The 216,047-nt window shown below is 43.9% G+C and carries 193 protein-coding genes, 3 pseudogenes and 1 riboswitch (1 of these 197 running past the window's edge); of the genes and pseudogenes, 88 read left to right on the plus strand and 108 right to left on the minus strand.

Translation table 11 applies throughout. From position 1 onward, the window contains the following. The 3 genes in view from ACYQ3L_RS03430 to ACYQ3L_RS03440 are tightly spaced (at most 17 nt apart) and all read left to right on the plus strand, a layout consistent with a single transcriptional unit that may run on beyond the window. On the plus strand, positions 1 to 1,812 hold the 3' portion of the coding sequence (locus tag ACYQ3L_RS03430) for a heparinase II/III family protein (RefSeq protein ID WP_379993379.1). The gene continues 99 nt to the left of window position 1, outside the view; the window shows 1,812 of its 1,911 coding nt (coding positions 100–1,911); the start codon falls outside the window, past its left edge; it ends in the stop codon at positions 1,810 to 1,812. Positions 1,813 to 1,815: 3 nt separating this feature from the next. Further along, a complete protein-coding gene (locus ACYQ3L_RS03435) occupies positions 1,816 to 3,087 on the plus strand; it encodes a glycoside hydrolase family 88 protein (RefSeq protein WP_379993378.1) in 1,272 nt (423 codons plus the stop codon). 17 nt (positions 3,088 to 3,104) lie between these two features. Continuing rightward, positions 3,105 to 5,399, plus strand: a complete 2,295-nt coding sequence (locus tag ACYQ3L_RS03440) for a glycosyl hydrolase family 95 catalytic domain-containing protein (RefSeq protein ID WP_379993377.1) — start codon at positions 3,105 to 3,107, stop codon at positions 5,397 to 5,399. Between the two features lie 177 nt (positions 5,400 to 5,576). Here ACYQ3L_RS03440 and ACYQ3L_RS03445 read toward each other — a convergent pair whose 3' ends face one another. From ACYQ3L_RS03445 to ACYQ3L_RS03470, 6 genes are all read right to left on the minus strand, one after another. Then, positions 5,577 to 6,920 carry a RagB/SusD family nutrient uptake outer membrane protein gene (locus tag ACYQ3L_RS03445; protein WP_379993376.1) on the minus strand — a complete coding sequence of 448 codons (1,344 nt, stop codon included), beginning with the start codon at positions 6,918 to 6,920 and terminating at the stop codon, positions 5,577 to 5,579. A 21-nt stretch (positions 6,921 to 6,941) separates the two neighbouring features. Continuing rightward, positions 6,942 to 10,235 carry a SusC/RagA family TonB-linked outer membrane protein gene (locus tag ACYQ3L_RS03450; protein ID WP_379993375.1) on the minus strand — a complete coding sequence of 1,098 codons (3,294 nt, stop codon included), beginning with the start codon at positions 10,233 to 10,235 and terminating at the stop codon, positions 6,942 to 6,944. Between the two features lie 38 nt (positions 10,236 to 10,273). Further along, positions 10,274 to 12,769, minus strand: coding sequence for a zinc-dependent metalloprotease (locus tag ACYQ3L_RS03455; protein WP_379993374.1), 2,496 nt, complete (start codon positions 12,767 to 12,769; stop codon positions 10,274 to 10,276). Positions 12,770 to 12,877: 108 nt separating this feature from the next. Beyond that, a complete protein-coding gene (locus ACYQ3L_RS03460) occupies positions 12,878 to 14,347 on the minus strand; it encodes a sensor histidine kinase (RefSeq protein WP_379993373.1) in 1,470 nt (489 codons plus the stop codon). After that, positions 14,332 to 15,090: a LytR/AlgR family response regulator transcription factor gene (locus ACYQ3L_RS03465; RefSeq protein WP_379993372.1), complete on the minus strand. Its 759-nt coding sequence runs from the start codon at positions 15,088 to 15,090 to the stop codon at positions 14,332 to 14,334. The genes ACYQ3L_RS03460 and ACYQ3L_RS03465 overlap by 16 nt, the downstream gene beginning before the upstream one ends. Before the next feature lie 86 nt (positions 15,091 to 15,176). Then, positions 15,177 to 15,365 (minus strand): hypothetical protein, encoded by a 189-nt coding sequence (locus ACYQ3L_RS03470; protein WP_379993371.1) that lies wholly within the window; start codon positions 15,363 to 15,365, stop codon positions 15,177 to 15,179. A 366-nt stretch (positions 15,366 to 15,731) separates the two neighbouring features. On the opposite strand from ACYQ3L_RS03470, the gene ACYQ3L_RS03475 reads away from it, so the two are divergent. The 8 genes from ACYQ3L_RS03475 (at position 15,732) to ACYQ3L_RS03510 (ending at position 30,804) form a co-directional block, all read left to right on the plus strand. Then, a complete protein-coding gene (locus ACYQ3L_RS03475) occupies positions 15,732 to 18,830 on the plus strand; it encodes a SusC/RagA family TonB-linked outer membrane protein (protein WP_379993370.1) in 3,099 nt (1,032 codons plus the stop codon). A 19-nt stretch (positions 18,831 to 18,849) separates the two neighbouring features. Continuing rightward, the gene (locus ACYQ3L_RS03480) at positions 18,850 to 20,583 is read left to right on the plus strand and encodes a RagB/SusD family nutrient uptake outer membrane protein (protein WP_379993369.1); all 1,734 of its coding nucleotides are present in this window, start codon (positions 18,850 to 18,852) and stop codon (positions 20,581 to 20,583) included. A 27-nt stretch (positions 20,584 to 20,610) separates the two neighbouring features. Continuing rightward, complete coding sequence (locus ACYQ3L_RS03485) at positions 20,611 to 22,014, plus strand: DUF4960 domain-containing protein (protein ID WP_379993368.1); 1,404 nt, start codon at positions 20,611 to 20,613, stop codon at positions 22,012 to 22,014. A 12-nt stretch (positions 22,015 to 22,026) separates the two neighbouring features. After that, positions 22,027 to 23,616, plus strand: coding sequence for a glycoside hydrolase domain-containing protein (locus tag ACYQ3L_RS03490; protein ID WP_379993367.1), 1,590 nt, complete (start codon positions 22,027 to 22,029; stop codon positions 23,614 to 23,616). A gap of 49 nt (positions 23,617 to 23,665) precedes the next feature. Continuing rightward, positions 23,666 to 25,882: a glycoside hydrolase family 32 protein gene (locus ACYQ3L_RS03495; protein WP_379993366.1), complete on the plus strand. Its 2,217-nt coding sequence runs from the start codon at positions 23,666 to 23,668 to the stop codon at positions 25,880 to 25,882. Between the two features lie 12 nt (positions 25,883 to 25,894). Continuing rightward, complete coding sequence (locus ACYQ3L_RS03500; protein ID WP_291112036.1) at positions 25,895 to 27,058, plus strand: MFS transporter; 1,164 nt, start codon at positions 25,895 to 25,897, stop codon at positions 27,056 to 27,058. A gap of 27 nt (positions 27,059 to 27,085) precedes the next feature. Beyond that, positions 27,086 to 27,973, plus strand: coding sequence for a carbohydrate kinase family protein (locus tag ACYQ3L_RS03505; RefSeq protein WP_379993365.1), 888 nt, complete (start codon positions 27,086 to 27,088; stop codon positions 27,971 to 27,973). 86 nt (positions 27,974 to 28,059) lie between these two features. After that, positions 28,060 to 30,804: a hybrid sensor histidine kinase/response regulator transcription factor gene (locus tag ACYQ3L_RS03510; RefSeq protein ID WP_379993364.1), complete on the plus strand. Its 2,745-nt coding sequence runs from the start codon at positions 28,060 to 28,062 to the stop codon at positions 30,802 to 30,804. Positions 30,805 to 30,847: 43 nt separating this feature from the next. Here ACYQ3L_RS03510 and ACYQ3L_RS03515 read toward each other — a convergent pair whose 3' ends face one another. Both ACYQ3L_RS03515 and ACYQ3L_RS03520 read right to left on the minus strand, forming a co-directional pair. Further along, positions 30,848 to 32,482: a hypothetical protein gene (locus ACYQ3L_RS03515; RefSeq protein WP_379993363.1), complete on the minus strand. Its 1,635-nt coding sequence runs from the start codon at positions 32,480 to 32,482 to the stop codon at positions 30,848 to 30,850. 92 nt (positions 32,483 to 32,574) lie between these two features. Then, positions 32,575 to 32,700 (minus strand): hypothetical protein, encoded by a 126-nt coding sequence (locus ACYQ3L_RS03520; protein ID WP_379993362.1) that lies wholly within the window; start codon positions 32,698 to 32,700, stop codon positions 32,575 to 32,577. Positions 32,701 to 32,970: 270 nt separating this feature from the next. Here ACYQ3L_RS03520 and ACYQ3L_RS03525 point away from each other — a divergent pair, with 270 nt between their 5' ends. The 5 genes from ACYQ3L_RS03525 (at position 32,971) to ACYQ3L_RS03545 (ending at position 40,807) form a co-directional block, all read left to right on the plus strand. Continuing rightward, positions 32,971 to 33,180, plus strand: a complete 210-nt coding sequence (locus ACYQ3L_RS03525; protein ID WP_459952325.1) for a hypothetical protein — start codon at positions 32,971 to 32,973, stop codon at positions 33,178 to 33,180. Positions 33,181 to 33,503: 323 nt separating this feature from the next. Beyond that, positions 33,504 to 34,775 (plus strand): IPT/TIG domain-containing protein, encoded by a 1,272-nt coding sequence (locus tag ACYQ3L_RS03530; RefSeq protein ID WP_379993360.1) that lies wholly within the window; start codon positions 33,504 to 33,506, stop codon positions 34,773 to 34,775. Positions 34,776 to 34,793: 18 nt separating this feature from the next. Further along, on the plus strand, positions 34,794 to 37,892 hold the full coding sequence (locus ACYQ3L_RS03535) for a SusC/RagA family TonB-linked outer membrane protein (protein ID WP_379993359.1): 3,099 nt from the start codon (positions 34,794 to 34,796) through the stop codon (positions 37,890 to 37,892). Positions 37,893 to 37,907: 15 nt separating this feature from the next. Continuing rightward, complete coding sequence (locus ACYQ3L_RS03540) at positions 37,908 to 39,890, plus strand: RagB/SusD family nutrient uptake outer membrane protein (protein ID WP_379993358.1); 1,983 nt, start codon at positions 37,908 to 37,910, stop codon at positions 39,888 to 39,890. A gap of 17 nt (positions 39,891 to 39,907) precedes the next feature. After that, positions 39,908 to 40,807 carry a BT_3987 domain-containing protein gene (locus tag ACYQ3L_RS03545; protein ID WP_379993357.1) on the plus strand — a complete coding sequence of 300 codons (900 nt, stop codon included), beginning with the start codon at positions 39,908 to 39,910 and terminating at the stop codon, positions 40,805 to 40,807. 94 nt (positions 40,808 to 40,901) lie between these two features. On the opposite strand, the gene ACYQ3L_RS03550 is transcribed toward ACYQ3L_RS03545, so the two are convergent. From ACYQ3L_RS03550 to ACYQ3L_RS03560, 3 genes are all read right to left on the minus strand, one after another. Further along, the gene (locus tag ACYQ3L_RS03550; RefSeq protein ID WP_379993356.1) at positions 40,902 to 42,860 is read right to left on the minus strand and encodes a heavy metal translocating P-type ATPase; all 1,959 of its coding nucleotides are present in this window, start codon (positions 42,858 to 42,860) and stop codon (positions 40,902 to 40,904) included. A 46-nt stretch (positions 42,861 to 42,906) separates the two neighbouring features. Next, complete coding sequence (locus ACYQ3L_RS03555) at positions 42,907 to 43,329, minus strand: Fur family transcriptional regulator (RefSeq protein ID WP_379993355.1); 423 nt, start codon at positions 43,327 to 43,329, stop codon at positions 42,907 to 42,909. A 578-nt stretch (positions 43,330 to 43,907) separates the two neighbouring features. Beyond that, positions 43,908 to 47,957, minus strand: a complete 4,050-nt coding sequence (locus tag ACYQ3L_RS03560) for a hybrid sensor histidine kinase/response regulator transcription factor (RefSeq protein ID WP_379993354.1) — start codon at positions 47,955 to 47,957, stop codon at positions 43,908 to 43,910. A 377-nt stretch (positions 47,958 to 48,334) separates the two neighbouring features. Here ACYQ3L_RS03560 and ACYQ3L_RS03565 point away from each other — a divergent pair, with 377 nt between their 5' ends. From ACYQ3L_RS03565 to ACYQ3L_RS03610, 10 genes are all read left to right on the plus strand, one after another. Further along, positions 48,335 to 51,457, plus strand: a complete 3,123-nt coding sequence (locus ACYQ3L_RS03565) for a SusC/RagA family TonB-linked outer membrane protein (protein WP_379993353.1) — start codon at positions 48,335 to 48,337, stop codon at positions 51,455 to 51,457. Between the two features lie 103 nt (positions 51,458 to 51,560). Further along, positions 51,561 to 53,306, plus strand: coding sequence for a RagB/SusD family nutrient uptake outer membrane protein (locus ACYQ3L_RS03570; RefSeq protein WP_379993352.1), 1,746 nt, complete (start codon positions 51,561 to 51,563; stop codon positions 53,304 to 53,306). Between the two features lie 111 nt (positions 53,307 to 53,417). Continuing rightward, on the plus strand, positions 53,418 to 56,126 hold the full coding sequence (locus ACYQ3L_RS03575; RefSeq protein WP_379993351.1) for a glycoside hydrolase family 2 protein: 2,709 nt from the start codon (positions 53,418 to 53,420) through the stop codon (positions 56,124 to 56,126). Continuing rightward, positions 56,123 to 58,003 carry an FAD-dependent oxidoreductase gene (locus tag ACYQ3L_RS03580; protein ID WP_379993350.1) on the plus strand — a complete coding sequence of 627 codons (1,881 nt, stop codon included), beginning with the start codon at positions 56,123 to 56,125 and terminating at the stop codon, positions 58,001 to 58,003. Before ACYQ3L_RS03575 ends, ACYQ3L_RS03580 begins: the two co-directional genes overlap by 4 nt. Positions 58,004 to 58,637: 634 nt before the next feature. Next, positions 58,638 to 60,014, plus strand: a complete 1,377-nt coding sequence (locus ACYQ3L_RS03585) for an FAD-dependent oxidoreductase (RefSeq protein WP_379993349.1) — start codon at positions 58,638 to 58,640, stop codon at positions 60,012 to 60,014. Positions 60,015 to 60,092: 78 nt separating this feature from the next. Continuing rightward, a complete protein-coding gene (locus ACYQ3L_RS03590) occupies positions 60,093 to 61,196 on the plus strand; it encodes a glycoside hydrolase family 88/105 protein (RefSeq protein WP_379993348.1) in 1,104 nt (367 codons plus the stop codon). Between the two features lie 813 nt (positions 61,197 to 62,009). Continuing rightward, on the plus strand, positions 62,010 to 63,368 hold the full coding sequence (locus ACYQ3L_RS03595; RefSeq protein WP_379993347.1) for an IPT/TIG domain-containing protein: 1,359 nt from the start codon (positions 62,010 to 62,012) through the stop codon (positions 63,366 to 63,368). 23 nt (positions 63,369 to 63,391) lie between these two features. Then, the gene (locus ACYQ3L_RS03600) at positions 63,392 to 66,547 is read left to right on the plus strand and encodes a SusC/RagA family TonB-linked outer membrane protein (RefSeq protein WP_379993346.1); all 3,156 of its coding nucleotides are present in this window, start codon (positions 63,392 to 63,394) and stop codon (positions 66,545 to 66,547) included. Positions 66,548 to 66,559: 12 nt separating this feature from the next. Continuing rightward, on the plus strand, positions 66,560 to 68,650 hold the full coding sequence (locus tag ACYQ3L_RS03605) for a RagB/SusD family nutrient uptake outer membrane protein (protein WP_379993345.1): 2,091 nt from the start codon (positions 66,560 to 66,562) through the stop codon (positions 68,648 to 68,650). A gap of 19 nt (positions 68,651 to 68,669) precedes the next feature. Beyond that, on the plus strand, positions 68,670 to 69,662 hold the full coding sequence (locus tag ACYQ3L_RS03610; RefSeq protein ID WP_379993344.1) for a DUF4973 domain-containing protein: 993 nt from the start codon (positions 68,670 to 68,672) through the stop codon (positions 69,660 to 69,662). Between the two features lie 15 nt (positions 69,663 to 69,677). Here ACYQ3L_RS03610 and ACYQ3L_RS03615 read toward each other — a convergent pair whose 3' ends face one another. After that, positions 69,678 to 69,824: a hypothetical protein gene (locus ACYQ3L_RS03615; RefSeq protein WP_379993343.1), complete on the minus strand. Its 147-nt coding sequence runs from the start codon at positions 69,822 to 69,824 to the stop codon at positions 69,678 to 69,680. Between the two features lie 56 nt (positions 69,825 to 69,880). Between ACYQ3L_RS03615 and ACYQ3L_RS03620 the strand changes: the two genes are divergently transcribed. The 4 genes from ACYQ3L_RS03620 to ACYQ3L_RS03635 all read left to right on the plus strand — a co-directional run bounded on the left by ACYQ3L_RS03620 (position 69,881) and on the right by ACYQ3L_RS03635 (position 80,168). Next, entirely contained in the window at positions 69,881 to 71,524 is a 1,644-nt protein-coding gene (locus ACYQ3L_RS03620) for a family 43 glycosylhydrolase (RefSeq protein WP_379993342.1), read from the plus strand. Between the two features lie 711 nt (positions 71,525 to 72,235). Next, positions 72,236 to 76,228 (plus strand): hybrid sensor histidine kinase/response regulator transcription factor, encoded by a 3,993-nt coding sequence (locus ACYQ3L_RS03625; RefSeq protein ID WP_379993341.1) that lies wholly within the window; start codon positions 72,236 to 72,238, stop codon positions 76,226 to 76,228. A gap of 424 nt (positions 76,229 to 76,652) precedes the next feature. Further along, positions 76,653 to 78,686: a hypothetical protein gene (locus ACYQ3L_RS03630; RefSeq protein ID WP_379993340.1), complete on the plus strand. Its 2,034-nt coding sequence runs from the start codon at positions 76,653 to 76,655 to the stop codon at positions 78,684 to 78,686. A gap of 138 nt (positions 78,687 to 78,824) precedes the next feature. After that, positions 78,825 to 80,168 (plus strand): DEAD/DEAH box helicase, encoded by a 1,344-nt coding sequence (locus tag ACYQ3L_RS03635; protein WP_379993385.1) that lies wholly within the window; start codon positions 78,825 to 78,827, stop codon positions 80,166 to 80,168. A 76-nt stretch (positions 80,169 to 80,244) separates the two neighbouring features. On the opposite strand, the gene ACYQ3L_RS03640 is transcribed toward ACYQ3L_RS03635, so the two are convergent. The 13 genes from ACYQ3L_RS03640 to ACYQ3L_RS03700 form a co-directional block, all read right to left on the minus strand. Then, positions 80,245 to 81,033, minus strand: coding sequence for a formate/nitrite transporter family protein (locus ACYQ3L_RS03640; RefSeq protein WP_379993339.1), 789 nt, complete (start codon positions 81,031 to 81,033; stop codon positions 80,245 to 80,247). A gap of 28 nt (positions 81,034 to 81,061) precedes the next feature. Continuing rightward, positions 81,062 to 81,778 (minus strand): pyruvate formate-lyase-activating protein, encoded by a 717-nt coding sequence (gene pflA / locus ACYQ3L_RS03645; RefSeq protein ID WP_379993338.1) that lies wholly within the window; start codon positions 81,776 to 81,778, stop codon positions 81,062 to 81,064. Between the two features lie 58 nt (positions 81,779 to 81,836). Then, positions 81,837 to 84,068, minus strand: coding sequence for a formate C-acetyltransferase (pflB, locus tag ACYQ3L_RS03650; protein ID WP_379993337.1), 2,232 nt, complete (start codon positions 84,066 to 84,068; stop codon positions 81,837 to 81,839). A 467-nt stretch (positions 84,069 to 84,535) separates the two neighbouring features. Next, positions 84,536 to 84,728: riboswitch (cobalamin riboswitch) on the minus strand. A gap of 86 nt (positions 84,729 to 84,814) precedes the next feature. Further along, a complete protein-coding gene (locus ACYQ3L_RS03655) occupies positions 84,815 to 85,081 on the minus strand; it encodes an HU family DNA-binding protein (protein WP_380002153.1) in 267 nt (88 codons plus the stop codon). A gap of 75 nt (positions 85,082 to 85,156) precedes the next feature. After that, a complete protein-coding gene (locus tag ACYQ3L_RS03660; protein ID WP_380002151.1) occupies positions 85,157 to 85,360 on the minus strand; it encodes a hypothetical protein in 204 nt (67 codons plus the stop codon). 75 nt (positions 85,361 to 85,435) lie between these two features. Further along, on the minus strand, positions 85,436 to 85,831 hold the full coding sequence (locus ACYQ3L_RS03665; RefSeq protein ID WP_380002149.1) for a ribonuclease H family protein: 396 nt from the start codon (positions 85,829 to 85,831) through the stop codon (positions 85,436 to 85,438). Continuing rightward, entirely contained in the window at positions 85,828 to 86,355 is a 528-nt protein-coding gene (locus ACYQ3L_RS03670) for a hypothetical protein (protein WP_380002147.1), read from the minus strand. The genes ACYQ3L_RS03665 and ACYQ3L_RS03670 overlap by 4 nt, the downstream gene beginning before the upstream one ends. A 173-nt stretch (positions 86,356 to 86,528) precedes the next feature. Next, entirely contained in the window at positions 86,529 to 87,179 is a 651-nt protein-coding gene (locus ACYQ3L_RS03675) for a hypothetical protein (protein WP_379993960.1), read from the minus strand. A gap of 5 nt (positions 87,180 to 87,184) precedes the next feature. Further along, a complete protein-coding gene (locus tag ACYQ3L_RS03680; RefSeq protein WP_379993959.1) occupies positions 87,185 to 87,538 on the minus strand; it encodes a hypothetical protein in 354 nt (117 codons plus the stop codon). Between the two features lie 105 nt (positions 87,539 to 87,643). Beyond that, positions 87,644 to 88,312 carry a phosphoadenosine phosphosulfate reductase domain-containing protein gene (locus tag ACYQ3L_RS03685; protein WP_379993958.1) on the minus strand — a complete coding sequence of 223 codons (669 nt, stop codon included), beginning with the start codon at positions 88,310 to 88,312 and terminating at the stop codon, positions 87,644 to 87,646. Next, the gene (locus tag ACYQ3L_RS03690; RefSeq protein ID WP_379993957.1) at positions 88,272 to 88,625 is read right to left on the minus strand and encodes a tRNA lysidine(34) synthetase; all 354 of its coding nucleotides are present in this window, start codon (positions 88,623 to 88,625) and stop codon (positions 88,272 to 88,274) included. Before ACYQ3L_RS03690 ends, ACYQ3L_RS03685 begins: the two co-directional genes overlap by 41 nt. Further along, positions 88,600 to 88,812, minus strand: coding sequence for a hypothetical protein (locus ACYQ3L_RS03695; RefSeq protein WP_379993956.1), 213 nt, complete (start codon positions 88,810 to 88,812; stop codon positions 88,600 to 88,602). The genes ACYQ3L_RS03690 and ACYQ3L_RS03695 overlap by 26 nt, the downstream gene beginning before the upstream one ends. Positions 88,813 to 88,990: 178 nt before the next feature. Continuing rightward, complete coding sequence (locus ACYQ3L_RS03700) at positions 88,991 to 89,137, minus strand: TrkA C-terminal domain-containing protein (RefSeq protein ID WP_379993955.1); 147 nt, start codon at positions 89,135 to 89,137, stop codon at positions 88,991 to 88,993. On the opposite strand from ACYQ3L_RS03700, the gene ACYQ3L_RS03705 reads away from it, so the two are divergent. Then, a complete protein-coding gene (locus ACYQ3L_RS03705; protein ID WP_379993954.1) occupies positions 89,137 to 89,511 on the plus strand; it encodes a hypothetical protein in 375 nt (124 codons plus the stop codon). The two genes, ACYQ3L_RS03700 and ACYQ3L_RS03705, sit on opposite strands and share 1 nt — an antisense overlap. A 13-nt stretch (positions 89,512 to 89,524) precedes the next feature. Continuing rightward, positions 89,525 to 89,701 (plus strand): hypothetical protein, encoded by a 177-nt coding sequence (locus tag ACYQ3L_RS03710; RefSeq protein WP_379993953.1) that lies wholly within the window; start codon positions 89,525 to 89,527, stop codon positions 89,699 to 89,701. Between the two features lie 161 nt (positions 89,702 to 89,862). Here ACYQ3L_RS03710 and ACYQ3L_RS03715 read toward each other — a convergent pair whose 3' ends face one another. Both ACYQ3L_RS03715 and ACYQ3L_RS03720 read right to left on the minus strand, forming a co-directional pair. Next, on the minus strand, positions 89,863 to 91,209 hold the full coding sequence (locus tag ACYQ3L_RS03715) for a hypothetical protein (RefSeq protein ID WP_379993952.1): 1,347 nt from the start codon (positions 91,207 to 91,209) through the stop codon (positions 89,863 to 89,865). Next, positions 91,209 to 92,918: a hypothetical protein gene (locus ACYQ3L_RS03720; RefSeq protein ID WP_379993951.1), complete on the minus strand. Its 1,710-nt coding sequence runs from the start codon at positions 92,916 to 92,918 to the stop codon at positions 91,209 to 91,211. Before ACYQ3L_RS03720 ends, ACYQ3L_RS03715 begins: the two co-directional genes overlap by 1 nt. 549 nt (positions 92,919 to 93,467) lie before the next feature. Between ACYQ3L_RS03720 and ACYQ3L_RS03725 the strand changes: the two genes are divergently transcribed. The 5 genes from ACYQ3L_RS03725 to ACYQ3L_RS03745 all read left to right on the plus strand — a co-directional run bounded on the left by ACYQ3L_RS03725 (position 93,468) and on the right by ACYQ3L_RS03745 (position 97,966). Further along, complete coding sequence (locus tag ACYQ3L_RS03725) at positions 93,468 to 95,279, plus strand: phage tail tape measure protein (protein WP_379993950.1); 1,812 nt, start codon at positions 93,468 to 93,470, stop codon at positions 95,277 to 95,279. 3 nt (positions 95,280 to 95,282) lie between these two features. After that, positions 95,283 to 95,732: a hypothetical protein gene (locus ACYQ3L_RS03730; protein ID WP_379993949.1), complete on the plus strand. Its 450-nt coding sequence runs from the start codon at positions 95,283 to 95,285 to the stop codon at positions 95,730 to 95,732. Between the two features lie 2 nt (positions 95,733 to 95,734). Next, the gene (locus tag ACYQ3L_RS03735; protein ID WP_379993948.1) at positions 95,735 to 95,956 is read left to right on the plus strand and encodes a hypothetical protein; all 222 of its coding nucleotides are present in this window, start codon (positions 95,735 to 95,737) and stop codon (positions 95,954 to 95,956) included. Beyond that, positions 95,953 to 96,987, plus strand: a complete 1,035-nt coding sequence (locus ACYQ3L_RS03740; protein ID WP_379993947.1) for a head maturation protease, ClpP-related — start codon at positions 95,953 to 95,955, stop codon at positions 96,985 to 96,987. The genes ACYQ3L_RS03735 and ACYQ3L_RS03740 overlap by 4 nt, the downstream gene beginning before the upstream one ends. Positions 96,988 to 97,090: 103 nt before the next feature. Further along, entirely contained in the window at positions 97,091 to 97,966 is an 876-nt protein-coding gene (locus ACYQ3L_RS03745) for a hypothetical protein (RefSeq protein ID WP_379993946.1), read from the plus strand. Between the two features lie 287 nt (positions 97,967 to 98,253). Here ACYQ3L_RS03745 and ACYQ3L_RS03750 read toward each other — a convergent pair whose 3' ends face one another. The 60 genes from ACYQ3L_RS03750 to ACYQ3L_RS04045 form a co-directional block, all read right to left on the minus strand. Continuing rightward, positions 98,254 to 98,997, minus strand: a complete 744-nt coding sequence (locus ACYQ3L_RS03750) for an ATP synthase subunit B family protein (protein ID WP_379993945.1) — start codon at positions 98,995 to 98,997, stop codon at positions 98,254 to 98,256. A 54-nt stretch (positions 98,998 to 99,051) separates the two neighbouring features. Next, complete coding sequence (locus tag ACYQ3L_RS03755) at positions 99,052 to 99,627, minus strand: JAB domain-containing protein (protein WP_379993944.1); 576 nt, start codon at positions 99,625 to 99,627, stop codon at positions 99,052 to 99,054. Positions 99,628 to 99,886: 259 nt separating this feature from the next. Continuing rightward, positions 99,887 to 100,330 carry an AAA family ATPase gene (locus ACYQ3L_RS03760; protein WP_379993943.1) on the minus strand — a complete coding sequence of 148 codons (444 nt, stop codon included), beginning with the start codon at positions 100,328 to 100,330 and terminating at the stop codon, positions 99,887 to 99,889. Positions 100,331 to 100,613: 283 nt separating this feature from the next. Next, positions 100,614 to 101,201: a DJ-1/PfpI family protein gene (locus ACYQ3L_RS03765; RefSeq protein WP_379993942.1), complete on the minus strand. Its 588-nt coding sequence runs from the start codon at positions 101,199 to 101,201 to the stop codon at positions 100,614 to 100,616. A gap of 173 nt (positions 101,202 to 101,374) precedes the next feature. Next, on the minus strand, positions 101,375 to 101,878 hold the full coding sequence (locus ACYQ3L_RS03770; RefSeq protein ID WP_379993941.1) for a GNAT family N-acetyltransferase: 504 nt from the start codon (positions 101,876 to 101,878) through the stop codon (positions 101,375 to 101,377). A 15-nt stretch (positions 101,879 to 101,893) separates the two neighbouring features. Next, on the minus strand, positions 101,894 to 102,490 hold the full coding sequence (locus ACYQ3L_RS03775) for an NAD(P)H-dependent oxidoreductase (protein WP_379993939.1): 597 nt from the start codon (positions 102,488 to 102,490) through the stop codon (positions 101,894 to 101,896). Positions 102,491 to 102,577: 87 nt separating this feature from the next. Then, positions 102,578 to 103,408: a class I SAM-dependent methyltransferase gene (locus ACYQ3L_RS03780; RefSeq protein ID WP_379993938.1), complete on the minus strand. Its 831-nt coding sequence runs from the start codon at positions 103,406 to 103,408 to the stop codon at positions 102,578 to 102,580. Positions 103,409 to 103,864: 456 nt separating this feature from the next. After that, positions 103,865 to 104,614 carry a hypothetical protein gene (locus ACYQ3L_RS03785; protein ID WP_379993937.1) on the minus strand — a complete coding sequence of 250 codons (750 nt, stop codon included), beginning with the start codon at positions 104,612 to 104,614 and terminating at the stop codon, positions 103,865 to 103,867. Positions 104,615 to 104,645: 31 nt separating this feature from the next. After that, on the minus strand, positions 104,646 to 105,221 hold the full coding sequence (locus ACYQ3L_RS03790; protein ID WP_379993936.1) for a hypothetical protein: 576 nt from the start codon (positions 105,219 to 105,221) through the stop codon (positions 104,646 to 104,648). A gap of 11 nt (positions 105,222 to 105,232) precedes the next feature. After that, positions 105,233 to 105,607, minus strand: a complete 375-nt coding sequence (locus ACYQ3L_RS03795; protein WP_379993935.1) for a hypothetical protein — start codon at positions 105,605 to 105,607, stop codon at positions 105,233 to 105,235. A 99-nt stretch (positions 105,608 to 105,706) separates the two neighbouring features. Continuing rightward, a complete protein-coding gene (locus tag ACYQ3L_RS03800) occupies positions 105,707 to 107,476 on the minus strand; it encodes a hypothetical protein (RefSeq protein ID WP_379993934.1) in 1,770 nt (589 codons plus the stop codon). A 23-nt stretch (positions 107,477 to 107,499) separates the two neighbouring features. Continuing rightward, positions 107,500 to 109,917: a DEAD/DEAH box helicase family protein gene (locus ACYQ3L_RS03805; protein ID WP_379993932.1), complete on the minus strand. Its 2,418-nt coding sequence runs from the start codon at positions 109,915 to 109,917 to the stop codon at positions 107,500 to 107,502. Positions 109,918 to 109,982: 65 nt separating this feature from the next. Next, positions 109,983 to 110,633, minus strand: coding sequence for an N-6 DNA methylase (locus tag ACYQ3L_RS03810; RefSeq protein WP_379993931.1), 651 nt, complete (start codon positions 110,631 to 110,633; stop codon positions 109,983 to 109,985). Positions 110,634 to 110,638: 5 nt separating this feature from the next. After that, the gene (locus tag ACYQ3L_RS03815; protein ID WP_379993930.1) at positions 110,639 to 111,256 is read right to left on the minus strand and encodes a hypothetical protein; all 618 of its coding nucleotides are present in this window, start codon (positions 111,254 to 111,256) and stop codon (positions 110,639 to 110,641) included. A gap of 136 nt (positions 111,257 to 111,392) precedes the next feature. Next, the gene (locus tag ACYQ3L_RS03820; RefSeq protein WP_379993929.1) at positions 111,393 to 111,989 is read right to left on the minus strand and encodes a tyrosine-type recombinase/integrase; all 597 of its coding nucleotides are present in this window, start codon (positions 111,987 to 111,989) and stop codon (positions 111,393 to 111,395) included. Positions 111,990 to 112,056: 67 nt separating this feature from the next. Continuing rightward, on the minus strand, positions 112,057 to 112,353 hold the full coding sequence (locus ACYQ3L_RS03825) for a hypothetical protein (protein WP_379993927.1): 297 nt from the start codon (positions 112,351 to 112,353) through the stop codon (positions 112,057 to 112,059). Between the two features lie 45 nt (positions 112,354 to 112,398). Then, positions 112,399 to 113,277, minus strand: a complete 879-nt coding sequence (locus ACYQ3L_RS03830; protein WP_379993926.1) for a hypothetical protein — start codon at positions 113,275 to 113,277, stop codon at positions 112,399 to 112,401. Between the two features lie 11 nt (positions 113,278 to 113,288). After that, entirely contained in the window at positions 113,289 to 113,438 is a 150-nt protein-coding gene (locus ACYQ3L_RS03835) for a hypothetical protein (protein ID WP_379993924.1), read from the minus strand. Positions 113,439 to 113,440: 2 nt separating this feature from the next. Continuing rightward, positions 113,441 to 113,722 carry a hypothetical protein gene (locus ACYQ3L_RS03840; RefSeq protein WP_379993923.1) on the minus strand — a complete coding sequence of 94 codons (282 nt, stop codon included), beginning with the start codon at positions 113,720 to 113,722 and terminating at the stop codon, positions 113,441 to 113,443. Between the two features lie 17 nt (positions 113,723 to 113,739). Next, the gene (locus ACYQ3L_RS03845) at positions 113,740 to 114,129 is read right to left on the minus strand and encodes a hypothetical protein (protein ID WP_379993921.1); all 390 of its coding nucleotides are present in this window, start codon (positions 114,127 to 114,129) and stop codon (positions 113,740 to 113,742) included. 14 nt (positions 114,130 to 114,143) lie between these two features. Next, positions 114,144 to 114,452 carry a hypothetical protein gene (locus tag ACYQ3L_RS03850; protein WP_379993919.1) on the minus strand — a complete coding sequence of 103 codons (309 nt, stop codon included), beginning with the start codon at positions 114,450 to 114,452 and terminating at the stop codon, positions 114,144 to 114,146. Positions 114,453 to 114,470: 18 nt separating this feature from the next. Beyond that, positions 114,471 to 115,268, minus strand: coding sequence for a GP88 family protein (locus tag ACYQ3L_RS03855; RefSeq protein ID WP_379993917.1), 798 nt, complete (start codon positions 115,266 to 115,268; stop codon positions 114,471 to 114,473). 12 nt (positions 115,269 to 115,280) lie between these two features. After that, positions 115,281 to 115,955, minus strand: a complete 675-nt coding sequence (locus tag ACYQ3L_RS03860; protein ID WP_379993916.1) for a hypothetical protein — start codon at positions 115,953 to 115,955, stop codon at positions 115,281 to 115,283. Positions 115,956 to 115,958: 3 nt separating this feature from the next. Then, complete coding sequence (locus ACYQ3L_RS03865; protein ID WP_379993915.1) at positions 115,959 to 116,237, minus strand: hypothetical protein; 279 nt, start codon at positions 116,235 to 116,237, stop codon at positions 115,959 to 115,961. 36 nt (positions 116,238 to 116,273) lie between these two features. Next, positions 116,274 to 116,876 (minus strand): hypothetical protein, encoded by a 603-nt coding sequence (locus tag ACYQ3L_RS03870; protein ID WP_379993914.1) that lies wholly within the window; start codon positions 116,874 to 116,876, stop codon positions 116,274 to 116,276. Continuing rightward, positions 116,863 to 117,537, minus strand: coding sequence for a hypothetical protein (locus tag ACYQ3L_RS03875; RefSeq protein ID WP_379993913.1), 675 nt, complete (start codon positions 117,535 to 117,537; stop codon positions 116,863 to 116,865). Before ACYQ3L_RS03875 ends, ACYQ3L_RS03870 begins: the two co-directional genes overlap by 14 nt. Before the next feature lie 91 nt (positions 117,538 to 117,628). Next, entirely contained in the window at positions 117,629 to 118,369 is a 741-nt protein-coding gene (locus tag ACYQ3L_RS03880; RefSeq protein ID WP_379993911.1) for a hypothetical protein, read from the minus strand. A 66-nt stretch (positions 118,370 to 118,435) separates the two neighbouring features. Further along, on the minus strand, positions 118,436 to 118,741 hold the full coding sequence (locus ACYQ3L_RS03885) for a hypothetical protein (protein WP_379993910.1): 306 nt from the start codon (positions 118,739 to 118,741) through the stop codon (positions 118,436 to 118,438). Between the two features lie 54 nt (positions 118,742 to 118,795). Next, entirely contained in the window at positions 118,796 to 119,173 is a 378-nt protein-coding gene (locus tag ACYQ3L_RS03890) for a hypothetical protein (protein ID WP_379993909.1), read from the minus strand. 11 nt (positions 119,174 to 119,184) lie between these two features. Next, positions 119,185 to 119,349 carry a hypothetical protein gene (locus ACYQ3L_RS03895; protein WP_379993908.1) on the minus strand — a complete coding sequence of 55 codons (165 nt, stop codon included), beginning with the start codon at positions 119,347 to 119,349 and terminating at the stop codon, positions 119,185 to 119,187. Beyond that, on the minus strand, positions 119,306 to 119,878 hold the full coding sequence (locus ACYQ3L_RS03900) for a hypothetical protein (protein ID WP_379993907.1): 573 nt from the start codon (positions 119,876 to 119,878) through the stop codon (positions 119,306 to 119,308). Before ACYQ3L_RS03900 ends, ACYQ3L_RS03895 begins: the two co-directional genes overlap by 44 nt. 79 nt (positions 119,879 to 119,957) lie before the next feature. Then, entirely contained in the window at positions 119,958 to 120,266 is a 309-nt protein-coding gene (locus ACYQ3L_RS03905) for a hypothetical protein (RefSeq protein WP_379993906.1), read from the minus strand. 146 nt (positions 120,267 to 120,412) lie between these two features. Beyond that, positions 120,413 to 120,658, minus strand: a complete 246-nt coding sequence (locus tag ACYQ3L_RS03910; RefSeq protein ID WP_379993905.1) for a hypothetical protein — start codon at positions 120,656 to 120,658, stop codon at positions 120,413 to 120,415. A 74-nt stretch (positions 120,659 to 120,732) separates the two neighbouring features. After that, positions 120,733 to 121,146 carry a hypothetical protein gene (locus ACYQ3L_RS03915; protein ID WP_379993904.1) on the minus strand — a complete coding sequence of 138 codons (414 nt, stop codon included), beginning with the start codon at positions 121,144 to 121,146 and terminating at the stop codon, positions 120,733 to 120,735. 2 nt (positions 121,147 to 121,148) lie between these two features. Continuing rightward, complete coding sequence (locus tag ACYQ3L_RS03920) at positions 121,149 to 121,826, minus strand: hypothetical protein (protein WP_379993903.1); 678 nt, start codon at positions 121,824 to 121,826, stop codon at positions 121,149 to 121,151. Positions 121,827 to 121,843: 17 nt separating this feature from the next. Then, positions 121,844 to 122,044 carry a hypothetical protein gene (locus tag ACYQ3L_RS03925; RefSeq protein ID WP_379993901.1) on the minus strand — a complete coding sequence of 67 codons (201 nt, stop codon included), beginning with the start codon at positions 122,042 to 122,044 and terminating at the stop codon, positions 121,844 to 121,846. Continuing rightward, positions 122,041 to 122,220: a hypothetical protein gene (locus ACYQ3L_RS03930; protein ID WP_379993900.1), complete on the minus strand. Its 180-nt coding sequence runs from the start codon at positions 122,218 to 122,220 to the stop codon at positions 122,041 to 122,043. Before ACYQ3L_RS03930 ends, ACYQ3L_RS03925 begins: the two co-directional genes overlap by 4 nt. 306 nt (positions 122,221 to 122,526) lie before the next feature. Further along, positions 122,527 to 122,736, minus strand: coding sequence for a hypothetical protein (locus ACYQ3L_RS03935; protein ID WP_379993899.1), 210 nt, complete (start codon positions 122,734 to 122,736; stop codon positions 122,527 to 122,529). A gap of 2 nt (positions 122,737 to 122,738) precedes the next feature. After that, positions 122,739 to 122,969: a hypothetical protein gene (locus ACYQ3L_RS03940; RefSeq protein ID WP_379993898.1), complete on the minus strand. Its 231-nt coding sequence runs from the start codon at positions 122,967 to 122,969 to the stop codon at positions 122,739 to 122,741. Continuing rightward, complete coding sequence (locus ACYQ3L_RS03945) at positions 122,956 to 123,582, minus strand: hypothetical protein (protein ID WP_379993897.1); 627 nt, start codon at positions 123,580 to 123,582, stop codon at positions 122,956 to 122,958. Before ACYQ3L_RS03945 ends, ACYQ3L_RS03940 begins: the two co-directional genes overlap by 14 nt. A gap of 7 nt (positions 123,583 to 123,589) precedes the next feature. Then, positions 123,590 to 123,871: a hypothetical protein gene (locus ACYQ3L_RS03950; protein ID WP_379993896.1), complete on the minus strand. Its 282-nt coding sequence runs from the start codon at positions 123,869 to 123,871 to the stop codon at positions 123,590 to 123,592. Positions 123,872 to 123,895: 24 nt separating this feature from the next. Then, a complete protein-coding gene (locus ACYQ3L_RS03955; protein WP_379993895.1) occupies positions 123,896 to 124,096 on the minus strand; it encodes a hypothetical protein in 201 nt (66 codons plus the stop codon). 9 nt (positions 124,097 to 124,105) lie between these two features. Continuing rightward, positions 124,106 to 124,312 (minus strand): hypothetical protein, encoded by a 207-nt coding sequence (locus ACYQ3L_RS03960; RefSeq protein WP_379993894.1) that lies wholly within the window; start codon positions 124,310 to 124,312, stop codon positions 124,106 to 124,108. Between the two features lie 12 nt (positions 124,313 to 124,324). After that, a complete protein-coding gene (locus tag ACYQ3L_RS03965; protein ID WP_379993893.1) occupies positions 124,325 to 124,597 on the minus strand; it encodes a hypothetical protein in 273 nt (90 codons plus the stop codon). A gap of 2 nt (positions 124,598 to 124,599) precedes the next feature. Then, positions 124,600 to 124,821, minus strand: coding sequence for a hypothetical protein (locus ACYQ3L_RS03970; RefSeq protein WP_379993892.1), 222 nt, complete (start codon positions 124,819 to 124,821; stop codon positions 124,600 to 124,602). A 5-nt stretch (positions 124,822 to 124,826) separates the two neighbouring features. Further along, on the minus strand, positions 124,827 to 125,072 hold the full coding sequence (locus ACYQ3L_RS03975; protein ID WP_379993891.1) for a hypothetical protein: 246 nt from the start codon (positions 125,070 to 125,072) through the stop codon (positions 124,827 to 124,829). Then, positions 125,072 to 126,589: an LPD5 domain-containing protein gene (locus tag ACYQ3L_RS03980; protein WP_379993889.1), complete on the minus strand. Its 1,518-nt coding sequence runs from the start codon at positions 126,587 to 126,589 to the stop codon at positions 125,072 to 125,074. The genes ACYQ3L_RS03975 and ACYQ3L_RS03980 overlap by 1 nt, the downstream gene beginning before the upstream one ends. Positions 126,590 to 126,609: 20 nt before the next feature. Next, positions 126,610 to 126,954 (minus strand): hypothetical protein, encoded by a 345-nt coding sequence (locus ACYQ3L_RS03985; RefSeq protein ID WP_379993888.1) that lies wholly within the window; start codon positions 126,952 to 126,954, stop codon positions 126,610 to 126,612. 121 nt (positions 126,955 to 127,075) lie between these two features. Further along, a complete protein-coding gene (locus ACYQ3L_RS03990; protein WP_379993887.1) occupies positions 127,076 to 127,354 on the minus strand; it encodes a hypothetical protein in 279 nt (92 codons plus the stop codon). Beyond that, the gene (locus tag ACYQ3L_RS03995) at positions 127,344 to 127,601 is read right to left on the minus strand and encodes a transcription-repair coupling factor (protein ID WP_379993886.1); all 258 of its coding nucleotides are present in this window, start codon (positions 127,599 to 127,601) and stop codon (positions 127,344 to 127,346) included. The genes ACYQ3L_RS03990 and ACYQ3L_RS03995 overlap by 11 nt, the downstream gene beginning before the upstream one ends. A gap of 4 nt (positions 127,602 to 127,605) precedes the next feature. Then, entirely contained in the window at positions 127,606 to 127,797 is a 192-nt protein-coding gene (locus ACYQ3L_RS04000; protein WP_379993885.1) for a hypothetical protein, read from the minus strand. A 1-nt stretch (position 127,798) separates the two neighbouring features. After that, positions 127,799 to 128,266 carry a hypothetical protein gene (locus ACYQ3L_RS04005; protein WP_379993884.1) on the minus strand — a complete coding sequence of 156 codons (468 nt, stop codon included), beginning with the start codon at positions 128,264 to 128,266 and terminating at the stop codon, positions 127,799 to 127,801. Positions 128,267 to 128,465: 199 nt separating this feature from the next. Continuing rightward, positions 128,466 to 128,702 (minus strand): hypothetical protein, encoded by a 237-nt coding sequence (locus ACYQ3L_RS04010; protein WP_379993883.1) that lies wholly within the window; start codon positions 128,700 to 128,702, stop codon positions 128,466 to 128,468. 14 nt (positions 128,703 to 128,716) lie between these two features. Beyond that, positions 128,717 to 129,331 (minus strand): hypothetical protein, encoded by a 615-nt coding sequence (locus ACYQ3L_RS04015; RefSeq protein ID WP_379993882.1) that lies wholly within the window; start codon positions 129,329 to 129,331, stop codon positions 128,717 to 128,719. Then, a complete protein-coding gene (locus tag ACYQ3L_RS04020; RefSeq protein ID WP_379993881.1) occupies positions 129,312 to 129,950 on the minus strand; it encodes a hypothetical protein in 639 nt (212 codons plus the stop codon). The genes ACYQ3L_RS04015 and ACYQ3L_RS04020 overlap by 20 nt, the downstream gene beginning before the upstream one ends. Next, a complete protein-coding gene (locus ACYQ3L_RS04025) occupies positions 129,947 to 130,225 on the minus strand; it encodes a hypothetical protein (protein ID WP_379993879.1) in 279 nt (92 codons plus the stop codon). The genes ACYQ3L_RS04020 and ACYQ3L_RS04025 overlap by 4 nt, the downstream gene beginning before the upstream one ends. A gap of 52 nt (positions 130,226 to 130,277) precedes the next feature. Next, the gene (locus tag ACYQ3L_RS04030) at positions 130,278 to 130,865 is read right to left on the minus strand and encodes a hypothetical protein (RefSeq protein WP_379993878.1); all 588 of its coding nucleotides are present in this window, start codon (positions 130,863 to 130,865) and stop codon (positions 130,278 to 130,280) included. Positions 130,866 to 131,481: 616 nt separating this feature from the next. Next, positions 131,482 to 131,760, minus strand: coding sequence for a hypothetical protein (locus ACYQ3L_RS04035; RefSeq protein ID WP_379993877.1), 279 nt, complete (start codon positions 131,758 to 131,760; stop codon positions 131,482 to 131,484). A 123-nt stretch (positions 131,761 to 131,883) separates the two neighbouring features. Then, complete coding sequence (locus ACYQ3L_RS04040) at positions 131,884 to 132,435, minus strand: endonuclease domain-containing protein (RefSeq protein WP_379993876.1); 552 nt, start codon at positions 132,433 to 132,435, stop codon at positions 131,884 to 131,886. A 211-nt stretch (positions 132,436 to 132,646) separates the two neighbouring features. Beyond that, positions 132,647 to 133,207 carry a hypothetical protein gene (locus tag ACYQ3L_RS04045; protein WP_379993875.1) on the minus strand — a complete coding sequence of 187 codons (561 nt, stop codon included), beginning with the start codon at positions 133,205 to 133,207 and terminating at the stop codon, positions 132,647 to 132,649. A gap of 1,709 nt (positions 133,208 to 134,916) precedes the next feature. On the opposite strand from ACYQ3L_RS04045, the gene ACYQ3L_RS04050 reads away from it, so the two are divergent. Both ACYQ3L_RS04050 and ACYQ3L_RS04055 read left to right on the plus strand, forming a co-directional pair. Further along, positions 134,917 to 135,822, plus strand: a complete 906-nt coding sequence (locus tag ACYQ3L_RS04050) for a hypothetical protein (protein WP_379993874.1) — start codon at positions 134,917 to 134,919, stop codon at positions 135,820 to 135,822. A 174-nt stretch (positions 135,823 to 135,996) separates the two neighbouring features. Beyond that, positions 135,997 to 136,220: pseudogene (locus ACYQ3L_RS04055) on the plus strand (helix-turn-helix domain-containing protein). Between the two features lie 555 nt (positions 136,221 to 136,775). Here the strand turns inward: ACYQ3L_RS04055 and ACYQ3L_RS04060 are convergent. The 14 genes from ACYQ3L_RS04060 to ACYQ3L_RS04125 form a co-directional block, all read right to left on the minus strand. Beyond that, on the minus strand, positions 136,776 to 139,310 hold the full coding sequence (locus tag ACYQ3L_RS04060) for a zinc-dependent metalloprotease (RefSeq protein ID WP_379993873.1): 2,535 nt from the start codon (positions 139,308 to 139,310) through the stop codon (positions 136,776 to 136,778). A gap of 73 nt (positions 139,311 to 139,383) precedes the next feature. Next, on the minus strand, positions 139,384 to 140,247 hold the full coding sequence (locus tag ACYQ3L_RS04065) for a peroxiredoxin family protein (protein ID WP_379993872.1): 864 nt from the start codon (positions 140,245 to 140,247) through the stop codon (positions 139,384 to 139,386). 99 nt (positions 140,248 to 140,346) lie between these two features. Further along, positions 140,347 to 141,831 carry a PKD-like family lipoprotein gene (locus tag ACYQ3L_RS04070; RefSeq protein ID WP_379993871.1) on the minus strand — a complete coding sequence of 495 codons (1,485 nt, stop codon included), beginning with the start codon at positions 141,829 to 141,831 and terminating at the stop codon, positions 140,347 to 140,349. A gap of 35 nt (positions 141,832 to 141,866) precedes the next feature. Further along, the gene (locus ACYQ3L_RS04075) at positions 141,867 to 142,691 is read right to left on the minus strand and encodes a DUF4843 domain-containing protein (RefSeq protein WP_379993870.1); all 825 of its coding nucleotides are present in this window, start codon (positions 142,689 to 142,691) and stop codon (positions 141,867 to 141,869) included. Between the two features lie 9 nt (positions 142,692 to 142,700). After that, positions 142,701 to 144,215, minus strand: coding sequence for a RagB/SusD family nutrient uptake outer membrane protein (locus ACYQ3L_RS04080; RefSeq protein WP_379993869.1), 1,515 nt, complete (start codon positions 144,213 to 144,215; stop codon positions 142,701 to 142,703). Positions 144,216 to 144,227: 12 nt separating this feature from the next. Next, a complete protein-coding gene (locus ACYQ3L_RS04085; protein WP_379993868.1) occupies positions 144,228 to 147,629 on the minus strand; it encodes a SusC/RagA family TonB-linked outer membrane protein in 3,402 nt (1,133 codons plus the stop codon). A gap of 189 nt (positions 147,630 to 147,818) precedes the next feature. Beyond that, positions 147,819 to 148,850 carry a FecR family protein gene (locus tag ACYQ3L_RS04090; RefSeq protein WP_379993867.1) on the minus strand — a complete coding sequence of 344 codons (1,032 nt, stop codon included), beginning with the start codon at positions 148,848 to 148,850 and terminating at the stop codon, positions 147,819 to 147,821. 430 nt (positions 148,851 to 149,280) lie between these two features. Beyond that, positions 149,281 to 149,886 carry an RNA polymerase sigma factor gene (locus ACYQ3L_RS04095; protein WP_379993866.1) on the minus strand — a complete coding sequence of 202 codons (606 nt, stop codon included), beginning with the start codon at positions 149,884 to 149,886 and terminating at the stop codon, positions 149,281 to 149,283. A 1,055-nt stretch (positions 149,887 to 150,941) separates the two neighbouring features. Further along, positions 150,942 to 151,493 carry a hypothetical protein gene (locus tag ACYQ3L_RS04100; protein WP_379993865.1) on the minus strand — a complete coding sequence of 184 codons (552 nt, stop codon included), beginning with the start codon at positions 151,491 to 151,493 and terminating at the stop codon, positions 150,942 to 150,944. 80 nt (positions 151,494 to 151,573) lie between these two features. Then, a complete protein-coding gene (locus ACYQ3L_RS04105) occupies positions 151,574 to 151,762 on the minus strand; it encodes a hypothetical protein (protein ID WP_379993864.1) in 189 nt (62 codons plus the stop codon). A gap of 87 nt (positions 151,763 to 151,849) precedes the next feature. Continuing rightward, positions 151,850 to 152,308, minus strand: coding sequence for a hypothetical protein (locus ACYQ3L_RS04110; protein WP_379993862.1), 459 nt, complete (start codon positions 152,306 to 152,308; stop codon positions 151,850 to 151,852). A gap of 15 nt (positions 152,309 to 152,323) precedes the next feature. Continuing rightward, on the minus strand, positions 152,324 to 153,562 hold the full coding sequence (locus tag ACYQ3L_RS04115) for a KilA-N domain-containing protein (RefSeq protein WP_379993861.1): 1,239 nt from the start codon (positions 153,560 to 153,562) through the stop codon (positions 152,324 to 152,326). Next, the gene (locus ACYQ3L_RS04120) at positions 153,559 to 153,912 is read right to left on the minus strand and encodes a hypothetical protein (RefSeq protein WP_379993860.1); all 354 of its coding nucleotides are present in this window, start codon (positions 153,910 to 153,912) and stop codon (positions 153,559 to 153,561) included. The genes ACYQ3L_RS04115 and ACYQ3L_RS04120 overlap by 4 nt, the downstream gene beginning before the upstream one ends. Further along, entirely contained in the window at positions 153,893 to 154,354 is a 462-nt protein-coding gene (locus ACYQ3L_RS04125) for a hypothetical protein (RefSeq protein ID WP_379993859.1), read from the minus strand. Before ACYQ3L_RS04125 ends, ACYQ3L_RS04120 begins: the two co-directional genes overlap by 20 nt. Positions 154,355 to 154,637: 283 nt before the next feature. On the opposite strand from ACYQ3L_RS04125, the gene ACYQ3L_RS04130 reads away from it, so the two are divergent. The 12 genes from ACYQ3L_RS04130 to ACYQ3L_RS04185 all read left to right on the plus strand — a co-directional run bounded on the left by ACYQ3L_RS04130 (position 154,638) and on the right by ACYQ3L_RS04185 (position 164,568). Further along, entirely contained in the window at positions 154,638 to 155,957 is a 1,320-nt protein-coding gene (locus ACYQ3L_RS04130) for a phage portal protein family protein (RefSeq protein WP_379993858.1), read from the plus strand. Between the two features lie 32 nt (positions 155,958 to 155,989). After that, entirely contained in the window at positions 155,990 to 156,814 is an 825-nt protein-coding gene (locus tag ACYQ3L_RS04135) for a structural protein (RefSeq protein ID WP_379993857.1), read from the plus strand. Further along, on the plus strand, positions 156,811 to 157,389 hold the full coding sequence (locus ACYQ3L_RS04140) for a hypothetical protein (protein ID WP_379993856.1): 579 nt from the start codon (positions 156,811 to 156,813) through the stop codon (positions 157,387 to 157,389). Before ACYQ3L_RS04135 ends, ACYQ3L_RS04140 begins: the two co-directional genes overlap by 4 nt. Next, positions 157,382 to 158,131: a hypothetical protein gene (locus ACYQ3L_RS04145; RefSeq protein ID WP_379993855.1), complete on the plus strand. Its 750-nt coding sequence runs from the start codon at positions 157,382 to 157,384 to the stop codon at positions 158,129 to 158,131. Before ACYQ3L_RS04140 ends, ACYQ3L_RS04145 begins: the two co-directional genes overlap by 8 nt. A gap of 45 nt (positions 158,132 to 158,176) precedes the next feature. Beyond that, positions 158,177 to 159,445, plus strand: a complete 1,269-nt coding sequence (locus tag ACYQ3L_RS04150) for a Clp protease ClpP (RefSeq protein WP_379993854.1) — start codon at positions 158,177 to 158,179, stop codon at positions 159,443 to 159,445. 22 nt (positions 159,446 to 159,467) lie between these two features. Continuing rightward, on the plus strand, positions 159,468 to 160,517 hold the full coding sequence (locus ACYQ3L_RS04155; RefSeq protein WP_379993853.1) for a hypothetical protein: 1,050 nt from the start codon (positions 159,468 to 159,470) through the stop codon (positions 160,515 to 160,517). Positions 160,518 to 160,598: 81 nt separating this feature from the next. Next, complete coding sequence (locus tag ACYQ3L_RS04160) at positions 160,599 to 160,838, plus strand: hypothetical protein (RefSeq protein WP_379993852.1); 240 nt, start codon at positions 160,599 to 160,601, stop codon at positions 160,836 to 160,838. Between the two features lie 12 nt (positions 160,839 to 160,850). Next, on the plus strand, positions 160,851 to 162,194 hold the full coding sequence (locus ACYQ3L_RS04165) for a DUF2586 family protein (RefSeq protein ID WP_379993851.1): 1,344 nt from the start codon (positions 160,851 to 160,853) through the stop codon (positions 162,192 to 162,194). 8 nt (positions 162,195 to 162,202) lie between these two features. After that, positions 162,203 to 162,655, plus strand: coding sequence for a hypothetical protein (locus ACYQ3L_RS04170; RefSeq protein WP_379993850.1), 453 nt, complete (start codon positions 162,203 to 162,205; stop codon positions 162,653 to 162,655). A gap of 266 nt (positions 162,656 to 162,921) precedes the next feature. Next, positions 162,922 to 163,221: a Rha family transcriptional regulator gene (locus ACYQ3L_RS04175; RefSeq protein WP_379993848.1), complete on the plus strand. Its 300-nt coding sequence runs from the start codon at positions 162,922 to 162,924 to the stop codon at positions 163,219 to 163,221. Positions 163,222 to 163,242: 21 nt separating this feature from the next. Further along, positions 163,243 to 163,995 (plus strand): Rha family transcriptional regulator, encoded by a 753-nt coding sequence (locus tag ACYQ3L_RS04180; RefSeq protein WP_459952326.1) that lies wholly within the window; start codon positions 163,243 to 163,245, stop codon positions 163,993 to 163,995. Positions 163,996 to 164,211: 216 nt separating this feature from the next. Then, the gene (locus tag ACYQ3L_RS04185) at positions 164,212 to 164,568 is read left to right on the plus strand and encodes a hypothetical protein (protein WP_379993845.1); all 357 of its coding nucleotides are present in this window, start codon (positions 164,212 to 164,214) and stop codon (positions 164,566 to 164,568) included. A 451-nt stretch (positions 164,569 to 165,019) separates the two neighbouring features. Here the strand turns inward: ACYQ3L_RS04185 and ACYQ3L_RS04190 are convergent, their stop codons facing one another. Then, a complete protein-coding gene (locus ACYQ3L_RS04190; protein WP_379993844.1) occupies positions 165,020 to 165,304 on the minus strand; it encodes a hypothetical protein in 285 nt (94 codons plus the stop codon). 290 nt (positions 165,305 to 165,594) lie between these two features. On the opposite strand from ACYQ3L_RS04190, the gene ACYQ3L_RS04195 reads away from it, so the two are divergent. The 3 genes from ACYQ3L_RS04195 (at position 165,595) to ACYQ3L_RS04205 (ending at position 171,870) form a co-directional block, all read left to right on the plus strand. Then, a complete protein-coding gene (locus ACYQ3L_RS04195; protein ID WP_379993843.1) occupies positions 165,595 to 169,395 on the plus strand; it encodes a phage tail tape measure protein in 3,801 nt (1,266 codons plus the stop codon). A gap of 151 nt (positions 169,396 to 169,546) precedes the next feature. Then, positions 169,547 to 170,530 carry a DUF6046 domain-containing protein gene (locus ACYQ3L_RS04200; protein ID WP_379993842.1) on the plus strand — a complete coding sequence of 328 codons (984 nt, stop codon included), beginning with the start codon at positions 169,547 to 169,549 and terminating at the stop codon, positions 170,528 to 170,530. Next, entirely contained in the window at positions 170,521 to 171,870 is a 1,350-nt protein-coding gene (locus tag ACYQ3L_RS04205; RefSeq protein WP_379993841.1) for a hypothetical protein, read from the plus strand. The genes ACYQ3L_RS04200 and ACYQ3L_RS04205 overlap by 10 nt, the downstream gene beginning before the upstream one ends. Before the next feature lie 39 nt (positions 171,871 to 171,909). On the opposite strand, the gene ACYQ3L_RS04210 is transcribed toward ACYQ3L_RS04205, so the two are convergent. Both ACYQ3L_RS04210 and ACYQ3L_RS04215 read right to left on the minus strand, forming a co-directional pair. Further along, positions 171,910 to 172,227 (minus strand): hypothetical protein, encoded by a 318-nt coding sequence (locus ACYQ3L_RS04210; protein ID WP_379993840.1) that lies wholly within the window; start codon positions 172,225 to 172,227, stop codon positions 171,910 to 171,912. After that, positions 172,227 to 172,457: a type II toxin-antitoxin system prevent-host-death family antitoxin gene (locus ACYQ3L_RS04215; protein ID WP_379993839.1), complete on the minus strand. Its 231-nt coding sequence runs from the start codon at positions 172,455 to 172,457 to the stop codon at positions 172,227 to 172,229. Before ACYQ3L_RS04215 ends, ACYQ3L_RS04210 begins: the two co-directional genes overlap by 1 nt. A gap of 174 nt (positions 172,458 to 172,631) precedes the next feature. Between ACYQ3L_RS04215 and ACYQ3L_RS04220 the strand changes: the two genes are divergently transcribed. Genes ACYQ3L_RS04220 through ACYQ3L_RS04235 form a run of 4 tightly spaced genes read left to right on the plus strand, consistent with a single transcriptional unit; the run spans position 172,632 to position 178,798 of the window. Beyond that, the gene (locus tag ACYQ3L_RS04220) at positions 172,632 to 173,537 is read left to right on the plus strand and encodes a hypothetical protein (RefSeq protein ID WP_379993838.1); all 906 of its coding nucleotides are present in this window, start codon (positions 172,632 to 172,634) and stop codon (positions 173,535 to 173,537) included. Beyond that, the gene (locus ACYQ3L_RS04225) at positions 173,534 to 175,189 is read left to right on the plus strand and encodes a hypothetical protein (RefSeq protein ID WP_379993837.1); all 1,656 of its coding nucleotides are present in this window, start codon (positions 173,534 to 173,536) and stop codon (positions 175,187 to 175,189) included. The genes ACYQ3L_RS04220 and ACYQ3L_RS04225 overlap by 4 nt, the downstream gene beginning before the upstream one ends. A gap of 6 nt (positions 175,190 to 175,195) precedes the next feature. Then, entirely contained in the window at positions 175,196 to 177,475 is a 2,280-nt protein-coding gene (locus tag ACYQ3L_RS04230) for a hypothetical protein (RefSeq protein ID WP_459952327.1), read from the plus strand. A gap of 12 nt (positions 177,476 to 177,487) precedes the next feature. Next, a complete protein-coding gene (locus tag ACYQ3L_RS04235; RefSeq protein ID WP_459952288.1) occupies positions 177,488 to 178,798 on the plus strand; it encodes a hypothetical protein in 1,311 nt (436 codons plus the stop codon). A gap of 123 nt (positions 178,799 to 178,921) precedes the next feature. Here ACYQ3L_RS04235 and ACYQ3L_RS04240 read toward each other — a convergent pair whose 3' ends face one another. Then, on the minus strand, positions 178,922 to 179,317 hold the full coding sequence (locus tag ACYQ3L_RS04240) for a DUF5856 family protein (protein ID WP_380002040.1): 396 nt from the start codon (positions 179,315 to 179,317) through the stop codon (positions 178,922 to 178,924). A 384-nt stretch (positions 179,318 to 179,701) separates the two neighbouring features. Between ACYQ3L_RS04240 and ACYQ3L_RS04245 the strand changes: the two genes are divergently transcribed. Continuing rightward, on the plus strand, positions 179,702 to 181,036 hold the full coding sequence (locus tag ACYQ3L_RS04245) for a phage integrase SAM-like domain-containing protein (protein ID WP_459952289.1): 1,335 nt from the start codon (positions 179,702 to 179,704) through the stop codon (positions 181,034 to 181,036). A 320-nt stretch (positions 181,037 to 181,356) separates the two neighbouring features. Here ACYQ3L_RS04245 and ACYQ3L_RS04250 read toward each other — a convergent pair whose 3' ends face one another. Continuing rightward, complete coding sequence (locus ACYQ3L_RS04250; protein ID WP_459952290.1) at positions 181,357 to 182,259, minus strand: helix-turn-helix domain-containing protein; 903 nt, start codon at positions 182,257 to 182,259, stop codon at positions 181,357 to 181,359. A gap of 418 nt (positions 182,260 to 182,677) precedes the next feature. On the opposite strand from ACYQ3L_RS04250, the gene ACYQ3L_RS04255 reads away from it, so the two are divergent. From ACYQ3L_RS04255 to ACYQ3L_RS04365, 23 genes are all read left to right on the plus strand, one after another. After that, positions 182,678 to 183,037, plus strand: coding sequence for a hypothetical protein (locus tag ACYQ3L_RS04255; protein WP_459952291.1), 360 nt, complete (start codon positions 182,678 to 182,680; stop codon positions 183,035 to 183,037). A 52-nt stretch (positions 183,038 to 183,089) separates the two neighbouring features. Continuing rightward, positions 183,090 to 183,692 (plus strand): DUF3575 domain-containing protein, encoded by a 603-nt coding sequence (locus ACYQ3L_RS04260; protein ID WP_380000562.1) that lies wholly within the window; start codon positions 183,090 to 183,092, stop codon positions 183,690 to 183,692. A gap of 4 nt (positions 183,693 to 183,696) precedes the next feature. Continuing rightward, positions 183,697 to 185,238: a DUF3868 domain-containing protein gene (locus ACYQ3L_RS04265; protein WP_380000560.1), complete on the plus strand. Its 1,542-nt coding sequence runs from the start codon at positions 183,697 to 183,699 to the stop codon at positions 185,236 to 185,238. 461 nt (positions 185,239 to 185,699) lie between these two features. Further along, positions 185,700 to 186,860: a hypothetical protein gene (locus ACYQ3L_RS04270; protein ID WP_380002078.1), complete on the plus strand. Its 1,161-nt coding sequence runs from the start codon at positions 185,700 to 185,702 to the stop codon at positions 186,858 to 186,860. Positions 186,861 to 187,155: 295 nt separating this feature from the next. Continuing rightward, positions 187,156 to 188,049: a FimB/Mfa2 family fimbrial subunit gene (locus tag ACYQ3L_RS04275; RefSeq protein ID WP_459952292.1), complete on the plus strand. Its 894-nt coding sequence runs from the start codon at positions 187,156 to 187,158 to the stop codon at positions 188,047 to 188,049. A 172-nt stretch (positions 188,050 to 188,221) separates the two neighbouring features. Next, a complete protein-coding gene (locus tag ACYQ3L_RS04280; RefSeq protein WP_459952293.1) occupies positions 188,222 to 189,643 on the plus strand; it encodes a BACON domain-containing protein in 1,422 nt (473 codons plus the stop codon). Between the two features lie 246 nt (positions 189,644 to 189,889). Further along, positions 189,890 to 192,064 (plus strand): hypothetical protein, encoded by a 2,175-nt coding sequence (locus ACYQ3L_RS04285; protein WP_459952328.1) that lies wholly within the window; start codon positions 189,890 to 189,892, stop codon positions 192,062 to 192,064. 356 nt (positions 192,065 to 192,420) lie between these two features. Continuing rightward, on the plus strand, positions 192,421 to 193,566 hold the full coding sequence (locus ACYQ3L_RS04290; protein WP_459952329.1) for a reverse transcriptase domain-containing protein: 1,146 nt from the start codon (positions 192,421 to 192,423) through the stop codon (positions 193,564 to 193,566). Positions 193,567 to 193,869: 303 nt separating this feature from the next. After that, positions 193,870 to 194,346 carry a hypothetical protein gene (locus tag ACYQ3L_RS04295; RefSeq protein WP_459952330.1) on the plus strand — a complete coding sequence of 159 codons (477 nt, stop codon included), beginning with the start codon at positions 193,870 to 193,872 and terminating at the stop codon, positions 194,344 to 194,346. Between the two features lie 368 nt (positions 194,347 to 194,714). Further along, positions 194,715 to 195,197: a hypothetical protein gene (locus ACYQ3L_RS04300; RefSeq protein WP_459952331.1), complete on the plus strand. Its 483-nt coding sequence runs from the start codon at positions 194,715 to 194,717 to the stop codon at positions 195,195 to 195,197. 246 nt (positions 195,198 to 195,443) lie between these two features. Then, positions 195,444 to 196,697 (plus strand): clostripain-related cysteine peptidase, encoded by a 1,254-nt coding sequence (locus ACYQ3L_RS04305; protein WP_459952332.1) that lies wholly within the window; start codon positions 195,444 to 195,446, stop codon positions 196,695 to 196,697. A 27-nt stretch (positions 196,698 to 196,724) separates the two neighbouring features. After that, positions 196,725 to 199,097: an OmpA family protein gene (locus ACYQ3L_RS04310; protein ID WP_459952333.1), complete on the plus strand. Its 2,373-nt coding sequence runs from the start codon at positions 196,725 to 196,727 to the stop codon at positions 199,095 to 199,097. Between the two features lie 1,349 nt (positions 199,098 to 200,446). Next, positions 200,447 to 201,448 (plus strand): DUF5106 domain-containing protein, encoded by a 1,002-nt coding sequence (locus ACYQ3L_RS04315; protein WP_459952334.1) that lies wholly within the window; start codon positions 200,447 to 200,449, stop codon positions 201,446 to 201,448. 57 nt (positions 201,449 to 201,505) lie between these two features. Further along, complete coding sequence (locus ACYQ3L_RS04320) at positions 201,506 to 202,360, plus strand: bactofilin family protein (protein ID WP_459952335.1); 855 nt, start codon at positions 201,506 to 201,508, stop codon at positions 202,358 to 202,360. Between the two features lie 105 nt (positions 202,361 to 202,465). Beyond that, on the plus strand, positions 202,466 to 203,743 hold the full coding sequence (locus ACYQ3L_RS04325) for a DUF3575 domain-containing protein (RefSeq protein ID WP_459952336.1): 1,278 nt from the start codon (positions 202,466 to 202,468) through the stop codon (positions 203,741 to 203,743). Between the two features lie 44 nt (positions 203,744 to 203,787). Then, positions 203,788 to 205,284, plus strand: a complete 1,497-nt coding sequence (locus ACYQ3L_RS04330) for an Mfa1 family fimbria major subunit (protein WP_459952337.1) — start codon at positions 203,788 to 203,790, stop codon at positions 205,282 to 205,284. A 35-nt stretch (positions 205,285 to 205,319) separates the two neighbouring features. After that, complete coding sequence (locus tag ACYQ3L_RS04335) at positions 205,320 to 206,255, plus strand: FimB/Mfa2 family fimbrial subunit (RefSeq protein ID WP_459952338.1); 936 nt, start codon at positions 205,320 to 205,322, stop codon at positions 206,253 to 206,255. After that, a complete protein-coding gene (locus ACYQ3L_RS04340; RefSeq protein ID WP_459952339.1) occupies positions 206,252 to 208,012 on the plus strand; it encodes a hypothetical protein in 1,761 nt (586 codons plus the stop codon). The genes ACYQ3L_RS04335 and ACYQ3L_RS04340 overlap by 4 nt, the downstream gene beginning before the upstream one ends. Before the next feature lie 338 nt (positions 208,013 to 208,350). Further along, positions 208,351 to 208,968: a hypothetical protein gene (locus ACYQ3L_RS04345; RefSeq protein WP_459952340.1), complete on the plus strand. Its 618-nt coding sequence runs from the start codon at positions 208,351 to 208,353 to the stop codon at positions 208,966 to 208,968. Between the two features lie 33 nt (positions 208,969 to 209,001). Next, on the plus strand, positions 209,002 to 209,250 hold the full coding sequence (locus ACYQ3L_RS04350; protein WP_459952341.1) for a hypothetical protein: 249 nt from the start codon (positions 209,002 to 209,004) through the stop codon (positions 209,248 to 209,250). Positions 209,251 to 209,268: 18 nt separating this feature from the next. Then, entirely contained in the window at positions 209,269 to 209,697 is a 429-nt protein-coding gene (locus ACYQ3L_RS04355; protein ID WP_459952342.1) for a hypothetical protein, read from the plus strand. 64 nt (positions 209,698 to 209,761) lie between these two features. Beyond that, the gene (locus ACYQ3L_RS04360; protein WP_459952343.1) at positions 209,762 to 210,190 is read left to right on the plus strand and encodes a bactofilin family protein; all 429 of its coding nucleotides are present in this window, start codon (positions 209,762 to 209,764) and stop codon (positions 210,188 to 210,190) included. Between the two features lie 221 nt (positions 210,191 to 210,411). Beyond that, positions 210,412 to 210,534, plus strand: a complete 123-nt coding sequence (locus ACYQ3L_RS04365; protein ID WP_459952344.1) for a hypothetical protein — start codon at positions 210,412 to 210,414, stop codon at positions 210,532 to 210,534. Between the two features lie 465 nt (positions 210,535 to 210,999). Here ACYQ3L_RS04365 and ACYQ3L_RS04370 read toward each other — a convergent pair. After that, positions 211,000 to 211,578, minus strand: a pseudogene (locus ACYQ3L_RS04370) (IS66 family transposase); the annotation flags it as partial. A 71-nt stretch (positions 211,579 to 211,649) separates the two neighbouring features. On the opposite strand from ACYQ3L_RS04370, the gene tnpA (ACYQ3L_RS04375) reads away from it, so the two are divergent. The 3 genes from tnpA (ACYQ3L_RS04375) to tnpC are packed head-to-tail and all read left to right on the plus strand — an operon-like array spanning position 211,650 to position 213,955. Continuing rightward, the gene (tnpA, locus tag ACYQ3L_RS04375; RefSeq protein WP_459952230.1) at positions 211,650 to 212,015 is read left to right on the plus strand and encodes an IS66 family insertion sequence element accessory protein TnpA; all 366 of its coding nucleotides are present in this window, start codon (positions 211,650 to 211,652) and stop codon (positions 212,013 to 212,015) included. Beyond that, on the plus strand, positions 212,015 to 212,377 hold the full coding sequence (gene tnpB / locus ACYQ3L_RS04380) for an IS66 family insertion sequence element accessory protein TnpB (RefSeq protein ID WP_459952231.1): 363 nt from the start codon (positions 212,015 to 212,017) through the stop codon (positions 212,375 to 212,377). Before tnpA (ACYQ3L_RS04375) ends, tnpB (ACYQ3L_RS04380) begins: the two co-directional genes overlap by 1 nt. A 51-nt stretch (positions 212,378 to 212,428) precedes the next feature. Then, the gene (gene tnpC, locus ACYQ3L_RS04385) at positions 212,429 to 213,955 is read left to right on the plus strand and encodes an IS66 family transposase (RefSeq protein ID WP_459952232.1); all 1,527 of its coding nucleotides are present in this window, start codon (positions 212,429 to 212,431) and stop codon (positions 213,953 to 213,955) included. Positions 213,956 to 214,118: 163 nt separating this feature from the next. On the opposite strand, the pseudogene ACYQ3L_RS04390 reads toward tnpC, so the two are convergent. Continuing rightward, positions 214,119 to 214,409 (minus strand): annotated as a pseudogene (locus ACYQ3L_RS04390) (IS66 family transposase); the annotation flags it as partial. A gap of 56 nt (positions 214,410 to 214,465) precedes the next feature. Between ACYQ3L_RS04390 and tnpA (ACYQ3L_RS04395) the strand changes: the two are divergent. The 3 genes from tnpA (ACYQ3L_RS04395) to ACYQ3L_RS04405 form a co-directional block, all read left to right on the plus strand. After that, positions 214,466 to 214,831 (plus strand): IS66 family insertion sequence element accessory protein TnpA, encoded by a 366-nt coding sequence (gene tnpA, locus ACYQ3L_RS04395; RefSeq protein WP_459952230.1) that lies wholly within the window; start codon positions 214,466 to 214,468, stop codon positions 214,829 to 214,831. Next, positions 214,831 to 215,193 (plus strand): IS66 family insertion sequence element accessory protein TnpB, encoded by a 363-nt coding sequence (gene tnpB, locus ACYQ3L_RS04400; RefSeq protein WP_459952231.1) that lies wholly within the window; start codon positions 214,831 to 214,833, stop codon positions 215,191 to 215,193. The genes tnpA (ACYQ3L_RS04395) and tnpB (ACYQ3L_RS04400) overlap by 1 nt, the downstream gene beginning before the upstream one ends. Positions 215,194 to 215,244: 51 nt before the next feature. Further along, on the plus strand, positions 215,245 to 216,047 hold an 803-nt coding region (locus ACYQ3L_RS04405), incomplete at its 3' end, for a transposase (RefSeq protein WP_459952345.1).

The raw sequence follows: 216,047 nt of genomic DNA on the forward strand, positions 1-216,047 counted from the left end.
CTGGGAAGTATGCTTGTTACAGATCAAAAATGGGTACGTTATCCGAACTATTCGGATCGGGATAACTGGGATCAGTTTTTTGGTGAAAACAAAACTTATCTGATAGAACAAGGGGAAAAATATCTTAACTATGAATGGAAAGTAGTTAAGGCGACCGATTACCTCGAATATACCAGAAGCGGTGACCGGAGCATTATGGAAAGAATATACAATGGTAACCTGAATGCTGTTTCATCCCTTTTTATAGCTGAAATGGCCGAAGGCAAAGGCAGGTTCATGGATCAATTGACAAATGGAATCTTTCAAGCATGTGAAATGACATCATGGTCTATTTCCGCACACCTGGCTCTACAACGTGTACGAGGTTCATTTCCAAATCTTAATGACCATGTCATAGATCTGGTGTCAGGCGATGTAGGGGCAACGTTTTCCTGGATATATTACTTCTTGAATAAGGAATTTGATAAAATAAATCCGCTCATCTCGGAACGTTTGCACTACGAAATCGAAAACCGTATTCTGACCCCGTATCTGAACGAAACCCGTTTCTGGTGGATGGCGACAAATGCTACATCAGAAAGCGCTTTTGTAAACAACTGGAACCCATGGTGTAACGCCAATGTTATACAATGTTTTCTTTTGGTAGAAAAAGACAAGGACCGTTTGCTGAAAGGAGTTTACAAATCAATGGTATCCGTCGACAAATTCATCAACTATAACCACGATGACGGCGCCTGTGAAGAAGGCCCTTCATACTGGGGGCACGCTGCCGGGAAAATGTATGATTATCTGCAAATACTGTATGATGCGACTAATGGAGGAATATCTATATTCTCAGACCCTATGATAAGGAATATGGGCGAATATATTGCACGCTCATATATAGGTAACGGCTGGGTCGTAAATTTTGCCGACGCTTCGGCTAAAAGCAGCTTGGACTACCGCCTGATTTACCGATACGGCAACATGGTGAAAAGTACGGAAATGGAACAATTCGCTTCTTATCTGAAAAAAGAAAAACCTGAAAAAATATCCACATCCCGTGACACATACAGGCTTTTGGCTGATCTGTCATCCGATAAGGAAATAGATAAATTCAGTCCTGTCCATATTGCCACTCCTTTTACATGGTATCCGGATACAGAATTCTGCTATATGAGCGAAGGGAAACTGTTCTTTGCGGCAAAGGGTGGATATAATGATGAAAGCCATAACCACAACGATACCGGGACATTTTCTTTATATGCCGGTAACGAACCTGTTTTCATAGATGTAGGAGTGGGGACATATACAAGGCAAACATTCAGCAGCGAGCGTTATACGATATGGACCATGCAGAGCGACTATCACAATATACCGCGAATCAACGGCTTTTCTCAAAACTTTGGTAAAAAATATAAGGCTAAAGATTTGAAAGCCGATAAAAATAACAAAACTTTCGTTCTGGACGTTTCGCAATCGTATCCTGCCGAAGCCGGAATAAACAAATGGATACGAAGCTATAAATTATCGAAAAACAGCCTTGTAATAGAAGATAATTATGATATAATGAATGCTCGGACAGCAAACCAATTGAATTTCATGACCTCCGGAAAAGTAGATGCTTCGCAGCCGGGCATTGTAAAAATTACAATAAAAAACAAAACATATCAGCTGATATATGATAAAAATATCTTTGATCCGGTATCAGAAAATATAAAACTAGATGATATCAGGCTATCCGGAGTATGGGGAGATGAAATAGTCAGAATATCATTAAATGCAAAAAAAATAAATAACAGGGGGATCTATAAAATTTTTATTAAAGCTTAAAAAATGAATTTGAGAAATTTTAAACTGCTTTTTCTTACGTTTGCCATGATATCGCTGGTTGCAGCATGTCAGAATAAGCAAAGAGAAAAAGAGGACTTTATAAAAGGTAATGTGAAATTTGCCACAGCCCAGACGGATATAATGTTGCAGGTTGTGGGAGAACCTACAGGTAATAATTATCCCCGGACAATGAAAAGGAACGGGGAACTGGCTGTCACAAGTATGTATGACTGGACTCCCGGATTTTTTCCGGGATCATTATGGTATTTGTACGAACTTACAGGTGAAACAAAATGGAGAGACATGGCAGAAAAATGGACCACATCGCTGGAGCCGCTAAAAACATTTACAGGACACCACGATCTGGGCTTTATGATGTATTGCAGCTATGGCAATGCCGAAAGGCTGGACCCAAAACCGGAGTATAAGGAAATCCTGATAGAAAGTGCGAATTCCCTTTCTTCGCGTTTCAGCGAGAAGACACAGACAATCAAGTCATGGAATTACCGCAAAAACTGGAATGATACAACAGAATGGTTTTATCCTGTAATCATAGACAATATGATGAACCTGGAAATGCTTTTTTATGCATCAAAGGTAAGTGGTGATAAAAAATATTATGACATTGCTGTAAAACATTCCGAATCGACATTGAAAAACCATTTCAGGAAGGATTTCAGCACATACCATGTTGTTGATTATGATACAATAACCGGAAATGTACTGGATCAGGCAACCTGTCAGGGATTTAGTGACAACTCCACATGGTCGCGCGGACAAGCTTGGGCTATATACGGCTTCACCATGGTCTATCGTGAAACAAAAGATCCAAAATTCCTCGATGCAGCTATTAAAGCGACTGAAATGTACCTGAAGAATCTGCCCGAAGACATGGTTCCTTTATGGGATTTCAATGCAGGTGAAGCCGGATATGCGGCAGAAGGGAAATCATATGCCGTAGAATTCCCGGGGAAAGAACTGAGAGATGCTTCCGCAGCTGCCATAGTATGTTCTGCATTATTCGAACTGAGCGGGTATGCTAATAAACCAGAGTATCTGGATTACGCTATAAAAATGCTCTATAGTCTGGCATCTCCGGCATATAGGGCTCCATTAGGTGAAAATGCCGGTTTTCTATTGATGCATAGTGTGGGAAGTATACCTCACAAATCTGAAATAGACAAGCCACTGGTTTATGCTGACTATTATTTTCTGGAAGCGTTGATCAGATACAGGAATATGAATAGTCAAAATAATACTCTCTACCAAGACTAATTTATAAGTATTTGATTATGAGGATAAATTTTATATATTCCGGATTGGCTTTCAGTCTAGCGGTGTTTCTGTTTACGGGGCTTCTTCATGCACAACAGATAGTTACTCCACGGGGTATAGACTGGGCTACATTCCTGCAACAGCATGATTTGGTTTGGACCGGAATAGTTCCGGATTATTATTCGGGAGCCATAATGGGAAACGGACTTCTGGGAAATAATATCTATAAAGAAGGAGAAGCCTATAAATTTCATATAGGAAGGGTCGATGTTACCGAAGGTAGGATGCCGGCAGATAAATCACAATACAGGAACCTGTATCACGGAGCAAGGCTTCCTATCGGATATTTCCTGATGAAGCCTGTTGGTGCGCCGCTTTCCGAAAATATGAGACTCAACCTGTGGGATGCAACTACAACGGGAAATATAATAACAGATAAAGGAAAAATCTCTTTTAAGAGTTATGTGCATGCAACCAGAGATATTATCGTATTGGAAACAGACACAGAAGGGGAAGAAAATGGTTTCCAATGGGACTGGAATGCCTTAAAAGCCATAAGTCCGCGCTATACGTTCGGAAATAAAGATTATCCACAGGAATATATAGACAATCCGAATCCTGATGTAAAAATATATACGGATGGAGAGTACAAGCTGTCTGTACAAAATTTACTGGGCGGGAAAAGTTACATTGTGGCATGGCACGAAATAAAAGAGGGAAATTCCCGTCGTATCTTTATAACCATCTCGCAGGAGCAAACAGAAAAACAGGCTATTGACAAAGCTAAAAAAACAATAAGGGATGCTATCAAGGAAAGTCCAGTAGCCTTGGAAAGCAGCCATAAACAATGGTGGCACGCATATTATCCATCTAGTTTTGTTTCTTTCGGGAACTCTAAAATGGAAAGCTTTTATTGGATACAACAATACAAGTTAGGTTGTATAACCCGCCCCGATAAATATATTATAGACCTTCAGGGGCCATGGGCAATGGAGAAAACACCATGGCCTGCAATTTGGATGAACCTTAATGTTCAATTAACTTATTCTCCCTTATTCACTGCCAATCGTGCAGAAATGTCCGAACCTTTGTGGAAATCGTTAAATGACAATTTGCAAAATCTGGCAGAGAACACATCTGTTAACGAGTGGCAAGAAGATGCTATAGTAATGGGGCGTAGTACCAGTTATCATTTGCTCTCTCCCCTGAAGGCGGATATGGAGGATAAAATGCTCTATGAGACAGGTAATCTGACCTGGATATTATACTACTATTATGAATATTGCGTGTATTTACAGGATGAGAACGAATTATTGGAAAAATTTTATCCTTTGTTGAAGAAAAGCATAGCATATTATACGCATATAAAAGAAAAAAGAGAAGATGGAAAATATCATCTACCGGAAACTGCATCTCCCGAGTACAAGTCTGCCAGAGATTGCAACTATGATTTGTCCCTGCTCCGGTGGGGCTTGAATACCTTACTGAAGATAAATACAACATATAAATTGGGCGATGTAAAAGTTCCTGAATGGAAGGATTTTATAGATAATCTGGTCGATTATCCGGTCGATCCGGAGAAAGGATATATGATAGGTGAAAATGTTAATCTGACCGGTTCTCACAGGCATTATTCTCATCTACTGATGGTTTATCCGCTTCATATGGTTAATTGGGAACAACCGGAAAACAGGGAGCTTATTTCTAAAAGTATATCTCACTGGCAAAGTATGCCTGACTATCTGCAAGGATATTCGTTTACGGGTTCATCATCCATGTATTCAATGATGGGCGACGGACAAAAGGCTGTAGCCCAGTTGCAGAAATTAATAGATAAGTATATCCGTCCTAATACTTTATACAGGGAGACTGGTCCGGTTATAGAGACTCCATTGGCAGGAGCCGCTTCCCTGCAAGAGCTGTTCTTGCAATCATGGGGTGGAAAAATAAGGGTTTTCCCGGCGGTTCCGGAGAATTGGGCGCAGGCTTCTTTTATCAATTTCAGGGCTGAAGGTGCATTTTTGGTAAGTGCTTCCCGTTATAAAGGGAAAACCGTATTTATACAGATAGAAAGTGAAAAAGGTGGAGAATGCCGGGTACAGACATACATGAATACGGATAATCTGAGAGTACAGCAGGCTAAAGGGGCAAAAACAGACTTTTCTGTCATCGACAAGGCTAAAGGGCTGATCAGTATAAGTACCCGGAAGGGAGATATTATACAGTTGACGGACGAAACTTTGGATACTATAATCCCAAAACCAGTAAAACATCCAAAGGAGGAATGTAACCCTTACGGTTATAAACGATAATTTTGAGTGATTTTTCTTTATATTGAAAGATTATTTTACTGATACAACAAAACTATGCATAAATAATAAAATAGAACTAAGACGGCTGATTGTCAATAATATTGATAATCAGTCATCTCAATTCTATTTATATAATAAAAAAGTAGTGTGTATCTAATTTAAAATGGTTATATACTTTTAGTTCTCTAAACCGGGATTAGCTTGAATAGCCTCTTTAGGTATCTGAATCGTATAACGGGGATCATCTTGCTGTAAGGTATATGTTTGCCCATTTATTTCTTTGATAATCTGAGGGCGTGTTGTACGGCGAAGGTCATACCAGCGGTGTCCTTCGAAAGCCAATTCACGGGCTCTTTCAGTTAATATTTCTTCAATCAACTCCGATTTAGACATTGCATTTACGGCTGTTTCCTTCACGCTATAGCCTGCCGGATTATACCGCTTTTTCATAAGTTCCAGCAAACGTTTACGGGCTTGCGACAGATCATCTTTGTTGGCTGCCGCTTCGGCAGATGTGAGATAAAACTCCCCTGTCCTGAATGTTTGCCGGTATTGCGTGTATCCTGTCTTTTTACTTGAGTAATAGCCATTATAATTCGGGCCTTCAAAATAGAACCCAAAACGCAGGTCATTGGCATCATACATATCAATGAATGTTTGAGTCAGGAAAGCTGACCTCGTAACCTGCTGACTAGGAGTCAATTCCATTGCTGTAATAACTTCTCCACATGTGTACAAAGTAGGGACAACGGCATCGGCCGCATTTAAGTCTTCCAGATATGCCTGATTTGCAATAACCTCTTCAGCTTTGTTATACGCACTTTCCCAATTACCCATATAGAGAGCTATTCTGGCATCGAAAGCAGAGACCGAAGTTGTATTGAACCGGTATAGATATTTATTCTCATCCCACGTTTTCACATTGATAAGCCAGCGGGCCACAGTCATATCATCCAGTATAGATTTGTAGACTTCTTCAACAGTGTTTCTTGTCAGTACAGCCTCTAGATCATTATTTAATTTTAGGGGAACGGCTTTTGTTGTCAGAGCTCCGGGTTTAGTATATGGCTGACCATAGAAGTTGACAAGTATGAAATGGCAATAAGCACGCATCATATAAGCTTCTCCCGCTAGCTGATTTACCTCTTCCTGTGAACCATTTTTTATTGTTTTGTCATTATATGCATTTATTATTTCATTAGCTATAAATATTGTATAGTAATAATAAAGCCACCCGGTTCTGAATGACGCATCACTCGACGGCCGGTCGATCCATATCTGTATATCACCATAGTTAGCCATATCATACTCGTCAGCCTCATTGACCAGCATCTCATCTGCACGGAATCCGGCAGCTCCCCTGTCGCTGGGAAAACCGTTGTATGCACCGGTAAGTAGAGCGCGGTACTCGTCCAATGTCTCCGGAATGACACTACCGGTAGGTTTTATATCGAGGTAATCACCGCAGGATGATAATGTCAATATGCCGCTAAAGAGTAGTAATTGTATTATATATTTCATAACAGTCATTGATTTGGGTTATTAAAAATTGAAGTTCAAACTAAAAACAAATGATCGCGGAATAGGTGTTGCAAATTTATTCCCCATAGTTTCAGGATCTAAATAATTCTTGTAACTGGAACCCCATACCAGCAGGTTGCGGGTTTCCAAGGCAACTGTCGCGTTATTTATTGTCAGTTTCCGGGTTAATGCCTGTGGTATATTATATGCTAACCTGACATTCTGCAGACGGAAATAGTTTTGTTTCTTAACCCATATATCCAGATTGTAATAGATATCATTCCGTGAGTTATACCAGTCATACTCAAGACTGCGCGTAACACCATCCCAGATAGCCGGGAATTTTCCGTCAGGATTTTCGGGAGTCCATCTATCCAGTATGGAAGTATCGGTATTTTGTCCTATATGGGTAGAACTGTTGCTGTAAGGCGGCCTGATTTGGACATGCGCCCCCAGATAATATGCTATATTGCATGACAACTCCCAGTTCTTATATGAGAATGTGTTCAGTATTCCACCTGTATATGGAGCATCTTTAGTTCCCATATATGAGTAAAATCCGCGTTCCTGAAGCGGTGTTACATCCGAGGAGGCCAGGCCTATTCCCCAAACATCCTGTAACTTATATAGTTCTTCTAAAGAGACCCTATTCCCCTGTTTGTCTACAAACAATGGAAGGCCATCTTCATCCAGCCCGTCTGTTTTCAGGGCGAATATTGCCCCTGCAGGATACCCTTCCCTACTTGGAAGGACATTTTGGTCGCCCACCTTTTCTTTCAGGACTTTGTTTTTATTATATGCGAAGTTAAGGTTTGTATACCATGAGAAATCTTTGGTTGTAATATTCTCAGTCCTTAGAGCAATCTCAATACCTTTATTAGTCATACTTGCCCAGTTAATGCTTGTAGAATAGAATCCTGTTTCGAGCGGCAGCATCTGGAACCCTATAAGGTCTGTACCTTTGCGGTAATAATAATCGACACTAAGATTTACTCTTTGTTTCAATACAGAAAGATCTACACCGAGATTAACTGATGTTGTTTTCTCCCAACGCAACTTGTCATTCGGCGCACTGGCTATACTTATAATTTGCTCCGATCCGTCAGGTAATAGGCTTCTAACCTCATATTTACCCAATAAATATGGCGATGTTTTTTTATCAATATTACCCTGAATACCATAAGAAGCTCTGATAGCCAGGTTATCCAGCCAGTTTTTCTGGTCTTTCATAAATGGTTCTTCCATTATTCTCCACGACCCGCTTACGGAATAAAGAGGTAAATAGCGGTATTTTGGGTCTACCCCAAAAAGATCCGAACCATCGAAACGAATACTACCTCCCAGTATATAACGTTGTAATAAAGAGTAAGATGCAGTGGCAAAGAAAGAGGCATAGGCATTGACCTGCCTGATTCTTTGATACTGTCTGTATCTGGATAATTGTGCACTGGATGCATCCGGAAAAACAATTGGTTGAGTCGTTTCTGCTGAAGGGCTATATCCGAATCCGGCGCTATACAAAGTAGTATACCATGTTTTCCTGATTTCGCTACCGCCCATCACTTCTAATTCGTGTATGCCGTTGTAAGTATCCCTGTATTCGGCCATACCTTTCCATGCAACTTGTGAGTTATCGTTTTCATTATTTCTGATAACACCTCCATCAGGCAGAAAAGATTTACCTCCTTTGAAGCTATCCTGACGAAGTTCCCGCATTGTGAAAGATTCTTCTTCCGCTATCTGTTTTACCGATGTCTTGTCTGACTGTATGCCAAGTTGGGATGTCAGTTTCAACCGGTCACTCAATAGCCGGAATTCCAAATCCCAGATAATGTTTGACGAGGTAATATCTGTCTTATTGCTCGTGTTTTCATATTCTTCGAATATATTAAACTTAAGACCTCTGTCGCTATCCTGTACGTTGTAATCATATGAGTAATTTCCATTAGCATCATAAGGCTGTTGGTAAGGATTTGCTTTACGGGAATACGACAACGGATTTGCATTGCCGTATGTATCAGATAAATATGAACTGTTAGTCCGGCGATTGAGATGGATTGTTAAGCCCGTTTTTACATGATTATTAAATTTATAATTCGTTTTACTCATTAAGCTGAAACGATCGGACGAAACTTTTTCCACATTACCATTCTGGGAAGAATAGCTGAACGAGTTGTAATACTGCATATTGTCACTTCCTCCCGATACACTTATATTATATTCCTGGTCGAATGTATCCCTGAAAAGAATATCGTTCCAGTCAGTATTGATCGTCCTCAGGCTATTGATTTCCTGTTGTACCTGCGAAGGAAGAGCATTCCAGCCATTATTAAGGTAATTGTTTACCAGATTATTATTTTGTAATATTTGGTGGACACCTCCCATTTTTTGCAGATACATATTATCATATCTTAGTAAGTCCAGTTCAAGCCCTACTTTTTGATCGGCATTCATCAGATTCAGGCGGTCGATATTTCTTTTAGGAGAATAGGTTAATTTAGTAGATACATTTACTCTGGGTTTTCCTATCTTCCCTTTTTTTGTGGTAATAACGATTACGCCGTTTGCAGCACGGGTTCCATAAATGGCAGTGGCTGCCACATCTTTAAGTATTGTTATGCTTTCTATATCGGACGGGCTTAGTCCTGCAATAGATGATTGGCGGATATTATCAAGGTCGTTGTCATTCTCCAGTGCCGGTATATCGGTACCTTCGAGAGGCATACCATCGAGAACCCATAAAGGGTCTTGTGTACCGTTTAACGATGCAGTACCACGGATACGTAATTTTACAGGGGCTGTGGGCGAACCCGAAGTCAGCACGGAAGACAATCCGGCCACTTGTCCGGCCAGTGCCTGATCTATACTGTTTACAGTACCGACACTTTCGTCCGAAATAGACACGGTGGTAATAGCAGCCGTCAGCTTTCTGCGTTCTATGGTCTGATAACCGGTAACTACTACAGCATCCAGCGCGTTTCCAGACTCTTTCATTGTAATAGTAACAACCGCTTTACCGCGAATATCCACTTGCTGCGTTTCGAAACCTATAAAAGCGCAGGTTAAATGTGTAATACCTTTGGGGACAGATAAAGTAAATTCACCTTCAGCATCGGCAATAGTTCCCATGTTATAGTTCGTAATCATTCCTTCTACACCGGTTTTCTCTCCGATTGTGCTTTTATCGATATATACCGATGCGCCCGGAAGCGGGGTTCCATCTTCGGCAAATACCTTACCTTTGATAAGGATGGTGTTTTGGGCCGAAAGGGTGATGGTGGAAATAATAAGAAGCAATAGAGTTAATAATCTCATTATTTTACAGTTTTTAGTTTTTACAACAATTAATTTACTTAACGTAAAGACTTGTCGATGCGTAGCAACATGTCTTCATAGTGATAGCGGGTAGCTTCGTCTGTACTGGTTAACCTTGACTTCATCAAACGTTCGATCCGGAGTAATGTCCCTCTTTTTATTGAAACTGATTCTGAAACCCGTTTTAGTCCGGAATAAACCTTGGTAGAGTTGAAGTTTTCATTTTCATTGTTCAGGCTTTTCTTCTCTTTACTGACTTCATTACGGTCAGCAGCTATAATAAGAGCGTCGATAAATCCTTTTTGTGTCGCTTTTTCAATTACATTTAACGGGCGGCCTTGTATTGTCGTTGAAAAAATAGCCTTGTACAGGTCTCCCAGCAGTTCGGTTGCGGTATAAGCCATTTTTCCATTTTGAGCCTCATTATTAATCATCCTGTCGAGCCGTTCATCGTTTAATAAATCCCACAGGACAAATGATTGCGCGCTTGTATAGCTTACAAAGGGATCATATTCTCTGTACCCTTCAGGAGATTCCTTTATGGGGTACACATAGTTATAAAGATCGTCTCCGAACAACCATTCGGGATATGAAATAACGTTGTCAATCAAATATTGAACCGATTTCTTTTGTATATCGCGGGGAACATGTACATAGCTTTTGTTTCCATCGCCATAGACTGTACGGTTGACATACATACCTCCGACATTGGTCAATACATGATATGAGTACAGATGCCATTGCCCGATAATATCATTCATCAGTTTCCCGGCTTTGAGATAATCGTCCCCTTCTTTTGTCGTCCATTTCAGAATTTCAGGAACGATATGTTTTAAATTCTTCAATCCATATTCACTGGCTTTTACAGCATCATCGCCCAAATCTTCGCTCTGGGCCCTTGGATCGACAGCTTCACGCATATCCTGTTGCGGAAGATAGTGATACTGAGAATTCTTATAGGCCTCCGCTACCATTGTTTTTAATCCGGGCAGTTCCTTATGTGCGTCGTTTTCCGGATAAAGACGGTATGCCCACTCAATGGCAAATTTGTCGTACACTCCTATCTTGGGTGTAATGGAGGTCACATTGTCTTCGGGTTGGGCAATATAATTAAAACGGGCATAATCCATAATAGAACTTGCCGTAGCCATTCTGGAGCAGAAAGATTCGCTGCGCAAAGAATCGACCGGATAAGAAAATGATGCGCCCATGTTATGTTTTAAACCTAAAGTATGTCCGATTTCATGAGAGGATATAAAACGAATAGCTTCTCCCATATGTTCATCATCGAACTTGTTAAGTCTCGATTTTTCATCTATGACGCCGGTTTGTACACGCATCCAGGAATGTACGGCTGTCATTACATTATGCCACCAAATAACATCGGACTCTATAATCTCGCCCGAACGCGGATCGAATACCGATGGTCCCATTGCATTGGCCCTGTCCGATGCTGCATATGTTACTGCCGAATAACGGACATCGTCTATGTCAAAATCCGTTTCGCCGGTTACTTCTTTTGCAATGATTGCATTTTTGAATCCTGCGGCTTCAAATGCTTTCTGCCAATCGTAAACGCCCTGTATTATATGTTTTCGCCATTGTGCAGGCGTCGCCGGATCAATATAGAAAACGATTGGCTTGACAGGATCAGATAATTCTCCGCGAAAATAAGCTTCTTTATCTTTAGGCTCGAGACGCCAGCGTGTCACTACTTCTCTTTTTTCAAGTTCATGTTGTTCATCGCTAAAGTACCAGCGGGGGGTAGTAAAATATCCCACACGTGTATCTTCGAAACGCGGAGTCATTGGTGTTTCAGGCAATAATACAAGGTTGGATGTAACCTCTACGGTAAGATTGGCTTCTGTCCGGGCTCCCGGTATTTTAGTTGTCTGCATAGATTTAACAACAATGTTTTGCGGAAAGCTTTTCATCGTAGAGATATAAGAATAATCGCTTATCGGGGTGGTACCGATTCCTGTCATTCCGAACACATTATTAAAGCTGGTTTTTGTTCCGTCATAGACCTTATTGACCTTGATCAATACAGCTGTACTATCCTGATTATATGCTTCTATATTGAATGATTCTAAAATAGACATACCAAAGTTGCTGGCAACGCTTTCACTGATTTTAGTCAGGCCCGATACTTCAATAAATGGCTTATATTGTAAGGTATATACCTTTTTCTGATCTTTGTTTATTTCGAACTGGATGACTATGCTTTCGAAATTCATGCCTTTATTGATTCCGGCATCATTAAAATTGGACGGTACCTGTGATATTTTATTTACAATAAGGAAATCGCGTCTGGTTAGGCTGTCCGGAATAAGAAAATAAAAATCATTTTGCTTTTTATAGATAGGGAAAAGACCTGTGTCGCACGTCGCGCTATCTGTAATTTGTTTGAATTTATCCGTTTTTTCAACTTTTTCGGCAGGTTTTTCTTTCTCCTTCTTTTTCTTAAATACTCCAACGTTAGCTTCTACTGTAAATGGTAAAAATAAAATAATAAAAAATAATAAAATTCTCATAAGACATAACTTTGGCTTAAAAGTAAGGAAGTAATATCTTCTGAGGAAAAAAAATGTAATGAACAACCGAAAATAGGTAGTGAATGGTGATTAATTACGAATATAATGCTAAGAAAGAAGAGGGATTTTAGCAAAATAATATCCATCTTGTATTTTGAATGTGCATTTTGTTTTTGTTAAAATTGAATATCTTTTAATAAGATTATCGATACCTTTCCCGGAATAATCATCATCCTGTTCCCGCGGATTATAATTATTTGCAACGACGATAAATTCTCCTTCCGCATAAATACGAATATAAAGCGGTTCGCTATCCGATATCTTGGTATGCTTAATACAGTTTTCAACCAATAATTGCAATGAAATAGGTAAGATCCTGTAAGCCAGTATTTCTTCAGATAATGTTATTTCCGTTACAATTTTATTCGCAAACCGGATTTTCTGCAAGTTGATATAATTCTCGGTAAACTCCAGTTCTTCTACTAATGTAACAATGTTTTGATTTTCCTGTTTCAACATGTATCTATAGAGATTGGATAATGTAATCGCAAAATATTTGGCAACTTCCGCGTCTTTACTTATGAGTACGCGCAGGCTGCCGAGAGAGTTAAACAGGAAATGAGGATTCAGCCCGCTTTTCAATCTCTCTAATTCCGTAGATATCATAGTTTGCTTATGTTGTTCACTTTTAAGCAGGAGATTCATATTTTCCTGTTCAATTTGCCGACGGCGAACCGCTTCTTTTCGCCACCGATAAATTCCTAACCCAAAAACCATTAGAAATGAGAAGATTGCAAGTAAAGAAACGACCAGAAAATCATTTGCAGTCTTTTGTATCGATTCACTTATACTTAAATCAGGAAGATGAGCGGTAAATAGCCATTGTTCATTATCTGAACTATGTAGTTTGTAATAGCTATATACAGGAAGGTCGAGATAATCCGATTTTGTATTGATTATCGTGTCTTTCGGGTTTGATAAAAGGTGCTTTTCATATTCCATATCCTGCGTCCGTATGGCAGAGCCTATTTTTTTTTCGTTAGGATGGTAAAGATATATACCTTTGTTTATGATGGTAATATATGCAGAGCTTGGAATCGGGGATTCGGACACCCGTTTATGAAAATCTAACAAGTTGACCAGTAAACAAAGCCTTTCGTTTTGGTTGACTGCAAGAGAAAATTTGAAAAACAACTGATTATCCTTATCATATATCTCGCGCCAAACGCCCGAAGAATATTTCTGTCCTTTGCTTAGAGGCTCTAAAGTAATATCACTAATACTGGGATCGAGGGCCCTGATTTTTTCGATAATTTTTTGTAAAGCATCTTTTTCATCGTTGTCTTCTAACAGGACTTTGATAAGAGAGAGATTCTTATCATAATCATCAAGCATATCGACTATTATCTGGATACTACCCAATGCAACGTTTGTCGTCATAACATCAGCCCGGACAGCAGCTTCTTTTTTTACACTGTTATTTACATACCAGGCCGCCATAAAAAAGCATAAAAGAATAAATACACTTACCCAGAAGTATATACTGGAAAAAAGGCCATCCGTTATCTTTCTAACCATTGCTTGAATTCTTTTATCTTTTCGGAACTAACAATAATCTCCTCTCCGGGTTCAGGGAATAATTTTACTTTTATCCGGTTCTTAGAATAAGGTGTAAAAGAAACGATGCTGTTGAAATTTATGATATAACGGCGGTTCAGCCTGAAAAACTCACGATTATCAAGAATTTCTTCCAACTTATATAATGTGTTTTCGTAAAAGTATTTTTTTCCTGACTTTGTCATAGCAAACAGGTAACGTCCTTCAGCCATAAAATAAGCTACATCTTCTACATTTACCGGGATTTGAGTTTTACCCAGATTAAGCATGATGCGGTTCAGATATTTTTTCTGAGGCAAAGATGTCTTATCTAAATAATCTAACAGATTGTCTAATCCGGTCATAAAATTGCCTCTTGTTTCTTTGTATTTATTCAGGGCTTGTCCAAGATCCTTATCGTCGACAGGCTTTAATAAGTATCCGATACTGTTTACCTGAAAAGCCCGGATAGCATACTGATCGTAAGCTGTAGTAAAAATGACCGGACTTTTTACTTCTACCTTGTCGAATATAGCGAAAGAACTGCCGTCACTTAAGTGAATGTCCAGAAAGATCAGGTCACACTCGTTTTGTTGCAGCCACTCTATTGTAGAAGCAACACTCTGCATCTGCCCTACTATCCTGATATTACTGTCCATATCAAGTAGTTTCTCGGCCAGCTCCAGCGCCAGAAGATGCTCATCTTCTACAATTAGTACATTCATTGGTGTTTATGTTGTTACTTACAAATGACAAAAGTAATAAAAAATGAACCGGAGGCATTTTTATTTTACATATTTAAACATCTTGCTTAGAGTATAGTAGGAATATCTTTGGTGTTTGAAACGGGATCAAATGGGGGAACACGTGAGATTTTGTTTTTCTGTAAAAGTTTATCTATCGTATTTTGAAGTGTACTGGCTTTTAGTGTACTGGTTTGCAAAAAGGGAGTTCTTTGCAGTATTGTTGATTTATCTCCATTCTGCTTCAGTTTATTCATTTATTTGATAATGAGATTTTTACTTGTTGTGTTCTTTCTGCCTATACCATTGCTTTATAATCCCAAGCAACATTTTTGATAGCTTTTGACCATTTTTTTATGGCTCCGATGCTTTAATAAAAAGTTCTTTGTATGCAGATTGATTTATAATAGTAATAATTAACCAATTTTCTAAATTCATACCATGATGAAAAAAATAAGGAAAATCTTCAAGTTGTTTCTTTTCTCATATTATGGGGCTATCTACATCTGGAATCAGAGGTAGAAGGGATGTTAAAGCCAAAGACAAACATGATCTCCTTGATAGAGGTTGATCAAACATAACTATTTGAAACATTAATATAACAGAATCTAAGAATGGAAGGCATGAAAAAATCACTTCTATGTGCACTCTTCCTTTTAATGTGCACGATTGTTCAGGCACAAAGCCTGACAGTACAAGGAAAAGTGGTTTCCAAAACTGATGGAGAACCAATTATTGGTGCTACAGTACTGGATACTAATAAAAAAACAAATGGAACTATTACCGATACTGAAGGCAACTTTACACTATCAGTTGAGGATGGGACAGAACTTCTGATTTCTTATGTCGGATTTAAGGCTGTTCAGGTAAAGGCGGAGGCTATATTGAATATTGTTTTGGAAGAAGATCAGGAAATGTTAAAAGAAGTGGTTGTAACGGGATATACCACTCAGCGCAAAGCCGATCTGACAGGTGCTGTCTCTGTAGTCAGCATAGATGAAATTGCAAAGCAGAATGAGAACAATCCGATGAAGGCTTTGCAAGGACGAGTTCCCGGAATGAATATTACAGCTGATGGTAATCCGAGTGGTAATACTACTATCCGTATCCGGGGTATAGGAACATTGAACAACAACGACCCTCTTTATATTATAGATGGTGTACCTACTAAATCAGGAATGCACGAGTTGAATGGTAATGACATCGAGTCCATTCAGGTATTGAAAGATGGGGCTTCCGCTTCTATCTATGGATCTCGTGCTGCAAATGGCGTTATCATCATTACAACTAAAAAAGGCCGAAACGGGCAGTTGAAAATTAATTTTGATGCTTCTGTTGCTGCTTCCATGTATACCAATAAGATGAAAGTGTTGAATGCCGAAGGATATGGACGCGCCATGTGGCAGGCTTATGTAAATGAGGGGCAAGACCCTAATACCAATGCTTTGGGTTATAAATACAATTGGGGATACGATACAAACGGGTATCCGCAGCTAAACAGTATCAGTATGTCTAAGTATCTTGATTCCGGTAACACAGTTCCGGCAGCAGATACAGATTGGTTTGATGAAACAACCCGTACCGGTTTTATACAGCAATATAATGTATCAGTAAGCAACGGCTCGGAAAAAGGGAGTTCTTTCTTCTCTTTGGGTTATTATAAGAATCTGGGTATCATAAAAAATACTGATTTTGAACGCTTTTCAGCTCGTATGAATACCGAATATAACCTGATCGATAAAATGTTAACTGTCGGAGAGCATTTCACATTGAACCGGACTTCGGAAGTACAGGCTCCGGGAGGATTCTTACAGAATGTATTACAGTTTAACCCTTCTCTCCCTGTTTATGATATCAATGGAGGATATGCAGGCCCTGTAGGCGGTTATCCAGACCGTGAAAATCCGGTTGCAAGATTAGACCGTAACTCAGATAACCGTTATACATACTGGCGCATGTTTGGTGATGCTTATGTAAACCTCAATCCGTTTAAGGGATTTAATCTGCGTTCTACATTCGGATTGGATTATTCTCAGAAATCACAACGGCTCTTTACCTATCCGATCACTGAAGGGAATGTTGCCAATAACAAGAACGCCGTGGAAGCCAAGCAAGAACACTGGACCAAATGGATGTGGAATGCTATTGCCACTTATAACGTAGAAGTAGGCAAACATCGGGGTGATGCGATGGTGGGTACGGAACTTAACCGTGAAGATGATAGCTATTTCTCTGGTTATAAAGAAGATTTTTCTATTTTAAATCCCGATTATATGTGGCCAAATGCCGGTTCGGGCACGGCACAGGCTTACGGTTCGGGAGAAGGTTTCTCTTTGGTTTCATTCTTTGGAAAGTTGAATTATACTTATGATGATAAGTATTTGGCTTCATTGACTTTACGTCATGATGGCTCTTCCCGTTTCGGAAAGAATAACCGATATGCAACTTTCCCTTCTTTTTCGTTGGGATGGCGTATAAGCAGTGAAAACTTTATGAAAGACCTCACTTGGATCGATGATTTGAAAATCCGTGGTTCATGGGGGCAGACAGGTAATCAGGAAATATCCAACATTGCCCGCTATACTATTTATGTTCCTAATTATGGTGTAACAGAATCGGGAGGACAAAGCTATGGTACTTCTTATGATATTGCCGGAACCAACGGAGGAAGTATTCTACAGTCAGGGTTCAAGCGTAACCAAATAGGCAATGATGATATAAAATGGGAAACAACGACCCAAACCAATCTCGGGCTTGACTTTTCGGTTCTTAAACAGAGTTTGTATGGATCATTCGATATGTTCTATAAGAAAACAACAGATATTTTGGTGCAAATGGCAGGTATTGCGGCAATGGGGGAAGGCAGTACCCAATGGATTAATGCCGGTGAAATGGAGAATACCGGCTTTGAGTTCAATCTCGGCTATCGCAATAAAACTTCTTTTGGTCTGAAGTACGACTTAAATGCAAATATATCTTCTTATCGGAATGAAATTACAGCATTGCCGGGTACCGTTGCAGCAAATGGAACTTTTGGAGGTAATGGTGTTCGGAGCGTGATTGGGCATGCCAATGGTTCTCAGGTAGGCTATGTAGCCGACGGTATTTTCAAATCTCAGGAAGAAGTCGATAATCATGCAACACAGGAAGGCGCTGGTTTAGGACGTATCCGCTGGCGCGATCTGGATAATAATGGTGTGATTGATGAAAGAGATCAACAATGGATTTATGATCCTACTCCATCTTTCAGCTATGGACTTAATATCTATCTGGAGTATAAAAACTTTGATTTTACTATGTTCTGGCAAGGTGTACAAGGTGTAGATGTAATTAGTGATTTGAAGAAAGAAACTGATCTGTGGAGCGGTCTTAATATCGGTTTCTTGAATAAAGGTGACCGTGTACTTGGCGCCTGGTCTCCAACTAATCCCAATTCGGATATTCCTGCACTGTCGCGCAGTGATTTAAATAATGAGAAACGCGTCTCTACTTACTTTGTAGAGAATGGCTCTTTCTTGAAGCTACGCAATGCACAGCTCGGTTATAATGTCCCTGAAAATTTTGCGAAGAAATTGAAAATGAGTCGCCTCCGTTTCTATTTTAGTGCACAGAACGCATTGACTATTAAAAGTAAGACTTTTACAGGTGTCGACCCTGAAAATGCAAACTATGGTTATCCTATTCCGATGAATTTGACTTTTGGGTTTAATGTCGGTTTTTAATAAAATAAATCAGTCTCTTATGAAAAAAATAATATATACAGCAATTCTAGGACTTTCACTTATATATAGCGGTTGCTCCGGTTTTCTGGAGGATCAGGTGCCTCAGGGAACTATCAGTGATGAACAACTTAAGGACCCCGCGTATATTGATAACCTGGTTATATCAGCTTATGCGGTATGGATTACCGCCGAAGATATCAATTCTTCTTTCTCTATGTGGAACTATGATGTACGTTCCGACGATGCCTATAAAGGAGGTAACGGAACGGAAGATGGCGATGTATTTCATGCATTGGATGTTTCGCAGGGAATCATGACTACTGCCTGGAATATCAGTGATATGTGGCAACGTTTGTACAATTGCATATCACGTGTAAATACAGCCCTACAGTTGCTCGAGCAAGTTGATGGAAACACTTATTCACTGAAACAGCAACGTATTGCCGAAATGCGTTTTTTACGGGGGCATGGTCATTTCTTGCTGAAACGCCTATACAAAAATATTGTGTTTGCTAACGATGCCGGTTTGTCGCCGGAAGAATATAACTTTCTTTCTAATACGGCTTATACAAATGATGAAGGTTGGCAGGTGATTGCTGATGATTTCCAATTTGCTTATGATAACCTTCCTGTCAAACAATCTGATAAGGGACGTCCTACTAAAGCTGCGGCAGCTGCATATCTGGCAAAGACTTATTTATATAAGGCATACCATCAGGACACCGCTAAAAGTCACGAAGTGACAGGCATCAGAACAGAAGATCTGTTGCAGGTAGTAAAATATACAGAAAACAGTATTATGTCGGCAGGTGGTTATGCGCTGGCTTCGGATTTCCACAACAATTTCCGTCCCGAACCCCAATACGAAAATGGCCCGGAATCCCTATGGGCAATGCAATATTCAATGAATGACGGTACTAACAATGGTAATTGTAATTGGTCTTATGGTTTGATTGTTCCCAATATTCCGGGAGTAACTGACGGAGGCTGTGACTTTTACAAACCAAGCCAGAACTTGGTAAACGCATTCAGAACAGATAATAATGGTTACCCTTTATTTGATTCATTCAACAATAAGGATTACGATCCTCAATCAGATTATGCAGATCCCCGTTTGTTCCTGACTGTGGGTATGCCGGGATTCCCTTACGAGTTCAACAAAAATTATATGATGGATGAGTCTACCACATGGAGTCGTAGTAACGGGCTTTATGGCTACTATGTGACATTGAAACATAACGTTGATCCTGATGGCGATTATTTGATTAAGGGCTCATGGTGGGGTTCGCCTATGAATCGTATCGTGTTGCGCTATGCTGATGTATTATTGATGCGTGCCGAAGCTTTGATCCAGCTAAACGATGGCCGTATAAATGAAGCCATCAGCCTGATAAATCAGATCCGCAGCCGTGCCAAACAGAGTACTGCGATGGTTTCAGATTATGAAACGGAATATGGTGTCCATTTCAATATTCAAACTTATACGGGATCTTATTCACAACAGGAAGCTCTTAATTTATTGAAGTTCGAACGCCGTGTAGAGATGGCTCTCGAATCAGAGCGTTTCTTCGATTTAGTTAGATGGGGAGAAGCGGCTGAAGTGTTGAACAAGTTTTTTGCGCAAGAGGCTAATGACTGTACTATCTATTCCAACGCTTCATTTACAAAGAATAAAAATGAATATCTCCCTATCCCATTTGCTCAAATGAGTGCCAGTAATGGAAAATATACTCAGAACATAGGTGGATGGTAATAGTAATCTTTTTATAATCGCGAATATATGAAAACGATAATAGATAAAATAAGTTTGTTTATTCTGGCAAGTGCAATCGTATTTGTTGCTTCAGGATGTAGTGATGATAATAAATCGGATCTTCAGTTGGATGGAGATACATGGATTTCTTCTTTTACTCTGGATGACAATTATTCGGGAGTAATAGACCGTACTGCGAAAACGATAACAGTGGGGGTTCCCGAAGTATATGATACGGATGCCATGACTGTTACTGCTATCGAATTCTCCGATGGTGCAAAAGCATCTGTAAAGATAGGCGATGTCCTGAATTTCTCTTTTCCTCAGGTTATAAAAATCACCAATAGCGATGTTTTTATGGACTATACTGTGAATATTAAGCATGATGAGGCGAAGATTCTTACATTCAAGTTGAATGATGTATATGCCGGAGTTATCGACCATACAAAACGCAGTATTACAGTACGTGTTCCTGGCTCGGTTGATGTAAAGAATTTAGTCCCGGTAATAACTACTTCTGACGGAGCTGTTGTAACACCGGCATCAGGACTGGCTGCTGATTTTACCGATCCTGTTGATTTTACCGTAACATATAATACAGCATCAGCAGTTTATACCGTAACAGTCATCCCTACGGATGCACCAAGTGCTGTATATGTCGGTTTAGCTGCATCAATCGATTTGCTGAATGCTGAAGAAAAAGAGGCAGCTACCTGGATGCTCAATAATATTGCAAATTCGCAATATATCTCTTTTGAAGATGTACAAGCCGGTAGAGTGGACTTGAGCGAATGTAAGATAATGTGGTGGCATCTGCATATTGATGGAGGAATTGATACAATGACCAAATTTGATGCGGCAGCTCCTGCTGCGGTCAACGCTTTGGTTAAGATGAAAGAATTATATAATAATGGGATGAACTTATTACTCACCCGCTATGCAACTTTCTATGGTGCAAAAATAGGAGCGACTCTGGATGGCAATAATCCTAACAACTGCTGGGGACAGTCGGAAGAAACGGGGGAAATTACTGGTGGCCCATGGAGTTTCTCGATGAAAGGACATGAAGACCATCCGCTTTATCAGAATCTGGTAATGGTGAACGGTGAAACAAGTAATGTATATACATGCGATACCGGATACAGAATTACGAATAGTACAGCACAATGGCATATAGGTTCTGACTGGGGAGGCTATGCTAATAACGAGATATGGAGACAAAAAACCGGTGGAGTTGACTTAGGTTATGGTGGCGATGGTGCTGTCGTAGCATGGGAATACTTACCGGCAGATACCAAGGGAGGTATTGTCTGTATCGGTTCGGGATGTTATGACTGGTATGCTTTTGGGGTAGATGTTTCGGCGGATAAATACCATGGAAACGTAGCCCGGATGACTGAGAATGCAATTAACTATTTAATGAGTAAATAAAAGATATAATCTATGAAAACAATGATATATTCACTTACTTTGGCTGCCTTGCTGACTTCTTTTGCAGGCTGTAGTGACAACAATGATCCTGTATTGACCCAGAAAGACTGGAATGGAACAGCTACTTATTTTAAATCTACTGATGCGAAAAGTTTTGATACTTATTATAAGCCTTATGCAGGTTATGTAGGAGACCCGATGCCGTTCTATGATCCGGTTGCAAAGGATTTTAAGATAATGTATTTACAAGAATTCCGTCCTAATCAGGCAGGGACTTACCATCCGATTTGGGCATTAAGTACTAAAGATGCAGGTAATTACATTGCTTTAGGTGAACTAATTTCTTGTGGTGGATTGGCTAAACAGGATGCTGCGATTGGCACAGGCAGCACTATTTATAATGCTGCGGATAAATTGTACTACACTTTCTATACAGGCAATAAATATAGGCCTACTTCTTCGGAAAATGGTCAGGTCGTAATGGTAGCGACCTCCAGTGACTTTACGACCTGGACAAAAGACCGTAATTTCTATTTGAAAGGTGATACCGATGGTTATAGCAAGAACGATTTTCGTGACCCGTTTGTATTTGAAGGGGAAGACGGAAAATACCATATGCTGGTATCCACCACCAAAGATGGAAGAGGCGTATTGGCCGAGTACACATCCACTGATATGAAAGACTGGAAGCATGCAGATATATTTATGCCTATGCACTGGGATCGTTTTTATGAGTGTCCCGATGTATTTAAAATGGGTGACTGGTGGTATCTCATTTATTCGGATATGTCCAAATGGTCCCGTAAAGTTCAGTATTTTAAAGGGCGCACATTGGATGAGTTGAGAAAATCGTCAGATCCTCTTGCCTTCCCTGACAGCAAAGAAGGAGTTTTAGATTCTCGGGCTTTCTATGCCGGAAAAACAGCCTCGGACGGAACAAACCGTTATATCTGGGGATGGTGTCCGACACGTCCGGGCAATGACAATACGGATGTTGGCGCCGATAATGAACCGGAATGGGCAGGAAATTTAGTTGCCCATAAAATTGTTCAACATCAAGATGGTACAATATCTTTTGGGCTGGTAGAAGGTATTAGCCGGAAATATAATGTCGAATCCGTTGTGAAAGTAATGGAAAAGAGTGAAGGTGTATCTGAAAACAGCGGAAGTTATACTCTGACCGGCAATTCGTATGCGCTTTTCAACCGGTTGAATGTGCATAATAAAATTTCATTTACAGTGAAAACGGCAAGTAATGCTGACAAATTCGGTCTTTCTTTTGTTCGTGGTACAGATTCAGAAAAATACTATACAATTGTCGTGAATCCGGAAGATAATAACAATAAGAGAAAAATAAACTTTGAAGAGGAAGGTGTGGCAGGGAAAGGTTTCATTGCCGGGATAGACGGTTACCTGTTTGATACTCCCGCTGATAATGTGTATAATGTGACTATCTGTACAGATAATTCGGTTTGTGTAGTATATATCAATGATAATGTTGCTTATACAAATCGTATTTATGGGATACAAAAGAATCTATGGTCTATAAACAGTTATTCAGGAACTGTCGAAGTGAGCGATCTTAAAGTCAGTTATTATTAATTGAACATGAAACTTTGTTTGAAGTAAAACCTTTCAAAATAGGATATAAATGAATAATAAATTAAAAATTTGTGGTGGTCTTTTAGCCCTCAGTCTTGTTGGTTGTGCCACAAAATCAGATATTATTATAGAAGATTTTGAATCCGGCACTTATAATAAGTGGACAGTCGAAGGCGATGCTTTCGGTGCAACACCTGCCACAGGAAATTATGCCGGGCAACAGAATGTAGAAGGCTTTAAAGGGAAGTTCCTGGCTAATAGTTTTAACGGAGGAGACGATTCCCGCGGAACTCTTATTTCACAAGAATTCACTATTGAGCGTGATTATATCAATTTCCTGCTAGGTGGAGGAATGAATCAGGACACTTATATCGAATTAGTTATAAATAATAAAAGTATTCATAGATCGCGTTCTGTTGTAGAAACCGAAACATTGCAATGGATGACATGGAATGTGAAAGAATATACCGGACAAAAAGCGATTATCCGCATTGTTGATAATCAGCGCGGTGGATGGGGACATATACTGGTAGACCAAATAGAACAAAGCAATACGGAAAAAAGTGTATTTATGGTCGATTATGAATTAACCTTTGATGCCGACAAGAAATATATCCTTGTCCCTATCGACGACGACAGTCCCGAGTCTCTGATAACACTTGGGGTCGAGGGTACAACCATAGGCGTACCAATGTACATAAGAGTTGCCCAGACAGAGAAAATAAGTTATTGGGTTCCCATAGATATTGAGAAATATAAAGGGAAAAAAGTAACATTGACTTTTGCCCATGCGAAAAAGACAGATAAGCATTTGAATGATATTAAGCAATCTGATTCTTTTAATTTTAATTATGATGAAACATATCGTCCATTATATCATCATACTCCACTGTACGGGTGGATGAACGACCCTAATGGCATGGTTTATTTCGATGGCGAATATCATCTGTTTTTCCAGTATAACCCATATGGATCGAAGTGGGCAAATATGCACTGGGGACATAGCGTGAGTAAAGATCTTAAAAAGTGGGAATACCTGCCGGTTGCTTTAGCTCCCGATTCGCTCGGTTCAATCTTTTCAGGCAGCGCTGTTATTGATAAGGATAATACAGCAGGTTTCGGTAAAGACGCAATGGTGGCTATATATACTTCAGCCGGAAAGTCCCAGACACAATCTATAGCATATAGTACGGATAAGGGGCGTACATTCACCAAATATGGTCATAATCCTGTATTGGCCGATCCTGATATTGCAGATTTTCGCGATCCGAAAGTTTTTTGGCATGATGCTTCGGGGCAGTGGGTAATGTCTTTAGCCACATCGCAAACGATAACATTTTATGGTTCGAAAAATCTCAAAGAATGGAATAAACTGAGCGAATTTGGAGAAGGTACAGGTTCGCATGCAGGGGTGTGGGAATGCCCTGATCTGCTCCCTTTGACATATAATGGACAAACGAAATGGGTATTGTTTGTAAGCATCAACCCCGGAGGGCCTAATGGAGGCAGCGCTACCCAGTATTTCATAGGCAGCTTCGATGGTAAAACATTCAGGGCCGATAATCTCAGCTATCCTTTATGGCTCGATTATGGACGGGACAATTACGCAGGAGTAACATGGAATAATGTTCCGGCAAAAGATGGACGTCACTTGTTTATAGGGTGGATGAACAACTGGGATTATGCAAATTCTGTTCCTTCGCTAAACTTTTCGAGCGCTAACACATTAGTACGTGAATTGAAACTGGTACACAACGGTAAGCATTTAGTGGTGGCTAGTCCTCCTATTGCAGAAATGGCAGACCTAAGAAGAAACGGTGAAAAGATTGGAAAGAAACAAGTGAACAAGACATATACCCTTGAGAAATTATTGAAAGACAACCAAGGAGCTTATGAGATTGAATTTTCAGTAAAACCGAAAGGAGTGGATCGTTTTGAGTTTAAATTGGTAAATATAAAAGGAGAAAACATTCGTTTCATATTCGACCTGAAGAAAAATACCCTTTCTGTTGACCGGGCGAAAAGCGGCCTGATTGATTTCTCCAATAATTTTGCTACGGCCCTTATTAATGCACCGTTGGTTGCCAAAGATTATTATAAAATAAGACTGTTTGTTGATAAAGCTTCTACCGAATTATTTGTTAATGACGGAGAGTTGGTGCAAACGAATCTTGTTTTTCCTACCGAGCCGTACAACTCACTGGTATTCGCAACTGATGGGGAAACAATTGAGATAGAAGATATGAATATCTATAATTTAAAATAATAATAATCTGAAATGAAACAAAAAAGTATATACGTAAGCCTATTGCCTGTGATGCTGGCTTTCTTCTGTATGGGCTTTGTAGATCTGGTAGGTGCTGCATCTAATTATGTAAAGGCAGACCTGGTGCTGACCGATACCGAAGCGAATATTTTTCCATCGATGGTTTTTTTCTGGTTTTTGCTTTTTTCGGTACCTACCGGAGTATTAATGGGTAAAATAGGCCGGCGTAGAACTGTAATTCTGAGTCTCATTATAACAGCAACATCATTACTTATACCTGTTATCAGTTATTCATACATCTCTATGCTCATATCTTTCTCCTTATTGGGGATTGGTAATACATTGATGCAGGTTTCATTAAATCCATTGCTGTCGAGCATCGTAAAGGGAGATAAACTGGCAAGTTCCCTTACTTTCGGACAATTCATAAAGGCGATTGCTTCTTTTATAGCACCTATCATAATGGCCCGGGCTGCACTTATGTTCGAGAATTGGCGCTTACTATTCCCTTTATTCATGGTAATAGCTGTTATTGCGATCCTTTGGCTCGGATTCACGTCTATATATGAAGAAAAGGAAGATAGTAAGAATGCATCATTTAAGGAGTGTTTTGCCTTGCTGGGTAATAAATTTATATTACTTTGTTTTCTGGGAATAATGTGCCATGTGGGTATTGATGTAGGTATTAATGTAACAGCTCCTAAGATATTAATGGAACGTCTGGGAATAACTCTTCAGGATGCAACTTACTCGACGAGTGTCTATTTTCTGTTCCGTACAATAGGGTGCTTTAGTGGAGCATTTATATTAGCCCGTTTTTCACCTAAAAAATTCTTTGGGATAAGTGTCATTTGTATGATCTTGTCAATGCTGGTATTTTTTACTTTCGATAATAAGATTGCATTATATATTGCGATAGCTTTGATCGGCTTCGGTAATTCAAACATTTTCCCTATAATCTTCTCTCAAGCCTTACTCCAAAATCCTGATAAGAAAAATGAGGCATCGGGACTTATGATTATGGGACTTTTCGGAGGAACTGTTTTCCCGTTCTTCATGGGGTTGGCTACCGACATGCTGTCATCACAGATAGGGGCGTTGGCTGTAATGAGTATAGGTGTTGTTTACCTGTTGTTTATATCGTTTAAGCTAAAAGGGAGTATAACAGTTGCATAATGTGAAATTGAAAAAATAATAGACAAAATGAAAAATATTGTAGTAGGATTAGGTGAAATCCTTTGGGATGTATTCCCTGAACGTAAAGTTTTGGGAGGAGCACCCGCTAATTTTGCTTATCATGTATCTCAGTTCGGATTTAATGGATATGCGGTCAGTGCTATTGGTGAAGATCTTCTGGGCAAAGAGATTTTATCAAGTTTGGAAGAGAAAAAACTCAACTATCTGGTAGAAAAAACCGACTATCCAACCGGAACGGTACAAGTTACGCTTAATAAATCGGGCGTACCGCAATATGAGATTTGTGAAAACGTAGCTTGGGATAATATTCCATTTACGGCCCGTACCGAGAATCTGGCAAAAAATACGCAGACTGTATGTTTTGGCTCCTTAGCCCAACGAAGTGCTGTTTCACGTGAGACTATCCGCAAGTTTCTGGCTGCTATGCCCGAAGACAGTCTGAAGATATTCGATATCAACTTACGCTTAGATTATTACACCAGAGAGATCATAGAAGAATCATTGCAAATGGCTAACATGATGAAGATTAATGATGAAGAGGTTATTAAAATCGCGGCCCTTTTCGGTTGGAATGAAGAGGAACAGGATATCTGTAAAAGGCTTCTCGATGAGTATAATCTTAATATTCTTATCTTGACAAAAGGAACTGAAGGCAGCTTCGTATTTACTGCCCGCCAGACATCATATCAGCCTACACCAAAAGTCCATGTAGCGGATACTGTTGGTGCCGGAGACTCTTTTACGGCGGCTTTTGTTGCGGCATATTTGCATGGAGAGCGGATCGAGGATGCCCATCAATTAGCAGTAGAAGTCTCGGCCTACGTCTGTTTACAACATGGAGCAATGCCGAAACTGGCCGATGCTTATTTAGACCTGTTCCACAACAGAGGCTGATCTCTTATCATATATTGTTGAAAAAGCACCATTTAAACATAATAGTGCTTTTTGTACTTTTATTACTTTGTTCTAAATTTGATGCCATGAAAATTAAAGTTTTGCTTTGTTTTATCGCTTTGTTGTTCTTTCTGTCCTGTAAGCAAGACAAGGATGTACGTTATACCATAGGTATATCGCAGTGTAGCGATGATCTGTGGCGTGAAACGATGAATAATGAGATGCAACGCGAAATCGGATTTCATAAGGATGCAAATATCATCATCCGGAGCGTAAAAGATGACACACAAAAGCAGATAGAAGATATTGAATGGTTAATAGAACAAAGTGTAAATCTCCTGATTATATCACCGAATGAATCGAAAGCCCTGATGCCGGTAATACAAAAAGCCTATAAAAGCGGTATCCCTGTTATATTAGTCGATCGAAGAATAGATACAGAGGATTATACAGCTTATGTAGGTGCCGATAATTATCAGATTGGCAAAGAAGTCGGGCTTTATGCTGCAGGTATACTCAATGGAAGAGGAAACGTAGTTGAGATGAGAGGATGGAATGGCTCTACTTCCGACGCTGAGCGTCATGCAGGATTTGTTGATGGACTAAAGAATTACCCTGAAATACAGATTATTGCCGAGGCTCGTGGGAATTTTCTGAAAGAGGAAGCTAAACTTCAGATGAGCTATATATTGCGCGAATATGAACATATAGACCTCGTGTTTGCTATGAATGATCCGATGGCTGCAGGTGTATACGAAGCATCCCGGAAATATACCGGTAAGACTCCATTTATTATTGGGGTTGATGCCCTATCCGGTGAAGGCGGAGGAATACAGAATATCCAGAATAATGTTCAGGACGCATCTTTCATTTATCCTACGGGAGGAGATAAGGTTATTGATCTGGCAATGAAGATATTGAAAAATCAACCATTTGACAGGGAAAATACATTGTACACTACTGTTGTTGATAAGAGCAACGTGCGGGTATTGCAGTTGCAGACCGAACAAATAGCCGAACAGCAGTTGAAGATAGATTCTATAAATTCTTCATTAAACGATAGCTTGGTAAGGTATACCAATCAGAAAACGTTATTTTATATTTCTATTATAGCCATTGTTCTTATTTCCTTCTTTTTGCTCGTTTCATTTAAAGCTTACCGGGCGAAAAGTAAAGCGAACCGGCTGCTTGCTCATCAAAATGAAGAAATAAAACGTCAGGCAGAAGAACTCAGGGAGCAGAAAGAGCAGTTGCTGGCTATATCGAAACAGTTGGAAGAAGCGACGCATGCCAAATTAGTTTTTTTTACTAATATTTCACATGAATTCAAGACACCTTTGTCTCTCATACTGGGACCTGTAGAATCTTTGCTTACCGACGGATATCTGACGAAGGAGCAACATGAACTACTTACCCTGGTTAAGAAAAATAGCAACCGTCTATTGTATCTCATTTCTGAAATTATTGAGTTTAGGAGCTATGAAAATGGCAAAATGAATATGCATTTTTCGGAAGGGAACCTGAAAGAATTTATAGAAGATGTAAATCCATTATTCAGTGAATGGATTAAGCGTAAACGAGTGAACTTCTCTTTTTCGACAGATGGTACTTCATTCGATATGGTTTTTGATAAAGAAAAAGTAGAAAAAATATACTTTAATCTTATATCAAATGCATTGAAGTTTGTAAATATATCAGGAGAAGTTAAGGTCAAGTTAAAAAAGAAGAATCTGGAAAGAGGGGATTTTGCCGAATTATCAGTATTTAATAGTGGATCATATATACCGCCCGAAATATTGAAAAATGTCTTCGATCGTTTTTATAAGGTAGATCAGGGTAGCGAGGGTACAGGTATAGGACTTTCATTGACTGCTGCGCTTGTAGAGGCACATAAAGGGAAAATAGATGTATGGAGCGACGAAAATACGGGGACTGCATTTTGTGTCTTGTTGCCTCTTGTTTCGGACAATCCGGTGATGTCCGATTCATATGTTTCGGGATATACAGAATCCAGGCTCGAGTCAGAGACCGATGAGATTGGGACGGAATTACAACTAACAGCTTCTGAAAATGAAGATAAGCCTGTGGTGCTGGTTGTAGAGGATAATTACGATATGTGTAAATTCATTCAGCACATACTCAACAAAGAATATACTATCATAACGGCAGATAACGGAGTCGATGGGCTTAGTAAAGCAAAGAAATTTATTCCTGATATTATTATCAGTGATGTAATGATGCCCGGAAAAGATGGATTTGAGCTATGTAGTTTGTTAAAAGAGAATGTATCGACCAACCACATACCTATTATCTTGTTGACTGCCTGTTCGCTAGATGAACAAAAATTGATAGGCTTCGAAAGTGGCGCGGATGCTTATATACCCAAACCGTTCAATGCACATCTGTTGAAAATACGGGTGCGTAAATTGATAGAGAACCGTCAGAAAATAAAGGAGGCTTTTGGTAACAGCCTGATAAACGACACAAAGAAAGAATCGTTGGGAGAGATGGAACAAAACTTTATCAATGATTTTCAGGCTTATGTTGAAGAATATATTTCCAATCCGGAATTAAATGTAGACGAACTGGCTGATCATCTCAAGCTTTCCCGTTCGCAACTCTATCGGAAGATAAAATCTTTAACAAACTATTCCCCTAACGAGTTAATCAGAATAGTAAGGCTTAAATACGCAAAACGGTTGCTGAACAGTAAAGTTAAATCGATATCCGAAGTGGCATATGAGGCCGGATTCTCTTCACCATCCTATTTTGCCAAATGTTTTAAAGATATTTATGGTGAAAGCCCGACCGAATATCTCGAACAGATGTAATAGATGAGTTCAGGTTTCATCGAGGTGTGGAAATAGAATTATCCTAAAAATCAGTCAATGGATACTCATAACCTTCATTCCTTTCGGCCGAACGATATAAGTATAATCCTCCATACGACCAATTATATCCTCCATTACCCTTCCCCCTGTCGAATGTAAGCCAGAGATATTTAGTGCCGATGCCGTCAGGAAACGGAACTACTGTTCCCCAGCCGCGGTAGCCTCCATCTTCAAAATCCACATTAAACTTACCCAGGAACTCTAATTTCGGAAATGAAAATATCAGATAGCCTTTGTCACTGCCACATAAGACATATCTTTTTCCTCCGATTTTCTGTATATTAATCCCGGTGACATTAAAGGGCTCATTCCCTGTATTTGCTATTTCTTCATATTTGCCACTTACCGATCCGGATTTACACAATGAAATACTGTAATGCCCATTGATAAGTTTGGCATACGCGGCATACCACATATCAGCATCTTTATCATAGAATACACTTATATCTTCGTCTCCTTTTACCTCATTATAGTCTAACATAGATAATCTGACATGCGTCAATCCAAAGAGGGGATTCTTATTAGATTCACCATAATAAATGACGTGTTCGCCGCCATGAGCCGGAGTGAACAGGCTCCATATGCGCTTATCCCGCTGATAAATAATGGTAGATGCGATATAATTACATATCTTCCCATCTAATTCATATAGAACAATACCCTCGCATTTCCATTCCATAGTGTTTATATTCAGGCTTAATATACCTAATATATCGGCACTGCGAAAGGATACGGAAAAAAACAGCTTGCCGTCTTTAATAACCGGACTTCCGTCTTCAAAATTAACCGGATGGGGATCTGCTTGCCCGAAGCCATTGCCATACCAACATTTAGCTTTGTTGATACCGATCTCCTGTCCGGTTTTTGTTTCTGCCCCGACATGCCATTTATAGTTTTCTATCTCTGCTATATGGGTCGTATTTATTGATAGGGGAACACTATATTTATAAGTCGTATGTCCATTATAATAAGTAGATATATATATCTGATAATCATGGCCGAATGCACCCGAGAATTGCAGGCGGATATTGAAACTATCGTCCGTTATATCTGTGATTGCGGTTAGGTGGATTTCTTGTCCTTCTTTTTTGTTGAGCGTTTCTACCTTGCTGATATTCAATGTTTTTCCGCTAATGGAAAAGATAAGTTTCAGTGAATTTTTGTCATCACCGAATTTATAGATAAATTTTCCGGATTTTCCATTAAATTCCAAATCGTAAGTTGCATAAGGATAGAAATTACCAATTTGGATATAGTCTTCCGAAACCTGGGCTGAATTATTTGTAATTTTTACTTCCTGTCCGATATGTTTTAACGAGGCATTTCCTCTGACAGCCTGTTTGGGATATAGATTCGTGTTTCCTTCAAAAATATTGTAATTCAATGAAAGTTCGTTCATTAAAAGCCCCATATTATAAACATTCCGTGTAGCTGCTATCCGTTTAAAATGTAAATCGGATATAGAATATGGCGGGTTCTCATTAATTTTTTCTTCCTTTGAGGCTTCAGGATATTCTCTTATTCCCGAATTTTCTTCTCCATATATTTTCGATGGAATTATAATTAAATAGACGGTAGCTATTATTACAACAGCTTTAGTAAAAAAGTTTTTTTTCATCGACTTAAATTAAGGTAGATTAAAATTACAACCGGTAGCTTTTCTTTTTCCGGTTCGTAATCTAAAATTAGTATTATATTTCGTATTTCCGGTTAATTTTGATTACTATATCCCGGATGCTGTTTAAATTCGTCCGGATTGGTCGCAGTAAGCATCTGGTCTCCGGGAATTAGTGCACGTTTGCGAACTCCATTAATAAATCCCTTATCATCCGTCACAAATGCAGTTTCAGTAGCCGGTAAATAAGCATCGACCCCTTCTGTTTATACTCTTTTAATTCCCTAGGGAAAAACTGTTTGGTATTTCTTTGATTAAATAGAGAAAGTGGCTGTTTCGGTCTAAATTTCATCCTTTTTGAATGAAATCACCCTTATTAGTTTGTTGATCTTTTACGAATTTTGTGATGTATAACCCAGTTCTAATCTATATGTTTCGTAAAAACTTAAAAGAACATAAAAATCTAATATTTAAAATATAACTAATATTTAATGCATAATACACACAAAAATATAACATATTTAAATGGCACTTTTTCGGTTGAAAATTTGGTGCTTAACTCTATTTTATTGAGAGAGAGAGAGAGAGAGAGAGAGAGAGAGAGAGAGAGAGAGAGAGAGAGAGAGAGAGAGAGAGAGAGAGAGAGAGAGAGAGAGAGAGAATTTGCAAAAATAACCAAAATTATAATACTGGCAGGGTAATATTAACTTATTACTCTTATTGTCTATTTAATCCCCTACTCCAGATGTAAAGTCTGGAGTAGGGGATTTTTTAATTCCGAAAAATCTAATCTGAAACTATGAATGAATATCCTTGCTCTTATAATATATAATTAATCATATCAGATACATACGATAAATTATTGCCTTGTTTTAATTTTCAAATAGTCTTGTCTTTTTCCATGATGACAAGATAATGCTCTCGATAAATCTAAAAATACTATAGCTATAGTAGGATGAACAGGCTGTTGATATAAACTTGCTTCATTCTAAATCAATTTCTCAATTAAAACAAATAAGTTATTATGAAAAACCTATTTTTTTGCATCTTATGTCTCACTCTGCTCATAGCTTGTGGTGATGATAATAAGTCTTCGGGGAATGTGGATTATAATCCCAATATTCCTGTAGAAGTTACGACGTTTATGCCCGATTCGGGGCGTATCCGGGAAAAAGTAATAATAAAAGGATCAAATTTTGGGAGTAATAAATCCAATGTCCAGGTCTTTTTTAAAGATGAGCTTACTGAGCGTAAAGCAACGGTTGTGGGTGTGGATAATAATACAATTTATTGTCTGGCTCCCCGCCAAAATGCAGGAGATAATTATATCAAAGTTGTGGTAAATGAGAAAGATATTACTACAAGCAAAACTTTCCATTACACAATAGCCGAAAATGTATCCACTGTTGCCGGGAGTCCTGCTATTAAAGGTAAAATAGACGGTAGTTTAACAGATGCCCGTTTCGATTATCTGCAGGGAGTAGGTGCATTAGATAATGAATCAATGCTTGTCTTTCATCGGGATGACCCTTCTGTGCGGTATGTGTCAGTTCCTGATAATACAGTAATTACTGTACAAAATGGTTTTCAGGCAGGTAAGCCCGCAGTGAATAAAAGTAAGACAAGGGTTTATGCAACCGGGCAGACACAACCTCATACAATTTATATGTATACAAAAGATTCGGGATGGAGTCCCAGCCGAATAGGCCAGTTGGGAACTATTGTTGCCGGAGAAGTGAGGGCATTGGCATTAGATGATACGGAACAGTGGTTATACTTCTGTGACGCAAATGGTAAGTTTGGAAGATTTAATATTGGTAATCAGGAATTACAGATACTCAATGAAAAAGTGAGGGATGGGAGTTCCAGTGTTAGCTACTTAATATATAGTCCGGTTGAAGATTGTTTCTATTGGTCGGCTCAGGCGGCTTATGGGATATATAAGATAAGTAAAGATGGACAAACCGTTACGGCTTTTGCAGGATTTAACGGAAATGCTGTTCTGGATGGTTATCTGGATGAATGCAAATTTGCTCAACCTAATGGGATGACGGTAGATGAAGATGGCAATATTTACGTAGTAGAAGGCCATGGTGGGCATGTGATTAGAAAAATATCAATAATCGATGGATACGTTTCCACAATAGCCGGAATTGTCAATAAAGGAGGAAATCTGGACGGTAATCCTAAAGAATCGATTTTCAATTATCCGTACGATATCGCTAATGACGGACAGGGTAATTTCTGGATTGTAGAAGGTTGGGGGATGTGTGTGCGTAAATATGCAGTTGAATAATAGATCAAAATCATGATTATGAAAAAAATATATTTAATATTAATAGCACTTTGTTTATTTTTTAATCTCTCGGCACAGAATACTATAAATGTAGCCGGTACTATAATAGACGAGGCCGGACTGGAATTAATTGGGGTTGCCATATCAGTAAAAGGTAATGCGACTATAGGAACAGCTACGGATGTAGATGGGAGGTTTCGACTGAATGGCCTTCCGGTAAATACAACTTTAGTTTATTCTTATATAGGTTACGAAACGAAGGAAATTCAATATACGTCATCTAAAGAGAGAGAACAGATCGCTCTTAAACAAAAAATAAATGAATTTGATGAAGTAGTCGTTACCGGTCGCGGTGCTCAACGAAAGATTTCGGTAGTTGGAGCCGTTACTACAGTAGATACTAAGGATTTGCAGGTGCCAGCTGTTTCGGTTAGCAATATGCTGGGCGGACGTGTACCCGGTATAATATCAGTAACAAGAAGCGGAGAACCAGGCAGTAACTTCTCCGAATTCTGGATACGTGGTATCAGTACATTTGGAGCCAGTCAATCGGCTTTAGTGCTGATCGATGGAATAGAGGGAGATATAAATACTCTTGACCCTGCGGATATAGAAAGTTTTTCCGTCTTAAAAGATGCATCTTCTACAGCCGTATACGGTACGCGTGGCGCAAATGGGGTTGTGGTTGTTACCACAAAAAGAGGTAAGGCCGGAAAATTGCAGATTAATTTCAAGACCAATGCTACTTATTCGTATTCACCCCGTATGCCGGAATATGCTGATGCATATACTTACGCGTCTATGGCAAATGAAGCTCGCGCTGTAAGAGGAAATCTTCCTATATATACTCAGACAGAGCTGGAATTATTCAGGACTCAACTCGATCCTGACTTATATCCTAATGTCAATTGGCGCGATGTAATTCTAAAAGATCATGTATGGAATAACCAGCATCATTTGAGTATTTCGGGGGGGGGCGAAAAGTCCCGTTATTATATGAGTTTGGGTATCCTGAATAGCGAGGCCGTATTTAAACAGGATAAGTCTGCCTCAACAAGAAATACGAATGTAGATTATCATAAGTATAATTTCAGAGCAAATATTGATGCGAATTTAACCAGAACAACAGAATTATCACTCAATCTGGAGACAGTATTCATATCCAGAAATGCGCCCGGAGATGGCTCTAATAATCAGGCCTTATGGTCAGCCCAGGCTAATTTACCTCCTACATTATTACCTGTAAAATACTCTAATGGACAATTGCCTGCATATGGCCAAAATCAGGATGAGATGTCTCCTTACGTTAGATTGAATTATACAGGATATGCAGCAAATGAAACATATTCTGCTAAAACGAATATCAGGCTTCAACAAGACCTGGGCATGTTGACGGAAGGTTTGTCTGTCGCTGCTATGTTCTCATTAGCAACAAATGGAGCCCATTCTATTACAAGGACTATGAATCCGGATCTATATTATGCCGATCCTAAAAATGGAAGAAATTCTGACGGTAGTTTAAGGACAGAGAGAAAAGTGACAAAGAATGACTTGAAAACGAGTCAGGGGTCGTCTTCGGATAGAATGTTCTACTTCGAAACGACAGCAAACTACAATAGGCTGTTCGATAAAAAGCATCGTATTACGGGTTTAGTGCATTTTTACAGACAGGAAGAAAAAAATACATATTGGACCCTTGATGCCCAGAACAATGGTTATAATATAGATTTAGCACCTATACCACGCCGCTATCAGGCTCTTTCGGGCCGGGCTACTTATTCATTTGTGGATACATATCTGCTGGAGGGTAACTTAGGTTATACGGGTTCTGAGAACTTTAATAAAGGGAGTCGTTATGGACTGTTCCCATCCATAGCTGTAGGCTGGGTACCTTCTCAATATGATTTGTTCAGGAAAAATGTGCCATTTATTAATTTCATGAAATTCAGGGCTTCATATGGCGAAGTCGGAAATGACAGAATTGCATCGAGACGGTTTCCTTACCTGACTCTTGTTAATAATATCGGGTCCGGAACATGGGGTGGTACCGGTATTGGAGAAACTCAGATTGGTGCTCCGGATTTGGAATGGGAAACTTCAAAGAAACTGAATATAGGTATTGATGCCAAGTTTTATAATGACCGGTTTAATCTGGTTACTGACTTTTTTAGGACGAAAACAACCGGTATATTTCAGCAGAGAGAAAATATTCCAGATGAAGCGGGGATGTCATCTGTATTGCCATTTACGAATATAGGCTCTATGAAATCCTGGGGGGTAGATGGTACCCTGGAATATACTCAGCCTATCAACCCAGATATGAGTTTCACTATGAGAGGTAACTTAACTTTTGCAAAGAATAAAGTCGAATATTGGGAGCAATCCGGCGTAAACTATCCTTATCAGTCATATACAGGTGTTCCGTATGGAGTTCAGAGAGGACTGATCGCTTTAGGCCTTTTCCAAGATGAAGATGATGTAAAGAGTAGTCCTAAGCAAACATTTATGGATAATGTGCTTCCCGGAGACATAAAATATAAAGATGTTAATGGTGATGGAGTTATCAATGACGATGATATAGTTCCTTTGTCATATTCCAATGTACCTCAGATTCAATATGGGTTAGGTTTGGAATTTAACTGGAAAAATCTTCGGGTTAGCGCTTTAATAGAAGGTGTGGGAAAAGTAGAATATTTTTATGGAGGTACAGGCTATTACCCTTTTGCCTGGGAGTCGCGGGGTAACTTACTCACAATTGCTTCGGATCAATCGAACAGATGGACTCCTGCTTCCTATTCAGGAACAAAGGATACGGAAAATCCAAATGCGCGTTTCCCTCGCTTGACGTATGGCGAGAATAAGAATAATAACAGGAATTCTACGTTTTGGTTAGCCGATGGCCGTTATGTAAGATTGAAAAATGTAGAGGTGTCATATACTGTTGCCCCTACATGGCTCAAAAGATTTGGATTGAATACTGCGACATTAAGTCTCATTGGCGATAATCTGCATGTTTGGGACAAGGTCAAGCTATGGGATCCGGGGCAAGCCTCTGCTAATGGAGGGGTATATCCTTTGCAAAGATTATATACGGTTCAGTTGTTCTTAACATTCTAATAAATAACTAAGATTATGAAAAAAATAAAATACAATATATATAAGGCTATACTGGCTTTCGTTGTCTTTATTCTTTCCTGGGGTTTCATTTCCTGTGATGACTATCTGGATGTTGATAGCTATTTTAATAATATGACCCAGTTAGATTCTATATTTCAGAGGCAGGATTTGGTCGACCAGTACATTCGTGGAGCTGCATCGTATCTGCCTAATGAGGGTAACCTATGGACCAGTTCGCCCAATCCTTTTCAAGGAGCATCAGATGAAAACTTTACTTCGTGGAATGATGACCGCCATGCAGGTATAAAATATTTACTGGATGAAATTACGCCGTTTAACTCGTATTTTAATAATTGGCCCCGGTACTATTCCGGAATACGTAAAGCAAATATTGTTTTAGAGCGGATAAATGAGGTGCCGGATATCTCTGATATAGACAGGCGTGATTATATTGGACGGTGTTATTTTCTCAGGGCATATTATTATTACTTATTGTTACTCCAATATGGTCCTGTGCCAATCGTTCCCGATCAGGCGTTCCCTGTGGATTCAGATGTTGAAGCTATGTCATTGGAACGTGCCACTTACGATCAATGTGTCGATTATATCTGCAAAAATATGGAATCGGCATATGAGTATTTACCCGAAAAAAGAGAAGCTTCAGCGGATATAAATATTCCATCTAAAGGCGCTGCCTTGGCTACAATGTCACGAGTATTGCTATACGCTGCCAGCCCGTGGTATAATGGCAATAAATTTTATGCTGATTGGACAAGAACAGATGGAAATCATTTTATAAATCAGACAGAGGATAATTCGAAGTGGGGAAAAGCGGCTGTGGCAGCAAAGCGAATTATGAATATGAATATTTATAAGCTGTATACGACTCCTAAAGAAGCAGATACACCATCTCTTCCCGCAAACGTATCTGCTGCAGATTTCCCAAATGGTGCGGGGAATATAGATCCGTTCAGATCATATTCTTATATATTTAACGGGGAGGTACCCAGATTACTAAATGATGAGTTTATATATTCATGTGTACCCAGCCGTACAGGAGATTCACCAATGTGGATCGCTGCTCCTACTTTTTTAGGAGGGGGTAATGGACTGAACCTGACCCAGGACGTGATAGATGCTTATTACATGAAAGATGGTTCTGATATATCTGAATCGACCGTCGAGTACCCTTATCCTTCTTCGGCGACTGCTTATGAAGCTATTGGGACCGGTTATGCATTTTCCGGGTATCAGCTAATGGGTAATACTGCCAAGATGTATGATAATAGGGAAGTCAGATTTTATGCATCTGTCGGATTCTGTCATACTTTATGGCCAGGAACATCGTACACGGGATCTGATAGCAGTCTGAAAAACTCTGAAGTAACATATTATGCTGACGGGAATGCGCAACCTAGTCAGAATTATCCGGACGACTATAACAGAACAGGATATACGTGTAAGAAATATATTCATTCAGAAGATAATCTTAAAGCTACAGTACGGGAAAAAGCATTTCCTATTTTCAGATATGCAGAGATATTGTTGAATTATGCAGAAGCTTTAAATGAACTTAACCAGCCATATACTGATGATGCTTCTGGTATAACCGTAAGCCGCGATGTTTCGGAGATAAGGAGCGCTTTTAATCAAATAAGGTATAGAGCCGGACTTCCGGGAATATCAATTGCGGATGCTTCCAGCCAGTCTGAAATGCGGGATTTAATTAAACGGGAGCGCCGATTGGAATTTATGTGTGAAGGCCGTCGTTATCATGATTTGAGGCGTTGGGGACAAGATGCCATGGATGCTTATAATCGCCCTATCAGAGGGATGAATGTGAAGGCAAAGAGAAGTGATAGAAAAGCATTCTATACAGTGACTACTTTATCGGATAAGCTTACCCGGCGTTCATTTGCATATAAAAATTATTTTTGTCCGATACCAAAATCTGTTCTAAATAAGAACTCGAAATTAACTCAAAATCCTGAATGGTAATTATAAATTGGAAAGCTATGAAAATAACGATAATTAATATTTTAGTTTTACTGTCTTTTTTCTCATTATTGATGTCTTCATGCGAAGATAATCCTATGGATGAAGAGCAGTATTTTAAACAAGTGTATATAGTTGGGGCTGCGCAGATTGTTTCTCAATTCGATGTATATTATAAATCGGAAGCTACTCAGGCATATGTCTCTGTTGCTACAGGAGGTTCTCTCAATATTGATAAAGATGTAGTCGTTAACTTGGAACATAATGATGAGACAATCGACTGGTACAATAAAAAATATATGATTGATGCTCCCGTTAAATATCAGAAACTGGACGCTGCACATTATAATATACCATCAATGACAACAACTATAAAAAGTGGGGAGGTATATAGCCGGCTACCATTTACAATCAATACCGGCGGATTGCATTGCGACTCATTATATGCTTTGACATTTAAGATAGTATCGGTGAGTGAATTCCAGAAAAACGGAGAAGATACAGTTCTTGTAATGAATCTCAAAATGGTGAATGATTATTCTGGTTCTTATCAAGCCGACCTGGTAAGATATACGGTTGTTACTAATGCCTCAGGCGAAGTGGAGTTGACATTGCCGACAACTATAAGCGCAACAAGAACATTGACAGCTGTAGATCAGAATACAGTTCGTTTCTTTAATGAGGCCAAAGCCGAAATCAGGTCAGGATATAGTACTAATGAAGACTATTTTAATGGTATAAACAAATATTGTGTTACTCTTAAAAAAGGGGAAGGGCAGACTTTTATTGTTGCACCCTGGAATCAACTGGATATAGTAAACCCCGGTGAATGTACATACAAAGATGGTACATTTACATATTGGTATGATTATAAAGATGGTTCCACAACATTTCGTATACAAGGTAGGTTAGTGAAATAGATAGTAATAGGTTTACTTGGTAAGATGAGAAGAGGCAGGGTAATCCTGCCTCTTCTGTTATGTCCCGTTCATATAAAGTGAAGCAAAAACGGTGTTAAAGCGAATCAGAATGGGATATGTCAAACTTCATTTTCAATATCCTCACCGCGTTCAATATAGCTAAGAGTGAGACTCCCACATCGGCAAAAACAGCTTCCCACATATTAGCCAACCCGAAACCGCCTAATACAAGCACGGTCAGCTTGATAGAAAATGCCAGCATTATATTCTGATATACTATTTTTTTTGTCGATCCGGCTATCCTGATGGCTGTTGCAACCTTGGAAGGCTGGTCGGTTTGTATGATAACGTCTGCTACTTCGATAGCGGCATCGCTGCCCATCCCGCCCATCGCAATACCCACATCACTCAGTGCAAGAGAAGGAGTATCGTTTATACCATCGCCCACAAAAGCGATAACATTGCTATTATTCGCTTTCAGTTCTTCCAGATGCCTTACTTTATCTTCAGGTAATAAGTCACCAGATGCTTTATCGATACCCAGATGAGATGCTATATTTTCTGCAATAGAAGATTTATCGCCACTTAGCATTACAACCTTACCGATACCATTTGCATGCATGTCCTTTACAGCCCGGGCCGCATCTTCCTTTACTTCGTCGGCAATAATGATGTAGCCTGCATATACATTATTTATAGCAACAATGACAGTAGTTTCAGGAATGGAATCGACTGACTTATCATAGCTTATATGGTTGTTCTGCATCATCTTCGCATTCCCGGCCATTACTTCATTCCCATTTACTTTTCCCGTCAAACCCTGACCTGATATTTCATGTACATCGGTTGCGGTATAAATATTATTTTTATCTGCATCGGAATCTACTATAGCTTTAGCTATCGGGTGATTAGACATTTTTTCCAATGCTGATACATGGCCAATAAATTCTTCTTTCGTGAATCCTGCGCCGGCTACTACATCCTGAACCTTAAAAACACCTTTTGTCAGTGTACCTGTCTTATCCATAACAACGGTATTGACTTTCGTCATCAGGTCGAGATAATTCGCGCCCTTGAAAAGGATACCTGCTTTGGATGCCGCGCCAATACCTCCGAAATAGCCCAGCGGAATAGAAATGACCAACGCACACGGACAGGATATAACAAGGAAGACCAATGCCCTGTACAGCCAATCCTGAAATATATAGCCATTAACCAAAAAGTATGGTATCACCGTGATCAATACTGCTAACAGGAATATTACCGGAGTATATACTTTGGCAAACCGGCGGATGAGAAGTTCTGTCCTGGCTTTTCTCGAAGTCGCTTCCTGTACCATCTCCAAAATACGTGATAAAGAGCTGTCTTCATATTTTTTAGTTACTTCGATACGGATTACTTTATCCATATTAAGCATCCCCGCAAGGACTGCTTCTCCTTCCCGTATTACCTTCGGTTTACTTTCTCCTGTAAGGGCAGATGTGTTGAAGATGCCTGAGCCGGAGATCATTGTTCCGTCCAACGGCACTTTTTCCCCTGCTTTTACCTGTATTGTTTCTCCTATTGTTACTTCTTCGGGTGAAACAGCTATATAATTACCGTTTCTTTCAACGTTCGCTTTATCGGGCCGCACATCGAGAAGAGCCTTTATACTTCTTTTTGCTTTGTTTACTGCCGAATTCTGAAATAATTCACCGATAGAATAAAATAACATTACTGCCACACCTTCGGGATATTCCCCTATGAAAAATGCACCTGATGTGGCAATAATCATCAGGGTAAATTCGGTGAAAACCTCCTTTTGCCTAATCGTTTCCACTGCTTCCCTAAAAACCGGATAAGCGACAGGTATATATGCCAATATATACCACGCCAGCCGGAAATATGAATTGAAAACTTCTGCCAGAAAATTATCCATCGCTATCCCTGTCAGAAGCATAAACAGGCTTATGCCTGCAGGGATATAGACTTTCCTGCTTTGGGCAGGATTTTTGTATGATTCTTCTATCTGTGAATTACAGCATGTACAAGTATATTCTTTATTTTCATCCATAGCTTTACTTTTTATATAAGGCAAAGATACGGACTAAATAATGCAACTAAGTTGCAAACTTGCTGCACTGACCGCAATAGCCTTTTATAACGAGGTTGACGCTCTCGACCTGCATAATCGGGGACAACTCGAACTTAGGTACCGATATGTTTTTCAGACAAAAAGCCTTCTTACAGTAATTGCAATAAAAATGTGCATGCAAATCCTCCATACTGCAATGGCAATCCCTACTGCAGATCGAATATTTTATTGACCCCGAGCCGTCATCGAAGCTATGGATCAACTGGTGTTCATGGAATAAATGAATAGTGCGGGATATACTCGATTTATCGACAGTATCGAGTTTGATCTCTAAATCCGGCAAATTGAAAGCTCTATTGAATTCAAACATTGCTTTTAACACCAATATCCGTATGGCTGTCGCTTTAATGTCCCGTTCTTCCAGTAATTGTATGTAAGAGTTACTCATCTTTTTGTCTTTTTATTGCAAATCTACGATGTTATTACTAATAATGTGGCGGAAATCAATCAATTAATATATTTTTCATTCATATTTGTGCCTGTAAGTAAGATGGATTTGTTTCTATGGGGTTATTTCCAAAATATTGCAAATGAAGAGAGGCATAAAAGGTAACAAAAGTAACACTTATTTCAGTAAACAGTAAACAGTCATCAGTAAACAGTATCGTGGTTTGTCATGCTGAGAGAAACGAAGCATCTCGTCAGGGAGTAGTTAACAACCTGTCTCTCGTGTCTTTCTCCAAAAAGGTAACAAAAGTAACAGATATATCAGTCAACGGTTAACAACTTGTATCTCGTATCTTGTTTACTTGTAACTCGTAACTGCCCGAAGGGCGAAGTAACTCGTAACTTTCTAAAAAGGTAACAAAGGTAACACCTTCGCTCTCTTTTCTACTTGTCACTTTCCCAGTTAACCAGTATATTAAAATTCATTTCAAAGAACTATAAGCTAAAAGCTTACTATATAGATAAACTTTTAAGGAAAAAGTGCAATTTCCCTCGGTAACCTTACTTCGTGGTAAAACGTCAGGGGTTATTGTTCTCTTTATTATGCTTTTCTCTATATACTTTTGGAGGTATGCCGTAACGTTGAGAGAATAGTTTATAGAAGCTACCCCTATTATTGAATCCCGATTGATAAATAACCTCATCGACGGAAATATTGGTTTTGATCAGCAGGCCCTCCGCAATTTTCAGCTTATAATCTCTTATCAGGCTTCCGGGGCCGTTTTTATATACCACATCTATTTTTCTGTATAGCTGGCGCACACTTACGTTCAGCAAAGATGCGAGTTCTTCGGTCGAAAATGCCGGATTCTTTATATTCTCTTCTATCACTTTCAGGGCACGTTCATAGAACTCTTTATCTTCACGGTGCAAAATTTGCCCCTCTGTGATTTCAAAGGCACTTACTGCTGAATTGTAATATTCTTTAGTCTCCTCCTCCCGTTTCAACAGGCGTCTGACAGCTTTTTTGAGGTATTGTACATCGAATGGCTTCGATATATACATATCCACGCCTGCATCAAGACCCTCCAGCTGGTCTTCGGTATAGGTCTTACCGGATAAGATTATAATAGGGATATGCGAGGTTACCCGGGATTCTTTTAACATGCGTACCAGGCCGAAGCCATTCTGTTCCGGCATCATTACATCCGATATAAGGAGGTTTATCCTCGTTTTGGACAGTATCTCCTCTATTGTAGAGGGATCTTTTACAGGGATAACATTGTATTGATCTTTCAGTATTTCGCATACAAACCATAATATCTCAATTTCATCGTCTACAACTAGAATTGTCGGGCGCGATTTTACGATATTGAATTCCGGCAGGGCAACCTGTTTTTTCTCCGGTATTTGTATCCGGATGCCGGATGCGACCCTGGATGATTCAAGAGCCTTGTCGGTAAGTTCATGCATAGGAAGTTTGACTGTAAAACGCGTTGTTTTCCCGGGTATGCTCTTTACCTGCATATCTCCGTTAAGCAGTTTTACGGTGCTGTGGCAAATAGAAAGTCCCAGCCCGTTGCGGGAAAAGAGGCGGCTGTTGTGCCTGCTTTCAAGATTATCCAACACACGGTAACGGTCGAAAATAAACGGCAGGTCCTCGGGACTGAAACCTTTCCCCGTATTGGATACAGAAGTGACAAGCATTTGCCCTTCGGTGAAAATCTCTACATCGATATTGCCACCATCCGGTGTGTATTTGAATGCGTTTGAAACCAGGTTTGTCAATATTTTTGAATAACATCTGGGATCTGTTTGCCATGTGAGTTTCTTTTCGATATTTACAATGTAATTTGTTTGTTTATTATCAGACAACAACCTGAATGATGATAATATATTACCTGCAAACTCTTCTATCGCGACTTTTTCAATGACTACCTGTGTATGTCCGGTGTCTATCCTGCGGAATTCGATAAGTTCCTGTATCAGCCCGTTCAGCCTTTCCGCGTTGCGGCGGATAAGCGATGCATAATTATATAGCGGGGAGGTCTTTTCGACGGAGGAAAGTATGCGGTCGCACGGACCATAGATAAGGGTCAGCGGAGTACTGAATTCATGTGTTATATTGGTAAAGAAGCGCAATTTCGATTCATAGATCTCTTCCGTTTTCTTTTGTTCCATCTTCTCAAAGACCCTTTGTTCCCTGCGTTTGACTTTATGCCTGTATGATAATAGGAAGAATACGCCTATCGAGCCTATTACCAAGGCGTAGGCAATGTAGGCCGCGGTAGTCATATACCATGGCGGAAGAATTCGTATATATTGGGTGTAGACAGGCTGGTTCTCGAAAATGTTGTTGGCCGAAAAGCGCACTTTCAGTGAATATTCGCCGGGAGCCATATTTGTAAATGTAACACTGTTCGAGCTCCCGTTATCGATCCATTTGTCGCTATGTCCGCTCAGCAAATACTGATAAGTATATTTATGCCCGTTAACATAATCTGGAGCAACGAACGATACAGTAAAGAAGTTCTGGTTGTGTGGCAGTTCTATTATATCTTTTTTGTCACGTGTTTTAATATAATCTGCTATTGTAACCTCCTTACCATATATACTAAGGGAGTTAAAGTAAAAATTAGGGGTAAAAACAGGCGTTTTCGTCTTATTGGTGCGTATGGATACAAATCCGTCGATACCTCCGAAAAACATTATTTGCTTCCGGGGGCAGATATAATAGGCATTGTCACTGAACTCCTGCACAGGCAGGTTGTTAGGATTACTGTAGTTCGTAAATACTTTTGTCTGCGGGTCGAATCTGGCCAGCCCCTTGTTGGTACTCAGCCAGAGATAGCCCTGCGGATCTTCCACTATACCATGTATAGTGTTGTTAGGGAGTCCCGATTCGGTATTAAAATTAATATATTCCAGTTTGTCCTTTCCTACCTTTGTTATCCGGCAAAGGCCGAAGCTTGTACCCAGCCACAAAATGTTACGGCTATCACGGTATATGACCAGTATATCATTGACCAACTGATTTTCTCCATTAGTTAGTTTATAGAAAGTTTTTTCCTCCGTTTTCAGGTTAAATCTGACCAGGCCTTCACCTCTGCTTCCGATCCATAAAATAGAATCATTCTCTATCTCAGTATCATAAATAACATTTTCTGTTTCGAAAAACCTGAAATGGTCCATCTTTTCTATCCGTGGAACACCATTTGTGAATGCCAATTTTATGCGGTGCAGGCCATCTCCGGAAGTTGTTACCCATAAAGTACTCGGATCCTGCTCTGTGGCGGAACAGAGAAAATGCAATGCCTTGCTTCCGGGGGGTTGCGACAGGGTGTGTACACGTTTATCGGAATAGGAATAATAATTGATACCCGGTCCTCCGCTTATGATCCACAGCAGGTTATGCCTGCTTTCGACAATATTGAAAATGGAATTGTTGGCAAGAGCAGAATTTTGTATATGAAAATGATTTACCTTTTTGTAGGGAAGAGGTTCATCGGGATTGTAACCGGGGAAGCAAAAGAGTCCGTCGCCTTTTGTCCCGATCCACAGATTATTTTCAGCGTCCAGTGTTACAGACCTCACCGGAACTTTTGTCTGCGGATAAAATTCGTGCAACATAGAAGAGCGTATCGTGTAATCTTCTTCCGAATATATATATACTCCGTAGCCATCGGTTCCTATCAGGACAATTTGCTGTACGGGATCGTAAGCCATAGAGAAAACACCATAGTTGAGCGTTGTGCGCTCTATATACGGTTTGTCGGCGGAGTGAGGATCACGCCTTATCACTTTAAGCCCATCGTTTATGAAAGCAATAAAAATATCATCACCTGCAATCAGGGCGTCCCTCATGCTCTCTTTCGGCGGAATTTCCGAACCTATATTCATCACAAATTCTTTGGTTCCTGTGTTGATATCAAGGGTATAGAGGTCGAAACGGGTATCTACAAAAACTACATCGGTCCCTTTTTCGAACGCCCATCTGACAGGGGTCTCAAGTTCGTAATCCATCAGCCTGTAAGTGCCGGTTATGATCCCGTTTTCCTTTATTATCTTATAGCGCATTATCTGTCCCGTATAGTTAAATACCCAGATGATATTATCCTTACATATTGAAAAACATTGCGTTCTGTACGACATTACTCCCGGAGTATGTATCTTGTGAAATCGGCCGTCGGATTTATTATATACGGCAATTGAATCATTCTCGGAAAGGACAAAAAAAGTTCCGTCCGGACTTTTTGCCTGCCAGAATATGGTTCTCATATAAGGATGATTTTCGAATGTGCCCGATTGGGAATCGAATAAGCATAATCCTTGATTTGTCTTCAGCCAAAGCATGCCCGGGGAGGTTTCGGTGATATGCCTTATTACGTTTCCCGGCAATGAATTGTTACTGCTGGTAGGCAAATAGCTTTTTACCGATGACCCGTCGTAGCGGTTGAGTCCATCATAAGTGGCAAACCACATAAATCCGTAACTATCCATTGTAACAAACCTTACAGCGCTCGAAGAAAGGCCGTTGCGGGAAGATATATGCTGAATATTGTACGCATATGCCGCCATATTGTACCATATGGCAAGAATTGCGATTATTATGAACGAGAATCTCTTCATGACCGGGTAATAGATATATTAAATAAGGTTTGTACAAATATAGCTTTTTATGACAAGCTTTGACCCGTTCTTCAAATATATTGTATGTGGCTGCATTGCGCATTCTTTGCATAAAGAACGGTGGGTATGGCTTTAATGTATTGATTTTCAGAATGCTTTATCTATATATATGTACCTGTTTGGTATAGTTGGTGCATGTGTATGTATTTGCCATTTTAGTCCGCTTTTCTGCCATGCCTCTTTATGGACAATTATTACAGGAATGCGTACCGAAGGCTACGGCAGCTTATCTAATTTTGTATATATTAACATTTGATCTAATATGCACTCAAACCTTTGAAAAAAGTATTTAGTATTATGAAAAACCATTATTATCTATGAAAAAGAGCAAGCTAAGAAGCAGATTTAGACGGTTTCTGTCATTAAGTATGGCTGTCACTCTATTTCTGACAGCAAGTGTGGTGGCCGCACAAACAACCGGTCAGCAGTCAAAAGTTACTGTTTCCGGAACTGTTACTGCAGGCGGTGAACCGGTAATAGGTGCTGTAGTGGCGGTAAAAGGGACAACAACAGGAACAATAACCAGTGACAAGGGAGAATATACGATCAATGCGGCCGGTAATGATATACTGGTGTTCTCATCGATCGGGTATATTTCGCAGGAAATCCCCGTAGGCGGGAAAACAAAGATCGATGTCGTACTGGAAGATAATGTTATCAATCTTGAGAGTGTAGTGGTTGTGGGCTATGGTACACGTAAGCGTTCCGATCTCACAGGGGCGGTTAATGTTATGGGTGAGCAAACTATCCGTGCTACTCCTGCCGCAAATATCGCGATGGCTCTGCAAGGGGCCGGGGCCGGTGTGAACATACAGCGTAGCGGCGGTTCCACACATCCGGGGCATACTCCCGAAATCCGTATTCGCGGAACCCGTTCCATAGCTGCGGGTAACGATCCTCTTTTGGTTGTGGATGGTATTCCTTACGAATTAAGCATGATGAACAATATCGCGCCCGAGGACATTACCTCGGTTACTGTACTTAAAGATGCATCATCAACTGCTATTTACGGCTCGCGTGGAGCCAATGGGGTTATACTCATCTCTACTAAGCGTGGTGCGGAAGGAACCAAGGCTGTTGTAAACTATAATGGATATATAGGTTTCAGTAAACCGCTGGGCTTCTATGATGTCATGAAATCTGAGGACTATATGAAGTTGCGCAAGTGGTCTATGTATAATCGTTATAAAAATGCGGAAAATTATACGGGTATCGATGACCCGAGGGTATTACAAAAGGTTTTCGAAGGAGGCCTCGATGGAGAGATAGAAGGCTATGAAAGAGGTGTAGATACTGACTGGCAAAGGGAACTGTATGACCAAAATCCTCTGATGACCAATCATCAGATAAGCTTATCCGGCGGATCAAAAAATACACAGTATGCGGCATCGTTGGGATATTATAAATCGACAGGTGTATACGATCTGCAATCGATGGAGCGTACGACCCTCAAATTGTCTGTAGATCATACAATAAACAAATACCTGAAATTTGGACTGAATACATTGAATACCTATTATATCAGCAGGGGGGAAAGCCTGAATCCGATGGGTGACGCCCTTAGCCTCAGCCCGTTATTGTCACCATATATGGACGATGGTACGATCCGGGAAAAGGTGCATCCGAACGACCTTATGAGCAACCCTTTAATGGATCTTCGTAAGGATGCCATCCAGGATGATCGCAAAAGGTTGTCGACATTCACGACAGGTTATCTGGAAGTGGATTTTACTCACGGATTCAAATACAGGCTCAATGCCGGCGTACAACTTTCTTCTACCACGCTGCAACGTTACTATCAGAAAGGGACAAGCAAGCGCCGACAGTCATCTAACTATGGGTATAACGAATCGAATTCTCTGACCGATTATACTATTGAGAACCTGTTAACATATGACAAGAAGTTCGATAAGCACAATCTCAATCTTACGGCCATGTTTAGTGCCGAAGAAAGAGAAGCTCAGGAATTCGATCTGAACTACGAAAACGTACCGACAAATCAGGTGGGCTACTACAATCCGGGTACGGCTGAGAATCATAAGGGAAACGGAGATTATAATAAATGGAGTATGCTCTCTTATATGGGGCGTATCAATTACGACTACGACTCCCGTTATTACCTTACCGCAACGCTGCGTACCGATGGTTCATCACGTTTGGCTAAAGGAAATAAATGGCACTATTTCCCGTCTGCCGCTTTGGCATGGAATATCGGCAATGAAAAGTTTATGAGCGGGACCTCTCACATATTGTCACAGCTGAAACTGAGACTAAGTTATGGAGAAGTAGGCAATACCAATGTGAGTCCTTACGATACTATGGGCGATATGACCAGCAATAAGTATATCTTCGGATCACAGGGTGTGCTTGGATACTATCCCACTGCTGCCTCGAACAGCGAACTGAAGTGGGAGCGTACTGCCAGTTACAATGCCGGTATAGATTTAGGCTTTCTTAATAACAGGTTTTCTGGTTCAATTGAGGTTTACAAACAATTCTCCAACAACCTGATGATGAAATTTACCCCTCCGGCGACAAGCGGCGTAAGCACGCAAATCCCTTACAATGTAGGTAAAACAGAGAATGTAGGGTTTGAACTCGCAGCCCGTGTACACGTTTTCGACGGTGATGGTAAAAATAAATTCCAATGGACTTCCGATTTCAACATTTATTTCAACAGAAATAAGGTTGTTCAACTTACCGAAGGAGTAGACAAGCTGATTTCAGACAACCTTTTCGTCGGTCATCCGCTAGGATCTTTTTACGAATATGTAGGGCTCGGTATCTGGCAGGATACTCCTGAGGACAGGGCGCTTGCAGAAAGTTACGGGTTGAAGACTTCCGGCGACGACTCGGTGATAGGAACTATTAAAGTCGCGGATATCAGTGGCCCTGACGGTGTTCCGGATAATGTAATCAATGATCTTGACCGCAAAATAGTAGGTAGCCATCAGGCAAACTTCGAAGGAGGATGGACAAATAGTCTGGCATATAAGAACTTCGATTTCACTGTGGTTATGAATTTCCGTCAGGGCGGCATGCTCAGGTCTGAACTTTATGGTGGAGGACAAAACTCTCTGATGGGAGGTTATTACAACAACCTGAATGTAGATTACTGGACTCCTGAGAATACAGGCGCCCGCTGGCCGGCTCCGAATAACAAGGTACAGAGTATACCGTACAAAGGCACGCTTACGCTGTTTGATGCCTCTTATCTCAAGATACGGACGCTTACTTTGGGATATTCCTTACCGGATAAACTTCTTAAGACAGTAGGGGTGAGCAAGGCCCGTGTTTATTCCACAGCGACAAATCCATTTACATTCTTTTCCGAATATGTAAACAAATATAAGGGGCTTGATCCTGAAACCAACCGGGTGATGGGTACGGTAATACCTCCATCATGGCAAATGTTATTCGGTATTAATATAACCTTTTAAGGTCGCAGACCTTTTTATTACATGGCTGAGTAAATAAAATAAAATTGCTATAACTCAAAAATGTATTATAAAACATATTCATTTACTTAATTGTGAGACAACAATGAAAAAAATAATATATTTATTAGCCTGCCTTCCGCTATTTATTATGATGGCATGCGGTGATTTTCTGGACGAAGAAAATCACTCGAAGATGACACCCGAGTCATTCAGTACGCCACAAGGTTTCGAACTTGGACTAAACGGCGTATATGGTGGAATGAGAGCCTTTTATGGACCTATCAGTGCCATCCATATGATAACTGTGCCCGGAACCGACGAATTTTATAGCCGTTCTTCGGGCGACATCTATAATTTTGGTAATTATACAACGAATTACAAGCCTAATTCCGACTATATCTATTCTTATTGGAGAAGTTCATATACCCTGATTAATACCTGTAATGGCCTTGTTCACTTCGGCGAAAGTATGACTGATATTCCCGAAGCCAAAAAGATAACCATGCTGGCCGAGGCCAGGTTTTTCCGGGCATTGCTTTATTTCCGTTTGGTGCAGTTTTTCGGCGATGTGACATTGAATCGCACATACAACGACGTTGTTGTGAAAACAGCTAAACGCGACCCTATGGCTGATGTTTACGACTTTGTGGTCGAAGACCTGCTCTATTGTACAACTCCCGGCAATCTGCCTGCCGGTCCTAAAGATACCCAGCCCGGACGTATTACCCAGGCATTAGCCCGCCATCTTCTGGCAAAAGTATATCTCACACGTGGATGGAGCAGCGCGGCTAAAGCCACCGATTTCCAGAATGCATATGATGTCGCAACAAGGTTGATACAGGATGGGGATCAGACCGGAGTTAAACTGATGGGAAAATATGAAGATATTCATAAACCCGGAAATGAAAACAATCAGGAAATACTCTTTAATGTGCAGATGACCGACGACCCTATTTACGGTGTTCCGGAAAAGGATTCGGGGATGAATAACCTTGCTCATATCTTTGTTGCAGGCTACTTCAACTTTAATGGTAGCGGCAATGTCCAGCAGATAGAGGATGGGCGTGTTTACGCGCGTTATCACGGTACTACCTGGCTTTATAATCAGGCTTTCGGCGATATCGATAAAGACTCGCGCTATCATGGTACCTTCCAAAGCAAATGGACTGCTCCGATTGATTTCAGTAATAAAAAGCAGGAATTCTATGTCGGTGAGAACAAGTACTCTGCAATCAGAAGCGGCGCAAAAGGTGAGCTTGCAGGCTATCTCCCGGGTAAGAATATGACCAAAGAGGAGATAGAGTCGGCAAATTACTATATACTTACTCCGGAGAACTATACCGATCCTAACTTCCCTACAATGAAGAAATATTTGGACCCTAACCGGACAAGCCTTTCATTCGACTCCCGCCGTACGATTATCGTGTACCGTCTGGCAGAAACGTATCTTATTGCCGCCGAAGCCGCTTTCAAGCTCGGAAATAATTCTACTACCGACGGAGCCGCATATTATATCAACGAACTTCGTAAAAGGGCTGCCTCAAAGACCGAATATATCAACGACCTGATGATTACCGCAGCGGATGTAACCATCGATTATATTCTGGACGAAAGGACACGTGAGCTTTGCGGCGAACAGTTGCGTTGGCTCGACCTCGTGCGCACAAAGAAACTGGTTGAACGGGTACGGAAGTATGGTTTCTTCACCACAAAATGGACGAATCATACCTTACCTAAAGATAACATACAGGATTTCCATGTATTACGTCCGATCCCCCAGAAACAGATCGAGTCTGTTATTGTGGGCGATCCTTATCCGCAACAACCTAACGGATGGGATAAAATGTAGATCCTTTCTGTGAGTCATACAGGCGTACCCGGTCTGGTGTGCGCCTGTAACTATACTAAAACAGAGGCAATATAAATGCCCTGAAGATTGACATCAATAAATAAAAAAATAATGAGAGTTTGTTATAAGCATTTAGTTTTTACGTTTTTAATTCTGATATTTTGTGAATCGGCGTTTTCTCAGGGGCGCGAGTATCTCCTTTCTTTAAAATCTGATATGGGCCATGGTGGAAAAGCGCTATGGTTGATGAAAAAGGCAGGTGATGTGACCGGTAGGGCAGAAGATGTTTCCAGTATCGGATATGGTACTAAGGGATGGATGGAAGCGATTGTCCCCGGTACTGTACTCAATTCGTTGGTTGCCCAGGGAGTCTATCCCGAACCCTATTTTGGCCTGAATAACAAAATAACAAGTGGATTAATCCCCGATTTGAGTACCGCAGGGCGTGACTTTTATACCTATTGGTTTCGTACCGAGTTTGACGGGCTTGAATGTACGAAGGGCGAGCGTATATGGATGCAGGTGGATGGAATAAATTACCGGGCCGAACTTTGGCTCAATGGTAAAATGGTCGGCAATATAGCCGGAATGTTCCGTAAGGAATTCATCGATGTAACAGACTATATCAATTCGGGCAGCAAGAATGTGCTTGCAGTAAAAGTATATCCTGTAGATGAACCGGGCGGCCCGCGTGAAGGTGTTTCCAAATCGTGGGGGGCAATAGGAGAGTTCCGCAATGGGGGTAACGGTGAAATTGGCAAAAATGTAACAATGCTCATGACCGTAGGTTGGGATTTTACTTACCTCGATGGTATCCGTGACCGTAACACGGGGATATGGAAAGATATAAGTTTCTTTAAAACAGGGGAAGTTACACTTAACCATCCGTTCGTGAAGAGTGATCTGCGAAAACCTGGTTATGACCATTCCCGCCAGACTGTAAGTGTAGAATTGCACAATCCCGGCTTCAGGACGCAAAAAGTAAAGATAAAAGGTGAAATACTGGGTGAAGGTATCACTTTCGAAAAAGAGGTTGAGATTTTACGGGGACTGACCAGAACAATAGAATTCAATGCTACGGATTTTCCTCAGTTAGCTATCGACAAACCCCGTCTCTGGTGGCCTGTCAATAAAGGTCCTCAGGAACTTTATACCCTCTCTGTAAAAGCGGAAGTACAGGGCGGGCTTTCAGATTCTGTAACGACCCGTTTCGGTATCAGGGAAATTACATCGCACACAGATACTCCGGATAAGTCGCGCACATTCAGGGTGAACGGAAAAGATATCTTTATCAAAGGGACTAACTGGTTGCCGGAAAATATGCTGCGTATGTCTGACGAGCGAACTTATGCGGAGCTACGCTATACCGCTCAGTCCGGCGTGAATCTGATTCGCTTCTGGGGTGGCGGTATCACAGAGTCTGACTACTTTTTCGATCTGTGCGACGAACTGGGAATAATGGTATGGGAGGAATTCTGGATGACAGGTGATACTAAGCACCCTATCGACAGGGCACTACATTTACAGAATGCGGAATCGACCGTTAAACGTGTACGGAATCATCCATCGCTGGCTTATTATGTATGTTCGAATGAATCGACCGAAATGTCAGGTCTCGAAGAGTTACTTCAGCGGATAGACGGCACACGCGGTTACCAGATGGAATCGGAATGCTGCGGGATTCACGATGGCAGTCCATATAAAACGGTCAACCCGATGAGGCATTATGAAAACACGGCATCCGAACGTGGCAGCCGGGTAGACGGGTTCAACCCCGAATATGGCGCGCCTTGTCTCCCTACTGTTGAATGCCTGCGTGAAATGATGCCGGAAAAAGACCTCTGGCCAATCAATACGGAGGTATGGGATTATAGCGATGGCAACGGATTTCACCAGATGTCGTCACTCTATGTAGACCTGGTGGATGAGTACGGAAAGTCGCAAAGCATAGACGAATTCGCGATGAAGGGGCAATTTGTAGGAGCAATGAGCTACAAAAGTATATGGGAGGTCTGGAACTATAATAAACTGAATTATGGAGACCGTTATACTTCCGGAGTCCTTTTCTGGTATCATAATTCTCCTGTCCGTCAGGTTTGCGGGCGTATGTGGGACTGGTCGCTCGAACCTACAGCTGCGCTCTATGCGGCGGCAAATGCATGCGAACCGCTACACCCTCAGTTCGACTATCTGAAAAATACCGTATCGGTGGTAAACGACTATTATAAGGCCTTTTCCGGTTATAAGGTTACAGCTGAAGTTTTCGATATCAACTCAAAACAAGTGTGGAAAAATCAGGCTTCGGTAGATCTTCCCGAAGATGGAGTTGTAAATGACGTATTTGCAATTGATTTTCCTGAGAATATTTCACCCGTCCATTTTATCAAACTACGCCTTTTCGATAACACGGGAAAGGAAGTGGGCAGTAACTTCTACTGGCGTTCTACAAGTGTATATGAAGGGATGAAATCTATGACAGGGCCTACCACGGCAGGTTTCCAGAGCATAAAAGACCTTGCTCCGGCTAAAGTGTCGATGAAATACAAAACCCGTGTAAGCGAAGGAAAGCATTATATAGACATCGAGCTGAAAAATACGAACCGTTCAATTGCGTTCTTCACACAATTGCAATGGCTCGACCGGGCAGGCAAACCTGTACGTCCTTCGTATTATACCGATAACTTCTTTAGCATGATGCCGGGAGAAAGCCGCAGTATAACAATAGAGACGGATAAAAAGAACCTTCCGGCAGATAATTATTCATTGATTTTGAAGGGTTTTAATATTTCTCAGGTGAAAAATACTATTTTAGTAAAATGAAAAAGTTAACCGCGTTTTTACTGTCGCTGACAATCAGTCTGTTTTCTTATTCAACCGATTATGACCTGGTTATAGTCGGTGGAACTCCGGCTGGTATAACTGCTGCCATTGCTGCTGCCCGCGAAGGTAAAAATTGCCTGATACTTGAAAGGACCGGATATATAGGAGGTTTGCCTGTTAATGGGCTGGGAGCTACGGATATAGGTACACGCGGTTCTACGACAGGACTCTTCGAAAAGTTTGTAAATCTGAATAAAGAGTACTATATAATCCGGTATGGAGAGAAATCCTCACAGGTGAGGGATTGTAGCGATGGATACCATTTCGAACCGCATGTGGCTGCCATGACATTCGGCCACATGATAGAAACAGCGGGCCCCGGGAAAATATCTATACTGACCATGCGCCAGTTCGACTCCGAACAGCGTTATGTGAAGATGAAGGAAAAGCGGATTCTATCGATACGGGTTTTGAACCGCAAAACCGGGGAAGAAGAATATTACAGCGCAAAAATGTTTATTGACGCTACATATGAGGGTGACCTCGGCGCTGCCGCAGGAGTACCGTACAGGTTGGGTCGTGAAGGAGCTGACGAATATGACGAACCTTGTGCAGGACGGATATACCGTTGGTGGAAACATGGCCCGGATGATGAAGGTACTACCTATCAGGGAGATAATGCCGTTCAGGCATATAATTACCGTCTGTGCCTTACCAACCAGCCGGAGAACAGGATGTTGGTTGCCAAACCTGCGAAGTATGACCGGGAGGAGTTTGCATCCCTTGTCGATGACGTGCTTAGCGGACGCAACACAGATATTGCTTTCCGAAAAGCAACTCCGGCAGAGATGGAGCTGAACCGTGAGAAAGTAGAATCTGGTGAACGTACATCCGCGCCGGGCGATGCGTGGGGAATGGCCAAACTTAGCAGTATGACCCGTTTGCCTAATGCAAAGACGGATGCGAATAACCAGCATCTGGCATTTATATCCACCGACCTTCCGGAAGAAAACTGGCCGTGGCCTACCTCCGGTTGGGATTGGAGAGACCGATATGCAGAACGATTAAAATCTTATACGCTCGGTTTGCTGTGGTTTGCCCAAAATGATGAGGCATTGCCCCGGCATTTCAGGGAAGCCTGCCGCGAATGGGGACTTGCAGCCAACGAATATGTGGATAATGGACATTTTCCACGTCAGGTATATGTGCGCGAGGGCAGACGGCTCGAAGGAACCTATTTCTTTACGGCAAATGATGCCTTGCCGGTTGTGAAAGATTCCCGCCCCCCTGTGCACCCTTCATCAGTTACAGCAAGTCACTATGCGCTGGATTCTCACGCAGTTCGCAAACGGGAAACGGGGCGTGTGCATCTTGATGGCTTTTTCAGTTACCCGTCGGCAGTTTATACTGTTCCTTACGGAGTGATGGTGCCAAAATCAGTTGATAATCTTCTGTTTCCTGTCCCGGTTTCGGGTAGTCATGTGGGTTTCTCCACTCTGCGCATGGAGCCGTGCTGGATGGCTTTGGGTGAGGCTGCCGGAGTAGCTGCTGTTCTGGCCATAGATAATGATGTGACGGTAAGGGATGTTTCTTACAATCTGATACAGCAAAAGCTATTGCGCTATGGAGCAACACTGATCTATTTTAAAGATTTACGCAATACCGATCCGGACTTTGCCCTGGTACAACAACTTGCATTAAAAGGTTTCTTTCCTGAGTGGGACGCAGATTTGGATAAACCTTTAGACAGCGCTACAGCTAAGCTATGGAGCGATTTATCGGGAAGAAAAATAGAGAGTGACGGGAAAACAAAACGAAGGCAGGTTCTTCCTCTTCTAAATCATGCGAATCAAAAAGGGGAAAGTACACTAAAATAATCATATGCTTTTAGAAAATACTTTATCTATATAGTAAGCGATTAGCTTATAGTTCTTTGAAATGAATTTTAATATACTGGTTAACTGGGAAAGTGACAAGTAGAAAAGAGAGCGAAGGTGTTACCTTTGTTACCTTTTTAGAAATTTTTGCAGGGGTTATCTCTTGTGCCTGGCCGCCTCCCGGGTAACGGGCAGGCACAAGAGCACCCCCCTGCAAGAATGGAAAAGTAACATTAGAATAATAATAATAAAAAAAGTGTTACATGTGTTACCTTTTTTTATAATTACAAGTTACGAGTTACAAGTAAACAAGATACGAGATACAAGTTGTTAACTGTTGACTGATATATCTGTTACTTTTGTTACCTTTTTGGAGAAAGACACGAGAGACAGGTTGTTAACTACTCCCTGACGAGATGCTTCGTTTCTCTCAGCATGACAAACCACGATACTGTTTACTGAAATAAGTGTTACTTCTGTTACCTTTTAACTATATATTGTGAATGAAGTTTAATTTAATAAGGGATTTGCTTGATCTATTGTTAAATATCAGTAGATCCGAAAACATGAAGATGTTACTTTCTGCTGGGTGACTAAATATGAAAAACAGAATCGGAATAATTAATAAATATCTATGGAACGAAGAAAATTTTTGCGTAATGCGGGTATGCTGGGGCTGGCATCGATTGCCTCTAACGGTATTTTGGCAGGAGAAACAACGCCTCCACAAACCATATCCCGTAAAGGTATAAAGGTAAACGATCAATGGGATGTTATTGTAGCCGGAGGAGGTCCTGCCGGATGTGCTGCCGCGACAGCCGCCGCACGCGAAGGAGCAAAAGTTCTACTGATCGAAGGAACCGGAGCTCTCGGAGGAATGGGGACTTCCGGCCTGTTAAATGCATGGTGTCCTTTTACGGATAAGGAAAAGATTATTTATAAAGGAATTGCAGAAAAGGTATTTCTGGAATCGAAAAAGGGGGTGCCTCATGTGAAAGGTGATGACTGGGTCCCTATCAATACGGAATACCTGAAAGTGGTGTATGACGATCTGGTAATGTCGGAGGGAGTATCCGTTCTGTTCTTTACTACTATGGCTGCCGTGGAAATGAAACAGGAGGGAGTGGTAGATGCTGTCATTGTAGGAAATAAAGCCGGTCTGACGGCATACAAAGCGAAGCTTTTTATCGACTGTACAGGTGACGGAGACCTTGCGGCATGGGCCGGGGCAAAATTTGAGACCGGCGACGGTAAGGGAGCTGTTCAGGAAGGTACACTTTGTTTTGCCCTGTCTAATGTTGACCCGTATGAATTTTCTCTGATTGGCAGTGTGCATTCCAACAGAAAAGACGGGCCTGTATATAAGATGCTTGAGTCGGGAAAATATGATATGATTAAGGACAATCATATCAATGATAAATATACGGGGCCCGGTTATCTGGCATTTAATGCAGGACATGTCACAGTAGATAGTACCGATCCTGTCTCACTGTCGTCGGCAATGATGACCGGCCGCAAAATAGCCCGGCAGTTCCGGGAAGGGTTAGCAGAGTTCGAACCGAAAGTATTCGCGGCCTCCTATCTTGCGAGCACCGGCGCGCTGATGGGTATCCGCGAAAGCCGCCGCATTAAATGCGATTATACTTTTACGGTCGAAGACTGGCTGGCCCGCAGGGAGTTTGAGGATGGCATCGGGCGTAACTCTTATTATATAGATATACATAAAAGCGATGCAAAAGAATATAAGCGTTATGGAAAGGGTGAATCGCACGGTATACCTTTCCGGAGCCTTCTTCCGGCAGGACTGAAAAATGTGTTTGTGGCCGGACGTTGTATCTCCACCGATCATTATGCACATGGCAGTCTGAGAGTAATGCCTCCTTGTTTGGTTACAGGGGAGGCTGCCGGTGTTGCTGCCGGGCAGATCTGTAAATCAAAAAGCCCTGATGTTCATAATGTTGACATTATTAAACTTAGGAGCCGTCTGAGAGAGGTAGGGCAGCTGTTATAATTGTTAATATTTATGAACGGGAAATAAACAAACCAGAAATTAACTTTAGATATATTTTATAATTAAAAAATTAATATCATGATTCGAAAATTATTTACGTTATTACTTCTTTTGCCATTCCAGTTTTTGTTCTCCCAGCAAAGTCAGCTGGCTAACTTTTCCAAAGGATTTACTCCCCAAGAAGTAGGTAAACGCTTGGCGTATCATATTGTGGACGACAGGCACGACCTTTATGCAGGGAGGTATATTCATTATGCCGAAGTGTGTACCTGGACCGGCGCTCTTGATTATGCCCTGCAGACAAAGGATCAGAAACTTATTAAACTTCTGCAGGACAGATTCGAACCTTTCTTCACAAGGGAGAAAGTCCTGTTGCCTCCTATGAATCATGTCGATTATAATATGTTTGGCGGATTAGCCCTTAAACTTTATCAGATAACAAAGGATAAACGTTATCTGGATATGGGTCTGGCTTATGCCGATAGCCAATGGGAAGTCCCAGCCAATGCAAAACCGGAGGAAAAGGCCTGGGCGGAAAAAGGCTATTCGTGGCAGACACGTTTATGGATTGACGATATGTATATGATCACTTCGGTACAGGCCGAGGCGTATAAAGTGACCGGAGACTCCAGGTATATTGACCGCGCGGCAAAGGAGATGGTCCTCTATCTGGAAGAGATACAGCGTCCTAACGGTCTGTTTTACCATGCACCGGATGTCCCTTACTATTGGGGACGCGGCGATGGCTGGATGGCTGTAGGTATGGCCGATCTGCTTACTTATCTTCCTGCGGATCATAAAGACCGTCCGCGTATTATGAAAGGTTTCCATACGATGATGGAAAGTTTGAAGAAGTATCAGACTCCAGGCGGTATGTGGAACCAGTTGATTGACGAGCCTGACTGCTGGGTCGAGACCTCAGGTTCTGCCATGTTTACCTATGCCTTTATAGTAGGGGTCAAGCAAGGCTGGTTAGATGCTGAAGTATATGCTCCTGCCGCCCGGAAAGCATGGCTGGCAATGATTCCGTATATCGACGAGCGTAATAATGTAACTGAAGTATGTATTGGTACAGGAAAGAAGAATGATAAGCAGTATTATTATGACCGTCCGCGTCTGGCGGGAGATTTTCATGGTCAGGCTCCTTATTTGTGGTGTACAGTTGCCCTTATGAAGAAATAAACAGCTGAGATTTAGCTTATGTTAACAGGAGAGGAGGTGCCGGTAAAGGTACTTCATCCCCTGTTATTTGAAATAGACCACCGTATTTATTCATCCATAGTTTATACAGAATTCATTTCTGATAATTCTGTAACAGAGGCCATATCATCGTTATCCTTAGATTCAAAGCAGCGATGCCCTCCTTTTCTTGTTCTTAACATCTATTTGATATACACTTTATCCTGAGATTCCGCCATCTTCAATTGCGTGTTAGTCCGGCAGACTATAATCTTATACCCTTTTTAGACTACTGAACGGCTTGGAGAAACACGAGTTCTTACTCCATTCCTTCTAGAGAAGGGGTAAACTGTCCTGATCGGAAGAAATGAACAGCTCAATATAACAATATCCAGGCCATAATTGCTGATTTGGGAGAATATTGTCATTTTTTATCCGGTCAATTGTTATTTTCCGGTAGGGATAATCTGTAAATATAAGGCAGATTGTAGAGGATTTTCCTTCATTCAGGTCATGTTGGATATCAAAATGACGATTGGGAAAAATGTGCTATTTAAAGCTACTTTTCTTTCATCTTTCTAACTAAAATTCCTATTCCTTTGCCTCGTTAACAAATCATAAAACTATTATACTATGAAGTGTCTAAAAAATACACCTCATCTATTGAATTTGATAAAGTAAAAAACAGAAATTTTTAACAAATACTTAATTTACGATAAACATGTATACGAGGCAGTTAGCGCTGTGTTTGGATATGATGTGAAATGTTTTAATAAACTAAATTCAGACCCTATTTTTATGAAAATGAAAAACAGAATGAAAATTCAGCATTGGTTGATGCTGCTGGTCGTTCTTTGCATATCGTGCAAAGACGATAAATCCGATATGGATTCGCAGGCCTTCGATCCTTCGAGGCCTGTCGTGGTTTCTAATTTTCTCCCGAAAGAGGGGGGAGCCAGCCAAAGGATGGTTATCTATGGCGATAATTTTGGTAATGATCCGTCCAAAGTCAACGTAACTATTGGCGGGGTAAAGTCGAGTGTAATCGGAGTAAAAGGCCAGACCTTATATTGTATCGTGCCGGCAAAAGCTTACGATGGCGATATTGAAGTGAGCATTGTCGATGAGAACGGAGAAAAAGTTGCTTCGGCAGGAGCTGGAGAAAATTTTATCTATAAGAAGAAAATGATTGTGACTTCTTTCTTAGGTCAAATGTATGAAAATAACACGAAGTTTGATATAAAGAATGGTCCGTTCAATGATTGCGGCGGATTCGACAGAATGGATTGGTTTACTTTCGATCCTCTAAACCATAACCATTTGTATGTGACCGGTTATGATAAAGCGATCAGACTGATTGATTTTGAAAAGCAATATGTAAGCACTTTCGTTTCTGGTATTCCGAGTCCCAATTCGAATGGGATTCCTTGTATAAATTTCACATTGAGTGGAGATATGATCGTGACGCATGACCAATCTAATGATCAGCGGCCGGGGAACTATTTACTTACCCGTGCATCCGGCTTTACTCAGTTAACTCCTTTGGCAAAAGGCCGTGGAACCAGAGCGGCAGCTGTACATCCGGTTAACGGAGAGTATTATTATGGATACTATAATACCGGTGCTATTTGGAGAGCTGAGATCGGGTCACCGAATGGAGTAGAGGGTAAGCAGATAACCAAGGTTCCGAATGCGTCGTCACAGATGTTCATTGTTATTCACCCCACAGGGAACTATGCATATATTACATTGATGAACAAACATTACATTATGCGTATGGATTATGATTGGGAAAATAAGGTCTTTAAGGACCCTTATCTGGTAGTTGGGAAAAGCGACACGCCCAATTATCAAGACGGGGTGGGTAGTAATGTAAGGCTTTGGGACCCTCAACAAGGGACTTTTGTTAAAAATCCGGAGTATGCGGGAACAGAAGATGAATATGATTTCTATTTCTGTGATAAAACAAATTCAATAGTCCGTATACTGACCCCTCAGGGGAAAGTCTCCACTTTTGCAGGCAGGCCTTCGGTTAAAGGATATATGGATGGGGATTTGCGTCTGGATGCCATCTTTAATGCTCCGGCCTCGATAATATATGATGAAGAGAGAAATTGCTTTTTTGTCGGAGACCTCGGCAATCATCGTATTCGCAAAATTGCCTATGAAGATTAAATAAATGAAAGACACATATTGATATGAGAAACTTTTTATTAACATGTATTTTATTACTCGGGTTTTCAGTGAGTGTTTTGGCTCAGGAAACTGTAGAAGTAACCGGTATTGTGACTGATGAGAATAACGAGCCTTTAATAGGGGCTAGTGTATCTGTAAGTAATGTAGCGGGATTGGGTGTGATTACCGATGTGGACGGGAAATATAAGATTAAAATGCCGCTTTACAATACACTGATTTTTACATATATAGGCTTCGACAAAGTAGAGGTATTAGTGAAAGACCAGCGGGTTGTCAATGTCACTATGAAAGAATCTGATAAAAGTGTACTTAACGAAGTAGTTGTCACAGGGACGGGTGTACAGAAGAAAATTGCGATCACCGGTGCTATTACAAATGTTGATGTTGAGGAATTGAAATCAAATCCGTCTTCATCTATGGCCAATGGTTTGGCCGGAGTGGTACCGGGTATTATGGCAATGCAGGCTGATGGCAGACCGGGTACTACTTCTGAATTCTGGATTCGCAGTATTTCTACATTTGGAGGCAGTAATGCGGCATTGGTATTGGTCGACGGCTTCGAACGCGACTTTAATGAAGTCAGCGTGGAGGATGTGGAATCGATATCAGTGCTGAAAGATGCTTCTGCCACTGCTATCTATGGTAGCAAAGGAGCTAATGGCGTTATTTTAGTAACCACTAAACGCGGGGATGAGGGAAAGATCAGGATTGATGCCAAGGTAGAAGGATTCTATAGCACGCTAACTAAGGCCCCGGAATTTGTAGATGGATATACATATGCTTCTATGGCAAACGAGGCTAAAGTTACGCGTAATCAAGATGCACTCTATCAGCCGGAGGAGCTGGAAATACTTCGTTTAGGTCTGGACAGAGATTTATATCCGAACGAAGATTGGATGGATATTCTGTTGCGCGACGGAGCATGGAAATCGCGCGTTTCGTTAAATATGCGAGGGGGAGGGAAGACAGCCCGTTACTTTGTTTCGGGAAGTTACCAAAACGAGCAGGGTATGTACCAAGTAGATAAGGCTTTGAAAGATTATAATACCAATTCTAACTTCCGGCAATATACTTACCGGATGAATATCGATATCGATATTACAAAGACTACATTGCTGAAGGCAAGCGTTTCTGGTTCATTGCGTAAGCAAAATGACCCCGGAGGCGGGAGTAACTCAATCTGGACATCATTGTTTGGGTATAACCCGGTTTCAGCTCCCCGGATGTATTCTAACGGATATGTTCCGGCTATTACCGAAAGAGGCAAGCCGATTACACCCGACGATCCCAATATAGACCGTTTTAATCCGTGGACACTGGCTACAATGACAGGGTATAATGAAAGCTGGACAAACAATATCCAGACCAGTTTGGTTCTGGAACAAAATCTGAATTCTATTACACAAGGCCTTTTCTTTACAGGACGCTTCGGGTACGATACTGAAAATAGTAATTATATTAACCGTATTAAATTCCCGGAGATGTACTATGCTACCAACCGTGACCCGATTACAAACGAAATCACATATACGAAGATTGCGAATAAACGGGAAATGAGGCAGGGTTCAGGTGCCGGTGGGAAGCGGAACGAATTTGTTGAAGCGGAATTACACTACGATCGCAGATTCAGCAACCATAACGTTGGTGGTGTCTTGAAATATACTCAATCGTCTACAATACAAACAGTAAACATTGGGAGTGACCTTAAAAATGGGATAGCGAGACGTAACCAAGGTATAGCCGGACGCGCTAATTATAACTGGGCTAGCCGTTATTTCATTGATTTCAATTTCGGATATACAGGCTCTGAGAACTTTGCCAAAGGAAAACGCTTTGGTTTCTTTCCCGCTATTTCCGGGGCCTGGATTATTTCAGAGGAGCCTTTCATGAAAGGATTCACCTGGATGGACATGTTCAAAGTCCGTTATTCATACGGAAAAGCAGGGAGAGATGCATTGGACGGTACCCGTTTCCCTTATCTGTATACGATTGAAACGAGATGGAAGAGAAATAGCGATGGCTCTATACAAACTAATAACAATAATAATGTTCCGGTAGATCCTTATAATTTCGGGGACTACGGCTATAACAGGACGTATAATGGTATATACTACCGGACAGTAGCATCTTCTGATGTTACCTGGGAGGTAGCGACTAAACAGGATTTAGGTGTCGATTTTTCTTTCTTCAACAACAAAGTATCGGGAACAGTCGATTATTTCCACGAAAAACGTACAGGGATCTATATGGGGCGTCAATATCTTCCATGGTCGGTGGGTATAGGAACAGACAACTTAAATATTTATCCTTCGGCAAATGTTGGCGAAGTGAAAGCTCAGGGGTTTGACGGGAACTTTGCCGTTAAAGAGAAATTGGGAAATGTCGATGTGACTCTACGCGGTAATATGACTTACAGCAAGAACGAGATTCTGGCGAAAGATGAGGAATACTCTATTTATTCATATACACAAGATAAAGGACATCGCGTGGATCAGGCCCGTGGTCTTATCGCCTTGGGCTTATTCAAAGATTATGAAGAAATACGGAACAGTCCTACACAAACTTTCGGAGAGGTGATGCCGGGAGATATCAAGTACAAGGATGTGAATGGTGACGGTATAATCGATAAATATGACAGGGTAGCCATCGGCGCGACAACAAAACCGAATCTTACTTATGGCTTTGGTGTTTCTACCCAATGGAAAGGATTTAATGTGAGCGTACATTTTCAGGGGGTAGGAAAATCCACTTTTCAGATCAAAGGCTCTACCGTTCATATGTTTAGTTTAGGTGAAGGCTGGGGAAATATATTGGATGATATGGCCAAGTTAAACCGCTGGCAATTGGGTGTAAATGAAGATCCGAATGCGGAATATCCCCGCCTTACTTATGGGGCGAATAGCAATAACTATCAGGAATCGACATTCTGGCTCAGGGATGCTTCTTATTTGCGTCTGAAAACACTGGATATAGGCTATACGCTTCCTACATCTTTGGTAAATAAATTGTACCTGAGTAATGTACGTATTTTCTTTATCGGTACCAACCTGCTTACATTCTCTAAATTTAAGCTGTGGGACCCGGAAATGGGATCTTCGGACGGGAAAAAATATCCGCTCAGCAAAACTTTTTCATTAGGAGTATCAGTTTCACTATAAACATAAATGTATATGAAGAAAATAATTATAATTTTATCTATTGTAGTTGGATTGAGCCTTACCCTTGGCGGATGTTCGGACTACCTGGATTCGGACTATCTGTTTGATGAACGCCGGTCTATAGAAGATGTTTTCCAAAACAGGGATTATGCAAATCAATGGCTGGCGGATGCTTATTACTTTATGAGTATTGGGCAGATACAGGATGTGAGCAGTAAAAAAAGTGTTCCTTACAATTTTGCTGACGACATGTATTTTGGTGATGAATCAGAAGGGTATGCCAGATGGAAAAGCGGCCAGTATAATGAAAATGGTAGCCGTGGCGAAACCGAACCTATCTGGAAAAATGCTTACAGGGGAATCCGTCAGGCCTCTATCTTCATGCAGAACATCGATAAAAGTAAGGTTTTTAATGTTTCGGAAATTCGTGACCTGAAAGGACAGGCTTACTTCTTAAGAGCTTATTTCTATTGGTATATGCTACGTTTATTCGGCCCTATACCTATTATAGAAGACGGTACGGTTGATTATATGCAAAGTTATGACGAGATAGCGCAAGCCAGAAATACATATGATGAATGTGTGGACTTTATCGTTGGAGACCTGATAAAAGCGGCAGAACTGCTTCCTGCCGATATTCGTCCGGTGCAGGATATTGCCCGCCCCAATCGGGGAGCAGCATTGGCGCTCCGCGCCAAAGTTCTGCTATTTGCCGCCAGTCCGTTATATAATGGTAAGACTCCTGTTGAAATTGCTTCAGTTTTAGTAAACAAAGATGGTACGCGCCTGCTTCCTGAGGCTTACGATGAGTCTAAATGGGCTAAGGCTGCAGCTGCTGCCCTGGATGTGATGAATATGGGCATTTATAGTTTACATTATGTGAAAGTCAAGAATGAGGGTGATATCGCTTATCCGAAGACTCTTCCTCCATTCGATGATAATGATTTTGTCAACGGAAGCTGGCCGAATGGCTATAATGACATAGATCCTTTCGAATCATACCGTTCATTATTCAATGGCGATACGCCAGCCAACGAACTGATGCAGACTGAACTTATTTTCACCCGTGGTCAGAATGGTTCGGGGGAAGACGTAGCCACTATGGTGCTCCACCAGTTACCGCGTCAACATGGTAAGGGATACAACTCGCACGGTATGACACTAAAGCAATGTGATGCTTATTATATGGCTGACGGAACGGACTGCCCCGGCATGAATTCTATGTATGCGGCTATACCCGGCTATACCGGTCGTTATAATACTAATCCGCGTGAAACAGGTTTTGTTACAGCATCGGAGCTGGCGAATTATCCGGAATTAGGTGAAAAAGGCGTAGGAGTATCTAAACAGTTTGCAAGACGCGAACCCCGTTTTTATGCGTCAGTAGCTTATAATGGAAGCACATGGAATTTCCTGAATTATAACCAGGCGACAGACGAGAAACCCAATCTGCCGATATTTTATTATCGTGGAGGTGATAACGGTTATACGAATGCCACTTACTGGCTGCGTACCGGTATCGGTATTAAAAAATATGTAAGTCCGCAGGATATAAGCAACACATTGGTTACTTCCTATGATAAAAGCAGATTCACAAAAAAAGTAGATCCGGCGATTCGTTATGCAGAAATATTGTTAATCTATGCCGAAGCGGTGAATGAACTGAATGGACAATATACTATACCTACATGGAACGGGAACGGAGAACATACAATCAAACGCACTCCCGATGAATTAAAGAGGGCTATCCGGCCTATCCGTATGCGTGCAGGAGTTCCGGACTATTCGCAAGATGTATATGGCAATTCTGATTTATTCAGAATCAAATTGAAACGTGAACGTCAAATTGAATTGTTCGCAGAAGGACACCGTTATTTCGATCTCCGTCGTTGGTGTGATGCTCCATTTGAAGAAGCAGCTCAGGTTTACGGATACAATGCGTATGCAACTCAAGATCTGGCCGTAGAATTCCATATCCCTACGCTGGTGCCTTCATTGCCATCGATATTTGCCACCAGAATGTGGTTGTTACCTATTAATCATAAAGAATTGAGAAATAACCCTAAACTGGTACAAAATCCAGGGTGGACTACTCCTGAATAATTTTTATAATCCGAAAAATATGAAATATATATATTATCTCTTTTTTGCCATGTTTGCAGCGATATGCTGTACATCATGCAACAATGAATGGGAAGATGAGCAATATGAAAATTTTGTCTCTTTCAAAGCGAATCCTAATACTCTTGGAGTAACACCTATTTATGTACGTTATAAAGCAGAGGGGAAAGTGACATATCAGCTTCCGCTGATTATGAGCGGTTCGAAAATGAACAATATGAGTTGGACTATAAACATAGGCTTAGACCCGGATACACTCGTCTTAGTAAATAAAGAAGCATTTGGACACCGTGAAGAGCTTTATTTTAGGCAATTGGAAACTAAACATTACGAAATGCCGGGATCGGTAGGTATTCCTGCCGGCTCATATACTTCTACTATTCCTATCGATTTTGAGTTAGCCGGGCTGGACCAGACGTATAAATGGCTGTTGCCTTTGAAAATACTGGAAGATCCTTCTTATCAGGTTAATTATCATAAGTACTATCAGAGGGCTATGCTACAGGTCAATCCGTTCAATGATTACTCGGGTACTTATAGCGGTACTTTATATCAGATATATCTGCTGCCTGATAAAACCCGCCCTTTGAACTTGTCAGAGGTTAAGACTTATGTCGTGGATGATGAGACCATTTTCTTCTATGCCGGTCTCAGGACCGAAGACTTTTTGGATCGTAAACTGTATAAAATATATGCCAGGTTTACGGATGAAAGAGTTGATCTCCGGAAAAGGAAATTGGAGCTTTATACCGATAATCCGCTTATCAATCTGAAAGTAGAAGGTGTGCCATATTATACAGTAGACGAGTCGATGGACCCGGTGAAAACCTACTTGAAATTAATAGATATTAATCTTGGCGACTTAAACTATTCATTTGATGATTATACAACCATCCCTGGTACCCCGATCAGATATTCAATGAGTGGGATATTATCGATGCAACGCAGGTTGAATACATTGATACCAGATGAGGATCAGCAGATTCAATGGTAAAGAGATAGCTTACTTTTAGTTATATGGGGTTGTCGGATTATTTGCAGATAGCCCCATATATAGTTTTGTAGATTTGGTTTTGTGGAATGACGCCTGTGAAGGTGTAAACGCATAAACGATTATCAGTCTTATTTCGTCTTCGGATAGACTAAAGACAATCATACAGGTGACAATTTGCTCAACCCGATTTAAATAAACTGCCCTTAATTGAAAAATTTATGAAAAGAATATTTATATATCAGCTGTTTCTGATTATTATCATATCATATCTATGTTCGTGTAAAGATTCGGAAAATAAGATTTCTGAAGGAAAAATTACTTATTTCTCAGTATGGGATCAAAAGTCAGTTAATCATGTGCTTCATGTCGACAATGTGAATAATACAATCAGCAATAAAGAAGAACTCCCGGCATATGTCAATCTAAAAGAATTACTTGTCGAATTTAAAGTAAATAACGGAGATGTGATTCTCAAAGTCAACGGTAAGGTACAACTAAGCGGAAATAATATAAACGACTTTTCGACGGAATGTGTCTATGATCTCTATTTAGGCGATACCAGGCAAAAGTCATATACAGTCAAAATAACTAAACCGGACTTATCGAATACCTTTAAGACATTTACTTTTCCAGAAAAACGGATGGAACAGTATCAACCCGTAATAAATGCTGAAACCGGGGAGATCTCGAATGAAAATGTAATACCGTCAAACATAGATATTACCTCTTTGCAGCCGGAATTTACTACATCTGAAAAAAACTCGATCGTTAAAGTAAACAAAGTAGTGCAAAAGAGCGGAACTGCCAGGCACGATTTCACTAAACCCATCGTATACAGCATAGAAGGAGAGGATGGCACATCAAAAGAATATACAGTTACATTAAAGCAAGGTAACGAGGCCTTTTTGACAAATCCGGTCATAGTAGGCAGTTACGCTGACCCGACGGTTATCCGTGTCGGAAAAGAATTTTATCTATATGTGACATCCGGTATTGTGAGGGGCTATAGATCTACTGATCTCATAAATTGGCCCCGCATTGGAGGTAGTAAGAGCGAGGTATTTAATAAACGGCCCGATTTCACTGATGATAATGTGAATGATACCGGGATGTGGGCCCCGGACATTAATTTTTATGATGGAAAATATGTGATGTATTACGCTATATCCAAATGGGGCGGAGGTGCTACATGCGGTATAGGAGTGGGAGTCTCTGATAAGCCTGAAGGGCCTTTTGTGCCGTCGGCAGGCAATTCTGATGGAAAACTGTTTGTTAGTGCAGAAATAGGGGTTCATAATTCCATCGATCCTTGTTTCATTGAAGAAAATGGCAAGCGTTATTTATTCTGGGGAAGCTTCTATGGTATATATATGACAGAATTGACGTCAGATGGCATGGCTGTGAAAGATTTAACGAAGAAAACATTGATTGCCGGTAAATCCTTCGAGGCACCTTATGTTCATAAAAGAGGTAGATATTACTATTTATTCGTATCTACCGGAGCGTGCTGCGAAGGTATGACCAGTTCATATAAAGTAATGGTTGGAAGATCTGAAAGCCTTACGGGCCCATATCTGAACAGGGCGGGAACAGATATGAAAACATTTGATGCATGGAATCCGTCTAATTACCAACCAATTGTTGTAAAAGGAGATGGTACATTTGCCGGGCCGGGGCATAATTCGAGAATCGTAACCGATGACAATGGAGTAGACTGGATGCTCTATCATGCCTATATAGATAATGGCAGCAGTCAACGCAACCTTATGCTGGATAGGGTAAAGTGGGATAATGACGAATGGCCGATAGTCGGTAACGGTACTCCATCATATTCAATGAACCTTATCCCGTTTTTTGAATAAACGCCTGAATATGAGCCGTTCTTAAAATGGGTATTATATGAATAGAGTTGTCCGCCTGAATGTTAGGACGACTCTATACTCTTTTTCACAAAACCGGGAGGGAATCCTTTTTTTTCAATACTTCAAAGAACGGTATGTCGATAGCTATATATAGATAAAGTATTTTGAAAACATACAATTATTTTTAGTATAATTTTATCCTGCTATCGAGCTTTGCGCGCCAGAGGCATAAACAATAATAATTCACCATTTATGTATAGTATTTTTTGTCTTATATTTATATCCTTATTAAAAATTATTGGGAGACGGTTCAGTTAATAATATCCCGTAAATACGAATTCGTATTATTTATTAGTCCTCAATTTTGAAGAGTTGATGGTTTTGGATTGGCATGGGATGAAAATTTCATTATATGAGATGAAATTTTCATTTTGGGATGATATATAGCAATACATTTGCGTATAGGTCGTTTGCGCCATATTGTTAACCAAATAAATTTCCTTGCCTTATTTTTTATATCGGACAGTGAAGACTAAAAAGACTGGCGATGAATAGAAATGTGGAAAATGTAATAATCAAATAACTCTTTTAGAAAAGTCTGCATTTAAAATGCAAAAATATCCGGACTATCTTACTGGAAAATCTCTTATCAATCTGGATGGATCTGGATAAAATAAACGTAAATAGCTAATATACAATCTATATCAGGTTATGAGATTGGATACTCTGAAGTTTTTACTCTTGTTGTCACTGTGTTCTTTTTTTACATATCTTTCCTCCCAATCGACGCAATATTATTTTAGCCATTACGGGATACAGGAAGGATTGTCGCAGAACACAGTCAATGCTATATTGCAGGACCGTACAGGCTTTCTCTGGGTAGGAACTAAGGATGGACTGAACCGGTTCGATGGCTTTTCTTTCCGCACATTTAAGCGTGATATTCTCGATAAGAACAGTATTGGCAATAATTATATAAAGGTACTACATGAAGATAATAGGGGTAAAATATGGGTGGGGACGGATGCCGGCATATATGTGTATAATCCATATACAGAGCAGTTTAACCAGTTTTTATTACAGGCCGATAACAAAGTGGTTATTAATAAGACTATATCGGCTATAGAAGGGAATGGATCATATATTTGGATCGCTGTCGAATCTCAGGGGATTTTCTGTTATGATGTACAATCTGGTTTACTCAAGAACTATGATCTCAAAAAACATAATATCTCATCCAATATTGAATGCCTTAAAGAAGATAGAAATGGAGTTTTATGGCTGGGAAGCTACAGGGAAGGGCTCTTCTATTCGAAAGATAATCTGAAAACCATTAATGAATTTATTAGCGACGAGGGAGAAAAAGTATTTAGAAATGATGTCATCCTTAAAATCATTCAGGGAGCATATAACTGCTTATATATCGGTTCGGTAAAAGGAGGCCTTAAAGAACTTAGTATTTCTTCGGGAAAAGTACGTGATTTACTGTTAATAGATAATAGCCATGAGAAGATCTTCATTCGCGACATAATGGCAAATTCGGATAATGAACTTTGGCTGGGAACCGAATCGGGTATATATATTTATAATCTCCGGACCAATAATTACTTGCATCTGGAAAGTTCCTTTTACGATCCTTATTCTTTGTCGGACAATGCTATCTACAGTTTATGCAAGGATAGGGAAGAAGGCATCTGGATAGGCTCATATTTCGGCGGATTGAATTATTATCCTAAGCAATATACACGTTTCAACAAATATTATCCTACAGATTCCTCGAATGGCCTGAGGGGGAAAAGAGTCAGGGAGTTTTGTGCCGACTCTTCGGGGCTTATCTGGATCAGTACGGAAGACGGGGGACTTAGTTACTATAATCCACAAACAAATAAGATCTCGTTTTTTGAGGCCAGTAGAGCTTTTTCCAATGTTCAATGTCTTTTGCCCGATGGCGATAACCTGTGGGTAGGCACATTTTCGAAAGGAGTGAAGGTGATAAACCGAAAAACAGGACATATAAAATCCTATAATAAAGGGAGTTCGCCTAATTCGTTAAACGATGATAATATTTTTGCCATGCTGCGTACATCCGACGGAACTATATACCTGGGCACTTTATTTGGGTTGCTTAAGTACAATGGTGCCTCTGACGATTTTTCCGAAATTTGGGAGTTGAATGATAAATTCATATACGATATCAAGGAAGATATACATGGCAACCTTTGGTTGGCGACTTATTCTGATGGGGTTTTCTGCTATGATATAAATAAAAAGAAATGGAAAAACTATCTGCATGACGAAACAGATGAGCAGAGCTTGCCTTACAATAAGGTGACAAGTATATTTGAAGACAGCCGGCACCAAATATGGATTACCACCCAAGGCCGTGGTTTTTGCAGATTTGACCCGGCAACAGAAACCTTTATAAGATATGACGAACGGCATGGTTTGCCTAACGATGTCATATATCAGATTGTGGAAGATAATAAAGGCCTTTTCTGGATCACCTCCAACAGGGGACTTATATGTTTTAATCCAATAGATAGCTTTATAAAAAACTATACGGTGGTAGATGGAATCCTGAGTAACCAATTCAATTACAGGTCTGGCTTTAAATCTGAGGATGGAAGCCTTTTTATGGGGAGTATAGATGGTTTTATAAAATTCGATCCTAAAGATTTTTCTGAAAGTAAATATAAACCGACTCCGGTTATAACCGATTTTTTAATATATAATAAAAGAGTTATTGTAGGGGAGGAGAAATCACCTTTATATAAAAGTATTATATATACAGATAGTCTTATTCTCAATTCGAAACAAAATTCGTTCAGTTTCAGGGTGGCTGCCCTGAGTTACCTGTCACCCCATACAAATATTCTAAAATATAAGTTGGAAGGATTCGATAAGGATTGGCTGTCTATGACCGAAAGCCCGCTGATCAATTACTCAAATCTCAGATACGGAGATTATATATTCCGGCTGAAAATTTCCGATTCCTCAAGTCCTTCATTAGAAAATGAGAAAGTTCTTTTTATCAGGATTTTACCTCCTTTCTATTTATCGCAATGGGCTTATATCTTGTATGTTTTGATATTTGTCACCCTTGTTTATTATACTGTTTATAATCTAAAGAAGCGCACAGCAATGAGGAAGCGGAGAGAGATGGAAAAATTTGAACAGCAGAAAGCCCTGGAGATTTATGATGCTAAAATCGGATTTTTTACAGATGTTGCACATGAAATACGAACTCCTCTGACTTTAATTAAGGGGCCTTTGGAAAACATTCTTCTTGCCGGTTGTATAGATGATGCCATAAGGGAAGATTTAAATATAATGAATCACAATACAGAACGTTTGTTGAATCTGACAAATCAGCTACTCGATTTCCGGAAAGTGGAGAGCAAAGGTCTTCAACTCAATTTTATCGAATGCAATGTCTCTGAAATAATGCGGGGCTGTTACCTGCAATTCAAGCTGTCGGCCCAACAAAAGAATCTGAGTTTTGTTCTCCATCTACCGGATGAAGATTTGTATGCTCATATAGACAAAGAGGCATTTACCAAAATTATCAGTAACCTGTTCAGTAATGCCGTAAAGTACGCGCATACATATATAGAAGTAAAATTAGATCTTAATGACGAAAAAAGAGACCTGCGGGTAGTTATAAAAAATGATGGTAATATTATTTCGCCGGATATGCGGGAAGAAGTCTTCAAACCTTTTGTCAGGCTCAACGACCTCACCTCTTCGAAACCATTGCCTGGTACAGGAATCGGCTTGGCTTTATCCCGTTCGCTGACACAACTTCATCAAGGTCGTTTATATATCGAAGACTGTACCGGATGCAACAGCTTCTGTTTATTATTGCCTGTTAGGGCCGACGATGATGATAAAATATCTTTGTCTCCCGCTATAGTCCAACCGGAAGACCCTTCTTCAAAATCGGCGATTCTGATTGTCGAAGATGACCCGGAATTGTTGACCTTTATTGTAAGGCAACTCTCGGCATATACTGTATTCACCGCCGTAGATGGAAAAGAAGCGTTGGATGTGCTTGACTACAATATTGTAAATCTGATCATAACAGACATTATGATGCCTCATATGGATGGGTTTGAGTTGTGCCGGATACTGAAGTCAAATATAGATTATAGCCATATACCGGTTATTCTTCTTACCGCGAAGACGACTCTCCAGTCCAAGATAGAGGGATTGGAAGCAGGGGCAGATATGTATATTGAAAAACCATTCTCGGTAGAATACCTGAAAGCCTGTGCATCGAATCTGATACATAATCGGACAAAGCTGAAAGAAGCCTTTGCCAATTCTCCTCTTGTAGCGGCCAATTCTATGGCATTTACCAAGGCTGATGAAGAATTCCTTAAGAAGATGAATGAAATTATATTGGACAATATTGATAACCCCGAATTTAATATGGATGATATGGTAGAGACTTTACATATGAGCAGGTCTGTTTTTTACAGAAAGATTAAAGGGATTCTGAATATGAACCCGAATGAATATTTACGTCTCGAACGGCTAAAAAAAGCAGCTGAATTATTACTTGCCGGAAACAGCCGTATTAATGAGGTCTGTTATTTGGTCGGATTCAATTCACCTTCATATTTTGCCAAATGTTTTCATAAGCAATTTGGTATATTACCCAAAGATTTTGCTAATACCAGGAAGCAAATATATGGAGATTGAATCCATGAAACAAAAGTTGTATCAATTGGCATAATTATGTCGTATTGCCTGTCTCATATTTTCCATCTTTACAGGGTAATTTATTCGCTAAACATTTTGAAAAACATCTATTTCGATTCCGACTATTAAAAGAGTACAACTGATTGATAATATTACTTTATACGGGATTCGATCGCTTTTTGTGAAAGCAAGTTTGCAAAAGGCCTGTCAGATAATAAAATCCGGGAATTTAACTTCATAACTGATATATTTATGTCGACAAGATTATTTACTTTCCGCAAGAGCCTATGGGCCGTATATACGGGCTATACCACGCGCGAAACATACCCCCATCACGACCTCCCCGGATTTCTGTTCTTAAAAAAGAGAAAAATTAATAGCTCCTTCGAAAAACATCGGAGGATTCAAACCTTATAATTGATATATGTTAACAAGATTATTTATTTTTTGCATCAGCCTGTTGGCTGTATGTACGAGTTATGCCGTCGGGCATCCCATCAGATTGGACGCAAGCCTATCCGTAAAAGTTCCGGGTAACCCTGCAGTCAGCTATAAGTTAAGAAAAAATGAAACCGGTAACGGAAGATATAGTATGGAACCCGGCAAACCATTGCCTCTGCATATATCCGGACAAGTAAATGAAACGGATAATAAAATCCGGATCAAAGTATCTGTCACAGCCGATGAAGATACATACTTTAAGTATTCACAGAATATATCCACAGGATATATACATTCCAATTGCCAGTTTCTGATGCCCGGGTTCTGGTATCGCCGCAATTTACTGTCTCCGAAGGAAGCTCCTTCGTTTCACACATCGTCCGGCTGGACGGTGAGGGAAGACCGCCTGAGTACTCCGCTCACGGGTATCTATAATGAGAAAAGCGGGATGTATATGACTGTAGCACGTATCGATCTTCCTGAGTATGATGCTCTGACAACCCATAAAGAAGGTGAGGTCATTGTTTCGGGGAGAACCTCTCTGGGCTACACCGGATTTGAGGAAATAAACGGCAATGCAAACCTTTCGTTCGGTTATCCTTTTCAGGAAACACCTAAAAGCTATATCCGGAAACTGACATTAGCTCCGGCTATAGAAGCTTTTCAGGAAATAAAGAAGGGAGAAACGATCAATTTGGAATGGGAAGTGTTTATGGGGCAAGCTGCCGATTATTCAGATTTTATGAAGCAGGTGTGGGAGTATAGCTACGATACTTACCAGCCAAAGCCGCTCGACCCTCAATACTCTTTTACTCCCGAAAAGATGAAACAAACAATAGTTTCGTATTTTGCCGACAGTTTTGTTAGCGATAAAGAATTGAAATTCTCTTCCGGAGCACATCTTATGGTTGCCACTTGTAAAAAGAACGGAATTGCAGAGGTCGGATTTATCGGGCGGGTATTGCTCAATGCATTCAATGCCTATGAATATGGAGAGATGAATGGGCGGTCTGATCTGGTGAATAATAGCAATTCAGTATTTGCAAGCTATTTAGAATATGGTTTTACTAAAAATGGTTTTTTCCGGGAATATGTCGATCAGGATGCAGGAAAAGAAACCGATGTGTTCAGCATACGCAGGCAGTCGGAGGGTATATACGCGATGTTTCATTATCTGCAATACGAGAAGGACAAAGGGCGAAAGCATCCGGAATGGGAAGCCCGCATAAAAACTATTTTGGATAGGGTACTTCGTTTACAAAATGAAGATGGAAGTTTTCCCCGTAAATTTAAGGATGATTTTAGTATTGTCGATAAGAGCGGGGGTAGCACTCCGTCAGCAACTCTGCCTCTGGTGATGGCATATAAATATTTCGGTGACGCCAACTATCTGAAGAGTGCGAAGAAGACAGCCGAGTATCTGAAAACAGAATTGATAGATAAGGCAGATTATTTTTCATCTACTCTCGATGCCAATTGTGAAGATAAAGAAGCTTCTTTGTATGCCGCTTCTGCAACCTATTATTTAGCGCTTATCTCGAAAGGTGAGGAAAGACAATATTACGCCGGTCTGTGCAGGAAGGCCGCATATTTTACCCTGTCGTGGTACTACATGTGGGATGTTCCCTTTGCCAAAGGTCAAATGCTGGGAGATATCGGGTTAAAGACCCGCGGATGGGGTAATGTATCTGTTGAGAACAATCATATCGATGTATTCATTTTTGAGTTCGGTTCAGTATTAGACTGGCTCTCAATAGAATTTAAGGAACCTCGTTTCGAAAACTTTATCAAGGTTATACGTTCGTCTATGGGGCAGTTACTACCGTATGAAGGTCATATGTGTGGTGTTGCTAAAACCGGTTATTATCCTGAAGTAGTGCAGCATACGAATTGGGATTATGGTAAAAATGGTAAAGGCTTTTATAATGACATCTTTGCTCCGGGATGGGTTGTAGCTTCATTGTGGGAGCTGATGAGTCCCGAAAGAGCCGAAGAGTTTCTTCTGAAAGGAAAATAGAGCGGTATATTAATGAAATAGTTTAGCCCATCTTGTATGTTGAATATACAAGATGGGCTGGTTATTTATTTGTACATATACGTAGTATTGAAAAATATGCTATTAATTTTTATTGATTGGTTAATACCTTACCTTTGCATAATGAAAACAAAAGATCAAACAAACAGCATATTATCTAATCTGGGAATTGAAGCTCTGAATCAAATGCAGATTGCTGCCCGGGATACGATCATTAATAAACAAAATACGATCCTGTTGTCTCCTACAGGTTCAGGAAAAACACTTGCTTATTTAATGCCTGTTCTCCGGTTATTAAAGGAAGATGTAAAAAGCGTGCAATGCCTCGTTATTGTCCCTTCCCGTGAATTAGCCCTCCAGATAGAACAGGTCTGGAAGAAAATGGGAACAAGATTTAAAGTGAATGTTTGTTATGGAGGGCATTTCATTGAGACGGAACTTAATAATTTGAGTAATCCTCCGGCTATACTTATAGGAACACCGGGCAGACTGAAAGATCATTTGGAGCGGAAATCCTTTAATCCCGGTTCTGTGAAAACATTAGTATTGGATGAGTTCGATAAATCCCTGCAACTGGGCTTCCAGGATGATATGAATACGATTATCAGCCAATTCCCAAACTTGCAGAAGAGGGTTTTACTTTCCGCAACATCCGATGTGGAGATACCTGATTTTGTAAAGATGGAATCACCTGTGATTCTTGATTATACACAAGAAGAAAAGAACGATACTCTTTCTATTAAACTTGTACTGTCGCCGGAAAAGGACAAGATAGAATCATTGTTTCAGCTTATATGTTCCCTCGATTCCGAGCCGGCGCTTATCTTCTGTAACCACCGGGAAGTAGCGGAACGCATCAGTGATTTATTGAATAAGAAAGGAATACAGGCCGGATATTATCACGGAGGGATGGATCAGGACGACAGGGAAAAAATACTTGTTCAATTCAGGAATGGCAGCCTGAATTATTTGGTTACAACTGACTTAGCCGCCAGAGGACTGGATATTCCGGAGATGAAACATGTAATTCATTACCATCTTCCATCCAAAGAAAGTGAATTTGTTCATCGCAATGGTCGTACAGCTCGTATGCATGCTTCCGGTACAGCATATATTGTATTGTATAAAGAAGATAAAACTCCGAACTACATCCCTGAAAATACGGATATATTAGAACTAAAAGCAGGAAAACCTTTACCGAAGAAGCCCGGATACAAAACAATCTATGTGAGTGGGGGAAAGAAGAATAAGTTGAATAAAAGTGATATTGTCGGCTTCTTTTTGCAGAAGGGAAAGCTGGATAAAGCCGATCTGGGGCTGATAGAAGTGAAAGACTTTATCTCTTTTGTAGCTGTCCGTTTTCCGGCTGTGAAAACACTTTTGTCTAATATTAAGGATGAAAAAATGAAAGGTAAGAGATATAAGATAGAGTTGGCGAGGAATGTTATAAAGAATATTGACTGATTGGCACTAATCATAAGAATAAAAAGCAGGCATTTACTTTATAAAGTAAATGCCTGTTATCTTAATATATTGAAGATCATTTTTCTCTTGAGTACAGGTACCAATAGACACATCCGACTAAAACAGCCCCTCCGATAAGATTGCCCAGTGTGGCAGGAATTAAATTATGGAGAATAAAATCACGCCAAAGAATATCCGCACCCGAATAAATTGCAGCAGGAATAAAGAACATATTGGCTATGGAGTGTTCATAACCCAGAGTGACAAAGAGCATGACAGGAATCCATATACCTATACATTTTCCTATAATATCTTTTGCCGCATATCCCATCCACATTCCCAGACAAACCAGCCAGTTGGCTCCGATTCCTTTGATAAGGACGGTCATAAAGTCTTGGTTTACCTTTACTTCTGCATAGTGATGCAGGTAATGTTGCCAGGGGTCCTTGTCAAATAATCCGACTCCTGACGAGAGCAGATAAGCGACTACCTGGGAGCCAATAAAGTTAAATAGATAAGAGAGGATAAGAAGCTTAATGAGAGTAAAAGTCTTTAGCCTTCTCTCCAATAGGGGAAGTGTAAACGCTGTACAGTCACTGGTAAATAAATCTGCTCCGGTGATGGATACTATAATAAGCCCGACAGGGAAAAGCGCTCCGGCGATAAACTTAATCAGTCCGGGATTTTCTGCACCTGCTCCGGGTATTCCCCCTGCAACCATAACCGAGAGCAATCCGCCGAAGGCAATAAATACTCCTCCGAGTATGGCTATCACACTGAATTTGGATAATGGCAAATCGCTTTTATAAATGCCTGAATTGGCAAACTCCGCGGTGATTTCTTTCGGAGTGTTGTAGTTTTTCATTATTTGTCTCTTAAATTAAGAATAGAGATTATACATTGAGTCCATAGCTTTTGAAAATAACCTCCGCCTTGTTCAATTCCTGATTTGATGGAGGGTTTATATCTTTCAACTTGTATTCTTGTCCGATCTGCTCCCATTTATGTATTCCCATCTGATGAAAAGGCAGGATATCAACGCGTTCCACATTTTTGAACTGACTTACGTACCGGGCCCACTCATGCAAATCTTCCTCATTATCTGTGAAATGAGGGACAAGTACATACCTTAACCAGACCGGTTTATTTATTTCGGCGAGGTACTCTATAAAGTTGAGGGTAGGCTCAAGAGGTCTGGCAGTTAGCTCTTTGTATTTATCGGGATTTATATGCTTGATATCTAATAACACAAGATCGGTATAGGACAAAACTTCCTTTGTCTTGTCATTAAACAGAAAGCCTGAAGTATCTATGGCGGTATGTATCCCTGCGGTTTTACATAGTTTGAATAACTCCAATACAAATTCCGGCTGCAACATCGGCTCCCCACCGGAAACAGTGACACCTCCTTTAACAAATGCTTTTACTTTTATTACTTCATCTAAAGCCTGTTGAGGTGTCAGTTCATATTTGGCCTCATTTGGCCTCCATGTATCAGGGTTGTGGCAGTAGAGACAGCGCAATGGGCAGCCTTGCATAAAGAATACAAAGCGGATACCCGGCCCGTCCTTGGTGCCGAATGTTTCAAACGAGTGAATACGACCTTTCATATTGAAGAAAATCAGGCAGAAAATTTCTAACTGCCTGATTTATTAGCTTTATGTGAGATTAGAACGTAGTTGTAATTGTTCTGTTTATAACATCCAGCTGCTGCTCTTTAGTCAGCTTGATGAAGTTCACAGCATAACCGGATACACGGATTGTGAGTTGAGGGTATTTCTCGGGGTGCTCCATCGCATCAACCAATAGTTGACGGTCGAACACATTCACATTCAGGTGATGACCCGTTTGCAAGAAATATCCATCCATCAGTCCTGCAAGGTTCTGAGCCTCTTCCTCACGGTTCTTACCCAGTGTATTAGGAGTGATGGCGAATGTATAAGATATACCGTCGTTTGCATGTTCGAACGGAAGTTTAGCTACCGATGACAATGATGCTACGGCTCCTCTGGTATCGCGTCCGTGCATCGGATTAGCACCCGGTGCAAAAGGAGTTCCGTCGCGGCGTCCGTCTGGAGTATTTCCCGTTTTCTTGCCATAAACGACATTAGATGTGATAGTCAATACCGACTGGGTCGGGATCGCGTCTTTATACATTTTGCGCTTACGGATTTTTTGCATGAACGTCTCCACTATATCTATGGCAAACTGGTCTGTATTATCGTCATTGTTTCCGAAAGGAACATAATCTTTTTCCTGTATATAGTCTACCGCATCTCCGTCAGCATCCCTTACAATACGTACTCTTCCGTATTTTATGGCGGCAAACGAGTCCGCGATGATAGAAAGGCCGGATACGCCAAAGGCTTGTGTGCGTACGATATCTACATCATGCAGAGCCATTTCGAGGGCCTCATATGAGTATTTATCATGCATATAATGGATAATATTCAGTGCTTTCACATAAGTCTCGGCAACCCAGTCGAGGGTACGGTCAAACTTTTCCCATACTTCGTCAAATTCGAGATAATCGCCCGAAATCTTTTCTACCCAGTGTTTAGGCAATACCTGAGCCTTTGTTTTCTCATCTTTACCTCCATTGATAGTATAAAGCAATGCTTTCGGCAGGTTGGCACGGGCTCCGAAAAATTGCATCTGGTGCCCGATACGCATTGGCGATACACAGCATGCAATACCATAATCATCTCCCAGTTGCGGACGCATAAGATCGTCATTTTCGTATTGGAGAGAAGATGTATCGATAGATACCTTCGCACAGTATTTCTTCCATGCCTCAGGTAATCGGTCGCTCCACAGGATTGTAAGATTCGGTTCCGGTGCCGGGCCTAAATTATAGAGGGTGTGCAGCATACGGTAACTGTTTTTGGTTACCATCGTACGCCCGTTATTGGTCATTCCGCCGATCGACTCGGTAACCCAGACAGGGTCTCCCGAGAATAGTTCATTATATTCGTTTGTACGGAGGAAGCGAACAATACGGAGTTTCATTACAAAATGGTCGATCATCTCCTGAGCTTCTTTCTCTGTGATAATGCCATCTTTTAAGTCCCGTTCGATGTAAATATCGAGGAAGGTGGTCACACGTCCCAGGCTCATTGCTGCGCCATTCTGGTCTTTAATAGCTCCCAGATAACCAAAATACGTCCACTGGATAGCTTCCTGAGCATTGGTCGCGGGATTTGAAATGTCGAATCCATAATCAGCAGCCATGCGTTTCAGGGCTTTCAGTGCCTGTATCTGTGAATTCAGTTCTTCCCGAAGACGGATCAGATCATCTGTCATAACGATAGGGTCACATTCCTTGTAACGCTTTTCACGCTCGGCAATCAACCTGTCTACACCATAAAGAGCAATACGGCGATAGTCTCCGATAATACGACCACGTCCGTATGCATCGGGCAGGCCTGTTAATAAGCCGTTGCTTCTGGCGCGGCGGATACTGTCGGTATATGCCGAAAATACACCTTCGTTATGAGTTTTACGATATTTGGAAAATATTTCTGTTGTAACCGGATCGAGTTTGTAGCCGTATTCTTCAAGGCTTTGCTGTACCATGCGAAGCCCGCCGTTAGGGAAGATAGCTCTCTTGAGAGGTTTGTCTGTCTGTACACCTACTATTTTTTCCAGATCCTTGTCTATATACCCTGCGCCATAAGCATCGATCTGAGAAGGAATTCTGGTTTCAGCGTCATAAACACCTTTTTCTTTTTCAACCTTAAACATCTCGCTTAGCTTATTCCATAGCTTTGTAGTGGCATCTGTTGCGCCTTCCAGGAAAGATTCATCTCCTGTATATTCTGTATAATTTTTTAAGATAAAATCATTTATATCGATTTTTTCTTTCCACTTGGTCCCTTTAAAATCTTTATATGCTTCCATTTGTTATTATTTAAATTCAACTTGGCGTTTCAATAATTAAAAACCGGACATATAGATATATCACAAAAAGCATGCCCAATTTCTTCTAAAAAAGAATAAACATGGCTCTCGGAACTTAAGGAAACAGAAAAAATAATAATGAATCCTCACCTTGTAGTGAGAGAATCTTTTTATGGTTCTCAAGCCTTATTTCCCGAAAGCTTTTTAATTGATCAATTCTGGCAGGTCTTCTGACAATAGAAGTCAAAGATATAACTATCTGAATATAAGCAATTATTTGTATCGTATAGTACTATTTCATACATGAGACCATACTTAGGCATGGTTTAATACTATGAACATACAATAATAAGCGTATACAGCTTTATCTTCATAAAACCTCTTTAGACAATCCTTTTTTGTATTCCGGATACATAGACTTTACCAGAGTAATTTCCACGTATAAAAAAGTAGGACACAAAAAAGACCTGACAAAATTTGCTCTGGCAGGTTTTCTGACTCGTTCCATTTTACACGCCTTCCCGGATTTATCCAGTGGCATAAGAATGTGTAAAACTATTAAGAACTCACAGCAGCGGGTCTGTTCAGGATTTGCACCTGATTCCCTCTTCACCACTATCTACGAATGCAGAAAGTGGCACCAAAACAGTTGACAAAGGTAGGATAAATTTCAAAACTAATCCTAATTAATATGAATTAATTTAGAAGAATAATTCGCATCAGGTACAGGTAGGATAGAAAGCGGGTCATTTTACCTGGTTTCCGTTTGCCAGCTTAAACTTAACAACCTTCCTTTCCGGAAGGACAATCAACTCTCCTGTCTTCGGATTTCTTGACTTGCGTTCCTTCATTGTCTTTACCTGAAATGACCCGAAACCTTGTATGGTGATATTGTTCCCTCCGGACAATACTTCTATAATAGTTTCCAATACCGGGTTTAAGCTGTCGGCTATATATTTTTGGGATACCCCGGCTTTCCTGGCGGCCAGGGTTGTCAGTTGCTTCTTATTCATTCGGTTTTATTTGTTTTTGTATACGGCCCCTTTTTCTTCTCTGTTCCGGGATGCTTACAAAGATAAAGATTAATTTCACCTGTATCTTTTTTGTATGGGCTTATTATGTATTTCCACCCGTCCGTCTTCTATAATGCTTTTGATACCCTTATACAGGGGAAGCTCTTCCACTCCCGCTATTTTCAACGCGTTGAGAGTCATTTGGGCTTCCAGCAGCTCCAGGTATTCTTTCTCCGGTAAGCTTACCAGTTTATCTATTTCCGATTTTTTCTTTGCCATAGTAATCATTAAAATAAGCGTGCTTTCCTGTCAGGAAAGACAGGAAAGCACCGGTCTAACAATATTCACATCTTATCATTTGCATCCGAAATCCGCCGGAGTTTCCCCCCATAAATCATTTTTCCAGTGCAATACATCAATCTTATCTACTTCTGCAGAAAACACTTTCAAAAAGACCCCGGCTTTCTCCAGTTCCGTATTTCTCTTCCCTGATGCCGTTCTTTTGTTGTTAAACCAGGTTATAGCCGTAATGCTGTCTGTGTAAATAACCCTGGGATGGAAATCATTTTCGATGATATATTTTACAGCCGCAACCACACCCAGGAACTCGCCTATATTCACCGTTTGGTTACCTAAATCCTCCAGGAAGATTTGCCTGCCGGTACTAAGGTCGATTCCCCGGTAACGGGTCAGTTTGTTTTTTGTGGAATGGGCCGCGTCTGTAGCTATTCCATTCGATGGACGTTTCATTTCCGTTGGTTTTTATTCGACTTCGGTACTAAAAATCCATCGGCTTCCATCTGTTTAATAAGCGCTATCCCCTCCTCCTTAAATTCAGCAAGCACTGAATCCGGCTCCTCTATGTCAACGCGGGAAGCTAATATATCGAGAACTCCCTCCAGGGTACGGCTTGAATCCGATTTGCCATGCTTCGGGTCAAAGTAGACCGTCTTGTTGCCGAATGTGACTTTCAGCCTGTAGATGGCTTTCGGTACGGTCACTTTTTCTATCCGGGCTTTAAATTGCCTGGGCCGGGCCGATACGACAACGTATCCATTGCCCCGGTGCATCGCTTTAAGTTCCACATCGTATAAGATATTGGGTATGATTGTTCCTTTTAAATCCCCTGATAATACACAGATCTTTTTTCCAAATGTCGAGTTCTCCCGGACTCCCTTCAGTTTCTTTGTTTTGGAATGCCGGGATACAAATCCGATAAGTTCCCCCGTCTTTTCCGATTCCGCAAATTTGATTTGCGAGGTTTCAATTGCCATACTTCTTAATTACCTCATATGAAATCTATTGCAATCAGTTAATAATCTATAATCCAATCATTTTATCAAAAATATCAAAACAAAAATACCTTATTTAAACTATGGGAACAAATATTTCTACTGTTATTTTTTTAGCGGGGATTACCAATATATACAGGGTTGGCATATCTTTTTTACCGGATCCTTTCGTCTTCTGAAAAGTGGCTGAAACGCTCGTCGGTAGCGGACATCGAATGGATTCCCCGGCATTTCCAATACCTGTAAATCCTGCCGGGCTTATCATACAGGAAATAAATATCGTCGCTTTTCAGGTACTGTACCCCCTGGTCCGTATTTTCATCGATCCATACGGCCGGGTTTTCTATCATGGGATTTGGCCCGAGGTATAAGTTCTTCTTCTGTGGGCCTTCTACGAATATATTGTGGATTTTGATGTCTTTATCCGTGTCGTATTTCTTTGCAAAGACAGCAAAGTCATAGATATCCGTTTCAAGCAGGCTTCCGAAATGGACGGGTGCATCATGCTGTAACCTTTCAAACGCCCCGGTAATATGCTCCCTCGATTTTATTTCTTCAAGCCTTTCTCCCGTCACAGGTCCCGCTGTCACATAAACGACCCTGAATCCGTTATAGGTACTGTCCATTACCATAACATGCCCGACAATTCCGGTATTTTTAAGGATACTGTCATCCATCGGGTCTATTCCATTGCCGGCACAATCCTTAATCACTCCGGTAGCGATAACGAATATGAGCGGAATCCACCACCATATCCGCAATAGCACTGCCAGCCTGTAATCCTTTTCCGGCCAGTTATTCTGCATAATCTCTATTTTTTAAGGTTGCAACTATCGCAAAGCCCGTCGTTCTTCAGGTATTTGTACTTCGATACCTCCTTATTACAGGATGGGCATTGCTTCTTTTTATTCATTTCTTTTTTGTAGACAATTATCTCAATACTGCTTTTTGATATGCCGTACTTCTTACCCAAAAGTATTACAGCATCTTTTTTGAGGCAGGAGCCATCTTTAATCAATGTTTGATATTCATTTCTGATAATGATATTTAGTACAGAAGACGTATCGATTAAACCAAGATTATTCAAAGTTAGAAGTATATCTTCCGGAATATTTACCAGGCCTTCCAGTACCTGAATATCGGATGCGGATAGATTTTTTTTCATTTGCAAGAATGTTTTTTGTTTATTATTCCAGAGAGTAAATGGCGTTAACCGGGTTTACTTAATAATAGCCCTTGTAATAAAAATATGTTTGTATGCAGGCCGTAATTACGGAACCCCGCAGTTTTCACTAAATGCGCCAGCTGGAAGGAGCCATGGTTCTGATTCCGGGATTATTACCAGTTGGTCATAATTATAGCTTGTTGCCAGGTCAATTAATTCCTCTGTAATTGATTTATAAGCAGTCCCTGTCTGAATTAATGCAGGTAAATCATATTGCCTGTTTATCGTACACCCGAATTCAATTTCATAATCGATTATTTCCACGGCAATAAGCGGGCTAATCCTTGCCGCGCTGGCGAACTGATTCCGGTTGGCAAAAATGCAGAATTTGCACGAGCAGCGTCCCCAGCCCATATAATAGCAGGGATGTACCCGTACCCTGTATTTCTCAATTATAGCCCATACCTCAGCCTCTTTCCAGTCACGGACCGGGCGCAGGCGGTCAACATGACGCTGAAAAGCCTTTCCATTTCTGAGGTCAGCCCTGTCCGGCTCAAAGACCGGGTATTTAGCCCGTTGCGGAGACTCTTCCCCTCTTTCTCCTGATAGGACAAGGGTACGGATACCTTTAAACCGTTCCTGGTTGCGGATTGCACATGAGCAGACATCAATTTTAAGGTAACCTGAACACCAGCGTACACTCAAATCCGGAGATTGCTGGGGGAATTTCCGCCTAGTCGCTTTCTTTCCCGATTGTACCGTCTTCCATTTCAAAGCAGACCGGAGCGGTAAGGCTGTTCTCCCGGAGTAGTTCCCGCTTAAACCCTCCTTCTTTCCACTGGAAGTATATCTTTACCCCGAATGCTGCTGCGAATTTCCTGCAATAGTCCGGTGTGATTTCCCAATCGAAAAAGGTTTTACCTATACCATCGACGTTTGAATGCCATAGCTCTATTTTCTCTTTAAGAATCTTATTATCAAGTAAATACAAAAATATTGCTATCGAGTCTTTTCCAGAGCTAAAGCAAACAACATACTTATCATATGAGTGCAGGTCGAAGTCAGGAATTGTCATTGAGCTTTTCATGCATGGCTTTGTAGAAGTTACGGATATCCTGTGCATGGTACAATCCCCCGAATTGCTTATATAACTGGTCATCGGGTAATTGGTCTATAACCTGCTTGGTTATATTCAGCCCTTCAATAATAAAAAAGGGAGCCAGAATATTGCTCCCCATTACGTTTTTTATACGCTTGTCTAATGTTTTTGCCATATCTAATAAAAATAAGACAGGATAACCAATTTTGGTTACCCTGTTGTTATCCGGTTATTTTAACTCTGATTTAAGACTTAAAGGACTTCGTCCTTAAATATGATTTGAGGTAATCGGGACTTTCTGCTATTAAAATATGAGATAAGAAGCAAGCCCGTCAAAAATAAATTTTTCTCAACTAAAACAGCTTGTTGATATTGGCTTCAAATGACGCTAACTTATCCGTTTCCCCGGCAATCCATACCACATCGCTTTCATGGAATACGAAGCCCGCGTTGAAACTCGGTATGGATTCGTTTCCCCGGTCTATACTAAGCGATAGCAATGATTATTGCCGTTATGGATGAAGACGGGAATAGTATATGCAATTCGAATATAACGACAGAGAAACACAAGGCTACACGGAATAAGATAAGGATAACCAGGGCCACGTGGTTCGAGGACTGTTTATCCTACAATTTCCGGAACTCGTCCGACCTGTTTTTCTTCATTATTATAGCGCGTAATAACGGGGCCATGTATGTAAGCGTCAACACGGTGGCCAGGACTTTACCCCAAATACCTGGAATATTTTCTATTATGAACGGGTTTATAAACAGTTTGAACAGTTGTATGACAGCTATGCAGCTAAGCATCGCTTATGATGCACGGTTGGATGTGTTGAATCTATCGTCTTGGGGCTATTATATGCGTAATTAAACAAAATAATGCTATGGAGATATTGGATAACAAATCAAACGAAATCACTTCGTTTTTTACGGCTTTGGAAGGACTGTTAGATACCATCGGGCAAGCCCTGAAAAACCGCACCCCACACCTGAACGGTGAAAAGTACCTGACGAATAAAGATGTTTGCGGGATGCTGCATATTTCGTCCCGCACCTTATAGGATTGGCGAGACACGGGGAAGATACCGTTCATTCAGATTAAGGGGAAGATACTTTATAGGGAGGGAGTCGGAGATTATAAAAATGTTGGAAATACCAACTACCTAAAAAGCAAACGGCAGGACATCACGTCTTGCCGTTTATTTTTGCAATCTGGAGTAATCTATACAACAGACGGCTGCAAATCACATATTAATTTTATCTTTTTTATTCCGATTGGAGAAAAGTCCACATATCCATATTGAGGGTCAAAGTATTCTTTTTCTTCTTCCTTTTTAAAATCAATATTCACAATTCTATATTCTTCCTTTTTAAAATTATATCGGATTTCTATCGCATCGTTTATAACTGATATTCTTGTCGATTGACAGGAAAAATCATAGTTAAACAGACTTCCTTTATCATTGACATTAATGTCGAATTTTACCATAGGTCTTTCAAAATCTTGTAAAACATCGGCAAAAGCGATAATGCAGGACAACGGGTCTTTATCAAAAACTAATCGAAGAGAATCATTTTCCGGTTGATTTGTTTTCCCTTTTCCCCAATATATACCTTTCATATCATGCATCATAATTCCCAATGCAGCCCATTCCACACATAGTTGCTGTGTCGATAGATTAGAAGAATATGGATACTTTCTAACCAAGTCATTCAAATATAGAAAGCCCAATGCTCCGGGAAATCCATGTGTTTTGGATAAGGAATCTGATAATAAATTCAATAGTTTCTCCTCCCAGTTGCAAGGGGTATTATATGAAGGCAATTTGTAGCCAAAGAATGGATACATAATCAACCTATTTTTAAAGGTATCTCTAATATATTTTGCATTTGACGGCAAATGCTTCAAATTAAAATCGCTTGTCTTTAGGCTGTTACTTAATCTGTTTATATATTGCCACGGATATCCAATATCATGAAATATAGCCGCAACCATCGCTGTTTCATAGAATAAGCTCTTCCAAATTTCTTTTGATAACTCCGTCTTATCCAATAAATCAGATTGTGCATCCAGGTTTAACAGATAATCTCTTATGTATTGGGTATAGGGAGAACTAAGAACTTGTTCAACGCATAAATCGAGTAGAAATTTTCCATTTATTTGAAGAGATTTATCCGAGATACCACCCCCTAAAAGTCGAAAAACAATATACGATGTCAGAGGCTGATGTAACGCATGGTCTCTGCTAAATTTCTTATGAAAATCTACGATAGCCAACCAATCATCCGTAAGTACATCAGGCATGAGAAAACGATATGTCGGAAAAGATGATTCTGAAAAATTTAATGCTGAACTTTGTGCCGGATATACCTTGTGGAAATATTCTTTTCCCGTACGTAAACGTAACCCTTCAAATGTATCTGATATTTTTAAGCCCCTATCTTTGTGTTCCTGTTCTAACGCCTGATATTTACACTTATCAATCGCATTAAAAGGTAAAAAATTCTTTGGGTAAAAGAATTCATTCCTCGACTGTATTGCCTTGTAGTCGTCTAAACTAAATTCCATTATAGCCCCCATTTAGATATTACATTGTTGACAAGAATTTCCCGAAAGTCCGACATATATTGTGCGCCCTGAAACTCCTTATATATTTTCTCGTTAGCATAGGAAGAAGGGGTAGTTTTCTTAATAATAACGTCATCTAGAATATCTCGAATATTTGGGAAAATGATTGTTCGTTCATTTCGCTCATCAATCGTTACATTCTTAAGAATCGTGATTAAAAATCTAAAATCATCATGCATATCAATAAGTCGGGCTTGAGCATGGCAGAATGAATTGTAAAAACTTGGAAGCATTTCAGATTTTTCAAAAAAGAAAAAAATATCTTCATTGAAATGTCTTTTTTCAAAATACTTAAACGGAAGTTCTTTTGTTAAATGACGATATTTTCTAATTTCCTCAGAAGTGATATTTTCATTAGCCAGAAAAAATTGAAAATTATTACCCTTTTTATTCCGTATTATGTCTTTATTTCTCTTTAATCGTTCATTCTGAATAGACAATATCAAAACTAATATTGAGCGAAAAAAAGAATCTTCTCTTTCAGGGTAATCTCGTTTAATAAAAGGTTCGACTAGAAAAAAGCTTAGTGCTTCTAATGAAAATTGGTTTATTCTTCTCTTATACGATGAAAACCATTCATCCCGAACGAAATGTTCAATATTCATAAAAAGTTCTTCTATTTCATGTCTAAAATACTTTTCGTCAATATCATTTTCATATTTATCATCTTTAATATTATAGTATTTTTCGATAAATGAAGTATCATAACACAAATTTTCAAATATTTGCTGTGTCTTAATTAATGGAGTTCGTGGATGCCATCTTTCTTCAACTAATCGAACAATATTATCATAACCATTCTCCATTAAGCGCCCTAACAACTTAGACAATGTATTTTCGTAGTTATCAATCGTATTCAAAAATTTGGAGTAACTATTTTCAATTTCTCGATGTTGATTCTCTTCTATCTCGTTCTCAATTCTTGTAAAATACCCTTTTAATGAAGAATATTCCCGATTTCTATCATATTTGATTTTTTCTATAAATGGTTCAACAAATTGGAAATGGATGTAATTGTCAAAGTATACAACGTTTTGAGGCTTTCTATCTCTTTGTTCTCCAGAAAATATTTGCAAAATCACTCTTTTGTTATTATCGCCCTTTAATGATTTATTGACATCATAGTACAGTGTGTCTGATTTTATTTCTCTTGGCGCTTTATTGATAATTAAAGATTGATATGTGTAAAATTCTGGTTTTTGAAGGTTTTCGGTTTTGAAATATTGATACCGTCCATTCTTAGCCTCATTAGTAGCTAACTTCAAAAAGAATTTTTTTGATTCTTTTGATGGCTCTTCAATGATATTTTTAAGACCTTTTAATTGATGATAATATCTTGTTCCTTCAAATTTCTTGTCAACAATATTTTCTATTGCTTGAATAGCATTAAGACAAGAGTTTAAATCTTGAACATCTAATGATGAAATGGTTAGGAATTTTCCACAATCAGGCCCTATGTCGGTTAGCCAATCATGAATTGCTTTGCCTAATCCTACATATCCGGGCGAATTATCTAAAATGATTACAGTTTTTTCATCATTTACACAGGCTGAAAAAGAACCACACAATGATTCTAACATGTCAATTAACCAAAAAGAATGCAATTCATCAAAAAGTATTCTTGGTAAAAGGGGTAGTTCAAATACCACAAATTTAAAAAGCAAAACATATTGTTAATTATTTATTAAAGCCCGCATGTATAAATAGATTGGATGTGTAAGTGAATTTTTATGCAAAAAAAACAAATCGCACAAATTTTAATTTAGCGTAGTTTTATTATAGTTTTTTTAAACGGTGTTTAAATAACTAGGTATATTTATCATAGTCCGCATTGAATAACGCTTTCAGTATTCCGAAAAGACTAAAATAATTATAGTTAAAATTTTTAACAAAGTGGCGTTTTAGCGGATTTTCGGATTTTTATTTTTTTCGGGTATTTTTTGAAAAAAACTATATTTAAAATATCTTAATTTCAAAGAGTATATTGTTAATAAATTTAACTATATTGTATTTGGTTCCGCAACTCCGCGGAGCCTTTTTTTTGTTTTATACAACTTTTTTTTGACATATCAAAATATGTGTGCAACCGTTGGACACTTTTGTATTACAGCCTGTTACGGTATTGTATGTTTGCCTATTTTCGCAAAAAAATGATTCGCTGAATTGAAAATAAGCGGTACAAATATACATAAAAATATATGGCATCAGGACAGTCAAAAATAGAACTTGTGCTTGACCTTAAAAATAAGGTCGGCATGGGACTCACGCAGGCTAAAAAGCAAATAAACTCCGAAACGAGCCAGATGCAGGCACGTTTAAATGAGTTTTCGGCGTCAGCGACCAGGGACTTTAAATCAATATCGTCGGAAATCCCGGTACTTAACAACGGGTTGCGCCTGATGGCTAACCCTATCGTTGCCGCCGGGTCGGGAATTACCGCCCTTGCCGCCGGATTTACAAAAGCGACAAGCCGCGCCGCCGATTTTAACCATGAATTCAGAGGGCTGGCAAACTTAAACCTGGACAAACCCCAGGAGGAGTTAACCCGGTTACGGGAAATAACGCTTGACACGGCATATAAAAAGGGGTTCAACCCCGAAAATACGGTTAACGCTTTCAATGAACTACAATCTACAGCCGGGATTTACGGGGATGCAGCCCGCCCGATAGTGGAGAAACAGGGCGAATTTGCTTCACTGCTGAAAACGAGCATGGACGACTATGTAGCGGGAACGGCTAAAGCTATGGTTAACTGGCGCATAGGGGTTGACAAGCTGGACGATTTCAATAAATCGAACTATGCGGCCATGCAGGTGGGGAAAGTTGAGTTTAACGAACTGGCAAAACTGCAATCTGTTTTTGCAGGTTCCGCGGCGTCTATCAACCAGTCATTCGACACAGCGAACAAACTGTTTTCCATGTTTACCATCAAAACGGGAAGCGTAGCCGAAGCGGCCACGCAAACAAAATCGCTGTTTAACGACCTGACGAAAGCCTCCACTATCAAGGCTTTTAAACGCGTGGGTATCGACATGTTCGACGCCAATAAGCAGCTAAAACAGGCTGATGTTATCATGCTGGAACTGAACGACAAGTTTATGAAAATGAAAGATGACAAGGCGATAGTTAACCTTAAAAACCAGTTCACAGGCTCAGAGGGGCTTATCGCCATGATACAGGCGGCAACGGACAAAACGGGCGGGTTGCGTGATATGCTTAAAGAGTTCCAGGATTCAAGGTATAACGCCGATATGGCGTTAAGCCAGGCGCACAATGATTTTTTGGAGCGTCAGAAAGAACTATCCAACCGTATTGACGCGCTTATGGTCAGGCTGGGAAATAAGTTTTTGCCTCACGCGCTTAGTCTGATGGATATAGCTGACAAAGTAGTTTCCCGCGCGGCATGGAACAGCAAATCAGAAGGAGAGAAACAGCAGGCTCTAATAAACTCGCAAAGAGCAGACGTATATGAGAAGTACGGAAACCTGACGTCCGGACTGGATTCATTGAATAACGCGCAATTTCAAAACAGGATGGATTATATACAAAAGCGTCAGAATGAGCATTATAACACATTCGATAGCATAACGGAAAGTTATAGGAAGTCGGCGAACTGGGGGCAAGATCCGGCGAAACGCGTCGAACACCTGGACTTTGAAAACAATTACGACCGCTTTAACTTCCTTGGCCGGGCAAAAGCATTCGAAAAACTCGGAGAGGACTTAAAAAAAGCCTGGAATAATAAGGCTTTACCCGCGCCTACAACCCCGCCGAACACTTCCGAAACTACTAATAACGGCGACATATCCGGCATTAGCAATTCTATAGACCGTGTAACCGGTTCCGCGCAGGCTCCGCGTAATATTACCGTAAATATCGACGCATTCAACAAAGGCGGGATAAACACGCAAAACACCTCCCTGCAAAATATGGACGCCAAACAGATCGAAGACTGGTTTGTAGATATGTGCTACCGGGCTATCCGTAATGTAGAACTAGGTTATAATTAAGCTATGAAGACACGCACAAAGTCAGAGATGAATAAGATTCGCGATATCGCGGAAGATTATTATATACGCCTGGGTAAAAAAGGCCGCGACATCGCGGATATGCTCGGTGTGACCGAACAAACTATTATCGCCTGGAAGAAAGGCCGCGACGGCGAAAGGACGTGGGACGAACGCAAGCGGGATATGGAATTAACCCCGTTGAAAATCCGGGAGCTGATACTCCAGGAAGCGCACAAAACGCTGTCCGGGCAAAAGTCGGAACTGGATGCTGACCGCCTGGCCAAGCTGATGGCGGCATACGACCGCCTCAGCAAGAAGACAAACCCGCGCACGGTGATGGATGTATTTATGATGTTTGACAACTGGATGACGGATGAAGAACCGGATTTGGTCGTCAAGTTTACGGAGTACCATAGACGGTTTTTATTTTATATAATAGAAAGGGAGAGTTAAAGATGGGTTTCAACCGATACCACCACCTGCTAAAGGTAAGGGATGTTTGCGAAATATTCGAGATGTATAAAAAGAAGGGGTTACCCTCTAATTATATACACGCAAATTACATATATCCGAAATATTTTATCGGCATCAAAACGGTATATAACTACCTGGGTATTCCTTACAAAAAGCAGATAGAAGAGTTTGAAAAAGAAATGAATAAAGCAAAAGTAAAATGAAAGAAATCAAGGTTTACGGCCAGATAGGCCGCGAGGTCACCGCCCAATGGTTTACGGACGAACTGAACGCAGCCAGGCAAAGCGGCGCCAAAGGTGTCGTTATCCGGCTGCATTCGCCCGGCGGTGAAGTGTTTGACGGCAATGCTATGTACAACGCTATGAAGCAAAGCGGGTTACATATTAAAATAGTTGTAGACGGCATGGCGGCCAGTATGGCGTCTTTCCTGTTATTGGCGGCTGATGAGGTGGAAGTACCGGACAATGCCCTGATCATGATACACCGCCCGTATTCATACGCGGAGGGCAACGCCGACGCGATAGAGGGCGACATCAAGGTATTGCGGGACATAGAGAACGAAATGATAAAGGGTTACGCGGCTAAGACAGGCCTGACGCCCGAAGAGGTTAAAAACATGTGGTTCGACGGCGTCGACCACTGGTTGAACGCCGATGAGGCTATCAGCTACCACCTGGCAGACCGCAAAATAAGCCAGATAGCCAAAGGCGTTGCCGCCCTGGTTACTAAAAACATGCATGCTGATAGCGTGTATAAGCGGTTTTCCGCGAGTTTAAACATTAAAAGCGAGTACAACATGAAAAAGGAACTGATAGATACATTCGACCTGCAAGGCGTTACGGAAGCAAGCAGCGACGAGGAGGTAGTCCAGGCACTTGTAGATAAGTTCGACGCGCTGGAAAAACAGGTGAACGCAAGCGCAGAAGCGCAGGTTGACGCGCTGATAGATGCGGCTGTGGATGCCAGGAAGATAACAGCCATGCAGCGCAGCAAATACAAGGACATAGGCCTCAAAATGGGTGTATCGACACTAACGGGCGTACTCGGCGATATAAAGCCCTACGTTCCCATCAGGTCGCAGATACAGGGCAAAGGAACCCCGGAGGCCTCCGTATCCGGGATAAAAGCCCGGGGCGAGTGGACGCTCGACGACTACCGCAAGAACGCCCCGAACGAGCTACGCGACAACCCGGAACTATACAAAAAACTCGTAAAAGCGCAATACGGGGAATAAGGGCAAAGCGCACAATCGGAAATAAGGCGTTTAAGAGCCGTTTAAGAGCGGTTTTTTACAGCAAGTAATATAATTATACCAAAACAATAAAAATAATAGGATTATGGCAGGTTTACAACAAGAAATTTGGGTGAAACAAATAATGGAAAAATTCTACCCGGATAGTTCCTTCCTTAAATATGTGAAGGACTTTAGCGCGATGGTGGAAAAACACGCTATCAACATGGCGGAAGCGGGCATAGACCCGCAGGTGCTTATTAATAACACGACGTATCCCATAGTCGTCAACCAGCGGGTGGATACACCCATCAGTATCGAGCTGGACAAGTTCGAGACTGAGAACACGCTCGTGCGCCACCCGGAGGTAATAGAATACAGCTACAACCAACTGGAGAGCGTGCTGATGGGACACCGCAACACGCTCCGCGCAACAACCGGGGCAAAGGCCGCGCACGCCTACGCGCCCAACGGCGACACGGAGGACACACCGGTAATACTGACAACGGGCGAAACGTCAGGCGCGCGCAAGCGGCTAAGGATAGAGGATTTGCTCCTTCTGAAGGAACGATTCGATAACAACGACGTGCCCCTCGACAGCCGCTACCTGGTGCTGCACCCCTCGCACGTTACCGACCTGATCCTGATCGACACCAAGATGTTCAAGGATATTGCCGACGTGGTGAACGGGGAACCGAAACGCCTGGCGGGGTTCAACGTGCTGCAATTCTCCAAAACGGCATATTACAACCTCAGCAACATGACTAAGAAGGCTTTCGGCTCGGCTCCGACCGACGGTGACGGCTTTAGCTCCCTTGCCTTCCAGGGCGAGGAGGTGATGAAGGCCGACGGCGTGGTAACGCTCTACTCTACCGAGAAAGACCCGCGCGAAAGGGCGACTATCGTAGGCTTTGAAAAACGCTTCGTAGCCGTGCCTATCCGCAACAAGGGAATAGCCGCCATTGTGAGTGGCGCGGCATAGTATTTTTGTTTCTTTCCATATATTTGTATTTGACGGGGTTTGTAGCGTGACGGCTGCAAGCCCCGTTTTTTTTTGCCGTAGGTATTGTTTATATCGTTTTTATACCTATCTTTGTGGTGTCGGGGATGCGTCCCGGACGCCCCCGGAGGGCGGATGGCTGTAAAATGCTGTTTGCCCTCCGGCGTATTTATAGGGTATTCACAAAATGTGAACACAAGCAAAGGCGGTTCCGGGGAACCGCCTTTGCAGGAATTTTAAATTTGGAAAGATACGCGTTTAAACAGGGTTTAAACGTTTTTCATCAGCTTGCCCGCGATACGCAGGCGGAGGTCTTTGTCCTCTATCTCCATAATGTCGATAAGTATATCCCTACGGAAAGCCTCCGTCTTTTTGGCTTTCGCCTCCCCGGCTTTCTTCTCCCGGTTCCTTTCCTTTGCCTGTTCCGCTTTGCGGCGGCGTTCGTCGCGCTCTTTGGCGGCTGTTGCCTTCTTTGCCTGTTCCTGTATCTCCGGGCGTTTGTAGAGGCGGTAAAAATTGCCCGCGTTGTTGCGTGCGCCTTCGAATAACGCCCTTACCTCGTCCTCCTGGCGGCTTACCTGCTGCTGCATCAGGATATAGGCGCGGCGGTCCAGTTCCTTGAGACGGGCGTCGGCATATTCCGTCTGGTTTATAATCAGTTCCTCCGCCCAGTCGCGGAACAGCCGGGCGCGTTCGCCCCTGGCTGTAAAGCCCAGGCGGATAACGCCCCGTTTTGTCCAGAATATAGCATCCGGATGGGACAAGGGGGACAAATTGTCCCCCTCCTCTATATTACTCACATTCACGCCTCTAAGGTAGTGTTTGCCCTCTGTAAATTCGTCGGCCCTCCGTTGCAGGTGTTTTCTTATACTGTTTTCGTCTACATCGTAGCCGTTGGCTACCTGCCTGGTAGTCATCAGGTATCCGTGTTCGGGCGCCGGGTGTACAAATACGGTCAGTCCGTCCGTCACCTGGTAGCTGATAGCTTCTATTGCTTTTTGCTTATCTTGCATACTATTAAGGTATTTATTAAGGGCTTAACACGCGGTTAAGCCCTTTTGTTTAGCTTATCGATTAAATAAATGTATGCTGTTCAGCATTATACTATTGTAGCCTATATCGGTAAGTATCATACTATCTATTAGTTCTATATTTAAATAGTTGCAGGCTGTCTTCAGGGATTTTATAGCCTCGATATCTTCGGCGCTTTCTTTCAGGTTGCCCGACGGGTGGTTATGCGCCATTATGATGCGCGAGGAGTTACATTGCAACGCTATTTGAATGATTATACGGATATCTATAACCGTCCCGGAATAACCCCCCTTACTTATCTGCGATACGCCTATAACCTTTAGTCCGTGGTTCAGGTACATAACCCATACTTCCTCGTGATGCCTCATAAACCCGTTGAATACCGGTAAGAATGTTTTTGCGGCGTCTTCCGTATCGATTATTGTTTTCATTTTGTCCGATGGGTCGGCGTTGTACGAAACTTTGATTTCAGGCAGTTTGTAAGCCTTTGTTGAATTCTTATTGTCAGACATTTTTATAAGAATTGCGATAAAATAAGAACGCCCCCGTAGATGTGTCTGACACATATACGCAGGGCGGATAGTCGCCGGTTCTTTCGTTCCGGCCATCATAGGGGCGTTCCCTTATATCTTGTTTAAATAAAATCGGTTGATTTCTTTTGCCCAAGATTAATATGTATCAGACAGGGGCAAAGTAAGGTATTTAGTTTTGGATATGCAATAAATTAAGATATTTTAACTAGTGATTAAGAGCAGAATTTGTACGATTTGTTTTTTTATTTTGGATATTTATACATGTTTTCGATTTGTTAAAAACATGTCCACATACGTTTACAGATAACGTTTTAACAAATTTTAATGCGTGTTTCCGCTATTTTGAAATTTGTGGGATTTGAAATGCCGATTTAATTGGGTCGCAAATCAAACTTGAATCATCATTATAGATTTCGGAGTTGAATATGTTAATCTTATTGGGAGAGATAATAAAATTGTTGTTGTTTTCAGTATTGAATACACCAATTTCATTATTGCTCCCATTTTCAAATGAGAATTCAGGCAAGCCTTCTCCTTTCAGAAAAACATCATGAAATATTTTTAATAGGTTGATATCTTTTTTATTCTGTTTAATGGAGTTAATTTTTCCTTTCCAAAAGGCAGAGTTGTACGAACCTTCAATACTTGTACCCGTTATATCTACATCTAACAACAGAGTTTTGTAGCCTCTTTCGACTAATAGGGCAGATAAATTTAATGCAGCGGTAGTTTTACCTACTCCTCCTTTTCTTGATTCGACACTGATAATTTTATATTTCATGAATTCACATACTTTAAAGCGTATGCAAAGTTACTAAATCCTTTAACATATTTCATATATTCCTCATACATAAACACAAAAGTAGTCTAAGTTTACTTCTTCTAATATGAATAAATTGGATGTAGACTCCATACAAACAGGATGTTAGATGGAATTTAAGAGGATTTGGGTAATGATTTGGCAACCGCTCTTCATTTATGGAAAGAATATTTCAGCCTTGACCTTTTATTCTTGGAATATAGCTTTGCGTTCAGATAAATATATACATTCATTAGCATTCTCCTTAAAATCCCATCACTTTTTTTATTACAGTCATTTCTTCTTCTGAAGTCAGCATTTTTAATAATTCAAATGCGACATTTGGAGCTGTCTCCGGACAATAAGACGTAATAATATTACCATCCACTACTATCGGTTCGTTCACAACAATCACTCCAAATTCTTTCAGTTTTTCTTGCCAATAACCGTTTTTTAGGTGGTAAGTAGTTGCTTTCCGATTCTTGAGAACTTCACTTTTTGCTACAGGGAATGCTCCGGAACATACTGTGGCAATAATTTTACCTTTTGCATTAAATTCCCTTATTAATTTTAAGAATCTTTCATCGTATGCTTCTTCATAAAAACCAAATTCCCCAAATCCACCAGGTATTGCTAAGGCGTCATATTCGTCAACGTTTATTTCTCCAATGGTTTTATCGACTATTACAGGTACATTGAAAGTACTTATAACTTTTTCAGTAAAACCACAAGTGTCAACGAACAGGTTATGTCCATAATCAACTCTGGCCCAACCAAGAATATCTATAAAAGCACAAAACTCCATGGTTTCAAATGCTTTTGCCAGAAACACTAATACTTTCTTATTTTGCATACTTTTCAAAAGTATTTGTTAAAATCTTGATAGTTTTATTCTTCTCACCTTACAGTCAAAGTTATTCAGTGTCCCGCTTTTCGATTCTTTATTTCTTATTTTTTGAAAATTCAATCAACTTGATTGGAGCTTCATCATACAGAATCATTACTGACCTAAGTCCCTCAGAAGGATTACATCTGAATAGCATTGAAATTTGAAATTATAGTGTCCTCATAAAGTTTTTTTGAAAAACAGACACTCTTTTCCATATTTTCATATTGCCCATAATTAGGAATTTGAATGTAATTGTTCTTTTTATATAGTCTTACGGCTTCGGGTAACATATTTCCAGTCTCCAGAATACTTTTCTGAAATCCTAATTGTTTTGCCCATATTTCCAATTCCACTAATATTTTAGAGCCAACTCCTTGCTTTCTTGCGTTGATGGATACAAACATTCTTTTCACTTCAATCGTATCAGTATCATATTTTCTGATTGCTCCACAGCCAACGGCTTTCTTATCAATATATGCAACAACTACGTGTTTTATAGATTCAAGCTTATTGTATTGTTTACATTCGGAATGAGCTCTTTCGTCAGCACATGTCAAATGCTTTTCCAATTCAACTACTAATTCTCGGAAATCTTCATTTTCGGAATTTGTCCGTTTAAATTCAATATTCAACATTTCCATACTAAAAAACGCTTATTAAATACAGGTACTTTTTATTCTTAGAACTAATTCTTCTATTTTATTTTTGTGATCTCCCCGTACTTGTTCTATATCCAATGTTCCGCCAAGAATGAGCATTTCTTTATGCTCGAACCGTTTTCCGAGCCTGTCGTTCAACATAATTGTTTTCATACTTTGTGAAATTCCAATCTCGTGAAGGAATTCGTTTGGATGTCCTGCCGTGCAAATTGCAATTCCATATTTTACGATTTTCATTTTCGGAAAATAGGTTTTATGGCCATATGCATAACCAACGGAATAGACTCTATCGAACCAGCCTTTCAGTATTGCAGGACAGTCGCTCCACCAAACAGGGTAAAGAAATATGATGCAATCAGCCTCTTCTATTTTCTCATGTTCTGCAATTATGTCGTCTGGAATTGGCATCTCTATTTTTGCAAAACTTTCCCGTTGGTATTCTTTTTCCGTCATATTGCTTTGAAAATCCATTGCATACAAGTCGGAAACCTTTACATCCCATTTTTGGATTGCCAACAAAGCTTTCAATTGCTCTAATATTTGAAAAGTGTATGAGTCCTTGCTTGGATGGCTGTAGACTATTAAGATATTCATTTGAAACTTCTATTCATGTTGATTGATTGGCCTTTGCTACAACAATTAAAAATAAAAAGCGTTTATTTTCAATTCAATGGAATTTCTTTATTCTTTTATTGCGTTTATCAATACAAACGGAATACTCAATTTAAGTTTTCCCAATAATTTGGCTTGTTCATTCAGTTTTTCTTCAATAATATCAAAAATCCTATCGACAGAGTCAACAGGTAAAAGTTTTCTCCATGAACCCATAAATGCAATTCGTATAAAATAATGATTCAACATAGTTGTACCATCTGGAAATCGATAATCAAATTGATCGTATTCCAGATCTTTTATTCTAAATCCATTCTTTTGTAGTTTATATATTATAGTCTTAACATCAGGACGTTTTTGAGAAATGTGCTGGTTGACAGACTCTATTTCTTTTTGTAAGCCTAGTTCTGCGAGAGTTCTTTTCAATGTATCATAGAACTCAAACATGCTTGCGTCTAAGTTCATTGTTTGAACAAATTGACCGTTTTTCTTTATGATTCTGGCACATTCACGAAATACCTGATCCAGGTTATTCACATTATTCGTTCCATTATTACTTGTTATAAGCTCTACAGAGTTGTTTTTCAGTGGTATTGACTCTGCTATTCCATCAATAATTGTGACATTATTGATGCCAAAGATTTCCAATTTTTTCTTTGTTCGCTTAATAGCTTCTTTCCATGGATCTATTCCATAGACAATAGAACTATTTCCTAGCCGCATCGCTATTTCTGTAAGTGGAAAACCTGTTCCAAAACCAATATCGATAGCTGAAATATTAAGTTTATAATCAATGTAGTCAAGTAATTTTAAGCCAAATGGAGCTGACCAAATGGGTAGTTCGTCCCCTACATCAACATATTTAGTTAAATTGTAATCGCCTTCTGAATATTTATTCATTGTTGAAACTTATTTTTTGTTTGCTAGCTTCTAATATTCAAAAACTAGTTAGGTACGGCTTTCATCTCAATGACCTTTTAAATCCTTTATGTGAAGTAGAACTAAATCCTACTTCAAGATTAATGGGATTTCATAGGGGCAAAATTAGCAAATATCTACGAATCAACCATATTTATCGCTTAATACCTTTACTTTTACTCATTTCAGACTTGATGTTGGATCTTGTATAATGGTTTGCTGATTTTCTAACTTCCTGATATTTCTGTTTGAACCAATCGAAAATATTCTGCCCGTTGATAGATAATTTCAGTCTGTCGGAATCCTTGCTCTCTTCATCGGGAAGCCTGTCATTCAGGTTTTAGTACTGATTATTTTTTCGTATAAGGGTATTGGTAACGGCCTGAGAAGCGAATATTATGGTTGATTTTATCATATATGTAACAGGATATAATGTGATTAGTATTTTAAATTGAAAAATCCATTCAGATCCGCTTCTATTTCATCATTGATATCGTTGAACTTATCCTGGAATTTTTCCCTGAAGTAGAAGCAATTGTTTACTTCAACCATCATGTTTTCTTCAAGCATGCTGAGGATTGTAAGGTCATCGGCCATTTTCATAATCCGGGAGTGTACATTATCCCTGTCTCCGCCTTCGATGGCTTCAGAAGAATCTTTCATCAGCCGTTCGATTTCGGAAACATACTTTTGAACCAGCGAATAGTTCTCACTATCATATCGGCTAAGGATGGTTCCATCTTCATAGATAAAAGCATCCGGAAGTAAATTATACTTTCCTACCAGTCCATGTAACGCCAGACGGGTTGCATAATCATGTATCCGGTTATAAGTCGAAGTCATCAGGAAATGGATGATATCTGAAAACTGCGGCGGATAAACCATAAAGCCTTTTTGCTCTGTCTCCAGCTCCTGTTCTATCCCATCGACATAAATCTCCGGCAAGCCATGTTCCTGCTCAACTAAATATACTTCGGTTATCGCCACATTATAAGTGCCATGTTTGCCCCACAGGGTTGAGATAACCGGATATCCGTCTTCAAAGCCGGCGTCTTCGTCATCTATATCAGGCGAAATGTATTTGAACCTGCCGTTATTTGCTTTAAGTGTACAAATAATGGCTTCTTTTATTTCTTCCTGCAATTTGGATTTTTTATCGACAAGTTCTTTATATTTCAAGTATTGCATAGTGGTATTTTATTTGTAAGTCAGATTAATTTTATATTCTTGTTAATGTACAATTATCGTCGCTCCCCAGATAAATATATTGCGCCCTGGCGTATGGTTCCCCGTTCTTCTTTATTTTGAAGCCATGCACAGGCCTTATCCTGTTGTCCCTGCCAGTCCGGAATTCCGAGACGACCCATTCCTCGTCCGGACTGCCGGGATTCTCCGGAAAACGGATAACATACCTTTCATTCAGCACATAGCCTTGCTTGCGTATAAATTCCGTTTCCAGTTTATAGTAACGCTCCTTACTTTCCAGTTCTTCGATCTTCAGGAAATCCCGGATAATCTCTTCTGACGAATGTATGAATGTCAGGTATTCGCTACCGGACATAGATTGGCGTTGTTCCCCGAATATTTTGTACATTCCTTCAAAATCCAATATCCTTGAGCCTATGGAACGGAACAAAGTATCGATGCATTTTCCGATGGCTCCGGCGGTACCCGGGTTCAGGTTATTTTCAAAAGGGCGCATCATCCATTTGGTCACGCTTTCTTTCGTCAGGAATTCCCTGAGGTTCTTAATTTCGGCAATCCTTCTTCTTGACTGGTCTGATCCTTCATTCATATTTTATATTATTAGTGAGTGTAATCAAATAGGGTATGTCTTGTGAAATCAACATACCCTTCTTCCTGCAGTAATTCGATGTAATCCCGGAGCATATAATCTCCAAAATACCATAAATTCTCATAATTAACAGGGTATCCGTCATGGCTGTTATCTCCGTCTTCCGGATATATAGCTCCCTGTCCGATTACCGGGGCTTCCGTTAATCCAATATTGTACAGGCAATCCCAATCGTTTCCTATATATCCCGAATCTTCCATCATATCGGCCAGATAATGCCTTTCGTCACAATACCGGCGGGATAGTATATCCTGGAAATCATTATGGTCATCTATGGCAATCCTCAGATTCGTATTATCAAGAACAGTAAATCTTATTGCTGACATTATTATGGCTTATTTGATATTAAGTAATAGGAATAAAAAAGAGAAAGGGTTTACAGCTATAGTGCAAATAAACCCCCGGTCAAGTCATTATGGCATTAATCAACTTGCTATTTCATACTCTGCCGTTTCTTTTTTCAGTTTCCTTTTTATTAAATCAAGGGAAACCGCTTCATACTCATTATTGTCACCGGCAGTATAAAGGACATTGGCATTCATCAGCGAATGTGCGTATATTTTTGTCCCGTCCGCTGTGTCAACGAGCCTTACATCTAAATAAGGGTTAACCTGCTTGCCCTTCAATCCTTTTGCCGGAACCGGTTTAACGAATTGCGGGTCATTATCCGCGATCAGCTTCTCAAACCATGTCTTATGGAATGTACTTACGGTACGGCTAAAGACGATTGACGGCTTGATTGACATAGGGCTACGGCGCGTCATAACCAGGCGGTTGCATTCAAAACGGCCGTCTTTATCGGCAAAGAACCCGATATATGCTTCTCCTATTTCGCAGTAGGTGTAATTCCCGTGTTTCTCCCTGACCTCCTCATAGGAACATTTACCTGCAAAGAATTCCTTTGGCAATCCTGTTTCCATTGTGAAATCCTGGAAGTACCGCGCAGGAATATATTCTTCGAGTTTATGTTTTTTACTCCATGTATCGACATCCTTGTATGCCTCTACAGCCAAATCGTATGTAACCAGGTCCTGACGGGCATACTGTATTTTGGAAATATATTTTCCAAGTATTGTATTTACCATCTCCTGCGTTTGCAGTTCAACAGGAAGCCTTCTGAACCAATAATAGTCCTTACAATTCTCCATACAGAAATTTATAAAATCCTGTGTCCAGATTTGCGGGGCGAACTCCGGACTCTCATAGTTTTGTTTCAGTACAATAGCCCGGCAAATTTCATCGTCGAACTTACTGGCATCGAACTTGTCATAGATGTATTTGGTTTTGTATGAATCTTTTTCGCTGTTTATCGCTAAAATCAGCCGGCTCTTTTTCCAGAATTTCTGAGGCAGGTCGGATAACCTGCCCGGACTGTCTTTGACTATAATATCGGCCATTTCGTCATCCATAACATCAAGTAAAGGCTGCCGGAGCCCTTTCTTTTCATCGAAAAAATCATGGACACGGTTATTGCCTGACAACAATGCCGCTTTTAATACATCATAATTCAGCTTATCCTGAGGTACGGACAAAATATCTTTCTTTCCCACCTCTGCATAATAGTCGTTCTTCTTATACTTATCCGGCGTCAGGAAAGCAATATATTCAACAGCCATGCTCGTATTGAATAAACTGAAATAAAAAGATTTATCTTTGATTACGTCCGGTACATACGCCAATAATATCTGGATAAGTTTCATCTGAACTTTTTTATCAGAGGAACTGCTATTAGAGTAACCGCCTCTTCTGCCATAGCTGTATGATGACGATGAACTCCCGGAAGAATAAATCGATTTGACACCGTCCAATGCAATCTGAGCATCCCAGTTTTTTTCCGGGACAAGCGGAAGGTAATGCAGATGTTTGTGGGCACTGCCTATTATTTGCTCCAGCATATATACCGAACGTTTTTCTTCCGGTACCTTAAAATAGTTTTCCAGTGATTTGCCGACTGACATATCGCATACCTTTTGAGTCCGGGCAATTTCCGGGATGGATGAAAGGCTGAAAGTATCGAAACTATAACCTTTCGCATTGTCAAGTATAAGGTTTATGTTATCGTCCGTCATATACTCTTTTGGAAGGATATTCAGTAATGCAATGTTGGCTTCGTTTATGGCCGCCCGGTATATTTCAGGAGTAACCAATTCTTTTGGAAGCTTTTTTATAGCTTCATATATATCTGTACTGCTCATTGTTTATTTATTATCTTGATTAATTATGCTACTATTTTTTGTTCTCCCCATCGGATGTGGAACTTGCCTTCCTTGTCTTGTTCACGGGTAAACAGGCTGTCGATCACGGATGTAGAAACACCGAACTCATCGAATAAGGCAGATTCCTCCGTCACTTCCCCTGTCTGTATAAAATCATTGAGGCGTTCCTTGGTAAGGATCAGCGCCATGATATTCTGTTCTATCGAATCGGAGTAATTGACGAAATGTACGTTCGTATGCCCTTCGGAGTCGAAGCGGATAAAGCGGAAGTAGAACTGTTCCATGCGCGGGATATTCCATTGCAGGGATTCAAGGATCACCTCGTTGCATTCCGGGATATTTACCGAGCTCTTGAGGCTTTGCTGCATACAGATAAGGATACCGTCCTTCGTGCACTGGAACTCCTGTAGCAGCTTCTTCCGTTTTCCGAATGAGATTTCCCCTTTGATTACGAACAACGGCCTTTCCGGGAATACTTTTGACATGTGCGCCTGGTAATACTCCAGCGCTTCGAGCGAGGTACAGCCGATAGCTACCTTATCCCGGATATTATGTACCATATTTTCGATATGCAATACCTTTTGCGGCAGGGAGCCGCTACAGTACCCCGGCATCAGGTCGGGGACGGAACAGGCCTTGATCAGCAGTTGTATCTGGCGCACAATTGCCAAAGAATTATCCTTCCGCTGGTCTCCCGTTGTGTTGAAATACATATCCACAACGGAGAAAAATTCTTTGATAACCTTTTCATAAACGCCAAGCTCCCCTTCGGCAGGCCTAACTGTTTGGGTATGGATGGAATATTTGTCCCCGGCAAATTCCCTGAACTTACGGGTAATGATCGCTTTACCGATGATTTCCCACAGGCTGCTTTTGTTGTATACATCCTGGTTCTGTTTTTCGATACCGAATACAGAAGCCTTGCCCGGGTTGAAGCAGGACTTGAACAGGGTGGCTCCACCCCTCGGTGGGAATGGTTTCAGATAATAGGAATTCATGCGTTCCTTTATCACCCGCTTATCGTCCTCATAATACGATACCGGGCAATAGCACATAAAGTTCATGGAACTGTTATACAGCAACTGGAACTGGGAGAAAAGCTCGCTGATATAATTGCGCGTGGTTGTACCGGTACCCAGCATCTTATATTTTACCCTGCGGAAACATTTTAACGTACGTTTTGTGCGCAGGCTCTGGTCGCTGGTCAGTTCGTCGGACTCATCGAAAAGCAGGCAGGCCTTCTGTGATTTCTTTTTCAGGTAAAGCCTTAAGGCGTCATCGATCCTGCCGAGCATGGAAACCGAAAGTATCACAAATTTGCCTTCTTCCAGGTTATCGAAGTGCTCAGGTCTGGAGACGATTGTAAACTTCTCGTTGTTGTACCTGAGGAAATGCGCCCATGTCATATGGATGGCAATGGACGGGGCCACAACGAAGACATTCTTTACCCGCCTGTTATCCATCTGGTATTTACCGAAATGGTACAATACCGCGGTTTTCCCCGAGCCTTGCTGCCAGTTCAGCAGGGAGTACCGCTTCTGGTACAGCAGTCCCATATCGTATTTCTGCGGTTCGTTGAAACGGCACAGGCTTTGCTTCATCCCGGTAAATGTAAGGCTGTCGATATAGGCATCCAACACAGGATCACGCTGCATATCCTTCCACTGTGTATTCTCCCGCAGGAATTCACGCTTCCTCTTGGCTATATTTTTACCTGCCATACGGTATTGCCGTTGCAGTTCAGGAGTCATCTTTGCCGGGGCCGGGAGTTCCGCTCCATTGGCGACAAGGTCATACAGGGGAACATACTTGTCCGTATTCCTTTCCGAAAACGGGTTAGCCAGGTTTTTCAGCTTATAGCCGTACTGGGTTCGGCGGAGTACATGCTTCTTTTCCGGCTTTATGTTCTGCCGTTTTATAATGCGCCTCAGCCTGTTGAGTACCTGCGCAGGGCTTATCTTCTCATATTTCTCCCACTTTTCCCGCTGTTCGGATGTACAGTTTGCCGGGGATTGCTGGTTGCGGTATTTTGATACGAAAGCAACGGCTTTGGGATACTGCCTGGCCAGATGTTTATGGGTCTTCAGTTCATAGAGGTATTTATCCAGCGTCTGTTCAAAGGATTTAACTCCTTCATGGCACGACATGCTTTTGAATAACGTATTCAATTGAACGTCCTTCCGGGATACCTTTAGTGATTTTCCCTGCTGTTTCGGGTCTTTGGATTCCTTATATTTTTTCAGCCTGCTTTCGAGGCTTCCTTCGGAAAGCATATTCCGTTCCCTGAGAAGCTTTAGCTTTAATCTTCTCTTCCCTTCATTAATGGAAGTAAGCCGCTTTTGCAGTTCATCCATTGAAACAAAGCCTTCGGGATCATAAGGGTTCATTTCCATATATTCCGACCGGGAAAGGAAAGCCATGATCTTTGTTTCATAGTCCTGTACGCCTACGGCCTTGAATGTGGATGCGTCGAGCTTTACCTGTCCTACAAACTAAAGTCCCTATTCATCATATTGATATACATCCTGTCGGCTGACGCGCTCTGGAGATATGAATACGGCATGACTAACAGCATCAGCCCACCCGGATTCAGCAGCCAGTATGCTTTGTGTGTATAAAAATGCTGTGAACGGACGTCTTCTATGGTCAGGTTAAAAGGCGGGTTACCTAAAATGATATCGAATTTCATCTTCGGGTCATAGAACCGCATGTCGTCTACCGATATATTGGCGTCCGGATACAGGCGTTTAGCCACCTTTACCGCATCTTCATCGATATCGAAGCCGTAGGCATTATATTCATTGGGAAGGTGGTTGTAAAAATTCCCTATTCCACAGCACATATCGAGCACTGTATCGGATGCTGCCGGCGCCGCCAGCTCTACCATTTTGCGGCAAACATCATGGGGCGTGAAGAACTGGCCTTTTTCAATGGCCCTTTTTGCTTCGGCGTATTCATGGTAGTTATCGAAATCGTCCCGGTGAAGGCCATGGAGGCCGCCAATGCCGGTGTAATTATTGTATATCTCCGCATTGGTGTAGTCTTTCCTGCCCTGTAAGACGGACATAAGTATTTTCTCATTCAGCCCGGCCCGCTTGTTTTGGGGAATGGTATTTTCTATAATGGGGTATTTCATATTTCTCAGGAAGCTTTTTTAACGGCAGGATGAATGATCGTCAGTAATTTCTCCCCGCGGAAGATGTAGTAGGTTTTATTATCCCTGCCGGAGCTTGCCCTGACTTCTTCCCATGTGTGGAATTCCTTTTCCGATAGTGTCTGGTAACTGCAATCAGGCTCATAAGTATAGACAGTTAGTCCGTCCATACGTGTACTTTTTTGCAGTACCGATGCATCGATAGTCTTTATATTTTCTTTATGGGAACCAACAAGGATATACCACTGGCCATCATCGAACAGGAAGCAACAGTTCAGGCCTGAACGGCAGTCCCGTTCGAGTTTCTTTACAAAATCTTCTTCCGAATCCGCAAACTGGGTCCCGTGTTTTCCGGGGCTTAGTTTCCTGTCACGGATAATAGCTTCACAGTTAACCAGATCATCCTCCCCTTTCGATTTTTTATAGGGTGATGTGCCCAGCCAGTGGAGGTTGCCCAGCTCGATCAAAGTATTTACCTTTCCGGGTGATTTGTAGAAGTTTCTGAGTGTTGCGACAATTTTATCGAACTTATGTTTGTATTCCGTTGATACGGATATATAGCGGATATTCCCGCTTTCGCTTTTCATTCCTATTAAGAGGCTCATGTTTATTTTTATTTAATTGGTTTTGAATAGTATTAAAGACTAGGGAGTAATCCCGGTTGAAGTTTGTAGTGGCATAAAAAGAGAAACCGTACCAACAAAATTGCTGATACGGTAATAATCATATTTTTTCCGGTTATTAGAACTTTATCGATTCATATACACTGTTTATTTCATCCTGCCGCAGTCCGATATACACTTTTGTGATTTCCAGGCTGGAATGACGGAATATGGCGTTGAGCAGTATAAGCGATTCCGCAGATCGGTTATTTATCTCGTAGACATAGCGTCCGAATGTTTTGCGGAAGCTGTGGCTGGAGAAATTCCTGATGGGGATTCTGTACTTATCCCTGAATTTCCGCATCGATTCATTGATATGGGCAATGGAATAGGCTGCCCTGTTTTTAGGGTTATACAGTAACAGCTGGTTTATATCCGGGCTGTCCATGTTTTGATAGATTCCTGCAATCATGTCCCTTACATCCTGTTTTACGGGGATTCTCCTCGGCTTGCATTTCTTCCTGGTTTTGTGCTCCGTCAGGATTACTTCATTCTTGTTCAATATCTCAGACCAGCGCAGGTTACGGACATCCGTTATCCGAAGGGCAAAGTAGAATGACACAATACAGAATAGCTGCCACCTGTATTCTTTTTCCATCTCTAATGCGTTGATTAACCTGTTGAAATCCTCAAAGCTGAGAGGCTCTGCTGTTGTTATTGATCCTTTACGTGACATAGGCTTTATTAAATAAAAAAAGCAGACCTTTAGTATCTGCTTTGGCTGTTTTAAAATACAATCTGATTTATATCAGGTTATCATTGGGAATTTCTTCGCCGGAATAAGGATTATAGATTTTACAGGAGGCTATGGCTTCGGATTTCACTCCGAATAATCCCTGGTCGACAGAATAGAAAACTTCAAGGACAATAGGTATATGGGCTATGTGTTCTTCCGCTTCCTGTTCTGTCATGCCGGATTTATGGATTAACTCATATTTCTTACGTTCATAGGCTGCCGGAGTTTTTTCTTTTGTAAGCCATATTTCAATCGTATCTCCTTCCTCTTCCTTAATATGCAGTGGTTGTTCTTCGTTATTCATTTTTCTGAATGTATTTTGTTGAATATTTTTATTTCATCGGAGAAGTTACTGTTTTTTTCGACTATTACCATCATATATTTCACAGGCTCGTTTCACAAGCATTATTCTATAACCATCACTCAGGTCTGCGTAGTATTTCTCTGCCGCACCACAAGCTGTGTCTTTTGCAAACTTGCACCATTTCTCCCAGAAATGAGGTGATTCCCAACTAAATATCTTTTCGCATTCTTCTTTGCACCATGCATTCCACATATAAAAAAAGTAACTTGAGACTATGTTTTCTTTGTAAGCCTCTTCATTTTGCGGTTTGATAACATCGAAGGTGAATATTGTGTCTTCCTCTTTTTTATTGAGGTGGTAACCGAGATGCCTGACCATATCGGCAAGTACATCTTTTTCTATTTCGTATAACTGAAGACTTGGACCGCCATAATATCCGAACAGGATAACCTGCTGTTCGAAAACTTCCATATACTTTGCTCCCCAGTAATCTGAGCCGTCCTGATTTTCAGAAAAGTTCAGTTCCTCGCCAATATTCAAATCTAACAGGCGCTTAGCTAACTCCAGAACGGTACATTGCCCGGTTGGTCGTTTTTCGGGGTGTTTGTTATGTAGCTTATTCATTGTTTTATATTTATGTTTGGGATTGGGTTCCATATCAAATTCATCTTTCAGTACTTCGTCAGAGAGATATTCAGTTGTTTCAGGGTCCGGTTTTGTTATAGTCGCATATTCCGGATTGATATCCAATTCATCGACTGTTGTTTCTTTCCGGCTTTCGTTTATCCATTGTAAAGCCCCTTCGAAATAGCAATGCGGACATTTATCCGCCCCTGTTGGTACCAACATATTTACTTCGCATTGGTTACAATGCACAAGGTCGCCACTATAAGCATAGAGGTAAATGATTTTTATATCAGTCATTATCTGAAATTTTATCTGATAATACCGTGTACTTCGACCAGGAGAAGATCTTCTTTCCACTTTTGTTTTATCTTTCCATTTCTAATCTGGTCGTAGATTATTTTAATATCATCTTCTTTACCGGAATAAAGTGTCCCGGCATTATCTATAATTCTCCACATAATTAGTTGTGTTTTTCTATAAGGCGTTTGTAACTTTTGTCATTTAACCAGAGAGTTGCGATTTGATCAACCACATTCATGGCCTGTTCGACGGTTGTAATTTTTGAACAACCGAAAAAACATCCTGTGAAAGAATAATCACTATCCGCACCGCAACTGAAAGTGTAGGTAAAATTTTTCCTGTCTATTACATATATTTTACCCCTGCGGCATTTCCTGCTCCACACGTCTTCCTTGACTACTTCACGGTTGTAGTAGTCGTTTGTTTTTGTCCATTGTGCCATAATGAATGTATTATAATTTAACAGGTGGATGTTTTTCCCTTAAAGTCTGAAGGATCTTCATATTCATGATTCAGCCATTTAACGGCATCCTCTTCGAATTCGAACTCTTCAATATTGCAATTGCCTGAGTTATTGTCAAATGCAATGAATACATTGCCGTCCTTATAATGGCCGTCACAAAGACCGTATTTATTGACTGCATAGTCTCCGTCTGCCAATTCCCAACGCGGTTTTTTAGGATAACCATACTCCAGGTAATATTCGAGGGAATGATATTCCCTTTGCCCTTCTTGGTTGATATGCCAATCCTGGTCCGGCTTATATGGAACCTCTGTTAAAAGATAGCTTAATACTTCCCTTGCTTTATCTCCGGTATACCTCATAGCTTTAAATTCAAGTTCTTCCATGATTACTTTATAATTTATCTTTCCACATCTTCGTGAACCGGATTCCAGTTATCAGTATCACAACAGAAACAATAGCTTGTATCAGGATGGCTTCTTCCGTCTTTACTCCCGCATGTCTTACAGGAGTAGTCTTTATCAATGAACGCTGTCAACCCTTTGTTCCTTTCCTTTACAATATTAATACGCTGCTGCAGAATATTTTTCTTGCGCGGGTCTTTGCTCCTGAAATAGTATTTGCACTTTTTGATTTCTTTTTGCATCAGGTCATCCGACCGGGCAATAAGCTCCGGGTTAACATCCTCTGATTTTCGTCCTTTCTTCATTATCATTATTTGTTAATATTAAGCGCATAAACCTTCTTGTTTGCGGGTAATGAAGGTCGTGTCAGGACGCTGGTATTTACCATCGACATAATCATTAGCCACTTTTTTATATGTAAGCCCGCAGATGATACCGCCATTATCCAGAAACCGTATGTCATCATCATTGGCATTGATAACAGGATACCCTTTGAATGTGGCAGGCAGTCCGCTTTCAAATACCACGGCCATGCGGTACCCTTGTTTGAGAAAGGCTTCACAATCATTCCAATTTTCACCGGAGTAGGAAAAAGTCAGGTCATAGTTGGCGTATTTTTTTACCAATTGCATATGTCCGGGAATCTTGGAATAATCGTAGAATTGCAGGTTGGGAAAGATCTGCAGGATATTTTTACCGTCGAGGGTGAATTCCTCCGGGCTAAGGTCTGAGGCGCAGTTTAAGCGGACAGCTAATTGCATACCTGCTTCTTTTGCCTTTTTGGTTGCCTGGCTGATCTCATGTACCAGCAAGCTCATAAATGCCGGCCTGTCCTCGAAAAAGAGCCTTGTCTTTTTGATGCGGGCGTTTTGGATCGTTCCGGCCTCTTTCCTGGCCAGAAATTCTATTTTACTCCTGCCTGATCCATGCAGGCAATATTTACTGCAATTAAACGATTCGGGGCATACATTATAACCGCTGATATTGTACGGCGCCAGATAGAGGCCATAGGTCATTACATTACGATTCAAACTTTTGATAAGTTTTGGAGAGGTTGAGCAAGAACCCAGATAGCTAATGCCTAATTGCCTTTTTATTTGGTTGGAAATTATTTTCTTCATGTTGTTGTATTATTATTTTGGAAACACTGACATCCAATAGGCTTTTGGTCCGAATCGTTCCAGGCCTTTGGTATCCGTGACCTTTTCGACAGTGTATCCCTGTTCTTTTAGTTGACTGATATCGTCCGTATCTTCAATTTTGAATATTTGATAGATATTCTCTTTATCAGGAGATTTTGCAAAGTGCATCCTGAACAGGTCAACAGGCAAGAAGAGGGATGCGTTGCTGCTTCGTGAGGTATTGGATATAAAACCAATATCACAACCAAACAGGAATGCGGTTTCTTCGCTGTACTTAATCCAGACGTATTTCATACAGGACCATTCACGCCTGCATTCGGACTCTTCGCATATCCAGTTACCATTTTCAAATGCACCACAGCCTGCACATAACGGACATGTTGAAATAGAAACTTTACAGGCGTCACCAATAATGGGTATCTGTACTGAACTGAGTTGTTCCCACGAGTCTTCTCCCATTTTCTTAGCCAGTGTAGCCAGTACATCATCACCGGCCAGGTGTGCGTCGTATCCGTATTCAAGCAGGCTATCCCGGTGGATAGTACCCGTGGGGAAATAATTGAGGTCTTCCCGTATCTGGCCAAGTAAAGCTTTTTCCTTTATGTCCAGTTTTTCTTTAGCGGAGAGGTATAGCCGTAGTTTTTCGAGTGTATCTATAAATCGCATCTTTTATTCATTTTCGTTATTATTCAGGAATCTTTCGGGAATAGGAATCTGCATGGCTGTATCGAAGAGTACCTGTTTCGCGGTTTTGCGGTTCCATCTGGCTTTGCCTGCAAAACGGTTAATTAGAGAGGCGCTTGCCTGAATAACCAGACAGCGGTCGATGCCTTCCATGAACTCCAGCGCTTCTTCGAGGGTATAGCCGTCATTCATTAGCGTTTTAGCAAAGACAGATACCTCAGATGTTGTCATTTGGGAAAATCCGGGGAATGTTTTTCTATCCATGTCATTTGAGTTTATTGTCGCGTCCGGGGTGGTTAATTATTCGTTATCTTCTTTCCATTCGATAGCAAGTGAATGGATCTTGGCCAACACTTTCATACTTAGTTTTTCGTATGGTACATCTTCTTCACCCATTTCCTGGTCTGTCTCTTTTGAATAAGTAATAAGGGTTACTTTATCGGCTCCGAACTGTTCGGCCAGTTGTGTTGTATAACTATCATCTTTGACTATAGGAGAGGAATCCGCCATAATACTTGCGGTCGAGAACTTACCATATTGGTCTATAATCTCCTTTATTTCCTTAATGTATTTAGTACGCAGCTCTTCAAGCTTCTGATTTTGAGGCGGCAATAACTTGCCACAGTGAGTACAATAATTACCTTTCCCGGAATTACAGCGTTCGCACTCAACTCCCAGGCCTTTTGTGTAGGCGTCTATGGCTTCATTAGTGATTTTCAGCGATAGAACGGATAATTCAACGGCGGCTTCTTCCACCGTCAGTCCTGTTACAGTTGATTCGTGCCCATCTATAAAGAGCTTTAAGTCTGCATGCCGTAGTATATCGTCACGCTTATAGTATCCGGGAAGGTACTTTTCAATAAAATCCCAGAATTCATCTGTTATTTTTTTAGTCTTTTTCATATCCTATGAAATTTTCATCATTAATAAGCAAGTAGTAATAGCCATTCAGAGTGTCCTTGTATTCGAGCGATAGATATCCCCGGATATCCCCCGGCAAGTTATAAGTATCCCCTTCATTGGTCAATTCAAGGCTGAGTGTCATCTCATAACCACGGAATGGAATCCGGGATGTCCTGTATTCAGCCTTGTTGGCAAGCGCTTCACGGAACTTTTTCGCTTCCCACGGATGTTGTTTCGCGATAGAGCTTAAAGAAATGATCTTACCGGAATTGATACTGCCGCCGCTTATCCCGTTATCATATGCGGACTTATTTTCATCAGCTCCGAGGCATTTACGGATAAAAGGGTTTGTAAAGGTGGCTTTGGCAGCTTCTTTTTTGCATTTAAGGACATGCCTCCTTTCGATTTCTCCGGGTGGCTTTTCTTTTGGAGGTTTTGGGAAATATACCTTGTTTACTTTATCCCAGTCAGAGAAATAATAACCTTTCGTTTTCTTTCCCTTTGCCATAATGCCGATCCTGCCGCATTTTGACCTGAATAATGTCCTGTTCTCGTTACCGTACCTGATTCGTAGCGATGGCGGGTTGTCTTTATTCAAAAGATATTCCGCTGCCGGATGGACATTATTTAATATTTCTGCTGTTTCTGCTATTTGTTGCATAATGTTTTAGTTATTAACCTTCTGCTTGTTTATCAATAATTATATAATTAGATATTCTTTCCGTCCACTGGACATTAGGAAATATATAATTTTAGCGGTTACACATTCGCATGAACTGGTCGGCCATCTCTTCCTGTTCATATTCGTCATCAATGCCAAAATCATAGAACATACCTGAAGCCCGGAGCAGATCGAGGCTGTCCTCGAATGATACGGAATTGTCGGGAGTGTACTTTTCGATCATATCCCAGTGTTCCTGCTCGTGCTTTCTCTCCTGCGACCATTTATATTCGTGGCGATACCAGTCTACAAACTTTTCTTTAGGGATGCGGTATTCTTCTTGCAACTCACGGTATCTTCCGGGTGGAAAAAGTAGCTTCGTATTGATGTGGTTTTGCACTTCCTTTATCAGTCCTTGTTTATCGAATCGGTTGTGAGAGCGTGGAATAAACCAGATTCTATCTTGTTCGTAGCTGCATTTGTATGGGTGGTTGTACTCGATTTGTACTCCATTCCCTCTGATATGTGCAACTATATAAATGGTCTTTCCTTCAAATTTTTGATAATCAACTTCTTCAAAGGTTTCCTCGTTGATATGAAAATAAAAATCTTGTTGCTGTTTATTGAGAAAACGTTCTAACTGCCTCATGGATTGACTATAGATATATGTTCCGGCTCTGCTTTGTCCCCGACTACTCAGATTATTATAGTAATATCTGTATTGATTGCGGGATTTACACTTGAACTGGTCAGGGATATTGAAGTAAGCATTGTAGGCTGCGTCTAAAAGACAGAAATCATAGATTTGCTGGAATGTCATGGTCTTGCTCATAATTACATTGGTCGGCGGAGTGTGATGGTCAGTTACTACTTTGATTTTCTAACTTATTGCAATTGGTTAATACCCGGAGGAACTATACTCTAACTTTTCAGCCTCGACAAGCTTACTGATATAGGGAATAATATCGTCAACCGATGGAACTTCCATGGAATAGGGTTCATGGTTGAGGAAGGAAAGGAATTGCGCTTCAATACCTTTTATCATTTCCAGCCAACCGGGATGGATGAAGCAATTACCCAGTCCGCCGGCCTGTATAAACATAAGCATCCGGTCATCGACCTGAATGGAACGCATATCATAATCCCAGTGCATTATACAATGGATTTCCCTGCCATTGACATTTTCTTTCTTATATATTTTCATCCGGCTATTTATTTAAGTGTTTTTGCCTTGTTTCTATGGGCATTTTTTCTTTATTCACTTATCCGAAGATTTTAGGAATTGCCGGAGCCTGTTGTCGTTCTTATAGGTATGAACATTGTCCTTGTAGTGTACTTCAACCGTTATTTTCCTGGTGGTAAAGTATAAGGGGCAGAAATGATCCCTTGTTTCAGCATAGCGGGTAAAAACAATTCTGACTTTTCGCCTGAGTATTGTCTGCTCCATTTCTATGGTTTCGAGGAAATCTTCATCCCGTACAAACCGGTAGCCAATCTCTGAATCATCGGGACGACAGTAACGGCGAAGGCTGTTCTTATTATCTGTATCTATCCAGTGACGAATGTTTTCAATAACATTCGCGGCATCAGTTTTTGGCAGAGGTGAAAACTCAGGGTCTTTTATTAATTTACTCATAATTGACCATTTTAATCGAGGTCGAATTCGTCCTCATATACTTCTATTTCTTTGCCGCTCCCGTAGATGCGGACAAGCCATTTGTTCCCGACCTGCCTTATCAATTCGATATTCCGGTAGCCCTGATAGGGGTCATTTAGAGTTGCGGTATCGCCTTTTTGTGGTTCTTTTGCCATGTTTTCTTTTGTTATTTAGTTGATATTTCAATACAATTTTCGCTCTCCAGTCTTTCTTTTTCTTTGGTATTTGTTTGGAGATATGGGGTTCGGCAAAATCTTCCGGGTACTTGTCATATAGGGCTTGAGCCAGAGAACATTGGCTCCAGTAAAAATCCAGCTCAATTCTGCCATGCCCTGTGAGATCGGAGAGATATGTCGTGCCCAATTCGCTCATCTGCGTATCACCATTGAGTATAGCATAGCAATACACGATTTCGTTTTCCCTGTCCCAGTTGAGGATAAACCAGTCGCAGCCGGCATAGAAAAAGTGAGCGTAAACGACCAGGCAATCATAATAAGAGCCTCTCTCCGCGATTTGCTCACCGGTGAATGATTGGGATTCTTTGGGTATCTCTTCGATTTCCTTATCGAGCATGTCGATAGTGCTTTTATGTTCATCGCAACATTCAGGGTCTTTTACGATTGCCTGTTGATGCAAGGGCATGAAAAGGGCTACATTTTGAGGTAATTTATTCAGGTTTATCATAACGGTTTGTCTTTTAGTTTATATTCTGTTTATTGACAATAAGAGGTGTTGCCGGAAAAACTGTTCGTTCTCTTTTATTTTATCCTTTAACTGCCTTCCAATCCAGAGTTTCGATGCCATCTGTGATTTGAGCGAGGGCATCGTCCAGGTTATTAATATATACAGTTGCGTTCTTCTGTTTTCCCCAGCGCTTTTCTTCGTCACTGGCCCTTATGTTTACCCTGGCTTTAATCCCGACAATCCCGGTTTTAAGCGTTCTATCCACATGGCCGACAACTTCATCGAGTGTGGCCTGGCAAAAGCTGACCGAGCGTATTTCTTTTGTTTTCAGGTCTTTGATTTCAACCCGGACTAACGGGGTATAGGTTATAGGAGGATATATTTTCATATGCTGGTTATTAATTACTACCGGTTAAGACTAAGTAAAATGAATTGGGAATGTTTACCGGATGGAATAAAAAAAACAGTTACTTGTTAAGTAGCTGCTGGGTTACAAATAAAAAGCCTGTCTGCCCATGTTAAGATCAAGATTTATTATTTACATAGATCAACATACTTTCCTGCAAGCTTTTGCGCTTCATCTGTCAATCCTTTAGCTTGTATCATTCCGACAGCCTTAGCCGCCTCCTTGGCAAAGGATCCGATTAAAACAGGCTGCATATCTTTCTCCTTTAAATACTTTTCTGCTAAGTCAACCATTCCGATCTTCAAATCTAAATCCCTTGCAACCAGGATTTGTATTGCATGGGCCTCGCCATGCGTTATAATTTTATTATTCATTATTATTTCCGAATTCGTTTAAGCGGGTTAAAAAATATATGCCGGCAATCATCCGGTTACATAAGCCATTCGTTTTATATATCGTACCTGAATTCCACCGGGTTTTGCTCAAAATAAATTTCGCAGATAATCTGGTTACGTTCAGCATCGTCTGTAAATGAATCCCAAGTATAGCCGTAGCTGTCTAAGAGTTCAAGTTTTTCCTCTTTGGTAAAATCATCCGTTTCACTGCCACCATGCAGCCATAACTGCCGGTTGGCCAGCAATGCCTTCAGCTCATTATCCGTTTGGGCATCTTCGAGCAGCTTCTTCGGATCACCCATATATTTCAGTAGCAGCCTGCGTTCCGGGGTAGCGGCATCAGGCATCAGCTTATCGTTGTACCAGTTAGGCTCGCAATACCAGAACTCATTATCAGAAATACGGAGGCAGAACTGTAGCTGGTCGGGATCAGTACATTCCAGTGAGGGATTGAGAATATTTTCCATTGTTATTTATTACTTATCAGTCCATAACCGAACCAGTATATATTCCCGTTAATCTTGCCATCGATGAGTGAAACTACAGAATACATATACCATCGTGCGCTGCACATGCTATGATGCTGGGCATAGCGCACAATGTGGTATTGCTTTCCCATATATTCGAAGTCGAGGAGAAAAGTAGTTTTGAAATCCCCCTTGTCTTCACGGCTAACTTTGCACCCATCGGTCATAAAGTGATCGGGATCAATATTCTTGTAGTGATGGTAGTTCCAATTGAGATTATCGAAGTTGGAAAGGTTATCCGGCTTTACTTCTTCAAGCCATGCTGCAAGTTCCGGTGTACCCACTGTAGGTAGGTGCTGGTCTTTGATAGCATTCCAGTACTTTTGGCAAGCCTGTTCGAATGTAGGGAAGCCATCGGGATACAATTCCCTGTCGTTCCCATCGCGGTAATATTCTATCCAATCGGAATTACAGATAACAATATCGATATTTCTTGGAACAGAGTGCTCAGGTTCACAATCCCCTTCGGGGCCTGAACTGAGGTAACTCCAATCTCCCAACTCAGTATCTCGATGGAGCCAGCGGGTTTTGTCATTCTCAGGTTTTGCCTGCCATATTTCGCCGCAGAATCTAGCATCGCAATAATATCTGACATGTATTTCTTTTTTATATTTGTCCATGTTCGGGGGTGTATTTTTTATTCTTTATAAATGATATATCTGTATACAGTACCGTATGTGGTTTTGTCGTTAAACTGGCTGTTGTAAAGGTTAATCAGATTATCCTCCGTACATTCAACCGAGCCAATATAATTACCATCCAAACCATATCTGTCAAGCTCTTCACCTAATAGATTAGTGAACTCAGCTAAAGTCTCTATAGGAGCAATATTTTTCATACTATGTATATTATATTTTCTCCTTTCAGAGAGATGAATAATTGATTAGCAGTCTTTGTTTTCAGGCAGAAATGGAATATCCCATTTTTACAGGAGAATGTTATTATATCTCCAAAATGGTATTTATCATCCACTTTATAGCAAATGTGATTAAAGTATGTTACCTTGTTGTTCATCTTATTTGGTTTTTGTGCGTCTTAGATATAAGCAACACCCACATCATAGCCTGCATTCTGGTATCTTCTTGCATCGCCGGTACTTCCGGCATCGGATTTCCTGCCATGATAATTTACACGGTAAGAGACTTTTCCATCGCGTTCGATTCGTGCAACAGTGGCAGCCCAATAAATACGATTACTTTTACGCGTATCAATAACTTCATCGTTGTCACCGTAAATCGTATATTCATACTTTGTCTTAAGTTACCGAACTGTCATTTTATACGTCTTCATAATCAATGCTTATATTTTATTTGTTTATTTTTAAACCTGTCTTTCGATAATCTGATCGAGGTTTGCACTTGCAGCGTAGAGTAGTCCTACAACGTCTTCGTCGGGATTGCCATCATGATTTTGAGCTTCGTCGTGGATGTGGGCATGTTCTTTGTCCTTGAGTAAGCCTTTAGCCAGATTGTCGCATCTGTCGCGTAAGGCTTCGACGACTCTTAATTGATTTTTTGTAAGTTGTTTCATAATTACCGGAATTTGGGGTATGGTTTGTGGACACTGTGACAGTGTACTCTTGCTTCGAGTTCCCAAGCGAGGGTGTTTTTGCGGATATCCTTTACTTTATCGAGATGCTTTTTGCGATAGACTTCGAAGGGGTAGAAATCTTCATCGCAGCCGTAGCACTGGAAAGCATAACCTTTGACACACGATTTGACAACGGGACGTCCGCAATGGGGGCAGAATCTACGGGTTTTCATCTGTTTTTTCGTTTTGAGGTGTGAGATGTTCTAAATATTTGGTGCAGTTACAATACTCCAAGAGATGGAAATTATACTTTTTAGTCATAAAGTCGCTAATCTGTTCATCTGTCATTGCCCTTCCTATTTCTTTGCCCATGTAAGTATTAATAGGCCCTAATGCTCCGAACGTAGTTACAACTCCATGTTTACATAGTTTTGTACGTTCTTTATCATGATACTGTATAATTTCAGTAATATGCTTCAGAGGGAAAGTAAGCAGTATCTTAACCACGATATATTCTGTTCCGGGTTTGATCTTATCTTCATCGGGATAGTTGTTGCCAAGAATATTTTCCTCCCAGAATGCACCGTCAGTCCTTGTTACGCCATAGCAACCGGCTTCGATGGCATCAATGAAAATATTGTAGATATGGTACCCTAATCCAACAGCAACATAGAAATTGATAATAAACTGATTTTGTATGCCATAGCGGGAGAAGCCATATTCGATGTTATCCTCATTCCATTTGTGGCTACAAATACCTAACTCTGTGATGTATTTGTCGGCTTTTTCTTTACTTGGGATTTCGATAAAGGCATATGGGCCGAGCTGTATGTAGTCTTTAATCATGATTCTATCAGGATATGGGATTCAACATTATAATTTCTATGGAGTAGTAGGTTCCGTTAGCCATAGTGGCTTTGAGGTTCAGTAATTCTTGGCGGTCTTGTTCGGTCATCCTGCCAAACTGTACTTTGTCATCGAGGTAATAGTTCAGTTCTTCGTCTAATGTGAAGATGCCTTCCAACCGTTTCTCTTTCATTACAGGCAAATGCTGGCGGGAGAACAGGACGATAACGTGGTCTTTCGCCAAAATGATAGGGTTTCGCTGTTCAGTATTCAGATTAGTATTCTTCATCTTTCCCTTTTATTTCCAGTCCAGTTATGTGATTGATAATTCACCTTTGAACAATTGCTCAAATTGCTCCAGTGTAACTTCTGCTGTTATCCATCCATGGGAAGTATCATCTATGGTAAACAGGTCTTCACTTACGCGGATTACATTGCGGATGCAAAGCCCGAACTTCCAGTCTCTTTGTTCGTGGGGCTCCATTCGCTTTACATCTTCTATTGTCTTTATCATGTCCGTTATTTATAAATCTTGTAACTTCAATTGTAAGTCTTTCTTAAGTTCCTGCCTCCTGATCCTCTTCATGGTGATTCTCAGTAACCGCTTTTTACGGGAATTGCGAAGCATGTTTTTGGCAACACCACTCTTTCCTTTCAGGTTCCATTTTGCAGAGGGAACAACATAATACCCACTGATTACACCTTTACTTGTTTTTCCGTATGTTTTCATCGATACATGTTTTTACGCGTTTCTTTCGTTTATATTGCAACAGGTAATCCAGAGTATGCGTACCAGGTTATCGTTGTGGTTGTTTAACTCTTCGTCTGTCCAGGCACCATATTCCTTCAGTTCCAGCTTCAGGTTCTCCGCATCGATTTTTCCAAGCTCATCCCTGACTTCGTCTATCTGCATGAGCCTGGCTAAGTCTTTATAGCAGTCTCCGGGATGGTCTGTCCATTCGGCGAGCTTGTCCGGAATGTCTATACAGCCGATATAATCGTAAGCTATTTGCATGGTTACATGGTTGCTAAAATTTTACATAATGTATCTTCATCGAAATAACCTAACGGAACCAGTGCACATGGAGTATCATCCTTATTAATAGCCAAATCGGGAATAGGAATATCCATATTGTCATCATATACGACAGGTTCTCCATTATCATCCGTCAAGTCCCATTCCCCTCTGTTTTTCAGGATATTTTCTTTTATTCTAAGTAGACTTTCTCTCTTTTCCATAATGATTATACAGATAATGCAGGATTCAACATTTCTTCTTCGATCATATAGTTTTCTTCAAGGCCCTGTGTCTGGCGGTCTCGCAACAAGTCTTCAGTAGTTTCTTCTGAGAGTTGCCCGGAGGATTTCATGTCGCTGATATAATCGATAAAACTGTCATTGTCGGTGAACACTCCAAGCAATTCTTTACTGGAGTGTTCATGCCAAGCATTACAGCTATATAGTAATAGGGCGTGACCTTTTTCTATCATTATGCTGTTTGTTTGATTTCTTCTTTTAATACCCCGAATATCTGTCCGAACAATTGATCGTAGTAAGGGGCAATCTCCCTTATCTCTTCATCCGTTGGGTAAGGATACACATCGGGACGGAGGAATTCAGATACAGTCTTTACGTTAGCCAGATAATCATTGATATGCCCTTTCTCCGCAAGCTTTGTGATAACGTACTTTTCGAATGCCCGGGCGGTAAGTTCCACCATTGTTGCCCAGTAAGGTTTTGACTTGTATTGATCTATCTTTTTGGAGCGGGAATAGAAATCCGTTTGCTTGATTTTTGTCCTTAGCTGGGAAAGGACGCCGGAAAGGGATGCGACTGTCGTTGGATTTTCGGTTGCATAAAGCAGGCTTTGGCCTTCTTTGATGCACAAATAATTATCCAGTGCATGGAACCATTCGTGAGCCAGAGAACCCGCGCCTTTCTTTTTGGTCAGGTTGATAACCCTTTTCAAAGTTTCATAATGGGCTAATGCCTTGCCGCTTCCCCTTGCCCCGAAAGCCAAAGCCAACTGGTTGTCAAGGGTTATCGCTTGCGGGCTTATTTCTAATATTCCGGCTAAATCATAGAGCGCGTCGTATGCCTCGTTAAGGCTGGCGGCTCTCTCCAGTTGTGTCACCCAGTTTCCGAATTCAACACCCCGGAATGGAAAGACAGCCGAGAATTGCTCCGGGGTCTTATCTATCCCGTTACGGTAATTCGTTCCTGTGCGGGGACGGTTCCAGTCACGGCGTTCTTCGGGGATTGTACGCAGCTCCCTGTAGATTCTTTCAAGCTCGTCCATATGCTCCTGGCGGAAAGCAAATGCTTCTTCCCTGGTTGCAAATGTTTTAAGGACAATGCCACTCTTATTTACAGGGGTGATATAATAAGTATCCGCCTGAGGATTGCGCCATACCGAGCATTGGAATACCGTGGCTTTCTTTGATGTTCCGGCATTATCTTTTATCCATGCAATGCATTCTTCAATGGTATTGGCTTTATGCCTGATATAATTGCCTTTGGCCACAACAAAGCATCTGTCCGAACTGAACTGATGTGGATGTACGATGCGGAATGGATACGGGCTGTAATCTTCATGCGGCCAGTTGGCGGCATTCATTTCTTTCCGGAAGTTGGTAAAGCCTTCTTTCAGTACAAATGGCTGGTCGCCGAGTACCTGTTCATTTTCCAGTCCTATTTTAATTATCTGGATAACAGGTATTACCCTTTCAACCCATCTTCTGACGCTGTAACTGTAGCGTGGCTTTGCCGGAATATTGTTATACAGGTATTGCAGTTTTATAGCCGTTTCCCCGGTGATAAGCCCGTCGCGGGACATGCGGGCGAAGTCGGGACGCGGAAATGATTTGGACAAAGGCTGTCTTGCCAGCGCGTCGTTCGTGATGAGGCTTATTTGCTCCATCGCATTACGGGCGAGGTCTTTTTTGGCGCCGCCTATCTTCTGCCCGAAATCCTGTATGTTTTTTGTGATTGTTGCGGTCTGTTGCATACTGTTGATTTGTTAAGTGATTACTGGTTGTTTTTAAGTGTTTCTATCTGCCTCTTTATCTCATCGGAGGCAAAGCCGAGGTTATGGACATCGCGGTTGAGCGCGCCGGCAGTGCCGCCGCGGGAACGGCCCAGGCGCATCCGGTCGAGAGTCCGCCGCTGTGCTTTTTCCAGCTTGGCTGTGAGCTTGTCAATGGCTGCCTTACGCTGAAGGGGTGTAAGCTTGTCGCGGTTTTCCTTTGCGGCCTGTTCCAGAAAGTCTAATCCGTCTATAAGGGCGTTATAGTCTTTTGTCGTGGCGAACAGGCGTTTTTTGATAATCTGACGTGCTTTTTCGATCATAAAAATTGTATTTATTGCAATCACTTAGTAACGAATAGGAGGAAATGATATGAAAGGATTATAAGTGACGCGGAATTTTAGAAAATAAAAAAGGCGTAAGCTATATTGCCTGCGCCATGTATGGATAAAAGAAATTGTTTTCTGTTCAGATGCAGGGGAACTTTGTTTTCAGTTCTTCATTACCGTTCAGTGCGTTGAATGAGTTTATTACTTTCCGGCACTCTTCGATACTCCGCCTGTTCCGGTCATCAATGCGGTAATTTTCAGCATAGTCTTTTATCCATGCCAATACTAATCCGGCGAATAATTGCTGTGAGGTAGGATGCAGGTTCCGCATCTGTTCCAGGAACTTTTCACGGGATGTGTTAAAGCCCGCGTTGGCAAGGTCACCGGCTATCTGGTGGATTTCTTTTTTATTTGACATGGATTTTATTTTTTATGTGGTCGATATCGAAACCAAAGGCATTGATGTGTCCCTTTTCTGAAATCATTTTATAATAAGGGTTGGCAAGTGATTCATTATCGAGCCTGACAGTGGCACAGTAATCATAATCGCCCTTGCCTGTTTCGATGATGGCAGTTACCTCTCCTTTGAATGGGTTTGGGGTATACTTGTCGGGATCATTCTCTATGACGTGGTCGCCGATGTTGATGTCTTGTCGTTTAATCATATTGCTACTTGTTTTTGTCGTCTGTTTCGACATAGATTGTAAACCACTTTTGAGTGAGCTTCTTTATGAATTTTGCGAATGCTTTGGCTCTGGCTACCCTTGCATTGGGTGCGGTAACATATACATCGTCAGACCATTTCATATCGAAAAAGACTTTGTAGCGTTTATTCTTTTGTTTCTTTTCAGTTTCTTGCATATTATTCTGGTTTAGGAATCATAGACTTCTGCTCTTTGGGTATCAGCTCTAAAGGAACATGTGTTTCGCAGCGGTTACAGTAGCAGTTTTTCCTGTCATCGTCGGAAGGACTGGAGGCACTGCCGGGGTTGTTTGGGTCGTCCCACATCTTCATCCTGACTTCGGTGGAATGACAAAGGATACAACGGAGTGTGGGAACCGGAACGATTGGCTGAATGACTTTTCTTTCATTGATAACTACTTGTTCGTGAGAAAAATCGGGCTGATACTTTTGTTGCAGGAACATCATCCCGGTAACATACTTTTCTTTCGTGTCCGTATGGATACCATCGTATTTCATGGCTTCTTCTTCACTGCCCCAGAAGTATATTTCACGTATGGAGCCAAGGGCTTTCATTTCTTCTTCGTTTTCGGGTACAAGGTTGTAGCCGGCTGTCTTATTGTCTATTTTTACAAGTTCTATTTTCATCGGTTTATTGGATTTTAGGCGGTTTGCTATATTCGCACGGATAGGCTGTTATGGTAGGACATAAATATCCATTGCGCATCCAAACTGCATCTTGTCCACATCGACAAGTAACCATTTGTTTATCATTGTTATATACAAATTGCGGATGCTTACCTTCCTTAATCTGGTTTACTAATTCTATTTTTGGCATATAGCAGGATTATGATAAAATTTCTAATTCTGCCATTGCTGGAAAATGCCTGTTGTACTCTGCCTGCAATTCATCGAGTGTCATGTCCCGTAGTTCCGGGGGTAAAGATTCCCGTCCAATCTCATTCGTAAGAAAACGGAAAATGAGATCAATGGTATTGCATTCGCAGTCTTCGGGGTATGAAATAAACAATGGCCAGGGAATATCCCCGAAGATAAAGAGGGGTTTGAGTTTATTGGCTTTCATGATGGTATGAGTTATTATTCAAAATCAATACTTTGGGCATTACACCAATAAAAGTCGCCGGTGTTCTGATTTTCATAGAGAATCTGAAACCTCTCACCGTCTGTTCCTTCATCAATCCAGCGACATCTTACATTCTGCAAATCACAGGATGGTATACGACGCTCTTCCCGGTAGTTACTGCGGGTCATATCGGCGCATTGCAGCCAAACGCGGTCGTTATCGCCTTCACCCTGAATACGGGCGGATATGATACTTACTTCAAATTCCCGTATTTCTATTTCACCGGATTGGATTGCGGCAGTTAAATACCCTTCGGCTTCCTGAAAGAGTTCATAATCCCATTGCGCCCGGACTTTCTTCAACTCTTCAATGCTTAATCCGTCCCATTGCGGGTAGTTTTTATAAAGCCATTCAAGTGTCTTTTCGCCATCGGCAACACATGCAAGGTCATCGGAGGCCATCACATCGTCACGCCTTTCATAGTCCGGCAAGAGCTGGCAGACGAATCCCCAGGAATCTTTTTCAGCCATGTCTTCCCAAAATCCATATCCACGGGTATATGAGCCGTCGTGGTACTTGCGGCGGAACTGGCTGGAGATCAGTGGGGTATTATTTTGAGTATGTTCCATGTCCTTCTTCAATTATGGTTAGTATATCAAGCACATGATTTGTTGTAAGGTCTTCTTCATAAAGGCTGTACCCATCCTCCAGGTTGAGGGATACTTTTTCATCGTGCTCCAGTTTTATACTGCTTATAAGGCTGGATGTTCCATCGCCGTGGTTATCTACATAGAGGGCAATCCAAAAATCATCCTCATTGAGAGTATACAGGCGGCCGTTTTCTTTTAAATATTCACGTATTTTATCTAATCCCTGTTGTGTCAATTGATGGATTTGCGCATTAATACCCGGCGGATTTTCAAAGCACCATTTGCCATCCCTGAAGAGGTATTCTTTCTTATAGCCGCAGGCAATCTCATCGTTCATAACACGGATGTTCAGCCCTGCGGTATCGAGCATGGAGCTGGTAATCCATTGGAACTTTTCTTCGGGAAATCCGCCTGTCGAGAGGTATGACAGCTTTAAGGTGGATGTAGGATCAGCTATCATGTTATGAACGAGGTCGGATACGGCGAACTGCTTATTCCTGAACTGCTCCAGTAACCTAATAAGCAGCATGTTAATCTGGGATGAGTTGCCTGTCGCCCAGAGTTGATTGATGTCGAGTCCTTCGGGTAATTCTTTCATACGGGTACTCCTTTCTTTAAGATCGCTTTATATATTTCCTGCTTGATTATATCGTTGTCCGGCAGGATAGCGTATTTCCGCTGCATAAACATGACGCGGGAAGTTTTTGCATTATTTCCGAGCGTTACCCCGGCATACTGTATTTTTTCCTGCTTGTTGCTTTCCAGAAAGTGCAGGTTTTGCACGGTCTCCAGCATTTTACTGTCGGTATTGTCTTCCGCTACAAGGTTGTAACCGATAGGCTTGCCATCGGCATAGATAAGTTCCAGTTTCATATTTGTTTTGCACGGTTTTGTCGTGTTGCCCTCACGTTTTTATGGTTATATATTAGAGCCATTGGCATATCAGGTTCTTGTCATGGCTGATGCATTTGCCACGGTTGTCAACTACCAGTATATCGAATATCCTGTTGCCCGCGAGCTTCGCTTTTATAGCTTTAGCAAAGGCTTCGAGTGTCGTATATGGCTCGGATACAGGTATTATCCCCGCTACCTGTTCGTAGAGATGCTGCTGCGCTACTACCGCATTTACATTTCCCCCGGCATCTTCCACTATATACCGTTGCGGAAAGTAATGGCCTGCGCAGTCGTTAGTCCGGTAATTGCCGCTATTGGGTTCCTGGGCAAAATAGTAGATTTTTGCAGTAAGGTATTTGCGGCAGATGTGAAACCATATTTCGGGATGAGGCATAGCACCGGTCTTTACCGAGAATCTTATCTCCCTGCTGTTGTTCTTTTGCAGATCATAGAAATATCCGGCTATATCGTAATTTTTTATCTCCGGGTAAAACATCTCCGCCAGATGTTTCAGCGATGTTTTCTTCCTTTGGCTTAATTTCAGCAAGCTATTGTGCAGGTACCTGATATCTGACATGTTGCCAATGATGATATAACTGGTAATACAAGATCTCTCCATAACAAGGTGCGCATTTTTACCGTGTTGCCTTCACGTTTAATGGTTTGGATATTATACTTCCACAACCTGACGAAGAATAGAGCCTGTCAGGTCGCATTAGTTTATTTTATTTACAATTATTTCCTGTATAATACTTTCCCATAAACACAGTGTAACGGCAAAATCCTGCCGGCACAGTGAAGTGCCATTTAAGCAGGCCTCCTGCACAGGATTCCGCCGTTAATGTTTCCGGGGGGAATGATGTACCTCGCGGTACTTGCAGTAATCGGGAAATTAAATTGTGGTGTAGGCAATCAGGGGTATAATCCCTGCGAAGTTTCGATATTATCGCCTGGAAAACAGAAAGTGCAGGAGTGGTTTGCCTGCACTTCGGATTATATCATGGGGACAGCCTGAATATTTAAGGTGCTTACAGGCCATATACAGCACCGTTTCATTGGCATATCTCCCTACGTCCCACGTTTCGGGTATGCGCTTTCATTTGTTACATATTGGTAAAATTGAAGTTCTTGCAGGGGAAATCCCCTCGTAACATTGAGTTAACATCCTGATAGATGCAAAAAGGGCGCAGAATATAGCTTCCGTGCCCTGATTGTATATTGTACGATGAATATAACTATTTCTTTACTTTCAGATTAACCTCGAACATGGTGGCATTGGCAAAGTGCGTAAAGCGGCTATGATGAATATCCAGTTCCTCCAGCTCGTCGAATTGCTTCAGGAAAGCGATTGCATCCGTTGCCGTGGGAAATGACGTTGCCATGGGATTGCTGTATCCCCATATGGAAACATCCCGCTTCATTTCAAAATCCGCCAGCCAGCAATAGTCTTTTAGCAGTTCGAAGACCGTTTTTACCAACTCTTCCGTTTTCAGGGAATCCGCACTCTTATTCATTTTTATACTTTCACGCTTTATATTATTGCGACAAAATTAATGAAATCCGTGCAGAGATACAGGTCTTTTTCCTGCATTTTTAATATAAAATCCGGAAGTGACTGAGGCAGCGGATAGTACAGGTTACATGTATTGGTAAACTTTTAATCCTAAATTGAGCAACTTGTTTATTCTGTCGAGTATCATTATTCTGTCAAAAACATCCTCGTTGTCAAACCTTATTATCCTAAACCCTGCCTTTCTTATGTGTGCGTTTCTGATTCTATCGGCATTAGCCACTTTTTCTGATTTGTGATAAAGCCCGTCCAGTTCTATGACAGCCTTTGCTTCAGGAATATAAACATCGGCAAAGTATAACTTACCGGATGTTTTTATAGGGTATTGCTTTTCATATTTGATATTTAACAAACCGAGCAAATCATATAATTCTTTTTCGGCTTTAGTCGACTTCGATATAAGCCTTTTCCGTAGAATATCAGCATAATCACATCCTTCATAATCAGACAAGTCAAAATTATCTTCTTTGAATTTGAACTCTTTTAAATATTTTGCGGGCTTTTTCTTTTTGTATAACTTCTTCTTGCCATTATTTAAAAATTCCAACACATCTTTTTGGCCTCCAGAATGTTTTATAATCCACATTCTTTCACTACCAGAGAATTTTACCTTTTTCATAAGATCTGCTATAAGAAGATATTTCTAAACAATAGACAGATGACAGGAAAGAAGTTTGTTTTTTCCTTTTTAGATAGAACAGGCGTCTTAAATCCCGCCGGAAATATTTTCAGGCATGCACGTTTCATACATAATCTATAGAAAAAGAAAAATGCAGATAGCCATTAATGACATAAGGCTACCTGCATTTGATTGCAAAAAGAGAGCCTGTTCAGGCAGCAGCTTCGACAGGCGCAGGCTGGAGTTCCGCTTCCACTTCTTTTGCAGCATTGTCAAGGGCTTCTTCTACTGTATTCACAGGTTTTACATTTAGGTCTACACGGAATCCCAGCGCATCGAAACTGGCTTTTGTAGCTGCGTGGATTGCCTTGTTATAATCACGGGAAGAAACAAGTTTGTCAATGTCCTTTTTAGTCGGTACAAGCCCGATTTTTGCCCACACCGATTCGTCCAGCTCATAGCTTTTTACAAGCTCGCCTTTGGCATTGCGGATAATGATACGGGTTGGAGTACTGGCACGGAATTTCGAGCGGATACCGTCGTTATCCTCACGTAATTTCAGCTCTTCACGCTTTGTTTCCCACATGGTTTTCACAACGTTTTTCCATACACGGAACAGTTCGTTCTCAGACTTGTTTTTGGGTACAAAGTCGTCACCGAAAAAGTGCTGGGCGGTATCTTTACCCTCTTTTCCTGCATACACTAATAAGATACCTGCTGTTTTCGTATCCATCGCAGAATATTGCTCTGCATTTAATTTTGTAGTTGCCATAATGATATAAATTATTTGGATTCTATGCAAAATCGCATATTGCGGGCACCGGGGATTCGAACCCCGCATTTCGCTCGGCTAAGAGGGAAAGACGGCTACCGTGATGCCGTAAGCCCTAAACAAAAATTGCACGCTACCTTTTCGCCGGACAACGTGCAATTTTTTCATAGTTTTTGCCTTGTAACTAAAACGTGCTATATTTGCATTACTTTGATGTATTTCATGCAAACCCAGCCTACTTAATTTGACTTTCACTGGGTTGTTAGTATGCGAACTGTTTAGGGACAATTAAGGCATACCTTCAGCACGTCCCCTATCTTTTCCAATAGGGCAGTTAACTTTTGGCGGTGGCATTCAGGCGGTTAGCCGGGGAGAGTATTGAGCATAGCAATGGCATATACGTTTATCTCCGTCCCTCGTGCGATGTGTTTTTATCGCATCGTGTCTTTTATCTCCGTGCGCACTGGGCGCAATTATGGCATTATTCCGACACTACCAATTCAGTGCTTAAACTCCCAAATATTAACGTTTTTCGCACCCGGTTACAAAGTACACGTACTTTCACCGTTCCAATTTGCTACATTGGTTTGTAGTCCTGCGGGGTGTGGTTATTTAACACCGTCTTTAATCGCTCCGAAGCGAACAGGCGAATTTTTGATTTTCCAAAGCTCAAAAGGCTTGCTTTCGCACAAAAAGGCTTTTTTGTTTCTCTCTTAATTGAGGTTTTTGATTTTTGAAGTTCTTAATGTTTTAGTTTTTAATTACTGTTTCTTTTTGTTTGTTTTCCGACCTGTTTTGTGTCGGTTGCTTATGGTGGTATAATAGAAACAAGTTTTTAAACTGCAAAATATTTTCAATAATTTTTTTGAAAAATATTTTTTGAAGGATAGATTTTTTAAAAGGAATAATCACGTGTACACGCGAAGGTATATAGCTGAAAAACAATTGATTATAAATCCATTTTCTAAAAAGTAAAAAAGTTTTATTTTCATAAAAAACAGAAAAAGACCGGTTATGTGTGTATATCAAAATGATAGCTTGTATTTAAAATGTTAAAACATTCTAATTCAGGTAGTTACAAATAGGTGTAATTCATAACAACCTGCTTGAAATGATAAGATGCTTTCAAAATGTCAGTAAGTTTTACAAAAATGAACAAAAAACGGCTTTTTAGTTTAACTTTTAAGGAAAGTTAAAGTCTTATATTATTGATAATCAACATTATAAAATTTTGAAAAAGAAAGGGGTGGGTATCCCTCCGGGTGCGGATTCGATATCTGTGCTCCGGGCCAAATCTTCAAGTCCCGTTTTTGAAAATGATGTTTTAGAGCATTTTTATGAGTAAAAATCAATCACGGAGATATGGGTAATTCCGGAACAAAGCCCCCCCTTTACAGGGCTTGTACATGGGGTATTTATACTTTAAAACAGAACTGCTTTCCCTGTATATGCCTGGGTATACTAAAATTCATCATAAACGGTTTATTTACAGGTAATTTAATCCATCCGGCTATAATCTGGCGGCTATATATACCGGAACCGTATTTTTACCGGGTGATCCGGTTATATAAATCCAGGAGCTAATATTTTACTTACTTTTTTGGTGTTTTTTTATATTGGAGTTATTAACGTAAAACATTCTTTAATTTTTATCCTAAATACTGTATATTTGTCATTATCATTTTAACAGTAAACAATGTCATGTATCAATGAAAACACGAGACCGGATACTATTATACATTAGTAAGTATTCCCCCGTAAGCGAGGCGGACCGGTCTGCCATAACCCAATATTGCGCGGACCACAAGATTAAGGCTAATGTTCCCAGGATTGATAAGGATAAGGAAAAAATCAGCTTTGAAGAATTCAGGGAATGGATGGAGAAAGACTGCCCTGAAATCAATGATATAATTGTTTTCGGGGACGGGACCCTCATTATCGTAAAGGACGTCACCTTTAAAGGGATTACCGCGGGCGTTACCCTGGCCGGAGACAATACGCTGGGGACAGGTGGTTTTACTTTTAATTACCAGGATTTCAAACAAGCCTCCTTCGACGATAAGGTCAGGCTTCAAAAGGCGTTGAACGGGGCAGGCCTGTCCTGGAACAGGAAAAAGAAACAGGCGGCTCCCCGGATGATCCCGGAGAACAATAAGTATATCCGGGTAAGCGTACTCGGGGATAAAATTGCATTCGGCGTTTTCCGTGAATATAACCCTGAAGGGAAAATTGTCATGTATTGCGTAAAGGAAACAGGTAAAGAAGTCCGCTACTCCCTGTATGATATACTGGACAATCTTCCCGGAGCCTATCAGGTTGAAGCGATCAGCAACCAGGAAAAAAAACTTTTGCGGGAAGAACTGAAGGAAGCCGGCAAGCAATGGAGCGGTTATTCGAGCCGTATCGAGCCTTTGGAATACAAGCAGGAGAAAGGCTCGGTCTATTATTTCCTGGATGATTCCCTGAAGGTACAGTCCAGAGTACATAAATATCCTAAAGACAAGCAACGGTCCTATGGACTGAACTATTTTTTGAACAGGGAAGAAGCCCTGGAAATAGCCGACGCTATCATGGAGCTCCGGTTAAAACAACTCTCCAGAAAAAAGAAAAGCTAAAAAACAGATCCGGTATTTACCAAATACTGCCGGCATTCATTTCGTAATTCTTGCAAATATTATTTCCATACAACACCCTTTTGGGTATCATTATGTAATTTTTCTATATTCCAGCACCCTTTCGGGTATTTATTGAATAAGTTCCTTATACCTGTACCCAAAAAGGTATCGGATATGAATAATCTACCATTAAACGAATATGTGAAGACTAAGCACAAAGCGCTTGGATTCTCTCGGGAAGAGTTCGCCCAGAAAGCAGGTGTAGGGCTTCGCTTCCTGCGTGAACTGGAACAGGGAAAGAAACCCTGAAAATGGATAAAGTGAACCAGGTATTGAAATTGTTCGGGAAGCAGCTTGGTGTTGTACCAATGGACAGGGCTAACTTGATAGAGCCATGAAACAAGCAGGGATTTATGTGTACAATCCAGTTACCGAAAATTCCTTGGTAACTGAATTTTAGTCCGATTCATTTTCCTTGAATATCTTCTTAAGATGCGACGATATATTGTCAGTTGAGTAATCTGCCACTAGATCCCGATGTCAGCGTCTGTTTTAGCTTTTTTTTGCTGGTGCTTTCCAGGATATGTAGACCGCAACGGTATTAACATCAATACGGATGGTATGGATGGCAACGTATGCGAAACACACAAACATATGGAGCGATATATGTGGTCTAGCTCTTCTACCGGTCGGGATTAAGCTTGGATGAGAAATTTTATACCTGAAAAGAGAGACTTCCGTTAGATGCAAAAAAGACACTAATGCATAATGCTTAGCAATAGAAAAGCCATGCTACCGGATAGGTCTATAGGGCGCCAGAAGGCAGTTTCCGCAAGCAGGGCATACCGACTTTTATTGTAAATATTTCGAGGATCTGTGATTAAAAGACAGCCCTTACTTATCGCAAGCAAGGGCCGCTAAGTTATATTATTTACAGGTTATTCTATCAGCTATTATTTCTTTTCTTCTACATCTAATCCTTTCTTAATACGGCTTACGATGTCCTGTAAATGATATTTTGTCAATTCATCGTCCGTTCGTATAATTTCTTTATTTATATCGTCGCAAAGAGAAAGCAGGTGAGCACGGATAATGCTGGAAACATCTGAACGGGTAGGGTCGGGATTTATGTATAGTATCAATCCATTTCCGTTATTTGCCCCGACAATTTCATTCACAGACTTAAAAGATTTGAATGTATTGTCGATGTATAGCTTTTGCAGGTCGCGCCGGTAAATATCGATAGGTTTATGTGTATAGATTTCTGTCCATATTGCTTGTTTAAGGTCATTCAGAAACTCAGAGATTCCATACCCTTTATCTCCTTTGGCCTGGTTTTTTGTGAACCCTAACAGAATATCCGATCCCTGTAAACGCATTAATGCGGCATATTGGGCAGAGCCGATGTATACTGCCGGATTTAAAGCCATGTACGAACCGATCGTATCGTTAAGCAACCAACGGGGCGTTTCGAAAAGATTTTCAGCGAGGAACTTCATTGCGGCTTTTTGTTTCTCATATTCTACCGGTTCATAGATAGATCCATCCTGTTCTATACTTTTGTATGTGGCATATTTACCACCGATCAATTTAAGCACATGCGCCATGTAAAGCCTGTATTGCTTAAGCAATTCGATGTACATTGCCTGCCAGTTTTCATAACCTTCGTTTTCTTCGCGTGTCCAATCTTTGAGCCGGGGCAATATACGTTGCAGGTTTTTCAATCCATAGGAACTTGCAAGGATAGGGTCGTCTCCCAGGTCTTCGCTTTGCGAACGCGGATCGGTACTTTCGTATTCACCGCCGAAGAAATATCGCTTGTCACTCCTCAACTGCTTAATAATCCACTGGTTTAGGTAGGGTTCTTCATCTTCTGGTGTTTTAAATTGAGGAAACCACCTGTATCCCCATTCTATCGCCCATTTATCATAGTCGCCAATACGGGGGAATATTCCTTTTTCACCTATCTTGTCTTCAGGTTGCGCTACGTAGTTGAAGCGTGCATAGTCCATAATAGAAGGTGTATGCCCGTGTTTTTCCACCCAGTTTTTATCACGTAACTTTTCAACAGGTACAGTTGAACTTGAACCGTAATTATGCCTCAGGCCCAATGTGTGCCCCACTTCGTGTGAAGATACGAAACGAATCAGCTGGCCCATCAATTCGTCGTCAAACTGCATGGTATTAGCCCGTGAATCGATAGCCCCGGCTTGTATCATATACCAGTTACGTAATAATTGCATGATATTATGGTACCAGTTGATATGAGTTTCCATAATTTCTCCGCTGCGGGGATCATGCACATGCGGCCCGCTTGCGTTAGCTATAGCCGAAGGTTTATAAACAATCACGTTGTGACGGGCATCGGCAATGCTCCATGTCGAGTCATTCCCGGGTGCAGGCAATGCTTTTATGGCATTCTTGAACCCGGCTTGTTCAAATGCTTCCTGCCAGTCGTTCACTCCGGCGATCAAATAAGGCACCCATTTTTTTGGTGTGGCGGGATCGATGTAATAGACGATTGGATTTTTCGGCTCCACCAGTTCGCCACGCAAATATTTGGCGCGGTCTTCGGCCTTAGGTTCCAGACGCCAGCGGGTAATGAATGCTTTCTCTTTTACCCCTTGGGGATTGCTGTCAAAATCATAAAAACCTCTGGAAAAGAATCCTACACGGGCATCGGCATACCGCGGCCTCATGGGTGTTTCGGGCAGCAATAACAGCGAACTGTTCAACTCATAGGTAATAGGCAGTGTTGATACGCCGGCGTTAGGGTCGGTCGATACTTTCAAGTACGACCGTACCGTACGTATTTCCACATTAGCCGGGTAGGGGCAAATATCGTCTATATAAGACATATCATTTTGGACAGCTCCGATCGAAAGGCTTTTTTTAACTGTCGAATTAAAGTAGAAAACTTCATTTTCAGTTTGCAGGAAGTCGGTAACGTCGATAACAGAGGTTTTGATTTTCAGGCTGTCACCACCGAAAGCCTTAATGGCAAAAGATGCGGATATCGGTTGTATATTCGATCGGACCAACGAACGGTACATTCCGTTTGCTGTGCTGTCCGCCGAGTTCTCGGTAAAAATCATTCTACGGATAAATACTTTGTTAGATGGTCCGCGTTCAAAGCGAATGACGTTTTCTCCTATCTGGTCGCCTGCATAAACATGTATTTGCGGACGAATTCCTGCAGCCGCTTTCGCTATGCGATTCACTACCAGTATGTCGCGGCCTAACAATGTGTCCGGTATTTCCATGAAGAACCGGTCATCTATCCGGTGTACATCCAGTAGGCCATGCTTCGTTATCGCTTTGTCCGTAATGACCTCTTTATAGGGTTTCGGTTGGTTGTTAGGCTTTGTTTCTACCGGTTTTTCCACGGTTTCTTTTTTTACCGTATCTGCCGGTAATACCGTTTGCTGTTGTGCAGAAAGGAATAGTCCGTTTATTAATAGTATAAACAGAATTTTCAATTTTATCATTATTTAAAGTGTATAAGTTTAATTATCAATAAAATAGTTAATCTGAAATTATAAATTCGGGATTAATAACCGCTCATTTCAGTAATTCTTCCAGTTTTTTAATTAACGCCGTTCCACGCATGTTAATAGCGATGATTTTACCTTGCGGGTCTAACAGGAAGTTTTGCGGAATAGAGCGAATGCTATACATTTGGGCTACTTTGCTATCCCAGTATTTCAAATCCGAAACGTGTGTCCATGCCAGCCTGTCATCGTGAATAGCCTTCAACCACGCATCGTATTTGCCGGATTGATCGAGCGACACGGAAAGAATTTCGAAATTTTTGTCTTTGAATTGATGATACGCTTTTACTATAACAGGATTTTCCTCCCGGCAAGGGACACACCAGCTTGCCCAAAAATCAAGCAACAGGTATTTCCCTCTGAAATCATTGAGACTGACAGGTTTACCAATGGTATCATTCGCCGTGAATTCAGGAGCTTGCGCGCCAACGGCAACCCGCAGGAAGCGATCTATCACTTCCCGGGTCTTAAACCCCTCCGGGCTTTCCCTCACGGATTTATCCAGTCCGTTGAATAATTGATCACAAACCCGTATGTCATCGGGTAAATGCCCGATAACATCATTGAGGGCTTTGATGCTGACGTAATAATCCGGATGCGATTTGATGAATGCTATCTCTTTCGTTTTCCGTTCATCCTTCAGTCGTTTCATTTCGTACCGCCATTGGGCCAAACCGACAGTATCATATTTTACCTTATTCTTTTGGGCATCGTAATAAGCCTGTTGGCAGTCCGACAACTTTTTGTCGCTTTCCTGCAAAGCGGCAGCCAACTCGGACTGCTGTTTTGCCAAAACTGTCGAATCAGGTTCTGAAGCCGAAATGCGTGTTACCCAGAGGAACACTAATGCAAGAATCAGTATAAGTTTATTCATTTTACCTATTATTTTCATTATTAAATATATTAATGCCGGGAATATGGAGTATATCCCAACAACAAGAACATTTTTAACATGCACTTTGGGCGCTTGTTTTTAATATATCCTGGAACCGTTTCCTTGTTCTAAGTAATTGACACATGTAACACTTCCATTTCCCTCGATATCAGACATAGATGATGACGGAGCCAGTTCGCCAATGGTGCTGATGTCATAAAATCTTACCTTGTATTTTCCATTGGCAGTAGTTGCTATGACAAAATAGTTAATTGTCGATGCAGCAGACGAATCAGGAAACCTTACATGCTGCATACAGGTAATTGTCTCCCCCGCAGGTAGTGTAAACAACAGTTTTTCAGGAGCTGAATTTATATCGGTCTGGTATATATTATTGTTTTTAGCATAATAAATATAGTCATATTCACAGTTGCCTGCTATTTTATCGGCGTTCATAAGGCCATGTGATGGACTGAAATCTTTTGTACTTTCAATAATGGGCGTGCCACTACCATAAGCGTACAAGTATTGGAAAAGCACATTAAACTTGAATACAGTACCCGAACCATCGGCTTTCCTGACAAGCAGCAAGGCTATAGCCTGGCTTCGAACATTAATATACGAGGCTATCCAGACTATATCGGCATTCATATTAGTCAAATCGGATCCTAGGGAACGCATGGCCTGGAAATTAACGCCGTCGACTAAAACTATCGACTTTGAATTTTCGTCAAACAGGAGGGGCATTGCACCCACAGCCGCAACCGGCGATAACTTATACGTAGAGACCGGAGGATGTGCGAAACGTCCCCCTTTATTTAAAATATACATTTTACCGTCATTAATAAGAATGGAATACATCGTAGAAGTCGGTTGCAATATGGTTTCCGGCTTTTTATTGTCAGGCGCCGTAAAAAACATATCATTATATCCCATTTCTTTTAATCCGTTGTCTATCCGGTAAATACCTGCATCTTTATCGGAGATGACAAAAAACGTATTATATGTATTGGAAGATGTAGGCGTGGGTTTCATCTGCGGCGAAAAAATCGCTTTTATGGCATTACCGTCAAGGCTTTCCCCGTTGTATGACTTTATCCACTTGTCAATCCGGCCCCCGCTGTATATAAAATCGAAATCTGTTTTATTATTCTCTGTAGTAAGAAGATACCAGCCCTTCATATTCAGTGTGGAAACAAATAAATCGGATGTAATTTTAGTGGTTACCTTTGTTTCTTTATCCTGGACATTAAATATAAGAATGTATTGCCCCGGTTCAAGAAATACTTCATAATCCAAATTCTTTGTAAAAGACAGGGTATCTGCCTTCGGTAATGCCGGTTCGTTCGGATTGTATTTGGTGGAATAAACCAGCCAGCAAAATTCGTAGCGATTCTCGTTTTGCACTGTCGGGTCGATCCTCAATATGTCCCGATAGGAGTATACTTCGTATTGATTATCCAGACCGGAAACTAAAACCGGTAAAAGATCGTCCGTTCCATCATCGCTCCTGTCTTCAAAACACGAGTGTAACATGATAGGAAACAAGGCAATTATTAGTAATAAGTTATATGTTTTTTTCATATCTGTAATTAATCTGAATTCATCTTTAAACTTCATTAAGGAAACGTAACCAGGGCGCTGCCGGGATTGCTTGTTTCACGCAATGGCGCTGTACCGTTTGCTATATTAACAGGGTCATTGTTATACTTATTCAGAGCTTCTTTGAGTAGATTCCTGTAATGAGCCTGAGCCTGGACAGCGCTGACCTCCTGCCACCAGGCTTCATCGATCACTTCGCCGGTTACATTTATCATAAACTGGTGCTTGACGGTACTGTAATTACCCAATGTACCATAAGCCGCGGCTTGGTAATTGTCTACCCGCCACGAATAGAAACGTTCTAACCGGTCGGAGAATATGATTGTTTTGGCACGGGCTTTCAACTCGCCTAATCCGAATTCGGCCGATTCGTCCAATTGTACCCGCAGCCGGAAACTGGTATCCTTCAGGCTGGCGTCGCGAAGCAGGACGACCGGAATCAACGCCGTTACTTCATTGGCTTTTATTACGTATATTTTTTTTAGGGAAGCATCGGAAAAGTCCACATAGTGTTGACCCGGAACAGCCTTGTTCGGTAATTCGGTTTCGATGGTATCTGTTATATCTCCTGTTACGGGGTCTCTCTCATATGTGATACTGTATTCCGGTACCTGTATCAATTTTACTTCGCGGTCGTGGTTTGCCACATTCCCGATAGTATTCACCCGGATGTATACGGTATCAACGGTTACGGAGGACAGCTCGTACACAAACGTGAAATTCGTTGTCACGGTGTCACCCATCTGCACACGGTCATCCCCGGCATACGACAGGTACTCTGCTTCCGAGCATCCAGTGGCTATCAGCAAAATGATGACCGGTATATATATAAGTTTCTTCATAATAGTAGGTTATTTATTGTGATATTCTATTTCACGCAATGGTTTGGGAACAATATATTTTGCTGCGCTGCCCGAAAAATATGTATAAGTCCAGCCAGACGGCAGGGTAGTTACATTGTAGCGTTTATAAGTAAAGAACGATTGCCCTTCCGCGTAAAACTCGCGGCAATATTCCCTGACCATCTTGTTGCGCCGGTCTGTTTCCCAATCCAAATCGGAAAATGCGGTAAAAGGAATCCCTTTCTGTCCGCAATAGTATTTATAAGATGTTTCGGCAGCAGCTTTGGTTTCGGCGCATTCGGTAAGAATCAGATACATTTCACTTAACCTCAGCAAAGGAACCTGGAGAATCCGCACATATTCGTTTGCGTTTTGAATGTATTTCTTATACATCACTTCGCTTGTTTTACCTGAAAGAGTTTTATAGCTCCACATCCCGTTCCAGCGGATATCGGATACCCGTTCAGCTACCGGAAACAAATTATTCAGATAATAAAAACCATCTTGTACCGAGAAGTCGTAACGGGCAAGCGAACCGGTTTCGCCAAAAAGGTTGTTGGCTTTGTTCGCCAGGTCATAGACACTCAATGCCATAATGTGTTCGGGCGACATTGTATAATCCTGTGCTACGCGGTCAGCATCTGTTCCCAGGCGGAAAGTCGGTGTTCCGTTATGATCCTTGGCGTCGATTACCATTTGCGCATACCTGGCGCCATTGGCTTTCATGGATCCATCCTGTGCGGATAACCACGTATATACGCGGGCTTTGGTCGCCAGTACAGCATAGTAATTCATCCGTATCTGGCGAACGGCGATATAATCATCCTCCGTTGTAAAATCACCTTTATCCAGGTCATTCATTGCCATATCGGCGATAGAAAAAGTAAGGATCGGGTCGACTTTTTTCAGCAATATTTCCGCTTCGTTCAAATCGCTTATGATAGCTTGCGTATAATCCTTATAAGTAAGCGCCGGGTGTACCTCTTTGGTAACGGTTTTTACGTAAGGCAGCAACCCGTCTTCACCTACGTTCATCGGCATTGGTCCAAACAGGCGTAGAACATCGAAATGGCAGAACGCCCTTATTGCAAGAGCTTCGCCTTTTATCATTTCGTAATTGCCATCGGAGAAAACTGCCTGTTGCGCATCAATTTCCTCCAGGATACTATTCACATCGGCTATTACCTTATAGAGATTTTCATAGATGCCGTCCATCCTGCTCCTGACATTACCATTGTTATAATTACAATTTAATAATTCTGCCAGTATGGTATTGTTTGTCGAAGTATTATACCAATTACAAGCCATATATTCGACATCATTCCATATCAGCGCACCTCCATACACACGTTCTTCGTTCAGACGGATATATGCACCGGTAAGCGCGCTCCGGAAACCTTTCTGGGTTGTAAATAATTTATTTTTCGGATTTTGATCTACCGGCGTTACGTCCAGCCAATCGTTGCATCCCGTGTACAACAGGCCGCCAAGCAGCCATATTATTACAACTATATATTTTTTCATACGTTTTATTGTTTAGAACATTAAGGATAGAGACATTATCAATTGACGGGTAAACGGATAATTCGTGCCGCGTTCCCGCTTAACAGAAGATATATAGAATAACTCGCCTGTACTGGCGGACACTTGCATATTTTGTACGCCCAGCATATCCAGCCATTTTTTTGCGCGTATCTCATACATAAGGGTTGCGTTCTGGCAAATCAACGTATTTTCATTCTGAACAAAGCGGGAGGTGGCCTCAGACATGGTATAGTCATAATCGTTTATACCCCTGAAGAAAACCTCGTCGCCCGGCTGTTTCCACCGGTCGGTAAATACCCTTTCGTCCACGTTCATCAGTTTGTTGGTAACCTCCACCTTATCCCGTAATGTCTGGTTGTATAACTGGCCTCCCCACTGGTAGCCAAATGAAACATTCAGTGTAAAGTCTTTATAACGGAACATTGAACTGAAACTTCCCCTGTATTTAGGCCGGCTGTTTCCTACGGCAATCCTGTCGCGCGCATTCCATGTATAAGTCACTTCACCTTCTTTAGTCAGATACAGTTCCCGTCCCGTACTCGGGTCTATACCCAAAGATTGTACCACATAAATGGTACTTGGCGAATCTCCTTCGCGAAGTATCTTGTTCGGGCTGGAACCTCCAAGCAAAGCCAACTTTTCATTAGCGGCCTTCATCGCTTCCGATAATTTCACGATCTTGTCCTTATCATGGGCAACCATGCCTCTCACGGACCACGACATCCCACGTTTCAGATCCTGTATCAGAAAAACAGTAGCGGATAATTCAAAACCGCGGCTCTCCAGATTGCCCACATTTTCGGTGTAAGTACTGAATCCGTTGGAATATGGCAATTCCAGATCGGATAACAGGTTCGATGTTTTTTCTTTATAGATATCAGCTTCCAGCCTCAGACGGCTATTAAATATATCCGTTTCCAGCCCAAGGTTGTATTTTTTTCGTACCTGCCACTGCAAATCCTTATTGCCTAAGGCAACCTGGTAAGCTCCTGTCCATATATTGTAGCGACGGTCGGTATAGTACCTGTATGTGGCCAGCGCCATATAAGCGGCAAAGTCCTGTGAGCCGGTTGTCCCGATAGAACCACGTATTTTCAGGCGGTTCACAAACTTCAAATTGTCACGGATAATGGCTTCGTTGTGGAGGTTCCATCCTGCTCCAACAGACCAGAACGGTGCAAAACGGCGGTTGGTTCCGTATTGGGAAGCTCCATCCATACGGTAGGAAAAATCAAGCATGTAACGATTGTCGTAAATGTAATTCGCATTTCCCAATACACCGATTCTGCGGGTAGTAGATTCTGACCCGCCGGGACTCCCGTCTTTCTGGTACTGGAGAGCCATTCCCAAAAAGTCTATCGATTCATCGGGGAACCCTTCCGCAAGGAAACTATAACTCCGGCCCCGGTTTTGAGTTACATCTACATTTGCCATCGCGTAAAGCGAATGTTTCTCTGCGTAAACCCTGGAAAAGTTGACGGAGAAATTTACCTGATAATTGAAGTTTTTTCCATTGGAATATGAATAGCTTCCTTTTCTAAACAGGTCCTCATCAGTATATCCGGCAAAATCGGAATGGTCGGCCGGTTTAAAAACATCATGATTACTTGTATTGCTTCCGATGGCAATAGATCCCCTGAAGAATAATTCGCTCAACGGTTTCCATTCGATGGCAAAATTATTGGTAATATCAGTATAATCCGACTTATCGTAGGTGTTCAATGTAGCATTGTACATCGGGTTAGGCCATGCGCCGTTATAACGGGGATTGCCTGTTTGCCCCCAGTAGACGTCACTGTATGGAGTAAAAAAGCGAACCAGATGCCCTTGTTTATCATACGGTTTCCAATACGGGTTTAATTCTGCATACTGGGAGAATGACCCATAGGGGGATTCCTCCTGGTTTGTATGTCCGATCATCAGGGAGTTTCGGAAAGTCAGGCGCTGATGCTTATAGGTCAAATCAATACCCCCGTTAAATACTTTTCTTCCTGATTCTCTCATAACACCTTGCCGGTCGTTATATTGTGCTTTAATTGCGTATTGAAAAGAACGATCGCCACCTTCTAATTTCAGGTAGTGGTTCTGGTCAATACTGTTATGCAAGGGTTTGGCCAGCCAATCGGTATTGACCCCTTTGGCTACTTCTGCCAATACTTCGTTGTAATACTGCTGAAGAGCAATGTTTTGAGCCGGTGTTCTCAGTGCATTTTCATAATAACCCGACATCTCCTCAAGTTTCAATTTATCGCGGGAATTCAGTAAATGATAGCTGCTTAAATCGGGTAAATTCAGGGACATTTCGCTCCTTAACGATAATCTCAGCTTTCCTATCTCCGGTTCTTTGGTCGTAATAACGATGATGCCGTTTGCCCCCCGCGAACCGTATAATGCCGTAGCTGCGCCGTCTTTCAATATGGATATGGATGAAATCTCCTGGTCGTTGAGGTCCATCATACGCTGTAAGTTGGTTTCAAAGCCGTTTAATATAATCAGAGGCGTATTAAGCGCAGTGGAGGTTTGTTCCTGTAACTGATTGATTGAGGGAAGGTTTCCTGTTCCTCGGATTTGTATTTCCGGTAAACGGTTTGGGTCAGCGCCCCAAACATTGTTTTCGATCACATTAAAAGATGGGTCGATGTTGCTCAATGTTGTAAAAATATTTCGTCCGCGAAACAATTGCAGCTCTTCATTGGTAATTACACTTACTGCCCCGGTATAACTGTTTTTCTTTTTTGTCGAAATCCCTGTTATAATAACATCCTCCAATACATTTACCGTATCTTCCAATACGATGTTCAGGTTTTTGCCTGTATACCTTACTTCTTGCGGTTTCATTCCGATAAAGGAGAAAATCAATACCGGATTACTTTCTGTGCCTTGGGGTATTGTAATGGAATATTCTCCGTTAGCATTAGAAAGTACAGCCAGACCTGTGTTCTTCACCTGAACGGATACGCTTGGCAACGGATTATTATCCATGTCTGTAATGACACCTGTAATTACAACATTGTTTGTTTCCGGATCTTGCCGGGACTCAGGCTGAACTGTTTTTGTGTCCTCCCTGGTTTCCGGCTTGGCGATAATCAAAATCTTATCGCTGCTTACACTATAGGTCAGGTTCGTGTTTGTCAGTAATGCCTTCAATGTATTATCAACGGTACGTTCTGACTTTGGCAAGGTAATGTTCTTGTATGTGGAAATAAGGGTCAGTGAATAATTCATCCTGAAACCTGACAATTTCCCGACCTGATCCAAACCGTCTTTCAGCGGTTGGTTTTTCAGTTCAAGCACTATTTTCGTTTGCAACGATTGTGCAGACGCATTAAAGCCGCATAACACCAATAGCATGAACGTCACAATGCAAAGAATATAATGTCGTTTTCTTTTCATATCTTTGTGATTGGTTATAATGAAAAATATTAACTAATAGTAATTTGTTGTAATCCTAAAACCCTTCGTATAATCCCCATCATCGGAGGGTTTTTGTTGTTATTCCTATATTACCGGAATTTAAGATGAATTCATATGTATCATAGTATAGCTACTGTTTTTTTATGATTTATCTCGATGTTTTTACTTTTATTGTTCTATTTGATATATAGTTACTTTATTGTCTTCAATGACGTAGTTTGTCGCCGAATTGATGACGCACAGGATATCCAATATGCTTTCCAAAGATTCCGTCCCCCTGAATGAGGCTACGATTAATGTATTGGTCAGCTTACTGCCCCGGATTTCTATGTCTACATTGTATCGTTTACTCAATACGACAGCAATATCCTTTATACTCATCCCATTGAATTCCATCTCTTGTTTTGTCCAATCCACAGCGTCTTTTGTCCCTTGTTCGTCGACTATAAATTTTTTTCCCGCCAATTTTGTTTTATCGTATTCTATTTCTTCGTTTAACGATAGATTAGCTAACACTTGTTTTGTATTTTCCACCCTGACTTTTCCCCGTGTTACAGTTACCCGGATACGGTCATCGTCAGGCCATGCCTTGATGTTGAAAGATGTGCCCAATACGGTTGTTTTCAATTCTCCGCTATATATGATAAAAGGTTTTCCTGCATTGTATTTAATGTCGAAAAAGGCCTCTCCCACCAATCGTATTTCTCTTCTTTCTGCTCCAAAACCGGGAGCCAGTTCAACTGTACTGTTGGCTTGCAAGACGATTTGCGAACCGTCCGGCAACATAATATTCCGGACATATGAAACCGGTTCATCCATTGGCGTATGCATGACTTTCAAAACAATAGTATTCTCTTGTGGAGGTGTATCCCGGTTTAGTATATAATTGCCTAATCCGGCTAAAATAATCAGCAGGACAGCTGCAGAAGCTATACGGAACCACAGTCTTTTTCGTTTAGGTAGGATAATCGTAGAAACTTTCGGTTCGGAAGTAAGGATAGATGACAAAATTTCTTTAGACCGTTTGTCCGACAGTTGTTCTGTCGGCTCGTACTCGTTCCAGACATTCCACAGGATTTTTCTCAGTTGGTTGTCTGTAAAGAAACGGATCATATCGGCCAGTTTAACTTTATCTTCATTGCTATACGTCCCATTGAGGTAACTACGTAATAAATCTTTGAATATATTTTTTTTCATCATTCAATATATTGTTAATTAATGACAATATGCTTCTTCAATAGAAAATAACACTTTTGTGACAGATAGCTTATATACAGCTTTTTATATTGTAATGTGGATATATAGTCCTAATCGCTATATGGGATTCTTTTGATAAAAATTACCACATTTTAATATATAAGACGAATAAATATAAAAAAACACCTAGTCGGTCGTTATTTTTTTTGAAATTTTGATATTGAATGCTTTGTTAACGAATCATAACGACATGGATATAGATAAAATTGCTTATAAATGCTGTCTTAAATAGGATTTTTTGTCGTTTTGTAAAGTAAATGGAAAAAATAAATATTGTTAATAATATCGGTATGAGAAAAATGCATTGATTAAAAACGGAAGTGAAAATGTAAAGGTTTAAGGTTGTTGCGGTCAGGTTATTATGTTGTTATGGCTATAAATCAAAATATAAATAGACACATAATAACAAAATCGGATAATTATCCGATACATACACGCGTATATTGATGAGCGCCTGTCTCATGTGGTTTTGGACAGTAGAAACGGAGATGTTCATTTTGCCCGCAATTTCAGCATGGGAAAAACCATCTATACAATGGAAGTTAAACACTTTCCTTTGCTGGGAGGGTAATTTCCCAATAGCTTCTGCGATGGCATTACCCAGTTCTTTGTTTATTAAAGATTCGAGAGGTGTTTGAGTTGAAGTATCCGTATCCTCTTTCCCTTTATAATCATCTAAAGAAAATAGGGTATCATTGCTCTTTTTCCTGAGTTGGTCAATAGCATAATTTTGAGCGATATGATAGATATAAGCGTTTATATTTCTAACTCGTATAAGTTTTTCGCGTTTTTGCCATATTTTCATGAAAATTTCCTGAACCATATCTTCTGCTTTTACCGGAGACCGGGTCAGCTCTAAAAAAAATCCATATATTTTATCTTTATAATCATAAAAGAGCGAAGTGAAAGTTTCTTCATCAGAATCTTTTTTATTCAAAAATATATCAGGATGGTCTGTATTGCGTTTTTTATCTTTCATTTTTTTCGCTAAACTTTCATTAATAAAAATACTAAATATTTGAAAAACAAGAAAGTTACATATCTAAATTTTCAAAAGAACAACCAAAGTTTTTCACGGAAAGATATTTATTCTTTTTGTTCAAATATCTATTCGGCGTGTAAACGGAGTGAAAACTGGCACAAAGAACGGTTTCTATTTGTAGTAAAAAGAAAGCGGCCGGACAAATATATATCGCACCGATATAAATCCAGGTAACATATATTCCTCCGAACCGCATATCTTCAGTGTTTCTGCAAAAAAAAACTATTCTGTCGGATCAAACCAGATCAAACCGGTCGATATTCATCACTTTGTTCCATGCCGCTAAAAAATCCTTCACAAACTTTTCACCGGCATCCACACTTGCAAATACCTCGACGAGAGCCCTCAATTCGGAACTGGAGCCGAAGATAATGCCAACTCATGTTCCCCTGTATTTCAGCAAGTCATTTTTCTGTTTTTTCTTCTCTACAAGTACAACTTTTATTCAGTTCAACTCCATTGTCAAATTATTAATATACTTTACAAATATATAGATAAAATCCAGATATATTGTATTTACCTATCATTTGGCTTCCAACAGTATATTAAAATGACATATAGGCCACTACTAAACTCACGGAAGTTACCTATATCAGTCCTGTAACTTGTTCCAGAAATCAAATTAAGGATAAAAATACAGAACATATTTGTGTAAAAAACACAGAATATTAAGTATTTTAAATGGATAACATATAAAATAGCCATGTATGGAAGCCGATTTTGCTTAAAATATACCTGCCTGTCGAATCTTTATTATTCAATCCACCCTACCGGAAAACCTGGATTCTTTTTTATTTAAAAACGCCGCAGGCGTACTATAAGTATGTTTCTTTTGATTCTTTTCTTTACATAAAGAAAAGAATAATCTACTTTTTATCTATATTATCTACTATATCTATTATAGATCCTTTATTTCGGGGTAGTGTTTTCCGGTTTTCATACCAACTTCCCAGTTGAAAAATGAAAGCTTCGCCTGATTTCAGGGGTACTGGCTAAAATCCTGTAATTTCTTCCATTTGCCGTGCGATTTTTATGATTTCCGAACATAAAGGCTTCAGTTTTTCAAATGAAGGATCGTGCTCCGGATCAGTTTCTCCACAAAGTTGTTTTCCGGACTTTTTTATTTTCAGACCGGGTTCTCCTGCAAAAGGTTGTATTTCGTCCCGTGTAATACTTTCAGGCAACCGGGGCGACGCCGTATTGAAATATATATCACAGAAACGGATCAGGCCGTCAATATCCCCGATATTGGACAAAAGCATAACCAGTTTTTCATACCGGTCAACGTTGAATGAATAAAACACCCTGTTCCCCAATTGATTATTCTTCTTAGCCAATAATCCCAGCTTCATCAACCGTTTAACGGACTTATCGAAGCTGTATTCCTTAAGCCCCATCCTTTTCATATACTCTTCCCTGCTCCAGTCTGTATGGAACCCCCTGCCCTTCAAAAACTCTATTTCCAGCATATGCAACACAAAGCGGGACTCCGCCGGGGAAAATAGATAAGAAAGGCATGTATGGTATTTTATAAAAGCCGCCATATTGTTTTATTGTTTAGTTGTAATGATAAAAAAAGGGGAGAACAAGCGTCTCCCCATCAGAAAATAATAACCGGGCCTGGTCAGTCCTTTGCAGGGACACGCTCATTTACATAGAAGAAATGTATTTTCCCCTTTACCATCGGCTTATACGGTTTATACCCCAGCTCCCTGGCGTATTTGCCTACCGTTACTTTACCGGGAAGCTTAAACGAATGCTCTTTCATGTGCCTTGACATTTCATCGAATGTCATCCTTTGCTTCAGTTCCATTTTTTTACCTTTTGGATTAATTGATACTGCTTAATAATAGAACCAGGGCGTCCAAAAGGTTTGTGACCAAAGCCGGAGGAAGGATTATTACTCGATAATCCCCTTTTGATAAAGTTCGATCAAGGCAAAAGCCTTTATCACTTTTGGGAAATTATCCTTATCGATCCACTCTTTGGCGACATTCCAGGCAAGCGATAACTCAAATATGAAATTATCCAGCCTCAGTTCATGGTGGGAGAGCTTTCCTTCGGTGGGTTTCAGACCCGAATCATGCAGTTCGCACAGCCCGTTGCTAAGGAATACGCAGCCGGCTCCTGTTTTTACGGCCTGCACCATCGGCACCGGGCAGGGGTATTTTCCCAGGGCCATGCCCACGCACCAGAAAGTAAGCTTCAGTTTACCGGCATGCCCGGCCCGGATCAGTTTCAATATATCATCCGGCGTTCCCAGGCAGGGAACCCTGCATTGGGCCCTGCATTCCGGGCAATCGCATTCGACAGGCCTCCTGCCCGTATTACCCGCTATCTTAAGCAATGAATTATCCATTTGTGTGTCGTGTTTTTATTTATTCCCCGGATCCTTTTCCCGGTATAAGTCAAGTATAAATTCCCGTCCCGCCTTTGTCCACCGCTTGCCTACGGAGCATACATACGCCTTACCCTTCTTGTTTGTCCAGTAATAGGGATGGTCGCACTGGAGCGCGGCATGGGAAGGGTATGCCACATACTGCCTTTTTTCGAACTTGCATATCCTTTCCTCTATCAGGAACCTGTGCAGTTCAATGGTCGATATTTGCAGTTCCTCGGCGATAAAGGATGTCTTGAAAGACTCCCTGTCTCCGACCATCTTTTGGTAGAACTGCACTTTCGGCCTGTCCGTTTCGATCTGCCTGGTCTTGGCCTCGATCACCTCTTCCTGCTCGATCAGCATCCGGCAGGCTTCCCTGAAGTTCGAAGGGAGCTGCCTCTGTGCCCCGTAAGCCGTCTCAAATCTGATATTGCTTTGTCCGAGCGTGACATATCCCTGCTTCAGCAAGTCTTTTATCCGCTCGTTCATCCAGACGGACAGGTCGGGGGAGAGCCATTCGGCGAACTTAAAGGCCAGGCTGTCCTGTATCCATGTGGCCCCCACGCTCCCCCTTTTGGTTGTGATCTGGCTTTCCAGGCTATGGGATATGCCGTTGTCGACCAGCGACTGGCGGAACCGCTGCGTTTCCGCCAGCAACAGCCATTCCCTCGGGTTCTTATCCTGGCTGCGTGCCATCTCCGTCGCGTTGACATAGATAACGCCGTTGGGAGCCTGGAAGGATATGGGCTGGTCGTGATAGCTGAAAATGACAGGGGTATTGTTTTGCTCCGGCGCTTTATTAACGGCAGCATGTATGACAGTTGCCGTTTCCCTTATTCCGGGGGAAGGGACAGGTTCCGGTTCGGGCTTAGGCTCCGGTTCCTGTTTGGGTTTTGGTTCGGAATCAAGGTCCCTGTTTACAGGCAGTTTGCCCGCCCATTCCTCCAGCTCCCGGCAAATCCGCGCTATTTGTTTATTTTCTTTTTCTATACTCCTTGTAAGCGTATATATATCATAGATTTTAATAAACGGGAAGAGCTTCCCGTTTTTATATACCGGGAATTTTGCAGCTGACCTGCATATTCCGGCAGCCTGCCCGTTCCCGATCATCTCCTGCCTGCACAGTATCCTGCACAGGTCATGCAGGCTTATCCACTTCACGGCTTTACTACCGTCATAAATGACATGTATCCTTGTTCCCTTAAAAGGTATCGTTTCGTTTACAGGTTTCATATCTTGCCTCCTTCCTTATTTGTTTTCTTCCGGTTATCTTCCAGCGCGTACCTTTTTTTTGCCATTTCCCGGACAGTATGGTAGCGCCTTTCCTGTCCGCACATTTTATCGTATTCTTCCAGGCCCAGGGAGTCCAGGTCGCTCAGGTCTATCTCTATGTCGGGATGGATATGCCGGTAATAAAAGCCTCCGGTCGATATGTATTTCCCCAGGCAGCAGAAGGATATGGCCTGCAGGTTCCCCCCGGTCAGCAAAGAGGCCGCGTGGAGGGACCTGGTGATGCCTATCAGCACCTTCGCCCCGTTGAAGATCAGTACGTTCTTGGGTTCCTTAAACTTGCTTTTCCTCATCCCCTTCGTAGAATTTGATTAAGTCTCCTTTCTCGAACCGGTCCTTGACCGACATGACCAGGGCCGTATCCGACAGGCTTACGCCATTGATCAGCATTTCCGAAATCCGCTCCAGCATATAGACCGAGAATATGGGCTCCAGGTAAGCGATAAAGAGCAGGTCCAGAGACTCTTCCAGCAACAGGTGCCCGGTGTCCGCGTCTTCGGCGATCATATCTTCCAAAGGAATGGAACAGGTTTCCGACAGGTTTTTTATCCACCAGTCAAAGTGGCATTCAAAACCGGATATAATATCCACATTGGAAACGTTTACAGCTTCTTCTTTCTTTTGGATATAAAGGGTGGCATCGAAATAGATCCTGCCATCCGATTCCCCGAATAATATACCGGGGAATTCCCTGTACCTGACAGTCAGGCCGGGGGGCATCTTTTTTAACTTCATTTTTGATATATGCTTTTGTTAAAATTCGCGGTAAAAGTATATAAAAATACTTGTAATAAAAATAAGAAATAAGGTATTTTTAATGTGGTATTTCTATTTTAAATATTGATACATAGTAATTTAATTCATATTTAAAATTCATTTAACGATATAATAGGTATCTATTTTTTAAACCTAAAAATACCTGTATTTATTAACGTTTGCGACACTTCCCGCTGTATATGTTAAAACGGTGGTTACAACTATAATTGCCCCGTTTTCCTATTCTTAAAAAAAAATAAAGATGCAGGAAAAAAATCAGCCGGGGACATTCAACCGGGAGTTGCTTGAGAGTATTTTCCGGACGAGCAAGAAAACCATCCGGGAATATGTCTGGGAAATCGAGCGCAACAACAGGTATAAGTCCGCGCGGCAGGACGCCACCCTCGGCGTAGTCCTGGACGACCGTTCCCGGCTGATAGACCTGTATGAAGCGTGCCTGCAGCAGGATGCCCATATCCGGGCTGTCATAGAGACCCTGGAGAGCCAGATACTGGGCGACCGCTATATGCTGGCTAAAATCAATGAAAAAGGGAAGTACGTCAAGGATGTCAGGGAGACACAGAAGGTACAGGGTTCCCAGTTCGATAAGATTATAAAAGGGATCGTCGAGGCCAAACTGTACGGCTATACCCTGCTGGAGATAATGCCGCATACCGATCCAAGGACCGGAAAGCTGGCGGAAGTGAATATCGTCGAGCGCAGGAACGTCCTGCCGGACCAGCATACTGTCGTTAAGAGGCAGGGCATCTGGCTGCCGAACTGGAATATATGCAGCGAAGCCTACCGCAAAAACTATGTGCTGGTAAATACCGGGGACACGGGGCTGTTCTCCGCGACGACGCCCCTTATCCTTGCCAAGAAGTTTACGATCGCCAACTATGTGAATTTTTCCCATACCTACGGCCAGCCGATCATACACGGGAAGACGGTCAGCGAGAGTAATAACGACCGCAAGCGCCTGGCGGCGGATATCGCCAACGCCGCCCAGAACAAGGTTATCGTGACCGGGCTGGATGACGGGATAGACATCAAGACCTTTACGATGTCCAATTCGGAGAAGATATACACCAGCCTGATCGGGATTGTAAACAGCGAGGTCTCCAATATGATACTCGGCTCCGAATCGATGGCCGGGGGCATGCAGTCCTATGTCGGCTCGACCAAGGCGCACCAGGATATTTTCCGGGAACGGATCGAAGTTTACCGCAGGTACATAGAGAATATCATGAATGAGGAGATCGTACCCCGCCTGGCAGCGATGGGCTATATATCCTCCGGGCTGGAGTTCAAGTATTCCAACCGGATCGAGATGAATAATGAAGACCGGATACAGTTATACGGGCTGATCACGGATAAGTACGAGGTGGCTGCGGATGAGATAGAAAAAGAGTTCGGGATAATCGTCGGTAAACAGCTGAATGTAATGGATCCAGGTGGAGGCGCTATGGGTGGTGGTACAAGTTCCAATGGCCGACATGTGATGAGTGACGAAGAATACTACAAACGCTATGGGCGAAATAGAGGCAGTGATGTTTCAAATTTTCTGATGGGGACGGAATAGGCAGCCATTTACCGTCCCCCGGCCTGAAAGATGTGGTTGCAAAAAAGGTTGAAGTAAAGGATACCCACCCCGACAGGGAGCAGTCTCGCAGGGAATACCAGCTCTTATTGGCTGCTTTCCGGCGGTTGCTGGATATACATGAAAACGGCGCTGAACGGAAAGGTGCATTCGAAGATATCATTACCCTCAGGGCCTCATTCCTGGTCGGGAGGGTGATTTCCGGCCTGGGAATGGATTTGGACAGGGCCCTGGATATTTTGCGGAACCATCATGGTTCCGCAACAGGGAGGCGGAAGCAGGAGCGCGGGGTGCTGGCCGCGGCGGTTGACAACCTGGTCGATTTTGCCGCCGCCCAGGAACTTCAGGTATTCAAAGAGTTGCCCGGTACCCGGTATGCGGACCATACGGGCAGCCATGAGGCTGTTTTTGAAAAGTATAACTTAACATATGCCGCCGGGGAAAACATGGACGTGCTTTATGCCGCCGGAATCGCCGCCTGGTGGATGACCGTCCCGGAGAATAACTATATAACTTTTATGACGCAGGGCGACGAACGCGTCAGGCCGTGGCACCTTTCCCATGACGGGCTGACCTTCTTAAAGCGGGACTTTCCCCCGGAATTGATTCCCCCAATCGAATATGGCTGCCGCTGCTTCCTGGTCTCAGGCGGGGTTGGTCCTGTCCATGCATCACTTGGCAAGGGCAAGCCCGTCAGGAACGTAAATCCCGTCTTCAGGGAAAGCCTGGCAACCGGAGGCCGGATATTCTCGCCGGCGCACCCCTATTTCATGAACCTGCCCGATGAAACGGCCAGCGCGGTAATCAAACGCATCAAACAAAAAATGTATGTCCGATGAAAATCACTTTAGAAATATTCTGCCGGCAATGGGTAAAAGACAAAAGGGAACGTACCATTGTCAGCCGCTTTGAAAAAAACATTTTCGACTTTACGACGATTGCGGGGAACCGCAGCAGGATGTTTTTCCAGGCTTCCTTTAACACCGGCGGTTTTTTCAGGAGCGGGTCGGGATGGCGCCCGCGGGAATCCCGATGGGGAAAGAAATTTACGCATCCGGTACTGATCGATACGGGCATGCTGGGCAAGTCCGTCAAAGGGGAGGTCCGCAGGTTTGAATCGACCAATTACCAGAGCCGCAGGGGATTCAGCTCGAAGATATTCAGGCGCGGCGCGAAATACGATATCTGGACCGCGGAAGAAAGCTTTCCCATAAAGGGAAAGCGCGGCAGGAAAGGCAAATACAAGAGCTATGCCGCGATCCATAACTCCGATCCCGGAAAGACCGGTTATACGGTAAACCAGTATTCGGGGAAAAAACCGGTGCAAAGGCAGTTCATCGGGTTCAGCGAACCCCTGGATAAGGATGTCAGCAGGTATATAGACATGATTTTTAAAGGATTCCCCCATGCTTAAGGACAAACGGCCCCGACAACCGGAGCAGGGACAAGCAGGCGGTACGGATAATGCGCTAAGGATAGCCGTCGCCGAAGAAGTTTCCTTAAACCCTTTCGCCGGAATATACCTGGCTGTTAAAAGGGCTATCCTGACAATAAAAGAAAATCCGGAAGCCCCTGCCGGCGATCCTTTTTTTAAGACCGTCGCCATCGATACGGGGCAATTCGCCCGTATTGTCCGCAGCGGGAACCTTGAAACGGAGATCATGTTCCCGGCAGTTTTCATTCATTTTGTCAATGTCCGTTACCTGGTGCAGCAGCAACGGATCGGGGAAGGACGCGCTACCATGCGCGTGAGGTTTATCCTGAACACCCTGAATAACCAGGACCCGGACAGGGAATGCGATGCGTTTTATATCTTCCAGCGGATCAATGTGGCAATACAGGATGCCAAAAGCTATGAACCGGCCCTCAATGAGCGCTGCAACCTGCTCTACTTCGATATGCCCGAGACCACCAATATGCTCCAGGCTTACTGGATAGATTATGAGGTATGGTTCAGGGAAGCATCGGCATGGAAGTACCGGGACTGGGTGGAACGCTACCTGGTAATGCCGCCCTTTACCAATCATGGGGACGCCCCGCAGCATGATGATGAAAAACATGGGGACCATATGTGCCCCGCACATAAAGAAACATCCGGCTATGCGCCTTCCGTGGAAGGGAACGCCCCTCCCGCAGAAGAAAGACAGGATAGCTGAAAACAAAAAATACCCGAGGGTACTATTCTTTGGAAACAGTATTCGATGGATATAAACAGTTTAAAACATGTAGTCGGCAAGGCCAATACCGGCGAGACTGCCGCCATCCGTTTCTTCGGGAAGATCACGGAAGAATCCGCGGGCCGGTTCAACAATGAGTTCGATTTTTTAGAGAATGCCATCCGGCCATCGTTAATCCGGGTACTGATCAATTCCGAAGGCGGCTCGGTTCTCCACGGGATGAGTATTTATTCCACGATCCGGAATTCCACGGTCCCCACCGAATGCGTTATCGAAGGGATGGCCGCATCGATGGGCTCCGTGGTCTGGGCTGCCGGGGATAAGTCTTTCATGCGGGACTATTCCATCCTGATGATACACAATCCGTTCCTGCCCGCCGAAGAAGGGGAGGATATGTCTGACATGGTGCAGGCCTTTACCAAGCAAATCACGACGATATACCGCAAGCGCTTCGGATTGAAAAAAGAGCATGTCGAGGCGATCATGAACGGGGAGGCCGGCAGGGACGGCACTTTCTTCGATTCGCCTGCCGCCGTCAAGGCGGGGATTATCCCTGCCGGGAATGTACTCCATACCTCCAAACAGCTTTGCGATAAAGTGAAAAACGAACTGCCGGAACCCGCCAAAGCAGAAGAAATCCAACTGCTGATGAGCCGGATCTGCATGGAAGCCCCGGCCATCGATGATAAAAATAAACACTCTCCGGAAATATCCCCTAGTCTTATACAAATTTATAAAAACGATACAATGACTGAAGAAAATAACAAATCACCGGAATATACGGCGGTTACAGCTTCACTCGGGATGAAAGACAAATTCGAGATAGGGGATGTAGTAGCCAGGATTTCCGAACTGATGTCCGTCGAAGCGCGGCTGACGGAAGCAAAGAAAGAGCTGAGCGACGCGCAGACCGTAATTGCCGGAAAAGAGGCGGCTATCCGGAACCTCCAGAAGACAAACGACGAGCTCGGTACGGCCCTGGACGGCTACAAGGCCAAGGAAGCGGAAGAAGTCAACGCTAAAATCGAAGTGCTGATCGAAACCGCGGTAACCGAAGGGAAAATAGATAAAGCGGCAAAAGCCCAGTGGGTTGAAATGGCCGCTTCGAATTTCCAGCTTGCGGAAAGTACGCTGGCCTCGATTCCCGCCAGGGAGCAGATTACCAAAGAGATCGCCAAAGACCCGGCCAATATACAGGCCGCCACCGACGCAGCTAAAACAGCCGGAGAAAAAATCGCGGAAAAGGTAAGCGCCGTAATAGGCGAAAACTTCCGGTTCAAAACACTCAGATAAACCTTAACACACACTTTTTGAAATGTCAGATACAGTAACTTTTTTACAGAATGGTTATAACGGGGAAGTCCTCGAAGACCTGCTGACCTATACCGCCCAGGGTAATGACACCTTCAGGGAAGGCCTGATCCATATCAAAAGCGGTATCCAGTATAAATATACCCTTCCGGCGATAAAGCTGGGGGATATTATCCAGGATAACAACCCGGTTCCGACCAGTGCCCTGGGGGCAAAAGGGCCGCAAGGGGAAAATGAATACCAGCTTACGGCCCGCCACCTTATCCCGCAGGATTTCATGGTGTACCTGGAATTCAATCCGAGGGATTATGAAAAATACTGGAAGTTCGCCCAGCCGGAGGGAAACCTGGTTTTCCGCGAGCTCGACCCGAAGATACAGGCTGTCATGCTCAGGCTTCTTATCGAAAAGAAAAACGAATATATCGGCAACGCGATCTGGACTTCCTGCAAGGGAGGGGACGCCGTATCGGGTATCGCAGTTCCCGGAGGAGCTACGCCTATCGGGGGAGGAAAGGAAAAATATTTCGATGGCTTTATCAAGCGCGTTACCGACAATGCAAACGCTACAGACGCCGAGACTATAGCAGGAGGGCAGGTCATTATTTCGGGTAATACGGAACTGACTACCGGTCAAGAGACAGAGGACGCGATGTATACCATGTGGAAGAAATGCCCTAAACAGATCCGCAAGAAGACCGAACTGGTATTCCTCTGTTCATGGGATGTCTGGGACATGTATGACCAATACGTATCCAATAAAACGGTGAAGTATGCGGAGAATGGAGACCTGAACCGCTACCGCTTCAAAGGCAAGAAGGTAATTCCACTTGTCGGGGTACCCGAGCACACCATCATTCTGGGACAATTCTCCAACTCTATGGATTCTAACTTCTGGATGGGCATCGACTATGCCAACGATACAGAGGTATTGAAAATCGACCGCCTGCAGTCGAACTCGGAGCTCTTCTTCTTCCAGATGCGGATGAAGATGGACGTAAACATTGTCCGTCCGGCAGAGATAGTCGTCCACACAGCATACAAAAAAGCGCCTTAATCACAAACAACAGACCTTGGAAGGGGAAGCGAAAGTCTCATACTCCGTTTCCCCTTTTTCCCTTAAAACGACAAACCGACAATGGCTAAGAAAATAATTAACCCGGAAGACCAGGAGCAAAAAGAAACGGTAGAAAATACCGAAAATAAAGCGGAGGAAAATACCGAGGAAATACCTGCACATATCGAAGAAGTATTGAAAAAGAATACGAAATACGAATCCCTGTATATCGACTCCTACGGCGGTTGCTTTACCGGGGATACCCCGGCCAATATCAGGGGCAATGCAATCCTCTATAAAAACCCCTTCTACAAACAATAACGCAAACGACCAATGGCTTTAGGTAATGTATTCATAAAAGACGTGGACGGGAATATCCCGGGCCAGGCCTCCGCAGGTAATGAAAAGGTGACGGGAATCCTCTTCGATATCTCCCTGCAACCTGCGCTGTTTACCGCCGGTTATGGGCTGAACAACGCGGGGAAACTCAATGTGAACGATATCCTGTATATAACCAATTTCAAATCGGCTGTTAAGGATTTCGGGATTATTGAAAGGGTGGCTGTTGAAGAGGAAGAAGAGGGCAACCAAAACTTCATGCACGGTATCCCGGCCTACCATATCAGGGAATTCTTCCGTATGTCCGGAGGCGTTGACAGTTACGGAAAACTCTATGTGATGTTTGCCGATTGTTCGGTTAACTGGGATGCGGTTGAAGTCATGCAAAGGGCATCAGGGGGAATAATAAACCAGCTTGGGATATGGACTGAACAGCCTGTCTGGAAATTAAACGGGGCGGCTGAGAAGTATAACCTGAACCTGGTGAAAGGGCTTAATGACAAGGCGGTTTCCCTTGCGGAGCAAAACCAGCCCCTTTCACTGATTTTATGCGCTAATACATCCAATACCGGGGCGAATACGGCCGAAGGCAGGCAAATAAACCTGAATAAAGTACCAGGTTGTATTTGCGACAGTTCCCGTGTCAGCGTGATATTCGGGCAGGCCCGGACTGATAAAGTATCCATGATGCAGAAACGCAACACGAACAATTCCCCTGTCGGATTCTTAGGGGCTGTGATGGGGGCTATTGCAAGGGCTAATGTGCAGGAATCCGTAGCCTGGGTTAAGCAATTCAACTTGTTCGATGATGCATTCCAGGATATCGAACTGGGTTTCGGGGATATAAACCTGACAGGGGAAGATGAATTCGTCAGCTTAAACCAATACGAATCCTTGTCTCCTGTGTTATTGGACGACCTGGACGACAAAGGATATATATTCCCGGTAAAATATGCCGGAAGGGAAAACGGTATTTATATCTCGAAAGACCAGACCTGCTCGGCAGGGGATTTCCGTACAATCGCCAGGAACAGGACCATCAATAAATCGCGGCGTGCAGTCAGGGGAGCCTTATTGCCTTATGTGAATTCTCCCCTGATGGTTAATCCGGCCACAGGGTTCCTTGCCGCATCTAAAATTACCGCCTTCAAAACCCTTATCGGGGACATACTGGCAAAGATGCAGGCCGACCAGGAAATATCGGGCTATGCGGTCAATATTGATCCGAACCAGAATGTTTTGGTTAACGATACGCTAAAAATATCATATGTAATAGTGCCTGTCGGGGTTGCCGTGAAGATATATGTAGAGGAAGGCTTATCACTAACCGCTAAATAACACAAACTATGCCTATAATAAATAATGTAGCATACTCATGGAGTATGATAACGCTTTCATCTACAGCCCTGGGTATAGATGAAGGCAGCACAACGCTGGAAGGGGTGTCCGGTATCAAGTGGAATAAAAAACGTAAGATAGAAAGCAACTATGGAATGGGTGGTAAACCCATATCACGAGGCTTCGGGAATATTACTTATACTGCCTCTGTCACGATGGACTATGCTACCCAGCAGATGCTTCGCTCAACTTACGGCTCATTGATGGATATCGGGGAGTTCGACCTGATCGTATCTTTTGCCAATCCGATGGCTTCTGATGATTGGACGACTACAACCGTTACTTTAAAAGGCTGTATCTTCTCCGAAGATGGTATGGAAAGCAAGCAGGATGATACGGATATTACGCATGAATTCGATCTGAATCCTTTTGATATTTCCATTGGCAATGATTTTATTTAGGTCTTTTGTCTGGTTATCAATTGGTTTGACTGCATCCGCATATATCTGGGTGCGGTTTTTATTTTTATAAATATATTTTAACACAGAGCTTGCAACCACATGCAGGCTGAGACCACTACTCTTTATAAACACCCTGGACAGGCAGTGATTTTCCGTATGGTGGAACTTACGGGAAGAATGAAATAGAAACGGGGTTCCGGTTTTAGGCGTATAGTTCCACCCTGATATGCCTTTAACCGGGACTCCTTTTTTTAATTATTATAACTATGAATAAAAATTTAGTATCGAAAAACGAGGAAGGAAAACTGATTACTACAAGTAAGATCGTGGCTGGAATATTCGGCAAAAGGCATACAAATGTGTTAAGGGATATCCGTAATTTGGAATGTTCGGAAGAATTCCAATCATCCAATTTTGAATTATTGGTGGAAATGAAAGAGTTACCACAAGGTGGCGCATCCAAATCGACCTGTTATGAGATGACTAAGGATGGGTTCAATTTTCTGGTAATGGGATATACCGGAGCGAAAGCCGCTAAGATAAAAGAGAATATCATCATTTTTTAATTATATACAAATTACCGCATTATGGACATGAATAAAAATTTAGTATTAAAAAACGAGGAAGGAAAACTGATTACCACAAGTAAGATCGTGGCCGGAATATTCGGCAAAAGGCATGATAATGTATTGAAGGATATCCGGGAGATGGAGTGCTCGAAGGAATTCAGACTCCTAAACTTTAAGGAGACATTTGAAATGAGGAAGTTACCTCTTGGTGGTGCAGTAAAATCGCCCTATTTTGAAATGACTAAAGACGGATTTGGTTTTTTAGCGATGGGATACAGGGGAGCGAAAGCCGCCAGGTTCAAGGAAGATTTTATCAGGGCATTCAACCGGATGGAAGATATGCTGAACTCGGATGAATATATCCAGTACCGCTTTGTGCAGATTGTCGAAAAAAAGATAAAGCAGCTGGAAGCAGAGCTGCTTGACAATCAGAAACTGATAGGCTGCCAGCAGGAAAGGATAGCCGGCCTTAGCCCTAAAGCCGAATATACAGAAAATGTACTCAACAGCCCGGATACCTATACCTCTACGCAGATGGCGAAAGAGTTGGGGCTCAGGCACGCCAAACAACTTCATCTGGAATTAAAGGCAAGGGGCATCCTTTTCAAACAGTCGGACCAGTGGATGCTATGCTCCGGATATACGGGCAAAGGATATACGGGCACAAGGACATTCATGTACCCCGATAAGAAAACAGAGATACCCAGAACGAGCACATTTACCGTCTGGACGGAGAAGGGAAGGCAATTCTTACATGGGATTTTCCAATAAACAGGCAGCCGGTGAAAATTATTATTCTTTTACCTGTTTTATGTTGCCGAATGGCTGGTAAGGCTGATCCGGTACAGGAACAGCAAATTGCCTTCCGGCAAGAAAGACCGGAGGTTATTTTCTTCTTTCAGGTATATCCGGTTAAAATAACATCCCTGGAAAACTATTCTTCAACAAGCCCACTATTCTTTGATACAATCCAAAAACATCAAAAGCATGGAAGAACAAAGCCTGACATTAAAACAAGAAGCGGAAATCAGGGCCTTCGCCCTTAAACTCAGGGAAGAAAAGAAACTCAGGAAGGTTTACCCGATGATCGTGTTCGGGGACAAGTCCGCGGGAGAAAAAGATTATTACATCGCCTATATGTCCGAACCGACTTTTCCCCAGTTCAGTAAATTTATGGCCGCCTCCAAAAAAGACGAAGTGATGGCCATGAAAACCCTGGCGAAGGATTGCTTCCTTGACGGGGACAAGGAGCTGGTGGACAATGAGTCGCTGTTCCTGTTCGGCCTGATGGCGCAGCTTTCCGAAATAATAGCCACAAGACAAAGCCTTATTGTAAATTTATAGATCGCTGGGCGGTAAGGGCCGACCAGCGCATCAGGCAACGCCTGATTTATGTCCGCCATTACTTTCCCGGCGTTGATTTAGACAAAATAACGGATGAGGAATTCGCCATGCTGTCGGAAGAAGCATTGTGGCTTCATCAGGAAATGATGGCTGCAAAGACATCCATGCCGCTTCTAAACCCTTGAATTTTCTATTCTTGCAGTCCCTGCACCATTAATATGGTGCGGGGTTTGTTATAAATAATGGAAAGCTGCCCGTTCAGTTCAGGACAGCTTTCCGCCGTAAAAGTGTTTAACCGGTATCAGATATTAAGGACGGGTTTTAGCTTTATTGATTTTGTGAATTTTAACAAAAGCTATATCAACCCCTTTTATATTTAACAGCGTTCCACCCCCGCAGGTTTTACCCTGCCTTCGCGCCGTGATTGTCAATCCGTTATTTAACCTGCCGGTTATTTCAACCCGGTTTCGGCACAGTACCCTCTAAAAACACGAAGGGCGCGTATCCGCAGTACTGAAAGGGAACCGCCAAGCCCCCAACCCACATACGAATAGCGCCCCCGCTTTGCAGCGAGACCACTATTCAATATCTGTGGATTATTTAAAATTGGCGGTTTTATCAGTACAGGATATTGAATAGGCACGTATATTTTAAAAATGTTCTCTAACGGGACAAAGATAGGTATAATCTCCGGGATCACATCCGGGCGGTTCGTTTTAAAGTTTAATCTTTTCATGCTGCATATAAATAGAGAAAGCGTGGCGCACCGGTATTGCAGTGACGGCTCTGGAAAAGCCTTAGCCCCAATAGTCAATGCCCACGCTATATAGCAGCGCGGACATTTAGTATTGTTATAGGGCTATATTCAATTTTCCAGATTTACACTGCCTAATAATACCAAATGCTCTTTCGTATGTTTTAGTCTGATGACGATGCAAATATAACAAAAAAGCGGAAGCAAATAAACCGCCGGGCTTTTAATCACTCCGGCCGGTTTCCGGCTATTCTTTCCTATAAGGGAAGAATATGGCGCAGGAACAAAATTACCAGGTCAATTATACGATCAATGTAGAAGCTTCGGAAGGTACGAAGCAGGTTATGGCTTTCGCCGAAAGCGTAAACAAGCTTAACCAGGCCAAAACCTCCTTCGCTACGGCGATGGAGAATATCAATACGTTCATGAAAGACGTAGACAAGGCTTTCCGTCCCAAAGGGCGTAAGCGCGACTATTCTTTCAGGTTTGATATTAAAACTGGCGATACCGATAAGAAACTGGCGAAGGTTAAGGAACAGCTCCTTGAAATAAAAGAACTGGCCAAAGGCATAACACTTGCGGTCAATACAGACAAGCCGCTCAATACCAAAGCCATCAAGTCCCAGGTCAAAGCTCCTGTTCAACAACCTCCGGCCTCCACACCAAATGCAAAGATAGCAGCCCAAAGTATTACTGAAACCCAACAGAAGATAACAAAAGCTGTAGGCAAAGTAAACGCGGCCCTGATCTCCCTGGAAAAAGGCCGGGAGGTCAGGATAAAGACAGACGCGGCAACAACAAAATTGCAGCAACTGTTATCATTGATGGACAAGATAAAGGGCGCATCTGCGATGAATATGGCCTTATCCGTACCGGGTATAAACCATGGACGGAATATTGTCCCATATGCACCTGAAGCTTTCCGGCTATCGGATAAAGCCGATACACGGCTCCGGGAGAAATTGTATGCCCGCCGGCAACTGCATGACCAGCGCATGGCTTTCCAACAGCAGCAGGATGAAGCCAAAACACAGGCTAAAGCCCGGCAGGAGAATGCGCGAAGGGCAGAGAAGGAACAGGCGAGTTTGCTGCGGCAGCAGGAAGAGATGCGGAAAAAAGCCCTTATCCGCCAGCAACAGGCAGAGAAAGAAACTGAAAAACACAGGCGGAGGAATGCGGCCGACGCCCTCCGCCATATGCAGCGCCAGGCTGGGATTGAAAACAGCCTGTATGGAGGCAAACGCAGGGCTGCCATCAACCGCCTGCAATACTCCAAAGCCCCGACATTGCGCAATATGCCCTTCGCCTATATGCTGAACGGCTATATGATGTATGGGATGATGCGCCGGGAACTGGCCGACGCCGTCGAGTATTCCAATATCATGCAGACCGCGCACAGCATCCTCCGGGTTGCGGATACAGACCTGGGAACATTCGAAACCCGCTTCGACAGCATGGCCCGGTATGTGAGGCAGATCGGGATCGAAACGAAATTCACGGCTATTGAAGTCGCCGGGGCGGTTAAATACCTCTCCATGGCAGGGATGGGAATAGATACTATCAACAAATCCATACGCCCTATCGCCAACCTGGCGCTCATCGGGGATAATGATATCTCCCAGATTGCCGACCTGGCCACCAATATCATGGCAGGTTACGATATCCGTAATTCGAGTATGGATTCCGTCGCCGACATCCTCGCCTCTACGGTTTCCCGCTCCAATGTGAATATCGTAGAGATGGCCGAGTCTTATAAGATGGCGGCGGGATACCTGAAAATGGCCGGGGTGGACTTCTCGGAGAGTGCCGCAGCCATCGGGATACTAGGGAATATGGGTGTAAAAGGCACGATGGCCGGGACGTCGTTAAGGGCGATGGCTACCCGCTTTGCCAAACCGACCAAAGAATCCCAAAAGACAATGGACAGGCTCGGGGTTAAGTTTACCGGATATAAGGATATTTACGGCAAACAGGTGGAACAGCTCCGTCCCCTAGCCGATATATTCCAGGAGCTGGAGCAAAAAGGCGCGACCATGGCCGACATGCAGGCCATTTTCGGGAAGATCGGGGGAAATGCGGCCATGATGTTCCTGAAGAACAGTGATCAGCTAAGGGCTTTAACAGCCCAGAATATAACATCGCATGGCATATCGGAAGAACTGGCTAAAGTCAAGCAGGACACCACCAAAGGATTATGGTACCAGGCCACATCCGGTTTTTCCGAAAGCTTTATGCAGGGGTTCGAGATACTCGAACCCCAGATCAGAAGCCTGTTAAGGGATTTTCTAAGTAAATTCAATGCTCCAGAGTTTGCCCGGGGATTGGCTTCTATTGGCCGCTCATTGATGGATATCCTGTCCGTTATCGGCAATATAGCCACATTTATAACCAAAAACTTTACCTGGATCGAGCCGCTCTTGTTTTCCGGCCTTGTCGCTACACGGTTATTCAGGCTGGCCGGATCCCTGACCAATGTCGGGGTCGCCCTGGGCTTTATCGGGAAACAATCGCTTGCCTCTTCTTCTATGCAGGCTATCAGCGGATTGGTAGGATTAGGGGTCGGTCCTATCGGACGGGGTATGTCGATGGCCAATAAACGAGCTTTGGTAACAGCCATGAGTGCAGCAGGCATCTCCGGCAAGGGAGCGATGACCCACGCATTGGCCCAATCCGGCATGCTTGGCGCCTCCGCATTGCTTGCACGCGGAGGGGCGGCAGGGTTATTTGCCAACCAGGTGGCAATGGGGAACGGCCTTGTAGGCGCCGGAGCATCCATCGCCGCCATCGGCACGGGAGCGGTCGCCGCTACCGCCGGGATTGCCGGGCTGGTAGGGATCATGGGTTACCTGGCCTACAAAACATGGAAGGTAAAAGAGGCGAAAGACGCCGTCCAGGAAGAGATCAATGCCAACCGGAAATACCACTACCCTTCCATAGAAACCCTGCATAAAGCCCTGCGGGATACCTATAACCAGGCCATTTCCACCAAGCAGGCCGTAGACGACGTAACGGCGGGAAAGACAATCGAAGAAGTTTCCGGCCAGAAGATCGGCGCTTTTACGGGCAATTGGTGGACAGCCGTACTCAATACCCTGGGACAGGGAGCCAACAGGGGATATAACCCCTATGCTTCCCAGTATGCATACACCCAGGCCGACGCACGCAACGATGATACAAAGGCGGCCCTGGAAACGATTGCCAAAAAGGACGGGCAAAACCGCCTGAACGCCGCCTGGGGGGATATCGGCAAATTAAAGACCCCGGTGGAAGTCGGAGCCTTTATACAAACCATCGAATCGAAATACGGGCATCCGGAAAGCGCCCTGGACAAATCCCTATGGACGGAGCACAACGGGGTTATCACATATAAAAAAGGCATGGGCGAACTGCCTGCTTCCGACGCAGCCAGGACTTACCATTACGCCAGGTACCAGAACGATACGATCATCCCCATCATAAAAACCGCGGCGCAAACATACCTGGATGCTATCCAAAGCCGGAAGGGAGCCCGGGAGTTTATGCGGAAAAGCGGGTACGACTTCGCTAACCTGCTGCTCAAAGGATTCTACCAGGATGCTAACGGTGAATGGGCGGAGAAGGTTCTAAAGAAAAATGCGACGGATAAGCAGCGGGAGGACCAGCTGGCCAATAAAATGGAAATCCATGACAGGCTGACGAAATTCGCGGCAAGTATGCGCACGGTACTGGGGAATAACCCGGAAGCGGCGGAGAATATCCTGAAGGCCGCGGGCTTCCCTCGCTGGATGTATTCGAATGAGCCCGACTATAATGATCCGGCCCCATTCAACGCCAACGGCATTACCAATTCCGGGCATGGCGGGACAGATGCCGATGACGGCATGGCCGGGGGAAACTATTCGGGTACGGGCAAGCTCTCTTCCGCAGCCCCCAAACAGGTCATTGTCAATATAGCCAGCCTGCTGAGCGTCGAAACGATAGACCTGTTGAAAACGCAGGAAGGACAAACCGTGGAAATACAAAACCTGAAGGAGCAGTTAGCGCAGGCCCTGATCGACGTCGTGCATGATTTTGACGCAAGCTGGAACGGGTAAATAATATGCTAATGTGCCAATTAGCATATCCGGAAATCAGGTGATGTCAATTTGCGCAAAGCGGCCATTTGAAACAATGTCCAATAAAAGTGAAGCGTATGCAAAATTAGTAAATGATAAGGATTGAATATAAACATGGAAAGGATAACAGATGATTGACGGTCAGTTAAAAGGATTAGCGAAAGCCACGCTGCTTTCCGGGGGGATTATCAGCCACGGTAGTGTCAACGGATATATCAGTGACTCGGCAAGGCGTGCCCTTGGCATGGGACTCTCGGAGTTCGGGGACGGTTCGGTGCATTATTTCTCGAAAGATACCCGGATACTGAAACGGGCGCTGATACAGCGGACCCACCAGCTGGCATACGGGGCGCTACGCTCATATCCCCGTTTCCTGAAATACTGGGAACAGAAAGAGCGGGACAAGTACCTGCAGACACAATCCCAGACCAGCATAGCCAATAAAACCGGACAATATTACCAGCTGATAAAGGAGCAACAGGCAGTTGCGGAAAAGAAAAACTATACAGATAGCATTGTCGGGCGGATCGTGCAGGACTACCTCGAACTGGCTATCGGAAGCGGGGGCAGTTACTTCGATACGAAGACAAGGAAGGTAGAAAGCAATACGGCCTATGGCCTGGTGACATTCGTAGACCTGCAGCCGGAGGTACAGGTTTCCACCAGGAATAATATTATCCTGACCACTGTCCAGGGAAGGGACTACACCCGGAAGGAATTTGTTTCCGGCGGCGATTATGAAATATCAATTACCGGCAAGATAACAAGTAAATACCCGGATGTTTATCCCGAAGCGGAAGTGGCAAAGTTCCTGAAGCTGATGCAGTATAAGGGTGTATTGAATTGTGAAAATACCATCCTGCGCCAGTTCAGGATTTCCCAGGTAATCATTACAGGTTATAATTTCCAGCAGGCCGATTGCCGGAATATACAACCCTATTCCCTGACATGCGTTGCCGTGGAGCCGTCCGGGGCTATAGAACTCAGGCTGGCTGCCGGGGAACAGGCCGATGTGGCGGTCAGGCATTCCAACAAATGGATTAAGCTGGTCAAATTCGGCACGGAGGTTATAGATCCTTCTTCCCTGTTGAAAATCTCGAAGCTATGGATATAAACGCCCTGGATGTGCTATGCTGCCGGATTGCCATCGGGGACGCCGATAGCAGCAACCCGATGGTAATTACAAATGAGGTTGTCATAACCGAAGTCGAAACCATTGAAATCACCGAATCTTATAAGGAGCTGACCGGTACGGCGAAACTGGCTTTTCCAAAAGGGACCGTATACAGGAGTACCATCGTGGGAACCGTAACGCTGGAAGGAAAAGACGCGACGCGGATTACCACCGAGGTTATGCAGGATGGGGTAATCGTCGAAAAAAGGAAAACACAGAACGTCATTGAAGAATCGACATTTAAAACAGGCCAGCGGATAAATATAAAGCTGGGATACAACGGCTACCTGAAAAATATGTTCGACGGCTATATCACATCCTATAATTCGGACAGCCATGTGGAAATAGGCTGTGAAAATATGGCTTACAAGCTGAAACTGAAGCAAGCCCCCAAGTTTGAGACCCCTGCAACCGGAACAAAGGTCAACGACGTGCTCGGGGAGAAATACGGCCTGCTGAAGGATACGGGCTTCGGAATCCATAGCGATACTAAAAAATTCGATATACAGATTGGGAAAATAAAGATAACAGACAATTTTACCGTAGCCGATATCCTGGGCGAATGGAGCAAATATAAGATCTATTGTTTCCTCAAATATGACGCGGAATCCCCGGATGAAATGCCGCGCATAGCGGTAGGCCGCCCCTACTCGTCTTCGAAAAGCCAGCCCGTTTTTCCGGATGACCAGACAGGCCCTTATCAGGTTTACTACCATAAGCATGTGGCCGAAAGCGACCTGAAGGTACTGAAAGTAGACCCTAAGTTCCTGGCCGTTACAGGCAAGGCGCTGGGTTCCGACGGGAAATTCTTTGAGGTCACGGTCCGGCTTAATCCGGAATACGATCTGCAGAAAAAAGACAGCAGGGAATTCCAGGTGGTAAACGCAACCCAGGTATCGAAGAAAACCCATAAGAAGACGGGCAATAAAACGGCTAAGGGTGCAGATACGAAAACGAAGGTCGACCTGAGCACCTACACGGTAATCCCTTATATGAGCCCAAATATGAAAATCGATTCGGATAAGCTGGTGGAGGAAACAATTGAATATTTTAAAAACTATAACCTGAACGGGATAACCGGGAGCGTTACCATCTTCGGGGATTTCGGGCTGACTACGGCAGTCCAGGTCGAACTGATCGATGACAGGAACCCCTCGAAGAACGGGGTGTACCTGGTCGAAGAGGTGACGACCACTTTCGGGGTAAATGGTTACCGTCAACAGTTAAGCCTTCCGCATAAAATTTCAAAGGAAACAAATACTTACGGCAGTAAAGGCTAAAACCCATAATACCGGTTATTATTCCTTTACCGTATCAATTTACAGGTATTGGGCGCATGTATGATTATTACCTATATGATAAATATAACAGGCAGCGTCACCGGAGAGGAAAAATATATACCAGGATGTGTTTTTATTCTTATTAATCGTTATATATGAAAGATTCTCCTTGTATTTATTAAAATATCCCGGAGCTTTTTTCTTCGGCAAGTTTTCTATGGAAGCCTCTATTTCATCCCTTAATTCAATTACATAATTTAAAGCGGACTCATAGAAGCCAAAATACTCTTCGTTATAAAGTATTTCTACCAGTTCGAACAAGCTGTCTTCTACAGATTGATGATATAAAACCCTCATTATTTATTGAACAGGGATTTGATGCGGGGCTTCAATCTTTCAATCAATTCATCTCCTGATATGAATTCCCTTAATTCGGCATCACTGATGTATACATCTTTATCCTTTACAGGAGTGATTGCATAAGCCCTGTTCTTTCCCCGTTGGATAATAATCTGCTCGCCATTATCTACCCTGTCCATATATTCGGCCTGCTTATCCCGGAATTCCCGGCTACTGATAACTAACATAATTCAATTTTTTTATGTACCATTGTGGTACAAATATAAGAATAGTTCTTTAAAATAATACCTGAAAATGATAAAATTGTCCTGTTGAAATAACCTTAATGATTATTTGTAACTTTTTGAAAGCCCATCTACCTATTCTTCTTTATACAGAGAGTTTCAGAACAAATGAATATTATGGATCAAAATAACAGAAAGACCGGCAACAACAGCCAGTTGATGATAAGGGAGGCGATCCGCAAGATTGCCCTGGGCCGGAGTATCGAACGCATAAATATGTCGCCCGGCGGAACCGGCGGAGTCGGCACAGCCAGGATGATTCATGGCTATGTCGCTAAGGTACACGATGATGAAAGCGATGATGAATTTGAAGAATATGCCGGGACAATCGATGTCGGTGAATTCCCCGATGAAACAGCCAGCAGCGAGCCGGTCATCCATAAAGGAGTATTGCTTTCAGGCCTGAAAGATAATTCCGGCGGTTTCCTTATCATCCCTACATTATTCTCGGATGTTACCATCATATCGGATGCCGCGACCCGTTATTCTTATGTCCTGAATTTCTCCCATGCCGATTTCATACAGCTCAATGCACATACCGAAGTTGTTATCGGGGTAACGGAAACCGAAGAACTGGACCTGGAAGACAACGATTCCCCTGATTATGATGAACTGGAGAAAACAGGAAATGAAGCATATACAACCTATACCAAAACAACAGCCGTTACCCGGGTAAAGGATAAGCAGGGGAAAGAGTCGGAAGTAGAGCAGGTTCCCGGGCAGATCCGCCACAAGGTTGATAAATCCGAAACCTGCCAGACTACAGACAACTATACGGTAAAGGTCGGAAATGTTTCCGTTACAGTTACGGGTGATAAAGTAACCATCGGGGCGGATGATGCTTCAGAACCTTTGGTACTCGGCAACCAACTGGCGCAACTGATGCTTGACTTCCTGACCGAATGCAGCAAAATCATGACACCGACATTAATGGGAACGATGCCGGCAGTCAATGCTGCCAGTTTTTCAGCCCTGACAGCCAAAATACAGCAATTCCTTTCCAAATCAGCTTATACCAAATGAATACCGTAACCATTCATCCCGCCATAGAGAACCTGGATACAGGCAGCTTGTGTTACAGCATTTATATACAACTGTACCATAACTTCTTTAACGCGCAGGACAAGCAATATATAAAAGAAGGCGATGAAACATCCGTCCGCCTCCGCAATACGGCTTATAATTTTGCCGACGCCATTGCAGGCGGTGTTGCCGGCGAAGGTTCCGGAAACAGTGGAGGCGGCATATTACTGGAATACCTGAAGAAAAGCGGCGGCGATATGTCCGGCATGCTGCGGGCCAACTACGGCTTTGAGGCCGGGATTGGAAATACCCCTGTTATCCGGACCTTTGTAAAAGACGGAGATGTATATGGAGCCAGTTTTACCGGGGATGTCGAAATCGGCGGAAACAACCTGATAATCGGGGGCAGCCGGTTTATATCGTATGACAGGGAGTCGCAGGTTGCCTGTATCAACAACCCCTGTATAAATTTCCTGGATTCCAAACTATTATTGGCCGGGGAACTGATCATAGGCGAGGATAAAACGAAGGGTATTTACCTCTCCCCGGCTGCTCTGCAGATAAACGGAAAAGACGTATATCATGCAGGGAATGCTAACCTTGCGACTGTAGACTGGTCTATGGGGAACGGGTATATAGGGAAAAACCTCTCCGTTGCCGGGAAAGCTGTATTATCCGGGATGCTGGAAGCCTGTTATGGCGCAAGTCTTGGCTATGATGGCAATACCCTGGTCTCTGTAGAACAAGAACAGGTAGGCTTTAACAGCTTCCTGTCCTTCGCTTCCGGCTTCGGTATCAAAATGAAGGGGATTCCGGTACTGATGGTCAGTAATGAACAGCATATACAGCTGGGAGCCGTTGGCGGAGATATACTCCTGGGAAGTGATAATACCAATAAGACAAGGCTGCTTTCCGGCATCTCCGATATTGACGGGGATCATATCCTGCTCAGCAGGTATGGGGCGGCTTATTTTCCGGATTCATTGACCGTAAGGCATAACTACGGGGACATCCTCTTTTCCAGCTACAGGGTGGATAAGGACGATGAAGGCATGATTATCCACAAGAACCTGCGGTTTACGGATTCCAGAGGGGCTTTCTTTACCGGGGACCCGGATGGGATCGCTTTCTCCTCTGCGTTGGTACGCTACGTTGGAGAAGACAACCAAAGGCAGGTATTTACCCATAAGACCATATTCTTGCATAACCCTTCTGTAAGCAGGTACGCTCCTATGGACCGCTTGTCCAACTCATTCTTCATACGTACCGACGCGGATTTTTTCTTTGTAAACAAACCGCTCGAAGCCCAGGGGCATATCGGCATCAATAATTCCTTCACCCGGCTGACAGACGGGGGACTATTCTTCAGTAATGAAAAATACCTGTTGTCGGCAACGGATGGCATTAAACATTATGGCAACGCATATTTTATGGATAACCTGAGTTCCGGATTCTTTTCATCCGGCTTTGCCGGTTCAGGATGGGCGGTTATCCGGAATAAGACATCAGGGAATATTGCCGCCACTTTCGATGAACTGACAATCCGGAAGAAGATGCGCATTTATGAACTGGAAGTACAAAAGATAAGCGCAACCAACGGCGCTCTCTGGGTGAGCGACAATTGCTCCGGGGACACGGTAGAAAAATTATAGGATCAGATGGCTATATTCAAATACGAACGGTATAAAATAATTATAAGCCCGGAGTCGAAAAAGACACAAGGCTTAAGGGTTGGGGATATTGTCCGCAGGCAATATTTTGACAATCCCAACCTTATCTATTCCCTGATGATTGTCCTTGAAACAGGCGTTGATATAATCGACGAAAAAGAATCTTCCTATATCATAGGCGCGCTGATCGAAGGGGATGAACCTCAGAGTGGTGAACTATTGGATTTTGTGCGTGTAACCAACCTGCATGACAATGACAGGAGTGGCGCCTTATACTTAACGGCATCTGACAGTGAAGCTCCATATCTGGATGTAATAGACGGCCTGGCATATAACCATTCATTATGTTATCCCTATATACCGGGTGGAAACCCTGATAATGCGGATAAGAATAAATATAGTTGTAGCGGAAGCCCTTTTCTGGATACAGCCTATAAGCAATCGGAACAGGATGCCGGCCGTATATACCGCATTACACGGAATGAAATGGTGGGGCAACCTGACTTCTTAGGGATAAAGCAGACGATAGAGAAACAATTGAGCCATCCCCAGCGTCTTATCGTTTCGTTTAAGGCCAGGGCTTCAAAAGCTATGACCGGGGTAAATGTATCTTTAGGTTTTAAGGAAGACGCAGGGCAAGCGGATGGGGAACAAACCATCGGTATCGATACAGGATGGCAATATAGGCTGTTTATGGTAACCATCGACCTGCCATCGCATTATCAGCGCAGCCTCTATATTGACCTTACCCGGCAACTGGAGGCGACGGGAGACTGGTTTGAAATCGCGGACCTGAATATTGTCCTGCAATCCTATATATCCACCTTCGCCAACGCGGCAAAAGTGCGGATCGGAAAAGTAAAGGGGATCGCAGACCCGGTTTTTGGCGTGCTTGATGGCTACGGGGCTTACTTCCGGAATATGTATGCCACCCAAAACGTCAATATTGCCGGGACACTGACTGCCGGGGATGAGAACGGGTTCAGCTCTACGTTTTATGTAGGAAAGATACATAAGAACGTCATCAGAAACAGTATCGACTGCGAGTTTACAGACTCTCCTGTTACACCCCTCGAAGAACATTCCCCAGTCGGTATTGGTAAATGCTGGATAACCGGAAACACAACAAAACTGAAAGTACAATCAGCCGGATGGCGGGAATCCCATCGGAATAAAAAATATTGTTTTTCCATTTGGATAAAAGCAGGTATTGCCACTAATATAGCAGTATACCAGGATGAATACCATTTGCAGGATATACAGGCGGATTCTACAGATTGGAAGAGGTATTCCGTCCCTTTCACCTTTAAGGACTCAAAAGAGACGGATTGCCTTATCCGGCTGGAAGCTCCTGTCAGCGGAATGCTTATAACAGCGCCGCAATTGGAGGCAGGTTCCACCCCGTCTCAATACCAGCCTACAGACGGGACGCTTTCCTATGTAGAGGATTACGGGGCCTGGTTTTCTAAAGGTGGTATCGGGGGTACGATACAAAACCCCTTGTTACGGTTAAACAATGATGGTTCGATAAGTTCAAGAGATAATTCATTCGTCATCAATCCCGACGGCACGGGACACTTTGCCTCGGGACGCTTTAAATGGACAAAAGATACGATAAGCCTGCAGGACGTAACGATCAAATGGGAGGACTTTGATTCCGAAATGCAGGAGAACCTTTTACCTAAATCCGTAGCACTTAGCGGCGCAAATATTTTCCATTACCCGGATGAACCGGAGGAGGAATGCGAACCACAAGAGATTATTATATACGCTACAGAAAATAATTTTATTGCGACGAACAGAAAATGGCTGTATTTGGATTCTTGTTCAGTATGGAAAGAGCTTTCCGGATATAATCAGGATTTTATACGTATCCTGCCGGACGGGCATTACTGGGAAGGACGCAATGTATTGCCTGTAAGGTATATTGCTTCTTTCAAGGAAGAGGAATACGATAGTATTTTCTCCATTTATAAACAATTTGACGGGCAAAGCGCATATTCTATCTATATAAGCTCTTCCAACGGTTCCGTATTTAGAAACGGAGCTGTCTCAACGCTATTGTCGGCAAGGGTATATAAAGGCAGTGAAGATGTGACCGGAAAAATACCCGCTGCAAATTTCAGGTGGATCAGGAGCAGTAAGGATATTGCCGGCGATGCTCTATGGAACAGCGTGGATCATACGGGGAAAACACTGGAGATAACCGGAGAGGATGTTTACCGCAAAGCGGTATTCGACTGCGAAGTAATATTATCGACAATATAAAAAACAAGGATCATGGCACAAAAAGCAGCGCGTGGACAGGTCACCATTATCGACCAGAACGACGCGGTCAGCCTGCAGGCATTTATCGGCTCCAACCAGCCGCTGACACAGATTTATACGAAAGATACCAACGCCTATGCCCCGGCATGGACGGCGTCCCCTTATCTGGTACTGACGCCTGCCCTGTTCGTCAGCGGTAAGGGAGATGCCGACCAGGTTACTTCAGTAGGGAACGCGGCTACGCTGACACCCGGAATCAAGACCGGCTCGTCCAGGTGGTATAAGGACGGAGTAGCCGTCACCTCGGGACAAGACAGTTGCACTATAGCCGCAGCAGCATCCAAATATGCCCTGACGGTCAATACGAACCATATGAGCATTACATCGCCGCAGGTACGGTATACCTTCGAAGCGGTGTATATTGATGCGAACGGCCTGGAGATCGCTTTCCGCTCGGAGATACAATTCACCCGGCACCAGTCGGCGGGAGCCACGATCTGCGCTATCGCCTATGCCCCGGACGGGGTCATTTTCCGTAACGGCGAGGTCGCTTCGTTAAAGGCGCACTGCGACCTGTGGCGCGGGGCGGCAATCGATACGACCAACGTAACCTATTGCTGGGGTATCAAGGATTCTTCCGTCTTTGCCAATACGACCCTTTCGGCTGCTGCCGCGACCGGGGCCGTTACCGTAACCGTCGCTTCGGTAGCCAATATGGAGGCCGGGGGGAAGATTGTTATCGGTACGGCTACACATACGATCTCGACGGTCAATACTTCGACCAAAGCAGTTACCCTGACTTCCGCGTTGACGGCGGAGGCCGCATCCGGGGCTACGGTCAGGAACCCGTATTACAATGCCATGCTGGGAGCGGGCTGGTCGTGCCTGACTTCTTCCAACCCGCGCGGAGTAACGGCAGGGTGGACAAGCAATGAGATTACCATCACCGCCGATGCCGTCCTGAATTTTGAAACCTTCAAATGCGCGATTAAAGACACGGATACTTCGGCAGGCAATGCTTCCGCCAATAAGATCGTATGTGATATTATCTCCTTCTCGGATATGTCCGACCCTGTTATGGTGGATATCGTGAGCCAGAAGGGATTTATTATTAAGAACGACGCCAACGATGTGGACGCTAAAGCAGTGCTATACCGCGGCGGAGAGGAGCTGGACGCGGCAGGTACGGAATATACTTATACATGGAAACTCTGGAACGCGGCGGGTACGGCGGTCGCTAAAACCTATACGGGAAAAGCCGTTACCATTGCCAAAGCGGATGTGACGGGAAAGGGGGTATTGATGTGCGAGGTTTCAAAATGATCCGCTAAAAAGTACCGGCATGGAATCATGCTTATTAACTCCTTCTTTAAGAATAAATAAACGGCAAACACCGGTATTGCGAATAAAGAAAATACCGGTATTTGGATAAAAGATTACTACCTGTTATTGAAGGCGTTTCAGGCGGTACAATAATTGCCGGATTGCTTCCTGATAGTCATCGATAATAGCCTGGGTGAAGGCTTCCGTAAACAGTTCCCTCTGGGATTCCGTGTATTTGACAAACTCTTCCGCATGCTTTACGATATCCGATGGATTCTTTGTTTCAGGAATTACGATATCCAGGTCTCCTATTGTAGCATACGATGTTTCTACCAGGCGGTCGGTTACATCCAGCAGGTCTTCGATAGCCTGATCCAATGCAATGTGGGCGGAATAGCTGCCTGGGCCTGTAATATGCCAGTGATGCAGTTTCAGGCTGCTGTTAAATGAAAAGACTTTTCCGATAAATGCCGCAACCGCTACATGGGCAGATACAGCTTTTGATGATGTATTGTACATAATTTTGAAAAATTGGTTCATAATTATACCTGTAAATATAATGATTTTAATATTTTTTTACGGGATATTGCCTGATAAAATATTATTGTTGTATATCAAGGAAAATCCTTCCTGCATGCAGCCCCTGTCCATCGCTTCTAAAATAATGGTGCTAAAAGGGCGATAATAACAGTAAAGGTGAATAAATCTTATTCCCCGATAAATATCCGGGCTAAAATGCCCTGAATCCGCTTGTCTGTCTTACCTTTGTGCTTAAGCACGTAAGTGGCGCCGGTAAGCGGGCCACAAATGGGCTCATTGAATTCCCGGACTGTGCGCCGGTCTTCAGGGACAAATTACAGAGAGGTTCACAAATAATATATGATACCAATAACGCATTAAATTATGGCCACATTAAAGTTTATCCTGCGCAAGTCCGTCAGCGGAGCGCGCTGCAAGGGCAGCCTGTGCCTTCGCCTGATCCACAGCCGCAAGGTCAAAGTCATCACCAGCCCTTTCCGGCTTTACCCCCACGAATGGGACGGGGCCGGGCAAAGGGTACATCTTCCTGAAGAGGGCTCCCCGCGCTACCCTTACCTGTGCAAGGTAACCGAAAGCCTTTGCGCTTACGGCGAACAATTCGAAGAAGCGGCCGGGCGGCTGGAGAAATCGGGGCGTTATACCGTTGATGACATCCTTTGCAGTTACCATAGGGAGCATAACCCGGCCAACCTTTCCGGCTTTGCCGGGCTGCAGGAGCGCAACCTGCTGCGTGCCGGCCAGGAGCGTACCGCCCGTGCTTACCGCACCGTCAGCCGCGGGCTTATCACCTTCAATAAGGGGCGTGATATCCCCCTGAGCCAGATCAACGCCTGTATGATGAAAGAGTTCGAGGCCTACCTCAAGGAGCGGGGCAAGGCCATGAATACGATCTCTTACTATATGCGTATGCTGCGTGCCATCTATTGGAAGGCCGTCAAGGAGAAACTGATCGATGCCCGGCGTGAGAATCCTTTTGACCATGTTTTCACGGGCTTCCAGAAAACCCGTAAACGGGCATTGGATATCGAAAGCCTCCGCGCGCTGAACAGCCTTGATTTTTCGGCTTTACTGGAACGGCAAACCCAGCCGCCTGTAAATGCGCATAAGCAGCTTAAAGAAGCCCCGCGGGAGGATAAAACTACAGACAGGGCCCTTTATACTTCGTGGCGCTATTTCTTCTTTTGCTTCCATGCAAGGGGAATGAGCTTTGTGGATATGGCCTACCTGCGCAAGGAGAATATCCGCCAGGGGGTGATCAGCTACTACCGCAAGAAGACGGGCCAGAAGATCGAGGTGACGGTCACGCCCACTTTACAGCGCATCATCGACAGCTTCAGCGGCGAGGTCCGCCACAGCCCCTACCTCTTCCCCGTCATCCGGGACGCGGACAGATCCCCGCGCCTGCAATACGAGAACGGCCTGCGCCTCCAGAATAAGCGCCTGAAAAAATTATCCGCCCTGGCCGGCATTGGGGAGAAATTAACGACCCATGTCTCGCGCCACAGCTGGGCGACCATCGGCAAGAAGCAGAACCTGCCGCTGTGGGTTATCAGCGAGGGCCTGGGGCATTCCTCCGAAAAGATGACCTATACCTACCTGGCCTCCTTCGACCGCTCGACCCTTGACCGGGCCAACGAGCAGATCGCCCTGGCCCTGGTCTCCCCGCCATCCGCTACCGCCGGCTTCGCCTGCCTGTAGGGCTGAAACCGGTTTATATGCCTTTACAAACAAAAACTATAGCTTACATTTCTTGATCAGCTTACCCGCTATTTTATATGGCAGGGCATATTTTCTTTTATTTCCGGCTGAAAATAAAAAAGTATTTTTATATTTGTAAGCATATTTTTACTGAAAGGAGGAAAATAGGAGCATATTCTGAGCCGGACAACACAAAACCGAACGTTTTGCGTTCATTTTATCTATTCATCTTAACATCTGACACTTAGCAAGTGTCGGAATAAGTTTGTTTAACGCATATAAACAATTGCAAAGTTAGGCGTTATTTTTTAATAATGTTGTTAGATTCGGTTATCCATTTTTACACTTTCTTTACCTATTTCACACCCAAGCCGGTTATGCTGCCTTATCCCGCCCGGGGTTTCTCCCAGGTGCTGCTTACAGTAGCGGCTGAATGAGGCTTTTGATGCAAAGCCGAATTCAGCGCGCAGTTCGTTTAGCGATTTCTCCCCCGTGCAGAGGGCATGGTATATCTTTTTTGCCCTGTGCTGGTTCATCCACTTGTACCCGGATATATTAAATACCTTCCTGAAGCGTTTCTCTATGCCCGAGAGGGACATATTCATCGCGGCGGCCAACTCGGAAAGGGAGTGGTAGTTGTGGTAATTGTTCATCACATAAAGGGAGAAACCCGGGTCGCCGCTCAGGGCTTCGTGAAAAAACAACGCGAGTTCCTCTTTCGAGTAAAATTCCCCGAGCAGGTAGAGCAGTTCATTTATCTTCAGTTCATTATAATATCCGCAACAGAGCCCTTTGCGTATACAGTAGGCCAGCATATCCGTATACCCCTTTACGGGTTCCTTCATTTCCAGCAGGTAGGGGGAATCCGTTCCCGTATCCGGGGTCCGGTGTACCAGGTCCTCCAGCCTGTAGCAGTCGCAGAACTGCAGCTTGGAGTAAGGGCGTATGAACAGGAGCAGGGCTCCGGATTCAGCCCTGTAGCTGAAGTTGTAGCCTACAGGCAGGTAAAGCGCCTGCCCGCAGCGCATCCGGCGGTTATTGTACATCCCGAAGGAATAGGTGATCTCCCCCCTGAGCAGGAAGATGATCTTACTCTGCAGGGCCTGTTGTTCATGGCTGCTGCCGGTACTGATCTCTTTGGTTTCAATGGCCGGTCTGGCGTCCCTGTCGCAACTCAGGCAGGTGCGGCAGGCCATGTGTTCGTTAAGGTATGATAAATCCATATTCAGTTGGTTTTGAGTTTGTTTAATCCATGTTTAATGATGCTGTTGCTGTGTCAGGCCGGTTTGTACCCGGAAAGGCTATTGGTTATCAACAGATTAAAAGCCTGTCGCCCTCCGGTTTTCCTGCCGTCGGGGGTCCGCCTGTTTAACGGTTCGTGTCAGAAGTTATCCCCTGTATTTATTTATTGCTTGTTAATGTGTTAATATACAGACGATTGCAATCCAGTCTACATACCATCCGACACTTGCTAAGTGTCAGATGCCGGAATCAGATAAATATATCTCGATGCATGCCTTTCCGTCAGGGGGGCATGCAATCTTACTCCGGTTCATCCGGGAGGGGATAAAACGGTATAAACAGTATACAGGAGGCGGTAAGGCTGGCAGATGAAACGTTTAACAAAAACAATACAAAAAGATGTGCAGAGTTCACTATTTACCGGTAACGATGGAGCGGCAGGGCGGACGGTTTTATATCGGCCTGGACATGCAATTTGTGGGGGATATGGCCACGGCCGACCAGTCACACCAGTTCATACCCGTACTGTCGGCCGGGGACAGGCGCAGGGAGTTACCGATGGTTCTGGTAGCCGGGCGTTCGCGCTACCGGTCGTTGCGGCTTGCCTTATGGGGCCTTGGCGGGGACATACTGCGCTCTTACCATATAAAAAAGTTGTTGCAGGCAACCGGCCGGGCGGCCATCGATTACCCTTACCGTATATCCCTGGACTACGAACAGTGGATGGACAAGGCGGAAATAACCGTCATACAGCAGTGAACCGGCAAACAATGAACAACATGAAGTCAACTAAATAATACCTATATATTTTATGAAACAATCCGTAATCCTATTTCTGCTTCTGGCGATTGCCCTGGTATCCGTACGGGGGCAGGACGTAGTTGGCAACCTGCCGCTGTCCTCGCCGCACCTGGCAGTCAAGACCAATTTATTGTACGATGCTACCACCACTTTCAACCTGGGGGTGGAGGTTAAGCTGGACAGCCGCTATACGCTGGACCTGCCGGTTAATTACAACCCCTTCACCTATAGCGGGAACAGGAAGCTGAAACATATACTGGTGCAGCCGGAGCTCCGTTACTGGGTTTACGAACCGTTTTTCAGTCATTTCATCGGTGTGCATGCGCTCTATGCCAATTACAATGTGGGGGCCATCAAGTTGCCGCTGGACCTGTATCCGGACCTGGAGACCAGCCGTTACCGGGGCAACCTTTTCGGGGCGGGCATTTCCTACGGTTACCACTGGATGCTCTCCCCCCGCTGGAACCTGGAAGCCACTTTCGGCTTCGGGTTTGCCTATTCGGACTATGACAGGTATGAGTGCAAAACCTGCGGCAAGCTGCTGGAGAGCGGCAGCAAGCATTATTTCGGGCCTACCAAGGCCGGTATATCCATCATCTATATAATCAAATAAGACAATGAAACGTATGAAACGATTCCATATTTCCCATATACCGGCTGTATTTTTCCTGCTGGCGGCGCTCAGCCTGCCGGCACAGAACAAGGACCTCTATAAAGGCCGACTGCAGGTCGAAAGCGCCGGGCTGAAACAGGAAGGTGACAGCCTGTTATTAAGCTTTTCGGTACACATACAGGGCCAGGCCGTTACCGGCAGTCAATCGATGCTGCTGATTCCCGAACTGAGGGCTGGAAACAATACGGACAGCAAAACCCTGACCCTTCCCTATATACTGATCGACGGGGATGAACGCCAGAAACTGAACGAACGCTCTTTCGCCCTTGCGGGAGCAGATAAGCGGTCCGCCTATCATCGTCCGCAGATGCATGTAAATACCCGGCAGTCCACCGATACGACACTTCTGTATAAGCTGAAAATCCCCTATGAATCCTGGTTGGGTTCCGCCCGTTTCGTGCTCTACCAGCAGGTAACGGGTTACAGGCAGGAATCACGGCTGTATGCGCTGTCATTGAGCGATAAGGTGGAAATGGAAGCGTATGTGCCCTACCAGGCCAGCCCCGCGGTATCCTTCCTTGTACCGGACAGGGAAACCAAGGCGCGCCAGCTCCGGGGCAAAGCCTTCCTGGACTTCCAGGCAGACAGTTCGCACATCGATCCCGGTTTCAGCCGGAATGCCCCGAAGCTGGCCAGGATCAGCCAGGCCGTCTCGGATGTGAAAAACAACCCCGATGCGGTGATCACCGGCCTGTTTATCGAAGGCTATGCTTCCCCCGACGGGCTGTACGCCACCAACGAGCGTTTATCGAAAGAACGGTCGCTGGCGTTGAGGGATTACCTGAAAACGAAGTTCGGATTCGACGGGGGCCTTTTCAAGGTAAGCCATGTGGCCGAGGACTGGGACGGGCTGGTCGTACAGGTACAGGCCTCCGGTATGGAATACAGGGACAAGGTACTGGAAATTATTGCCACCACGGGAATAACGGCCGGCCGCGAAGTCGCCCTGATGCGCCTGGCGAACGGTGCGCCCTACCGGCAGATGCTCCGGGAGATATTCCCCGAACTCCGCAGGGTGGAATACCGGGTCGACTATACGGTCAGGGATTACACTCTCGAAGAAAGCAAGTCGCTGTTCAGCCGCAAACCGGAAGACCTGTCCCAGCTGGAGCTTTACAACCTGGCCCGGAGTTACGGCAAAGGCACGAAGGAGTATACGGATATATTGCTCGAGGCGATCCCAGGATACTATCCCGGTGATGTAACGGCAAACGTCAACGCGGCGGCGCTGCTGATCGAAAACGGGGAACCGAATAGCGCCGGGCGCCTGCTGGACAGGATAGCCGGCACAGCCCCCGGCGGCAACCATCCGGCCGTACTGAACAACCTGGGCGTGATACGCCTGCTGGCAGGGGAACTGGATGAAGCCGAAGCCCTGTTTAACCGGGCGAAAACAGCCGGCAGTGAGGAAGCAGCCCGCAACCTGGAGGAAGTGGCGGTCAAACGGGCCGATAATCAGAAAATGGAACGGTATAAAAACCGGTAAACCGTCCCCGCAAACCTGCCTGCGTCGACATACGGCGCGCCGGCAGGGGGAAAGCCGGCAGGCAGCGGTTTGCAGGCCGGTACCGCAATAAAAAGCTATTCATAATAATACCAGGGAATGAAAATGAAACAAACAACCCGGACAAAAGTATCAACACGTATTAACAAAACAGGGAAACAGGAGGGCCGTAAAGATCAGGGAAGGAACGATTTAAACATAGCTGGAAGAAACAGTTACAGCTAAGCGAAAGAAGAAATAATTAAGAGAAACTAGAAACAGTTAAGAGAAACAGTTCGAAAAAAACGATTAAGAAAAACAGTCAGAAAACAAAAAAACGATTAAGAAAATTCATAATTCATAATTCATAATTCATAATTCATAATTCATAATTCATAATTCATAATTCATAATTAAAACTTCAGACGAATATTTATTTTATTAACATTTTTAAAACAAAAAGAATGAAAACAAATTTCAAACATGCAATTATTGCAGCAACAGCCCTGCTATTAGGATTCAGCAGCTGTTCGAATGACGACGCGAACGCTCCGGCGGACGATCTTCCTACACAAAGCGTGTCCGTGCGTATCCTCGTGCCGTCGACCTATGCCCCTGAAGCGACAGCAGTGGGAGTGACACCTACTATCACCGGAAATACGAACGTATTCTTCGTCGGTGGCGGCGTTATACTGGAAGTTGGTACGCTGAATGCCGCTGAGGCAGCAGCAGGTAAAACATTTACCGATGTGCCGGGTGCCGTATCCGATGTGATTATTGTCGCCAATGGCGGAACTGTGGCAACATCCCCTGCTCTTTCTACAATAGTGAGAAATGATCCGTTATCGAAACTGAACGAGACACTGTTCTTACAGGCCAGCCAGACCAACGCGCAAACAGCTGTTAACTTATTCGGCCGCGCTCCCCTAACAGATGGTGCCGGTGTAAATGCAGGTAAAAAGGTTGCCGCTGTAACGCTGGTTCCTGCTATTTCCCGGATTGAGATTGGCGAGATAAAGGCAGATGCGGGCGCAGCTGTTAAATTGAAGAGTTTCAAACTGACAGGGATTTATATCAACAATACATACACACAACTCGGTATTGACTATGTAACTAAGCCGACTCTGGCTACAGAGATTCTAAACTATGACAAGGCTAATGCAAAATGGATAGACGGTAATTACCCTGCACGTTTCAAAGATGAATGGGCCAACGCATCGGTTACAGACGCTACCAGCTTTAAACCGGCCGGCACCGACAAATGGTCTTATTTTGTATTGCCTGTAAAAGCATCGGCAAATGGAACTGAAATCAGCTCGGTACAACAAGGTGCGGTTCCCCATATCGTCTTTAAAATAGAGGATATAGATTACGATGATGCCGCATACCAGGATGTTGCCGGTCCTTATTTTATTACTATTAAAAACCTGAAAGTAGGCGGAGCTGATTTAACAGAACTGGCACCGGGAAAAGTATACAGCTTAAATGGCGGTGTAGCCGGTGATCCTATTCTGATAGGAGGCGGAAATCTGTCACCGGATCCGGAAACAAATGCTACTGAGGAAGTTGTTGTGAGTGCTACTGTAACGCCATGGGAAGGCTTTGACGTCGATCCTGTATTCTAATAACAAATATTGAACCCCTCACGGGAGAGGCCCGGGCTTACACACTGTCCGGCCGCTCCGGTGAAACCAATCAAAAACCTTCAGAAGGGACGGGGAAGGGTTCCGGGTATAACGCACCGGAGCCTCCCCTCTCCCGGGAGGGTTTATCATAAAGCGGTTCACGGTAACTTACCGGAAACGGACTCTGTAAAACGGTATAATAAACGATACGACAACATAAAATAAAGCCAATAAACAAGCAAGCGGTAACGCGGTTATTGCCTGCGATTGCCTTACAAAAATAAATTATTCACATATGAAACAGCTGAAGACATTAATCCTGCTAGTTGCGTCCGTATTTTTCACCGGATGTATCGGTGATGAACTGGTTGATTGCCCACCGGATGAGAATCTGACGCTCGCATTTTCCTACCTGGACTTTCCGGACCATATCGACCGGGTGACAGTCGCGATATACGATCCGAGCGGAAAGCTGGTGGAGACGGTGCAAGTTGATAAGAACGATCTGGATGCCTTCCGGGGAGTCGGGTTATACCTGCCGGCAGGTGATTATACAGCTGTCTGCTGGGGAAACGCTTTCGACAATACCCAAATCAACGGGCTGTCCAATGGAGCCGGCCTTACAGCGCACGAAGTGGCCCATCCCGGTTACTTCAATTCTGCGCGTATACCGACCAACGATGCCCTGTATTACGGCAAACATACCTTTACGGTCAAACCCGGCACGGCCAATAACGAAACAGTGCCATTCACACCGGCTTATATCCGGCTCATCATACAAGCCAAAGGCCTGCCGAGCACCGCTGCCGGCGCACCGCCTTCAGGCTATCCTTATATCAGGGTGAACAACCTTGTACCTGCATACGACTATAATATGGTTACCCACGGTGACCCTACGACATACTATCCGCCGGTAACGGTAGACACGGGCAACAAACAGGCCGAGGCCACCTGCGACGTGCTGCGCTTCCGGGCGGATAACCCGATCACGATAGACGTGCTGGACAACAGCACGGACAATACGGTGCTCCATACCGTTAACCTGAAGCAGTTCATAGCCGACAACAATATCGTCATCGCTGACGGTAAGGAGGTCACCATACCGATCGAGATCTCATTCGAGGGTAAAGTGGTTATCGTCACGCTGCTTGAGAACTGGGGCAACATCCCCGTAAACACGCTGTTCTGATAAAAACAGGCAACGGCCCGGGCCTTCAACAAGCATTGGAAGGATGGAAGCCGGACTAAACATATAAAAAAACAAGCATACAAAGAAAACAGGAAGCAGGAGGCAAGAAGAAAAGATGAATAATGATTTACTGATTCGATCCATGCTTCATAAAAACTAAACGAAAGAGGCGATGAAAACAATAACGATAACCTTATTGCTGTTAACCATGGCGCTGCTATCCGGCTGCACATCGGAGGATTCCGGCAATGAAATCCCTGATCCCGCACATACCGGTGACAGGAATGTGACCCTCGAGGTGCGCATACCCGGTGTACGCACGCCCTCGACCTACGGCATGACCGCGGGTCAGGAAAACCAGGTGGAAGAGCTTACCGTGCTGGCCTACAAAGTTGTCAGCGGCACCGAACAGCTTCAACAGAAGGTCGAGGCCCAACCATCGGATATCACGGTCAGCGGCAGCGATAATGTCAATATCAAGGTGACCCTGTCCCTCCCTGCGGGCGATTACAGCCGGCTGGTGGTGGTCGCCAATGCCGACAGCCAGGTCGCCGGATTGGCCGGCAACAGCCCCATTAGCGAACTGAATGCCATCGAATATACCCATGCCACCGGACAATGGAATGCAACCAACCCGAACCCAACCCCGGTCCCGATGACGGGCGAATATGCAAACGGAGCGGGGAACGGTATCACCATACAGCAGGGCCAGTCGAAGACCTTCAGCGGCCTGAAGCTGGTACGCATGCTGGCGCGTGTGGATATCGTCAACACCGCCACGGCCTTCACGCTCACAGAAGTGAGTCTGTACAACTTCAGGAAAAACGGCCTGCTGGTCAACGACGATACGCAATACGGGGCTTCCCCGGCACAGCCTCACCTGCCCGGAGCGGTGATGAATGCCACCTCCCCGATGATCTATACCGGGGCTGTGGTGTCGGCCAATATGGCCGGAGAGATCTATGCCTTCGAGGCGGCCGCCCCGACAGGCGCAACGATAAGTGCCCAGACCGCGCCGCGCATCATTATCAAAGGGACATACAATAGTAATGAATACTTCTATCCGGTTGACTTCACCTACGACGGTACCGTTAGCGGTACCACCAAAGGCGCTTTCATGCCTATCGTCCGCAACCATAAATACATATTCACCGTCTCACAGGTCAGCGGCCCGGGTTTTGCTTCGGCTGCCGCCGCCCTGGCATCGACGGAGGTCATTACCAACATCACAGCGCAGCTCTTCGTCATCGATGAAAACTTAACCGATGTCTATTGGAATGCAACGAATTACCTGGCGGTCAATGCGCCGGACTTTGACTTCGGATATGAAGAAGTGACGGCAGCAGCCACCGATAACAAAATCACCGTTAAATCCACTGCCGCCTGGACGATATCCTGTTTCGAAGCGGACGGCACAACGCCTGCTGCCGGCGGCTGGCTTTCGGTCGATGACACGGAAGGAGACGCCAACACAATGGAAACCGTAACGGTTCTGCTTAGCGAAAATGCCGGAGCGGCGCGCGAAGGTAAAATAAAAATACAGTCCGGGCCTTTTACACATGTAGTGACGGTTACGCAGTCAACCAATCCTTAAATCAGGTAGCCACCGTCGATAGACACCAAACAGCACCAGGCTCAGCTCACTGTCGCTACTACCTACCTATAGGGTAGTGCCGAGGTATCCGATGTAAAAGAAAAAAGGCCGGGAATTGATAAATAGATAAAAATAAATGCATACGAACATATTAAAAGATATAACAGGATGCATCAAACGGGTAAAAATCATGCCGGTACGCAATTATATGACAAAAAAATGCAATATTAAAAAAAGCTCAAAGATATGATACAAAAAAAACTGTATAAGCGCTCCGGATCGGCCCTGTCGGGTCTTGGGGTATACTGCCTGCTGACGCTGGCCATGGCCTTCACCTCGTGCAGGAACGAAGAGTCCGTGGAAATAAACGGCGCGGGCAAACAGGTAACCATCACGATGTCCGTACCGGGCGCCACCGCGGCGGCCGGCCCTGTGACCTATGCCATGCCTGCTGACGAGGCTAAGGTCAATACGGTCGATGTGCTGTGCTTCCAGACAGACCCCGGCTACCCGACGGATGTGGACAGGGGAACCTTCCTCTACCGTGCCACCGTAGGATATACGGCAGGCGCTTCGACCTTTAGCGTTATCCTGGCCGAACAGGCGGAAAACCAGACGCTCGTCGTGCTGGCCAATTGCCGCACTCAGGTCGAATCACTGCTGAGTACGATCTCCAGGGGTGACACCAAAGCGAGTGTTATCAGCAGCCTTGTGCTGTCGCAGAGTACCGCTTTCGACGCCTCCACCATGACAGGCATCCCGATGTGGGGCGAGATCACCAACCAGGACGTTACGGCTAGCTATGCTCCCGTAGGGCTGCAGGTCTTCCTGACGCGTATGCTGGCCCGGATCAATATCACCAATACCGAAGCTGACTTCGTCCTGCAGGAGGCTTACCTGTACAACCCCCGCCAGAAAGGCAGCATGATCCCGGATAACTGGAACAGCGTGCAGAAAATCGTTAATGCACCTACTGTCGTAGCAGGCGCGGAGATGCCCCGCGGCACAACGTTCGGGCCTTTCACCACTTCGGCAACGAACAAAATCGAGAATAAGATCTTTACCTTCGAGGCCGATAACATCGCCAAGGCCGGAGCAGATCCGCTGGACGCCACCTGCCTGGTCGTAGGCGGCTTATACAAAGGAACAACATCGTATTACCGTGTAGAAATGAAGGATTACGGCGGCGACAATTTCATCGATGTTAAACGCAACTATACATATAATGTAACTCTCGATGGGATAGACTTTGAAGGCGCGGGCCAACCGGCCGATGCCTACACCGGGCGCGCAATGATCAAAGCCACCGTGGAAGCGTGGAACGACCGCCATGCCATGGTGACTGCCGGCAATAACCACCTGAAGGTCTCCACCAACGTTTTGTCCTTCCCATCGAGCGTCGGCAATGACATCATTGACGTATTCACAGACCATCCGGACGGGTGGGTAATCGATAAGATCGAGGGCCCCTCAGGAGAAACCATCGATTGGCTCACCGCCACTCCCGACAACGGGGCAGCCAACGTGACCCAGCCTTTGACCATAGACGTTCTTGAGGCCGGGCTTGTAAACCGCTCCGCTTTTATCCATCTCAAGGCGGATAATATGACAGTAGTAATTACTGTTAATCAGCTACGGAAAGAGACGTTGACGCTCTCTAAGAATATCGACGCCGCGGGCTCGTTCAACGACATATCGGGACTTTACAATAGCAACGAGGAGGTCCAACTTCCGGCCACTTCAGATAACGACGGATACGTATGGGACGGGTGGTACAATACATCATCCGGACAAAAGGTCGCGGGGGATCCTAGACAGCCGGTAATCAGTCTCACCAACGGTTACAACCATGAATACCAAGCACGGTGGATTGAAATACCTACCATCAAACAGGGTACAAAATTGGGGACCGGGGACGGACATTTACTGTTTAACGGTGAGGAGGGCCCTTACTACCCATACGATGGCGAGACGATAATCGTTACGGGAACGGGTAAATGCATTAACGATGCGTCTTTCGTATTTACTGGCACCGGATCTGTTAATGTTCGAGCTTACTGTCCTTTGAACCATATAACCGTCGTGTTAGCTGAAAGCACTTATAATGCAGAAGGTTGTCAAAACGCCGGCGGGATGACCAATCCTGGCGCTAACACTAGCAATGACATGTACTTTGTAAACGGAGGCGCAGCCCATGACGCCTGGTTTAGTCCACTCGTCAAGAATGGTGGATCGGGCAATTGGTATGGTTGGAAATTCTTCAATGGCAATGCTGATAACGGAAATTATGACCACTATAATGCCGAAACAGGGCTCCAATACGTGAAATTCGGAGTCACTATAGCCAGATCAGCTCTAAACAATCCGACCCTAGGATACCAAGCTTATCGTAAGTGCATATTGGATCTCATTTATAATTAACGTTCAAGGCCCCAGTAAACCAAATCTTACTGATGCCCTTCAGCATCATGGTCTATTCACTGCCACCCCCACCCTATAGGGTAGCGCTACGCTACCCTATATAAACTAAAAAAAAGGTCGGGGACTCGGGATAAGGGCTAAAAAGGTGAATATGAATACATTAAACGATAAAATACGATGCAACAAAACCATAAAAACCGCGTCAAATTGGCGCAAAAGCGGCTCAGGAGCACCTCTAACGTGCTGGCTAGCAGCACATAGTCCTTCCGCGACCCTGCCGCCGTGAAGACGGCCGACAGGACAAGGGAGAAAAAAACAGTAAGCGAAGAAAAATAAAATAAAAATACAAGATAACAATGCTAAAACAGAACATCCGCCCGGTACCTTATTACTCGCAGACCGCAACGGTCTGGGAGAAGGAGCTGGCCGCCTGCCTCCGCCGCGAGTTCCGCGACAAGATCGCGCGCCGGCTGAAAGGGCATCACATCCGCGGGTTTTCGCATGATTATATCACGGGCTTTATCCGCAGGAACAAGAAGGCCTGGCCTTATTTCTTCCGGACGGATATCGCTAAGTTTTACCCGGCTATCCGGCACCGCGACCTGATCGTCGGCTGCCAGGTGGCCTACCGCGAACTGCTGGGCCTGGACTACGTGCCCAAAGCCTTTAAGAAACGCTATGTGCCCAACCTGAACGAGTGGTGCGGCTCCCTGCCTGTAACGCGTGGTATACCCATCGGCAGCGCCGCCGTATCGGCCATCCTGGCCCCGGTGATGCTGGTGCCGGTATGGCTCGAGGTGCAGCGCCGCTTCAGGGTTCCCTTTATCGTTTTTATGGACGACGTGTTCATCTGTACGGAGTCGCAGGAACAGGCTGCGGATATCTACGCCTTCCTGCAGAATACGCTATCCTTCAGCTACGACCTGGACCTGAACACGGAAAAGACGCAATCGGGCCGTTTTTCTGACAAGGCCGTCGAATTCTGCGGCTGGCGCTTTGCAGGGGGCTATGCCCGTATCTCCGACGCGAAGATCACCTCTTTCCGGGAGCGGCTGACACCGGAAATAAACCGCTGCAGGGGTATCGCCCCGCACGCGTTTTTTAAGCGTGTCAACAGGAAGGTAGACGGCTTTGCCAACTACTATAAGCATGGCGATGTGGGTAAGCAGTTCGAGTCGCTCGACGGCTTTGTAAGGCAGGAAGTACGCCGCTGGCTGGCCGCTGAAGGGCGGGGACGCAGCTATTCGAACAGTGATTTGCACACCTTCGGGCTGCACAGCTTCGAGCTGGCTTACCGCCGATTACGTGAGCGCTCGCCCAAAGACAGGGCACAACTGAAACAGCCCACACCGGACATCGACGTCCAACCGGCCGACAGCCGGCTACAACGCCAACAATTGGAGCTGACCTCTGTGATCGACACCAAGCTGACCGAGATGCTGTCCCTGCAACGACAGCAGGTGAACCTGCTAAAAAAGATCGTGGAAGTAGAAGCCTACTGACGGATGTTCCGTCACCCGGAAGCAGGATGAACAGGATACGATTTGCCGGGACGATCAGGAAGCGGATACAGCGGAAGCTTGAACGACTGTAATAAGATAAAAAGTAAAAGTAAAAGAGAGTAGGATGAGAAAAAATAATGCTTATAAGAAAATGCAACGGTTCAGGAAACGAAACAAATGTATAGCGATGGCATACATCAAAAATATGCCGGATAAAATGGCCGGTCGAGACATATAAAAATAAAAAACAAGAATCCGGGAAGAATTGATAAAGGATGACCCGGCGACTATTAACCCTTCAGCATGACGAAAATGAAACATTGGAATAACATAATACCGCTGCTTTTGTTGCTGCCTATACTGGCCGCCGTTTCCGGCTGCACATCGGAGGATTCCGGCAATGAAATCCCTGATCCCGCACATACCGGTGCCAGGAATGTGACCCTCGAGGTGCGCATACCCGGTGTACGCACGCCTTCGCCCTACGGCATGACCGCGGGTCAGGAAAACCAGGTAAGCCAGCTTACCGTGCTGGCCTACAAAGTTGTCAGCGGCACCGAACAGCTTCAACAGAAGGTCGAGGCCCAACCATCGGATATCACGGTCAGCGGCAGCGATAATGTCAATATCAAGGTGACCCTGTCCCTCCCTGCGGGCGATTACAGCCGGCTGGTGGTGGTCGCCAATGCCGACAGCCAGGTCGCCGGATTGGCCGACGACAGACTTTCACCGGGGAGCCTGCATTTACCCGGCCGTTATAAACAATGTAACGAGCTATGAGTATAAAAATAAAAGAAACAATGACATTTGAATAATATATATGTAAAAGGACCCTTGGCCGCCGGCGGGCGTCAAGGTCATAATTCCGTAGCCGGAATAAAGGCTGGGAAGTAGTTTTTGTAAAGTTTTGTAAAGTTTGTGTTAAGGTGGGGATCCTGCATGTCGGGATGACAGTCAGGGTCCCTTTTTATTAGTCTCCATGAATTGTCAGGTAAAAAGTTTCGGACCCATAAGGTCCGTATAAGTTAGAAAAGACGTCAGGCCGTGAAGTAGCCTGATTGTGTAGTTTTGTAAAGTTTGTGGAACCACGCCTGTTGTGATAATATGCGTGGTTTGTTTAAAAGGAATACGATTAAAAAAGACATACGATGATAATTAACAAACATAGAATAAAGGACACGATGGATATATATGCCGGCATACTGCCGCGGATACTGGGCGACCACAGTATGGAAGGGCAGTACGATCCCGGCAGCGGCCTGGTTTACCTCTTCCACGAGGATGAAAACGGCTGTGTATGCAACCTGTTCAGTTGCAGCGGGGCCACCCTTGAGAGCCGCCTTATCAGCACCATGAGCGTGGCGGGTGAAGATACCCGTATGGTGCGTGCCCGCCTGTCGGCCATCAACCGCCGGCTGGACTGGGGCGGCTTCTATGTGGATTCTGTCACGGGCTGTATCGCCTATGCGTTGGATTATCCCCTGCCGGCGTCGGGCCTCAGGTATGGCGATGCCTGCCTGGCAAGGTTCTGTACGCAGGCCTGGCAGAACTGGCTTAATTACCGTGGCGCCCTTTCGCGGCTGACCCGGCAGTTGTATGTCGCCACCGGCGAGGCAGACCGGGGCAACTGAGAGGCACCCGGTCCAGAGGGATACATAGCCCTACTGCTGAGAGGCCAAACCAGGAATGAAAAGACGTAAACAATGAATGCAATAAGATCAATCATCGCGCTGGCCCGGCATGGTATCAACACATGCCGCGCCGGAAACTTTTGGGCTGTTCGCCCTCTGTTAACTTAAACACATCCAAACCTGCGTGAGTTGTGACAATTCGCGCAGGTTTAACTTAAACGGAAGACAAAGGAGGATAAATAAGATATGAATGACAAGAAAGAAATGAAAGAACTAAATAATACTAAAAGCCGCTCTATCCAAAGGATCATGCTTCGGTGCGCGCCATCCCTGCTGATTTGTGCGACGCTCCTATCCGGCTGCTCAAAAGACATGGCCGGACCCGTGGCCACCCAGCATGTGCTGCTGGTCTACCTGGGCGGCGACAACAACCTGTCGGGTGAAAGCTACGCAAAGCTGGAAGCGCTGAAAAAGGGCTGGGACGCCCGTCCGGGGGGCAGGCTGCTGGTCTACCACGACGCGGCCGATGCGGCGCCGCAGCTGCTCGAACTGTGCCGCTGCGACAAGGGCAACCCCTACACCAAGGTGATCCGCCGGTATGAAGAGGACAACTCGGCCGGAGGTGAGGTATTCGCTTCGGTTATCTCGGAGGTGAAGAAGCAGTACCCGTCCCCTGGCTACGGGCTGCTGGTCTTCTCCCATGCATCGGGCTGGCTGCCGGAGGGCGCCCTGTCCGATCCGAAGTCCGGGGCCAAGACCGTACTCAGCGACGGGAGCGACCAGATGGCGCTGGCGGATTTCGCGTCGGCCATCCCCGTTGGCGCCTTCGACTATATCGTCTTCGAGGCCTGCTTTATGGCCGGCATCGAGGTGGCTTACCAGCTGAAGGACAAGACCGCCTATATCCTGGCCTCCAGTGCGGAGATCGTCTCCCCGGGCTTTACGGATGTCTACCCGCAGGCGGTAAACGACCTGTTTGAAGGGGAACCCGGCCTGCGGGCTTTTGCGGGCAAAGCCTACGGCTACTCTGACGGGCGGGTCGGGGATTTGCGGTCGGCTACCCTCTCGGTGATAAAGACCTCGGAGCTGGATGCGCTGGCCGGCTTTATACGGGAGAACGCCACCCCGGGCGCGGCTGTTGACATCAGCGGCATACAGCATTTCGACCGGTATCCGTCTTACAGGCTGTTCTTTGATTTCGGGGATTACTACGGGGGCTTACTGGCTGATGATCAACAACGGCAGGAGCTGCACCGCCTGGTGGGCAACGCGGTGGTCTGGAAGGCCTCCACTGCGGAATTTATGCCCGGTTATAACGGGTTCGTTATAGCGCATCATTCGGGGCTGACCACTTACATCCCGCAGGACCGGTTCCCGTTGCTGAACCGGGCGTATGAAACCCTGGCCTGGAGCAGGGCGGGCGGCGCCCCTGCCGGCGTTGCGGCAGGAAGGCCGGAGAGCCGCCAGGCACCTGCATTGTTCCCGGTAAGGCGGCAGTGAGTATCGTTTTTTATTTTGAAAAAGACTATGATAAAATTAACAGGCAATAAACTTATTTTATTCGTTAAAACGAAACTGTTTGGTATGACCGGCGGGAGGGCTTTGCGTAAAACACGTATATACGTCCCGGTCATGTTTGCGGCAACCCTCTTTATTTTCCTCTCCTGCAGGAGCGGCGGCGCGCCGGTGGTCCGGCCGTTGTTCATGCAGTCCAAACGTGCCAATGTCGGGTTGCCCGGCGATGCGGCCGGTTTACAGGCCACCCTGCAGGAAAGGGTCAGCTACCGGCATGCGGACAACACCTCGCTGGCGCTCCGCCGGGAGGATTCCCTCAGGAAGCAGGCCACCAGCCTGAAACAGATGCAATACCTGAATGAAGTGGTTGTTACGGCCCGGCTAAAGCAAACATTCGCGCCCGAACGCGAGGGCCGTGTCCGCGTCGATTTTATCGTGGATGTCCCCGGAGAACTGCTGGACGACAACTGGCGTGTGACCCTTTTTCCCCGGATCCTCCATAACGACTCGGTCGTACCGCTGGAAAAGCTCGTACTGAACGGAAAAGTATTCGCGCAAAAGCAGGCGCAGGATTATAAGGAGTATGACGCCTATAAGAATTCGATTATCCATCCTTCAGCCTATGACAGCATATTCCCGGACCGGAAAAAGATCAGCCTGCAGATCCGCAAACTACAGGAGTATTACTGGGATATGTACTATTCGCAATGGAAGGAAGCCGATAAATACGAGAAGCTGCGCAGGCAGCTGGAAGCGCGCTACAACAGGGATAATGCCCTTCGCAAAGGCCGGCGCAACGCGCTTTACCATGATTACATGCTGCGGGGGGAAGAAGAGGTACTGCGCAGCCTGGCCGCAGGCAGCGATACCACCGGCATAATGGCGCGCTATATCCGGAAATTTGAAAAACGGGCGAACCTGTTGCCGATATATAAACCGCGCGGGGAGTTTAATGAAAAGAACCTCCCGCGTAAATACAGGGATTTCTACCTGAACGGTACAAGGCTGGAAAATATACCCAACCATGTCACAACCGAAGCCGATTCCGTGCGGATCGCCCGGCACAGTTATTTTTATGAAGCTATCGCCGAAAACGAAAGCAAGCTGCGCCGCATGGGGGACACCGAAGATGGCATGATCCCCTTCCCCCGGCAGGGTGGGGCGCGCCTGGACAGCCTTGTCGCTGCGGGTGCCGGCCTGCGGTATCATTATAGCCAGGACTATCCCGTAACGCCCGGCCTGGGACGCCTGCGTGTGGTCATGGACGGCCGTGTGGAAGCCACAGACCGTTCCGCCTATAGCCTGGCCGCTTCCGATACGCTTACCTATATGATCTCCTCACTGGCCCAGCTGGCAGATACCTCGCTGATGGTAACCGCAACGAAGCTGTACCGTAATATGTATAACATGCTGAGCATCTACCCGGAGTTCGCGGCCGCTAAGGGCAGCTTCGATAACCGTTACGCAGATAACCGCCGTCAGGCGGATACGCTGATAAGCACGTACAATAAGCTTACTGGAGAAATGGGTCTGCAGCTGGACAGCCTGGAGATACAGTCATCCGTCTCCCTGGAGGGATCCTACGATAAGAACCATGAGCTGTCGGCACAACGCGCGGAAGCCCTGAAGGATTACCTTGTATCGGCTTACCCTTCCTTCTTCCGGGGGGACCTTATCAGGACCTCCCCTGTGGGTGAAGACTGGAAAGGCCTGGTAAAAGAGCTGCGGCAAAGGGACGGTATCGCCCATAAGGATTCCATCCTGGGCCTGCTGGGCCGGGCCGTCTACCCCGATGAAACGGAACGGGAGATAAAAACCAGGTTCAGGCAGGATTACAAGGTCATCCACGACTCCGTTTACCCGAAACTGCGGCGGATGGACATCACCTTCCATATGAGCCGCCCGCATATGGTTTCCGCCGATTCGATGCAGTATGAAGTCCGGGAAGGCTACGGGCAGGGGCTTCGCCTCTTGCAGCAGCGCGAATACTGGCAGGCGCTGGAGATACTCAAGGATTACCCCGACTATAATACAGCCCTGTGCCTGGCCTGCCTGGGTTATAACGGCCGGGCTTACGATATACTGGTGCAGCTTCCGGTCACGGCCGGGAGCGAATACCTGCTGGCCATCGTGTCGTACAGGATGGGTAAGGGGGACGATGCCGCCGGGCACCTGGTCCGTGCGGTGGAACTCGACCCGCGTAAGGCTTACAGGATCGGCCTGGATAGTGAAACCGCGGAACTGGTCCGTGCATACGGGCTGGATGCGCAGATCAGACGCCTGGGCGCCGCAGATGCGGATGCGTTGCCGGAAGAAGGTCCGCAATCCGGCACACCTGAAGAGGCTGCGCCGGAAAGCGGTACGGATCAGGCTGATACGTTTTAAAGATGAAAAGGGCTGCATGGAAAGCCTTCCTGCGGGAAATACTGGCAGCTATAGGCATCATGCTGCTGATTATTATGATGTTCTATATGTGCTCCGACGTTATACATCCTAAAAGTTAAAGCTGTATTAAAAACCATACAAAAACCATCTAAACGATATGTTTAAATACATGAAGATACTGATCTATATCATCTACCCCTTACTGGTTCCGGGGTTGACGATCTTCTGCCTGCTGACCTGCGGGGGAGGAGACAAGTCCTCCGCGCCGCTGGCTAAACTCTGGTTTGGAAGGCCTCCGCCGCGCAATTTATGCGAGGTTATAACGGGCCCGGCTTAGAGCGGCCTTCAGGCGCTATGCGCTATATTCCTCAGGACAGGTTCCCACAACAGAAACGCGGCCTACGCTACCCTGGACCAGGGCCGCCGGTACAGGGAGGAAAATTGTTAAAATCCGAATAAGCCTAACCGCAAATACGCAGATTTGCATAATAGCAAAAATTATGGCCGCTATAAGGTGGATTAAAGCATGGTGGTTCTTTCGGCTTCTGTCCTACAACAGCTAGAAGCATAATGCTACCGGCCTGCTTAGCCGACTTGATGCCATAATGGGCTGATAGCCGGTAGTTTTGTACCGTTAGATCCATCCGGCTTTGAGTTGCTACCGGTTGAACGCTACAAGCTGCCGGCTTCATTAGCCAACCAGGAGGATCAGCATACCAGCCTGTACTGACCGGCAAAACATCAGTACGCGTAACACTCAATGGGAATGAGCCTAGACGCGGGAGAGCCGGAGCCTGAAGACGAAAAGATAAATGAAGAATGATGAATGATGAATGATGAAAAAAGTAACGATATAAAGCGATGGCGCGTGAAGCTGTATGCTACGGGCTGGCCTGTTCCGGACTGTCCGCGGATTAACAACAATGTAAACAATATCTGGAATTGAAGCGGACGGGGGGGGAGTTACAGCCCGTAGCTTACAGCCTGAACCCCGGGGCGGCCGGCCACCGGCCTTTTTTAAAGCTATTCAACGAAAGCCGGCCCCCCCTTAATACGCGTCAACTTGCTTATCGGCCAATGACGCCTTTAGCCATAAGCTTTTAACCCTTGGCAGCCCTATACGACTAAGCGCCATGAGCCGACAACCATAACCTTTGCTAATATGCTCATTTGCTAATTGACTGTTTGACTCTGAACCGGAACCGGGAATTAAAGATAGAAGCCCTCCGGGCTTTACTGCCCTAAATCTGTACGCTGCTGCTCGTTGGGCTGATTATGTACGCGATCATCACGGCCAACCGTTAGCGCCGTCTTTATAAACAAAAACAGAAACCTAAAAAAGAAAAAGTATGCTTAAATTCACAAGGATCACGATTTATATCATCTACCCCGTGCTGGTTATAGGGATTATGATCTTCTGCCTGCTGACCTGCGGGGGAGGTGAAAAGCCCTCCGCAGGCAGGCAGGAGGCTCCGGAGGCCGTCCGGGGGGATGCACCCCGGCGGTTCGTCCCGCCTGTTATACCCGTGGAGCTTACCCGCCCTGCGGAGCGTGCCGGCTACCTCATTGCCCATTACTGGGATAACTTTGATTTCAGCGATACGGCGTATGTGCATTTGCCGGCGATCACCGAACAGGCCTTTGCCGATTACCTGGACGTCTTTTCCCATGCGGACCGGGCGGCGGTGGAGGCATCGGTCCCGGCCATGCTGGACAGGACGGTCAAAGAGGATACTACCGGCACGGTGTACCGCCATTTCCTGAAACTGTACAAAAATTACCTGTATGACCCGAATTCCCCGGTGCGCAATGAGGACTCCTATATACCGGTTATCCGTTATATCCTGGCCGACAGCCTTAGCACGGAAGCGGACAGGCAGCGGGCGGCCTTCGAGCTGGAGATGCTGCTCAAGAACCGTGTCGGCGACAAGGCAACGGATATCACCTATACCCTTGCGGGTGGGCAAACGGGCAGGCTGTACAGCCTGCCTAAAGAGTACACGCTCCTGTTTTTCTACAACCCGGATTGCCCCGCCTGTAAGGAGACGACCGCTTCGCTGGCCTCGTCGGAGGTCATCAACAGCCTGCTGCTATCCGGGCGGCTGGACATACTGGCCGTCTATCCCGATTCCGACCTGGACTTATGGAAGAAGCACGCCGGGGAGATGCCTCCCTCGTGGATTATTAGCTATGACAAGGGGCAGGCCCTGTTCGGCAAGAAGCTATACGACCTGAAAGCCCTGCCGGCCCTCTACCTGCTGGATGCCTTTAAGCATGTACTGCTCAAGGATGCCTCGGCGCAGGCCGTCGAGCAGTACCTGGCGCCGCAGTTGCCGCCCCGGAGCCGGTAACAGCCGGGTTCAGGCTCCGGCCTCCGGTTCATTACACACACTAAAAGAAGGACAACGATGTATGCACTACGATTAAAAAAGGATATGGCGGACGAATCGTCCGTACCCGGCCTGGAAGCGATACTTGCCCGTGAAGCCGGAAACACAGGCATGGTTTACCTGTACCGCCTGGGCGGTACGTTGATGTGCTTTGAGCGCTCGGCCTGCATCGTGCTGAGCCTGTGTAATATGGAGACGGCTTTCCGCGTCAGCGAGGAGGGCTATGCCGATTACCTTGCCTGCGTAGTGAGCGATGTGGAGGGCCTGCGTAAAGCGGGTCTGAAGCTGTCCGGTGTCGGCGCGAATGAGATATCGCTGGAGACGGGTATCGTGTGCGGGGGATATGACCTGCTGCTGCGCAGCCTGAACCCCCTGGATAAGGACAGCCGTTATCTGGAGCTGTTGCGCGGCCTGCGTAGCGGTTCACCCGGCCAGGATGAAGAAACACAAAAATGGAATAAAGCGATGGAACTGTACGGAAAGAAAAAAAAACGGGAGCAGCCGGTAGCCGGCGACCCGAGCCTGCTGTCGTCGGGGGCTGTTCTCAGCGGCGACCTGCACCTGAGTGAAGACCTGCACATCGACGGGCGTGTGGAAGGCAGCATTTACAGTGAGAAGGCTGTTACGGTGGGCCCCGGGGGGAATGTAGACGGCAATATCATCGCCGCGACAGTGGATATCCATGGCTGCGTGCTGGGTACTGTCACGGCCGGCGGGAGCGCCTGCCTGCGCAAAGGCTGTATGCTGAAGGGCGACCTGATAGCGGGATCTGTGGAGATCGAACCCGGCGCCCGCTTCGAGGGCCAGTGCCGGATGGGCAGCGGGCTGGAATGCAGCCCGGTGGTTTACAGGGATCAAAATTTATTGACCTGAACGGCGAGTCCGCCTGTAAATTGAGTATGCGTCACCCTCCCGTTTCACTGCCGGACTGCCCGCGTAAAGAAAAAGAAAATGCACTGGTAAACAAATAACGGATATATGCAGAACAAAAGAAATTATAAGGACAAAATATTTGCGGCGGTGCTGCCTATCCTGCTTTGCATCCCGGCCACAGGTACCGTACAGGCCCAGGACATACCGGATACCGTCCGTGTACCGTCGGCTGTCCTTAAGACGAACCTGCTGTACGACGCTACCGGCAGCCTGAACCTCGCCGGCGAGTTCCGCCTGGACAGGAAACTAACCCTGGATCTTCCCCTGACCTACAATCCCTGGACTTTTACAGGCGGTAAAAAGTTGAAGCTGCTGCTCTTCCAGCCTGAATTACGCTACTGGACGAAAGAGTCGTTCCGGGGCTTCTTTGCCGGCCTGCACGTTCATGGCGCCCAGTTCAATACCGCCGGGATCATCGACGATTACCGTTACCAGGGCTGGCTTACCGGAGCAGGCCTCTCTGTCGGGTACCGTTGGAACCTCTCCCGGCGTTGGGCGCTGGAGGCTACCCTCGGCGCCGGATACGCGTATGTGGACTATACAAAATACACCGCCGGTGGAACAGGCCCGGAGGGTTGCCGCACCTGCGGACAGAAACTGGAATCCGGTCAGAAGCATTACCGGGGCCCGACCAGGGCCGGCCTGTCGGTTTCCTACACCCTGGGCAGTACAACCAGGCGGCACGGTACGCCTGAGACATACCCTGTTCCGGCTGTACCCCCAATAATAAACCCTCCTGTCATACAGTACGATACCGTAACCGTTCCATGCCCCGAAATCGAGTACCGGCATGAAATCGGCAGCGCCTGCATCCTGTTTCCCCTCGACCGCTATGTGGTCTATCCGGAATACGGGGATAACCGGCAGGAGCTGGCCAAAATAGCGCGTTCGGTCGGGACCGTCCTGGACATACCGGGCTCCAGGATAGAAAGCATCACCCTGGAGGCCTATGCCTCCCCCGAGGGAGCGTTAAACCATAACATAAGCTTGTCCGAACAACGCGCGGCAGCCCTGCGTGACTATATGGTTGCGGCCTATGGCTTCGATGCCGGCTGCTTCAGCGTGCGCTCGAAAGGAGAGAACTGGGAAGGGCTGCGCGCCGCGGTAACAGACAGCGACGCCCTGGGCGAAGAAGAGAAAGCCGGTGTCCTGCAGATACTCGACCTTACGGACATATCCGCCCGTAAAGCCCGGCTGAAAGCCTATAACGGTGGCAAGCCCTACGCTTACCTGCTGCGGGAGGTTTACCCGTCCCTGCGCGTGTGTGCGTACCGGATCAGCTATACGGTGCCTGCGGTGGCAGGGGATAAAGCAAAGAGATAAGCAGAGATAAATAATATATATACGAACAATTAACCCTTAAAATTATGAAACGGAAGCTATGGAGTTTTTTAACAGCGCTGTTCCTGCTGACAGGATTCACGGCCTGCAGTTCGGATGAAGAAAGCACAAAAGAAGAAACCGTCCCCCGCGGTACGACCTATATGGGTCTGTCGTTGTCGCTGCCGCAGAGCCGGTCGACCAAGGCGGCCGATGACCCGGACTACAATGCCGTAGGGCAGTATTCCGGAGTAACGGAGCTCGCCACGCTGGACCTGTACCTGATCTCTTCCGACGGGGCCACGCTGCTGGATGCGCGGCGTTTCGGGCAAAGTGACTTCCTGTTCGGAGGCAATGCCGACGGGAGTGACGCGATAAAGCTTACCACACCTTTTAAGACGATTCCCGGCGATAAGCGTCTGGTTGTTATCCTGAACAGTCCCGGGCCCCTGCTGACGGCAATCCCCGGTGACGATTACCTCTATACACTGTCATCCGGCCTGCCGCTGTCTTCCCTGGCGCGGATAGACCGGAGTACCAGTGTGACCACCCCCGAAGGGCTGACCATCTATGCCGACCTGCTGACCCTGAGCGGAAAAAGTAATACCTTTACCATACAGGACGGCATCAGCGCGGAGGAGGTTACCGCCAGCGGCAAAAATATGATCGCCCTGGACGTTACCCGCATCCCATCGCGTGCGATTATTACCACATCGGCGTCAGCGGATGTCATAAATACGGACGGGATCAAACTCGGTACGGTATCCAATATCACCTATTCGGTTGCCCAGGGGGCCAAAGCGGTCTACCTGTTCCCGCAGGCCAATGCCGACGGCAGCACCAGGACATGGGGATCTGATTATATGCCCGGGGTGGGAGTCGATTATACGTCCACCGCGGCCAATTACTACGATTACACCGACCTGCAGAACCTGACGGATATCGTACCTGTAAAGCCGGCGGACGGTAGCCATATCACCTTCCCGGGCAAGTTCCTGCTGGAGAATACCCATCAGCGCGGCACCGACGAATCGAGCAGCCAGTACCGGAAAGGCAATACGGCCTATATACTGGTGCGGGCTACCTTTACGCCCGACCCGTCCCAGATCAGGGATGGAGGCGCACTGACAGGCGGCACCTTCTATGTTGGCGGCTCCGACGGACGGATTTATTCCAGCATCCAAAAAGCGCAGGATTACACGACCGGCATACAGAACCAGCCTGTTTCCACCTATACGGGCGGAAAAGTGCTGTATTACATCTGGCTGAACCCGGATAACATCACCCGTCCGGTCAACTCGCCTGTGATAAGGAATAATATCTACCATGTCAATATCAATTCGTTCAAACGCATCGGTGTGAACTGGAACCCGCTGATCCCGTCCGGACCGGATGTCCCGTATAACCCGGATCCGAAACCGACCGGCCCGGAACCGGAAAACCCGGTCGACCCGACCGAGCCGCTCAGTTCGACCGACACCTATATGTCCGTCGATATCAGGGTGCTGATGTGGACGATACATACCTATGACGTAGACCTGTAATTAACCATACAAACAGCAAAGGCATGCGCAAAACGATGGCAAAGCAAGGGTCGGCAGGCAGGAGGAAACGAAGATACCTCCTGCTGGGCGCCTTTATACTGTCCGGTATCAGCGGTTGTGTTTATGAGCAGACGGACGACTGCCCGCAGGGGATCGATGTGCGGCTGTACAGCAAAACCCCGTGCCATACCGATACGGTATATCCGCGCTTATCCTCTCTGGAATTACGCGTCTTCGACCGCCAGGGCAAGCCGGTATCAGACCGCCAGAGGGGCGATAGCGTCCTGACGGCAGACTATACCGTCAGGCTGGAGGCGGAAAACGGGCTGTACAGCGTGACGGCCTGGGCCGGGCTCGACGCGGATGCATTCGAACGCAGCCCGGCGGATGAAAAAAGCGGCCTGCTGTTCCGCCTCAAGCGTTCCGGCGGGCTGGCCGCCAGCCTGGAGGGCAAACGCATCTATTACGGGGAAAGCCCCGTGGTCTTCCTGCCCGACCCGGCTGAATACGGGTCTGTCTTTGAATCCGTAGCAATCAATATGCAGGAAATCACCAACCGGCTGACCGTACAGGCCGAAGGCCTTCCTCCTACCGGCGATTATGAAGTATTTATAGAATCGGCCAACGGGGCGATGCATACCGACGGCAGCATAGCCCCCGATGACCTGATAACCTACGGTTCACAGGCGGCCTTTACCGGCAGCCTGCTGGAAGCACGGCTGACCATACTGAAACTGGCCACAGGCTGCAACACTTCGCTGGTCATACGCAACAGGGCGGATAACAGCGAACTGTACCGCGGCGACCTGCTGGGAACGCTGCTGCTGAAAAACCCGGAAGTGAACCTGGCCTGCGACCATGATTTCACGATCCGTTTCACGGCCAAAGACCAGTGCCGGTGCGGGACCTATATGATTACGGAAATTTGGGTGAATAACTGGCTGGTACACAGCTATACGACCGACTTATGAAAACGATGGAATCCAGGACGCTCCTATATATCCGGCTTTGCGTATGGCTACTGCTGCTAACGGGCTGCCGTGAAGAAGACCCGCAGAACCCCGATGCGGGCCAGTCTTATATCTACCTGTCGGTAAAAGCCTCTTCGGGGAGCATCAATGAAGACGCGGGCGGGGAAGACCGGGTGAGCGAAGTACGGATGATGGTTTTCGATGCAGGCGGCAATACCGTTTACAATGGCCTGCCGGATTTTCCCGCCGGTTTCGCAAGCCGGAGCCGCGGGATAAAGTTCAGGCCGGGAACCTACGATTTTTATTTCTTTGCCAACGAATCGGCCTATGCAGGCTTCAGCCAGGCGCTGGCCTCGGTGACCAGTGTGTCGCAGTTGCAGCGTGATCCGCGTTTCAGCCGGTTGACCTATGATCCGGGTTTTAAGCCGGACAATTCTTCCGCCCCGGGACGCTTCCTGATGTCGGCATATTACAAAGCGGTCAGCGTATTGCAGGGCGGTAGCGAAGCTTCCCCCGAACCCCTGGCCTTACCGACACCTGAAGTAGAGCTGGTACGGTCTTTAGCCAAAGTGGAGGTCGTATTCTATAAGAAAGAGCCGGGCAGCGACCTGCCGGCTGCCAGCAGGATCTCCTCGGTACAATTGCAAAACGTGGCGCTGGCTTTTTCGGTTCCCGCGGCAGACACGTATTACAGCGGGCAGGCGGGGACTTCCCCTGCCGGGGACCTGGCAGGCCTGGATTATACCGGGGACTCGATCGGGGCTGTGGGGCCTTTCTATATCCCCGAGCTGCTGAACAAAAGCGGGAATGCCGGCTTCACCGGGCTGCATATCAACAACCGGGCCTTTCCCATCCTCACGGACAAGGCCAGGGCCGGGCTGGCCGCCCAGCGGCGTACCGTGCCTTCCCTGTCGGACAGCTGTGTCATACGCAATTACCACTACCGGATAAACGCCTATATCAGCCCCGGGGGAAGCATCACCTTAAAGACCTGTGTGGAGCCGTGGAAGAAAGACGATTACGTGTATATCTTCCAGGACGGGCAGGGCATCGCCATCCCGCCGGTGATACCGACCGATTCGAGTGTGATCGTGCCTACCTCCTGCGGGAAGATAGAGATACGCTCGGCCAATGAATTCCTGCAACAGGGATTAATGGGCGCTTACGGCGACCAGGTCAACTGGTGGGACCCCAATGTACAGGGCCCGAATATCATCAGGGGGCAGCCTGCGTATTACTGTGAGAAAAAATACGGCCCCGGCTGGCGGCTGATCAATTCCTGCGAGATGATGTCGTTCCTTGCGCTGTTCGACCAGACTTACAGGATATGGCAATCCAATACCTGGCTCGGCATTAATTCCGGCCTGCCCTTTTATTCCGTGCCTTTGCGCAGGCAGGCACAGGACCTGCTGGGAAAATTAACCGGGACGGATATGTCCAAATACGTGTTGACCGCTACGCAGGGAGGGGATAGTTTCGGAAGCGAAAAGCTGGGGATCATCGATGACTTTTTCACCCCCGGCGACATTGTCGTTACACGCCGGCAGTTTCCGGGCGGATGGCCTTATCCGGCGCCGCCGTTCCAGGGCATCGAAGACTGGTACCCGATGGAAGTGGTACACCAGGTCAAAGGCTACTGGTATAGCGGTTACCTGGATTACGCCGATCCGGCCAATTATGATAAGGTGCTCTACCAGCGCTTCGAGCGCTATAGCTTCTCATCGACCGTCTCGCGCTGTGTCAGAAATGTAGAATAACAAAACCAAGAACAATGAAAACCGGTAACATATACATGGCATTCACCCTGGCGCTTTTCCTGCTGACCGCCTGCCACAACGACGGGGAGCCCTTTCAGGAAACTCCCCGGGAGGCCTCCCTTGTACTGAGGCCTGCGCCGGGCCTGAAGGCGGCGGCCGACCCGGACGACCTGCCTGCGGAATACGCGGTAAAAGACCTGAGCGTCTTCCTGGCGGCCCCCGGGGGTAACACCGTGTTAAACCGCTTTATCCATACGGGATTCACGCCTTCCGGCGCTGACTGCACGCTGGTCAGCCTGCCGCTGGATCCCGCTACGGTTGCGTTCCGGGATATCTATGTGGTGGCCAACTGCAATGATATAGCCTCTTTGAACGCGATACTTTCTGTAAATGATATAAAGGCGCTGGCCACCCCGCAGGGGCCGCTGACCACTGCTGTGATGCTCAGCTCCGGGCTGCCCATGTACGGGCAGGCGGCAAATATCAACCTGGGCGGTACATCCGCCGCCAGCCCGGCCGGTATCACCCTGACACGGGCCTGCGCCAAGCTGCGCATCACCCTGGAGAATCCGGCAGCCGGCGCGGACAATGCCTTTATTGTGGAAAATACCGCGCCCTGTACGCTCTACGCACCGGGCAACCCTTTAACATTCGGTACTCCGGAGCTGATCGCTTATCCGCAGGCAGCCTTGGACCCTGTGACGGCAGGAACCTACCAGGGCATCACCTATGTCTATGAATCCGCACAGCCCCCGCGTCTGCGGATACTGACCTCGATAGACGGAACCGACAGGGAATATGTCGCAGGCCCGAATTTCCCGCTGCCGGTACGCGGATACCTCTATGGCATATCGGTCCGGGTATTACCCTCCGGGCTGCCGGCTACACTGGAATTACGTGCCCGGGGTACGGATGGAAGCCGGAGTGTCTTAACATATAAGATGACGGAACGGTAAATAAGGACATAAAAGAACGTGAAATGTAAGGAGATGGAAAAAGGGATGGAAAAAGAAAAAACGAAAGACAGCATCGTCTGCAAATCCTTCCGGCTGCACCTGCCGCAGGGCCGTACCGCGGATATAACCGTGGAAGGCAGCACGCCTAACGACTGCTATATGGCTGCCTTGCGGCGGGCGGCAGCGCAGTATCCGGGCTGGAGGAGTATAGAGGTCATGCCCCCTGACCGTGAAGCGGTCAGCCTTCCGGGATTTGCTGGCGGAGAAGGTAGCTTTATATGATTATTAAAAAATAGTAAAATGAAAAATAGTGAAATGAAAATGATGAAACATTTTATGCAATTAGTTGCATTGTGTGTGTTAACCGTTGGTTTGTCTTCCTGTCAGAAAGACGAAGAGATCTATGACGAATTGATGGGCAGTGAATGGGTGGGAGATCTGGGCTTCAGTTTCGACGACCGGCCCGTGACCAGCGAACTGTATTTCATAGACAACGGTACAGGCTCCGACAAGCAATATTATGCCGGTTCCGCTTCAAATGCTAAACCCGCCTGTAACCTGACTTTCCAGTGGACGATCAAAAACGGGACGCTGACATTGATTTACGACCTCCGTCCGCCGCTGATCCTTGAGATAGGCGGAATGTATATCAAGGGAAACCTCTTAAGAGGCACCCTGCATATGGCTGGAGAAGAGGATATGCCGGTAACGCTGACGCGGAAGAAATGAAAATGAAATATATACATGTAAGCTGTAACTGAGTAAATAAAAAAACTAAAAAACGGAATAAAAGATGGGAACAGTTGTGAAAAAGATAAAGAACAGGGGAAGGAATGTGAGGACCGGGCCGCAGGCTCAGGCTCCGAGCATAGTGGCTAACGGTACTGTTTTCACCGGTGAGGTAAAACTCAGTGAAGACCTGCGCATCGACGGGGCCGTCCTCGGGGATATCTGCAGCACAAAGGCCGTGGTCATCGGCCCCGGCGGAGAGGTGCGCGGGAATATCTCGGCTGCCTTCCTGGATATATACGGTTTACTGGACGGCAATGCCGGTATCACCGGGCATACCTTCCTGCGCAAAGGCGGGATTTTGCTCGGCGACCTGGAGACCGCAGAACTGGAGATCGAGGACGGCGCACGCTTTGAGGGTCAGCGCGTGATGACCCGCAAAGGACCGCGTGGCGCCGGACGGTTAAAAGGATGGCCCTACCGTAGCGGATAAGCGCGTTACGGTACCGGCAACAGGATAAAGATAGCGCAGGGAAAACGGAAGACCGGATAAAACAAGAAGCAGGATATCCATAATAATGAAACGATACGATTAGTTGTCTTTCCCTCCTTAAAACCGGAGGGATATATTATTTGTCTTCATGACGGGTTGTCCACGCTTGTGAGAAGTCCGGACAACCCACTTTTTTATAACAATAACCAAACAGGAATAAAATGAAAATAAAACCTGGCTTTCAGCCTGCACTGAAAATGATGAAATACGTAAATAAAACAGTCACGTCCGGTTGTACTATCCGGCCCGATGTACTGCCTGTAAGGAACATGGAAGAACCGTAAGTGTCACCTGAAAAGCAAACCGATGAATAACCTGACAGAAATCGATATACAAACCTGCCGAATAGAAAAAGTCTGGGGCACGGATAAACGCCTGTATGAACTGATCGCTCCTTTTGTGATGAACCCGGAAGTTATCCGCCTGAACGGAGGCTACCCTTTCAAAAACACGGAAGACCACCTTTGGTATATTTCCGTCAAAGGGAAGAATATGGTTACCGGATTCATTTCCATTGTCAACGACCGTTTGTGCAACGACTTTACCTGGCAGGATAAGGACTTGTTACGGCTATTGATCGAACGCGCCCTGATGGATGGTAAGCGACCGCTCAACCACGTTATTTTAGTGAGCAAAATTACAAAGTATCAATCCGGTATATACCGAAGGGTTCCATCCCATTGGTTTATACCGGATTTTTATAGAACTGCTGAATGGTGTCTGATTTGTCGGGCCAGTCTCGGGACTGTCTATGGAAAGTCCGGGGACATTCCCGGGATTGCCGGCAGATTGTCTGAACTTTGCCTGCATCCTCTCCACTGGCCGGGAAGTAGCTGCTCCAGATTTTCCCCCGATTTTGGGGCAAGGTAATAAGGCAGTTTGGCGATGACGTCATTGAGCCATTCGCGGGGGTTGATACCATGTTCTTTGCAGGAGCCGAGCAGGGAGCAGATAATGGCCGTGCTTTCGGCGGCTTCCTGATTCCCGCAGAACAGCATATTTTTTCTGGTCAAAACCATGGGACGCAGTGCATTTTCACACCGGTTATTATCGATCATGATTCTCCCGTCATAGAGGTAGGGCCTCATTCTTGGCACCAATGGATAAGCGTAAGCAATCGCTTTTCCCATAAGACTGCGTTTGAGCACCTTGGGATAAGTGGTTTTGAGCCAGAGTTCGAAGCTGTCGAGTATAGGTTTTGCCAGGCGCTGGCGCAGTTCGGCACATTTTTCGTATGTGAGCTCCTGTTCACCGGCCATGTGTTCCACATTGTACAGGTCCTGTATCAGCTTAAGCCCCTGCATGGCATGCTCCCTGTCTTCCTCCATGCAAGGTAATAGTTCGGGTAACCGCGTCTTGCAAAGCCGTACGCGAGTTCTTACCTTTGAGGAAAAAACCTATGGAAACGAACGATTATGTGCGAGGAGTGGCGTTGAGCGAAGCCGAAGGCTTTGCCTTGATAGAAAGTTTTTATACAAGTAGACGGGGAGCCGAAGCGTGGTATAGAGGCTTGGGCATGTCCAAGCACACATTCTATAAGTGGAAGCACCGCTACGACGCCATTCACGCAGAGGGAGCACCGTCGGAGCCGGCAGCAGAACCGGAGCCCTGCCGCCTGGTCCCTGTCAGGATAGTAGATACGCCCTCCGGCGAAGTTGTCCGGGGTATAGAGGTGCGCTACCCGAACGGGGTGGTACTGGCCCTTCCGGCTGAGCCGGGCATCGGAATGGGCCAGCTGGCCGAACTGCTAAAACTCAAAGTCTGATGTTCAGCCTGGGAGAAACGGATAAGTATTACTTATATTCGAGTGCCTGCGACATGCGCAAAGGCTTTGACACGCTGTCGGGAATCGTCGCCTCTGTTATGCGGCATGACCCGGCCAGCGGCGAAGTTTTTATCTTTCTTAGTCGCAGCCGGCGAACGCTGAAATTGCTACATTGGGAAAGCGGGGGTTACGTTATCTATCACAAGAGGCTGGAGAAAGGACAGTTCAGCCGCCCTCATTATGATGAAAAGACAGGTTGTTACCGCTTAAAGTGGGTTGAACTGGTGATGATGACCGACGGTATCAGCCTGGAAAAAGTAGTGTACAAAAAAAGATACGAAAAACCCGTCGAAACCTTATAAATAAAAGGATTAACGCTTGTATATCCGGTAAAAAATGTGTATCTTTCATACATGGAAAAGATACGGGAACTGGAAGAATTATTAGCCGAATCCAAGCTTGTTATACAGGAGTTGGAGTCGAGGAACATTTCCCTGGAATCCAAACTAAGCAAACTTACCGACGAACTCCTTTATCTTCGCCGGGCCATGTTCGGACGTTCGTCTGAACGCTATGTAAAGGAAGATCCCAACCAGCTGAGCCTGGCCTTCGAGGGTGTTGACAGCCTGCCGGAAGAAGAAAAGGCGCTGGTTGAAGAGTTGCGTCAAACCATTACTTACGAACGTGAGGCCAGAAAGGAAAATTCCTCTAAACCGGTACGCCAGGAACTGCCAGCCGGATTGGAACGTAAAGAAGAAATCATAGAACCCGATCCGATACCCGCAGGAAGTACCTGCATCGGTCAGGAAGTGACAGAGATACTGGAATATACACCGGGAACATTGTATGTGCGCAGGATTATCCGCAAGAAATATGCCTTGGCCGGCCATCAGGGCGTGGTTATAGCGGAACTTCCGTCCCTGCCGCTGCCAAAGAGTAACGCAGGAGCGTCGCTGCTGGCACACCTGCAGGTAAGCAAATACCAGGATCACCTTCCCTATTACCGTCAGATCGACATCTTCAGCCGGCAAGGCATAAAACTGGCCGCTTCTACCGTTAACGGCTGGAATGCCGGTTCAGCCTGCCTGCTGGAACTCTTATACCTCGAACTCAGGAAACAGGTGCTGGCATCGGATTACATCCAGATGGATGAAACCTTCATACCGGTAGTGGACAGGGACAAGCCCGGTGCAACCCGTAAAGGCTACCACTGGATCGTCAAGGCGCCGGAAGAGCGGAAGCTTTTCTTCCATTACGACCACGGCTCGAGAGGGCAGAAAGTGGTGATAGAACTGCTGAAAAACTTTAAGGGAGCCGTCCAAAGCGACGCATACGCCGCCTACGGGATATATGAGAACAAGAAGGATGTCTTGTTGCTGGGCTGCTGGGACCATGCCCGCAGACGATTTGAGCAAGCCCTCAAAAATGACCCCGCCCGGTCATCCTTTGCCATGGATCAAATACAGTTGCTTTACCGGTTGGAGAGGCAGTTCAGGGAAACCTGTCATGTTCCCGATCAAATTGCTGTGGAGCGTAAGGCCAAAGCCTATCCCATCCTCAAGGCTTTCGAGCGCTGGCTGCTGGATGAGTATCCGAAGGTATTGCCGCAGTCCCTCATTGGAAAGGCAATCGCTTATACCTACAATATTTATCCCCGCCTGGTGCGCTATGTCATCGACGGAAGATATCAGATATCCAATATCGGTGCCGAGAATGGCCTTAGAGGCCTGGCCGTAGGCAGGAAAAACTATATGTTCTGCGGCAGCCATCAGGCTGCTTACCATGCCGCTATCATTTACTCCCTGCTGGGTACATGCAGGCTGCATGGCGTGAATCCCGAAGCCTGGCTTACGGATGTCCTGAACCGGTTACCTGATACCAAAACGGAAGACCTGCATCTGTTGCTGCCCGGAGCCTGGCTGCCGACGGGCCAACATTAATATAAATCCCTCAAGGGCGGCGATGTTCGCCGTCTGCCACACGAATAAAGTAGAGCCGGACGGTCATGTGACCGGACGGCTCTGTCTATTTTGTATGGATAAGCCCGAGGCTGCTGGCACCTGGATCTATGGACGCAATTCCCCGAACTATTACCATGCAAGCCTCGATGTGGCGCCTTATGTGCGCGAGGCAGCTGGCAAGGCATACTCCCTCCTTGTTTTCAAACGCATCGTAAGCTGCATACCCATCGCTTTGGAGGTATCCTTTAAAGGGTTTGAGCAGCTTTGTCACTACGTCCCTCGACCGTGAACCGTTGTCATAATGGAAGAAGACGAGTTTCAGCATGGGCGCCCGTGCCATCCAGATGTATTCCCTTGCTGCCTTGTGCTTTGTATGGTCTATAACCGGAAGGGTCGTTTCGTCAACCTGGATATAGTCTGATGGTAATAGTTCGGGTAACCGCGTCTTGCAAAGCCGTACGCGAGTTCTTACCTTTGAGGAAAAAACCTATGGAAACGAACGATTATGTGCGAGGAGTGGCGTTGAGCGAAGCCGAAGGCTTTGCCTTGATAGAAAGTTTTTATACAAGTAGACGGGGAGCCGAAGCGTGGTATAGAGGCTTGGGCATGTCCAAGCACACATTCTATAAGTGGAAGCACCGCTACGACGCCATTCACGCAGAGGGAGCACCGTCGGAGCCGGCAGCAGAACCGGAGCCCTGCCGCCTGGTCCCTGTCAGGATAGTAGATACGCCCTCCGGCGAAGTTGTCCGGGGTATAGAGGTGCGCTACCCGAACGGGGTGGTACTGGCCCTTCCGGCTGAGCCGGGCATCGGAATGGGCCAGCTGGCCGAACTGCTAAAACTCAAAGTCTGATGTTCAGCCTGGGAGAAACGGATAAGTATTACTTATATTCGAGTGCCTGCGACATGCGCAAAGGCTTTGACACGCTGTCGGGAATCGTCGCCTCTGTTATGCGGCATGACCCGGCCAGCGGCGAAGTTTTTATCTTTCTTAGTCGCAGCCGGCGAACGCTGAAATTGCTACATTGGGAAAGCGGGGGTTACGTTATCTATCACAAGAGGCTGGAGAAAGGACAGTTCAGCCGCCCTCATTATGATGAAAAGACAGGTTGTTACCGCTTAAAGTGGGTTGAACTGGTGATGATGACCGACGGTATCAGCCTGGAAAAAGTAGTGTACAAAAAAAGATACGAAAAACCCGTCGAAACCTTATAAATAAAAGGATTAACGCTTGTATATCCGGTAAAAAATGTGTATCTTTCATACATGGAAAAGATACGGGAACTGGAAGAATTATTAGCCGAATCCAAGCTTGTTATACAGGAGTTGGAGTCGAGGAACATTTCCCTGGAATCCAAACTAAGCAAACTTACCGACGAACTCCTTTATCTTCGCCGGGCCATGTTCGGACGTTCGTCTGAACGCTATGTAAAGGAAGATCCCAACCAGCTGAGCCTGGCCTTCGAGGGTGTTGACAGCCTGCCGGAAGAAGAAAAGGCGCTGGTTGAAGAGTTGCGTCAAACCATTACTTACGAACGTGAGGCCAGAAAGGAAAATTCCTCTAAACCGGTACGCCAGGAACTGCCAGCCGGATTGGAACGTAAAGAAGAAATCATAGAACCCGATCCGATACCCGCAGGAAGTACCTGCATCGGTCAGGAAGTGACAGAGATACTGGAATATACACCGGGAACATTGTATGTGCGCAGGATTATCCGCAAGAAATATGCCTTGGCCGGCCATCAGGGCGTGGTTATAGCGGAACTTCCGTCCCTGCCGCTGCCAAAGAGTAACGCAGGAGCGTCGCTGCTGGCACACCTGCAGGTAAGCAAATACCAGGATCACCTTCCCTATTACCGTCAGATCGACATCTTCAGCCGGCAAGGCATAAAACTGGCCGCTTCTACCGTTAACGGCTGGAATGCCGGTTCAGCCTGCCTGCTGGAACTCTTATACCTCGAACTCAGGAAACAGGTGCTGGCATCGGATTACATCCAGATGGATGAAACCTTCATACCGGTAGTGGACAGGGACAAGCCCGGTGCAACCCGTAAAGGCTACCACTGGAT

It is taken from the genome of Dysgonomonas termitidis, assembly GCF_054657735.1.

Coding starts and splice junctions, on each gene's coding strand:
- ACYQ3L_RS03485 (WP_379993368.1), top strand. CDS start 20,611: ATGAAAACGATAATAGATAAAATAAGTTTGTTTATTCTGGCAAGTGCA.
- ACYQ3L_RS04125 (WP_379993859.1), bottom strand. CDS start 154,354: ATGAAGTTAAAAAAGATGCCCCCCGGCCTGACTGTCAGGTACAGGGAA.
- ACYQ3L_RS03655 (WP_380002153.1), bottom strand. CDS start 85,081: ATGAATAAGAAGCAACTGACAACCCTGGCCGCCAGGAAAGCCGGGGTA.
- ACYQ3L_RS03850 (WP_379993919.1), bottom strand. CDS start 114,452: ATGAAGAAAGGACGAAAATCAGAGGATGTTAACCCGGAGCTTATTGCC.
- ACYQ3L_RS03910 (WP_379993905.1), bottom strand. CDS start 120,658: ATGAATAATAAAATTATAACGCATGGCGAGGCCCATGCAATACAAATC.
- ACYQ3L_RS03540 (WP_379993358.1), top strand. CDS start 37,908: ATGAAAAAAATAAAATACAATATATATAAGGCTATACTGGCTTTCGTT.
- ACYQ3L_RS03975 (WP_379993891.1), bottom strand. CDS start 125,072: ATGATAGAAAAAGGTCACGCCCTATTACTATATAGCTGTAATGCTTGG.
- ACYQ3L_RS03835 (WP_379993924.1), bottom strand. CDS start 113,438: ATGTGGAGAATTATAGATAATGCCGGGACACTTTATTCCGGTAAAGAA.
- ACYQ3L_RS03930 (WP_379993900.1), bottom strand. CDS start 122,220: ATGAACAACAAGGTAACATACTTTAATCACATTTGCTATAAAGTGGAT.
- ACYQ3L_RS03755 (WP_379993944.1), bottom strand. CDS start 99,627: ATGATGGCCGGAACGAAAGAACCGGCGACTATCCGCCCTGCGTATATG.
- ACYQ3L_RS04085 (WP_379993868.1), bottom strand. CDS start 147,629: ATGAAAAGAAAACGACATTATATTCTTTGCATTGTGACGTTCATGCTA.
- ACYQ3L_RS04240 (WP_380002040.1), bottom strand. CDS start 179,317: ATGTACAATACATCATCAAAAGCTGTATCTGCCCATGTAGCGGTTGCG.
- ACYQ3L_RS04095 (WP_379993866.1), bottom strand. CDS start 149,886: ATGAAAGATAAAAAACGCAATACAGACCATCCTGATATATTTTTGAAT.
- ACYQ3L_RS03550 (WP_379993356.1), bottom strand. CDS start 42,860: ATGGATGAAAATAAAGAATATACTTGTACATGCTGTAATTCACAGATA.
- ACYQ3L_RS04235 (WP_459952288.1), top strand. CDS start 177,488: ATGGCACAAAAAGCAGCGCGTGGACAGGTCACCATTATCGACCAGAAC.
- ACYQ3L_RS03955 (WP_379993895.1), bottom strand. CDS start 124,096: ATGATAAAGACAATAGAAGATGTAAAGCGAATGGAGCCCCACGAACAA.
- ACYQ3L_RS03500 (WP_291112036.1), top strand. CDS start 25,895: ATGAAACAAAAAAGTATATACGTAAGCCTATTGCCTGTGATGCTGGCT.
- ACYQ3L_RS04115 (WP_379993861.1), bottom strand. CDS start 153,562: ATGAAACCTGTAAACGAAACGATACCTTTTAAGGGAACAAGGATACAT.
- ACYQ3L_RS04355 (WP_459952342.1), top strand. CDS start 209,269: ATGAAAAATAGTGAAATGAAAATGATGAAACATTTTATGCAATTAGTT.
- ACYQ3L_RS04215 (WP_379993839.1), bottom strand. CDS start 172,457: ATGTTAGTTATCAGTAGCCGGGAATTCCGGGATAAGCAGGCCGAATAT.
- ACYQ3L_RS03845 (WP_379993921.1), bottom strand. CDS start 114,129: ATGGAAGAACTTGAATTTAAAGCTATGAGGTATACCGGAGATAAAGCA.
- ACYQ3L_RS03945 (WP_379993897.1), bottom strand. CDS start 123,582: ATGATTAAAGACTACATACAGCTCGGCCCATATGCCTTTATCGAAATC.
- ACYQ3L_RS03740 (WP_379993947.1), top strand. CDS start 95,953: ATGAAAGAAATCAAGGTTTACGGCCAGATAGGCCGCGAGGTCACCGCC.
- ACYQ3L_RS03435 (WP_379993378.1), top strand. CDS start 1,816: ATGAATTTGAGAAATTTTAAACTGCTTTTTCTTACGTTTGCCATGATA.
- ACYQ3L_RS03840 (WP_379993923.1), bottom strand. CDS start 113,722: ATGGCACAATGGACAAAAACAAACGACTACTACAACCGTGAAGTAGTC.
- ACYQ3L_RS04230 (WP_459952327.1), top strand. CDS start 175,196: ATGGCTATATTCAAATACGAACGGTATAAAATAATTATAAGCCCGGAG.
- ACYQ3L_RS04100 (WP_379993865.1), bottom strand. CDS start 151,493: ATGGCGGCTTTTATAAAATACCATACATGCCTTTCTTATCTATTTTCC.
- ACYQ3L_RS04060 (WP_379993873.1), bottom strand. CDS start 139,310: ATGATAAAATTGAAAATTCTGTTTATACTATTAATAAACGGACTATTC.
- ACYQ3L_RS04035 (WP_379993877.1), bottom strand. CDS start 131,760: ATGAATAAGAGTGCGGATTCCCTGAAAACGGAAGAGTTGGTAAAAACG.
- ACYQ3L_RS03805 (WP_379993932.1), bottom strand. CDS start 109,917: ATGGCTTTCCTTTCCCGGTCGGAATATATGGAAATGAACCCTTATGAT.
- ACYQ3L_RS03970 (WP_379993892.1), bottom strand. CDS start 124,821: ATGGAAAAGAGAGAAAGTCTACTTAGAATAAAAGAAAATATCCTGAAA.
- ACYQ3L_RS04025 (WP_379993879.1), bottom strand. CDS start 130,225: ATGAAACTGGAACTTATCTATGCCGATGGCAAGCCTATCGGTTACAAC.
- ACYQ3L_RS04065 (WP_379993872.1), bottom strand. CDS start 140,247: ATGAATAAACTTATACTGATTCTTGCATTAGTGTTCCTCTGGGTAACA.
- ACYQ3L_RS03830 (WP_379993926.1), bottom strand. CDS start 113,277: ATGACTGATATAAAAATCATTTACCTCTATGCTTATAGTGGCGACCTT.
- ACYQ3L_RS03705 (WP_379993954.1), top strand. CDS start 89,137: ATGATTATTGCCGTTATGGATGAAGACGGGAATAGTATATGCAATTCG.
- ACYQ3L_RS03480 (WP_379993369.1), top strand. CDS start 18,850: ATGAAAAAAATAATATATACAGCAATTCTAGGACTTTCACTTATATAT.
- ACYQ3L_RS04340 (WP_459952339.1), top strand. CDS start 206,252: ATGAAAACGATGGAATCCAGGACGCTCCTATATATCCGGCTTTGCGTA.
- ACYQ3L_RS03900 (WP_379993907.1), bottom strand. CDS start 119,878: ATGATAAACCTGAATAAATTACCTCAAAATGTAGCCCTTTTCATGCCC.
- ACYQ3L_RS03765 (WP_379993942.1), bottom strand. CDS start 101,201: ATGCAAAATAAGAAAGTATTAGTGTTTCTGGCAAAAGCATTTGAAACC.
- ACYQ3L_RS04040 (WP_379993876.1), bottom strand. CDS start 132,435: ATGAAAAAGGTAAAATTCTCTGGTAGTGAAAGAATGTGGATTATAAAA.
- ACYQ3L_RS03440 (WP_379993377.1), top strand. CDS start 3,105: ATGAGGATAAATTTTATATATTCCGGATTGGCTTTCAGTCTAGCGGTG.
- ACYQ3L_RS03810 (WP_379993931.1), bottom strand. CDS start 110,633: ATGAAATACCCCATTATAGAAAATACCATTCCCCAAAACAAGCGGGCC.
- tnpA (WP_459952230.1), top strand. CDS start 211,650: ATGGAAACGAACGATTATGTGCGAGGAGTGGCGTTGAGCGAAGCCGAA.
- ACYQ3L_RS04365 (WP_459952344.1), top strand. CDS start 210,412: ATGAAAATAAAACCTGGCTTTCAGCCTGCACTGAAAATGATGAAATAC.
- ACYQ3L_RS04015 (WP_379993882.1), bottom strand. CDS start 129,331: ATGGAACATACTCAAAATAATACCCCACTGATCTCCAGCCAGTTCCGC.
- ACYQ3L_RS04290 (WP_459952329.1), top strand. CDS start 192,421: ATGCTAAAACAGAACATCCGCCCGGTACCTTATTACTCGCAGACCGCA.
- ACYQ3L_RS03525 (WP_459952325.1), top strand. CDS start 32,971: ATGCATAATACACACAAAAATATAACATATTTAAATGGCACTTTTTCG.
- ACYQ3L_RS04145 (WP_379993855.1), top strand. CDS start 157,382: ATGCTTAAGGACAAACGGCCCCGACAACCGGAGCAGGGACAAGCAGGC.
- ACYQ3L_RS03895 (WP_379993908.1), bottom strand. CDS start 119,349: ATGGCAAAAGAACCACAAAAAGGCGATACCGCAACTCTAAATGACCCC.
- ACYQ3L_RS04010 (WP_379993883.1), bottom strand. CDS start 128,702: ATGAAAGCCAATAAACTCAAACCCCTCTTTATCTTCGGGGATATTCCC.
- ACYQ3L_RS03885 (WP_379993910.1), bottom strand. CDS start 118,741: ATGAAAATATATAAGAAAGAAAATGTCAATGGCAGGGAAATCCATTGT.
- ACYQ3L_RS04140 (WP_379993856.1), top strand. CDS start 156,811: ATGAAAATCACTTTAGAAATATTCTGCCGGCAATGGGTAAAAGACAAA.
- ACYQ3L_RS03460 (WP_379993373.1), bottom strand. CDS start 14,347: ATGGTTAGAAAGATAACGGATGGCCTTTTTTCCAGTATATACTTCTGG.
- ACYQ3L_RS04190 (WP_379993844.1), bottom strand. CDS start 165,304: ATGAAAAGATTAAACTTTAAAACGAACCGCCCGGATGTGATCCCGGAG.
- ACYQ3L_RS03670 (WP_380002147.1), bottom strand. CDS start 86,355: ATGGCAATTGAAACCTCGCAAATCAAATTTGCGGAATCGGAAAAGACG.
- ACYQ3L_RS03770 (WP_379993941.1), bottom strand. CDS start 101,878: ATGGAAATGTTGAATATTGAATTTAAACGGACAAATTCCGAAAATGAA.
- ACYQ3L_RS04300 (WP_459952331.1), top strand. CDS start 194,715: ATGATAATTAACAAACATAGAATAAAGGACACGATGGATATATATGCC.
- tnpC (WP_459952232.1), top strand. CDS start 212,429: ATGGAAAAGATACGGGAACTGGAAGAATTATTAGCCGAATCCAAGCTT.
- tnpB (WP_459952231.1), top strand. CDS start 212,015: ATGTTCAGCCTGGGAGAAACGGATAAGTATTACTTATATTCGAGTGCC.
- ACYQ3L_RS03530 (WP_379993360.1), top strand. CDS start 33,504: ATGAAAAACCTATTTTTTTGCATCTTATGTCTCACTCTGCTCATAGCT.
- ACYQ3L_RS04160 (WP_379993852.1), top strand. CDS start 160,599: ATGGCTAAGAAAATAATTAACCCGGAAGACCAGGAGCAAAAAGAAACG.
- ACYQ3L_RS03960 (WP_379993894.1), bottom strand. CDS start 124,312: ATGAAAACATACGGAAAAACAAGTAAAGGTGTAATCAGTGGGTATTAT.
- ACYQ3L_RS03790 (WP_379993936.1), bottom strand. CDS start 105,221: ATGAATGAAGGATCAGACCAGTCAAGAAGAAGGATTGCCGAAATTAAG.
- ACYQ3L_RS03935 (WP_379993899.1), bottom strand. CDS start 122,736: ATGAAACAACTTACAAAAAATCAATTAAGAGTCGTCGAAGCCTTACGC.
- ACYQ3L_RS04255 (WP_459952291.1), top strand. CDS start 182,678: ATGTGCAGAGTTCACTATTTACCGGTAACGATGGAGCGGCAGGGCGGA.
- ACYQ3L_RS03570 (WP_379993352.1), top strand. CDS start 51,561: ATGAAAAAAATAATATATTTATTAGCCTGCCTTCCGCTATTTATTATG.
- ACYQ3L_RS04155 (WP_379993853.1), top strand. CDS start 159,468: ATGTCAGATACAGTAACTTTTTTACAGAATGGTTATAACGGGGAAGTC.
- ACYQ3L_RS03675 (WP_379993960.1), bottom strand. CDS start 87,179: ATGCAGAATAACTGGCCGGAAAAGGATTACAGGCTGGCAGTGCTATTG.
- ACYQ3L_RS03665 (WP_380002149.1), bottom strand. CDS start 85,831: ATGAAACGTCCATCGAATGGAATAGCTACAGACGCGGCCCATTCCACA.
- ACYQ3L_RS04315 (WP_459952334.1), top strand. CDS start 200,447: ATGCTTAAATTCACAAGGATCACGATTTATATCATCTACCCCGTGCTG.
- pflA (WP_379993338.1), bottom strand. CDS start 81,778: ATGAAAGGTCGTATTCACTCGTTTGAAACATTCGGCACCAAGGACGGG.
- ACYQ3L_RS03620 (WP_379993342.1), top strand. CDS start 69,881: ATGAAAAGAATATTTATATATCAGCTGTTTCTGATTATTATCATATCA.
- ACYQ3L_RS03980 (WP_379993889.1), bottom strand. CDS start 126,589: ATGCAACAGACCGCAACAATCACAAAAAACATACAGGATTTCGGGCAG.
- ACYQ3L_RS04210 (WP_379993840.1), bottom strand. CDS start 172,227: ATGAGGGTTTTATATCATCAATCTGTAGAAGACAGCTTGTTCGAACTG.
- tnpB (WP_459952231.1), top strand. CDS start 214,831: ATGTTCAGCCTGGGAGAAACGGATAAGTATTACTTATATTCGAGTGCC.
- ACYQ3L_RS04265 (WP_380000560.1), top strand. CDS start 183,697: ATGAAACGTATGAAACGATTCCATATTTCCCATATACCGGCTGTATTT.
- ACYQ3L_RS03865 (WP_379993915.1), bottom strand. CDS start 116,237: ATGGATAGAAAAACATTCCCCGGATTTTCCCAAATGACAACATCTGAG.
- ACYQ3L_RS03560 (WP_379993354.1), bottom strand. CDS start 47,957: ATGAAGAGATTCTCGTTCATAATAATCGCAATTCTTGCCATATGGTAC.
- ACYQ3L_RS03730 (WP_379993949.1), top strand. CDS start 95,283: ATGAAGACACGCACAAAGTCAGAGATGAATAAGATTCGCGATATCGCG.
- ACYQ3L_RS04205 (WP_379993841.1), top strand. CDS start 170,521: ATGGATATAAACGCCCTGGATGTGCTATGCTGCCGGATTGCCATCGGG.
- ACYQ3L_RS04325 (WP_459952336.1), top strand. CDS start 202,466: ATGCAGAACAAAAGAAATTATAAGGACAAAATATTTGCGGCGGTGCTG.
- ACYQ3L_RS03535 (WP_379993359.1), top strand. CDS start 34,794: ATGAAAAAAATATATTTAATATTAATAGCACTTTGTTTATTTTTTAAT.
- ACYQ3L_RS03905 (WP_379993906.1), bottom strand. CDS start 120,266: ATGAAAATATATCCTCCTATAACCTATACCCCGTTAGTCCGGGTTGAA.
- ACYQ3L_RS04110 (WP_379993862.1), bottom strand. CDS start 152,308: ATGGATAATTCATTGCTTAAGATAGCGGGTAATACGGGCAGGAGGCCT.
- ACYQ3L_RS03750 (WP_379993945.1), bottom strand. CDS start 98,997: ATGCAAGATAAGCAAAAAGCAATAGAAGCTATCAGCTACCAGGTGACG.
- tnpA (WP_459952230.1), top strand. CDS start 214,466: ATGGAAACGAACGATTATGTGCGAGGAGTGGCGTTGAGCGAAGCCGAA.
- ACYQ3L_RS03510 (WP_379993364.1), top strand. CDS start 28,060: ATGAAAATTAAAGTTTTGCTTTGTTTTATCGCTTTGTTGTTCTTTCTG.
- ACYQ3L_RS03470 (WP_379993371.1), bottom strand. CDS start 15,365: ATGAATAAACTGAAGCAGAATGGAGATAAATCAACAATACTGCAAAGA.
- ACYQ3L_RS04050 (WP_379993874.1), top strand. CDS start 134,917: ATGAAAACACGAGACCGGATACTATTATACATTAGTAAGTATTCCCCC.
- ACYQ3L_RS04280 (WP_459952293.1), top strand. CDS start 188,222: ATGAAAACAATAACGATAACCTTATTGCTGTTAACCATGGCGCTGCTA.
- ACYQ3L_RS03475 (WP_379993370.1), top strand. CDS start 15,732: ATGAAAAAATCACTTCTATGTGCACTCTTCCTTTTAATGTGCACGATT.
- ACYQ3L_RS03825 (WP_379993927.1), bottom strand. CDS start 112,353: ATGAATAACGAAGAACAACCACTGCATATTAAGGAAGAGGAAGGAGAT.
- ACYQ3L_RS04270 (WP_380002078.1), top strand. CDS start 185,700: ATGAAAACAAATTTCAAACATGCAATTATTGCAGCAACAGCCCTGCTA.
- ACYQ3L_RS03920 (WP_379993903.1), bottom strand. CDS start 121,826: ATGGACAAATATAAAAAAGAAATACATGTCAGATATTATTGCGATGCT.
- ACYQ3L_RS03995 (WP_379993886.1), bottom strand. CDS start 127,601: ATGATTAAACGACAAGACATCAACATCGGCGACCACGTCATAGAGAAT.
- ACYQ3L_RS03575 (WP_379993351.1), top strand. CDS start 53,418: ATGAGAGTTTGTTATAAGCATTTAGTTTTTACGTTTTTAATTCTGATA.
- ACYQ3L_RS04350 (WP_459952341.1), top strand. CDS start 209,002: ATGGAAAAAGGGATGGAAAAAGAAAAAACGAAAGACAGCATCGTCTGC.
- ACYQ3L_RS03880 (WP_379993911.1), bottom strand. CDS start 118,369: ATGAGCAAGACCATGACATTCCAGCAAATCTATGATTTCTGTCTTTTA.
- ACYQ3L_RS03450 (WP_379993375.1), bottom strand. CDS start 10,235: ATGAGATTATTAACTCTATTGCTTCTTATTATTTCCACCATCACCCTT.
- ACYQ3L_RS03815 (WP_379993930.1), bottom strand. CDS start 111,256: ATGAGCCTCTTAATAGGAATGAAAAGCGAAAGCGGGAATATCCGCTAT.
- ACYQ3L_RS03925 (WP_379993901.1), bottom strand. CDS start 122,044: ATGAAAAATATTGCTCCTATAGAGACTTTAGCTGAGTTCACTAATCTA.
- ACYQ3L_RS04150 (WP_379993854.1), top strand. CDS start 158,177: ATGGATATAAACAGTTTAAAACATGTAGTCGGCAAGGCCAATACCGGC.
- ACYQ3L_RS04090 (WP_379993867.1), bottom strand. CDS start 148,850: ATGATGAAAAAAAATATATTCAAAGATTTATTACGTAGTTACCTCAAT.
- ACYQ3L_RS04295 (WP_459952330.1), top strand. CDS start 193,870: ATGACGAAAATGAAACATTGGAATAACATAATACCGCTGCTTTTGTTG.
- ACYQ3L_RS04130 (WP_379993858.1), top strand. CDS start 154,638: ATGCAGGAAAAAAATCAGCCGGGGACATTCAACCGGGAGTTGCTTGAG.
- ACYQ3L_RS03505 (WP_379993365.1), top strand. CDS start 27,086: ATGAAAAATATTGTAGTAGGATTAGGTGAAATCCTTTGGGATGTATTC.
- ACYQ3L_RS04200 (WP_379993842.1), top strand. CDS start 169,547: ATGATTGACGGTCAGTTAAAAGGATTAGCGAAAGCCACGCTGCTTTCC.
- ACYQ3L_RS03820 (WP_379993929.1), bottom strand. CDS start 111,989: ATGTCACGTAAAGGATCAATAACAACAGCAGAGCCTCTCAGCTTTGAG.
- ACYQ3L_RS04220 (WP_379993838.1), top strand. CDS start 172,632: ATGGATCAAAATAACAGAAAGACCGGCAACAACAGCCAGTTGATGATA.
- ACYQ3L_RS04120 (WP_379993860.1), bottom strand. CDS start 153,912: ATGAGGAAAAGCAAGTTTAAGGAACCCAAGAACGTACTGATCTTCAAC.
- ACYQ3L_RS03760 (WP_379993943.1), bottom strand. CDS start 100,330: ATGAAATATAAAATTATCAGTGTCGAATCAAGAAAAGGAGGAGTAGGT.
- ACYQ3L_RS04030 (WP_379993878.1), bottom strand. CDS start 130,865: ATGGAGAGATCTTGTATTACCAGTTATATCATCATTGGCAACATGTCA.
- ACYQ3L_RS04195 (WP_379993843.1), top strand. CDS start 165,595: ATGGCGCAGGAACAAAATTACCAGGTCAATTATACGATCAATGTAGAA.
- ACYQ3L_RS04080 (WP_379993869.1), bottom strand. CDS start 144,215: ATGAAAAAATATATAGTTGTAATAATATGGCTGCTTGGCGGCCTGTTG.
- ACYQ3L_RS04250 (WP_459952290.1), bottom strand. CDS start 182,259: ATGGATTTATCATACCTTAACGAACACATGGCCTGCCGCACCTGCCTG.
- ACYQ3L_RS04285 (WP_459952328.1), top strand. CDS start 189,890: ATGATACAAAAAAAACTGTATAAGCGCTCCGGATCGGCCCTGTCGGGT.
- ACYQ3L_RS04185 (WP_379993845.1), top strand. CDS start 164,212: ATGGAAGAACAAAGCCTGACATTAAAACAAGAAGCGGAAATCAGGGCC.
- ACYQ3L_RS03445 (WP_379993376.1), bottom strand. CDS start 6,920: ATGAAATATATAATACAATTACTACTCTTTAGCGGCATATTGACATTA.
- ACYQ3L_RS03600 (WP_379993346.1), top strand. CDS start 63,392: ATGAGAAACTTTTTATTAACATGTATTTTATTACTCGGGTTTTCAGTG.
- ACYQ3L_RS04075 (WP_379993870.1), bottom strand. CDS start 142,691: ATGAAGAAACTTATATATATACCGGTCATCATTTTGCTGATAGCCACT.
- ACYQ3L_RS03610 (WP_379993344.1), top strand. CDS start 68,670: ATGAAATATATATATTATCTCTTTTTTGCCATGTTTGCAGCGATATGC.
- ACYQ3L_RS03640 (WP_379993339.1), bottom strand. CDS start 81,033: ATGAAAAACTACAACACTCCGAAAGAAATCACCGCGGAGTTTGCCAAT.
- ACYQ3L_RS04020 (WP_379993881.1), bottom strand. CDS start 129,950: ATGAAAGAATTACCCGAAGGACTCGACATCAATCAACTCTGGGCGACA.
- ACYQ3L_RS04305 (WP_459952332.1), top strand. CDS start 195,444: ATGAATGACAAGAAAGAAATGAAAGAACTAAATAATACTAAAAGCCGC.
- ACYQ3L_RS03625 (WP_379993341.1), top strand. CDS start 72,236: ATGAGATTGGATACTCTGAAGTTTTTACTCTTGTTGTCACTGTGTTCT.
- ACYQ3L_RS03780 (WP_379993938.1), bottom strand. CDS start 103,408: ATGAATAAATATTCAGAAGGCGATTACAATTTAACTAAATATGTTGAT.
- ACYQ3L_RS03565 (WP_379993353.1), top strand. CDS start 48,335: ATGAAAAAGAGCAAGCTAAGAAGCAGATTTAGACGGTTTCTGTCATTA.
- pflB (WP_379993337.1), bottom strand. CDS start 84,068: ATGGAAGCATATAAAGATTTTAAAGGGACCAAGTGGAAAGAAAAAATC.
- ACYQ3L_RS03690 (WP_379993957.1), bottom strand. CDS start 88,625: ATGAAAAGCTCAATGACAATTCCTGACTTCGACCTGCACTCATATGAT.
- ACYQ3L_RS04045 (WP_379993875.1), bottom strand. CDS start 133,207: ATGGCAACTACAAAATTAAATGCAGAGCAATATTCTGCGATGGATACG.
- ACYQ3L_RS03745 (WP_379993946.1), top strand. CDS start 97,091: ATGGCAGGTTTACAACAAGAAATTTGGGTGAAACAAATAATGGAAAAA.
- ACYQ3L_RS03775 (WP_379993939.1), bottom strand. CDS start 102,490: ATGAATATCTTAATAGTCTACAGCCATCCAAGCAAGGACTCATACACT.
- ACYQ3L_RS03870 (WP_379993914.1), bottom strand. CDS start 116,876: ATGAAAAAGACTAAAAAAATAACAGATGAATTCTGGGATTTTATTGAA.
- ACYQ3L_RS04310 (WP_459952333.1), top strand. CDS start 196,725: ATGATAAAATTAACAGGCAATAAACTTATTTTATTCGTTAAAACGAAA.
- ACYQ3L_RS03465 (WP_379993372.1), bottom strand. CDS start 15,090: ATGAATGTACTAATTGTAGAAGATGAGCATCTTCTGGCGCTGGAGCTG.
- ACYQ3L_RS04005 (WP_379993884.1), bottom strand. CDS start 128,266: ATGAAAATAGAACTTGTAAAAATAGACAATAAGACAGCCGGCTACAAC.
- ACYQ3L_RS03800 (WP_379993934.1), bottom strand. CDS start 107,476: ATGAGCAGTACAGATATATATGAAGCTATAAAAAAGCTTCCAAAAGAA.
- ACYQ3L_RS04070 (WP_379993871.1), bottom strand. CDS start 141,831: ATGAAAAAAACATATAACTTATTACTAATAATTGCCTTGTTTCCTATC.
- ACYQ3L_RS04320 (WP_459952335.1), top strand. CDS start 201,506: ATGTATGCACTACGATTAAAAAAGGATATGGCGGACGAATCGTCCGTA.
- ACYQ3L_RS03915 (WP_379993904.1), bottom strand. CDS start 121,146: ATGGAAAATATTCTCAATCCCTCACTGGAATGTACTGATCCCGACCAG.
- ACYQ3L_RS03585 (WP_379993349.1), top strand. CDS start 58,638: ATGGAACGAAGAAAATTTTTGCGTAATGCGGGTATGCTGGGGCTGGCA.
- ACYQ3L_RS03950 (WP_379993896.1), bottom strand. CDS start 123,871: ATGAAGAATACTAATCTGAATACTGAACAGCGAAACCCTATCATTTTG.
- ACYQ3L_RS04180 (WP_459952326.1), top strand. CDS start 163,243: ATGGACATGAATAAAAATTTAGTATTAAAAAACGAGGAAGGAAAACTG.
- ACYQ3L_RS03890 (WP_379993909.1), bottom strand. CDS start 119,173: ATGAGTAAATTAATAAAAGACCCTGAGTTTTCACCTCTGCCAAAAACT.
- ACYQ3L_RS03990 (WP_379993887.1), bottom strand. CDS start 127,354: ATGTCAAATAAAAAAGAAATCCACCAGATAGCCGGTGACCTTGCCAAC.
- ACYQ3L_RS03580 (WP_379993350.1), top strand. CDS start 56,123: ATGAAAAAGTTAACCGCGTTTTTACTGTCGCTGACAATCAGTCTGTTT.
- ACYQ3L_RS03735 (WP_379993948.1), top strand. CDS start 95,735: ATGGGTTTCAACCGATACCACCACCTGCTAAAGGTAAGGGATGTTTGC.
- ACYQ3L_RS03860 (WP_379993916.1), bottom strand. CDS start 115,955: ATGCGATTTATAGATACACTCGAAAAACTACGGCTATACCTCTCCGCT.
- ACYQ3L_RS03495 (WP_379993366.1), top strand. CDS start 23,666: ATGAATAATAAATTAAAAATTTGTGGTGGTCTTTTAGCCCTCAGTCTT.
- ACYQ3L_RS04165 (WP_379993851.1), top strand. CDS start 160,851: ATGGCTTTAGGTAATGTATTCATAAAAGACGTGGACGGGAATATCCCG.
- ACYQ3L_RS04275 (WP_459952292.1), top strand. CDS start 187,156: ATGAAACAGCTGAAGACATTAATCCTGCTAGTTGCGTCCGTATTTTTC.
- ACYQ3L_RS03785 (WP_379993937.1), bottom strand. CDS start 104,614: ATGCAATACTTGAAATATAAAGAACTTGTCGATAAAAAATCCAAATTG.
- ACYQ3L_RS04000 (WP_379993885.1), bottom strand. CDS start 127,797: ATGCAAGAAACTGAAAAGAAACAAAAGAATAAACGCTACAAAGTCTTT.
- ACYQ3L_RS03695 (WP_379993956.1), bottom strand. CDS start 88,812: ATGGCAAAAACATTAGACAAGCGTATAAAAAACGTAATGGGGAGCAAT.
- ACYQ3L_RS03455 (WP_379993374.1), bottom strand. CDS start 12,769: ATGAGAATTTTATTATTTTTTATTATTTTATTTTTACCATTTACAGTA.
- ACYQ3L_RS03595 (WP_379993347.1), top strand. CDS start 62,010: ATGAAAATTCAGCATTGGTTGATGCTGCTGGTCGTTCTTTGCATATCG.
- ACYQ3L_RS03725 (WP_379993950.1), top strand. CDS start 93,468: ATGGCATCAGGACAGTCAAAAATAGAACTTGTGCTTGACCTTAAAAAT.
- ACYQ3L_RS03680 (WP_379993959.1), bottom strand. CDS start 87,538: ATGAAAAAAAATCTATCCGCATCCGATATTCAGGTACTGGAAGGCCTG.
- ACYQ3L_RS04105 (WP_379993864.1), bottom strand. CDS start 151,762: ATGGAACTGAAGCAAAGGATGACATTCGATGAAATGTCAAGGCACATG.
- ACYQ3L_RS03795 (WP_379993935.1), bottom strand. CDS start 105,607: ATGTCAGCAATAAGATTTACTGTTCTTGATAATACGAATCTGAGGATT.
- ACYQ3L_RS03965 (WP_379993893.1), bottom strand. CDS start 124,597: ATGCAAATAGCTTACGATTATATCGGCTGTATAGACATTCCGGACAAG.
- ACYQ3L_RS04330 (WP_459952337.1), top strand. CDS start 203,788: ATGAAACGGAAGCTATGGAGTTTTTTAACAGCGCTGTTCCTGCTGACA.
- ACYQ3L_RS04260 (WP_380000562.1), top strand. CDS start 183,090: ATGAAACAATCCGTAATCCTATTTCTGCTTCTGGCGATTGCCCTGGTA.
- ACYQ3L_RS03855 (WP_379993917.1), bottom strand. CDS start 115,268: ATGAAGAAAATAATTTCCAACCAAATAAAAAGGCAATTAGGCATTAGC.
- ACYQ3L_RS03615 (WP_379993343.1), bottom strand. CDS start 69,824: ATGATTGTCTTTAGTCTATCCGAAGACGAAATAAGACTGATAATCGTT.
- ACYQ3L_RS03490 (WP_379993367.1), top strand. CDS start 22,027: ATGAAAACAATGATATATTCACTTACTTTGGCTGCCTTGCTGACTTCT.
- ACYQ3L_RS04335 (WP_459952338.1), top strand. CDS start 205,320: ATGGCAAAGCAAGGGTCGGCAGGCAGGAGGAAACGAAGATACCTCCTG.
- ACYQ3L_RS04360 (WP_459952343.1), top strand. CDS start 209,762: ATGGGAACAGTTGTGAAAAAGATAAAGAACAGGGGAAGGAATGTGAGG.
- ACYQ3L_RS03660 (WP_380002151.1), bottom strand. CDS start 85,360: ATGGCAAAGAAAAAATCGGAAATAGATAAACTGGTAAGCTTACCGGAG.
- ACYQ3L_RS03555 (WP_379993355.1), bottom strand. CDS start 43,329: ATGAGTAACTCTTACATACAATTACTGGAAGAACGGGACATTAAAGCG.
- ACYQ3L_RS03875 (WP_379993913.1), bottom strand. CDS start 117,537: ATGCAACAAATAGCAGAAACAGCAGAAATATTAAATAATGTCCATCCG.
- ACYQ3L_RS04175 (WP_379993848.1), top strand. CDS start 162,922: ATGAATAAAAATTTAGTATCGAAAAACGAGGAAGGAAAACTGATTACT.
- ACYQ3L_RS03545 (WP_379993357.1), top strand. CDS start 39,908: ATGAAAATAACGATAATTAATATTTTAGTTTTACTGTCTTTTTTCTCA.
- ACYQ3L_RS03710 (WP_379993953.1), top strand. CDS start 89,525: ATGGAGATATTGGATAACAAATCAAACGAAATCACTTCGTTTTTTACG.
- ACYQ3L_RS03715 (WP_379993952.1), bottom strand. CDS start 91,209: ATGGAATTTAGTTTAGACGACTACAAGGCAATACAGTCGAGGAATGAA.
- ACYQ3L_RS04225 (WP_379993837.1), top strand. CDS start 173,534: ATGAATACCGTAACCATTCATCCCGCCATAGAGAACCTGGATACAGGC.
- ACYQ3L_RS04245 (WP_459952289.1), top strand. CDS start 179,702: ATGGCCACATTAAAGTTTATCCTGCGCAAGTCCGTCAGCGGAGCGCGC.
- ACYQ3L_RS04170 (WP_379993850.1), top strand. CDS start 162,203: ATGCCTATAATAAATAATGTAGCATACTCATGGAGTATGATAACGCTT.
- ACYQ3L_RS03630 (WP_379993340.1), top strand. CDS start 76,653: ATGTTAACAAGATTATTTATTTTTTGCATCAGCCTGTTGGCTGTATGT.
- ACYQ3L_RS03940 (WP_379993898.1), bottom strand. CDS start 122,969: ATGAAAACCCGTAGATTCTGCCCCCATTGCGGACGTCCCGTTGTCAAA.
- ACYQ3L_RS03590 (WP_379993348.1), top strand. CDS start 60,093: ATGATTCGAAAATTATTTACGTTATTACTTCTTTTGCCATTCCAGTTT.
- ACYQ3L_RS03605 (WP_379993345.1), top strand. CDS start 66,560: ATGAAGAAAATAATTATAATTTTATCTATTGTAGTTGGATTGAGCCTT.
- ACYQ3L_RS03515 (WP_379993363.1), bottom strand. CDS start 32,482: ATGAAAAAAAACTTTTTTACTAAAGCTGTTGTAATAATAGCTACCGTC.